We start from the raw sequence: 224,873 nt of genomic DNA, 5'->3' as shown, positions 1-224,873 counted from the left end.
CGCCCCGGTCTATGTCCGGGACGGGATCGGCGCCCGCCAGGCTTATGAAAGCGCGCTCCTGAGGATCGACGATGCCGTTGCCCGGCTCGGCCGCACCCTGCCCTACAGCGCCGCGGACGCGGATCTCTCGGGTCTGTCGGTGCGCTCCAACACGAGCCCGGCCGATTATGCGGCAATGGTCGATCGCGCCAAGGCGTACATCGCGGCGGGCGACATCTTCCAGGTGGTGTTGAGCCAGCGTTTCGAGGCCGAGTTCACACTCCCCCCGACGGCGCTCTATCGCGCGCTGCGGCGCACCAATCCCTCGCCCTACATGTACTTCCTCGATTTCGGGGATTTTTCGGTCGCCGGATCGAGCCCGGAAATCCTCGTGCGCGTCCATGAGGGTGAAGTCACCATTCGCCCCATCGCCGGCACACGCCGGCGCGGCGAGACCCCGACGCGGGACCGCGAGCTCGCCGAAGAGCTGATGAGCGACCCCAAGGAGCTTGCCGAGCACCTGATGCTGCTCGATCTCGGCCGCAATGATGTCGGGCGCGTCGCCGAGATCGGATCGGTCCGGGTGACGGACAAGTTCTTCCTCGAATACTATTCGCACGTCATGCACATCGTCTCGAACGTCGTGGGCCGGCTCGATCCGCGCCATGATTTCGTCGATGCGCTGAGCGCAGGCTTCCCGGCCGGCACCGTCTCTGGCGCGCCCAAGGTTCGGGCCATGGAGATCATCGACGAACTCGAGAAGTCCCGTCGCGGCATCTATGGCGGCTGCGTCGGCTATTTCGGCGCAGATGGCACCATGGATACCTGCATCGTGCTGCGCACCGCCATCCTGGCCGATGGCAAGCTCTACGTGCAGGCGGGCGCCGGCATCGTCGCCGACAGCCAGCCCGCGCTCGAGCAGCTCGAATGCGAGAACAAGGCTCGCGCCCTGTTCAGCGCCGCCGAAGAAGCGCTACGCTATGCCGGCGAAGGCAGGATTGGCCAATGAAGACGCTCGTCATCGATAATTACGACAGCTTCACCTACAACCTCGTGCATTTCCTCGGGGAGCTCGGGGCCGAGCCGATCGTTCATCGCAACGACAAGATCACCCTCGAGGACATCGCTGCCCTCGCCCCTGAAGCGATCGTGCTCTCCCCCGGCCCCTGCACCCCGAACGAGGCCGGCATCTGCCTCGACGTGATCGGCCGGTTCGGCGCGGAGATCCCGATGCTCGGGGTGTGCCTCGGCCATCAGGCGATCGGTCAGGCGATGGGCGGCGACGTCATTCGCGCCCCGCACCTCATGCATGGCAAGACCAGTCGCATCCATCACACCGGCCAGGGGATATTTCACGGGCTCAACGATGATTTCGAAGCGACCCGCTATCATTCCCTCATCGTCAGGCAGGAGACCCTGCCCGACGTTCTCGAGGTGACGGCGACGACCGACGGGTTGATCATGGGCATGCAGCACCGGACGCAGCCGGTTCATGGCGTGCAATTCCACCCTGAAAGCATCGCCTCCGAGAACGGCCATGCTATTTTGCGTAATTTCCTGCAAATTGCGCACACTTTTAACGTCGGAAAGGCGGCCTGATGGACATCAAGACCGCCCTCGCAAAGATCGCCTCGCGCCAGGATCTGACCGGCGAGGAAATGCGCGGCGTGATGGATCTGATCATGTCCGGCGGCGCCACGCCGAGCCAGATCGGCGCCTTTCTGATGGGCATGCGCGTCAAGGGCGAGACGGTCGGGGAGATCGCCGCGGCCGTCTCGATCATGCGCGACAAGATGGTGCCCGTGACCGCTCCGGCAGGCGTCATCGACATTGTCGGCACGGGCGGTGACGGGCTTGGAACGCTAAACATTTCAACGGCTTCCGCCTTCGTCGTGGCCGCCGCGGGCGTCCCCGTCGCCAAGCACGGCAACCGGGCACTATCGTCGAAATCGGGCTCCGCCGAGATCCTGCAGGCCCTCGGGATCAAGCTCGATCTCGCCCCCGAGCAGATCGCCAACTGCATCGCCGAAGCCGGCATCGGCTTCATGTTCGCGCCCTCGCACCATCCGGCGATGAAGCATGTCGGGCCGACCCGGGTTGAACTGGGCACCCGCACCATGTTCAACCTCCTCGGTCCCCAGTCCAACCCCGCCGGCGCCCGCCACTACATGCTCGGCGTCTTCGCCCGCGAGTGGGTCGAGCCCGTCGCCGCGGCCCTTCTGGCCAATCGCACGATCTCCGCCTGGGTGGTGCATGGCAGTGACGGTCTCGACGAGATCACCACCACCGGCTCCACCTTCGTCGCCTCCATAAGGGACGGAAATCTCACGAGTTTCGAGATCACGCCCGAGCAGGCGGGCCTGCCGCGCGCGCGCATCGAAGACCTAATCGGCGGTGAGCCGGCGTATAATGCGGAGCGCATGCGAGAGCTTCTGGCGGGTCAGGCGTCCGCCTACCGGGACATTGTCCTGCTCAATTCGGCGGCCGCACTCATTGTCGCCGGAAAGGCAGACGACCTTGCCGGCGGCGTCCGGCTTGCAGCAGACCAGATCGATTCCGGCCGCGCCGCCGAGCGGCTCGATCGTCTCGTCGCCGTGTCCAACAGCTAGACGGAAGATCCATGTCCGACATCCTCACCCGAATCGAAGCCTACAAGCGCGAAGAGATCGCTGCAGCGAAGGCCTTGCGTCCCTGGAACGAGGTCGTCGCCCAGGCCCATGACGCGCCGCCCGTCCGCGGATTTCTCGAAGCGCTGAAGAGCCGTCGCGCCGAAGGGCGTTACGCGCTGATCGCCGAGGTCAAGAAGGCAAGCCCGTCCAAGGGGTTGATCCGCCCCGACTTCGATCCGGCCAACATCGCGCGCGCGTACGAATCCGGCGGCGCGGCCTGTCTTTCGGTGTTGACCGACAACCCCTCATTCCAGGGTGCATCGAGCTACCTGACTGAAGCGCGCGAGGCCACCAGCCTGCCCGTGCTGCGCAAGGATTTCCTCTTCGAGACCTATCAGGTTGCTGAGGCCCGCGCCTGGGGCGCGGACTGCATCCTCATAATCCTCGCCGCCGTTGGCGACGATACCGCGCGCTATCTGATCGACGCGGCTACCGAATGGGGCATGGACGCGCTCGTGGAGGTGCATAACCAGATCGAGCTCGACCGGGCCGTTGCGCTCGACGCCCGCTTCATCGGGATCAACAACCGTAATCTGCGGACATTCGAGACGACGCTCGAGACCTCGGTGAACCTTGCCGTCGGCGTTCCCGCGGGCACCTTCCTCATCTCCGAAAGCGGCATCGCCAGCCACGAGCACATCAAGATGCTCGACAAGCGCGCGGGCATCGGAAGCTTCCTTGTTGGAGAAAGCCTGATGCGCCAGTCGGACGTGACGCGCGCGACGCGCGAACTGCTCGAAGGCGCGAAGGTCGTCGCCTGATGGCCAGCGGGCAGACGCTCACCCATCTCGATGCCAAGGGTCATGCGCGCATGGTCGACGTCGGCGACAAACCGGCAACCCGTCGTCGCGCCGTGGCCGGCGCCCGGATCGAGGCATCACCAGCGACGATCGCGGCCATCGTCGGCGACACGCTCAAAAAGGGCGATGCGCTCGCCGTAGCCCGCATCGCCGGCATCATGGCCGCGAAGAAAACCGCAGACCTCATTCCGCTTTGCCACCCGCTTGCCCTGAGCAAGGTCACGCTAGACATCGTCCCCGAAGATGGCTGCGCTGCGCTCGCGATCACCGCTACGGCTGAAACCACCGGGCCAACGGGCGTCGAGATGGAGGCGCTGACAGCCGCGAGCACCGCCGCTCTGACACTCTATGACATGGCCAAGGCGATGGACCGCGGGATGCGGATCACAGACATCGTCCTGCTCGAAAAATCCGGCGGCGCGTCCGGCGATTATCGGCGGACAGAATGACCCTGCTGCCCGTCGACGAAGCCCTGTCGCGCATTCTCGCCCGCGTTCCCGCGCCTGTTCGGGAAACCGTGGCCCTTGAGGACGCGGCCGGACGCATCCTCGCCGAGCCACTGCTCGCGCGCCACAACCAGCCGCCTTTCGATGCGAGCGCCATGGATGGCTACGCGGTGCGTGCCAGTGACGTCGTGCCGGGCCGGGCGTTGAAGCTGGTCGGTACGGCACAGGCCGGGCAGCGCTTCGTGGGCCTCATGGGTCCCGGACAATGCGTTCGCGTGTTCACAGGAGCGCCGCTGCCGATCGGCGCGGACGCAGTGATCATGCAGGAAGAGGCCGATGCGAACGGCAATGCCATCGCCTTCGCGGAGACCCCGAGCGAGGGGCTCAATATCCGCCCCGCAGGCAATGACTTTCACCGCGGGCAGGCACTGCTCGCGCCGGGCACGCGCCTCACACCTTTCGGTCTTGCGATGGCGGCGGCGGCCAATCAACCCCGCGTCACGGTCACACGCGGCCCACGGATCGCGATGCTCGCGACCGGCGACGAACTCGTCGCCCCCGGAACTTCGCTCGGCCCCGACCAGATCGTCGCCTCAAACAGCTTCGGGCTCGGCGCGATGTTCGCGCCCTACGCCTCGCGCGTGACGGATCTCGGCATTGCGCCGGACAAGCCCCAGGAGATCGAGGCCCGGCTTCTCAAGGCTTTTGACGCCGGGGTGGACGTCGTCGTGACGACCGGGGGCGCCAGCGTCGGCGAGCGCGACTTCATGCGCGAGGTGCTGATCGACCTCGGGGTCTCGCTTGATTTCTGGCGTATCGCCATGCGCCCGGGCAAGCCGTTGATGTTCGGCACGCGCGGCAAGACGCTGGTCTTCGGGCTTCCGGGCAATCCCGTCTCGTCAATGGTGACGGCGACGGTGCTGCTGAAGCCCGCGCTGCGGCAATTGCTCGGCGCCAGCGACGTCCTCGGCCCGCGGCTTCACCTGCCACTTGCCTCCGATCTGGCTGCCAACAGCGCCCGCCGGCATTTCATGCGCGGGACGCTGGTTTCCACGCCCACCGGCTCGGCTGTGGAGCCTATCGCGCAGACCGACAGCGCCCATACCTCTTCTCTCGCCAAGGCCGATCTCCTGATCGTTCAGCCGGAGAACGATCCTGGACGGAGTGCTGGCAGTCTGATCGAGGTGATCCCTCTCGACGCCTGGTAGGTCAGGCCGTCGGGGCCGCCAGTCTCTCGATCACGTCCGGGATATCGCCGAGGTGCCGCACGACCCGGTCGGCATTCCGCCGCATGTTGTCCGGTACCGGGCGCTCCGGGAACGGCCAGTAGGCAACGGCGTAGCATCCTGCCGCTCGGGCGGATCGGAGGCCCGTCGCGCTGTCCTCAACCGCAAGCACGTGACGCGGTGCGAGCCCGAGCCTTTCGGATCCCGTCGTATAGGCCTCCGGGTGAGGCTTGCCGTTCTTGAGGTCATCGAGGCTGATGGTGAAGCGCAGGTGTTCGGCGATCCCGAGCGCCTTCACGTTTGCATCGACGATGGCGCGACCCGAATTCGAAACGCAGGCCTGTAGGATCCCCTTTTGCGTAAGCGCCGCAATGGTCTCGACCGCTCCGGGCTGCGCCAGCAGGCTTTCGATGCCATTGGCGTAATGGGCGCCAATCCGGCCGTTCCACACCTCATAGGCGAGTTCCGCCGGCAGTCGATCGCGCAGTGCGTGGAACACGTCTTCGATGTGCACGCCGATGAAGGCTTCGGCGGAAAGATCGGAAAGATCCACGCCGTGTTCCGCGCAGGCGGCCACGAGCGCCCCGTGATGGAAAGGTTCGCTATCGACAAGCGTGCCGTCGATATCCCAGAGGACGCCGGCGATCTTCAGAGGTGTTTTCATGGCCGTTGCAGAGCAGGAATTGCGATGGCTGTAAAGCAGGGGGGAGCGATCATTGCATTGCGCAAAACCTTCGAGTTGACCGGCACCCTTGCGGAACATAACTGGAACGACTATACATCGTTCAGTCTTTGTTCCGATTCCCGGCCGGGGGGCACGCCATGCTGACGCGCAAGCAACACGAACTGCTGATGTTCATTCACGAGAGGATGAAGGAAGCAGGCATACCTCCATCCTTCGACGAGATGAAGGACGCGCTCGACCTCCGCTCGAAATCGGGCATCCACCGGCTGATAACCGCGCTGGAAGAACGCGGCTTTATCCGGCGGCTGCCCAACCGCGCGCGAGCGCTCGAAGTGATCAAGCTCCCTGATTCGATGAACCCCTCGCTAGGTGGACGCAAGGCCCGGTTCGAGCCGAGCGTGATCGAAGGCAATCTGGGCAAGGCTCCGGCCGCGCCTCAGCGTGCAACGCCTCAGGCGCCCGCCCCCGTCGATAGCGGCCGTCCGGTCATCGTGCCCGTCATGGGGCGGATTGCAGCTGGTACGCCGATCGAAGCCATCCAGGCCCACAGCCACACCATTGCGGTGCCACCCGAAATGCTGGGCGGCGGCGAGCATTTCGCGCTCGAGGTTCGAGGCGATTCCATGGTCGAAGCCGGGATCTTCGATGGCGACACCGTCCTGATCAAGAAGCAGGATACAGCAGGCACGGGCGAGATCGTCGTGGCTCTGGTGGATGATGAAGAGGCGACGCTCAAGAGGTTGCGGCGTAAAGGAAACTCCGTCGCGCTTGAGGCAGCGAACCCGGCTTATGAAACGCGCATCTTCCCGCCCGACAGGGTCAAGGTGCAAGGCCGGCTCGTCGGGCTTCTGCGCAAATACTGAAGTGTCTCCAGTCTCGACGGTGCGGGGCATGGCTCGGTGACATCTCGACGCTGAATTTTTGATCCTCGCTCTAGGTCTCGTCGCGCGAACCGTCTAGCTTTGCGTGGAGCACAATGGCCTGGAGGATGAGAGTGGTCGAACTTGCCGCCTGGATTGCCGTCGACTGGGGCACATCGAACCTGCGGGCATGGGGCATGTCCGATACCGGCGATCCGCTGTTCGAGCGCGTTTCGGACAAGGGGATGGCCAAGCTCGCCCCAGATGCCTTTGGGCCGGTTCTGAGCGAATTGCTAGGCGATGCCGTTCCGGAGGGCCGGACGCTCAAGACACTCATCTGCGGCATGGCCGGCGCGCGCCAGGGCTGGCTCGAGGCGCCTTATCTGGATGCGCCCGCCGATCTGTCGGCGCTCGGACGCGCCGCGGTGATGCCCGAGATTGCCGATAGCCGCTTTGCTCCCCGCATCCTCCCCGGCGTCTGCCAGCGTGGGCTCGGCCAGGAGGACGTGATGCGCGGCGAGGAAACCCAGCTGCTGGGGCTTTCGACCCTGCAGCCGGGCTATTCCGGCGTCGTCGTGCTGCCCGGCACGCATTCGAAGTGGGCGGTGCTCGAAGGCCATCAGCTGGTTCGGTTTTCCACCGCAATGACCGGCGAGATCTACGAGGCACTCGGGAGCCATACGGTCCTCAGGCATTCGCTTAAGGATGCGGGCATCGGTCCCGAGCGAGACGAAGGGGTCGATGCCGGGATCGCGGCAGGGCTAGAGGCGCCCGAGCGGCTTGCCGGCATGATCTTCAAGGTCCGGGCAGCGGCCCTGCTGTCGGGCCGTTCCGCCGACTGGTGCGCCGGGTATCTCTCAGGGCTTCTCATCGGCGCCGAAATCGGGGCCCATCGGCACTGGATCGGTTCGGCGCCGATTCCGATCATCGGGGGAAGCACGCTGTCGGCCCTTTACGCACGCGCGCTCGGCATGACAGGGGCCGAATGCGTGCCGGTCGATGTGCGCACCGCCACTCTCGCCGGCCTTTCCGCCGCAGCCCAACACTGAAGGAGCGCCAGTCATGGCCGAACATCGCCACATCATCGCCATCCTGCGCGGCATCACGCCATTCGAAGTGACGGGGATCTGCGAAACCCTGATCTCGGCCGGCATCACCATGATCGAGGTGCCCCTCAATTCCCCTGACGCGATCACCTCGATCGGCAAGGCAGCCGAGACGTTCGGCGACCGGGCGATGATCGGCGCGGGCACGGTGCTGCGCCAGAGCGAGGTCCTCGAGATCGCCGAGGCCGGGGGGACGTTCATCGTTTCTCCCAATACCGACAAGAAGGTCATTCGTGAAACGGTGCGACTGACGCTGAAATCCTATCCGGGCGTCTTCACTCCCACCGATGCCTTCGCGGCCATCAAGGCGGGTGCGACGGGTCTCAAATTCTTCCCCGCCGAAGTTCTTGGGCCAAAGGGCATCAAGGCGATGAAGGCGGTGCTGCCGCCATCGATTCCGCTCTATGCGGTGGGAGGCGCCAATCCAGACAATTTCCGCGAATATTTCGCGGCCGGCTGCGAGGGCTTCGGGCTCGGCAGCTATCTCTATAAGCCCGGCATGTCGCGCGAAGACGTGCTGAGCCGGGCGGCAACGGCGGTGATCGCCTATGACGAGGAGAAGGGCAAGTGAACCAGAAAGCTGAACTGTTCGTCGACAGCCGGTGCGAGCTCGGCGAAGGGCCGTTCTGGCACACGGGGCTCAACCGCCTCTTCTGGTTCGACATCCTGAACCAGACCCTTCTCTCGGCCGATGCGAGTGGGCGGGTCATCGACCGCTTCACTTTTAGGCAACCGGTGACTGCGGCTGCGGTGATCGATGACGATCATCTGGCGATCGCCTCTGCCGGAGCGTTGCTCCGGTTCACCGTCAGCACCGACACCTATTCCGAGATCGTGCCGATCGAAGCGGACAATCCGGGCAACCGGACCAATGACAGCCGCGTGCATCCCTCGGGTGGGTTCTGGATCGGCACGATGAGCCGCCGCGGCGACGAGGAGCCGCATGCAGGCGCAGTCTATCTCTACCGAGATGGCGCGCTCGAAACGCTGTTCGATCGCATCACCATCCCCAATTCGATCTGTTTCTCGCCCGATGGATCGATCGCCTATTTCGCCGACACTCCATCGGGAATGATCCGCCAGTGCGCCGTAGATCCGGCCAGCGGCCGGATCACGGGGGAGTGGCGGGATTTCGCGTCGACCAAGGGCCATCGCGGTATGCCGGATGGCGCGGTCGTCGATGCCGAGGGCTATCTCTGGAGCGCGCGCTGGGGCGGATCGTGCGTCGTCCGCCACGCGCCCGACGGATCGGTCGATCGCGTGATCGAGGTGCCGACGAGCCATGTCACCTGCCCCGCCTTCGGCGGAGAGGATATGAAGACCCTCTACATCACCACGGCTCGCGAGCACATGGAGCCCGAACAGCTTGCAGAGGAGCCCCACGCAGGGAGCGTCTTCCAGATCCGCGTTGACGTCCCGGGCACCCCCGAACCGCGGCTCGCCCTCTAGTCGGACGGCAGGCGCGACCCTGGCTCACCGTTCACGGATGCGCCAGGGCCGCTCCAGATCGACCATCGCAGGGCGGACTTCGAAGCGGCGCTCGGCCTCGTCCCAGATGAGGTGATGAACGCCGCCGCGGCGCAGGTCTTCAGCATCGATCACCTGCGCCGTGGAGCGGCAGGAAAGTGGGGCCGGGAGCCGCGCGATCACGAGGTCGGCGCGCGCACAATCCTCGGCGAAAGCGTTGCGATCCGTAACGACCGAGACCCGAAGGCCGCCAATGCCGGTCGCGAGGCAGGCATGGCTGTCGCAGCGGAGGTCGGCCGGCCGCCCTTCGATCGGCTCTCCATATTGTTCGCTCCAGACGTTGACGGCGAATGTCCCGGCCCGGCCGGTGACGAGGCTGAAGCCGTTATCCCCGCGGAGTGCAACTGCCTGGGTGGTGTCGGCGATGAGGACGTCGGGCGCCCGGTCAAACCCGAAGAGCAGGACACCTGGAATAATCGCCAACGGTCCGATCACCCGCCAAGCGGTGGTGAAGAAGGCAAACCAAGCGAGCCCGAGCAAGCCGATGACGAGCGCAGCCGGCGTCAGCAAAGGATGGGATTCCAGCCCCTCGCTCATGCCAGTGACCCATTGGGCGATCAGCAGCATGACCTCGATGCCCCAGCCCATGACCAGGACCGGCAGGTGTTCGAGCCCGAGCGGCATGAGCAGGACCGAGACGAGCGCGAAGGGCATGATGACGAAGCCGACGATCGGCATCGCGAGGACATTGCCCAGGACGCCGAGGGGTGCTGTCTGCTGAAAGTGGTAGGCTGAAAAGAGGAGCGTCGCGAGGCCGGCGATGAGGCTCGTCAGCGCGGTGCCGCCCACCGCACGGATCATCCGGCGCCCCGCGCTCCAATCGCCGTCGGGCGTTCGACGGAGTGTCTCATAGGCTCCGATCAGGGCAACGACGGCCGCGAAGGAAAGCTGAAAGCTCGGCCGGAAGATGCTCGCGGGGTCGAAGACGATGATGACGAGCGCCGCGATCGCGACGTTTCGCATGGTCAGCGCCCGCCTGCCGGCGAGAATAGCGCCGAAAACGAGGCCCAGCATAAGCGTCGATCGAAAGGCGGGCGTGTTCGAGAAGCCACCGGCGATCATCAGGTAGCCGCAGGCGGTGAGGATGCCGACAATGGCCGCCAGTTTCTTGACGGGGAGACGCTGGGAGAGACCGGGGAGTGTCGCAAGGCCGGCGCGGATTACAAAGAATGTGCCGCCCGCGATGATGGAGAGGTGGAGGCCGGAGATCGAATAGACGTGAGCGAGGCCCGACCCGGCCATGATCTCCCGCGTCTCGTCCGTGATGCTGCTCTGGTCGCCCACCGTCATGGCCGTTGCGATCGCCGCAGGCTGTTGACCGAGAATGGCGGCAATCCGGGCCGCGATATCGCTTCGAAGCCCATCCACCATGCGGCGGAAGTGCCAGCCTTCGGCGGAGGCAACGCGCTCGAGGCCGCTCGTGACGTTTCCATAAGCGCCGATACCGGCGTAGTAGGCGCCGAACTGGCCATCGAAACCGCCCGGCACAACAGGCCCGGGCACAGGCGCCAGCCGCAGCATGGCCCGGATCCGGTCACCCGGCTGCAAGGGCGGATCGGGGGGCGTGAAGAGCCTTGCCCGGCGGATATCGACCGCGTTGCGCGGCAGGTCTGGCACGAGGCCGCTGACGATGATGCGCCGGGCCGACTCGTCTTCGCTCAGGACCTCATCGACCACCGCCTCGAAGGCTCCGTAGACCGGCGAAACGAGCAGCGGCGTCGCAAAGAAATGGGCATGAAGCGGGAGCAGGACGGCCCCGAACCACAGGCCTCCGGCAATGGCGAGGAGGCGCAAGAGGCGCAGCTCCGACCGGCAGAGCAGCAGGAGGGCGAATAGGGCGGCGCCCGAGGCCGCCAGTGCCCAGCTTTCGGGCTCTGCAGGCAGGATGCGGTATCCGATCAGCCCAAAGAGGACGGCGAAGGGAACGAGGACGAAGATGCGCCGATCCTCGAGGGCACTGGCAAGATCGCCTGCCAGCGTCGGCCATTGAGGGCGCTTGGGATGGCCTGCCACAGCGGGCGGCGAAGGGATGCCCGGGCGCAGCGTCGCCTCGTCCAGCGCCATGCTCCTGTCCGGAGCTCTGTGGACCGTGTCGGCCATGCCCCCTGCCCTTGCGATCCCTTGCGCCTATGATACACACGGGGCCGCAATTCCGTCCAACAGTCAAGGCGCTCATGGCCCGGCCCGTCGTCACCCGTTTCGCCCCCTCGCCCACCGGCTATCTGCACATCGGCAGCGCCCGAACCGCCCTTTTCTGCTGGGCCTATGCGCGCAAGCACCAGGGAAAGATGCTGCTTCGGATCGAGGACACCGATCGCGAGCGGTCGACCGAGCCGGCGGTACAGGCGATTTTCGATGGTCTGAGCTGGCTCGGACTCGACTGGGACGACGAGCCGGTGATGCAGTTCAGCCGTGCCGCACGCCATGCCGAGGTCGCCAACGAGCTGCTCGCGCGTGGCCAGGCCTATCACTGCTACTGCTCGCCCGAGGAGCTCGCGCAGATGCGTGAGGAAGCCCGCGCGAAGGGCCTGCCGCCGCGCTATGACGGACGCTGGCGCGATCGCGACCCTTCCGAGGCGCCGCAGGGCGTGGCGCCGGTCATCCGGATCAAGGCGCCGCGCGACGGGGAGATCGTCGTCAACGACCACGTCCAGGGCCAGGTGGTTTTCAAGACGGACAATCTGGACGATTTCATCATCCTGCGGTCCGATGGCACGCCGACTTACATGCTTGCCGTGGTGGTCGACGACCATGACATGGACGTCACCCACATCATCCGCGGCGACGACCACCTGACCAATGCGGCCCGCCAGATCATCATCTATAACGGCATGGGGTGGGATGTGCCCGAAATGGCCCATATCCCGCTGATCCATGGGCCGGATGGCGCCAAGCTCTCCAAGCGCCATGGCGCACTGGGCGTATCTGCATACAGGCAGATGGGCTATCTGCCCGAGGCGATGCTCAACTATCTGGCACGGCTCGGCTGGTCGCATGGCGATGATGAGATCTTCTCGATCGAGCAGATGATCGCCTGGTTCGACCTCGAAGGGTTGAACAAGGGCGCGGCGCGGTTCGATTTCGTGAAGCTCGAGAGCGTCAACGGCCACTATATCCGCGAGGCGACTCCCGAGCGGCTTTATGCCGTCATGGTCGAGACCGCGCAGGAACTTGGACGCGAGACCGACTATGCCGGCCTCACCGACAATCAGACGACGGTGCTGGCGGCCCTGCCCGAGCTTCAGCCCCGCGCGAAAACTGTGCTGGAGCTCATCGATCTGGCCCAGTTCATCTATGCCGTGCGCCCGATCCAGCCCGATGCCGCGGCGAGCCAGCATCTGACACCCGAGGCACGGGCCATGTTGGGAGATGCCGCATCTGCGCTCGAGGCCCTCGAAGACTGGAGCGTGCCTGCGATCGACGCGGCGATGCGCACCTTCGCCGAGGCACGCGGGCTGAAGCTCGGCAAGGTCGCCCAGCCCCTGCGCGCAGCGCTCACGGGACGCACCGTGTCGCCCGGGATTTTTGAAGTGATGGTGCTGATCGGCAAACCGGAAAGCCTCGTACGCATTACCGACCAGGCGCAGGCGGGCTGACTTGCACCTGGGGAGTGCCCCACGCCGATTAGTTGCGGATGGCATGTAAATCGGCTACGCCATGCCGCATACCGACTAAGATCGACCACCGGCTCTGCGCCATGCCTGATCGACATCGGGACGGGGCGGACCGCCAAGGAGAGCAAGCATGACTGACACCGTTGCCAGACTTGTCATCGGGAATGAGGATTACGAATTCCCCATCATCGACGGGAAGGTGGGCCCGCAGGTCATCGACATCCGCTCGCTCTACGCAAAGACGGGTATGTTTACCTACGATCCAGGCTTCACCTCCACGGCCGCCTGCGATTCATCGATCACTTACATCGACGGCGACAAGGGTGAGCTCACCCATCGCGGCTACCCGATCGAGCAGCTGGCCGAAAAGAGCAACTATCTGGAAGTGTGCTACCTCCTCCTTTACGGCGAGCTGCCGAACAAGGAGCAGATGGCCGATTTCGAGCAGCGCGTGACGCGCCACACCATGGTGCACGAGCAGATGCACTATTTCTACCGGGGCTTCCGCCGCGATGCGCACCCGATGGCGATCGTCTGCGGCGTGGTCGGCGCAATGGCGGCGTTCTACCACGACTCCACCGACATCAGCGACGCCCAGCAGCGCGAGATCGCCTCGATCCGGATGATCGCCAAGCTGCCGACCATCGTTGCGATGGCGTACAAATATTCGGTGGGCCAGCCCTTCGTCTATCCGCGCAACGATCTCGATTACGCTTCGAACTTCCTGCACATGTGCTTCTCGGTGCCGGCGGAGGAATACAAGATCGATCCCGTGATCGCGCGGGCGATGGATTTGATCTTCACGCTGCACGCCGATCACGAGCAGAACGCCTCAACCTCCACGGTACGTCTTGCCGGCTCGTCGGACGCCAACCCGTTCGCCTGCATCGCTGCGGGTGTGGCTTGCCTCTGGGGCCCGGCGCATGGTGGAGCCAATGAGGCGGCCCTCAACATGCTCCGCGAGATCGGGACGGTCGACCGCATCCCCGAATACATCGCGCGGGCCAAGGACAAGTCCGATCCGTTCCGCCTGATGGGCTTCGGCCACCGCGTCTACAAGAACTACGATCCGCGCGCCAAGGTGATGCAGGAGACCGCCCGCCAGGTGCTCGAGATCATGGGTGTCGAAAACAACCCGACGCTGCAGGTCGCCAAGGAACTCGAAAAGATCGCTGGCGAGGATCCGTACTTCATCGAGCGCAAGCTCTATCCGAACGTCGACTTCTACTCGGGCATCATCCTCGATGCGATCGGCTTCCCCACGTCCATGTTCACCGCGATCTTCGCGCTCAGCCGCACCGTCGGATGGATTGCGCAGTGGAAGGAAATGATTGCCGATCCGCAAAAGAAGATCGGCCGCCCCCGCCAGCTCTATATGGGCGAGCCGATGCGGGACTATGTCGAGATCGCCTCGCGCTGATCCGAACCATAAAAGAACCCCCGGAGGTGCTGCCTCCGGGGGTTCTGCGTTTCAGCTCGTGTGAGACTAGATCGACTTACCGCTCTCGTGGATGAGTTCGCCATCGACGCGGATCTCCACCGTGCGGATATACTTGCGCATGCCGGCTTCGGAGACTTCGATGCCGAGGCCGGGCGCGTTGGGCGCAGCGATCTCGCCATTTCCATCACGGTCGAAATGATTGGCGACGAAATCGAGCGCCAGCGGCTTGGGTTCGGCGGGGTATTCGCAGATGCGGTGATCGGCGAGGCCTGCATAGGGCTGAAGCGACGCCGAGAGCGCAAGGTGCGAGGTGAAGGTGTGATTGACGAACGTCACGCCCTTCTCGACGGCATATTTGGCGACCTTGTGTGCCGGACCGATACCACCGATGCGGCCGCAGTCGATCTGCACATAGCCGACCTTGCCATAGTCGATCAGGTGGCGAGCCATGAAGACGTTATGCGCGGCTTCGCCGCCGGCGAGGCGCACGCCCCCTTCGGGTAGCCGATCGGTCAGAGCACCGTAGGCTTCATAAGCACTGCCGTGGAAGGGCTCCTCGAGCCAGAGCGCGCCAGCGTCGTTGAGCGCGGTCAGGCGGGCGGCGGCGGCATCGACATCCTCGCCCCAGATCTGGCCGACATCGACGAGCAGGATGCCATCCTTGCCGAGCCCCTCGCGGGCGGCCATGAAATGATCGGCGTCGTCCGCCGGCGTTCCGCGACCGATCGGCCCCCAGCCGAACTTGCCGGCGACGAAGCCATTGGCGAGGGATGCCCTTGCCCGCTCGAGGGTCTGCTGCGGCGTGTCACCGAAAAGAACTGAAGCATAAGGGACCTTGGGCTCTGAACGGGCATAGCCGAGCATCCGCCACACCGGCTCGCCGCGGGCCTTGCCGAGCAGATCCCAGAGCGCCATCTCGACGCCCGAAAGCGTGTGCGGCGCCTGGAGGAGATCCATGCTGTTGTATTCGACCAGCGCCGAGATCCGCGCGATGTCCTCGGGGCCATTGATCTCCTGGCCGAGCACCGAATCGGATACCGGGCGGCAGACGCCGTGGCTCATGGGCGTGACGAAGGCCGCGATGGAGACGAGCGGCGAGGCCTCGCACTCACCCCAGCCAACATGCCCGCCGGCAACCACGCGCACCAGAAGCGCGTCCTGACTGCCATCAGCCTCGTCGGTCACCTGCGGCATCGACAGGTAGAAAAAGTCCACGGCCTCAATCTTCATGTGCCCCCTCCAATCGGGTCTGTTGCTATTCGAAATGTTCGAGGACAATCAGTCGCGTTCGGACTGGGTGCTCGAGAAACGGCTGATCGTGTGATTCATGTGATCGACCATGGCACGATGGGCTCCCTCACCGTCTCCCGCGACGATCAATCTGCAGATGTCGGCGTGCCGACGTCCGCGGTCATCGATGATCCCCGGGGTTTCCTCATCGGCAGCGCGCAGGAAGCCGATGGCCGTACGCAGCGATCCTGCCCAGAAATGCATCATCTTGATGAGCACGCGATTGCGCCCGATGTCCGCGATCAGGAGATGAAAAGCAAGGTCTTCCTCGACGCCGTCACGGCCTTCCCGATCAGCAGCCTCAAGAGCGGCCAGCGCGGCCTCCAGGCGTTCGATATCGTCGGGCTTCCGCCGCTCGGCCGCCAGCCGCGCGGTCTCGCTTTCAAGGCCCCGGCGGAGCTCAAGCATTTCAAGCAGGCCTTCGCGCGACGCTTCGACGTCGCCGATGCGAATGCGAAGGACGTTCTGCTCGGTGACGAAGAGCCCCTGCCCCCGACGGGTCTCAACAAGGCCATCGGCACGCAGATGGGCCAGCGCCTCCCGCACGACCGTGCGGCTGACGCCGAGCTGGCGGCAGATTTCAGCCTCGCTGGGTAGACGATCGCCGACGCGCATGTCTTCGCGCACCGAGGCTTCGATCCGACGAGCCGCGTCGGTTACGAGGCTCTCCTTGGGCAGCATGGCTTCCAGCTTCATCTATCCACACCCATCCAAATGCATCAGACATGGTCTTGCCATACGGTAGGATGTATGACAACCCTACGACCCTGTGATCGGGGCCGAGGACGGACGCCCCCGCCTGCAGTGCTGGGAGGCGCTTCTCGATGACGAGACTTGTGGATGGGGCCTACAGGCTTCTCGAAGTGGTGCTCGTGCTGCTTCTGGCAGGCATGGTGGCCCTCGTTTTCGCCAATGCGGCGGCACGCTATCTCTTCGACTACACGATCCGGATCGCCGACGAACTGCCGCGTTTCATGTTCGTCTGGCTGAGCTTCATCGGCGCGGCCGTTGCTCATCGGCGCGGCATGCATCTGGGGATGAAGTTCATCGTCTCCGCCATGCCGAGGATGAGCTGGCGGACGCTGATGGCGATCAGCGAATTCATCATCCTCTGCTGCTGCATCATGCTGGTATGGGGCGGCATTCTCGCCTGGCGCATCAACTCCACAATGCTGACGCCGATCCTCGGCGTGCCGCTTGCAGCCGTCCATGCCGCCGCGATGGTTTCGGCCGCGCTGATGGCGATTACCTCGACGCACCGTCTCTTCCGCGTTGCGACCGGCCGGTTCGAACCGGGCGAACTGGAGCGGTTTGCCGAACAGGAAGAGGCCGAAACAGAGCCTGCCAAGGGGCGCTTCGAATGACCGTTCTGATCTTTCTGGGCGCACTTTGCGGCTCGCTGGCCATCGGCGTTCCGGTCGCCTTCGCGCTTATCGTCTGCAGCGTCGCGCTCATGGCGCATATGGGGAATTTCAACCCCCAGATCGTCGCGCAGAACATGGTCACCGGCGCCGATAATTTCCAGCTGCTCGCCATCCCTTTCTTCCTGCTGGCGGGAGAGCTCATGAACGCCGGCGGCCTTTCGCGCCGCATCGTGAATTTCGCGATGAGCTTCGTTGGGCACTATCATGGTGGCCTGGGCTATGTGGTCATCTTCGCCGCGGTCATCCTTGCGGCACTGTCCGGATCGGCCGCCGCCGATACTGCTGCGCTCGCCGCATTCCTCCTCCCGATGATGCGGCAGGCCGGATACGACCAGGGTCGCGCCGCGGGGCTTATCGCAGCTGGTGGCATCGTCGCGCCGGTCATTCCGCCATCAGTCGGCTTCATCATCTTCGGGGTCGCCGCGAACGTGTCGATCACCCAGCTCTTTCTGGGCGGCATCGTCCCTGGACTGATGATGGGGCTTTCGCTCGTCATCGCCTGGGCGATCAGCGTGCGCTTCGAGACCAATCTGAAGCCGATGCCAAAGGCGAGCTGGAAGGAACGTGGCAAGGCCGCGGTCGACGGTGCGCTGGCGCTCGTCATGCCGGCAATCGTACTTGGGGGCATTCGCTTCGGGATCGTCACGCCTACCGAAGCTGCGGTGGTTGCTGCGGTCTATGCGCTGGTCATCGGTACGCTCGTCTATCGAGAGATCAAGCTGCCCGACCTCTACCGGATCTTCCTCTCCGCCTCGCTGATGACGGCGCTGGTCATGTTCCTCATCGCTGCCGCCATGGTTTCGGCCTGGCTGATCGCGCAGGCCAACATCCCAGCTCAGTTCGGCCAGCTGCTGCAGCCTTTCAAGGACAACCAGACCGTTTTCCTGCTCGTCGTCATGGCGCTCGTATTCGTTGTCGGCATGGCGCTCGATTTCGGCCCGACGGTCCTCATCCTCACGCCGATCCTGATGCCGCTGGTGCGCGAGGTCGGCGTGAATCCGGTCTATTTCGGCGTGCTGTTCATCATCGTAAACGCCATCGGGCTCATCACCCCACCGGTCGGCATCGTGCTCAACGTCGTCTGCGGCGTGGGCAAGGTCACCATGAGCCGGGTGCTCCGGGGCGTCTGGCCATTCCTGCTCGCGCAGTGCGTCGTGGTGGTGCTGCTCGTGCTGTTCCCCGATCTCGTACTGGCTCCGCTTCAATGGCTGCGCGGACGGTAGAGATATATGACCAATCCAAGTGGAGGACCGACTATGAAGAAGACGATCATCGGCATCATGGCAGCGACGCTGGCGCTGTCGAGCGGGCTCACCAGCCCGGCATTCGCCCAGTACCAGGAGCGCACGATTCGCGTCGGCAGCACGCTCTCGCCTGAGCATCCGACGGGCGTTGCGATCAACGCCATGGCAGCCTGCGCAGCCGAGCGCACCGACGGCCAGATGACCATCCAGGGCATCTTCAATGCCGCGCTCGGCGGCGACCAGGAGATGAGCCAGGCCGCACGGGCTGGCACGCTCGACATGTTCGTGACGACCACCTCGCCGCTCGTCGGGCTCGAATCGCGCCTCGGTGTCTTCGATCTGCCCTTCATGTTCAACAGCACCGAGGAAGTGAATGCCGTGCTCGATGGTGAGTTCGGCCAGTTCATCGGGGACCTCATGCCCGAGCATGACCTGGTGAAGGTCTCGTTCTGGGACTACGGCTTCCGCCAGCTGACGAATTCGCGCCGCGCCGTCGCGAGCGTGGAGGACTTCCAGGGCCTGCGTGTCCGGGTGATCCAGAACAACATCTTCATCGACGCGTTCTCTGCGCTCGGGGCCAACCCGATCCCGATGAGCTGGGGCGAAGTGTTCCCGGCGCTGGAAACGGGCGCCATCGACGGACAGGAAAACCCGCTGCTGACCATCTATGATGCCCAGCTCTATGACGTTCAGGACTACCTCTCGCTCACCAATCACGTCTACGCTGCACTCATGCTGCTGTACTCCGAGACGTTGTTCAACCAGCTCAGCACCGAAGAGCAGGCTGTGGTGATGGAATGCGCCGCAGAGGCACAGACCATCCAGCGCGCCGGGATGGCTGAGCGGGCGGACGCTGCGCTTGCCGCGCTCGAAGAAGAGGGGATGGAGATTGTCCGCCCCGAGCCGGCCGCGGTCGACGCCATGCGCGAGGCGATGGGGGTGGTCTATGAGACCCACGCCGAAACCATCGGGCAGGATGTGATAGACCGGCTCAACGCAGAGCTCGCGACCATTCGCGGGCAATAACCAGATACGACCGGGAGGGCGCGAACCGCGCTCTCCCCACGCAACACAAAGCCCGGAGGCGGCACAGGTGAAGATCACCGCAATCAAGACAACCGTGGTCAACGCGGAAATGCGCAACTGGGTATTCGTGCGCGTGGAGACAGACCAGCCAGGGCTGTATGGCTGGGGCGAGGCCACGCTGGAGTGGAAGACCCGTGCCGTGACCGGCGCGATCGCGGATCTCGAGCCGCTTCTGCTCGGGCTCGACCCGCGGGACATCGAGCATGCGGTGCGGGTGATGCACAAGCACGGCTTCTGGAAAATGGGCTCCATCGGCGCGTCCGCGATCTCCGGGATCGAGGTGGCGCTCTGGGACATTCTGGGGAAGGATCTCGGCGTGCCCGTGTGGCGGCTCCTCGGCGGCAAGACACGGGACAAGGTGCCGGTCTACACCCATCTCGGTCTTGGCGACATGAAGTCCGTCTACGAGACCATGCAGGTGGGTGCGCTGGTCGACAGCGCCCTAAAGGTGGTCGAAGCCGGCTACAAGGCGCTCAAGGTCGTCTTCATCCCCTATTCGCACTACACGACGACGATCCGGAACGTCGATCACGTCGAAAAGCTCATGATGAGCCTGCGCGAGGCTGTCGGCGACGAAGTGGAGATCATGGTCGATTTCCACGGACGCCCGGCGAGTGCCGCCGCAGCGATGGATTACATTCGCGTGCTTGCGCCTGGTCGGCCGCTCTTCGTCGAGGAACCGGTGCCGCCCTACGACCCGCAGCTGATGCACGAGGTCACGCAGCGTTCGCCCGTTCCGATTGCGACCGGGGAGCGGCTGATCGGCCGGCACGAATTCGAGCCCCTCTTCCGCATGCGGGCCCTCAACATCGCGCAGCCCGACATCGCCCATACCGGCGGACTGTCCGAAGCCCGGAAGATCGCCGCGGCGGCGGAAACGGCCGGCGTGGGCATCGCGCCCCACAATCCTCTCGGTCCGATCGCCGGGGTGACGGCGCTTCACTTCGACATCGCGACCCCGAACTTCGTCATCCAAGAAGAAATGACTGGATCCGTCCCGTGGTACGACGAGGTGGTCCAGACCCCGATCCATCGCGAGGACAGCGCCTGGGCCATTCCCGAGCTGCCGGGGCTCGGCGTGGAAGTGAACGAAGCGATTGCGGCCAAGCACCCGTTCGAGACCGAGGTCTATCACGCCAAGCACGCCGTGATGCCGGACGGCACCGCCGTCGACTGGTAAAATCGCTTCCAGAGCAACAGATTGGCGCGGATTTCTAGGAAAGGGAATCCGCGTCTTTAAGGTGCATGAGAACACGATCGGCAGCGCTCTCGCGGGGCGTTCCCGGCCGCCCCTCCTCCATCATCTGCCGCAGCCGCCGGAAGGCCGCCTGCTGAGCATGTGCGCTTGATGGACGGTCCAGCAGATCCTGAGCCGCGGCAAGGACCGGGCCCACATCAGCCTGAGCCAGCACGCATTCTGGCGTGACATCGCTTTCGAGCACGATATTGGGGAGCCCAACCCAGGGTCGCCCAAGCCTCTCGAAGTGCCGGGACTGAATGCCGTCCATGACATAGGTGATGACCATCGGCACGCCGGCGAGTGCCAGCTCGAGCGTTGCGGTGCCGGCGCAGGCTATCGCAACGCGCGTTTCGCTCTCGAGGCGCCGACGTTCTTCCGGATCAGTCACGATTGCCACAGGCACGGGCCAGGATGAGACTGCCGCACCGAGGTTTGGAGCGAGATGCGGGAGGGTCGGTATATAGAAAAGGAGCCTCTCTGGACGCTGGGCAAGGCGGCCTGCCAGTTCGGCGAAGAGCGGCAGGTGGCGTTTGAGTTCGCCTGCGCGGCTACCGGGTAGGAGTGCGACGTATCTCGCCGTCTCGAGATCAAGTTCGGACGCTGCGCGAGCGAGTGCAGGATGGCCGACATAATGGGTAGGTGGCCCACCAAGACGCACCATCACTTCCGGCTCGAACGGAAGGATTGCCAGAACCTCGTCAAAGAGCGGACGGATCTGCGCTGCGCGCTCCGGCTTCCGGGCCCACACTGTCGGGGCGACGTAAAGCAGGATGGCGCCGCGATAGCCGGCCTTGCGCAATCGCTTGGCGAGAAGCGTGGAAAAAAGCTTGTTGTCGATCAGGACGACGACCCGAGGGCGGATCCGGCGGATGAGCCTCGCCAGCTGCCCGAGGCGACGCAGCAGATTGGGGAGACGGAGCACGACGTCGCTGACGCCCATGACGCTGAGTTCGGCAAGCGGGAAGAGCGTGTCGAGCCCCTGCCCGATCATGCCGTCACCACCGACGCCCATGATGTCGAGGTTCCGGCGGGCGCGGAGATCGGCAATCAATGCGGCTCCGAGCCTGTCCCCGGAGGGCTCGCCGGCGACGACGAAGAGGTCGGCCCGCTCAGGCATCGACGGCGGGTACGCCGACGACCGATATGCCGAGCGCGTCAGCCCGAGCGGAGATTTCCCCGCGCTCGATCAGCAGCGTCCGGCCGGCCTGCACCGCGATATGGACGATGCCGGCTGCGCGTGCATTGTCGATGGTGACCGGGCCGATGGCCGGAAGGTCGACGAAGAGCGGCTGGGCCGGCTTCGCGGCTTTCGCGAGAATGATGGCGCCCTCCCCATCACCGGTGAGACCGGCCCGCCGGAACTGGCCGATGCGGGCGATCAAAGCGTCGGTGCCGGCAATATCCTCGACGGCAAGCACGCGGCGGCCGGTGGTGGCGACTGCCTGGCCGAGATCGAGCCGCCCCACCTCACGCGCCGTCTGCATGGCAAATGCGAGATCGGACTGGGGCGCCATGGCAGGAGGGCCCGCGATATGGCCGACGGGCGCCAACAACTCTGGAGCCAGATTTTCGATGCCGATGAGGTCGGCCCCGGTCATCGTCTTCAGCGTGCGGGCGACGCCAGAAAGCGCGCCGTCACCGACGCTGTCGGAAGACGCGCCTCCTCCCCCACCGAGGCGAGCGAGACCTTCGCGGACGCGATCGGACAGGGTGACGCCCCCGACGAGCAGAATATGCGTCGTGCGGAACATCTTGAGCGAAAAGACGATGCCGAGCGGGTTTTCCAGATCTGCGCGGCCCGTCTTCACGTCATCGCCGAGATCGTCGCGCGGCACGAGCGTGAGCACCTGGAAACGATAGCCGCCGCGCCGGGCGGCATCGATGGCAAGGGGCACGAGAGCGCCGGTCCCCGCAAAGATCGTCAGGCGGCCAGCCATCTACCCGTGATGCCCGTTGCGCGGCATGCAGATGGCGCGATCCTTGGCAGCGGTGATGAAGGCAACGACGTCCTGCACCATGGGTTCGGACTCAAAGAGCTGCGCGGCATCCTCGACCCGCTCCCGCAGCGTCCCTTCGGTGGAAAAGATCATCCGATAGGCGGCGCGAAGGCTGTGGATCGCCTCACGGTCAAAGCCGCGACGCTTGAGGCCGACGAGGTTGAGCCCGGCGAGATTTGCGCGATTGCCAAGGGCCATGCCGTAAGGAATGACGTCTGCGTCGACCATGGATTGCGCGCCGATAAAGGCGTGCGAGCCGATCCGGACGTATTGGTGAACGACGCAAATGCCCCCGAAGATGACATAGTCACCGACGGTGCAGTGACCGGCGACGCCGACATAGTTGGCGAGGATCACGTGATTGCCGAGAACGCAGTCATGGGCCACATGGGCGTTCGCCATGATCAGGCAATCGTCCCCGATGCGGGTCTCCATGATACCGCCGCGCGTGCCCGGATTGATGGTGACGGCTTCGCGGATGACGCAGCGGGCGCCGATCACGACGCGGCTGGGCTCGCCTTCGTATTTCAGATCCTGGGGCTGGTGGCCGATCGACGCAAAGGGGAAAATGCGGGTCCCCGCCCCGATCTCGGTCAGCCCTTCCACAACGGCGTGGGAGACGAGCTCGACGCCATCGCCAAGCACGACCTCGTCGCCGACGATGCAGAAAGGACCAATGCGCACGCCCACGCCAAGGCGCGCGCCTGAGCCGACTATGGCCGTCGGATGAATGCTTGGAGCTGACAAATCCGCTATCCCGGAACGATCATGGCGCCGATTTCGGCTTCGGCGACAACAACGCCATTGACGATGGCCTTGGCCTCATAGCGGCCGACCGTGCGCCGACGGTGGATCTTGCGGATGTGGTACTCGAGAACGTCACCGGGGCCGGCGGGCTTCCGGAACTTCGCCTTGTCGATGGTGAGCATCAGGACGATGCTCTTGCTTTCGGACATCGCATCGAGCGCAATCACGATGGCGCCCGCTGTCTGTGCCATGCCCTCGATGATGAGGACGCCCGGGAACACGGGCTTCCCCGGGAAGTGCCCCTGAAAGATGGGCTCGTTGAACGTCACGTTCTTGATGCCCACGGCGCTGTCGTCACGATCGATGTCGATGATCTTGTCGATCATCAGGAAGGGATAGCGGTGGGGCAACGCGGTCAGGATGTCGCCGATGTCGAGCGAATTGAGTTCGCGCTTCTGCTCCGCATTCTCCAGCTTGGTGTCCATCAGCGCTGATCTCCCTTACTCAACCGCCGCAACATTGCGAGCTCACGCCAGAATTCCCTTATATCCTGAGCTGGCGCACCGGCAAGCTTGGAGCCTGCCGGCCAATCCTTCGTGACCGCGGCACGCCCGTGAACGACCGAGCCCGCGCCGACGGTCAGATGGCCGGAGGTGCCCACGCCGCCGCCGAATAGCACGCCATCCTCGAGCGTGGTGGTGCCTGAGAGGCCGGACATCGCAGCGATCAAGCAGAAGCGGCCGATGCGGCAATTGTGACCGATCTGAACGAGGTTATCGATCTTGGTGCCCTCCCCGATCACCGTGTCGCCAAGGGCGCCGCGATCGATCGTCGAGTTTGCCCCGATCTCGACACTGTCCTGCACGATGACGCGCCCGAGCTGTGGCACCTTGCGGTTGGTGCGGCCAAAATCGAGCCAGCCGAAGCCCTCCGTGCCGATTCGAACCCCGGCCTGCAGTACGACATTGGACCCCAGATATGCGCACTCGATGCTGCAGCCAGGGCCAATCACGCAGTTGCGGCCAATGGCGACGCCGGCCCCGATCACAGTATTGGGGCCGATCACCGTACCGCGGCCGATCTCGACGCCTGGACCGAGGACCACGCCGGGCCCGAGCACGACGTCTTCTTCGAGAAGGGGTGGATTGGTTGCGCTCGCGACCCCGGCGAGGACGATCGCACGGGTATCGGCGGGATAAAGCTGCTCGAGGAGCGTGACGAACGCTTCGTGAGGCCGGGAATGAGGGATCGCAAGGCTGCCGGCCGGGATGTCGGCAACGAACTTCTCGTCGCAGATGATCGCACTGGCCCGGGTGTGAGCCAGTTGCGGCAGATAATCCTTGTGCGCGATCAGCGCCACCTGCCCTGGTCCGGCAAGCTCGAGTTCGGCCGCCCCTTCGATCTGCACGCCGGCGGCGCGCCCGGACCACTCGGCTTCGGGAAGACCGAGAATGGCGAGCAGAGCCGTGAGCGGGGTCGGCACCGGGGTGGGATGGAAGCGAGTATCGACCATGCGGGAATCAGGATCACGGGCTGGGCCGACGAGCGGCAGGACTGAGCGGGGAGACTGTCACGGGATGGCGCCGGTGACAATCAGCGAGCGCCGATGCGCACAGGACCTTGACCTTCAAACAAGAACCCCCGCCTCGCGGCAGCGAAGCGGGGGTCGATGTCGTCGCCGTTTCGGCTAGAGCAGGGTCTGCAGCGTCAGCTGAAAGACCTGCGGACGGTCGTCGGTCGCCTTCTGGACCACATAACCGAAGTCGCCGCGAAGCGGGCCGAACGGGCTGTCCCAGATGATGGACGCACCCACGGAGGCCTTGAGATTCTCGTCGATGCTGCCGTCAGTTACCATGAACTGACCATCAGCGCCCGCTAGACCATCGATATAGGCCGCATCAGCCCAGACCGCGCCACGAATGCCATAGGTCTCAGGCAGGACCGGGATCGGGAACTCGATCTCAGCCGAGATGCCGGCATACATGGTGGAGCCGAGAGCTTCACCTTCCGAAGTGCGCGGGCCAAGGCTGCGCGGCTGGAAGCCGCGGATGAGGCTCGGGCCGTGCCGATAGGCTTCGATCGGGTGAACACCGTCGCCGCTCAAATCATTGATGATGCCGGCCTGGCCGCGAACGCTCGCCACCATGCCGCTATCCTGGATGAGCGGGGTGAAGTAGCGGGCCCGCGCCTCTGTCTTGATGTAGTTGTGATCCCAGCCGACATATTGCTGCGTGAAGGTGGCCAGCACGCCTTCGGTCGGGCGGCGATTGTCGTTCAGCGTGTTGTAGGTGAGCGTATAACCCACCCACGCCTTGTTGAAGTTCAAGCCGTCTGCAAAGCTGGGCCCGGTCTCTGGATTAGTGGTCGACCCGACTGGGTCGAAGAGCTGAGTGAACGGTGCCTCGGCATCATAGATGGTCCGCGTCTCGAGGCCGGTGAAGAGCGACGCGTTGAGATCGCGGGTGACCGGGAGGCCGAAGCGGATCTGACCACCGGTGGCCGTCGTGCCGTAACGGGCGTTGCCGCCCTCATCCTGGATCCGGTGATAGACGTCGATACCCGACGAAATCCGCAGACCCATGAAGCGGGGTTCGGTGAAGGAGAAGTCGAAGGTCTGGCCCGAGCCGGTGGCACCGACCGCGGCGCGGACGAACTGGCCGCGACCGAGGAAGTTGCGCTCGGTGATCGAGACTTCGCCCAGGATCCCGTCGGCAGTCGAATAGCCGGCGGTGATGCCGTAGTCGCCGGTCGAGTCTTCTTCGACGGCCACGTTGATCACCACCTGGTCGGGCGCGCTGCCCTGTTCGGTCGTGATGTTGACGACCTTGAAGAAGCGCAGGTTCTCGATCGAGCTCTTGCCGCGCGTAACGAGCGAGCGGTTGAACGGATCACCCTCGGCGAACTCCAGCTCGCGACGGATGACGTAGTCGCGGGTCTTGTTGTTGCCGGTGATGTTGATGCGCTCGACATAGATGCGCGGCCCTTCGTCGACGAGATAGGTCACGTCGAAGATGTTGCCGTTGAGGTCGCGGTTCATACGCGGCCGCACGTCGGCAAAGGGGTAGCCCTGGTCGGTTGCACCGATGGCGAGATCCTGGGCGGTCCGCTCGATCTCGGAGAGCGAGTAGCGCGACCCTTCCCGGGTCCGTACGGACCCGCGCAACGCATCGGCGTTCAGGCCGGCGATCGAGGTCTCGATGCCGACATTGCCGAACTCGTAGCGTTGACCTTCGACCACGGTGAAGTTGATGTAGTAGCCATTGCGGCTCGGATCATACTCGGCGACGGCCGAAGTGACCTGCGCATCGGGATAGCCGTTGTTGGCGTAGTAGAGCCGGATCAGCTCGCGGTCGATCTCGAGCTGGGCGTCGGTGTAGTTGTCGTCCTGGAAGAGCCAGCTCAGCAGGTGCGTCTCGCGAGTGCGGATCACGCTCTTGAGGGCGCCAGAGCTGAAATTGTTGTTGCCGGTGAAGTTGATCGCGGCGATGCCAGCGCGCTCACCCTCGTTCACGACGAACACGACGCGGGTCCGGCCACCCTGGGTGGCTTCGGTCCGCGGGGTCACCGTGACGTTGGAATAGCCAACCTGATTGTAGGCAAGCCGGATGCTCTCGGCATCGCGCTGGATGATCTCGCTCGAGATCGCGCCGCGATTGCCCGAATTGATCATGGCCATGAGCTGGGCGTCCGAGAAGCGGCGATTGCCCTCGAACAGCACCGACGCGACGATCGCATTCTCGACGACGCGCACCGAAAGCGTGCCACCGGAGTACGAAACGGACGCATCCGAGAAGAGGCCGGTCTGATACAGCGAGGCGATGGACGCATCGATCTGCGCTTGGGTCGCAGCCTGGCCCACCCGAACGGTGAGGTAGGATGCGACGGTCGCATCGTCGACGCGCGAATTGCCGGTGACGGCGATCCGACTCACAGTCTGCGCCTGTGCTTCCGTCACCCCCAGGAGAGGACCGCCCACCCCCAGGACGGGCGCCGCCACCGTGAGGGGAAGCGCCAGAAACACACCGCGCATCAGCTTGTTGGGATCAATCATGGTATTCTTGCCTTTGCGACCTCTTGCCAGGGAATCGCCATGCACAGCGCTCCCCCAGCTAACTCCATTGAACCGTTTTACTGTTTTTTTAACCACGGACAAGCGCCCGTGCCTGATTGGGTTACCAAAAGATTGGTTCCTTGCAATTGCGCAACACCGCCCGCCCTCACCGCTGGAAGGTCCAATAAAGGTCGTTTCCGAAGGTGAAGACGGTCAATGTGAGCACGAGCGCGAGGCCAATCCTGAAACCGAATTCCTGAACGCGAGGGCTGAGCGGACGACCGCGCACCGCCTCGACGAGATAGTAGAGCAGATGCCCGCCATCGAGCATCGGCACCGGCAGAAGATTGAAGATGCCGATGTTGAGCGAGAGCATTGCGATCAGGTTGATCAGCGCCACGATGCCCAGCGTCGCCACCTCCCCCGAAACCTGCGCGACCTTCACGGGCCCGCCAAGCTGCTGGGGATCGCCGCGTCCAACGAAGAAATCACCTAGGAACGCGGCAGTCCTGTCGATGATGAAGCGAATCTCCTCGAATGTCATCCCCACCGCCTCGATGGGGTCGGGCCGGTAAAGCGTGACATCGGTCTCGCCGATGTCGCGGCTTACGCCCAGCCGGCCGATCCGGTGCGTATTGCCGAACCGGTCGGTGGTTTCTGCCGCCTCGGGCACGGCAACCAGGGTCTGCTGAGCGCCATCGCGCTCTACGACCATGGTGATCGGGCGCTCAGGAGCGGTGGCAACGAGGCGCTGGAAATCTTCGAACCCGCGGACGACATACCCATCCACCGAAACGAGCCGGTCTCCCGACAGAAGCCCTGCCTCCTGGGCAACAGAACCCTCGATGACCTCCCCGATCACCGGCGGGATGGTGTAGCGGCCATAGCCGAGAAGAAGCGCGTAGAGGATAAGGAAAGTCAGGAGCACGTTGGCAGCCGGCCCGGCGATCACGACCGCGATCCGGCGCCACACGTTCTGATGGGCGAACATGCGTTTACGGAGTTCTGGCGGCGCGTCGCGCAGCGCCTCATCGTCCGGGACGCTCGCAGCGTTCATGTCGCCGACGAACCGGACGTAACCGCCAAGGGGGATTGCAGAGAGTCGCCAGCGGGTGCCGTGGCGATCGTTGAAGCCAACGATCTCAGGACCGAAGCCGATCGAAAAAGTGTGGATGGCGATGCCGTTCCAGCGCGCGACGAGATAGTGCCCCATCTCGTGCACGAACACGATCACTGTGAGGACGACGAGGAACGAGACCAGGGTCAGCAGCATCGATGGCTTCCGTAGATTCGGGCGCGTCCGATCCGAGCCGGCAATACCGGCTCGAGCGGGCCTCCGCCCACGTCACGAAGGGTCGGGATCTGCGCAGTCAATTACGCCAGATTTGCGTTAACAATGCGATAGCGGGAGTGTCGCATCGCACGTTCCTACCAGAAGATCAGCCCCTGGGCGACGCTTGCCGGCCCCATGTGCAACAGGCCAATTGCCACGGCAAACAGGACGGCGAAGGTGAGGCTGTCCAGACGATCCATCAATCCGCCATGGCCGGGGATGATGTCGCCGCTGTCCTTGACACGGAACCGACGCTTGAGCCCGCTTTCGGCGAGATCGCCGATCTGGCCGCAAACGCTCATTGCAAGCGCGATCATCGCGCCGATCCAGGCGGGGCTGTCGGTAAACACCATCCAGACGAGGCTGCCCGAGATCGCACCGATCGCAAGGCCGCCAAGGGCGCCGGACCAGGTCTTGGAGGGAGAGATGTCCGGAGCGAGCTTCTCGCCGCCCACCTGCCGGCCGGTGAAGAACGCGCCGGTGTCGGTCATCCAGACGACAGTGCCGACAAAGACACAGGCGATGATCCCCGCCTGTCCGGCATCCCGGAGCGACAGGATGGCTGCGATGACGAGCCCGACGAAAGCGAGGCCGGCGATCCGCCAGACGACTGCCCCGCCCCGCGCGATGATCGCGATGACGCAGGCCATGGCGTGCGTCGCGGCGATGGCAGGAAGGCCCCATAGCGGGTAAGCGAGCGATGACAGAAAGACGAGGCCGATGAGCACCATGCCGAGCGGGGTCAGCGGCTTCAGGGTAACCATCGTCTCCCATTCGCGATAGGCGCCGGCGAAGGCTGCGCCGACCAGCCCCGAGAAGACGTAACCACCCAGCACCAGCGCGGTCACCGCAAGGGCCACCAGAACCGCCGCTGAAATGAGGCGCGGACCCAAATCCGACCACAACCGACGGCTACGCGGATTGTCTCCCCCGGGCAAACTCATGGCGCCTTCGCTTCCAGCCCGCCGTAACGGCGTTCCCGCAGGGAATATTGCTCGAGGACCCGCAGGAAGGTGTCCTCGTCGAAATCGGGCCAGTAGTCGTCCACGAAGACCAGTTCGGAATAGGCGCCCTGCCACAGCAGGAAATTCGAGAAGCGCTGCTCCCCGCTCGTGCGCAGGATGAGATCGGGGTCGGGAACGCCTGCAGTGTAAAGCGAGCGTGTGATCGTCGCTTCGGTAATGTCCTCGGGCCGCAACTCCCCGGCAGCCACGGCACGGGCAATGCGGCGAGTGGCTTCCGTGAGTTCAGCCTTGCCACCATAGTTGAAGGCGACCATGAGGCGAAGACCGGTATTGAGCGCGGTCCGCGCCTCGACCTCGTCGATCAGCCGGATCAGCGATGGATCGAGCCCCTGCCGCGACCCGATTATCCGGACGCGCACATTGTTTCGGATCAGCTTTTCCAGATCCGAAGCCACGAAGCGACGAAGCAGCGCAAAAATGAACTGCACTTCCTCTGGCGGCCGGGACCAGTTCTCCGACGAGAAGCTGTAGACCGTCAGATGCGCGACGCCGTAGTCGATGCAGAGCTGGACGAGCCGGCGAAGGGCTCTGACGCCGGCCACGTGCCCTTCGGTACGTGGGCGCCCACGCGCGGCGGCCCAGCGCCCATTGCCATCCATGATGACCCCGACATGCTCCGGAATCCGAAGCCCAGGCCGTTCCTTGGCCTTGGAGGCGATAGCGGGGTCGCTCGACATGGATGCCCTCCCGGGCGGTAGCGGGCGGAAAAGCAGCGCAGGCTAGACCTGCATGATTTCCTGTTCCTTGGCGGCAACGGTGCTGTCCACCTCGGCGACCATGGAATCGGTCAGTTTCTGGACCTGCTCGCCATGAGAGCGCGCTTCGTCCTGGCCCAGATCGCCATCCTTTTCGAGCTTCTTGAGGAGATCCATGCCGTCCCGCCGGATGTGGCGAATGGCGACACGCGCCTGTTCGGCATAGGTGTGGGCAACCTTGGTCAGTTCCCGGCGACGCTCTTCATTGAGCTCGGGCAGCGGCACGCGGATGACCTGGCCCTCACCCATCGGATTGAGGCCCAGTCCGCTGTTGCGGATCGCTTTTTCGACGGCGCTCGCCATGGAGCGATCCCAGACCTGGACGCTGAGGAGGCGCGGCTCCGGAACGGTGACTGTCGCGACCTGATTGAGCGGCATCTTCGAGCCATAGGCATCAACCATCACGGGTTCCAGAAGGCTGGCGCTGGCCCGACCGGTCCGCAGACCTGCAAGTTCATCCCTGAGCGAGGCAATCGACTTCTGCATGCGGCTGCGCAGATTATCGATCGAGAAGGTATCGGCCATGAGGACTTGTCTCCTTTTATTGCTCTATCGGGCCAACGCGGGTGCTGCGGGTCCGGCCCGTCAGCACGCCCATCAGCCCGTCCTTGTCGTCGAGGGCATAGACTAGTATCGGCAGACCGTTGTCGCGGGCAAGCGCGAAGGCCGCCGTGTCCATAATGCGCAGGTCGCGCGCAATTACTTCTTCATGACTGATCGCATCATAGCGCTCGGCGTCAGGATTGCGCTGCGGATCGTCCGAATAAACCCCATCCACCTTCGTGCCCTTGAGCAGCACATCGCAGCGCAGCTCGATCGCCTTCAGAGCCGCAGCGGTGTCAGTGGTGAAGAACGGGTTTCCGGTGCCGCCGGCGCATACGACGACGAATCCGTCGGCAAGGGCCGCGGTGGCATCCCGCGCGGTGAACGTGTCGGCGACTGTCGGCATCGGTACGCTGGTGTAGACCTTGACGGGGACGCCTGCCTGCTCGATCGCATCGCCAAGTGCGAGCGAATTGATGACGGTGCCGAGCATGCCCATCACATCGCCGGTCACCCGGTCAGCGCCCTTGGCTGCAACGGCCATGCCTCTAAAGATATTGCCCGCACCGATGACAATCGCAATCTGGAATCCGGCGCGCGACGCTTCGGCGATCTGCGCTGCAACGGCGTTCAAGAACTTCGGCTCAATCCCGAAAGACTGGTCGCCGGCGAGCACTTCGCCTGACACCTTGAGCAGAATTCTCTTGTAGGCGGGACTGGCCATCGATCGACCTTCGGATGTGGCGCGCGATACTGGCGCCGGACTGGGCACCGTACGCGTCGTGATTATCATTGCCGGAACCGGGCCCGGACCCCTTAGGGGATAGCATGCTTTTTGGCGAAATGATGCGCGTGAGAGACGCATTCTGCAGATCGGCAGAAATCCGGCGGCACGGAAGCGCCGCCGGATAGATTGAAAGACTGGATCAGGCGCCGGTGCCGGCCGTGGCGGCCACTTCGGCGGCGAAGTCGGTGACTTCCTTCTCGATGCCTTCGCCCAGGGCATAGCGCACGAAAGCGGTGAGCTTGATCGGCGCGCCGGCATCCTTCTCGGCATTCTTGATCGCGTCGCCGACCTTCGTCTCGCCGTCGATCACGAAGGTCTGCGCCAGGAGCGTGACTTCCTCGTAGAACTTGCGGATCCGACCTTCGACCATCTTTTCGATGATCTCGGCAGGCTTGCCGGACTCGCGGGCCTGCTCGGAGAACACCGAACGCTCGCGTGCGACGACGTCCTGGTCGAGATCATCCGGAGACACCGAAAGCGGGTTGGTGGCTGCGATGTGCATGGCAATCTGCTTGCCGAGCGTCTCGAGCACTGCCTTGTCGCCGGTGGATTCGAGCGCCACGAGAATGCCGAGCTTGCCGAGGCCGTCTGCAACCGCATTGTGCACGTAGCTGCCGACGACGCCGTCCGAGACCGAAAGCACCGCAGCGCGGCGCAGGGTCATGTTCTCGCCGATCTTGGCGATGGCTTCGGTCAGTTCGGCCGAAACCGAGTGGCCCGTGCCGGGATAGGGCATTTCGGCAAGCGTCGCGACATCGCCATTGGCCTCGAGGCCCAGCTTGGCAATGTTGGAGACGATGGTCTGGAACTGCTCGTTGCGCGCAACGAAGTCCGTCTCGGAGTTAACCTCGACGACAGCCGCGCGAGCGCCGTCGGTCGCGACGCCGACAAGACCTTCGGCGGCCACGCGGCCGGCCTTCTTGGCCGCCTTCGCAAGGCCACGGGTGCGCAGCCAGTCGATTGCAGCTTCCATGTCGCCATTGGTCTCGGCCAGGGCCTTCTTGCAGTCCATCATGCCGACGCCGGTTGCGTCGCGCAGTTCCTTAACCTGCTGAGCAGTGATTGCCATTTGGGATCACCTCCTTGGCGGCCGACGGGCGGCCGCAAAAATGTCTAGATGGGAATCGCGCCCAGCACGGGCAAGCTGTGCATGGGCGCGATGCGAAAACGATCAGTCTGCCGGCAGTGGACCCGCCGGCAAACCGGATCAGTTCTGGGCTGCAGCCTCGGGCTCGGATTCGAGCGCGGGCTCTTCGGGGGCCACTTCGGACGCACCGAGATCGGCGCCGCGGGCAGTCGAGGAGCGCGCGATGCCGTCGATGGCGGCCTTGGACACCAGAGCGCAGTAGAGCTCGAGAGCGCGGGCGGCGTCGTCATTGCCCGGGATCGGGAAATCGACGAGATCGGGATCGGAATTGGTATCGACGACCGCAATCACCGGAATGCCGAGGCGACGCGCCTCCTTGATGGCATTGGCTTCCTTGTTGGTGTCGATCACAAACATGACGCTGGGCAGATTGCCCATGTCCTTGATGCCGCCGAGATCACGCTCGAGACGCTCACGCTCGCGATCGAGCATCAGGCGCTCTTTCTTGGTGAGGCCGTGGAAGCCTTCGGCCTCCTGGGCCTCGAGTTCACGCAGGCGCGCGATCGAGTGCGAGATGGTCTGCCAGTTGGTCAGCGTACCGCCGAGCCAGCGGGAATTGACGAAGTACTGAGCGCACTGACGGGCCGCCTCGGCGACGACGGGCGCCGCCTGGCGCTTTGTGCCGACGAAAAGCACGCGGCCGCCATCAGCAACGGTGTCGGACACGAGTTGCAGCGCGCGCTGGAGCATCGGCACGGTCTGACCGAGATCGACGATGTGGATGTCGTTGCGGACACCGAAGATGAAACGCTCCATCTTAGGGTTCCAGCGGTGCTTCTGGTGGCCGAAGTGAACGCCTGCCTCAAGCAGCTGGCGCATGGAAAAATCGGGCATTGCCATCTGGGCAATCTCCTTTACCGGTTGAGCCTCCGCAGGGCGGGTGCGACGGAAAATCCGCCACCGGCTGGTGCCGCCGCGTTTCGACGGTCCTTGCCCTGCGTGTGAATTGCGCCCAGGCCAATGCCGGACGCATGCGGGCTATAGCCGAACGGCGCATGGAAGGCAACCGGCCCGGTGGGCGCGCAATGGCCGCAGGGCCCTACGGCAACGGGACGGCTAGACGAGCCTGACGTCGACGACACCCTCGAGTGACTTGATGCCGCCGGCAAGCTCCGGGGTCAGGCGATACTGCCCATTGAGCTCGATCTCGTACTCACGTGCCCCACCATCGCGGATGACGACAAAGCTGACGGCACCCTCCCCGCCCGGCTTGAGCTGAGCGCGGATCGGACTGAGGCAACGCTCGCTGCCGGCAAAGACGGTGAGCCGCTTGCCGAGGCGCTCGGCGGCTTCCTCTATGGGCTGGGCACCGATCAGGCGCAGCCCGATGCCATCAGGCCGTTCGTCGGCCTCGACCGTCAGAATGACGGACCGCCCGACCACCAGATGCGCCCCATGGCTCGATATCTGCTCGGAGAACGCGATGCACTCATAGCTGCCGCTCGGATCGGATAGCGTGACGATCGCCATGGGATTGCCCTTGCGGGTCCGCCGGTCGTTGCGGGCCGAAATGGTGCCGGCAAGGCGCCCCGCGCGCGCTCCGTCCTTCACGGCGCGCTCGAAATCCATCCAGTTCTGCACCCGCAGCTTCTCGAAGAGTTCAGCATAGGCGTCGAGCGGATGCCCGGAGAGATGAAAGCCGATGGCGGCGAACTCGCGGTCCAGCCGCTCGGCAGGTTTCCAGGGTTCGTAATGGGGTGAGAGGATGATCGGCTCGGGCACATCGGCGGCGAACATGTCGACGATGCCATTGGTCTTGTCGGTCGCCGTGCGCTGGGCGGTGCCGATGATTGCATCGATCGCCATGAAAGCCTGTTCCCGGCGCGGGGCCAGGCAATCAAAGGCTCCTGCATTGACGAGCGTCTCGAGCGTGCGGCGGTTGATGACCCGGGGATCGACGCGTGTCGCAAAGTCAGCGAGATCGGCGAACGGACGATCGGCGCGCACCTCCATGATATGCTCGGCCACCGCGTGCCCGACACCCTTGACCGCGCCGAGGCCGTAGAGCACCTGCCCGTCGCGGGCCACGAAGACGTCGTCGGAACGATTGACGCAGGGCGGCACGACGGCGATGCCGTGCTTTTTCGCATCCCGCCTGAATTCGGCGAGCTTGTCGGTGTTGCCCATGTCGAGCGTCATCGAGGCGGCGAAAAACTCGTGCGGGTAATGGGCCTTGAGGTACGCCGTCTGGTAGGAAACGAGCGCGTAGGTCGCCGCGTGGCTCTTGTTGAAGCCATAATTGGCGAATTTTGCGAGCAGGTCGAAGATGGTGTCGGCAAGGCTCGGCTTCAGGCCGTAGCGGATGGCGCCCTCGCGGAATCGCTCGCGCTGGGCATCCATCTCCGCCTTGATCTTCTTGCCCATGGCGCGACGCAGAAGATCGGCTTCGCCGAGCGAGTAGCCTGACAGAAGCTGGGCGATCTGCATCACCTGCTCCTGGTAGACGATGATCCCGTAGGTCTCGTCGAGCACGCTCTTGAGCGCTTCGTGAGGATATTCGATGTCCTCGTCGCCGCGCTTGCGAGCGCAGAACAGCGGGATGTTGTCCATCGGGCCGGGACGATAGAGCGCCACGAGGGCGATGATGTCCTCGAAGCGGTCGGGCTTCATGTCGATCAGGGCCCGGCGCATCCCCTGCCCTTCAACCTGGAAAACGCCCGCGGTGTCGCCGATCTGGTAGAGCCGATAGGTCGCCTCATCGTCGATCGGAATCGACTCGATGCGGAAATCGCCGCCGTCGCGATTGATCATGTCGACCGCACGCTTGATGGTGGTCAGGGTCTTGAGGCCAAGGAAGTCGAACTTCACGAGCCCCGCCGATTCCGACCACTTCATGTTGTACTGGCTGACCGGCATGTCCGAACGCGGATCGCGATAGAGCGGCGCGAGCTCCTGCAGCGGCCGGTCGCCGATCACAATGCCGGCGGCATGGGTGGAGGCGTGGCGATAAAGGCCCTCGAGCTTGCGCCCGATAGCGAGGAGCTCGGCGACGGTTTCGTCCTCCTCGGACATCATCCGCAGTTGCGGCACCTCGGCGAGCGCGCGTTCCAGCGTCCAGGGATCGGCGGGATTGGCCGGCACGAGCTTGCAGATGCGGTCGACCTGGCCGTAGGGCATCTGAAGCACGCGACCCACGTCGCGCAACACAGCGCGCGCCTGCAGCGTGCCGAAGGTGATGATCTGTGCGACCTGCTCGGCGCCGTACTTGTTCTGGACGTACCGGATCACCTCCTCGCGACGGTCCTGACAGAAATCGATGTCGAAGTCGGGCATCGACACGCGGTCCGGATTGAGGAAGCGCTCGAAGAGCAGATTGTAACGGAGCGGATCGAGATCGGTGATCGTGGTGGCGTAAGCCACGAGAGACCCGGCACCCGAACCACGCCCCGGACCAACCGGAATGTCCTTGCTTTTAGCCCACTGGATAAAGTCAGCAACGATAAGGAAGTAGCCCGGATATTTCATCCGCTCGATGATGCCGAGCTCGAACTCGAGCCGCTCGCGATAGTCCTGCTCGTTTCGGCCCTCGGCGATCCCGAAATCGACCATGCGGCGCTCGAGCCCGTTCCGCGCCATATCGGCAAGCGCACGGGCCTCGGCGGCAACGGCCTCGTCTTCCGACAAATCCGGGGCTGCCGCAAACTTCGGCAGGATCGGCTTGCGCGTCTGGGGCCGGTAGACGATGCGCTGCGCGATCTCGACGCTGTTGCCGGTCGCCTCGGGAAGATCGGCGAACAGCGCCACCATCTCTTCTCGAGACTTGAAGTAATGCTGGTCGGTTAGCTTTCGCCGCTCGGTCTGCGCGAGCACGGTGCCGCCGGCGATTGCCAGCAGGGCATCATGCGCCTCGAAATCGTCCGCTTTGGGAAAGAAAGGCTCGTTCGTGGCCACAAGCGGCACGCCGCGTCGATAGGCGTAGTCGATGAGCTGGGCTTCGTTCAGCGCCTCCTGCGGCCGGCCATGGCGCTGCAGCTCAATATAGAAGCGATCCCCGAACAGGTCTCGCAGGAGATCGAGCCGCCCAAGCGCATGAGCATCGTGTCCGTTCGCGAGAAACGGATCGATCGCGCCCTCGGGCCCGCCCGAAAGGCAAATCAGGCCCTGCAAAGCATCACGTTCGAGCCAGTTTGCATTTGCTGCCACGCGTCCGTTTTCGCCTTCGAGATAGGCCTTGCTGACGAGGCGCGAGAGATTGCCGAACCCCTCTTCGCTCATCGCCATGAGCACGATCGTGCTCTTGGTGAACGGCCCGCGCTCGTGGCCGCGCTGCTGCTGCACATCGCCGCCGAAATCGATCGGCAGTTCGCAGCCGACCAGCGGCTGGATCCCCTTGCCCGCAGCCTTCTCCGAGAACTCGAGGGCGCCGAAGAGGTTCGCCGAGTCCGAAATTCCCAGCGCCGGCTGCGCATCGGCCTTCGCAAGGTCGAGCAGCTTGGCGATCGGCAGTGCCCCCTCGAGCAGGGAATAGGCCGAATGGACGTGCAGGTGGACGAAGCCGGGTCCGGTCATGGGGCGTTCCTTTCGACCTCTTGTGGCACCGAGCGATGCCGGGGCCAAGTCGGCGGTCGATCAATCCACAGTCAGACGAGCCGCGAGACGCCATCCATCCAGGCGAGAGCCGTGACGGTAAAGCCGCAAAGAACGACGAACGCGACGAGATCCTTGACGAAGTTGAGCATGGATGCCTCCTGTGTTTCGTGTATGTTCTTGTATGTTCGTTTTTTGTTCCTGTCTACACGCACATGGAGGTAACCATGAATCGCGGGTTAACGCGCCACGTCCAAATGCAGTGGGGGACAAAAGCGGGGATTGCGGGGAAAACGCTGCCGCGAGTCTGGCAGGCTGCCGATGCCGCCTTCGACAGGATCCGGCGGTCGGTGTCGCCGCTATAGGGTCAGCGGAGAAATTATACCGGACTTTATGGTGACGATCCGGTCCGCGCGCCGCGCGAGGTCATGGTTGTGCGTGGCGATCAGCGCCGCCACACCGGCATTGCGGATCAGGTCCATCAGCGCGGCGAAAACGATGTCGCTGGTGTCCGGATCAAGATTGCCGGTCGGCTCGTCCGCCAGAATGACGCGCGGCGCATTGGCTGCAGCGCGGGCAATGGCCACACGCTGCTGCTCCCCGCCGGAGAGTTCGGCCGGGCGATGACCGGCACGGTGGCCGACACCGAGAAGATCGAGCAATTCCCGCGAACGCCCTGCGGCGTCACGCGGGGAGCGGCCCGCGATCATCTGCGGCATCGAGACGTTCTCGAGCGCGCTGAACTCGGGCAGCAGATGATGGAACTGGTAGACGTAGCCGATGGTATCCCGCCGCAGCAGCGTGCGCCCACGTTCGTTGAGCGCCGTGGTCGGCGTGCCGCAGATTTCCACTTCGCCTCTTTGCGGGCGCTCGAGGAGGCCGCTGACGTGCAGCAGGGTCGACTTGCCGGCGCCGGACGGCGCGACGATCGCGACCAGTTCGCCACCACGCACTTCGAGATCGGCCGCCTCGAGCACGCGAACGGCGGTTTCCCCTTCACCGTAATGGCGATGCACGCCCGTCAGGCGAAGCTGGACCTCATTCATAGCGCAGGGCCTCCACCGGGTCGTACTGGGCGGCGCGCCAGGCCGGATAGAGCGTCGCAAGGAAGCTGAGGCCGAGCGCGAGACCAACCACCATCGCCACCTCGATCGGATCGGTGCGCGAGGGGAGCGAAGAAAGGAAGAAGACCTCGGGCGGGAAGATCGCCACGCCAAGCGTGTTCGAGATGAAGGCGCGCAGCGGTTCTGCATTGGCAGAAATGACAAGCCCCAGCACGAGCCCCACAAAGGTGCCGACGACGCCAATGGTCGTCCCGGTCATCGAAAAGATCCGCATGATGGAGCCGCGGGTGGCCCCCATTGTCCGCAGCACTGCGATGTCACCGCCCTTGTCCTTCACCAGCATCACGAGGCTCGAGATGATGTTGAAGGCCGCGACGAGGATGATCATCGAGAGGATAACGAACATCACCACCCGCTCGACCTGCAGCGCCGAGAAGAAGGTTTCGTTGCGCTGCTGCCAGTCGGTCAGGATCAGCGGACGCTGGATCTGCTGCTGGATGCGCTGGCGCATCTGGCCGACATTGTCCGGATCGGCGATGAAGATCTCTACGGCAGACGCCTGGTTGACGCGCACATAGGCAGCGTCGATCTCCTCGTCGGTCGCATCGATATCCGGCGGCTCGACACCCGGGCGCAGTTGTTCGTCAAAGAGCCGGAAATAGGTCTGGGCGGGCTCGAGCGGCATGTAGAGGAAGAAGCTGTCGAACTCCACCATCCCCAAATTGAAGATGACGTTGACCGGATAGGTCCGGATCTGCGGCGTCGAGCCGAAGGGCGTGGTCGACCCGCGCGGGTTGACCAGCGTCACCGGATCGCCCAGCGAGAGGCCGAGGCGAGCGGCAAGCCGGGAGCCCATTGCGACCCCCTGCCCTTCGTCCCAGCCTTCCCAGCCGCCCTGTTCGGCGCCGTTGAAGAGGAGCGAAAGCTTGCGGATGTTTTCCAGATCCATGCCGCGCACGTTGACGCCGGTGGATTCGTACTGGCCCGAGGCCAGTGCATTGCCTTCCACGAAATAGACCGCGTAGGTCACGCCATCGACACCCTCGATGGCCTCGACGGTCTCGCGATAGTCGGTGAACTGGCGCTCTATCGGGAAAGCCGAGAAGTGACCGTTGAGACCGAGAATCTTGGAGAGCAGCTCCTCACGGAAGCCGTTCATCACCGACATCACCACGATCAGGGTCGCGACGCCGATGGCGACGCCGGTCAGCGTCAGCCCGGCGATGACCGAGATGAACGCATCCTTGCGACGGGCACGCAGATAGCGCCCGGCGACCATGAACTCGAACCGCGAGAACGGGCCGGTGGAGCGGGCGGCGGAGGGGCCGGTCAAATCGCGTCCAGCCGCTGCGGCACGACAAGGGCGCGGATGCGCTCGACGGCATCGGCGATGGGCAGCGTCTCACGCTCACCGGTACCACGGTGCTTGATTTCGGCTTCACCCGATTTGAGACCGCGCGGCCCGATGATCAACTGGTACGGAATGCCGATGAGGTCGGCCGTGGCGAACTTGCCGCCCGCGCCCATGTCGCGGTCATCGTAAAGCGCGTCGATGCCCGCCGCGGCAAGTGCGGCGTAGATTTCGGCGCATGCTGCGTCGGTGGCCTCGTCTCCAGCCTTGAGATTGATCAGCACAGCCTCGAAGGGCGCAACGCTGACGGGCCAGATGATGCCCGCATCGTCATGGAAGGCCTCGATGATGGCCGGCACGAGCCGCGTCGGCCCTATCCCGTACGAGCCCATGTGCACTTCGATTTCCTTGCCGTCGGCTCCGGTCACGGTCGCCTTCATCGGCTTGGAATACTTCGTGCCGAAATAGAAGATATGGCCAACCTCGATGCCCCGTGCCGAGACACGCTTGTCCTCGGGTACTTCGGAGGTGAAACGATCCTCGTCCACCATTTCCTCGGTCGCAGCATAGAGCGAGGTCCAGTCACGGAAGATCGGCTCGAGATCACCGCGGAAATCGGTATCGAGGGGCGGGATCGGCTTTTCGAGCAGGTCCTTGTTGCAGAAGACGGCACTCTCGCCGGTGTCGGCCAGAATGATGAACTCATGGCTGAGGTCACCACCGATCGGTCCGGAGTCAGCCTGCATGGGGACAGCCGTCAAACCCATACGCGCGAACGTCCGCAGATAGGCGACGAACATGCGGTAATAGGCGGCGGTCGCGCTCTCTTTGTCCAGGTCGAAGGAATAGGCGTCCTTCATCAGGAATTCGCGACTGCGCATCGTGCCGAAGCGCGGCCGCACCTCGTCGCGGAACTTCCACTGGATATGGTAGAGGTTGAGCGGCAGGTCCTTGTAGGAGCGCACATAGGTGCGGAAAATGTCGGTGATCATCTCCTCATTGGTCGGACCGTAGAGCATGTCGCGCTCGTGCCGGTCCTTGATCCGCAGCATCTCCTTGCCATAGGCGTCATAGCGCCCGCTTTCCCGCCAGAGATCGGCGGACTGGATGGTGGGCATCAACAGCTGAACCGCGCCGGAGCGGTTCTGTTCTTCCTCGATGATCCGCTGGACCTTGTTCAGCACCTTGAAGCCGAGCGGCAGCCAGGAATAGCTCCCCGCAGCCTGCTGCTTGATCATGCCGGCCCGCAGCATCAGCTGGTGCGACACGATCTCGGCTTCCTTCGGCGTCTCCTTGAGAACGGGCAGGAAATACTGGGAGAGACGCATGAAAACTCCTCGAAGGGGCAGGGATTCGCTCCCTCCCTATAGCGCATGGGGCGGGACGCTGGGAATCGGTTTTCGGTAGCACCTTTGGCGCCTAAGAAATGGGCACAGCATAAATGAGGTGCATGTATTGGAGCAGGCAATACGCCCATTTCGATAGCATGCGAAATCACCATGGCTGCCATGCAGAATCCAGGTGACAGAGCCAAATCGAGTTGTTAGGGTCCCTCCCAATATAACAAGAGGCAGCAGGTAGCTGCCTGACGCCGACAACGTCAAGGGAGGAGCGTTGGCCGCCACTTCTGTGAGCCTAAGACCAGCGTATTGTCGCGAAACTATCAGGAGCAGGGCCCGCGTGCCCTGCTTTTTCTTTTTAGGCGCAAGTATTACCGTGACTGGCGCAGGTTTCGGCGCGTCGCGGGGCAGGGATGGAAAGTTCAGCGCCTCGATCCGATCTCTTGATGCCCGAGCGAGGTCTGGCTCAGCGCCAGTATTCCTGCAACACCGGGTTTTCGAGTCCCCAGAACAGCAGGCCGCAGACGAGCGCCGCAAGTACGGTGGTCACCAGCAATTTGGGCCAGATGCGGAAAAGCGCCGGCGCGCCCGGCTCGCTGCCAGGATGGATCACGCCGGCGTCAGACTGGCTGCGCGCGCCCCAGGGCAGAACCATGAACAGGCAGAGCCACCAGACGACGAAGTAGATCGCGAACATTGAGAAAACGGCCATGGCCAATCCTCCGTGGTCTGGGTGTGGAGGGAAGCGACGCCGGGCATCGCTCCCCGATCGAGGTCTACACGCGGTGAACGAACACCGTCACGTTGGGCTTCTTGCCCCAGAAGGCGTTCACTTCGCCCCTTATGGCACGAAAGATCGCCGTGTTGAGCGCATCGGTGTCGCTGCGACGTTTTGCCGGCATGCTGCGGATCGTCCCGTTGACGGTCTTGCGCACCAGCCCTTCAATCGTCTCGTCGTCATCCTCGACGACGGGCAGGCCCTCGATGACGATCTCGGGACCTGCGGCGAGTTGACCATTGCCCGACACGGCAAGGCTGACGACGATATGTCCGCCGAACGACAGTCGGCGGCGACCGCGTACCCCGCTTTCGTCGGGGGTGCAGAGAATGTTGCCGTCGAGATAAAGCTCCCCGACCCGCACTTCGCCCGGAAACAGCGTCGGCTCGGGCAAGAGGCGAACCATATCGCCATTGCGCGCGCGCATGACGTTGGGAATGCCGTGCTCGCGGCCGAAACGATAGTGGGCCTCGAGATGCACGGCCTCGCCATGGACCGGTACGAGAACGTCGGGCTTCACCCAATCATAAAGGCGCTTCAGTTCCTCCCGACGCGGATGCCCGGTGACGTGGACGAGGGCATCGCGCTGGGTGATCACCTCGACACCACGATCGATCAGCATGTTCTGGATGTCGTTGACCTCGCGCTCATTGCCCGGGATCGCCCAGGACGAGAAGATCACACGATCTCCGGCGTTGAGATCGATAACGGGATGATCCTGCCGGGCAATACGGGCGATAGCCGCGCGGGCTTCGCCCTGGCTTCCGGTGCATAGGAGAACGACCTGGCTGCGCGGCAAGGTCTTGAAGGCATCCTGATCGAGAAAAGGCTGTACGCCCTCGAGCATGCCGAGTTCGCGGCCGATGCCGGCAATCCGGTGCAGCGAGCGCCCCGAGAGCACGACGCGGCGTCCTGCCTTCTCTGCGGCCCTGGCAACAGAAATGACACGGCCGAGATTGGAGGCGAACGTGGTGACGATGACCCGGTGCGGCGCGTCGGCGATCAGCGAGGCGAGCGTATTGCCGATTTCCTCCTCGCTCGGGCTGATCCCCTCCTTGAGGGCATTGGTGCTGTCGCAGACGAGCGCGAGGGGCCCCTCCTCCTGCCCGATCGCGATGAGGCGGTCGACATCGGTTGGGCGCTGGCCGACGGGATTGGGATCGAGCTTCCAGTCGCCGGTGTGCAGGACGCGCCCGACAGGCGTGGTGATCAGGAGCGCATTGGCTTCAGGTATCGAGTGCGCGACATTGATCGCTTCGATGGTGAACGGCCCGACGCTGAACGGCTTGCCCGGCTGCATCGGCCGCACATCGACATTCTCGACGATGTTGTCGGACGCGCGCTTCGCCGCCAGCATGGCTGCGCTGAACGAGGTGGCATAGACGGGCCGGTCGAAGGCCGGCCAGAGATCGAGCACCGCGCCGTAGTGATCCTCATGGCTGTGGGTGAGGATGAGTGCGAGCACGTCGTCGGCATTGTCTTCGAGGAAGGTCGGGTCGGGCATGATGAGCTCGATGCCCGGCTCCTGCGGCCCGCCGAAACTGACGCCGCAATCGACGACGATCCACTTGCGCCGGTTTCGGGGACCGAACCCGTACGCGCCCATGTTCATGCCGATCTCGCCCACGCCGCCAAGGGGCACGAAGACGAGTTCGTCGGTTTGCGGATTTGCCATCAGCATCAGTCTCCAATGGCGCGGAGGCGACGGGGCCCCTGCCCTCGCCGCGTTTCCACGCTACGATGTGTGCGGTCAGCTTCGGGCGCTGGCCGTTGCCCCAAAATGCACGTCGCCCGCGCTGATCGCGATGCGACTGTCGTCATCGGCGCGGATGATCAAGCGTCCCGCGCCGTCTATCGATTCGAATATGCCCCGGATCACGGCGCCGTCCTGCTGGACGGCAACCGGACCTCCAAGGCCGGTGGCGGCAGCGCGCCAGCGCGCCAGCACCTCTTCTACGCCTTCGCCGTCCCGCCAGAGGGAGAAGGCGGAGACCCAGGCATCTCCCAGGGCCTCGAACATTTCGGCGGCGTCCGCGTCGCCACCAAGGCTACGAACGGACTCTGCCGGATAAGGCAGACCTTCGGGCGCCACGGCAACGTTCACGCCGATTCCAATCGCGATTGCGGGCCTGCCGCCGGGGCGACTGGTCGCCTCCAGCAGAATGCCCGCAAGCTTCTGTCCATCGGCCAATACGTCATTGGGCCATTTGAGCGCAATGCGCGAATTGCCGCCGTATAGGTGCCGACCATCAGCGCCCGGCTCCGACCGGACCTGGGGCAAAACCCGCGCAAGCGCTTCGTACAGAGCAAGGCCCGCGACGAATCCGAGCGTGGCATTCAGTTCCGGCTCCGCATCGGGAACCAGCAAGAGCGTCGCGGCGAGATTGCCGCGCGGGCCTTCCCACGGGCGTCCACGACGACCGCGGCCGGCAAGCTGCCGATCAGTTACGAACCAATGCCCGCCCGGATCCCCGGACTTGGCGGCTGCAAGCGCTTCACCATTGGTGGAGCCGATCTCGTCATACGCGGTCAGCCGGTAGCCTGCCGACCGCGCCACCGCACCAAGGCGGAAACCTGCCACCTAGAAGAGGCTTCCGCTCGCGACACGAGCGGCGGCGGCCAGCGGCCCGCCGACGGTGACGAAGTAGGTGATGACGAGGAAGCCGGTCACGCCCATGACGGCCGTGAGCTCCCGAGGGACCGCGGCGTATTCGAGCACCGGCTCGTCGAAGTACATCGTCTTGACGATGCGCAGATAATAGAAGGCGCTAATGGCGCTAGCGAGCACGCCAATCACCGCGAGGACGAAGAGCCTGGCCTCGATCGCCGCGAGGAAGACATGCCATTTGGCAAAGAACCCGGCCAGAGGCGGAAGCCCGATCAAGGAGAACATCAAGACCGCAATCATTGCCGCAACGAACGGACGGCGCTGCGCAAGCCCGGCAAGTTCGGCAATGTCCTCGACGGCCCCGTTCTGAGTGCGGAGCGCCAGGATGCAGGCGAAGAGCCCGATGGTCATCGTGACGTAGATGGCCATGTAGATCGCCACGCCCTCGACACCGACCGCTGTTCCCGAAGAAAGTCCGACGAGCGCAAAACCCACATGCCCGATCGAGGAATAGGCGACGAGGCGCTTAAGGCTCTTCTGACCGATCGCGGCGAAGGCGGCCAGCACCATCGATGCGATGGACAGGAAGATCACGATCTGCTGCCAGTCGCTGGTGATCGGCGCGAAGCTGACGGTGACGACACGCACGAGCAGCGCCATCGCCGCGACCTTGGGGGCCGACGCGAGAAACGCCGTGACCGGGGTGGGTGCGCCTTCATAGACGTCGGGCGTCCACATGTGGAACGGCACGGCGGAGATCTTGAAGGCGATACCGGCGAGGAGGAACACCATGCCGAAGATCAGCCCGATCGAGCGCTCGCCCATGACGATCTGATCGACGATCAGGTCGAGCTGGGTGTGACCGGTAAAGCCATAGATCAGCGAAGCGCCATAGAGCAGCATGCCGGAAGACAGCGCACCAAGGACGAAGTATTTGAGGCCGGCCTCGGTCGCCCGGGCGCTGTCGCGCTTCATCGCGGCGAGGACATAGGCGGCGAGCGACTGGAGTTCGAGCCCGAGATAGAGGCTCATCAGATCGTTCGCCGACACCATCATCATCATGCCCAGCGTCGCGAGCAGGACGAGCACCGAGTACTCGAACTTGTCGAGCTGATGCTGACGGCTGGATGGCAGCGACAGGATGAGAGCGAAGGCTGCGCCACCGATGACGAGCACCTTCATAAAGCGCGCGAACTCGTCGGCGATGAATCCGCCATTGAAGATGACGCCCTGCGCGGGATGGAAGATGACGATGCCCGCCGTCGCAACGAGCAGCACCACTGCTGCCATCGCCACGCCATTGGCGCGCTCCTTCTTCGTGAAGATGCCGAAGAGCAGCAGCACGATAGCGCCGGCCGCAACCAGCATTTCAGGGAAGGCGGGCGCCAGCGAGGCGAAGCTGGTGATATCGGAGTTCACGTCAATCTCCTAAGGCGCCATGGCGGCGACGGCAGGCACATTGCCCGTTGCCGCGGCAAAATTGTTGACCAGCAGTTCGACCGAACCGGCAGTCACGTCGAGGATCGGGGCCGGATAGAAACCGAAGAGGATGGTGAGCAGGATCAGCGGTACGAGCACCACCATCTCACGGCGATCAAGATCCAGAATGCCCTTGAGCGAATCCTTGGTCAGCGCGCCGAAGATCACCTTGCGGTAGAGCCAGAGACCGTAGCACGCCGAGAAGATCACACCGAACGCCGCGCCGAAGGCGGCCCAGGTGCTGACCTGGAAGGTGCCAAGCATGGTCAGGAACTCGCCGACAAAGCCCGAGGTGCCCGGCAGGCCGACATTGGCCATGGTGAACACCATGAAGGCGAAAGCATAACGCGGCATCCGCTCGACGAGACCGCCATAGGCTTCGATCTCGCGAGTGTGCATGCGGTCATAGACGACACCGACGCAAAGGAAGAGCGCGCCCGAGACGATGCCGTGGCTGATCATCTGGAAGACCGCGCCCTGCACGCCGAGTTCGTTACCCGCGAAGATGCCCATGGTGACGAAACCCATATGGGCGACGGACGAATAGGCGATCAGCTTCTTGATGTCGGTCTGCACGAAGGCGATGAGTGAGGTGACGATGATCGCAGCGATGCTCAGCACGAAGACGAAGCTCTGGAACTGGAGCGACGCATCCGGGAACATTGCGAGAGAGAAGCGGATGAAGCCGTAACCACCGAGCTTGAGCAAAACGGCGGCAAGGATCACCGAACCGGCCGTCGGGGCCTCGACGTGCGCCTCGGGCAGCCAGCGGTGGAAGGGCCACATCGGCATCTTCACCGCGAAGGATGCGAAGAAGGCGAGCCACAGCCAAGTCTGGATCTCCGGGCTGAACTCGAAAGCGAGAAGCCGCTGGATATCGAGGGTACCGGCCTGCCAGTACATCGCCATGATGGCGAGCAGCATCAGAACCGAGCCCACGAAGGTGTAAAAGAAGAACTTATAGCTCGCCTGAATGCGCCGTGCCCCGCCCCAGATGCCGATAATCAGGAACATCGGGATGAGGCTGCCTTCAAAGAAGACATAGAACATGGCCAGATCGAGCGTCGCGAAAACGCCGATGATGAGCGTCTCGAGGATCAGGAAGACGATCATGTATTCGCGAACGCGATAGGTGATCGAGTTCCAGCTCGAGAGCACGCAGAACGGCAGCAGGAACGCGCTCAGCACCACGAACAGGATGGAGATGCCGTCGACGCCCATGCGGTAGCCGATCGACTCGCCGATCCAGGGATAGTTCTCTACGAACTGGAAGCCCGGATTGCTGTTGTCGAACATCGCCCACAGCCACAGCGTGAGCGCGAAGTTCACGAGCGTGACGATGAGCGCTATCGAGCGCACGAGATTATCCGTGCTAGCCCCGCGACCGGGAACCAGCAACAGCAGCAGTGCGCCGACTGTCGGCAGAAAGGTGACAATAGTCAGGATGTGGTCGGCCAGATTCATCCCAGAAGTCCCCCCGCCGCGATGGCCCAAGTCAGAAGCGCGGCGATACCGATGAGCATCGCGAATGCGTAGTGATAGAGATAGCCGGACTGCAGCCGCACCACCTGGGCGGTAATGCCCTTGATACGGTTACCAAGCCCTTCGGTGATCGTCTGGTCGACGAGATAGTCGTCGAACCCTCTCCAGAAGGCCCGGCCGATCCAGCGGGCAGGACGCACGAAGATGGTGTCGTAGAGCTTGTCGAAGTACCAGGCGTTGAGCAGGAAATTATAGAGCCCGGGGTTCGCCGCCGCGCTGCGCGCAGGCAGGCCAGGATCGCGAACATAGGCCAGCCAGGCCCCTGCGAACCCGAGCAGCATGGCGATCGTCGCCGACCATTTCACCCAGAGGGGCACGTAGTGGGCCTGATCGATCAGTTCCTCATTGACCACGATCGAACCGTGGAAGAAGTGGGTGACGTGTTCGCCATGGCCGAAGAACACATCATAGAACACCGTCCCCGCAAGCACCGCACCGATACCGAGAATGTAGAGCGGCACCATCATGACGTTGGGGCTCTCATGGGCATGGTCATAGGTGTGATGGTCGGCGCGCGTCGGGCCATGGAACGTCAGGTGAATGAGACGCCACGAATAGAAGCTGGTGAACAGAGCAGCGACGACGAGCAGCCAGAACGCGAACATGCCGGTGTTGCCGCCCATCGCATAGGCGGATTCGATGATGGCGTCCTTGGAGAAGAAGCCAGCAAAACCGAACGGCGTACCGGGAATGCCGACGCCCGTGAGCGCCAGGGTACCGATGATCATCAAAGCGTAGGTGATCGGGATCTTCTTCCTGAGCCCGCCCATGTTCCGCATGTCCTGCTCGTGATGCATGGCGTGGATGACCGCGCCGGCGCCAAGGAACAGGAGCGCCTTGAAGAAGGCATGGGTGAAGAGGTGAAAGATGCCCGCAGAGTAGATGCCTGCGCCGAGCGCAACGAACATGTAACCCAGCTGCGAACAGGTCGAATAAGCGATGACGCGCTTGATGTCGTTCTGAACGAGCCCCACCGTTGCCGCAAAGAATGCGGTGATGGCGCCGATGACGACGACCACCGTCAGCGCGACCGCGGACGTTTCGAAGATCGGGCTGAGGCGCGCGACCATGAAGACACCGGCGGTCACCATGGTTGCGGCGTGGATCAGTGCAGAGACGGGGGTCGGCCCCTCCATCGCATCCGGCAGCCAGGTGTGGAGCAGGAACTGGGCCGATTTGCCCATCGCGCCCATGAACAGCAGCAGGCTGATGACGGTCAGAGCGTGAAACTCGCCGCCGAGGAAGTTGATGGTCACGTCCTCATTGCCGGCGATGGCCGCAAAGGCGCCGTCGAACGTGATGTCGCCGAGGATCATGAAGGCGCCGAAGATGCCGAGCGCGAAACCAAAATCCCCCACGCGATTGACCACGAACGCCTTCATGGCGGCCGCGTTGGCGGAGGGCTTAGTGTACCAGAAACCGATCAGCAGATAGGAGGCGAGACCGACGCCTTCCCAGCCGAAGAACATCTGGAGGAAGTTGTCTGCCGTCACCAGCATCAGCATGGCGAAGGTGAAGAGCGAGAGATAGGCGAAGAAGCGCGAGCGGTGCGGATCTTCGTGCATGTAGCCGATCGAATAGAGGTGCACGAGGCTCGAGACCGTGGTCACCACGATCAGCATGATCGCAGTCAGCGTATCGACGCGCAGGATCCACCGCAGGTCCATGTCGCCGACCTGGATCCAACGCATCACTTCGACGCGCATGACTTCGGACTCGCCGCCCCAGAAGCCGACGAAGACGATCCAGCTCAGCACCGCCGAGACCATGAGCAGGCCGGTGGTGATGTACTCGCTGACGCGATGCCCGATGACGCGGCCGAGAAGCCCCGCGATCAGTGCGCCGATCAGCGGGAGAAAGACGATTGCCTGGACCATAGGGGCTAGCCCTTCATCATATTGACGTCGTCAACCGCGATGGAGCCACGGTTGCGGTAGAAGATCACGAGGATGGCAAGCCCGATGGCCGCTTCGGCCGCGGCGACGGTCAGGATCAGCAGCGCAAAGATCTGCCCCGCCAGATCGCCGAGTTCCGCCGAGAACGCGATGAAATTGATGTTCACCGCGAGCAGGATGAGCTCAACCGACATCAGGATGACGATGATGTTGCGCCGGTTCAGGAAAATTCCGAACACGCCGATCGTGAAGAGCAGCGCCCCGACCGTCAGGTAGTGGCCGAGCCCGATTCCAACCTGTGCCAGCATGCTAGAGCCCCTCGCCTGATTTGACGGATTTGATTTCGACCGCCTCGTGGCGCTTGCGGCTGGTCTGGCGCACGACGTCCTGGCGCTTGATGTTGGGCTTGTGCCGCAGTGTGAGGACGATCGCGCCGATCATCGCGACCAGGAGGACCGCGCCGGCAGCCTGGAAGAGGTAAACATAGCGCGTGTAGAGCACGAGACCGATGGCGCGGGTGTTCTCCATCGTGTTGTCGATGGGGATGACGCTCGACGACATGACCTCCGGTGTGATCACGAAACTTCCGGCAACGAGCAGAAGCTCGAGCAGAAGGATCGCCCCGATCACGACGCCGATCGGCATGTATTGCAGGATACCCCGCCGCATTTGCCCGAAATCCACCTCGAGCATCATCACGACGAAGAGGAACAGTACCGCCACCGCGCCGACATAGACCACAATGAGAATGAGCGCCAGAAACTCCGCTCCCGCCAGCATGAAGAGCCCGGCGGAGTTGACGAACACCACGATGAGATAAAGCACCGAGTGCACGGGGTTGCGCGCGACGATCACCATCAGCGCCGAAGCCACGGCGATGATGGAGAACAGGTAGAAGAAAAAGAGCGGCAGCGTCATCATCTAGCCCTTACCGGTACGGCGCATCGATGGAGATGTTGCGCGATAGCTCGCGCTCCCAGCGATCGCCATTGGCAAGCAGCCTCTCCTTGGAAAAATAGAGCTCCTCGCGCGTTTCCGTCGCGAACTCGAAATTCGGCCCCTCGACGATCGCATCGACCGGGCATGCTTCCTGGCAGAAGCCGCAATAGATGCATTTGACCATGTCGATGTCGTAGCGGACCGTGCGCCGGGTTCCGTCGTTCTGGCGCGGACCGGCCTCGATCGTAATCGCCTGTGCCGGGCAGATCGCCTCGCAGAGCTTGCAGGCGATGCAGCGTTCTTCCCCATTCGGGTAGCGCCGAAGCGCATGCTCGCCGCGGAATCGCGGGCTGACGGGGTTCTTCTCGAAGGGGTAGTTGATGGTCTTTTTGGGCGCGAACAGGTAGCGCATCGAGAGGAAGAAGGCCCCGACGAACTCGCGCAGCAGAAGCGAATTGAGAACGTGGAAAATGCGCATCAGACGATCCTTCCGCCATGCCAGCCCCAGCCGGTGAGCTGAAGGACGAAGGCGACGATGACGACCATGATCAGCGAGATGGGCAGGAACACCTTCCAGCCGATCCGCATGAGCTGGTCGTAGCGGTAGCGGGGCACGAAGGCCTTGACCATCGCGAACATGAAAAAGACGAGGCAGGTCTTGATGACGAACCAGACCACACCCGGGATCCAGGTGAAGGGCGGCAGGTCGATCGGCGCGGTCCAGCCCCCGAGGAAGAGGATCGTGGTCAGCGCGCACATCAGGATGATGGCGATGTACTCGCCCAGCATGAACAGCAGATAGGGCGTCGAGCTGTATTCGACCATGAAGCCCGCGACTAATTCGGATTCCGCTTCGGGAAGATCGAAGGGCGGCCTGTTCGTCTCGGCGAGCGCCGAAATGAAGAAGATGACGAACATCGGGAAGAGCGGCAGCCAGAACCAGTTGAGGAAGGTCAGTTGCGGCAGCCCGATCATGTGCGCGAGACCCATCTCATACTGTGCGATCACGATATGGGAGAGGTTCAGCGAACCCACGCAGAGCAGCACCGTGATGATCACGAGGCCGATCGAGACCTCGTAGGACACCATCTGCGCGGCAGAGCGGAGCGAACCGAGGAAGGGGTATTTCGAGTTGGACGCCCAGCCGCCCATGATGACGCCATAAACGCCGAGCGAGGAAATGGCGAAGATGTAGAGGATGCCCAGATTAATATCGGCAAGGGCAAGGCCCGGCCCGATCGGGATCACGACCCACGCGGCCAGCGAGAGCGTCGCCATGACCAGAGGCGCAAGGAGGAACACCACCTTGTCCGACCCCGCAGGCAGCACCGGCTCCTTGAAGACGAACTTCAGAAGGTCGGCAAAACTCTGCAGAAGGCCGAACGGCCCGACCACGTTGGGACCGCGGCGGACCTGTACGGCAGCCCAGATCTTGCGGTCGGCAAGCAGGATGTAGGCGGTGAAGATCAGCAGGGCGACAAGCAGCAGCAAGCCCTTATAGACGAATCCCACCTGCGTTCCCCAGCCGACGAGGGGGATGCCGAACAGGTAATCCAGCGATTGGCCGAGTAGATCCATTATGCGTTCCTATTCCGCCGCCTGCCGGAAGCCCGCGGCGAGCTGGGCGCATTCGCCCATCACCGCGGATGCCCGCGCGATCGGATTGGTCAGGTAGAAATCCGTGACCGGAGAGGCGAGCTTCGCCTGTCGCGGCCGTGCCGGTACCTTGGCGAGGCGCTTGACCTGCCCATAATCGGAAGGAGCGATGGCGTCCAGCCTCGAAAGATGCGGAAATTCGCCATAAAGGCTTGCCCGCAGCTGGGCGAGGGAATTGAAGGCCAGCGGCACGCCGAGCGCGGCGGACAATGCCCGCAGGATGGCCCAGTCCTCCTTTGCTTCACCCGGCGGGAAGACTGCCCGCGCCGCCATCTGGGCGCGACCCTCGGTATTGACGTAGGTGCCGCTCTTTTCGGTGTAGGTCGCCCCGGGCAGGATGACATCGGCGCGGTGGGCGCCGCGGTCGCCATGCGTCCCGATATAGACGACGAGCGTGTTGCCGAGCGCCGACATGTCGATCTCGTCAGCGCCGAGCAGGAACAGGACGTCGAGATCGCCCGCACCGGCCGCCTCGATCATGGCTGCCGTGTCGTACCAGTCTTTTTCCGGCAGGAACCCGACATCGAGCGCACCGACGCGACCCGCCGCGTTATGGAGAATGGCAAGCCCGTTCCATTCCGCCCCGGCTGTCGGCGCTGCGAGCGACGCGGCCATGGCGAGAAGGTCGGTACCACCCTGCCCCGATATGGCGGCCTCGCCGACGATGATCAGCGGATGGCGGGCATTGCGAAGCGCCTCGGCGAAGCCTTCCGCACCCTCACGAGTCAGGCCCGCCAGTGCGTCGATGCCTGTGCCAAGATGAGTATAGTCATAAGTCAGATCGGCCGCTTCGCCGATCACTGCAACGGGAACGCCCGTCGCGCGCCAGGCCTTGCGGATCCGCGCGTTGAGCACGGAGGCTTCGCGCCGCGGGTTAGCCCCGACGATCAGAATGGCGTCGGCCTGCTCGATGCCGGCAATGCCCGGGTTGAACACATAGCCGGCGCGACCATAGCGGGTCGTCAGCGTGGACCCTGCCGGCCGGCAATCGATGTTGCTCGACCCGAGCTGGCGCATGAGCTGGCGGAGGGCATAGACTTCCTCCACCGCGGCCAGATCCCCGGCGATGGCACCGATCCGGTTGCCTCGGGATTTTCCAACTGCCGCTGCGATCGTCGCGAACGCCTCGTTCCAGTCGGCAGGCCGCAGCTTGCCGCCGGTCCGGACATAGGGGCGGTCGAGCCGCTGGCTGCGGAGCCCGTCCCATACGAAGCGGGTCTTGTCCGAAATCCACTCTTCATTGATCGCTTCGTTGATGCGGGGAAGAATGCGCATCACCTCGCGGCCGCGGCTGTCGACGCGGATGTTGGACCCTACCGCGTCCATCACGTCGATGGATTCGGTCTTCACCAGTTCCCACGGCCGGGCGGCGAACGCATAGGGCTTGGAGGTGAGCGCGCCGACCGGGCAAAGATCGATGACGTTGCCCTGCAGTTCGGACGTCAAGGCGCGTTCGAGATAGGGGGTGATTTCGGCATCTTCGCCGCGACCGAGCAGGCCGAGCTCGGAGATTCCAGCCACTTCCGTCGTAAACCTGACGCAACGCGTGCAGTGAATGCAGCGGTTCATCGCGGTCTTGATCAGCGGGCCCATATATTTGTCTTCAACGGCGCGCTTGTTCTCTGCGAAGCGGTTCTTGTCGACGCCATAGGCCATGGCCTGATCCTGCAGATCGCACTCGCCGCCCTGATCGCAGATCGGACAGTCAAGTGGATGGTTGATCAGCAGAAATTCCATCACCCCCTCCCGGGCCTTCTTGACCATGGGGGTGTTGGTGAACATTTCGGGCGGTTCGCCATTTGGACCAGGACGCAGATCCTTGACCGCCATGGCGCAGCTCGCCTGCGGCTTCGGGGGGCCGCCCTTCACCTCGACGAGGCACATCCGGCAATTGCCGGCAACCGACAGGCGCTCGTGATAGCAGAAGCGCGGAATCTCGGCGCCGGCGGCCTCGGCCGCCTGCATGAGGGTAAAATAGTCCGGCACATCGATAAGCTGGCCGTCGACCTTGATGTTTGCCATGGGTCTACTCCGCCGCGATCGAGGGTACGGCGCCCTCGGTGGTGGAATTGTACGTGTACTGGTCGATCCGCTCTTCGATGACATGGCGGAAATTGCGGATCAGCCCCTGGATGGGCCACGCGGCCGCATCGCCGAGCGCGCAGATGGTGTGACCTTCGACTTGCTTGGTCACCTCGAACAGCATGTCGATCTCGCGCTTCTGCGCGCGCCCCTCCACCATGCGCGCCATCACACGCATCATCCAGCCGGTCCCTTCGCGGCAGGGCGTGCACTGCCCGCAGCTCTCGTGCTTGTAGAAGGCAGAGAGGCGCCAGATGGCCTTGATGATGTCGGTCTGCTTGTCCATCACGATGACGGCAGCAGTCCCAAGGGACGAACCGACTTCCTTGAGGCCGTCGAAATCCATCACCGCATGCCGCATCTTTTCGCCGGGCACGCACGGTACGGACGAACCGCCGGGGATGACGGCGAGAAGATTGTCCCAGCCGCCGCGAATGCCGCCGCAATGGGTCTCGATCAGTTCCTCGAAGGTGAGGCCCATTGATTCTTCAAAAGTCGCGGGCGTGTTCACGTGGCCCGACACGCAGAAGAGCTTGGTGCCGGTGTTGTTCGCGCGGCCGAAGCCGGCAAACCAGCCACCACCGCGACGCAGGATCTCGGGGACGACGGCGATCGACTCGACATTGTTGACGGTGGTCGGGCAACCCCAGACACCCATGGCAGCCGGGAATGGTGGCTTCAGCCGTGGCTGCCCCTTCTTGCCCTCCAGGCTCTCCAGCAGTGCCGTCTCTTCCCCGCAGATATAAGCGCCGGCGCCATGGTGGACGATGATATCGAAATCCCAGCCGTGAACATTGTCCTTGCCGATGAGGCGCGCATCATAAGCTTCCTGAACGGCCTGCTCGAGATGCTGGCGCTCACGGATGAACTCGCCGCGCACGTAGATGATGGCGGTATGCGCATCCATGGCGCGGCCTGCGAGCAGACATCCTTCAACCAGATGGTGCGGATCGTGACGCAGGATCTCGCGATCCTTGCAGGTGCCGGGCTCGGACTCGTCGGCATTGACGACGAGGTAGTGAGGGCGCCCGTCGCTCGTCTTGGGCATGAAGCTCCATTTGAGCGCGGTGGGAAAACCAGCGCCGCCTCGGCCGCGCAGGCCCGAGGCCTTCACCTCGTTGGTGATCCAGTCGCGCCCTTGGGCGACGAAATCGGCCGTTCCGGCCCAGGCGCCGCGGGCGCGCGCGCCCTCCAGACGCCAGTCGCGCTGGCCATAGAGATTGGTGAAGATGCGGTCCTTGTCGGCGAGCATGGATCAGTCCGCCCTGTTGCGCGAGAACATGAAAATGAACCAGGCCATGACGCCGATGACGCTCGAGGCGATGACCAGGGTGGTATCGAAATCTAGGATGGCGGGCAGCGCCATCCGGAAGACGAGCATTGAGGCGACGATGAAGACCGCGCCGATCAGATAGCTTTTCCAGTTCAGCTGGATACGCATGCGCTCATTTGTCATCGGACTTGTCCTCTGCCTTGGGCGCGCCGGCCACGTCGTCGGCGTCTGGGCCTGCCGAACTTGCTCCGTCGCCTGCCCCGCCATGGCTCGGCTTGCCGACCGCCTTGCCTTCGTCGAGCTTGCCGCCAGCAGCCTCGGCGCCAACAGCGCCTTCACGCATGGCGTCGTTCGGCTCGCCGCCTTCGGCACGCTTGTCGAATTCCGCGCGTTCGGCCTCGGCTTCAGCCATGGAGACCTTGGGCGCGTCGGGCGCAGGGCCCTTGAGGCCGGGGGCTGTCTCTTCGACCACGTCAGACCCACGACCCGGAGCGGTCGGCTCGGTCGGATCGGCAGCCGCCGCCGGCGTCGCAGCGACCGGTTCATCGCTGCGATCGCTGTCCGGCTCGAAACGAAGCGTGGTCTGGCCTGTCGCCGCCGCCGCAAAGGTGCGCCCGTTCTGCGGGCCGGGCTGAACTGTGTCGCCACGTCCCGCCGCAAAGGCATCGATGATCTCGCCCATCCGCTCTGGCGTCAGATCCTCATAGGTGTCGTGGAAGATCGCCACCATCGGCGCGTTGACGCAGGCTCCGAGACACTCGACCTCTTCCCAGCTCAGCGTCCCATCGGCATTCGTCTCGAAGGGTTCGGGGTGAATCCTGGACTGGCAGACGGCCCGGATGTCTTCAGCACCCCGAAGCATGCACGGGGTCGTGCCGCACACCTGGATGTGGGCGCGCGTGCCCACGGGCTTGAGCTGAAACTGGGTGTAGAACGTCGCAACTTCGAGCACGCGGATATAGGGCATGTCGAGCATGTCGGCGATGCTCTCGATCGCTGCGCGGCTCACCCAGCCTTCCTGATCCTGTGCGCGCATCAACAGCGGGATCACCGCCGACTGCTGGCGGCCGGCAGGATACTGGCCGATCTTCCACTCCGCCCACTGGGCGTTGTCGTTGGAAAAGGCGAAGCGCTCGGGCTGGACGGCTTCTTCTGCGAGACGACGTACGGACATCAGCGGTCCACCTCCCCGAAGACGATATCGAGAGACCCGAGCACCGCCGAAACGTCGGCGAGCATGTGGCCGCGGGTCATGAAGTCCATGGCCTGAAGATGCGCGAAGCCGGGCGCCTTGATCTTGCAGCGGTAGGGCTTGTTGGTGCCATCGGAGACGAGGTAGACGCCGAACTCGCCTTTGGGCGCCTCCACGGCGGCATAGACCTCGCCTGCGGGAACCTTGTAGCCCTCGGTATAGAGCTTGAAGTGATGGATGAGCGCTTCCATCGAGCGCTTCATCTCGCCGCGCTTCGGCGGCACGACCTTGCCGTCGACCGAAGAGATCGGCGTCCTGCCCTCTGGGCTGTTCAGCAGGGCGATGCACTGCTTCATGATGCGGATCGACTGGCGCATCTCGTCCATGCGCACGAGATATCGATCGTAGCAATCGCCGTTCTTGCCGACCGGAATGTCGAACTCGAGCCGATCGTAGCACTCATAGGGCTGCGCCTTGCGCAGGTCCCAGGGCGCGCCCGACCCGCGGATCATCACCCCGGAAAATCCGCGCGCCCAGGCCTCTTCGAGCGTCACGACGCCGATATCGGCATTGCGCTGCATGAAGATGCGGTTGCCGGTCATAAGCCCTTCGAGGTCGTCGCAGACCTTGAGGAAGGGATCGCAGAACGCTTCGATGTCGTCGATCAGATCCTGCGGCAGGTCCTGGTGGACGCCACCGGGCCGGATATAGGCGGCATGCATCCGGCTGCCCGAAGCGCGCTCGTAGAACATCATGAGCTTCTCGCGCTCGTCGAACCCCCAGAGCGGGGGCGTCAGCGCGCCCACGTCGAGCGCCTGGGTCGTGGTGTTGAGAATGTGCGAGAGAAGCCGGCCGATTTCCGAGTAAAGCACCCGGATCAGCTGTCCGCGGAAGGGCACCTCGATTCCCAGCAGCCGCTCGACCGCGAGCGCGAAAGCGTGCTCCTGGTTCATCGGCGCGACATAGTCGAGCCGATCGAAATAGGGCACGGACTGCAGATAGGTCTTGTGCTCGATCAGCTTTTCGGTGCCGCGGTGAAGAAGCCCGATATGGGGATCGACGCGCTCGACGACTTCGCCGTCCAGCTCGAGCACGAGGCGGAGCACGCCGTGCGCCGCGGGGTGCTGCGGACCGAAATTGATCGTGAAATTGCGGACTTCTGCTTCGGACATAGCGCGACCTCCGGTCGCCAACGGATCGTCATTACTCGGACGGGATGAATTCGGGTGATGCCCGCTTTCAGCCCTTCGCCTTCTCGTCGCCCGGCAGCACGTAGTCGGTGCCTTCCCAGGGCGAGAGATAGTCGAAATTGCGGAATTCCTGCGCGAGCGTTACCGGCTCGTAGACGACGCGCTTGCGTTCCTCGTCGTAGCGCACCTCGACGAAGCCGGTCAGCGGGAAATCCTTGCGCAGCGGATGCCCGTCAAAGCCGTAATCGGTGAGGATGCGGCGGAGGTCGGGATGGCCCGAAAAGAGGATCCCGTAAAGATCGTAGGCCTCGCGCTCATACCAGTCGGCCGCCGGGAACACCGCGGTGGCGCTTGCGACCGGGGTCTCCTCGTCCGTCGCCAGCTTGACGCGGATGCGAAGATTCTTCCTGGGGCTCAACAGGTGATAGACGACCTCGAAGCGCTCCTCGCGGCTCGGATAATCCACCCCGCAGATGTCGGTGAGGTTGACGAACAGGCAAGCCGGATCGTCGCGAAGCCAGGTAAGAACCTCGATGATCGCGTCACGCTCGACGACGAGCGTCAGCTCGCCATAGGCGTGGCGATGCTCAATGAGGCGGTCGCCGAGGGCGGCGACGATCGTCTCGCCCAGGGCTTCGAGCGGCGTGATGGCGGGAACGTCCTGCATTGGGTGCTATCTCTCGATCGTACCGGTGCGGCGGATTTTCTTCTGCAGCATGAGGCAGCCATAAAGCAGCGCCTCTGCAGTCGGCGGGCAGCCGGGCACGTAGATGTCGACCGGGACCACCCGGTCGCAGCCGCGCACGACCGAATAGGAATAGTGATAATAGCCGCCGCCATTGGCGCAGCTGCCCATGGAGATGACGTAGCGCGGCTCTGGCATCTGGTCATAGACCTTGCGCAGCGCCGGAGCCATCTTGTTGGTCAGCGTGCCCGCGACGATCATCACGTCGGACTGGCGCGGGGACGCGCGCGGGGCGAGGCCGAACCGCTCGATGTCGTAGCGGGGCATGGACATCTGGATCATCTCGACCGCGCAACAGGCGAGCCCGAACGTCATCCACATGAGCGAGCCGGTGCGCGCCCAGTTGATGAGATCGTCAGTCGCGGTGACGACGAAGCCCTTGTCGGCCAGCTCGTCATTGATGTCGGTGAAGAAGGGATCCCCCTCACCCACCGGGCGGCCAGTGCGCGGGTCGAGCACCCCGACCGGGGCCGGCGCGACCAGAGTCTCGTTACGGGTCAATCCCATTCCAGTGCCCCTTTGCGCCACTCATAGAGGAAGCCTACGGTCAGGACCCCCAGGAAGATCATCATCGACCAGAAGCCGAACCAACCCACGTCCCCGAAGGCCACAGCCCAGGGGAAGAGGAAGGCCACTTCGAGATCGAAGATGATGAACAGGATCGAGACCAGGTAGAAGCGGACGTCGAACTTCATGCGCGCATCGTCGAAGGCATCGAATCCGCACTCATAGGCGGAGACCTTCTCGGGATCGGGACGCTTCACCGCGATCAGGAACGGCGCGACCAGAAGGGCGACGCCGATAAGCGCGGAGAGGCCGATGAAGATGACGATCGGCAGGTAGTTGCTGAGCAGGTCGTTCATGCGGCAGCCTAATCGTTGGGCCGGCCGGGCGGCCGGCGCACCCTGAAGAAAAACGGCCGGGAGGGAGGCGCGAAACAGGGTGGCTTGCTTGGGCTAGGGCTTATCGCAGGGGCCCTGGCGTTTCAAGGAAAACAATAGTTGAGTAGAACAGTCATGAATGTGATCGCCGGCCCCTTGCCGAAACGCAAACGGCGCGCCTTTTGGGCGCGCCGTTTGCGTTTGCGGTGCATGGGAAAAGGAAGGTCAGTTCATGTGCCAGATGAGGCCGAGCGTGCCCTTGGCGTGGTCGGGGGTCTGCCCCCAGTCGCCGAGGCCGAGAATCTCGCCGCGCACGCTGATCGGGCCGCCGAGGCCCTGCTCGACGCCCGCGCCGAAGGCGTAGTTGAGGTTGTCATCGAAGACGCCGGCGCCGAGCGCGCCATAGATCATCGTGTTGGTGGTGAGGAAGCCGCCGATCCGCCCGAGCCCGAGCGCGTCATAGGCGGTGATGCCTTCCTCGTTGAAATAGAGGTCGCCCTGGAACTCGATGCCGGCCACGATGGAATCGGTCAGCATGAAATTGTTGCCGGTCACCACGCCGAGACCGAAGGCCCCGCCATCATCGAGCCCGACCGCGCTGACGGTGCCACCGACATAGAAGCCCTCGAAATTGAACATGGGGCTCGAATAGATCTGATCCACCGGGCCGCCGCCCCAGCTGTAGTCGGCCGCAACGGCGCCCTGAACGGAGAGGGCCGCGCCGGCCAGCGCGATGAGAAGTGCGCGCGAAGTGATCATGGATTGTCCTCGGCAGGCTTGGGAGACTGTGCGGGCAGTCTGCGCGCCGGCGCCGAAAGGGACAATATGATGCAAATTTTAGTTGTCTGTTTGGGCTAATGAAGGGTTACCACCGCGTCCCGCGACGACACGCCCCTCCCCCACCCCGAAACGAAAAAGGGCCCCGCAAGCGGGGCCCAGTCAAACCACGGAATCGCAGGCGAGACCTAGAAGTGGAAGTTCAGGCCGATCTTGACGGTCGAGACCTGGAAGTCGACATCGTCGGTATCACCGTTGAAATCATACTCCTGAGTACCGAAATCGTGGTACAGATACTCTGCTTTCAGCGAGACGCTTTCCGTGACCATGGCCTCAACGCCGGCGCCCACGACCCAGCCTGTGTGGGTGTTGGAGTCGGCGTCGGGATCGTCCAAGAGATCAGCACCGGCGAATGCGACACCGGCAGTACCATAGATGAGGAAGGCATCGGCGGCAAAACCCACTCGCCCGCGGATCGTGCCGATCCAGTCGATGGACCCGGCGAGGCCGTCACGAGTAAACTCTTCAGAGCCGATGTCGGCCCACGCAATGTCGCCTTCCACACCGAGGACTACGCCGTCGAGGTTCACGTTGTAACCGGCCTGAACGCCGGCGAGCCAACCATCGATGTCGTTGGCCCACTCCGGAGTCGCGTCATCAGGCTCATCGAAGCTGCCCCAGCCGTAGCCGGCATGGACGCCAACGTAGGCGCCGGTCCATCCAAGAACACTAACCTCCGGGATATACGGCTCTTCGATGGGCACGTAGAGATCGGCCGCAAAGGCCGAAGCGGTCATGACGGCAGTGGCTGCCGTTGCGAGCGCAAGTTGTTTCACAAAGTTCATTTTAAGACTCCCAAGCACAGCACAGCAGAAAACTGTTGCTGCCATGGTTGTGACATGGATTCGTCACGAGGGAGAAGATGCTGCGAGCATTCATTGGTAAACGCTTTGCGTTTGCGGCCCGCAGTGTGCCCTCGAGAACACAGTTGCGGCCAGGAAGTGGCAGATCTGCCCACATATGTCGGGCAGCCTGACGCACAAACGGAAACGGCCCCGCCGAAGCGGGGCCGTCGCAAAAGACCTTGCGGTCCCTGAAAATCCTAGAAGTGGAAGTTCAGGCCGATCTTGGCGGTCGAGACGTTAAACGAAGCGTCGGCCTCAAGGCCAGCGTACGAACCGTCGAAGTCATAGGTCTGGCTGCCGAAGTCGTGATAGAGGTATTCGGCCTTCAGCGAGATGTTGTCGGTGACCATGGCTTCAACGCCCGCGCCGACAACCCAGCCAGTGTGGGTGTTGGAGGCATTAGAAGTGCCAGGGGTCAGGTCTGCATCCGTCCCTGCGAAGGCAACACCAGCGGTGCCGTAGATAAGGAAGGCATCAGCCGCGAAGCCGACACGGCCACGGAGCGTGGCAAGCCAGTTCACCTGGCCTTCAATGTCGATCGAACCGCCGGCGGCTTCATCGGTGCCGCTAAAGTCGGCCCAGGCGATGTCGCCCTCGATGCCGAGAACGACGCCATCGAGATTGACGTTGTAACCAGCCTGCACACCTGCGAGCCAGCCGTCGATGTCGAACTCGCCGGTTTCAGGAGTCACGGCAACTTCGGCCCAATCAACAGTGCCCCAGCCATAGCCGGCATGCACACCGACATAGGCACCGGTCCAGCCCAGCGGGGCCGAGACGGACGGGATAAAGGGCTGCTCGACGGGGATATAGAGGTCGGCTGCGAAAGCCGACGCGGTCATCAGCGCCGTTGCGGCGGTGGCGACCAGAAACTTCTGAGCGATCTTCATTTTTAGCGACTCCGTGGAATTGTGCTGTGAACGCTTCGGTATCCTTTTCACGGATTCTCCGGCACGCCAACCCAATCATGTCGCAATATGGGCGATCGGGTGGCCTTTACCGGGCCCGTGTGCCCAAACTGCCACAGATTCGTTTACCCCCTGTTAAGACAGGGATTTCCGCTACCCGAGCCGGGGCGGCCAACGGGCCAAAACATGGTTTGCAGCCGGTTTACGCCAATTGTGGCACGCGCTGGATATGACACGGCCCCGGAGAGTGTCCCCCGGGGCCGCTGATCTTTGCAGTCGCCTCGTGGCTAGAAGTGGAAGTTGAGGCCGATCTTGGCGGTCGAGACGTTGAAGCCTACGTCGAGGCCACCACCGACCGGGCCGACATCGGAGACGTAAGTCTCTGTGCCAAACTCGTGATAGAGATATTCCGCCTTGAGCGAGATGCTCTCCGTGACCATCGCCTCGATGCCGGCGCCGACGACCCACCCCACATGCGTGTTGGTAACGCTTTGCGTGGTCGGCTCACCTTCTTCGAGCTCAAAAACGGCGGTTGTCGTTGCGCCGTTGGCGAAGGCTATGCCGGCGGTGCCGTAAACGAGCAAGGCATCGACGGGCAGACCAACGCGGCCCCGAAGGGTGGCAAGCCAATCGACGGAATTGGTGAGGAAGCCCTCGCCGGGCTCGCTCCCGATCGCCCCCTCAAGGTCGGCCCAGCTGAAGTCACCCTCAACACCGATCACGACACCATCGAGATTGAAATTGTAGCCAGCCTGGGCGCCGGCGAGCCAGCCGTCGAGCTCATTGTAGATGTCAAACGGCCCGAACGGAATCCGCGCCTCGCCCCAGCCATAACCGACATGCGCGCCGACATAGGCCCCGCTCCAGCCCAAAGGTGCTGAGACGTCCGGAATGAACGGTTGCTCGATCGGGATGTAGAGATCGGCTGCGAAAGCCGATGCGGTCATCAGCGCGGTAGCGGCGGTGGCGATGCCGAGGCGGAGTGCTGTCATGGGTGTGCCCTCAATGTGCTGGATTGGGGAGACGCTCTCATGACCGGGGCACGATCTAAATTCGATATAGTCTCATAATATAAATATCGAGCCCAACACCCCGCGATTGATGCAAGGTGGCCACACAGCATTAACAAGCTCATAACGCAAACGGCCCCAGGCGCGAGAGCCCGGGGCCGCGCACTTCCGGAGTCGCTAGAGTCCTAGAAGTGGAAGTTCAGGCCGATCTTGGCGGTCTGGACGTTGAACGACGCGTCGGTAGCGTTGGTATCATCGAACGAGAAGGTCTCGTTGCCGAAGTCGTGGTAGAGGTATTCGGCCTTCAGCGAGATATTGTCGGTGACCATGGTCTCGACACCCGCGCCGACGACCCAGCCGGTGTGGACGTTGTCATCCGAGAAAGCCTCGGTCGGCTCAAGAGCGGCGACATCCATCGAAGCACCGGCAAAGGCAACGCCGGCCGTGCCATAAAGCAGGAAGGCATCAGCCGCGAAGCCGACGCGGCCGCGGATCGTACCGATCCAGTCAATGTTCGACGAGACGGTCACTGCGTCGTCGCCAGTCCCAATGGTCGCCGAACCGTTCAGGTCGGCCCAGGCGATGTCACCCTCGATGCCGAGAACGACACCGTCGAGATTGACGTTGTAACCGGCCTGCACACCGGCGAGCCAGCCGTCGACGTCGCTGTCACCGGGGGTGAAGAACGTGGTTTCATCGTCGCCTGCGAGGTCAAACTGGCCCCAGCCGTAGCCGGCGTGGACGCCGACATAGGCACCGGTCCAGCCGAGCGGCGCAGCTGCGGCAACTTCGGGGACGTAGGGCTGCTCGATCGGCACATAGAGGTCGGCGGCGAAGGCCGAGGCGGTCATCAGCACCGAAGCAGCCGAGGCTGCGAGGAGTTTCGTGGTGAGTTTCATTGAAGCGATTCCGTGTTGGTGGTTGTGAACGCTGAGCAGGACATCCCATGATCCTGCCCATGCTGCCAACCCGGAGGACGATCAAACGTTCCGCGTGCCCGATGCTCGCCCCGGCGGTGTGTCAAAATCAGCACAGTTTTGTTTACCCATTGTTAATGCAGGCAAAACTGTGGCAAATTTCGAGACACATTGCGGACACGATCAGGCGCCAACGCGGCGGAAATGGGGCGCCGGCGCAGGTCGGGGACGGCCGGGGGAATCGCTTCCCGACCAGACCTTGATCAGAAATGGAAACGGGCGCCGAAGGTGACCTGATCGGCAGCCGGTGCGTCGCCCGTATCGAACTGGCGCAGATACTGGGCGTTGAGCGACACGGAGTCGGTCACTGCGAACTCGAGGCCACCACCGAGCAGCAGATCATTGTCGGCGCCCTCCCCCAGATCGATGCCGTAACCAGCCGCGGCATAGACGCCGAGCGTATCGGTCACGAGCACCCCGCCGCGCAGCAGCGCCTGCAAATAGGTCGCGTCGGTATCACCGGTGAGGCCGTGGAATGCCACCTCCCCGCCGACTAGCACGAAATCATATTGGGCATTGGCGCCAAGCGCGACGCCGGCGCCGAAGCTCGCCTCATCACTCTCGGATGAGGTTCCGACTACGCCATAGACGCCGGCATAAAAGCCGGACCAGTCGAAGGGGGCAGCGGCGTCATGGACTGGCACCTCATAGGCGCTGGAGGCAACGGGAAGGCCGATATTGGCCGCCTGAACGCCGGCAGACGTGGCCAAGGCGAGCAGCACACCGTAGGGAATGGATCGCGAAAGCCTGGCCATGGAGAACACTCCCGCTTGAAACCGCAAGAACGCCCCAAAGGCCGGGATGTTCCGGTCCGGAGAAGGCGCTCGGTCAACAGGACAGAAAGTGGGAATGGCGTGGGGCCAAATCAAGGCCACCAACTCTCTGAAGAGAGTGGCGGGAGTGACGGGGCTCGAACCCGCGACCTCCGGCGTGACAGGCCGGCGCTCTAACCAACTGAGCTACACCCCCGGCGGCGAGGTATCCCCCCCGCAAGGTGTGGTTCGTGTACCGGGCCGCTGAGAGCAAGTCAAGCGCCGCGATGGAAGAAAAATGCAGTTCTGTGTCGACGGGACGAAAAAACCCAGCCGATCGCAATTCTCGTGCGATTTCTAGGCATTAGGGCTTGACGGGGAGAAGAATCTGGTGGGCGGTGACGGGCTCGAACCGCCGACCCTCTCGGTGTAAACGAGATGCTCTACCAACTGAGCTAACCGCCCGCGCCTGGCTGCTTCCCCTGGCGCATATGGCGCTTTGATTAGGGGTAGAGCGGCCGCGCGTCAAGCCGGATGGCCGTGGCCCGAAGACGCGAATGGCCCCGGCGGATACCGCACGGGGCCATAAGCAGAGTTCGGGAACGGATCCCCGATATCAGTTGATCGCGTCCTTGAGGCCCTTGCCGGGCTTGAACTTGGCCTGGTTGGATGCAGGAATCTGGATCTCGGCGCCGGTGGCGGGATTGCGGCCGGTGGTCGCCTTGCGCTTGGACACCGAGAACGTGCCGAAGCCGACGAGACGAACTTCGTCGCCAGCCTTGAGCGCGTCGGCGACTGCGCCGAAGACCGCATCGACCGCGTCGGATGCCTGGGCCTTGGAGATATCGGCTTTCTCGGCGACGACGCCGATCAGATCGTTCTTGTTCATTGATGTTTCCTCACAGTGGATGCCCGCCCTTCGCTGGCGGACCAAAACCGCGCAACCCTTTGTCGATTCTGAGGCAAACGCAAGGATTTCCGGGGGTTTTGGGCCGGCCGGCCGGCATTTCCACTACTGATTCGATGAATCGGCGTTGATTCCGACCGAGCTGCGCAAGATGGATGATGGATCGCGCCCCCTGATAGTGAGCATGAGCGGCACTGCCAGTGTGTAGATCGCCGCCGCAATCAGCCATACAGCGCCGGGCCAGGAGGCCTTGACGGCGAAATAGACGGTGCTGAAAAGCAGCGGACCGAACACCGCCGAGAGGCTCACGAGGCTGGCCAGAACGCCCTGCAATTGGCCTTGGCGGTCGGCATCGACCTCTGCGGTCGTCAGCGATTGAAGCGCTGGCATGCCGACGCCACCGATGGCGAAAAGCGGCATCAGGGCGAAGAGTATCCAGCCACCCGCTGCGAACCCCAGGGCAATGAGCGCAGCGACCTCGGCAGCCAAACCAACGATCAGCGCTGCCCGCTCCCCGATGCGCGCGACGACAGGCCCCGTCAGGAAAGCCTGCGCCCCGGCATGAAAGACGCCGAACGCCCCAAGCGACAGGCCGATCATGAAGCTCGACCAACCGAAATGGTCCTCTCCGAAGAGAACCCAAACGGTGCCATAAACCTGACCGACGAGCATCATGATGATGTAGATCGCCAGAAGCGGCAGGAGAGCTCGGAAGCCAAGGGCCCAAACCAGCGGGAGGAAAGGGTTGAGGACGCCCAGGGTCAATCTGGCGCCGGGCTTGCCGGGGCGCGATTCGGGCAGCACGAACAGCGCCAGCGAGAAATTGAGAGCATTGAGGATGGCAGCCGCGATGAACGGGGCGCGCACCCAGTGCTCTCCCAAAAAGCCGCCGAGGACCGGGCCGATGATGAAACCGACGCCGAACATCGCGTGGAAATAGCCGAAGCGCCGCGCGCGATCCGCTTCGGGGGTAATGTCGGTGATGTAGGCAACAGCCACGGCCATGTTGGCGCTCGTGATGCCAGCGACGGCTCGCCCCAGAACCAGCATCCAGAGTTCAGGCGCAAATGCCATGATCAGATAGTCGATCGCCGCGCCGAAAAGAGAAACGAGCAGTACCGGGCGTCGGCCGAAGCGGTCGCTGAGCATGCCCAGCACCGGGGCGAACAGGAATTGCATCGCCGCATAAAGCGCGAGCATCACGCCGTAGAGCGTCGCGATCTCCGCATCATGGGTCACTTCGCGAAGGAGGCTCGGCAGAATCGGAAAGATAAGCCCAATGCCGATGGCGTCTAGCGTCACGGCGCAGAGGATCACAACCAGCGCCTTGTTCATGGCGGGCATCCGGAAGAATGAGAGCAGAGAAGTTCTCTATATGTTCTGCGGTGGCTCCGCAAACGAAAACGGCGCCCGGTGAGGGGCGCCGTTGAAGGTGTTGACTATCGGTTTCAGTGCGGCAGCGTGTTTGTTGCCTCGTCGCCATCGACCGCTGCCGCATCCCCGGGCAGGGCCTTGGCTTCGTCATACTGCCACTCGATCGGCTCGGGCTTGCGCACGAGAGCGTGGGCCAGAACCTCGTCCATACGACTCACCGGGATGATTTCCATTCCCTTGGTGACGATCTCGGGAATTTCCTTGAGATCGCGAGCGTTCTCCTGGGGGATCAACACGGTCTTGATCCCGCCGCGCAACGCAGCGAGGAGCTTCTCCTTGAGCCCACCGATGGGCAGCACCCTGCCCCGCAGCGTGACTTCGCCGGTCATGGCGACGTCGTGGCGAACCGGAATGCCGGTCATCACCGAGATGATCGCGGTGGCCATGCCGATGCCTGCAGACGGACCGTCCTTCGGCGTTGCGCCTTCGGGCACGTGGACGTGGATGTCGCGCGTGTCGAAGAGCGGCGGCTTGATACCGAAATCGACGGCGCGCGAGCGAACGTATCCATTCGCTGCCGAAATCGACTCCTTCATCACCTCCTTGAGGTTGCCGGTCACCGTCATCCGGCCCTTGCCATGGGTCATCACGCCCTCGATGGTGAGCAGTTCGCCCCCCACCGGCGTCCAGGCCAGCCCCGTCACCACGCCAACCTGCGGCTCGGCGTCGATTTCCGTGCCCTTGTAGAAAGGCGCGCCGAGATAGGCCTCGAGCCTTTCGGCATCGATGGTGATGGTCTTGGCATCGCTGGTGAGCAGGTCCTTGACGGCCTTGCGCATCAGCTTGGAGATCTCGCGTTTGAGGCTCCGAACGCCGGCTTCGCGGGTGTAGCCGCGAATGACCTGAAGCAGTTCCGGATCGGGAAGCTCAAACTCGCTGGCGTTGAGACCGTTCTCACCCAAAGTCTCGGGGATGAGATGGCGCCGGGCGATCTCGAACTTTTCCTCCTCTGTGTAACCCGAGAGACGAATGATCTCCATCCGGTCCATCAACGGCGCCGGAATGTTGAGCGTGTTCGAGGTCGTCACGAACATCACGTCCGAGAGGTCGTAGTCCACCTCAAGATAATGGTCCGAGAACGTATGGTTCTGCTCGGGGTCGAGAACCTCGAGGAGCGCCGAGCTCGGATCACCACGGAAGTCCTGGCCCATCTTGTCGATTTCATCGAGCAGGAAGAGCGGATTGGACTTGCCGGCCTTGCGCAGCGACTGGATCACCTTGCCGGGCATGGACCCGATGTAGGTGCGCCGATGGCCGCGGATCTCGGCCTCGTCGCGCACACCACCCAGCGCCATGCGGATGAACTCGCGGCCGGTCGCCTTAGCGATCGATTTGCCGAGCGAGGTCTTGCCGACGCCCGGGGGCCCGACGAGGCAGAGGATGGGGCCCTTGAGCTTGCCGGTCCGGCTCTGCACGGCCAGATACTCGACGATCCGCTCCTTGACCTTCTCGAGGCCGTAGTGGTCGGCGTCCAGCACCTCCTGCGCATAGACGAGGTCCTTCTTGACCTTGGACTTCTTGCCCCAGGGCAGGCTCAGGATCCAGTCGAGGTAGTTGCGAACGACAGTGGCCTCGGCGGACATCGGGCTCATCTGCTTGAGCTTCTTGAGCTCGGCCTCGGCCTTGCCGCGCGCTTCCTTGGAAAGCTTGGTGGCAGCCATGCGCTCTTCGAGCTCGGCGATCTCGTTGGAGCCTTCCTCGCCATCGCCCAGCTCGCGCTGAATGGCCTTCATCTGCTCGTTGAGATAGTACTCGCGCTGGGTCTTCTCCATCTGCCGCTTGACGCGGCTGCGGATGCGCTTCTCGACCTGGAGGACACCGATCTCGCCTTCCATTAGGCCGAGGATTTTTTGGAAGCGCTCAGCGACCGATACGGTCGAGAGCAGGTCTTCCTTCTCGGCAATCTTGATAACGAGGTGGCTTGCGATGGTGTCGGCGAGTTTCGAGTGGTTCTCGATCTGCGCGACTGCACCCACGACCTCGGCAGAGATCTTCTTGTTGAGCTTGACGTAGTTTTCGAACTCCGTCTGTGCCGAACGAGCCAGAGCCTCGATCTCCACAGGGTCCGTCGCCGGCTCCTCGAGGATGCTGGCCTCGGCCTCGAAATACTCGTCGGTCTGCAGGTACCGGTCGATGCTCGCCCGGTGCAGGCCTTCGACCAGCACCTTCACGGTCCCGTCCGGCAGCTTCAGCAGCTGCAGAACGGATGCGATCGTGCCGTTTGCATAGATGTCGGCGGGCGCGGGATCATCGTCCTGGGCGTTCTTCTGGGTCACGACAAGGATGTGCTTGTCGTCCCGCATGACCTCTTCGAGCGCCTTGACCGATTTCTCACGTCCCACGAAAAGCGGCACGATCATGCCAGGGAAGACTACGATGTCGCGCAGAGGGAGTACCGGATAGACCCGGTCCCGATCCTGCTCGGTGCCGCCAGTTTTGACGTCGGTCATTTGCTATCCTTTCCAGGGCGCGCATGAAGGAGGGAGTGGTAGCGCGCCCGTAGCAGCTGGAATGATGCCGTATCGGCCATCATCCCGACTCTGCGTTACTAAATAGGTCGACCCGCGCGAACGACAAGTCAACCGCCACCGAAATCTCGTGAACAGTGTGGTTACGCTACGGGGGCCCGCCACAGACCACTTCCACCAGCGCGCACAAAAGAAAAGGCCGCCCCGAAGGGCGGCCTGATCACTGGTCCTCCGAGCCGCCAATCAGGCGCTGGTGCTCAGATCTTCCTTCTTGCGGTCGGCATAGATGTAGAGCGGACGCGCGTCTTTGCCCTGCACCACGTCCTCTGAGATCACCACCTCTTCCACGCCTTCGAGCGAAGGCAGGTCGTACATGGTGTCGAGGAGGATCCCCTCCATGATCGAACGGAGGCCGCGCGCGCCGGTCTTGCGCTCGATGGCATGCCGGGCGATCGCCTTCAGCGCATCCTCATGGAAGGTCAGTTCCACATCTTCCATCGAGAAGAGGCGCTGATACTGCCGCACGAGCGCGTTCTTGGGCGCGGTGAGGATTTCGATCAGCGCTGCCTCGTCGAGGTCCTCGAGGGTCGCCAGCACAGGAAGGCGACCGATGAACTCGGGGATGAGCCCGAACCTGACCAGATCCTCAGGCGCCACATCCTTCAGGATTTCGCCGACGCGACGGTCGCGCGGATCCTTGACCACGGCAGCAAAGCCGATGCCGGAGCCATCGCCACGTGCCGCGATGATCTTTTCAAGCCCTGCGAACGCGCCGCCGCAGATGAAGAGGATGTTGGTCGTGTCCACCTGCAGGAATTCCTGCTGGGGATGCTTGCGGCCGCCCTGCGGGGGAACGGAAGCCACAGTGCCTTCCATGATCTTCAGGAGGGCCTGCTGCACGCCCTCCCCCGACACGTCGCGCGTGATCGAAGGATTGTCGGACTTGCGGCTGATCTTGTCGACCTCGTCAATATAGACGATGCCGCGCTGGGCCTTTTCGACGTTGTAGTCGGCCGCCTGAAGGAGCTTCAGGATGATGTTTTCCACGTCCTCGCCGACGTAGCCCGCTTCGGTCAGCGTCGTAGCGTCGGCCATGGTGAACGGCACGTCGAGAATGCGGGCAAGAGTTTGGGCCAGAAGCGTCTTGCCGCAACCGGTCGGACCGATCAGCAGGATGTTGGACTTGGAGAGCTCCACGTCCTGGTTCTTCTGGGCGTGGTTCAGCCGCTTGTAGTGATTGTGCACGGCAACCGACAGTACCCGCTTGGCGCGGAACTGGCCGATGACGTAATCGTCGAGGACCTTGCAGATCTCCGCCGGCGTGGGCACGCCGTCGTTGGACTTCACCATCGAGGTCTTGTTTTCCTCGCGGATGATGTCCATGCAGAGCTCCACGCATTCATCGCAGATGAATACGGTCGGGCCGGCGATCAGCTTGCGCACTTCATGCTGGGATTTGCCGCAGAACGAGCAGTAAAGCGTGTTCTTGGACGACTCGCCGTTCGTTGTCTCTTTGGACATCTGTCACTCCCGGGGGCGGGCCCCCTTATCTGCGTTAGGTACGACGCTAACGCGCGAGACTTAAACATTATGTAATCCGGGCCGAGCTTATCGGCCGGTCCGGACCCACGCAATTACAAGGATGTCACACTCATGTGTATCCTGGCGACCGATCAGGAACGGTCGCCACCCTCGGCCGGTTCAGCCCCGGCACGCTTTTCGAACACGCTGTCGATGATGCCGAAGGTCTTGGCTTCCTCGGGGCTGAGGAAGCGGTCGCGCTCGAGGGCTTCCTCGATCTCTTCATAGGTGCGGCCGGTGTGCTTCTCGTAGATCTGGTTGAGCCGACGCTTCAGACCCTCGACCTCACGGGCGTGGATCAGAATGTCGGTCACCTGACCCTGGAAGCCACCCGAGGGCTGGTGCACCATGACGCGGCTGTTGGGCAGCGATGCGCGCATACCCTTCTCGCCGGCAGCGAGCAGGAGCGACCCCATGGAGGCTGCTTGGCCGATGCAGAGCGTCGCCACGGCCGGGCGGATGAACTGCATGGTGTCGTAGATGCCGAGCCCCGCCGTCACCACGCCACCGGGCGAGTTGATGTAGAGCGAGATCTCCTTCTTCGGGTTCTCCGACTCAAGGAACAGCAGCTGCGCGGTGATCAGCGCGGCCATGTTGTCCTCGACCACACCCGTCACGAAGATGATGCGTTCCTTGAGGAGACGCGAATAGATATCGAAGGCGCGCTCGCCCCGGTTCGTCTGCTCAACCACCATGGGCACGAGCATGTTCATGTAAGTGTCGACCGGATCTCTCATTCCTGATGCCCCTGGAGCCGCCGCGACCTGCGCGACCGGTGCGGCTCATTGTGTTTGATCGCGACCCCCGTTCGACAAACGCGCCATGCTGTCGGGGGATCGAGCCTAAGACTAAGCGAATCAGCGCGAATGGCCGATTGCAGACTGCGCCATCTTAACCGGCGGTAAAGGCAGAGATAGGCGTCAGTGTGACGCCGTTCAATAGCGCCGGACCCGGGCGCTGCGGCGCTCAGGCATCGGGCTCTGCCAGCCTCAGCCGCCCATCCATCCGGGCTGCCAGCGCTTCGTTCGTCTGCTGGAGCAGCAAAGGCGTAACGGTTATCGCGTCGTCGTGGTGGAGCAGGTGGAAGTCCTGCGCCTTGTCGAGCGGCCGAGGGGTCTCGGGTATGGCGATGAAGAAGTAACCGTCATTGTCGCTGGGGTAATAGCGGAGCGGCGACCGGGAAAACCGCTGGTGAGGCACCACGCGAATTCCACTCACCGCATCGGGCGCGCAGAACGGGAAGTTCACATTGTAATAGGCGCCAGGTCCATCGAGCTCCCGGAGGAGCTCACGGACCACCCTGGATCCCCAATTCAGGGCATTGTCCCAGACAACCTCGCCGCGCCGCTCATAGTCGATCGCCTGGCTCAAGGCGATGCCGATAGCCCCCTGCAGCGCACCTTCACGCGCGCCGGCGGCCGTGCCGGAGCAGTTGATGATGTCGCCAAGGTTCTGTCCGTGATTGACCCCGGAGAGGACGAGGTCGGCCGGCCGTTCGCCTAGCACATGGGTCATGCCGGCAACCACGCAGTCGGCTGGGGAACCACCTGTGACCGCATAGACGCGATCCTCGCGCTTTTCCAGCGACAGCTCGCGACCGAAGGTGAAACGGTGGCCTGCTCCGCTCTGGTTGCCGCTCGGCGCGACCACCCAGACATCGTCCGAGAGCTCTGCGGCGATCCGGCGCATCACTTCCATGCCCGGGGCGTCCACCCCGTCATCATTGGTGATGAGGATGCGGAGGCTATCGGTCACGAACGCGCCCCGATCATGGCCTTTCCGCCCATATAGGGGCGCAGCGCGTCGGGGATGGCGATGGAGCCGTCTTCGCGCTGGTAGTTCTCCATCACCGCGATCAGCGCCCGGCCGACCGCAACGCCCGACCCGTTGAGGGTATGCACGAAGCGCGGCTTGCCGTCTTCGGCGCGGTACCGGGCATCCATGCGCCGCGCCTGGAAGTCTCCGCAGAGCGAGACGGACGAAATCTCCCGATAGGTGTCCTGGCCGGGCAGCCAGACTTCGAGATCATAGGTCTTGCGCGCACCGAACCCCATGTCGCCGGTGCAGAGCATCATGACGCGATAATGGAGCCCGAGGCGCTGCAGGACCGTCTCGGCGCAGGCGAGCATGCGTTCATGCTCCGCGACACCCTCCTCGGGCGTCGTGATCGAGACCATCTCGACCTTGTCGAACTGATGCTGGCGCAGCATGCCGCGTGTGTCCCGTCCCGCCGAGCCGGCCTCGGAGCGGAAGCATGGCGTCAGCGCCGTGAAGCGCAGCGGCAGGTCTTCGGCCGGGAGGATTGCCTCGCGCACGAGATTGGTCAGCGGCACTTCGGCGGTCGGGATTAGTGCGACTCGGCTGCCTGCATGCGGCGCAAGGAAAAGATCCTCCTCGAACTTGGGCAACTGGCCGGTCCCGAAAAGCGCATCGTCGCGCACGAGGAGCGGCGGCTGGATCTCGGTGTAGCCATGCTCGGTGGTATGCAGGTCGAGCATGAACTGGCCCAGCGCACGCTCTAGCCGCGCCAGATCGCTCTTGAGAACGACAAAGCGGCTTCCAGAGAGTTTTGCGGCGATCTCAAAATCCATCTGGCCGAGCGCTTCGCCGAGCTCATAGTGCTCCTTGGGCGCAAAATCGAAAACGGGGCGTGCAGGACGAACCCGCGCTGCGGTTTCTGCAGTGCCATTCTGTCCGAAATACTCGACATTCCCCGCTTCGTCCGCGCCTTCGGGCACATCGTCCAGCGGCAGATTGGGAATGACGGACAGGGCTTCACGCAGCTCTGCCTCGACGGCTCGCTCGGCAGCTTCCCCCTGCTGGATCGTCTCTTTCAGCGTCGAGACTTCCGCCATCAGCGCCTGCGCAGTCGCCTCGTCCTTCTGCGCCTTGGCCTGCCCGATGCGCTTGGACGCAGCATTTCGCTTTTCCTGGGCATCGTTGAGTTCGGCGATGATCTGGCGCCGGCGCTCGTCAATGGCGATCAACGCTGCCGATTGAGGTGCTGCGCCGCGCCGGGCAAGACCAGCGTCGAAAGCCTCGGCGTTGGCGCGGATCCATCTGATATCGAACATGAAAGGACGAGGCCCCTACTAGAGGGCCGGCCGGCAGTCGGCACGCAACCCTGGAATTACGATTGAAGCTTGGCCGCCTCTGCGGCCTCCTTGGCGGCGCGCCGTTTCTCGATCCAACGGACCGCCCAGATCGAGAGTTCGTAGAGCAGGTAGACCGGCGTCGCAAGACCGATCTGGGAGATCGGATCGGGTGGCGTGATGAAGGCCGCAGCCGCAAGAATGGCAACAATCGCGTAGCGCCGCCCCTTCTTGAGCTGGTCTGAGGTCACCAGTTCGATCTGCGCCAGCAAGGTCAACACCACTGGCAATTGGAAGCAGATGCCGAATGCGATGATCAGCGTCATCGCCAATCCGAGATATTCCGATACCCGGACCAGCATCGAGATTTCATCGGTCTGCATGGCCTGGAAGAAGCCCATGGCCATGGGCAGGACCGCGAAATAGACCGCGCAGGCGCCGAGCAGGAAGAAGAAGGGCGTGGCGACGAGATAGGGCACGAACGCCTTGCGCTCGTGCTTGTAGAGGCCGGGCGCGACGAACATGTAGATCTGCGTCGCAAGATAGGGGAAGCCGAGGAACAAGGCGCCGAAGAAGGCGAGGCTCAGCTGGGTGAAGAAGAATTCCTGCGGCGCGGTATAGATCAGCTCGAGCTCTTCGGGGTTCGGCACGACCGACCGGTAAGGCTGGAGCAGGATATCGAAAATCTGGGCAGCGAAGATGAAACAGACGATCAGCAAACCGAACAGCACGATCAGCGACCGGATCAACCGCTTGCGCAGTTCGATCAGGTGATCGAGAAGCGGAGCCTCGCTGCCGGCCAGCTCGTCTTCGGGTTCCGTCGCAGCGGTCTTCGGGGCGTCGAGCTTCTTGACCTCGGCCATCAGCGCAGCTCCCCGTCAGTGGACGCGGGCCTGATTGGCTCGGGCGTTGCCACCGGTTCGGTGCCCGACGCAGAATTGTCGGCCGCCGGCTTCGGCTCGGCCGGCGCGATCGGGGCGAGATCTGCTGACGTTACAGGCGCAGTGGGCGCAGCTTTCGCCTTTGCCGGAGCCCGACGCGCGCGCTTTGGCTTTTCAGCGCTCTCTGAATTCTCGGGTGCGCTCTTGGTCGCTGTGGCGCGAACGGGTGTCTTGCGTGCGGGGGCAGCCTTGCCGGGCGACGCCGGCTTCGCTGTCGCAGGAGCCTTTGCCGCCTTCACCGCCTTGGTGGTCTTAGGCGCAGTGGCCTTCGGCGCAGCGGGATCGGCACTGGGCTCCACCGCAGCCGCTGAAGATGCCGTACCGGCATCGGTGCTGCGGGGCTTCATACCGGCGGCGGCACGGATTTCGTCGACCACGCTCTCTGCTTCAGGATCGGCCGGCTTCAGCTTCCCCGACGGCTTCGGACCATCGGGTGTCATCGCATTGAATTCGCGCCGAATCTCGTCGCTGGTCTGCTTGAGCGGCTGGGTGATCGAATTGCGCAGATTGCGCACCTCATCGAGCCCGGTCGTCCGGTTTATCTCTCGCTGGAACTCGTTGCCCATGCGACGGATCGAACCCATGAATCGGCCGACCTTCTGCATGACCATCGGCAGGTCCTTGGGGCCGATGACAATCAGCGCCACGACGCCCAGGACGAGCATCTCCGTCCAGCCGATACCGAGCATGTTCTAGCTTCCCTGAGCCGGGCCCCAGCCCGGACGCGCGGTTCGGACCCCGAAGGCGGAGGCCGAGCCGGTCATGTCATGAATGGTCCGTTTGCGCGCGAGGCGCCTCAAACGTCCTTCTTTTCGGGCTCGCGCGCATCGACCTGTGCAGTCGCATCGAGGCGCGGGGCGGGCTTGTCTTCCTCGCGCATACCCTTCTGGAACGCCTTGATGCCCGAGGCGACCTCGCCCATCATGCCCGAAATCTTGCCACGTCCGAACAGGAGCAGCACGACCACGGCGACTACGATGATGCCCCAAATACCCGGTGCGTGCATGATGCTTCTCCTTCAGATTACGCTCTGGCCACTGACGCCAGAAATAGGTTCAATCCTTGACGAACACAAGCACGTGTTCGGAATTGAGAGACAGGTAGACATCACGCCCCGGTATGAAGCGCGGATCGGAACGCTGCCGGATACTGACCGGCCGGTCCAGCCCTTCGACCTTCACTTCGCAGAGATCGATGCCGATGGCATCCCGTTTGTCCACGATCCGGCCCGGCACGCCCTGCCCCTCAGAACCCATCTCGAGCACCCCGAACGGACGGATGGCGACAATGAGCCGTGTGCCATCGGGATGGTCAGGCGTCGGCACCGACCCCAGGGGTGTCAGCGCCCGGCCACCGGCCACCGTCGCCTCGATCTCGCTGAGCGGCGAAAAGAACCGGGCAGCACTCAGATCGGCAGGCGCATTGTAGATCGCGGACGCGGTGTCGATCTGCACGATCCTGCCCTTGCGCAGCAGGGCGATCCGGTCCCCCAGAAGCATTGCCTCCTCGGGATCGTGCGTGACGATGATGGTCGTGGCGTGGGTCTCCCGGAGGATCGCCAGCGTCTCGCCGCGCACCGTCTCGCGCATGCGAGCATCGAGGCTCGAGAAAGGCTCGTCGAGCATCAGCACGCCCGGCCTCGGGGCAATTGCCCGAGCAAGAGCAAGGCGCTGCTGCTGGCCGCCTGAGAGCATGTGCGGATAATCGGCCTCGCGCTGGGCAAGACCCACGCGGCGCAGCGCCGAGCGGGCCTGCGCCAGCGCAGCCTGGCGCCCCAGGGGCTTGAGCCCGAACGTGACGTTCTCAAGCAGGGTCAGATGGGGGAACAGGGCAAAGTCCTGAAACATCAACCCGATTCCGCGCCGGTCGGGCGGCATATGAAATCCGCGGCCCGAGACCACCTCGTCGTTGATCCGAACCTCCCCGCCATCGACACGCTGTATGCCGGCGGCAACCCGGAGGGTCGTCGACTTTCCAGAACCCGATTCGCCCAGAAGGCAGACGATTTCCCCAGGCCGCAGGGCGAGGCTGAACTTGTCGAGCACCTTCTGCCCGCCAAGGGATACATCCACCTGGTCGAACGAGAGCGCAGCGGCGAAGCTGACACCCGCCGTGCCACGCGCCCCCCAATCGTTTGCCGATCCTACCGGCTGGCTCATCGGATTGCAGGAGCCGGCATCTCGCTCCCCTCTTCGTCATCACTATCCTGCTCGTCATCGGTGTCGTCAGGGTCGAGGGGATCTTCGTCCTCACGCAACGCGCCATCGAACGGCAGAGGCATCTGCAGATTGGGCGGCAGTCGTGACGACAAGAGCCCCGCACCCTTCAGTTCCTCGAGCCCCGGCAGGTCGCTGAGGCTCTCGAGCCCGAAATGGTCGAGGAACGCCTCAGTCGTTCCATAGGTCACCGGGCGTCCTGGGGTCCGGCGACGCCCGCGCATGCGGATCCAGCCGGCCTCCATCAGGAGATCAAAAGTCCCCTTGCCGGAGGCTACCCCCCTCACCTCCTCCACCTCAGCGCGCGTGGCCGGCTGGTGGTAGGCGATGATCGAGAGGGTCTCAAGGGCCGCTCGCGACAGCGCCCGGCTCTCGGTTTCCTCGCGACGCAGCAGGAAGCCCAGATCCTCCGCCGTCCGAAACGCCCAACGGGCACCACGCCTCACGAGATTGACGCCCCGAGGCGCATAGCTCAACGCAAGAGCCTCGAGGATCGCCTCCACGTCGGCACCTTTTTGCAGATAGGGGGCGATGTCGCTGGGTGCCAGAGGTTCGGTCGACGCGAACAACAGCGCTTCTGCCACGCGCAAATCACGGGCCGCAGCTTCTCGCCGCTCGTCCTCGTCTTCCGGATGCGGATCAGTGTCTGTCATCGGAACCTTCAGTGGGGCCAGCCTGCTTGCGCCTCAGCAGCAGAGGCCCGAATGCCAGCGTCTGGCGGAGTTCGAGCTCACCCTGGCGCACGAGTTCGAGGCTGGAAGCGAAGCTGGAAGCCATGGCCGTTACCCGTTGCTCGGGCGAGCCCAGATATTGGGCAAGATAGGCGTCGAGGGCCACCCATTCGGAGCTCTCCCCCAATAGGCGCTGCAATATGTCGCGCGCCTCCTTCAACGACCAGACCGTGCGGCGCGCCAGTTCATAGTCGGTCGGCACGCCCCGCTCACGCTGGATGGCATAAGCCTTGAGCAGATCGTAGAGGCTTGCTTCCCAGAGATTCCGCCTGTTGACGGTGATCGGCTCCGGCAGCCCCCGTGCGTAAACCTGGAAGCCGAGCCGTGGCCGGTTCATCAACTGGCTGGCTGCCTGGCGCATCGCTTCAAGTCGCTTCAGCCGAAACTGGAGGAGCGCCGCCATCATCTCGCCGGAAGGCTCTTCATCGCCAGGCGCCTGTGGCACCATCAAGCGGCTCTTCAGATAGGCAAGCCACGCCGCCATGACGAGATAGTCGGCGGCGATTTCGATCCGCTTTTCTCGGACCGTCTCGATGAAAGCGAGATACTGCTCGGCCAATGCCAGAACGGAAATCCGGGTCAGATCGACCTTTTGACGGCGTGCGAGATCGAGAAGCAGGTCGAGCGGGCCACCATAGCCAGCCACATCGACATAAAGCACTTCGTCCACCGGCGAGGCAGACGACGTGCCGCTGTCAAACCAATTGTGTGGCGCCTTGGCCATGGGGTCCTGCGGCTCCGTACCGAACGGGCGGCAATGTCGCCTTCGCCCGGTCCGAAATCAACCCGTCAGCCGGGCACCGCAAAGCAATCGCCACCATTCGCCTTGACCGAATTGCAGACCCGCGTCGCTTCGTCGATCGAGTTGGCCGGCAACCGGACGCGGTAGTAGACACCGCGATCCCCAAGGTTCGCTCGCTGGATCTCGAGCGGGCGGCCTCCGAAGAGCCCACCCCAACGCGCCTGCACGTCGCTGAGGGACTGCCGTGCCTCACCTTCCGAACGCTGCGAGGAGAGCTGAACATAGGCAGGCGCGTTGCTGGGTGCCGCAGCTGGCGCCGCTGGCTGGCTCGGCTGAGCGGAAAGCGCGTTGACGGGCGAGGTCGGCTGATTGGCGGCAGCAAGCGCCTCCCGGTTTACCGGCCGCGGCATGGGGATCGGGGCGAGCACGTTGGCACCTGGCGCGGTGGGCGTTTCGGCTCCGCTCAACAGCGCCTGATCGCTGGTTGCAGCGGGGGGAACGAGATTTCCATCAGCCGTGATCGGCGCAGTGTCGGTAGGCACGTCGGCAGTGGCAATCGCATCAGCAATCGGGTCGCTACCGGGCGTGGTATTGCCGGAGGCCGACAGGGGCGACAGCAGATCGGGAGTCTGGTTCTCCGCCCCCGGGATGGTCGGCACGTTGGGGCGGGCGACGGGAAGTTCCTGAGCGCCTGCGACCGCATCGTCTCCGCTGACAATGGTGCCGTCCGGCCGAACGGTGACCGTCCGGACGCGACGGTTGGCCAGTCCGGTTTCGTTGGGGTCGGCCGCCGCGACGCGGGGCGTATCGATCGTGGCCGTCTCGGTCTGGTCCCGAGGGACGAGTTGCTCGCCATCGGCACCCGCCGATACGCCGTCGAGTTCGTCGAAGACGACGGAGCGCGGTGCGTCCCCGGAATTTTCCGCCACTGGCGCCGGCTCACGCGCGGGACCGGCTTCCGCGGTCAGCACGGGGGCCTCCCCGTCGTCGCGTACCATGCCGATTACCCAATAGAGGCCGAATCCTGCAGCGAGCAACAAGACGATGGCGGCAGCCATGCCGATGAACTGCCGCGGTATGCCACGCGGGCGCATTGGCTTGACGCGCGACCGGCGGCGCGGGCGCTCATCGGGCGCTACCGCAGGCGCATCCTCGAGCCGCCCGACCTGTGCACCCGTCGCCGCGGCTGCGGCGAGAATCGCAGCCTCGGCCGCAGATTGGGATCCGGCTCCCGGCTCAGGAATGGCCGATCGCCGCGGCGCGAACTGCGCATTGAGAGGGGGCACGACCGGGCTGGCTGCCTGCGGCTGCTGTGGACGCTGGGGCGACGTAGGGGGTTCGGACAGTTCGACCCGCACCGCTTCACCGATGAGACTTTCGATCTCGTCCATCGGGTCGACGTCGAGGTTCGGCTCGCCACGCGGTAAAGCGGGCTCGCTCTTTCCGCCCAGACCAAAGACTGGCGGAATTGCGAAGCTGTCGTTTTCCGGCCGCGGGCGCTGTCGCTCCTGCCGGTTGACCTGATGGACATGCGTCGGCTGCGGCATCACCGCCGGCTCGACCACAGTTGGGCGACCGTCACCACCCGGGATGAAAAGGGGTGGCCGAGGGGTCGGTGCCGCAGGTGGAGAAGTGGGTGCAGCGGCGCGCGGTTTGGTCTCCTGCGCGTCGAGCTCGGACGAAATCAACGCCGCGATCGGGTCAAACGGATCGGCATCCGCCTCAGGGGCGGGCGACGGCGGCATCGAAGGCTTGGCGGCCATTTGAGCAGCGGGCTCGGCCTGGGCTTCGGCTGCGACCGGATCGGGCCGCGTCTCGGCAGGCGAAGCATTCCCCTCTTCGCTGCGGGGCGGTTTCTGCTGAGCATCTGAGTCCGCGTCGCCGGAAAAGTCCTTGGCACTAAAACCAAAATCGAAGTCGAAGCCATCCTCTCCGCGCGTCGGAGAGCCAACGGACGTTGCGGTTGGGCGAGGTGCGACAGGAGCGACCGGCGTGCCGAAGCCGGGTTCCTTGCGCTCGGCGGCGGGACCAGGCTGGACGCGTGGCTCGGCCTTTACCGGCGCCACTGCAGGTGCGCTCGGTGTTTGTCGGAGGGCCGGCTGCGGGGCAGCGGGGCTCGGCATGCGGGGCGCAGCGCTGGATTGCGGAGCGCCGAACTGCGGCTCCGTGCGGGCCTGAGGGGTTGGCACGGGCTGATCCATGCCAGGGATGCGAATGGTCGGGGGACCGGAGCGCGGCACCGCTTGCGTCGATGGCTCGACACGTGGCGCGCTTGGCGCATCGGGACGTGCTGCAGGCATGTCCGCACCCGGGATCCGAATTTGGGGGCGCGGAGGGGAAACGGGCTGTGCTGCTTGCGGCGGTGTCTGGGGCTGCGCCTGTGCGGCCATCGGAGGGACTGAAGGCCTGATCGGCTCCGACTGCGAAGCGGGAGCAGGCGGTCGGGCTTGAGGCTGCGCCTGCGCCGGAGCCTGCGGTGCGGCCGGGCGCTCGGAGCGAGCCGCATCGGAAGGGATGGCGGGGCGCGGCGTGTCTGTCGGCCCCGATGGCACGGTTGGCCCGGCAGTCCGCGCGGCGGCAGGTGGCTGCGGCTGCGGCTGCCGAGGTGCCTGCTGCGGAGCCTGTTGCGCAGGCTGCTGGGGCGCCTGCTGCTGGGGCTGTTGCTGTTGCGGCTGTTCGGTTCGCGGAGCCTGGGGCTGGTCCTGTCTCGGCTCAGGAGATTTCGGTGCTGGCGCAGGCTGCGGCGTGCGGGCTGCGGCCTGGAACGGCGCCTGTTGCTGAGGAGCAGGTGCAGCAGCCGGCCGCTGAGGAGATTGCGGCGCCGGTGCAGGCGCAGCAGGCTGAGGCGCTGCCGGACGCGACTGGGCGGCGGCGCCGAGATCGCCGGGCACGCGGAAACCGGGAGCGGGCTGATCGGGGCGCGGCTGGCCCTCCGCCTGCGGCTTATCGCCGGATGCGTCGCCGTTCGCGCCCTGCGCCATCAGCTTCGCCAGCTCGGCGATCAAGTCGTCAGAATTGTCCGGCTGCCCTGCCATCTGCTACGGTCTCGCCGCCATCGATGACGACGCCCTCTTATTCGTGTTCAGCTGATCCCCGGCGCCCCTGCCCTGCGGCGAGTCATCACACCAATGCGCCCGAATTATGAAAGTTCTTCCGGGGCATTGACACCCAAAATCGCCAGCCCGTTGACCAGCACTTGCCTTACTGCAGCGACCAAAGCGAGTCGCGCCATGGTCAGTGTCGGATCTTCAGCGTTAACAAAGCGTAAGGACGGATCTTCCTTGCCCTTTGCCCAGAAGCCGTGGAAGGCCGCGGCAAGATCGTGGACGTAGAAGGCAACCCTGTGCGGCTCATGCGCAGCAGCCGCAGAAGCGACGATGCGTGGCCATTGCGCCAGCACCCTGACGAGGTCGAGCTCCTCAATCGTCCCGAGCCGCGAGAGATCGGCCATGGCCAGCGCCGAAGGGCTGACAACGAGGTCGGGCAAGTCCTTGGCAGCGTTCCGGAAAACCGAGCAGGCCCGGGCGTGCGCGTACTGAACGTAGAACACGGGATTTTCGCGCGTCTGCTCGCGCACCTGAGCAAAGTCGAAGTCCAGCGTCGCGTCGTTCCGGCGGAACAGCATCATGAAGCGGGTGGCATCGGGACCGACTTCCTCGACGACGTCGGCAAGCGTGACGAGATCGCCAGAGCGTTTGCTCATCTTCACCGGCTCGCCATTGCGCAGCAGCCGGACGAGCTGGCAGATCCGAACGTCGATGTCCGCTTCGCCACCCGAGACAGCCTTTCCGGCGGCCTGCAGACGCTTCACATAGCCTGAATGATCGGCGCCGAGCACATCGATCATGTGCGTGAAGCCGCGGAGATATTTGTTGCGATGGTAGGCGATGTCGGCGGCAAAATAAGTATATGAGCCGTCCGATTTCACCAGCGGCCGGTCCACATCATCGCCCCAGTCGGTGGCGCGGAAGAGGGTCTGCTCGCGGTCTTCCCAATCTTCGGGGGTCTTGCCCTTCGGGGGCTCCAGCCGGCCCTCATAGACCATTCCCTTTTCCCGCAGCCAAGCGAGTGTCGAGGCGATATCGCCCCCCTCGCCGTGCAGCTGCTGTTCGGAAAAGAACACGTCATGATGGATGTCGAGCTTGGCGAGATCGGCCCTGATCAGCTCGAGCATGGCCGCAAGAACGCGTGTCTTGATGAGCGGCAGCGCCTCCGCCTCGGGCATATCGAGCAGGCCCTGTCCAAACTCCTCGACAAGCGCCTGCCCCACCGGGACGAGATAGTCACCGGGATAGAGGCCAGCGGGAATCTCGATGGTTTCCCCGAGCGCCTCGCGGTAGCGTAGCATTGCAGAGCGGGCGAGCACCTCGACCTGCCCGCCGGCATCGTTGATGTAATATTCCCGCGTAACATCGAAGCCCGCGTAATCCAGCAGGGCGGCAAGCGCATCGCCGTAGACGGCGCCACGCGTGTGCCCGACATGCATGGGTCCTGTCGGGTTGGCCGACACGTACTCGATGTTGACTTTCTGCCCGCCGCCAATGCCGGACCGACCGAACTCCGCGCCCTGCTCGCCCACTGCCCGCAGCACACCCTGCCAGACCGACCCGGCCAGACGGAAATTGAGGAAGCCGGGACCGGCCACTTCGACAGAAACCACATCGCGATCGGCGGAGAAACGTTCGGCGAGCGCCGCGGCGACTTCGCGCGGGCTCTTGCCCAACGGCTTGGCCGCAACCATCGCCGCATTGCTCGACAGGTCGCCATGGCCGGCATCGCGCGGCGGTTCCACCACGGCGCGCGCCACGACATCTTCGGGAAGGTCCGGATAAAGCGCGGCCAGCGCCTCGGCGACACGGGCAGAAAACAGTGCAAATACGTCCATGGGGATGTCCATCGGGCCAGTGCGGGCGGGATTGCGGGGGTTAGCTCAATTCCGGATGAGCGTCAAACAGACGAACATGTTCGGCCTGGGCATAGGGATCTGTCATGCCGGCGATGAAATCGCAGACGATCCGCGCCCTCGCGTTGTCCGACGCGGCCATCGCCATCGCCTGACCCCATCGTCCCGGCATCTGCGCGCCCGAGACATAGGCATCGAAGAGCGCTCCGACCAACGCCTGGCTCTGGCGTACTGGCGCCATGACGTCCTCATGGCGATAGACCCGACTGAAGAGAAAAGACTTCAAGTCCTTCTCCGCGCGGGCGATCTGAGGCGAGAAGCTGACCAATGTCCTGCCAGCAGCACGGACATCGTCGGCGGACGATGGTTCGAGCTCTGCCAGATTGGCGCTCGTCGTTGCGATCACGTCCTCGATGGAGCGTGTAATCAGGCGCCGCTGGACTTCATGCGCCTGGCGGGCCGGATCGATGTCGGGCCAGAGGCGCATCACTTCAGAGACCAGCTGACCGACGAGAGGCACATCCGCGAGATCCTCAAGCGTGATGAGGCCGGCACGAAGCGCATCGTCGATGTCGTGTGCGTTGTAGGCTATATCGTCGGCGATGGCCGCTGTCTGCGCCTCGAGACTGGCGTGGGAGGACAACTGCAGATCGGCACTGGCATCGATCTCGTCGAGACCGAACGGCAGGCCCTCATCGGCATATCGCCCAACCGGCGCCCCCGCGGCGTCGAGAAGCGGCCCGTTGTGCTTGAGGATGCCTTCCAGCGTCTCCCAGCTCAAATTGAGACCGTCATGCTCGGCATAGCGATTTTCAAGTCGGGTGACGACGCGCAGTGCCTGGATGTTGTGGTCGAAGCCGCCCCATGGGGCCATCTTTTCGGCCATGACGCGCTCACCGGCATGCCCGAATGGTGTGTGTCCCAGATCATGGGCGAGCGCCACGGCTTCAGCGAGATCCTCATCAAGCCTCAGGGCCCGGGCGATCGACCGGGCCATCTGGCTGACCTCGAGCGTGTGGGTGAGCCGCGTGCGAAAATGATTGCCCTCGTGATGAAGGAAGACCTGCGTCTTGTGCTGCAGCCGGCGGAAGGCGGTCGAATGGATAATCCGGTCCCGATCGCGCTGGAACTCGGAGCGGGTGGGGCTCGGGCCCGTGCCATGCCGCCGGCCGCGGCTCAGTGTCGGGTCGGCGGCATAGGGCGCGCGCGAAGGAAGTTCCAATGGCATCGGTTTGGCTCTGGCCCTTTTCAAGCACCCGGCGGGCTCCTAGATTAGGGGACGAATTCGCCGCCACCCGGAAGGCCGCACCATGACTGACGTCTCCCTAGCACCAAACCAAGTTGAACTGACAGACCGCGCTGCGCGACGCATTGCGCGGATCCTGTCGAAGGAGCCTGAGGGCACCGCCTTGCGGATCTCGGTTTCGGGCGGAGGCTGCTCGGGCTTTCAGTATGAATATGATCTGGTCAATGAGGCGCCGACGGGGGATGACCTCGTGCTCGAGCGAGACACGGCTCGCGTCTTCATCGATTCGATGAGCCTCGAGTTCATGGGCGGCGCGCAGATCGACTTTGTCGACGATCTGATCGGGCAGTCTTTTCAGATCAAGAATCCGAATGCCGTGGCATCCTGCGGATGCGGAACGAGTTTTTCGGTCTAGCTGATATTTTGAATCAGGCAGGACGAGGTCGGGAGAGGCATGCTGGCCGCTCCCGACGCTGGGACTATTGAGCCGGCGTGCCGATGGCGCGCGATTCGATCTCGGCATTGATGCGCAGCACGAGCGACTCGTCGGCCTGAGCCACAGTCAGGATTTCGTTGTACTGCTGCAGATCGATGCCGGGGGTCGCCTCTACCGCTTCGGCCATGCGGCTGTTGGCCTGCTGCATGATGTCTTCCTGCGCCTCGGCGGTTTCGGCCTGCTCCATTTGCGGTGCGACCTCCTCGCCGATCAAGTTGACCTCGATGAAAGCGGTCGCAAACGCGGCGATGAGTTCGTCGCTATAGCTCGGTGCGGGTTCGGCCTGCTGCTCGACCATGCCCTGCGCGAGTGCAGTGCCCGCAGCCGCAGGGACGAATGCGAGGCCGACGGCCACAAGCGCCGCCCGCGTAAGATTTGCATTGAACAGGAAACGTCCTTTCGAAATTCTCTGGATCGCAACCGGCGCGTGAAGCGTCGCGCCCGTCAGCGGCGCGAATGTCCTCTCCTCATGCGACTGCAATTGGGGCGCTTTGCAGCCATGGCTGGGCCATTGCGTGAAGGCGATGTGGCGACTGGACAAACCTCCGGCAGCCGCTATGCAGTTGGTTCGACAAGCAGGAGGCCTCATGCGCATCGCGACCTGGAACATCAACGGCATCAAGGCGCGCCTCGGGCAGCTGGAGCAATGGCTGCGCCAGGAGGAGCCGGACATCGTCTGCCTTCAGGAGATCAAGACAGTCGACGAGGGCTTCCCCCGGGCCGAAATCGAGGCGCTCGGGTACAATGTCGAGACCCACGGCCAGAAGAGTTGGAACGGCGTGGCCATTCTCTCGCGTCTGCCCTTCGACGAGGTGACGCGCGGACTGCCCGGAGACGAGGAAGACGAGCAATCCCGGTTGATCGAGGGCGTGTTCTCGGTCGAAGGCGGGATCGTGCGCGTCTGCAACATCTATCTGCCGAACGGCAATCCGGTGGATTCCCCGAAATTCCCCTACAAGCTGGCATGGATGGATAGGCTCATCGCCTATGCGGAATCACGGCTCTCGCTTGAAGAGCCGTTCGTACTCCTGGGCGATTTCAACATCATCCCCGCGCCAATCGATGCGCATGATCCCGAAGCCTGGTGGGGCGATGCGCTCTTCCGGCCCGAGAGCCTCGAGCGATTCCGGCGCCTGCGCAATCTGGGGCTGACCGACGCCCTGCGCGCGGTGACGGATGAGCCCACCTACACCTTCTGGGATTTCCAGGCCGGAGCGTGGCGGCGCAATGCAGGGATCAGGATCGACCATCTTCTGCTCTCGCCGCAGGCAGCCGACCGGCTAGAGGACGTCATCGTGCACAAGGATGTGCGCGGCTGGGAGAAACCCTCCGACCATGTTCCGGTCGAAGGCGTCTTCACGCTCTGAGGGCGAAGGCCTTTAGAGGCCGCCGAAGCGGTTTCCGAGAGAATCGGCCATTCGCACGGCCTCTGTGCGCTGCTCGGGGCTGGCGACGGACATGGCACTGTTGAGCATGTCCTTAATCCAGGCCTCGTCCATGGTGCCGGTAGAACGCCGGTTGGCGACCGTCAGCCACATCAGGCCTTCTACGGGCTGAGCCTCGAGGCCATCGCCGTTGAAGAGCATGTCGCCCAGTCGCGCCTGTGCTGGCGCGTGCCCCTTGCGTGCTGCCAGAGAGAGCCAGCGTGCGCTTTGCAGTGCATTGCCCCCCAGTTCGCTTTCCTCAAGGTAGAGCTGACCGATCCGATACTGTGCGTCGGCATCCCCAAAATAGGAGGCGGCGTGGAACATCAGCGCGTTTGAACGCTCCTGGTCCTTGGGGATACCCGCATCCGGCAAGCCTTCGCGATAATACTCGCCGACCTTCACGAAGGATTGGGCAACGATGTCCGCCTCGACGCCGCGCGGCGGCGTGTCGGCATGGTCATTGGCGATCTGGGAGAAATAGCCGAACGCCTTGGCGCGGTCCTTCTGCACGCCCTGCCCGGTTTCGTACATGGTCCCGAGCTGCCACAAGGCCATGGGCTGCCCCGCCGCCGCAGCATCCTGCAGGGCCGAAACGAGATCGTCGTTCGATATGCCTCCGCCAGCGCCATCGAGCATGTTGGCCATGTTCAGCGCTGCGTCTACCGCCGTCTGCGCCCGTGCGGGAAGCCCGGCGGCCAGGACGGCCACCATCGATCCCAGGGCAACGGAGATCAGGGTATTGCTGACCCTAAATGTCCGCATGGTACTCCCTCTCGCCCCATCCGACGGCAACAGGATAAGACCTGCCGCGACTGGCGGAGCACACTGACATCACCTGACGCCGGCCAGAGAGCCCGTGCGCTACGCGCGGGATCATCAGGCTATGCGCCTCACCTGTGCCCGGAGATTGCGTGCACGATGCCTCAAGGGCCGGCAGCTCTCCGGATCGATATTCAATTGACGGGTCGAGGGGCCAAAGATCGAGGTGCCGGACTACTCCGGTTTCTCTCACTCGCGACTTGCCCGCCCGCATCCGGTTCTCCCCCTTGTTTAGGGTTAGATTGTGGCGCGGGGTGTCGCCAAAAGGTTGACGGAAGGGGCCCAGGGGCGGGATTCGAAGTTGCTGTTGCAAAAACAGCACTTGAGGGTTTGGGAGGCGTAAACACGCCTCCCGCAATACGCTTTATCGCATAAAGAGTTCGCTATCAGGTGAGGCGGGCCAGCGCCTCAAGGAGCTTTTTGCGACGGTCGGCGGCGTCCGAACGCCGGGTCCGCTGCTCCTCGATCACCTCCTCGGGAGCCTTGGCGACGAACTGCTCATTGCCCAGCTTCTTATCGATCTTGGCGATCTCGTCGTCGATCTTGGCGACGTCCTTTTCGAGACGCGCCCGTTCGACCGAGAGATCGATGACGCCAGCCAGCGGCAGCGCGAAAACCGCTTCGCCCAGAATGATCTGCGCCGAGCCGGCCGGGACCTCCGAACCGTAGCTGACCGATTCGAGCCGGGCGAGCCGCTCGATAGCGGCAAGGTTGGCTTCGACGCGCGTGCCCGTCTCTTCGCCTGCGCCGATGATCTGAAGCGCGATCTTGGCACCGGCAGGCACATTCATCTCCGTGCGAACCGAGCGGATCCCGGAGACGAGCTGGATGAGCCAGTCCATCTCGGCATCTGCGTCAGCATCCTCCAGCCCCGACAGGTCCGGCCAGCGCGAGACGATCAGCAGTTTCTCGCGCGCCGGGCCGATCTTGCCCGTTTCGCCCCAGAGCTCTTCGGTGACGAAAGGCATGAAGGGGTGGAGGAGCTTCAGGATCTGATCGAGTGCAAAGGCCGCGGTGGCGCGTGTCTCGGCCTTGGCGGCCTCATCCTCACCCGTCAGCACCGGCTTGGCGAGTTCCACATACCAGTCGCAGAAGACGCCCCAGACGAAGTCGTAGGCGGCGTTGGCGGCTTCGTTGAACTTGAAGTCCTCGATGCCTTTGGTAACGGCACCCACCGCGCGGTGCGTGGCGCTTACGATCCAGCGGTTGAGCGCCAGCGTGTTGGCCCTGGGATCGTATCCCTCGACGCGCCGGCACTCGTTCATCTCGAGGAAGCGGGCGGCATTCCAGAGCTTGGTGACGAAGTTCCGATAGCCTTCCACCCGGCTCATGGCGAGCCGAAGGTCCCTGCCCTGCGCAGCCATGGCGGCGAGGGTGAAGCGCGTGGCATCGGCGCCATAGCCGTCGACGAGGCTCAGCGGATCGATGACGTTGCCCTTGGTCTTGCTCATCTTGGCGCCGTGCTCGTCGCGCACCAGCGCATGCACGTAGACTGTGTGGAACGGCTCTTCGTCGAGGAACTCGATGCCCATCATCATCATCCGGGCCACCCAGAAGAAGATGATGTCGAACCCGGTGACCAGCACGTCGGTCTGGTAGTATTTGCGCAGCTCGGGGGTATCCTCGGGCCAGCCCAGGGTCGAGAACGGCCAGAGCGCAGAGGAGAACCAGGTATCGAGAACGTCCTCGTCGCGATGGATAGGCGCCTTGGAGTCCTGCAGTTCGGCGAAGGGATCGGTTTCCTTGAGCTTGGCGAGCAGCTCGGGTTGCTTGCGCGCGCGCTGGACGGTTTCGAACTGGGTGAAAGCCTCCTGATACCCACCGGAGGTCAAGCCCTGGTTGAACACCGTCACCGGCCGGCCGTAATAGGACTTGGCTTCGGCGATCGCTTCCTCTTCCGTTGCGCCCACGAACACTTTCGGTCCCTTGTCGGCATTACCGAAATCGGGATCGGTCGAAAGGCGCGGCCCGTACCAGGCGGGGATCTGGTGGCCCCACCAGAGCTGGCGCGAAATGCACCAGGGCTTGATGTTCTCCATCCAGGAGAAATAGGTGTTTTCCCAGTTCTGCGGCACGAATTTCGTCCGCCCCTCGCGCACGGCGGCGAGCGCGCGTTGAGCGAGCACTTCGGCATTGACGAACCACTGGTCGGTCAGGAACGGCTCGATGACCACCTGCTTGGACTTTTCGTCGTAGGGGACCATGATCTTCTTGTCTTCGACCCACATGACGGCGTCGATGGCTTCGAGGTCCACCAGCACCTTGGCGCGCGCCTCGAACCGGTCGAGCCCGCGATAATCCTTAGGCGCATAGCCGTTGATGCGGGCGGCTGTGGTGAAGATGTTGATGGGCCGGAGGTTGTGCCGCAGCCCAACCTCGAAATCGTTGAAGTCGTGCGCAGGCGTGATCTTGACCGCACCCGAGCCCAACTCGGGATCAGCATACTCGTCGCCCACAATCGGAATGCGTCTGCCGACCAGCGGCAGGATGACGTATTTGCCGATCAGGTGCTGGTAGCGCTCGTCTTCGGGATGAACCGCAACGGCCACGTCACCGAGCATGGTTTCGGGGCGCGTCGTGGCAACGACGATATGATCCTCGGAATTTTCGACCGGATAGCGCAGATGCCACATCTTGCCGTCCGTCTCGATGTTCTCGACTTCGAGATCGGAGATGGCGGTCTCAAGCACCGGATGCCAGTTCACGAGTCGCTTGGCGCGATAGATCAGGCCCTTGCGATAGAGCGCGATGAACACCTCGCGGACGGCTTCGGACAGCCCTTCGTCCATGGTGAAGCGCTCGCGCGAGAAATCGGCCGAGGCGCCGAGGCGCTTCAGCTGATTCATGATGGTGCCGCCGCTCTCGGCCTTCCATTCCCAGACGCGCTTGAGAAATTCCTCGCGCCCCAGTTCGCGCCGGCCGGGCTGCTGGTTCTCCATCAGCCTCCGCTCGACGATCATCTGCGTGGCGATCCCGGCATGATCGGTGCCCGGCTGCCACAGCACATCCTTGCCGCGCATACGCTCGAAGCGGATCAGGATGTCCTGGATAGTGTTGTTGAGCGCGTGCCCGATATGCAGGCTACCCGTGACGTTTGGGGGCGGGATGACGATCGAGAAGGTTTCGGCGCCCGGTTCGGCACCCGCGCCGGCGGCGAAGGCCTCGGCGTCGAGCCAAGCCTGGTAGATGCGCCCTTCGACTGAGGCGGGCTCATAGGTCTTTTCGATCATTGTCGGACTCGCAAACTGCAGCGGCCCGCCCCGCGCCCCCTTGGGGCGCAGAGCCGGCCTTGAAAATCGGTAGTGGTTCTAAGCGCGAGCGGGGGTGCGAAGTCAACAGCGCCGGGACGGCGCGCGCCGGTGCAGCGACTCTATTCAGTTGCCGCCGCGGGAAATCCGGGCGATCTCGCGCTCGACCATGCGCTCGACGACGGAAGGCAGGTTTTCGTCCAGCCATTCCTTGAGCATCGGCCTCAGCATCTCGCGCATCATGGACTCCACCGTGACGCCCTGCCCGACTGGGCTTTGCGAGCTGAGGCGTGCAAAGGTCTGCTGCACCGCAGCGTCGGTCGCCGGACCAATCAGGCGGTCCGCCATCTCCTGCGACAGGGTCGGGTCAGGCATGGTGGAGGTCCGTGGGGCGTTGACGCGTGACGGTGCGGGGGGCACGGTCGAGCTCGATAGCTGGGAGACCTGCGGACGTTCATAAGGGCGGCCAGCAGGGCCCGAGGCCTGTACCGGTCGCGATCCCGCAGTGGGGGCGGCGGAGGTCCGGCCCATGGCACTGCGGGCCTCGTCCTCTTCTCCGGCAAAGGCGATATCTTCAGGATCGACCAGTTCGGCAGCGGCACCGTAGCTTTCATCGGCCGCTTCGAGCACTGCTTCCGGCCCCTCAGGCTCATCGCCGTCCAGAATCTGTTCGGGGCTCAGCGCCAGGGGCGTCGTCTCCTCTCCGCGAGAAGCGCTTCCTGACTGCGGCCCGGGATTGGCCGTCAGGTAGGACGGCAGCTGCGGTACGGGCCGCGAAGCCTCAGATGCGGGCGATGACACGGGACCAGCCTCCTCGTTGCGCATGTCGGCCGGGCGCGAGGGGGCGCTGGCCATTGCTGGAAACGGACGATCCGACGGCCTCGTATCGGGTTCGGGAGCCGACATTCGAGGATAAGGCGCCGCCGTCGGGATCGGCGCGACATAGGGCTTACGCTCGGCGCCGGAAGCGTCATCATCGGCTATGATCTGCCGAATGGACGACAAGATCTCGTCCATGGAAGGCTCTTTATGTGCAGGCTTGTTCATCACGGCCTCACCGGGTGGCCCGAACGGGGATCATACCGCCCGCGGCACACCGCTTGATTCGTTAATGAAGACCTTAGCTTGCACGCCGCGCCAGCGGAACCTGAGCGCATTGCGACCAAAGGGTTTCCCCCCGAAGATTCGGTCAAACCCTCGCGAGCCTACTGCAGGGCGCGCAGTTCCTGCCACACGTCCTCGACCTGCTGCACGTAGCCTTCGGCGGACTTGACCTCGACGCGGAGGCCTAGATCGGAAGGTGAGAGCCGGCCGGTCGCAGCAATCAGTGAGAAGGCAGCGATCACCCGGCTTGCATTGGCGCCGATCAGGCCCTCGCGCGCGGTGGTCAGCTCAGCCTGCGCATCGAGCACGTCCAGGGTCGTCCGCTGCCCGACGTCCCGCTCCTGCACAATGCCTTCGACAACCAGCTGCCCTGCCGACACGGCCTGCTGGGCGGACTGGATTTGGGCGGTTGCGTTCTGGAGGGTCGACCATGCGGAGATGACCGATTCGCGAACCTGATCTCGGACCGCAAGGGCATCCACTTCGCTGCGCATGGTCTCGATGTTCGCCTTGCGCATGGTCGCGCCGAGCGCTCCACCCTGGTAGAGCGGGATCGACAGCTGCAGGCCGACATTGCCGGACATGCCAGGCGTGTTTCCGCCAAAGCAGCCCAGGGCACAGAGCGAACCGATCATGTTGAGTGTCGGCCCGAACGCTGCCCGGGCCGCATCCGCGCCTGCCTGCGAAGCGCGCACGGACGCCGCCGCCGTCAGGATGGCCGGGTGCCGATTGTCTGCCGAGGCGATGGCCTGGTCGAGGCTGCCCGGCACGTAGGGCGAAAAATCGAAGCTGCCGTTCAGCCCCTGCGGCGGACGGCCCACCCAGCGCTGGAAGCTCGCCTGGCTCGACTGCAGGCTCGCAATCGCTGCCTGGTAGGATGCAACACCCTGGGCGAGCCGCGTCTGTGCCTGGGAGACGTCGGTGCGCGTCCCCTCCCCGAGCCGGAGCCGGTCTTCCGCGGATCCGACCTGGCGCTGGAAGAAGGCCACGTTGTCCTGTCGCAATTGCACGAGCTGGGTGTCGCGCACGACGTTCATGTAGGCCTGCGCGACAGAAAGCAGGACGTTCTGTTCCTGATTGCGCAATGCATAGGTGCTGAGCTCGGTCAGTGCCCGGGCCTGCTCAAGCTGTGAGTTGGAGCGATTGTTGTCGAATACGTTCTGCCGGAAATCCATGTCCAGCCCGTAGCTCGTATTGAACGAGGAGCTGGGGCCACTGGGGCCGAGCGGAGTGTCGGTACTGCCCATCACCGAAAAACTTGCCCCTACGTCGGCGTTGAGGCCGATGCTCGGGCGCTGGCTGGCGCGTCTCAGCGCAATGTCCTCGGCCGAAGACTTCACGCTCAGAAGGGCTGAGGCGATGTTCGGATTGTTCGTATAGGCGTATTCCAGTGCCTCGCGCAGCGACTGCGCCTGGGCAAGTCCCGGCAGGGAAGCCGTCATGGCGAGCGCCAGGGCTAGCCGGCGCAGGGGACGGATGGACTTCATGAGGCAATTCTCCGACCGGACGGGCCAGGCCGTTCATTGCCATAAGCAACCGGCCGGCACAGATGCTGAGGAAACCCGAGACGCTGCTGTGGCGCAGTCTTGTGTCAAAACGATGCCAGCAAATGGTTAGCGCGAGCTTTCCCCTAGAACACGAACTCGGCGGCCCGTCCCAGTTCGCCGATCGGTGGAAGATAGAGATTGAACGCTTCGCGGGCGGCAACGCCTGACGCGGACTTGACGTGCAGGCTGGCAGCGGAGGCAACACCATCCTGCACCACGGCGACGAGGCGCCCTCCTGGCGCGATCAGATCGAACAGCTCTTGAGGCAATTGCCCGGCGGCAGCGCCGACCACCACGACGTCAAAGGGCTCCTCACCGGCGAGCGCGTCGAGCCATCCGGCGACGATGCGCGCATTGCCGAGACCGAGAAGGCCGATGGCTTCCCGGGCCTGATCTGCAAGTGCCGTGTCGGGCTCGAGGCCCACGACCTCCTGGCCCAGGGCCGAAACGACGGCGGTCGAATATCCCGTGCCGCACGCGACATCGAGCACCCGGTCGGTAGAGCGGATCTCGGCCAGCTGCAGCAGCTTGGCCAGCGCTGCCGGCGCGGGAAGCGCGCGCGGGCCGGTGTCAGCGTCCAGAGCCTGCAAATCGTCGATGTAGGCCAGCTCCCGGCGGGCCTCCGGCACGAAGACTTCACGCGGCACGCGGCCCATCGCGGCAAGAACGCGGCGATCGGTGATGCCGCCGGGGCGAAGCTGGGTATCGACCATGACCCGGCGTGCATGTTCGAAGTCGACCATCTGGCGTATGTTCCCGAAGCGGTTTCAACGCGGACCGTCATAGCCGCACCACAGACCCCGTTCAAGGCCAGGGCGGGTCGCCGTATCCAACGCATGACCCATTGCATGGTCGCTGCTTTGGATGCAGGAGTGTGCGGCACAGGAGTGAACCCATGGCAATGGCGGATGCTGACGCGGCTATCGCGGGTCCCGAGCACGCGGCCGATACCCATGCATCACGCATCGTCTCGGCGTTGCGCGAGGAGATCATGCGCCTCGAATTGCGGCCCGGCGACCAAATCTCGGAGACCGATATCGGCATGCGATACGGCGTGTCACGGCAGCCGGTGCGCGAAGCCTTCATCCGGCTCTCGCAATCGGGGCTCGTGCTGGTGCGCCCCAAGCGCGCAACGACGGTCGTCAAGATTTCCGAGCGCGCCGTGCTTCGGGCGCGCTTCATCCGGGAGGCAATCGAAGTCGAGATCGTGCGGCGCGCCGCTCGCGTGGCCGTCGCCACCGATATCGCAACCCTCGAATCGCTGATCGCGGCACAGGAGAAGGCGGCCGACCGGGGCGATCTCGTGACCTTCCACAGGCATGACGAGGCCTTTCACGAGGAAATCGCCCGCATCGCGGGGGTCGAGTTTGCCTGGGCCTTCATCGACGATCAGAAAATGCAGCTCGACCGGGTGCGGTTCATGACACTTGCAGGCGCGACGCCGCGGACCATTGGAGAGCATCGCGCCATCATCGCTGCCCTTGCGGCGCGCGACGCAGATGCCTCCGAAGGGGCGATGCGGCTTCACCTCAGCCGTATCGAGGAGCTGCTGGCAAGGGCCAAGACCGAATTGCCCGACTATTTCGAGTAGCGGCGCTTCAGCGGCCGCCGGCTAGAGAATAGAGGAAGCCGTTGTACGGCAGCCGCCAGGCGATGTCCGCTTGCGAGACGCGGGTTGCGATCGCTGCGGCGCAGACCAGATTAGCCTGCCCTTCGCGCGCACAAAATCCACTCGGACTGTCGAGCAATTGCAGCTGCGGCATGTCGGTGACCACGAAGATACCCCCCTCCGAGAGCGGGGCAACCGGTGGCACGACGAAGACGCGCCATCCCACGAGATACGCAACGAGCACGAGCACGGCGGCAAGGCTGATCAGTCTCCACAGCAGCTTGAACACCGCTCTTCTCCATTCGATTTGTCAAAGGCGCCCCATGGCCCGGGCGTTTCCGCCGCGGATAGCTAACCGGAAAGAGGGCGATTGCAAGGCCCGGTTCTCAATTTGCGGCGCTCGATCCCGCTTTCTCTTCAACGAGCCCGAGCATTGGTCCGAACCCGCCATGCCATGATCGATCGTTGCGGCGCAGTTCGGGCATGTAGAGGCCCGTGCCGCGGCCGCCATCCAGAAAGAGAGCATTGGGACAATCGAGACCAAGACGGAAGAGCTGCGCGAAGTCGTGGAAGTTGACATTGCCGTTGCTGATCGCAAGGCGAACCATGCCATCAGCGCACACCCCGACGCCGCTGCGCCGGGTCCGATCGGAAGATCCGGGGATCAATGCCGGATGCAGCGCGCCATCGATCACCAGCATCGGCCCGGACTGCGTGGCGAAATCTGCCGGTGGCGCCTCATCAATATAGGTGTCAGTCGTCAGGATGCCTGCCGTGCCATTCCCGACAAAAAAGACGCCATTAGGCCTCTTGTAGAAGTTCGGCACCTGCCGCGCCGGCCCGTCTATTGTCCGGGTATCGATGCGGCGGAGCGTCTCGCCCGCCTCCACATGCAGACCGAGCGGGGCAAAGTCGGTCGTATACATGCCGGCATTCATCGCAAGCACCAGGTCCAGCCCGTCAGACTCAATGCTCCGGGCAAGATTGGAGAAGCTTCGATAGGGCTTCCCCTCGGCGTCGCGCCAGAAAAGTCGCAGGTCATCGCGACCCGGATCGATCGTACAGACCATGTAGGCCGCGGCCTCGAACCGCTCCTCGCTGCAGTGCCGCGCCTGAGTGGGTCCGGCCGCAACGGCGAAAAACGCCGCTAGCAGGCCGACGGCCAAGGCCCCGGCAGCCAACCACCACTTCGATGCCAAGAATCGCGACATGATCGCCCCATAGCATGGGCAGCCAAATTCCGGGATCACGGATGTGTTGGAATAGAGGATGCTCCGTCGGGAGAGGCAAATTCGGTCCCTCCAAGCAATTGAGGGTCTTGCACTCGCCACCCTGCCGACATAAACACCAGCCGCAGAGGCCACGTGGCGGAGTGGTTACGCAGCGGATTGCAAATCCGTGTATTCCGGTTCGATTCCGGACGTGGCCTCCAAAAATTCCTTATCGAAATCAATAGTTTATTCCACCGCCCTCACCGACGGGAGGCGTTTCATGTCGCAGTCATGTTGCACTGAGATTCCCCGGATTTCCGGGCTTTCCCTTCGAGTGCCGGCGAATCCGTGCGACATGATATGCGACATGAAACTGCGGTTTGTCGGGGAAAGCGGCTCTAGGTGCAGCCTGTCGAACAGCTCCCTCAGTGAACATAAAAAAGGCGCGACCGGAGCCGCGCCAAGTTTCAGGAGTGGCATTCTTCAGGCTTAGTAGACGTAGACCAACAACTGTGACCCGTTCTGTTGAACGGCGAACACGTCGCTGGCGCTCATGTTCTGTCGCTGTAGGGAGGCTGTCAGCAGCGGATCGGCGGCTACAGCGCCATGGAGCTGGTTCAGTTGGCCGGACACCGAGGCCTGGACCTGCCGTTTGACGTCGCCGCAGACCCGGACCGGGACAATCTGCACCTGCTGAGCTCGAGCCCAACCGTTCAGAGTATTCCGGCTATAGTCGGAGTTCGCGATGATGTTGACGAGACGTTGCCCGTGTTCGCCCTGGCAGGCAACTGCGCCAGCCATGAAGGTGCCGGCCCCGCCACCGCCTCCGGCCCCGGGACCACCTGGATTACCTGGTCCACCCGGACCACCAGGTCCCCCCGGACCGCCGGGACCACCTCGGCCGCCAATAAGCCCGAGACTGACTTCCAGATTCAGGAGCTGATCCCCACCGACCGCTCCTACTGTCACGCGGCCAACGCTTTGATTCCCGCGGTTTAGAAGGCGCACATCGCCGTCGACGAGGTTGCGCCCGCCGATGCTGACATTGCCGTCAACCAACGACCCGCGGTTTGTCCCAGAGCCGCTTCCACCAGGGATGTTCACGTCGACGACGGTCTGTCCCCCGCCACTTGAGTTCGGTAGTACGTCAACGGTGCCGCCGCCGTCGCCGCCGATATTAACCAGGCCGCCGTCGCCGCCTACATTGACGAGACCGCCTGAACCACCAGAGATGAGTTGAGCGTGAACCGGAGCGGCGGTCATTGCTACCGCCAGGAGTACTGAAACACTACATAAAATTGTATTTTTCAATCTAGCCTCCTCGTTTTGCTGCGCAGCTCTCCTTGAGCTAACGATCATCTACAAAGCGTGACTCAAATGACCGCACCTCTTAACTGGTTCCCGCGCCCGACTTGCTTACTGATCAGCACACGACGCCTCACGCTGGGGCTAGATTAATTCATGCAGCAAACTGAGGGGCCTGCCGCATTCTGCTAAGGCGTAAGTTTTCTTGGCGAGCGACGGCGCAAGCGCTAGACTCTCGAAGCGGAGCCGCCATGTGCAATCTCTACTCAATGACGAAGGGCCGCCAGGCCATCATCGATTTTGCAAAGGCGACGCGCATCGTCGACGGGATCGGCAACCTCGCGCCCATGCCCGGGATCTTCCCGGATTACCCCGCGCCGATCGTCCGCACCGTTGAGGGCGAGCGCGAGCTCACCCTCGCCCGCTGGGGCATGCCTAGCCCGCAATTCGTGCTGAAGGACCGCACCGTCGATCCGGGCGTCACCAATGTGCGCAACACGACGAGCCCGCACTGGCGCCGCTGGCTCGGCCCAGGCAATCGCTGCCTCGTGCCGTTCTCGAGCTTCTCCGAATACGAGACCCTGCCCGACGGCAGGAAGGTGCCGGCATGGTTCGCGTTCGACGAGAGCCGGCCCCTCGCCTTCTTCGCCGGGATCTGGACGAACTGGACGAGCACGCGGAAGACGAAGGAAGGCGAGGTCAACGCCGATCTCTTCGCCTTCCTCACCTCGGAGCCCAATGCCGAGGTCGGCGCCATCCACCCCAAGGCCATGCCCGTCATCCTCACCACGTCCGACGAGCTCGACATGTGGATGACGGCGCCCTGGGAGATTGCGCGCGAGCTGCAGCGGCCGCTGCCGGATGGTGCTCTGCAAATCGTGGCGAGGGGAAGGAAGGATGATGCAGCCTGAGGTGAAGCCGCCCGTGCGGCCGGCGAGCCATCCCGATCGCACGCTCGACTGCGAGGAGGCGCTTGAGCCGGGGCTGATGAAGCTCGTCGCCGCGGCCGAAGCCGCCGGCTGGGACCGCGCCGAGATCTGGCCCGCCCTGACCAGCCTGGCCGTCAATCACATCGAGGGCGACATCGAAAACGAAAAGCTCGAGGCCGAGCTGCGCACGGCGCGCATCGCGCACCTGCTCTTGCTCGACCGCTAGCGGGCCGCGTCGAAATGGAGCAGCCCGAGCGTATTCGTCGTCCCCACTCGCAAAGGCCGATGTCCGCCTCGCCTGAGGAAATCGCGATCATCCGCGCCATGGTCGCCGATGGCGCCACGCTGAAAGCGATCGCCGAGGCTCTCGGGATCAACAAGCAGACCGTCCGCCGCTGGGTGGATGCCGCAGGCTTCCCAGCCTACAAACGGGCCCACCGGCATACGCCCGACACCGATCGGGCGATGCTGAAGGCGGCGAGCGAGGGCCGGTCCACTCGGGAGATCGCCGAGCACCTCGAAATGAAGTTCGAAACAGTCAGGACGCGGCTGCTCATCCTCGCCGGGCAGGGAATCACTCATGAGAATGGCCGCGAGTATGTCGATCCGCGCCGCCGGTTCACCCACACCGAAGAGACCGATCGCATCATCCGCGAATGGACGCGGAAAGGTCGCACCGCCGCGGCGATCGCCAGGGCGCTTGGCACGAACCGCAGCGTCGTCATCACCCGCGCGCACGCCCTGTTGCAGGACGAAACCGCCGAACGCGACGGCTAAGCCCCCTTCTTTCCGCCCGGCACCACGACCAGCCGGCTGTCGCGCAGCACGAACGCGCCTTCGGTCAGTGAGAGCCGCCGGCCGGGATAGGCCTGCACTGCCGCCTCGAACGCCGCATGCGCCACGCTGATGTGGCCAACCTTCGCCAGCACGCTCACCAGCACCTCGCTGCCGACGTCCCGATTCTCCACCGCATAGGGAAGCCCGCCCATCAGCGGCTGCGGCGTCTTGGGTACACCCATCCAGATATGCACGCCCTTGCCGTTGCAGGCCGGGCAGCGCATGCGCTCGGAAAAGTGCCGCTGCCCGCGCACCGGCCAAAGGCTGTGTGCGCCGCCGACATAGTGGATGACCTTGGGAAGATCGACGAGCCAGCGATGCCGGCACTGGAGCTGGAGGCAGGTCGCGACCAGCTCCTGCCCGGTCACCCGGGCATCTTCCAGTGTCTTCAGCGTCCGCGGCATAAGGGGCTCCTCATCACGAGGAGCCGAGTCATTGCTCCAGAGCAAAGAGCGAACAAGCGGTTGAGCCAGTGAGCATATAGCGGGCTTGGACGCGCCGATGCGTGCTTTCGCAACAATGCGTCAAAATTCTGGCGGTGTTGCAACGCCGCAATATTCACGAGAGCAATTCTAAGGCATGTTGGGCTTGCGGGGGTTTCGCGCCGTGATGGCGCCTTGGGGACTGTAAAATGATCAGAAAATTTCTTCTTGGAACGGCGCTTGCGCTGGTCGCGTCGGCGGGCGCGGTCAAGGCAGCCGACTTCGCTTTGCCAAACTACGATGTTGCCATGACGTCCACCTATGATTGGACCGGGTTCTACGTTGGTGTCGTCGGGGGTGCTGGGATCCTGAACACGAACTTCAGCGACGTGAGCGAATACCTATCGTATAACGCCGTCGACCTCTCCGACTGGGGCGGCTCCCTTGGCGTGACTGCCGGTTACAACTACCAGATCGGCTCTGCCGTCTTCGGTCTCGAAGGCGACCTGAACTGGGCGTCCATGTCGCAGAGCTACTATGACGACTATGAGGACACACAGTACAATCGCTCGTGGGACTGGTACTCGACCATTCGCCTGCGCGCGGGCGTGGCCACTGACAACGCCCTCTTCTACGCCACTGCTGGTGTTGCAATGGTCGGTGTCGACCTCAGCGGGGTCTATGATCCTGACGACTACGAATGTGGCGAATACTATAGCTTCTGCGTCAATGAGACCCAGTTCGGCTTCGCTCTTGGCGCAGGCGCTGAGATCGCGCTGAATGACAGCACGTCACTCAAACTCGAGGGTATGTACATCGGCCTTCCGACTACGACCGAGTCCGATCCGGAATCGGGCTATGACGACGTTTACATCATGAGCTCTAGCGCTGTGCTGGCTCGTGCAGGTTTGAATTTCCGCTTCTAGCCGCTTCCCAAGAGCAGCATAGCGAACCTCCGGCGTTCCGTGGCGCCGGGGGTTTTTTGTTGTCGGCGTTGCGCGTGCTGATAATGTCTGGCTGCGGCACACCCTGAGATAGCGCCGCCGGCCGGGCCTTGCTGCTCCCCCCAGGGCGCGAGCCCGGCCAGTCTTGACGTGGACAAATCAATTCACCCTCCACAGCTAGGCCGACGACTATCCTCGGCGGGTGACTTCTCGGTGGATGCGCATTTCCTCGCGCACCTTGTCCATCTCATCGCCAAGCCGTTCGTAGCGCTCAGCGACAAGCTTCAGGGTGACGTTCATCGAGGTGACGGCAACAGTCAGCCCATCCACTGCGCCGGTGGCACGATCAAGGGCTGAGGAATCAACAATGACGGCGGCGACCTGAGCGGCAGCGCTACCGCCAGACGGCGTGGCCCGCCTACCCTCTTTTATGCCCAGCCAGACGAATGCGAAAATGACGGCAAGGCTGATCCCGAAGGATACGGCCGCCCACGGAGGCAGTCCGGTGAGATCAGGGAGCTGCATTGCTTTCTCCGGCGTCGTGAGCAGCACGATAGATGTTCATGAGCTCTACCAGTGCGAACACCGGATAGATGGCGAGCCAGGTGCTGACGACACCGGAAAGAGCGTAGCCGGTGGTAATGCCGACGAAGAGGAGGAAGCCGAGCGAGGCGGACACCACGCGGATCCAAGGCGTGACGTTCTTCCGCGCGCCGTTGACCACGAGGCCTCCAAGCCTGAGGAAGCCGAGGGCAAGCATGATGAAGCCGAGAAGCGTCTCGTCCCCGAAGATGATGCGGAAGCCGGACCACGTAGGCTGATCGAATGTGCGCTCGGGCAGCAACAGCACCGCGCCCCACAGCGCAGTGATGACGGCTAGAATCCATTCCGTCATCCGCGGACCGAACCGGTGCTGTATGCGGATCCAGAGGCCCGGGCCGGTCATTTCTGGCCCCCGAGACTGGGCATGGTGAACGATGCCGGCAACGGAAGGTGGGGAACGGCGAGCTCGCGCAGGACTTCGGGTGTCAGACCCAGCCGCCGCACGGTGTCCGGGTTCCTCGCCTCGACATAGTGCTGAGCGAATTCCAGCACCCAAGGGTCGGATGCGTCCGACATGAGGGAATAGCCTCGCTGAGCTTTGAGAGCCTGGAGCCCTGCCTTCACGCCGTTCCCGAGCGCTTTGTGGAGCGCGTCCCTGTGGCTCGCCTCGATCTGGTAGCCGGTCATCCTGTGCCAGCGGACAACTGCCCAACTGACTGCCGCGGTCACCGCAGTCAACAGCAGCGGCTCGAGCACGGCCCATGCGATCTGAATCGCGATCGAAGACCAGATTGCGTTCATGCGCCAACTCCCACGATGATCGCCACTGCGGCGATGGCAGCGAGGACAGCGAACACGAGAGGCCATGCCTGCCCGTTATCCTTGCCCTGCACGGGCGGGACAGGGGCCGGCTGGGGGATAGGCCGGGACGGCGCAGGAGCGGGCTGTGGCGCAGGCTGAGGCGGCACCATCTCCACCGACTTCGCGTAGGCAATGACGGCCTCAACGTCCTCGGGCTTGGTTAGGGCCTTGTTGAGCCCGTCCCCGGCATAGTAGCTCTGCCCACGGTTCACCTGGCGGTGCTGGCCCTGCGTCGTCGCAAGGACAGGCAGAGACGCCCATTCCATGGCAAGCCGCTTGCCGAACTCCACTGCATTGATCCGCCCGGCCATGAAGGCTTCATAGCCGCGCCGCTTCAGAAGGTGATAGGCCAGCCGGTCCTGCAGGTTCGGGTTCATCACCTGCGTACCGCGAAGGCCGAGCTCGCGCTTCAGGTCCTTCAGCGTGGCGTTCATGAACTGATAGCCGCCCGCTGCCGAAGACCGCCATGCGCGCGTCCAACTCGGGCCGGCTGCAATCACCTCATCCACCGTCATGGTCGTCAGCGGCTTGGGCAGCTTCGATTCATTGTGGCCGAAGACGACCTCGTAGGACGATGCGTCGGCCTTCCCTGTTTCGATCTTGCGGATGAAGTCGAGCAGCACCGCTGCCCCCGCTGGGACGTTCGGGTCCATCGGGCTCTCCAGTTCTGGTGGTGGTCAAAGAAAAGCCCCGCGCGAGGGCGGGGCATTGCGGGCGGACTCGACTAGGCGGCCAGGCGATGCCACATTCGGCGCGATTGACCTGGAGGGCTTAGATGTCGGGACCTGAGTGGAAGCTAAGCGACGACCTCAAGACGGTGACAATCACATTCCCCACCAGTCCACCCGTCCAATTCGTTCTGGACGCCGCCGCCGTAGACGATCTCCTAAGGAACCTGGGGGAGCTTCGGGCGCATATGACGCCACCAGTGCCCGCCGATTACCAAATTGGGCAGAAGGTTGCCGCCATTCCAGACCCCCGCTGGTATACAGAGCCTGAAATGCTGAGCGGCGACAGCCTTATTCATGTTCGCGATCCGCGCTTTGGCTGGCTGCACTATCTCCTGCCAAGGGCTTCCGCTCAGCAGCTTGCCCAGTATCTGACGCGGCAAGCAGAAGATGAGCCTTGTCCACCAACACGGCCGAATTGAACGCACCGCTGCCGCCAGCACCAGACAGAGTCGGATGCGCACCGCCCCCTCCTTTGCCGGTCACGACCAACGGTGTCAGGCCGGGTGGGAAGCTGAAGCTGCCCCAACTGAGGAAGACCATTGCGTCTTCGTTCATCACTGCTCCTCCTGAGCCAGAAGTTCATCGGCCCGCGTCTCACCAAGCGCCTCTGCTACCGTCCAGTGCAGCACGGCGAACAGCGGATCGTCGGAAACGAAATACTCCGAGGCGTAGAACATCTGCCGAAGCTTGGGTTCGGCCTGCTGCAGCGCTGTCTCCAGAGTGCCGGATTCGGCATTGCTCTGGCGCGCGATGAAAACAGAGCGGTAGAGCCTATAGGTGGGAGGCGGCGGGGATGCAGGAGGCGAAAATATCTCCCCATCCCAAGACCAGCCATCCTCTACCGGTCCCGCGGTTTCGATGACATCCGCCATCAGTTCCGGGCTAAGCGGAGGGACGTCTGCCTTGGCAGTATCACGCCAGATTTGATGCGCTCGCGCATGGACGATCAGGACACTGTGCATGGTGCTAACTCGTATATTCGTAAACGACGACGACGCCCTGCCCGCCAACAGAACCTTGGGTGCCAGAGCCCGCCGTCCCGCCCGCACCAACAGTCACGGTTACGGTTGATGCCAGACTTGCAGCTTGGATGACTTTCTCGGAGTATCCACCACCGCCGCCACCGCCGCGCCCTGCGACCTGCGCCGCAGCCCCCGAGCCATAAAGCAGCCCTGTCCTATTCGTGAACGCAAAAACATAAGGTCCCCCGAAGGGGCCGTTGGAGCTGCCGCCATGCCCCTGCCCTGCTGTCCCACCGTTCCATGCGCCATCTTCACCGGAAATGTTTATATCGCCGCTAGACCCACTGCCAGCAGTGCCGCCTGCGGATGCTGTGCCGCCACCGCCGCCCGTTGCGGATAGGTGCGTTCCGAATGATGACGTGCCACCATTGCCGCCATCACCAGAACTACCGCGAGAGCCGCCGCCGCCTGCGTTGAGCATGACATGAGCGTAGACCAGCCCCGCCGGCTTGGACCAGGTTGCCCCTGACGTGTAGAAGCGGATCGCGGTCAGCGTTGCGCCGCCCCCACCTGCTGGTGCAGAGCTCGTCCATGTCGTGCCATTCGATGTGAGGACGTTGCCCGAACTGCCGGGTGCGACCGCTTGGAATCCAGACGTACCATTGCCTAGAAGCACATTGTTCGCAGTAAACGTCGCCGCGCCAGTTCCGCCGTTTCCTACAGGCAGAGTGCCCGTAACAGCCGCGCCTTGGCCTAGGTTCACCGCGCCGAAGCCAAGCGTCGTGCCGGAACGGCGCAGTACCTGATGGTCGGTTCCCGCCGCAATCGCCGAAACGTTGGCGGATGAGTTTCCACTCACGCCCAAAACGGACAGCGCTGACCCCTGCGCCAGTTTGGCGAAAGTAATCAGGTTGTCGGCAATCATGCCGATCGTGATCCCGCCGAAGCCGAGCGCATTACTGACCCTGCGCAAGATCGTATCGTTCGCAGACGCCTGAATATCCGCCGCATCGCCAGAACTGTTGGCTGAACGGCCAATGACTGAGGTTGCCGCACGGGATGCCGTCTGTATGGCCCCCGTTATCCGGCTATCATCGCCCGCAGCAACTGTGCCGGTCGTGGTGCCGACATCGCGAGAAGCGGAGTTGCCCAAGTCCTCCGGCTGCACCGCCGTATCGGCCTTGCCGCCCTGCGTTGCTGTGGCGAAGTCGCTGGAGGCTGCGCCCGCGGCAGTGCCGAGCGTTGCACGGCGCGAATTGGGCTCGCGGAAAACATGCACCTGGTCGCCAGCCTGCGGCGCCCCGCCATCCGTGAGATCGGGGATCGTCTTGTCAGCCATGCTGTCCTCGCTAGTAGAAGATCGCCATCACCACGCGGCGGGCATCCTCGGTGATGATTTCCGCTGTCATCTGTGGCTGGCCCGACGCGAGCGCGCCGATGGCCTTGATCTCGATCCGCGCCGTGCCGTCGAGAAGCGCTGCTTCGGAGATGAGATCGCCAGACGCCGCGATCAGCGCCTTCACCGCCCCATCGATCCGCGCCGGCTCTGCGGCAAGAGCACCGGACGCGACCACAGCCATCCGCACCGCGCCGACAAGGCCTGCTGGACCTGCCTCGAGCGCGGCATAGGCCCTCACCCGGTCAGTTGTGCTGATGAACCCGCCAAGCGCGGCAGGCTCGGCAACGAGCACGCCCGCCCCGCTGACGAACACGCCCACCGTCCCCGACACCTGCCCCGGCCCGGAGGCCAACGCGCCGGATGCGCCGATCAGAGCGCGCGCGGCACCCGAGAGGGCAGCGTCATCGGCATTGAGCACCCCGGTTGCGGAGACGAGCGCAGAAATCGCCCCCGAGAGCAGCGCATCATCGGCGAGGAGTTCGCCCGAAGCCGAAACGAGCACCGCCCCTACCCCGGACACTGCCCCGTCTCCGGCGAGCATTTGCCCGCTGGCGGCAATCCGGGATGAGGCAGCGCCATCCACCATGGCGGGGGACGCCCCCAGCTCAGCGACAGCGCGGATGATCGTCTGGTCGACGGTGACGGAGCCGGCCAGTGCGCCGTCCTCGGAGACGAGCACTGCTGTTGCCGTAACTATCGGGCGCACTTCGCTGTCGAGGGCAGCCGCCCCCGATTGAAGCGCTGCGGACAGCTCGACCAGGCTCAGAAGCTCGACATCGCCGCCGCCCTGCATGTCGCCCGACAAGAGGACGGCATCATTGCCATCCTGCATGTCGCCCGAGAGGAGAAGCCGCATGGATTATTGCGGCGCTTCGTAGGTCAGGCTTTCGAGCGAACAATCCTGCCCGAGGGCGATGTTGGTGTTCGTCACCTCGATGTCGCCGCCCATGCCCACCGCGGTAACCGAGCCTGAGAGCTGGGGGTCGCCGTTCTTGTCGTAGGTGATGAAGTTGTCGACGCCCGGGCCAGAGTCACTGGCCGTTGCTTCGATAGGCGTGCTGGCCGCCGTGATGATGCCCGAGCTTGCAGCACCGAACGGCGTCGCCGCCAGGTTGAAAGTCACGATCGGATCGGAGCCGTCTCGCAGCACGAGCGTCGCGGTGCCGCTGCCCACCTCATGGGCTTCCTTGACAGTGGTGGCGAGCGCGTTGCGCAGGGCCATGACATGAGTGACAGTCATTTCGCTTGCTCCTTCTTGCGAGCGGTTTTCTTCGGGGTGACCTTCACCGCCCCCTTGAGGCGTGCAGGGCTTGGGCTGAGACGGTTTGCGGACCGCTCCCGGGCAGATAGGGCGCGGCTGGCCTTGCCTTGGGCGAGCAGGCCATTGGCGAATTCGAGGTTGCGCGGGGTGACGCCGTAGTCACTGCCCGGCAGGTAGCGAGCCAGCAGAGCACCTTTGGGTGTCTTGATCTCGACGGTTTCAGAGACCTGAAACCGGTCCCCCTTGACGAAAAGCTCGGTCATCAGCGGTTTCCTGTGAGCGTGATGGAGATATCGGCCAGCGTCGCGTCTCGGGGATCGGGCGCGGTGATGGTGAGGATGTCGAAGCTGTCGAAGGTTACGGCGCCCGGCGCGACGATAAGCCCGATCTGGCTCGCCGCCTCGAATGTCACAGTTCCAAAGGCAGTGCCGTTCTTAGCGAGAATGAATTCTGCATCGTCGTCGGCAGCCACTTCGCTTGAGGCAGCGCTACCTGTGAGCCCAGCGGGGAAGGTGATCGGCGTGGCCGAAAATACCTGGCGCAGCAGCAGCTCTCCGGGGCGGGGCTTGCCCTGAGCGAAGATCACCGCATCGAACTTGTCGCCAACGCCCTGCTCTCCGGGCACGAAAGGCCCGAGATACATCCAGAACTCGGTATCCCCCGGAGGGGAGGTCTGCGGCGCATTGCCTTCGTTTTCGTCGACGAGCGATGCAAACAGCGACGATCCGGACCGCACATAGTCACTCGTCTCGTATATGGCCTCGGGGTCGTATTCGCCCTTTGGCCGCGCAAACTGCAGGTCCGCTTCAGCCCCGCGCCCGACAGCCACGAACCGAAGGACGCGCTCGTATCCGCCCTTGCGCAGCGTGACCCGGTAGGCGTTACCCGGGAGGTGGCAGAAGACTTTCCCGTCAGGGACGAGAAAGGTGCTGCCCAGCGAGACGGTGCCCGCGCGATCCTGATAGGCCTGCTGAAGCCCCCCGCTCTCGCGACGGATCTCGACCATGACATTGGTCAGAATATTGCCGGCCTCGTCCGTGGCGTCGAACCGGAGCGCTGCATAAGCCATCAATTACCTCGTGAAGATCAGGCGTTCGTCGCGCCGAGAATCGTGCCGGTCCAGCCGGTCGTGGCGATCAGCGTCCAGCCGACAACTGCAGGCCCGGCCGCGCCGCCAGAGCCGGGGCGATAGCCATAACCATTGCTGCCCGCTTGACCCGGCCCGCCACCGTCGCCCGACCCCCAACCCTGACTTGACGGACTGCTGCGCCGGCCAGCGCCACCGGCAAGCAGAGTGCCGGGAGAGCCGATCGGCCCAGGGCCTGTGCCGGGTTCTCCGGGAAGCATGCCCGCACCGCCGCCACCGCTCGCGCCATGCACCTGTGGGCCGGTCCAGCCCACATAGTCGCCAGCGCCGCCGCCGCCGCCGCCGCCGCCGCCATTGATCCCACCGTTGCCGTCCAGATCGAATGGCACTGTTGTGCGAAGGCCCGTGCCGCCCGGGTTGCCGTTGAAGCCAGTATTGTTGTCCCCGCCGCGCCCATTCGCCCCGCGCCCACCCGGGCCGGCGATGAGACCGCGATTGGTGACCTTGATCCGAACCGTCCAGATCGTGATCGTGCCCGAGCCAGTCGAGGTGGCATTGGCGCTGATCGTGATCGAGCTGCCCGAATTGACCGAGACGATCTTGGCCCGGGCCGGGATGCCCGTGCCCGTCACGAACATGCCGGGCAGGAACCCCGTCGTGCTCGAAAGGCCGGTCAGCGTGGCGTTGCCATTGGTGCGGCTGGCAGTGCGGGTGACGCGGGGCCAGTCATCGCCGATGTCGAGAGACGGGTTCGCCGTCGAGGTCGATCCGATGACGACGCCCTCGTTGATGACGAGGAACACCTCGTCGCCGGCCTCCGGCGTCCGGTACTGCTGGATGTATTTGGCGTAGAAGTTGACGTTGTTCTCGTTGGCCGCCAGCACGACAGTGTTTTGCAGCGGCTCCGGAGCAAATCGCGGGTCCATCCGCAGCTCCTCGAGCTCGAGCTCGTATTCCGCACTGTCTGCCGCGCCCGGGTTAACCCGCACGATCTGGCAGGGCACGCTCTCGGGCGCGCCGGTTTCGTCCTGAAGCACATCGGCCAGCAGCCGGCACCCTTGCCCCAGCTCGGGCCGCAGCGAGGTCCATCTCGGAATCCGCAGCTTGAAACGGCGCGGCGCGCGGACATAGCGCGCCAGCCGGCGCAGCGCCACCACATCGGCCGCGGCGAGACCTCCGGACTGGATCCAGCGGGAATAGAGCACGTCGAGCCTTTTGCTGCCCTCAGCCTTCTCGTCGAACGTGGCCACGTGCAGCGCCGAGATCGGCAGGTTCTTGGGCTCCAGCCCTTCGATCGGGTTTCTCTGCCCGAAATAGACCTGGGCACGGCTTTTGCGCTTGTCGGGCTGCTCTGTGATCTGCAGCGAGTTGGCGATGACGTTGCTTTCGCCCGGCGCATTGCGCGCGTCGAGCACGGTGACGTTGGTGTCGAGCGCGCGAAGAACCTGAAGCCGCAGCCTGGCCGTCCGTTCGCTCCACCAGTGCGACAGCCCCACCTCGCGAATGATCTCTGTCGCCAGGTGCTCGACCGGCGTCGGCTCCGGCACGAGCGCGGTCAGCAGGGCCCCGCCATAGAACGCCTCGATCTCGCTCTCCCATTCGGCCAGCGGAATGACGTCCGGGCTGATCGCGGCATATTGCGTCTCGAGCCGCGCCAGGGCCTCGGCCGGCGTGTCGGAGATGAAGGCCGCGCAGAGCTGCACACGCGTGCCGGCCTCGTGCGCTTGGGCCGTCGTGCCCCAGAGCCCGCGGGTCAGCGTCAGCACATTGCCCGCGCGCGAGAACGCCGCGATTTCGCGGCCTCCGAGGTTCACCCAGCCCGAAGCGTCATAATAGGCATCGCCCACACCCGCCGGCGCCAGCGTTACGCTCGTCGTGTTGGCTGCAATATTGGCGACGAGGTTGCCGGGCGTAAGCTCTGGGCAGACCGCGCGATCGCCGAAAAGCTCCTGCAGCGCGTCGCGCGCCGTTATGGTGTAGAGCCCTTCGGGCGTCGGCCCGTCGAAGCGTTCGATGATGAAGTGCCGCGTGTCGAAGCCGGCAAAGGGCTGGCCGTCGAGCCCTTGCTTCCAGCGGATCGCGCGGCCGCGCATATAGGGCTGGCGCGCCCGCCACTTGCCCCAGAATGTCCCGCGCTTGAATGGGTCGTGCCCGCGCTCGGCGCGATACTTGTCGCCATTGGGGCCGGTGTCCCCCCAGTGATGATCGCTCAACGTTACCGTCAACGTCGCCCGCTGCCCCGGCCCCTCGCCCGGATGAATGGTCTGCGGCGTATAGGCAATGCTCTCGATCGTCGTGATGGCGTCGATCCCGCTCGCGGCGAACGCTTCGCTCGGTTTTGCGAAGCGCCATGTCGCGAGCGTCCCTGCCTCCCCGCCGGCCCCATCGCTGTCGAAATGGGCGGTATCCTGGCAGGTGCGAAGGCTGTTGTAGCACTTGATCTCGCCCGTCACCCCCAGGGCCGCCGTGCAGGCGCCGATACCATAGGTCAGCCCGCAACGCTCGATATCGATCTCGACGATGTCGAAGACATGGCCCATCAGAGTGCCCGCACGTGGAGGATCGAGTATGTGCGCACACCGGCCCAGCAGAGCACGGCCCTCGGCCGGCTGACGCCGAGATCGATGAGCGCGTCGAAATAGGCGCGGTCGCAGAGCGCCCGGCTCGCGTAGCCGGCAACGGGCTTGCCCCGGTCCAGCATGTCGCAGAGATAATCGTGGATGAGCGCGGCAGCCGTCGCGCGATCACCCCAGGGAGGCAGGAACCACCAAAGAGGCCGCGGGACACTCGCGCCGTCGCTCATGAAGCCGGCCGGCACGGTGATCCCGCGCCAGGCCAGCGGTTCGACGAGGATGGCGATACGGCCTGCCGAACCCCAGTCGCCGAAATCGAGAACGATACGGCCGACCGTCGTCATAGGACGACGCCCTCGAGCTCGATGGTCACATCAACGGAGCCCACGAGATCGCTTGTCTCGGGGATGATGTCGTTCAATGCCCAGACGAACGCCACCTCGCCGGGATACTCCTCGGGATTCCAGCTGAGAAAGAACGGCAGTCCGGCAGCGGCCGCCGCAAAACGCAGGAAGCCGCTCGACCGGATCCATCCGCCCGACAGCTTAATGAAACTGATCGAGCCGCGCCGTGTGCTGCCGGTGATCGTTCGTGCCAGGAAATCGCCCGCCTGGCTGCGCGCGGTCTGCACATCGCGCGTGATACCCCACGGAATGGGCGTGTGGGCCTGATTACCACGCTCCATCACGAGGAGCTTCCCGACGCTGAGAAGCGCCACCCGGGGCGTCGCCATCACCGGAACGATGTCGAGCCGCAAGGCGGCGTAGCTCTCGGGCGCGAACCGCATCATCAGCGTGCCGTCATCGGCAACGATGATTTCAGGGATGATCTCGGACCAATCTCCCGAAACCTCCGCATCGCCATCGGGGGCGAGCCCCCAGAGCGACAGCGTCATTCCGTCCGACCCCAGATTGTGCCGCTCGAGGCCGAGGCCATCCACCATCCGCGACGGGTCCAGCGTCATCGTGAGGGAGTGAGGCCCGCTCCCCGTTCCGCGCCATCCTTCGATCGTCGACGAAGTCCCCAGATTGCTGGCCGGATACCCTGCGGCCTCGGCACTGGCGGCATAGCCCTGCACCAGGTTTTCCCAGAGCAGCACGGGGAACGTGCCGCGCTCTTCCTCGGCAAGCGAAAGCGCATAGGCATTGGCGACGATGATCCCCATCAGCCGCCCGCCTGCCTGATCGATGCAATGAGCTCGTTCGCACCATTGGTGTTGACGAGTTCAGCAAGTTCCTTCGCGAGCCCCTCGATCTGGCCTGCCGAGAAGCTATTGCCATGCAGCGTGATGTTCGCCGACACCTGCCGCATAGCCTGCGCCGGCGCGCCACCCGACCCCCCGGAACCCGCCGGCGTGGCGATCGATGGGCGCCGACTGCCGCCTTTGGACGCGCTCAGAATGGTCGCGATCTGGGCGGCACCTGCCGCAGCGACGGAGGCTGCTCCCGCGAACCCCAGTACGCCGCCTTGCGCGAGGGCCTTGGTGACGCCCTCGGCCGTGTTGACGATCGCCTGCGCGACACCGAACGCCTTGGCCGCGGCGAGGTTCTCCTCCCCGAAACTCTCCATCAGTGACGAAAGCGATCCGAAGATGCTGGAGGTGTGCCCGACCAGTTGCCCACGAATGCGCGCCTCTTCGTCGATCTGCCGCTGCGCGATCGCGTTCATCCGCTCCGCGTGCTGGGCGTTCGCCGCCTCGATCATGGCATCATGTTCGGCCTTGAGGATCATGCCATTGCTGTAGAACTGGGCGATTTGCGCCAGCCGCTTTTGATGGCTTGCGAGCTCCGCCGCCTCTTCCGTCATCAGCGACAACCGCATCGCCTCGAGCGCAGAGTTGAGCTCGCTGCTGATGCGCCCGCCCGCGCCGCCTGCGGCCGCTCCGATATCCTCGAAACCCTTGACGATCGCCCCGGGCCCCTCCTCCCCGAAGGTTCGGGTGAAAAGGTCCCCGAGATAGTCCGGCCCGAATGCATCCCCGAACGAACCCGTAGCGCCGCTCAGGGCGGCCTTCTCCTCGTCAGAAAGGGATTGCTGGAGCCATCCAGTCGGCAGTCCGGGAATCAGCACCTGATCGCCCCAGGTAAGGGCGGGCTTGCTGAGTTCCTCCATGAGGCTGTTGACGGCCTGCTTGCCGATCGCCCGGAAAGCCGTGGGCAGGTTCGACCAGGTCGATACCGCGAAATTGTAGCTGCCGACGAACACAGCAATGATGTTGTTGCCGACATCCTTGATGATGCCCGCGACGTCCACGCCGATCGCCTGCTTGATCTCGTCGCGGAACATGAAGGCCGCAGTCACGCCGGCGGCGAGCGCCGTGACGATGAAACCGATCGGGTTGGCCGCGATTGCCACGCCGATCGCGCGTATGCCTGCAACGACGGTGGTTATGAAGAGCCCCGCTGCCGTCGTCATCACACCCCAGACGGCAGGTCCCATCGCCACCGACAGCGCCGTGCCAGCCACAGCGACAACCTTGCCGATCACGCCCAGATTGGCTGTCACGAGGTCGATCGCAGCCGCCGCTCCGATCAGCGCCATCTCGAGCCCGCTGCCCAGGCTGAGCCCGTTCGCAATCGCTTCGAAGAAATCCTCGACCGACTTCCAGGCATTGGCAGAGGCCTTGGTCAGTCCGCCGAACCCGGCTTCCGCCACACCCTTTACCTGCTCTTCGAGCGCTTCGAAGATTACGCCCTGCGCGCCCACAAGGTCGTTCGCGCGCATGAAGCCGGCGATCATTTCCTTTTGCTGGTCGGTGAAGGTGATGCCGCGCTTGGTCAGCATCGCCAGCCCCTTTTCGGGCTCGGCAAGCGCGCGCCCGAGCCCCTCGACGTTCTGCCTCAGATCCCCGCCCCAGGCCGCCGCCATATCGTCGGCCAGCTCGATCGCCCGGAAGAACTGCTCGCGACCGAACCCGAACGTGGTCAGATTGGTGGCCACCGCCATGATCTCTTCGGCAGCCCGACCGGTCGAGCGTTCGATCCGGTCGGCGAATTCCTCGACCTCCTTGGCACTCGTGCGAGCGGTATTGCCGGTGTTTTCGATCGCCTTGTCGAGCTGGGCACTCAGCTTGAGCATTTCCTCGATTCGGCCCACGGCTGCGCCGAGTCCCGACATGAAGCCGGCGAATACGGCACTGCCGCCGAGCACGGCGAAAGCCTTGCCGATCCCGCCGAGCTGCGACTGGACGCGCTTCACGCCATCGTCGAACTGGGCCGTATCGAGGCCGAGCGTGGCGCGCAGAGCGCCGATCACCGCGTTTCCAGCAGACATGGATGGATCACCGATTGGGGATGGGGCACTTACCAGGCAGCGAGGATCGCCGCCTGGGCCTCCCAGCTCTGCCGCTGCGGACGGTGCCGCTTCTGGCCGATCAGGAGCTTTTTGAGTTCGGGGAATTTCTTGCCGCGGGGCAGCGCCGCGATGTGCCAGGCAAGGCTCATGCGATCGTCATGCTCGCGCTCGATGCGCAGATTCGACGCCGTCAACAGGATCGACACCTCTCGCGGCGTCAGCCGCCAGAAGGCGCCGGGATCGGCCGGGTAGACCGATGCGTAGGAAGTCAGGAGCTCTACCCAGTCCCAGCCCGCTTCCTCGCCCGAGAAGGGCGGTCGGGTTCCTTCTTGGCGGTCGGGAAGGCGAGCTGCATCGCCTGCCCTAGGGCGGCGACGACGGCCGGCACGCCGGCTTCGGTGAGCACATCCCCCGCCATCTCCATTGACGTCTCGGGGTGCCGGTCGCGCAGCGCCGCCCAGAGCATGGTGCGCCAGTCTCCGAGCCGCATATTGGCGGTGTCCGAGAACTTGCCGGCGATCTGGTTGATGCCGATCCCCAACGCGTCCTCGAGCTCGACGATGGCGTTGACCGAGAGCCGCAGCGTATAGACCTGGTCGCCGGCTTCGAGCTCGACCTCGCCCTTGATTGGGTTGGCCATCAGTCCGCCGCCTCTACGTCGATCGTGTCTTCGCTTTCGGCCGTCGCCGCGCCGCCGGTGTTCGTGCAGGTCACCTTGACCGTCAGCGCCTTGCCGGCATCGCCCGCCACCGGCACATAGGTCGAAGCGGTTGCGCCTGGGATGTCCGCCCCATCCGCCGTCCACTGATAGGTGAAGGTGCCGAAAGGTGCCCAGACGCCGGGCCAGGCGGTAAGCGTCTGGTTGACCTTGACCTCGCCCGAGATGGCCGGCGCTACACCATTGACCGGCGCAATCGCCACGTCGGTCGTGGTGGCGCCAGCTCGCTTGAAGGTCGCGGTGAACGTCATGCGATCGTCAATCGGGATGGCCTGGTTGTAGCCGCGCCGCACGATCGGGAAGGTCTTGCGCACGCCGTTCGGCAGTGTGATCCGGCCCACGTTGCGCTTGCCGCGAGCAGCGATCAGGGCGATATCGGTCGGACTGCCCGGGATGTAGTTGCCTTCGATAACGCACTCGCCCGGCGTAGTGAGACCCGGGATGTATTCACGCGTCCGGTTCGGCGACTGCATGTGCGTCGCCTCGACCTCCTCGTCGTCGTCCTCGCCCGGATCGATGCTGATCACCTCGCCGAGCGCGACGAATACAGTGGGGGTTGCCTCTTCGGCCATCTCGAATACCGAGCCATAGCCAATCGAAGCCTGGGTGGTTTCAGGCATTGTCGTTTCTCCAGTGATGCAGTGGATCAGGCCGCAGCGGCCCAAACAGTGAAATCGATGCTGACCCGGTGCCAGAGCTCGTCGGCACTGGATTTGGCGCTGTCATGCCGCTCGGCCTCGACGAAGATGCCGTCAAAACGGATGGCCTGATGGATGCCCCGATAGCCCGAGAGCAACGCCTTAACCGTCCGCGAGATGGCGACGGCGTTCAGATAATCGAGCGACCGGATGTCTGCCTGCACCCGATGGCGCACCAGCCCGTCCGGCCCCTGCATGTGATAGTCGGGCACGCTCGAAATCAGGTAGAGCACGATGCCCGGCGCGGGCGAGCCCTGCGGGATCGTGTTCCATGTGATGGCGTTGCCGACGAGATCCGTCAGGTCGGCATCGGACAGCAGCAGGTTGATGAACGCTTCCTGCATCAACCGCCCCTCGCTGCCCGTCGTGCTGCACGTCTCGCCGCGCGCGCCGCGGCCTTGGCGATCTCGCCGCCCAGATCCCGTTTCACGATCTCGAGGACCTCGACCTTGTGCTGGTCCCACGCCGGCCGCAGGAAAGGCTGAGGAGCATGGTGCACCGTGCCGAATTCCTGAAGGTGCGCGTAGAAGATGCGTGCCTCCGGGCCGACATGGACCTCAGCGAAACTGGTGCTGCCGCTGCGCTGCGCGTCCCGCATGGCCTGGACGGCATCAGCTTTGCTGGCCCCGCCCCGCATGGCAGCGGCGAACGCTGACTTGCCGACCGAATTCTTGAGCTTTGCCGAGACCACGATGCTGCGCTTCAGATCGCCGTCGGTCGTCGTGGGATCGTCCGGCGCCAGTCGACGCGCCGTCTCGGCCATGGGCTGGCCGGCCTTGATCAGGATGCGCCGCAGGACATTGCGCGCCGTGGCCTTGGGGAGTTCACCGAGAGCCTGGTCGAATTCCTGCAGGCCCTCGACCTTGACTGTGGTTCTCATTTGTCGGCTCGCTTTGCCGTGGTGATCTCCAGCCCCTCGCGAGTGCCCAGTTCCTTGACGCCCCAGATGTCGAAAACGGCCGAGCCCATCACGAGCCTGTCCTTGGGGTTGAGCCCGTCGAGCGCGGGGGACCAGTCGCAGCGAAAGCGCGTCGTGATCTCGGCCGCCACTTCGCCGGCCGCCATGCGCTCGCGGTCCGACACGTCGACCTTTTCGGCCCAGACAGTCGCGATCTCGTGCCAGGCATAGATCGCCGCGTTCATGGCATCCCGACCGGTCTCGACGGCACGCTCGAGCCTGATGCGCCGATCGCGCCGGCCGCCATCGATCATCGCCACACCCGATAGGGAGAGAGCAGCGCCTCGACCGCGAACGGCATCTCGTTGACGATGTTGCCGATGTTCACGGCGGCGCGTGTCTGCCACCACTGCCCGACCAGCAGCAGGATTGCATGCCGGATCGGCGCCGGTACGGTGCTTGTCACCTGCTCGGGCGTTTCACCCTCTGCCGGGATGATCCGGTTGGGATAGCCGCAGCGGTAGCGTACCCGCACCGCCTCAGGTCCGCGCCCTAGCGTCGGCCAAATCTCGGCCCAGATGGAGCCGTTCTGCAGCAGTCGATAGTCAGTATCCAGCATCACCTGCTCGACCCCGTCGGGATCGGTGTAGACGATGCGCTGGACCGACAGGATCGGCGGATAGGGCAGCCGGTCATTGCCGAAGGCGCAGTCGACCAGCTCGAGCGTCTGGGCGCCAAGGCACCGACCGAGCCACCCGGCCGGCCCGTCGAGCCATGCAGTGGCTGCGGCGATATATCCCTCGACCGTCTCCCGCTCGAAATCGCCCTCCATGCGGAGATGGGCCTTGGCCTCCTCCCACGTCACGATGGGTTCGGGCGGCTCGACGACGCGGACATGCATGGAGGATCACCTGCGAAAAGCTGACATTATCCTGACGAGGATGACAGGATATTATTATGATATATCAGTTGCTTAGAGAGCTTTCGGCGATAGAATGAAAGCCGGCTGGCAGAGCCTGGTTCTGTGGCCGGGACCGTCCTTAGCCGAAGATTTGCCTCTCCTGTTACGGACGGTCCACCATCTATTCCCGTGGCCGCCTATCCTCGTCCTGGACCAGCTTTATTGGCAGGTGCGGGTTCGGCCTTGTTCTTAGGCGCCGGTTCGGCCTTGCCGCGCGGCTTCTTCTCACCGGCCTCTCGCAGGACACCGGCCTTCACCAGATGTGCGACGTCCGCAGCGACAGCTTCGCGCTCGTCGCCTTGCTCGTACTGCTTGTCGCCGATGTGTCGGCGCAGAACTTCGTACTTCATGATCGTTCTCCTTCTCGGCTCATGAGAAGGGCGGCAGATGTCCGCCCTTCATGATCAGCCGAGCGTCAGTCCTGTGGCGCTTCGACCGCCGGAGCGACATCGCCATAGATGAAGGCCTCCGGCCGATAGACGGCGAGCGCGAGCCGCTCCTCGGCGAGGATCGTCACCTTGTTGCGCACGAAGTCATCATTCTGGAAGCCGACTTCGATGCGGCTCGCCCACTGGTCGAAGATCTGGGCCCCAAGGCGGAATGCACCGGTCAGGAACTTGCCTACCGCCATCGCCTGGGTCGAGACCACCGGCAGGCCCCAGAGCGTCGGCTGGGTCGTGCCCTGCGGATTGGCGATGATGTAGCGCCCTTCCCCATCCTTGGTCAGTTCGATGTTGCTCCAGTCGATCGGGTTGAGCACGTGCCCGGTGGCGGGATATTCCGCCAGCGCCGCCTGCAGCATGGCAAGCCGGAGCACGTCGAGCGAAGTGAACGGCGTCGGGGTCACTGCGCCTGTAGGAACGGCAAAGCTCGTCGCCTGGGGGATGATGCCGTGCAGGTTCTCACCAGTGCCGTCACCGTTGAGGAGCTGGCCTTCCTCGACCATGGCAAGGCCATAGAGGAGACGCCCGTCAATCATGGAGCGGATCTGAGCGAAGTCGGAAAGGATCTGCTTGGACGCGCGGAACCAGTGCGCAATGACCTTGGTGCTGACGTCTTTGTCGGTCAGCTTCAGGTCCGACTGAGGCTTGAGACCGCCCTCGGCGACCGGAGCGGCGTTATTGGTGAAGCCCGTCTCCTGGATGTACTGGATCAGCGGGCTGTCGGTGTTGCCAGGCGTCAGCAGGTCCCGAACCGTGAGACGACGCCGCGGCATTTCAAGGACACCAGGCAGGCGGTTCGGAGCAATGCCGGCGCCGGCCGACCCGGCCGCATTGGTCGTGGCCGTAGTGATGTCCGCCTTGATCGGCATGCTGGCAGATGCGCCTGAGCGGGGGGAGTCCTTGAGGGCCTTCAGCTCGTCAAGCTCGATGAACTGCTCGCCATAGGACTTGTGGCCTTCCTGGCCGCCATGATCGGCACGTGCCAGCTTCTGCGACAGTTCGGCCACCTGCTCGGTCAGGCCGTTCATCTTGATGAGGGCGTCGTCGGCCTTCTCCTTGAGAGAAGAGGTCAGCTCTTCGCCAGCCTTGGCCTTGCCGAGTGCCTCCTCGGCGATGGCCTTCACGGCGTCTACGGCCTGCTTGTGCTCGGCCTTGATCTCTGCGGCGAGTTCGGTCGCCGACTTGTTGTCGGTGCTCATGAGGTTCTCCTTGAGCGATGGGTGGGAAATCAGCCGCGCAGTGCCTTCAGCAGCGCAGCCGCATCATTCGCCTGATCGCCCTCGGGCTCGCCCCGAATGGCCTTCGCATAGCCGACAGAGGCGATCTGTACGGCCATGGCTTTGGGAACACCTGCCTCACGCAGGATGTCCTCGAATTCCTTGACTGGCATGGGGTCGCCATCCCGCAGGCGGCGTGCGAAGTCCTGCATGCGCTCGTCCTTGACGGCTTCGATCCGCGCGCGTCGGTTCGCCGGGAACGACACCGGTGAGATCTCTCGCAGGTCCAGTTTCTTGAGAAGGCGCACATTGCCTTCCGGCTCAGTCTCGATCTCGCGGTACCCGATCGAGAGGCCGCCAATAGCCTTCTGGCGCATCAGTGCCTGGACCTCGCGGGCCTTCTGGATCTCAAGAATGAGGCGGCCTTTCCCCCACAGCCCCTTGGCGTCCTCGGCAAGGTCTTCCCAGACGCCGATCGGCTCGCCGGGATTGTGCTGCCAGAGCATGAGGACGGCAGTCCCCTCCCGCTTGTGTCGAGCGAGGCTCTCAACGAACGCGCCAGGCATGACCTTCTCGCCATAGCTGTCGACGTTGCCGAAGACGCTTCCATAGCCCTCAAAGGTGCCGTCTTCCGACAGGTCCTTGACCTGCAGGGTGAAGTCCTTGGTTTTCATCTGGTGCTAGTCCTGTTCTTCGGCGAGGAGGCGCCGCACCGTGTCCCGGATGTTGTCCTCGTCGGCCTCTTTGCCGGCGTCGGTGATCGGCACTTGCTGCATTTGCATTCGTGGAACGTCCCCGCCTTCGACCATGGGCCAGTTCTCGAGCGCGCGGACCTCATTGATGGTCATGGCGCCGATCATGGTCATCACCTGGTAGAAGCGGGCTCGGCCGGCACTGTCGGCGCGCAGCAGGCCTTCGATGTTGAACTCTATGGTGATGCCTGCCCCCCGATCCGCAGGGGTCAGCATCTGCTTCTCGCATGCCTGCTCGATGCGCTTCAGCCGGCGGCGTAGAGTGAACTTCTGCAAGATCAGGCCCTGCTGCTCGACGCTTGAGGGCCAGCTTGACGATTTGGAGGTGTGCCCGATCATCACGGGCGGCACCTGGAAGTAGCGGCAGACCTCCTCGACAGACAGGCTCATGATCTCGAGCAGCTGGGCGTCCACCGGGTTGATGGAAATCGCCTCGACCTTCGCCCCGCCCTGAGCAACGAAAGGACGGCCGGCATTCATCGCGCCGGTGTACTTGTCGACCAGCGCCCCCTCGGCGAGCTTCTCCTGCTCCTCCGATAGGAACTTGTCGAACACAAGCTGGACCGAGGGGCGCATCCCGTTGGCGAAAGTTGCGCCGGCAGCTCGCTGCGCCGCCCGCGCGAGCCCGAAGGCATGAATGCCGAAACTCAGCGTCGACATGCCCCCGAGCGGGTCGCCTCCAAAGCCGCGAATGTGCAGCATGGTGCGGTCAGTCTCGACATAGTACCGGCCGTCCTGCGACCAGCGGTATTCGATGTCGCCGTTCGTGAGCCGCCTGACAGCCACCAGCCGGGGGTTGACCGGGTGAAGAGACGTCACCACTCCGGCGGTCCGCTGGATCCGGGCATAGGCGTTTCCCCAGAGTTCGAGCGACGCCGACAGGAACTCCCAGAAGTCGAGAGCGGTCTGGTCATAGTTCGGGCTGTCGTGCAGCACCCGATAGAGCGGATGGTCACGCGCGACGACACGCTCGCCGTCGGCCCTCGTGCGGTAGACCATCAGCGGCAGGCTGGCGATCGTACCGGACAGGAGATTGACGCAGGCCCACACTGCGGACAGCCCCAGAACCGTCTGGTCGGTCACCGTCTCTCCGGAATCGGCCCGAGCACGACTGGCCTCGAGGCTGTCGAGATCGCGCACGGCCAGATTGCGGACCACTGCTTGAGCCGCTTTGACGGTCAGTCGCCGGATAAAGTTCACGCTGCGCCCCGAAGCCGCTTGAAGAACTCGTCCATGCCATCATCTTCCGCGACTGCGTTGGCGACGGCCGGCGCGATCGCATTGATCAGCGCATCGATGCCGTCGATCTTGTTTGGGCTCATCTGCGATTCCTTGATGGGCAGGATGGTTTCGTCGCGGCGCCGGCTGACCACAACGTTCGAAGCCATCCACGTCATGACCGGATTGCCATCGTGTCGAAGCCGAGCCGGGCCACCCTTCACCCGGGTTTCGAGCTCCTTGGCGGGGTCGGTCACGTTGCTGGCCTTCTTGTGCAGGATCGTCGCCAGCGGCTCGTCACCACTGCCGTGCTTCTCGTTGAGCCGGCTCGCCATGGCCTGCGCCGCGGCGAACTGGTCGAAGGTGATGTGCCGGATGGTGAAGCGCCCGATCCATTCCTCGATCTGCTCCTCGATCGCGTTGTGATCCACCCAGTCGCCCGGCGTCAGCTGCAGGTGCCCCTGCTTTTCCCAGGTGCGATAGGGTGCCGGCCCCTTCCCTTCGGCATGGGTCGGATCCTGCAGCACCGCTTCGGGCAGCCAGAACATCGGCTTCCAGATCAGCCGGTCCTGCGCGTCGAACGCAGCCAGCACGAGTGCCGTGATATCGTCCTTGTCCGCCAGGTCGCCGCCGATCCAGCAGTCCAGCCCCTCGAAAGCGTCCCAGTCCAGCGTCGGGTCGGCGCACTGGTTCCAGCGCGTGATGTTGAGCCAGGCCGAGTTCGCATTGAGCCAGCGGTTCAAATTCTTGGTGAGGAAGTTCCCCTCACTGGACGGCGAAGCCTTGGCGTCCTTGGCCTCGTCACGCATGAACTTGAGCGTCGGCGTGACGCCTAGCATCGGGTTGGCCTTGCGCCAGACCCGCTCATCGTACGGGTCGTCGGCCGGCACGATCTCCTTGCCATTCTCATCGAGCACGGCGTCGTCGAGCGTGAAGATAATGCCGAAGAAATGGTCGGCCTCGAATACCTCGTCGAGCACCTTGGTCAGATAGGTCCGCTGCTCATAGCAGACCCCGTTGGTGTTGAAGCCCGCCGTCGTGATGATCCACATCAGCGGGTTCGATCGGGAGCCAAAGGCCGACTTGATCACGTCGAACAGCGCACGGTCACGGTGGGCGTGCAACTCGTCCAGCACCCCCAGATGGGGGTTGTGCCCGTCCTGCGTCGACCCCTTCGCGTTAATGGGCTGCACGTATCCGCCGCTCGTCTCACAGGTGATCGACCGCACCCATGGCGCCAACCCGAACGCTTCGCGAAGGTCGGCGCTGGCGCGCACCATCTTCTGCATGGGCTTGAAGACCTTGCCAGCCTGCTCGCCCGTCGTTGCCCCGATGATGACCTGGGGCCCGACCTCACCCTCGCAGGTCAGGCAATAGAGCCCAACCCCGGCCGTGAGCGTAGACTTTGCACCCTTTCGTGCCATCTCGATGTAGGCGTAGCTGAACCGCCGGCCTCCATCCTCCCGGCGTCGCCATCCGAACACGACCACCAGAATAAAAATCTGGGGCGGCTCGAGGAACAACGTCTCGGTCTTCCACACGCCCTCGACGTGCGGCAGCTTCTCGATGAAGTCGCACGGATCATCGCCGTGCCAGCGGTCGAAATAATACCCCCAAGCCTGATCCCTGGCGGCACGCTTCAGGTCATTGAGGTGCCGCCTGCAGGCCAGCTTGACCCACTTGCACGCCACCTCCTTGCCGGCGACGACATCGCGGGCCCAGCGCTCGGCAATGCCGACATAATCCCGCGCATGTTCGCCCGCCTTAGCTGCGGCTGCCATTCCGCGCGAACGGGTTGCCCGTACCGCCCTTTTCCAGCCCCTTGATCTGGAGCCGGGTCTTGGCGCCACCGATACCAAAGAGCTCCTGGAGCTTGCGCACCTCGGCCATCGCGGTGATTGGCGGGGCCTCGCCAGCGCGGAAGCACTTGATGATCATGCCCTGCAGGTTGCAGTAGTTCCCGAAGGCGGTGCTGTCCTTCTCCGTCACCAGCCGATTGGCCTGCACCCGCCCCAGATCGTCGAGCCAGACCTCTTCGCCCTCAGCCGTCAGCCATTGCGGACGCATCGGCATCGCGTTGGGCTCGATGACCTCGACGACATGGCCATCGCGGCTCTTCTGGAATGTGCCCTTCGCCTTCTTCTCAGAGGGCGGCAGGCGCTTGGGACCGCGCTGCATAGGAAATCAACTCACTTCGGGTTACAATTTGCACGCGCAGTTTTTTGACTGGGGGCGCCGGTCAGGAAAGCAATCGCTCTCGACTTTTTCCCGCCCCCCGGGCCTGTGACCTACCGGCGGTCACGCAGTTCGCTCGCAGGATCCATCTCGTCGGACATCATCACCACTTCCAGTGCGCCACCGGCCACGCGGTCGGCAGCAGCGATGAACCACGAGGCGATGAGAAGGCGCAGCCCATAGAGGCGCGGCATCTTCATTGTCAGCCGAATTGTCGGGGGCGTAATGGTGATCTCGTCAGATGCCATTGTCATTCTCCCCTGATGATCTCGTCGCCGGGCCTGCGCTCGTATTCGCTCCACCACTTGCCGATCGCCTCGCGGGTCGGCTCCTGTGGTCGGGCGCGATCGTCTCGGACCCGGCGCATGCAGATGTCGGGCAATGTCTCAAGCACGACGATCCGCTCGGGCTGCACCTTGTCCCACCACCATTGCCTGTTCTCGGCCTTGGGCTCGCTGACGATCAGCCAGGCGCGGGGCCAGTGATCGGTCGACCGGCCGATGTCGCCCAGCATCTCGTTGCGGGCGCGGATGGCAGGACCGAGCCACTTGCTCTTGTCCCAGCCGTGAAGCGTCTGTCCCGACAATCCAGAGCCGATGACGTCGAGGTCGATGATCAGATCCTCAACTTTGGAGTTTGATCTGACCCAGGTGCTCTTGCCGCTGGCTGGCGCGCCGCAGACGATCACCAGCGGGATGGTCGAGGGCTTCAGCCACTCCGGTCTGAACTGATGCTTGCTAAACGCCTGATCCCGCGCCGTGCGCGCCAGGTGGCATGGCCGGCATAGCGGGCGCAGGTTCTCTCGGTCATTGTTGTGGGCGTTGCCGTCGATGTGGTCGACTTCCTCGGCCGCGGTGATCCTGCCCTGCTCTCGGCATATCCGGCATAGCGGCTCGTCTGCCAGCACCAGCAGGCGTAGTTTCTGCCAGGCCCAGCCATACCCTCTCTCGGTGGTAGTGAGCTTGCGGCCAGAGCGCCTGATGGGGGTCGATGCCGTCGACAACCTGCGCTGGGCTTGTGGGCGGCTGGGCATCAGGCAGGCGATGCCACGGCCCCACCGTCACCCTCGAACAGGCGGCGCTTCACCTCCTCCAGCCATTCTCGGAACTTGCGGACAACGCTGAGGTTGATCAAAATGACCATGACGACTTCTAACCCGATGGAGGCACGATGTGACGCTCGAGCAATATCCGATACCGAGCACCGGGCGTGCTATCTGGAACGGGTTTAAGTGCAGATGCCCGCGCTGCGGGGCTGGCAAACTCTATCCTAAGTTCATCGAACAGGTGGCGGTGTGCAAGGTCTGCGGAGAACCCCTTGCCCGATACAACGTGGGGCTCTTTCTGCCCTTTATAATGATCATGATCGTGGCGCACGTCCTGATCTTCGTCATGCTCGAGATGGAGCTCAGCGGCCGATCGAGTCCAGCAGCCTACCTGATGGTGATGGTGCCGCTCTCTGTGCTCGTGCCGCTCCTCCTGCTGCGACCGGTGAAGGGCGCCATCATTGGCTTCCTCTGGTCGCGCAATCTCAGTGATGAGCTCGATTGAAGGTCCGAGCGCCAAGAGGAGCAGTCTCCCCCTCACTGCATTTTTTGCCACAACTGTGTGGCTCGAGTGGTTCCGGGATTTTCCCGTATCCTCGTACATCTCTCCATATGGGAATGCCCCGAGAGCACGGGCTGCACGGGGTTTGCGTGTATACGCGGGGGTGTGGGGTGATGACGAAAACCCGACTTACACCGAATTTCGGCTAACAGATCAAACGCTTAAGGTGATGACGTGGCCTATTACATGAGCAACCGAAGCTGCGATCAGCGCTGAGATGCTATCGAAGCGGGCCGGGACGCTAAACCGGCAATTGGCAGCCTCGGGTCGTCGTGGCTGGAGATCCCCGAGGGTTAAGGCCTGCGGCCTCTTGGCGGTCACGTATCATCCCAATACGGACAGGAGTAAGGCCCGCCTTGGGAAGCCAAGATATTCTGCGAGGGCTGCTGCGTGTACTGCTTCCACGCCGCCGCTTCGATCTGTTTATGCCCTATGGGGGCAGATGGGGGGGTTGAGGCTCAACCTTGGAACCTCGGCATGCAATCATGGAAGCTAGGTTCCATGGTAAGGATTGAGGCGTCCCGAGAGCCCGCACAGCGCGTCCGCCGATCTGGGCTTAAAGCCTCGCGCATACGCCTCAAACTGGTTGCGGCTGCCGGAATCGTACGGACGACCTTCTGGTTTTCAGCCACGCGCTACTGCTGCTCCGCTAGACGTGGTACATGTTCGGGGCAACAAGGAGCGAAGATGAAATTCTACAAAGTGGTCAAATGCGACGCCGAAGGAACCCAGACCGCACCATCGATCACGATCTCGGGCCCGTCGCCGGAAGCCGCGGCGGAACTTGCTCTGGGAGAGCCGCTCGCCAGAAGGGGACGGACGGATAATCTGGTCGCGAAGGTCTACTACCAGGGTAGCAGTGGCGCCAACACCATGCAGCGCCTGTATCGAAAGCCGAGCGAGTAGCACAGAATAAGAAAAGGCCCGCCGAAGCGAGCCTTGGTCTTGGCGCGAAACGCCAACATGCTCCTTTCGTGGCAGCATTTGCCTGATTTGTCAACTGCCTGCCCGGTTAGGTGCAGCATCTCCCCGCACAATGCTCGCGCGAGCCCCGTCCGACCAGTTCTCGGGCCGGGCGCGCCCCTTCCGGCTTCCCACATAGCCGAAATGCTCAGCCAGCTCGTCGGCCGCGGCAAGGGCGATCGCCGTCACCTTTTCCCGCGCTGCCCCGGTGTCCCCGAAACCGAGCACCCGACCCACCTTGGAGATCGTCAACCCGTGCACGATGACGTGCTCGGCCACAGCAGCGCGATCGGTTCCCGTGCCCAGTCTCGCAATCGCGTCAGCATACTCCTGGCGAGCGTCTGCTCCGATTTCGGCCACCAGGTTCTGCCCCGATCCACTGGTATCGACCTTCACGGCCTCGTAGTCGATCGCCCGCGCGGCCCCGAGCTGCGCCCGCTCCGCAACTCTGCGAAAGTGAGCTGCACCCTGGGTCTGGGTCTCTGTCCGGTTTCTCACGCGTGACAGGCCGCCAATCAGGGTGGACATGCTGACATCGGCCTTCACCTGACCCGCCCGCCGTCGGCGAGGAAACCTGTCGATTTGGTGGAGCAGTTCCGCGCGCGTCATCATAGGGTCGGGCACATAGCGCTGCTCCAAATCCGGCTTGGGCCGAACCGGCCGTTCAATGACACTTCGGCCTGCACGGTGACAGCGAAGCCCGAGTCTGGTGCAGCGGGACACGGCATCCAACACTTGCTCTTCGGTGAAAGCACACGCCCTCCCCGGCTGGACGAAGACCCGCTCCAGAACGCGCCGCAGCTTGCGCGCAAACTCCACGTTGGGCGTTTCAATAACTGCCAGAACTTCAACGTGGACCCTGGCCGCGATCTCGTGCCCAGACCGCAATGCCGCGTTTTTTGCCCTCGCATAGTCGAGCTGCCGACGGAACTGGACGTCCATCCTGCTGCGCGCGAGATCGGCGCGGCGGGTTATGCTGATAAGAGCTTCGCCCCTGGCGCCTGCCTTAAAGACCAGACCCGAAAGTGACTTCATACGCGGCCCGCCCGATGTTGAAGAGGATGCTCGTCGAGGATGCGCGTCATGATCTCCCCCTTGGCGTTTTCCATGGGCGTGACCGTGACGAAGGTCTCGGGCGGGATCCGCCGCTTGAGCCGTGAGTTGAAGCGCCGGACGCTGATCCAAGCCTCGGCCACCTTATCCACCAGTGCGTCGAGCGGCAGGTTCGAGGCGATGTCGGCGCCCGGCGTAAACGCCCATGCCTGCTCAACGCACCCGGCCGACAAGGCCGAGCGCGCCCGGTCCATGATCTGGGCAGCGGTGAGGTCGGTCTGCACGACGTAGGCGATCTGGCGCTTCGAGTGCATCGCCGCCTTGAGCGGGTAACCCCAGAGCGATTTTCCGATGGCCAGCGACTCCCGCGGGCAGTGCTCGAGGTCGTATTTGAATGCGACCATCAGAACGATCACCGTCCTCGGCTTCTTGCTCTGCGGTGCCGTTGACTTCATCCCGATCGACGAGGGCTGACCGAAGCCGGCTCGGTTTGCCATGTCGTCATCCGGGTTCATGCGTTGAGGCGTGCCCATGTTCAGCGTTTCCTTTCTGGAGCTGAGGTGGATGCATACGGGTTTGTCGGCGCGGCCATGGCAGGCGACGCTGCTGGCGGCCGGCGAAAATCGGCCCGCCGAGAAGGAAGGATTGAAGGAGGAGATAGAAGGGGAAGGTGTTTGTTTCTTATTGGGATCATTTTTTGACCCCTTTGGTGAGCGCGTAAATGGGCGGGTCTTTCGGGCCTCGACCGCCGCTATGGACGCACACCAGCATCCCCTTCTCGACGAGAACGTCCCGCGCTGCCTTGAATGTGTTAGGAGCCCAGTTCAGTTTTGCGGCGTATGCTTTCGCTAGGACGAACTCTCTACCCCAGTGGTGGCGCATCAGCAGGCTGAGCAAGGCGAACGCTCGCGGGTCCTCAGCCGCCAGTTCGTCTATGGTGTCGTGCTCGATCACGACGCGGGCGCCTCGTCCTTTCCAGTTCTGGCCGGTGACCTCGTACTCCCAAGCGGACGCAACAACCTTCAGCACCTCAGCTTCCGGCATGGGCTCGAGGAAATGAGATTCGTTGTAGGCCATCGCCTTCTCCATCAACGCTTCGATGCCGGGGCTGAAGCGAGCGAACTCCAGACAGCGGTTGAACAGAGCTGGGTTCCGACCGTCGCCTTCGCGAAGGGCAGGCTTGGGATCAGCGGCAGCATTCGCACTCTGCATGGTCGGCAGCCGGTCGAGGTCGTCGAGCCCGCCCTGGATGATGCGATAGGGCGTTCCCCTGCTGCCCAGCGAGGGCGGAGCCACGACGTACCCGTCACCGAGGATATCGATCGGCTTGCGAGGGTTCGGACGAACCTTCCGCCCTTCCCCGTTGTGCCGATACCAGGCCTGGAAGTTTCCTGAGCCGGTTCGGACGACGAAGGGTGTGGACCCGTGCTCCACCAGGGCGTCGGCCAGCACCCTCTCGTCGGGCGTGTCGATGTCCAGGACGGTGATCTTGTTCCGCTTGCAGGCGAGCCCGATGTTGCTCGCGTCGCCGAACCTGAGCGCGAGCTGGCTGCTAGTCTTCGGGCCGACCTTGAGGTAGCCGCGGACCGCCGGCATCTTGTTGTCGCCGACAGGAAAGGTCGCGATGTCATGGGCCGCGTACTCGGCCTGCCAATGCTCAAAGAGACCAGAGCGCATAGATCGCTCCTCTGGTCAGTGGGCGCGTTCCCTTCATCGCGGCGCACCCCTCATCATGTCGGTAACGAGCCGCTGCACCGCAAAAATGCCCTTGCCCATGTGCAGGTCATTGAGGTCGTCGCCGATCTCGGGCGGCATGAGGAACGGCCTCCGGGCGAGAAGCGCGTAGTGCTCTCCGGCGCCTTTCCCGCCGAACTGCTCGAGTGGTTTGTCGTGGTCGGATGCGATGAAGCAGCGGCCTTCAACGGATTGGCAGACGACGGGCACATTGGACGCGGAGAAGCAGCAGAGGATCGTATCGGAGCGCCCGAGGCCGCGTAGAGCCAGCCGAAGGGACAGGCCGGTCGCGAGGCCCTCGCAGAGCCATGTGTCGACCCCTCGGGCGATACGGTGGCTTGCGCCGCCAATCTCTCCCCCGGCGAGGAACTTCTTGTCTCCGTTCTCCCAGATCAGTTGCACGCTCGTCAGGACGGCGCCGCGGCGGGCCGGCATGATGATGGCCGACTTCGCGCTCTCCGGGACTAGATAGGCGCCCCCGATCCGGCGGATTCTCTCTGCGTCCAGCACCAGCGCGCGTTCGTCCGGAAAGCCCTTCGCGCGCAAATATGGGTGAGCCCCAGGTTTGGCCGATCGCACAAGTTCAGCCGCGATGCGGGCTGCCTTCGCGGCCTTGGCGGCCTGCTCCTCGCGCTGTCTCGTTATCTGGTGCGAAATGTCCTTCCGCTCGCTCCGGCTCAAGCCATTCCGCAGGCCGACCGTTGCCGTCTCGCCAGTCTGCCAGTTAAAGGCGGTCACGTGCGCATCGTTGATTATGACGCGGCCGTCGCCCTTGCCCTTCTTCCCGGCCAGCGTGTCAGTCTGCATCCACTTGCCGTAGGCGCGCCCTTTGGGTGGCAGGATGCCCACCGTGGCGCAGGCCTCGCTGATTGCCTCCTCGATCATCATGCCGCTGCCCGCCGCTTAGGCTGCTTGCGGAACCGGGCGACCTCGCGCTCGACCAGCCCCCATTCGTCACTTTTGACAGCGGTGGGATCGTATCTGGCGTCATAGAGGCCGTACGGTAGACGAGATCCCGGGTAGATCCCGGCCCAGATGCCATAGGCCCATTTTCGAGCTGCGTCGGGCCCGCGGCGAGTGTTCGAGAAGCAGTAGGCTAGCGCGGCGTTCCAGACCGCCATCGGATTTTCGAGACATGCCGCGCGCAGGCCCTTCCGAGGCTGAAAGGCCTTCTTCGTGCTGATCTCGAGGTCGATCAACTCGCCTTCTACCGTCTGGATCTCGCCGCGCTTCGGGCGCTCCCACCCGCAGGAGGCGCAGGTGCTGGCGCCGGGCTCCATCTGCATTCCACAATCGCCGCAGAAGCGCTCAGCCTTGATCTGCTCCGACGGCTCCCTGACCTCCGCGTCCTTTTTCTGCGCCTCCGACAGGCTGGCCACGCCGTACTCGTAAAGCCACGCCGTATCATCGGCGAACGCGATGCTGTTGCCGGAGTGGTCAAGCCAAAGGCCGAACTGCTTGCCGGGCGCGATACGCATCACCCGGCCAAGCTCCTGGATGTGCGAGGAGAAGGACTTGCGGTATGGTCGGCAGGAGATCCCGCACATGACGTCGGGCACGTCGAAACCCTTGGTCAGCACCGCGCACGAGACCAACCCATCAATGGCGCTGTCGGGCTTCCGGAACTCGTCGATCTTCGCCTTGCGGTCCTCGTCGGACTTGTCGAGATAGGAGATCTGCTGGAAGTTGAACCCAGCCTCGGCAAACTGACGACACAACTCCTCTCCGTGCCTGACAGAAGGCGAGAAGACGATCGTCTTTACGGGGCCGCCGAAGTGGGCAGTGGTCTGCGCCACCCAGGTCTGCACGACGTCACCAATGATGGTGATGCCGCGCTGGCCGGCCTCCTCGTCCTCATACTCGCCGGTGAACGACTTCTTCGCGCCCTTCATGTCCGGCGTGACGCAAGCCTTGATCCTGAGCGGCGTCAGAAAGCCCATCGCAAGAAGCGTGTTCACCGTCGCGCCGTTGACGACAAAATCCCAGTTCTCGGCCATGCCCGCCGTGAACGGGGTCGCGGTAAGTCCAATGACCTTGGCGTTCTCGGCGCGCGCGATGAGATCGAGCACTGCCTTGTACTGGCAATGGGCTTCATCGACGATGATCAGGTCCGGCAGGGACGAGAAGTGACGACGCGCGATTGTCTGCGCGCTGGCGACCTGCACCTGTTTTTCTGGCGCAGTGCCGGCATGATCCGCCTGGATGATGCCGTGATCGATGCCGTAACGATGGAAGCGCTCGCTCGTCTGGTCGATCAGGCTTACCCGATCCACGATGAACCAGACGGTGGAGCCCTTCTCTACGGCTTGTTGGATGATGTGCGCCGCGACCTCGGTCTTGCCGAACGCAGTAGGAGCCACGAGGATCAGCCGGCGCATCGCCTGCCGCATCCCGTCGCGCAGCTTCTCCTCGGCGTCCAGCTGGTAGTCACGAAGCACGATCTGGCTCGGGACGACAGGAACGCTCAAGCGGCTCTCCTCCCCGGTGCCTCATCGATGATCCGGCCGCAGGTCGTGATGAACCAGGACCAGTCGAGCTCGTCGACGTCGGCAGGCTTCTGGGCGATGAGGATTTTGGCAAACTGCTGAGCCCACTGGCGAGGCGCGCCGCCGTCGAACTCGATGATGGCAGCCCGCTCATCCATCTCGTCCTGCTGTTCTTCAAGCAGAAACTGCATGATGGCCCTGCGGTGCTGTCTGACGAACCCGAGGGCTTCCTTCGGTAGCTTCGCGCTGTTCACGAGCCTGAGCCCATCACCGTGCAGAACGATGTTGCCGCCGAGATCCCGTATGCGATCGACAATGCGTGCTGGATCAGACATTGCGCATGTCCTCCTCCGTCACGGCAATGATCTCGTCCTTTGTCCAGCCGAGCTTGCGGGCTTCCTCTTTCCAGTAGTTCGACGATCGAGCCCAGGAGGCCTTGTCCTCGCTCTCCCGGTAGACGCGGGTTTCGAGAACGCGGATCTCTTCGTCCTTCGCCGCGATGACCGCCTCGTAGCCGCCTTTGTCGAAAAGCACCTTCATGCTGGCGAACTTGCCGACCTCGGCCTTCAGCTCGGCATTCTCCTGCTCGAGCGCCGTATTGGCCTCACGCAACTCCTCCAACTCGGCGAGCATCTGGTCGATGTCGGCAGAGGCCTTCGCGGCCTCGCGCCTGGCCTTCTGCTGTTCAATCATCTGGCGGGTTTCTTCAGGCAAACCAGCCGTGACCTCGGCAGCACGTTGCTCGGCCTCGGCACGTTCTTCGGCCTTCTCGGCTTCACGTCGGGCTTTTTCCGCAGCGATGCGATCGGGATTGAGAGCGCGCCGCACGGTGTCCGCACTGATGCCTGTCTCCTTGGCGACCTGAGTAGCTACGCTTGTCTTCCCGCGCCCGCCCTTCTCCAAAACCCACGCAAATTGCGTGGGTTTACTTTTACGTGCGGCCAAAAGGGATGCATATCGCCGGATATGCTCGTCGCGCTGCTCTTTGGTCAGCCCGGACCGGTGCAGGTTCTCCGCAATCTCCCAAAGCTGGGCGTCGATCTCGTCGCCATCGTAGTAGACGATGCATTCGATCTTTTCCCAGCCGAGCCGACGAGCGGCTTCAAGCCGGTGAGCGCCGGTAAGAAGGACGATCTCCTGACCGTCATCTCGCACCGCGACCGAGATCGGCGTGCGGAGGCCGATGCTTTCCATCGAGGTAGTGAGCGTGGCCACGCCGCTTTCGCTGAGAGCCCGCTGCCGCTGCCCGACAGTGATGTTCTCGACATAGATCATCTCGACCTTCCGGCCGCGATCAGGGATGGCGAAGTTGATGGGGGCGACTCCTGTCATGCGCGCCACCCCGCGGCTAGTTCCTCAAGGTGCGTGAGCAGGTTGTCGAGCCGATCGCGATGGTAGCGGATGCGCCAAAGCAGATAGTGCCAGTAGAGGATGCGGAGAGCCCTCATGCTGCGGTCTCCTCGAAGTAGGCGATGAGTGCCCGCTTGCTGGCGACCCAGCGCCCTGAGACTTTGCGGGCGGGGATCTCGTTTTTTTCGAGCATGTGGAAAACCGAGCGCTTGGTGCGGCCGAGGAACGCAGCGATAGCTTCGGCGCCCCAGAGCAGATCGAGGGTGTCGGTCATTTGCCACTCTCCTGCGCATAGTCGCACTCGACGTCAGACAGCACGTCCAACTCGGTGGCATGGACCTTGCGGATTGCTTCGATCGCACGATCCAAGGTCGCCGCCAGTTCCACGATCTCGGAGGTGACTGCATCGCCAATGCGGAGCGAGTTGGACAACTCGGCAGCGCCGATGACAGCCAGGTGGAGCTGGGCATGGACGGAGTAGGCTGCAGTGGTGGCCGCGCTGATACGCGGGCCTATCTCTTGGGCGCGTCTCATAGGTGATGCCCCCCACCCCAAGGCACTCCGGGCCCATCATGGTCAGGCTCGAGATCCTGGTCGTAGTCGTCGTGCGGCTCGCTTAGAATATCGTGCTCGACATCAATCTCGAGCCCAGTAGGGGCGCAGCCGAAAGCGCCCTCGATCTCAGTCCAGCCGAGGCTCGGCTCGGTATCAACACCGCCATCGCACTCGTCGTTGTCCGTGCTGCCTTCGCGGTCGTCGGTGGCGTCGTCGAAGCCAGCGAGGTAAGGCTCTAGGTCGGGATCGCCGTCGATCTCGTCGAGCATGGTGAGCGCGGTCTCGACGATGCGCTCGAGCCGGACGCGGGTGGCGAGATGGCGCTCGGCATAAGCCAGCCCCTTGGCTGTCAGTTCGACGCCACTGCTTGCCTCGCCCATAGGCCAGGTGCTATTCAGTACGCTGTTCATCTGCGATGTCCTTACAGGGGGGATTGCTGGAACCATGGCTCGGCGAGGTTGCACCCTCGGCCGGGCCTTCGTTTTTCTCGGCTTCAAGAGCGCGATCGAGGTAGTGGACGATCTCCGAATTCATCGATCGACGGTTCGCTCGCGCCCGCTCGCGGATGCGGTCGCGCATGCCCCCGGGGACACGCACAGTAATTGGGTCGGCATCGGCCATCTCACCTCCTTCTGACTTCAAAATGACGCCATTTATTTAATAGCTACAGATTGTCGCGATTGCGGTCAAGCGGTGATGACTGCATAATGATGCTATCCACAGGGAGCGACAAATTGGCGGACGACGGGCGGAAGCTGACGACGAACATCACGCCGTTCGGACTGCGGATGCAGCCGGAACTCAAGGCGACGGTGGAAAACGCGGCTAGGGGCAACAACCGGAGCATGAATTCGGAGATTGTTGCTCGGCTCGAGTTTTCACTTTCTGCCGAAGAAGAGATCGAGCGCCTTAGGGGAGAGCTAGCAGCCGCGAAAGCCGAGATCCGAAATTTGGAGGGCCGCCTGGAATACGCCTGGGGCGTTGAGATCGATCGGGAGAAGCTTAGAGCGGACCGTGCATCAATCGAACGAATGAAGGCGGATCTGCTCGAGTCGGCTCGCCGCAGTGCAGGCGCTCCGGGTAGTAGACCAAATGTGCTCTACGTCGCGCTGGACGCCAACGGCATGCCCCTCTCATGGCAGGAAATCATGCTGCATATGGCCGAGTTGGGACGCGCAGCCGGCTTCGAAATACAGAATATCGAAGCTCGCGTCTTCGACGCGCAGCCGGCTTCAAATGACGCTCGCGAAGAAGAGTGGTGGAGCCTCGTTGAGACATATCGAGCTCGCCGAGCGGAAGGTTTGCCGATCACCCCGCCCCAAGTAGAAGCACATGTAGATGCGCCTCTTGAGGCTGATGTGCGCGCTGTTATCCATCGCATGCAGGCAGAGAAGAGGGGGATCGTCGGCGAACCAGGCGTCGACTTGAAGACGCAGCTTGGTCGTGATTTGTCCGACGCAGTCGATGATCGGACTGAATTTGCGATGAAATTTCTGCTTGATGAGCTTAGGCGACGCGACTGGATTAGGACCGAGAAGGTAGCGGTCCCTGCCGATCTTCCCATCAACTCAATCCGCATGGCAAGCTAGTGAGCGTGCGCATGCGGACGGGGACTGACAAGGGCGGTACCAAGAAATCGGCCGGGGTGGTCGACGATCTCGACGCCAGGGGCATGCGCCGGCTCAAAAGCTTTTGGTCGCCGGGTTTGAGGTGATGCCAGGGGATATAGAGAAGCTTCTGACGCCTGCCGAGGTCGCGGACATGCTGTCTCTGAGCGAGCGGCATCTACGTTCTCTAACTGCTGAGGGGTCGATCGCAGCGATCAATATCAGTCTTCTCGGCGCCCGGCCCAGGTATCGCTACGAGCCCTCGGAAGTGGAAGACTTCAAGTCACGGAGAAAAGTCGTGTTGCAGGAGGTCTTCCCCACCTCAAGGCCCGCCTCCCGAGGTTTCTCCCTAAGAGGCGCCAGCACGGGAGCCAGCAGCTTGGAGGAAATCAGGGCTAGATTGGTCGCCAAAAGAACGGCAGGCAAAAAATGAGTGTCCGGAAACGCGCTTGGCAGACACATGCAGGCAAGGCCCGCGAGGCCTGGGTTGTCGACTATAGCGATGCCCAAGGCACCCGTCGACAGAAGTCGTTCCGGCTGAAGAAGGAAGCGGACGCTTTCGCCGCCACCGCCCACGTCGAGGTGCGCGAGGGCACCCATGTCGCCGACAGCGCGAGCGTTACGATCTCCGCCGCCGCCAAGTTGTGGATAGCCGCGCGCGAACGTGCCGGACGCGAGCGGACCACAGTCGAGCAGTACCGCCAACACGTCGAACTCCACATCAAGCCCTTCATCGGCTCCACCAAGTTGACCGCCCTCTCGGTGCCGGCGCTGCGTCAATTCGAGGAGATGCTCGCCGACGAGGGTCGGTCGCCATCCATGGTTCGCAAGGTGCTCGTGAGCCTGGGCTCGCTGCTGGCAGACGCGCAGGAGCGCGGGCTCGTTGCGAGGAACGTGGTGCGCGACATGCGCGGCCGGCGCGGCACGAGCGACAGCCGGGCGCAGAAGCGCGCCAAGGGCAAGCTGCGAGTCGGAGTAGACATACCCACGCCAACCGAGATCCGCGCCATTGTCGGGGCGCTAGAGGGCCGCTGGCGCCCGTTGCTGCTGACGGCGATCTTCACTGGCCTGCGGGCATCGGAGCTGCGGGGGCTGACCTGGGCCAACGTCGATGTCGATAAGCGCATTATCCACGTTCGCCAGAGGGCCGACAGGTTCAAGGCGATCGGCAAGCCCAAGTCAGAATCGGGCGAGCGCGAGGTGCCGATGCCGCCGATCGTGGTGAACACGCTCAAGGAGTGGAAACTGGCAGTGACGAAGAGCGAGGCTGGGCTCGTGTTTCCTAACCTGAAGGGCCAGCCGGAGGCACATCAGCCGATCGTGCGGCTGGGCTTCGGGCCTGCCCAGATTCGCGCCGGGGTAACGGTCGAGACAGGAGAGGTCGATGCCAAGGGCCGGCCGGTGCTCGCCGCAAAATATTCCGGGCTTCACTCGCTCCGTCATTTCTACGCGAGCTGGTGCATTAATCGTCGTGCCGATGGCGGGCTCGAGCTGCCCTCAAAGGTGGTGCAGGAAAGGCTCGGCCACTCGTCGATTACGATGACCATGGACACCTATGGCCACCTCTTCCCGCGGGGCGACGACGCCGAGGAACTCGCTGCCGCCGAGATGGCTCTGCTGGGCTGACTGCGACATGGGTGCAACATGATATGATTTTCAACAGCAATTACAGTGGCATAGGTCAGATTGCAAATCCGTGTATTCCGGTTCGATTCCGGACGTGGCCTCCATTGCATCGGTCTGGGCGATTTCGCATCGCCACACGCTCAAACATCCGACCAAGCCCGTCATCAGCCTCGCCCGGCTTGTCCTGCGCTAAACTCTGCGGCTAATTGGGCGGGGCGTTCGCAATCGGGCGAGCGGCCAGCGCCGGCACTAGCGGGCGTTCAGGATAGTAGATGACGACCTCCTCCCCTTCTGCCGGACGTGGCGCCGGGCTCGCCCAGCCCATAATTGCCGGGCTCCTCGCAGCTATCGTTGGTTACGCCAGCACCTTCACGCTCGCGCTCGCTTCGCTGGGTGCCGTCGGCGCGACGCCTGCCCAGGCCGGTTCGGGCCTCTTTGCGATCTGTACCGCCGTCGGCGTCCTCAACATCGTCATTGCCTGGCGCACGCGCCTGCCGATGAGCTTTGCGTGGTCGACACCGGGCATTGCCTTCCTGCTGACGGTCGGCGCTCCGCCCGAGGGCTTCGGCGCGGTTGCGGGGGCGTTCCTCGTCACGGCGCTGCTGATCGTGATCGCCGGCGTCTTCAAGCCTTTCGCGCGGGCCGTCGCCGCGATCCCGGGGCCCATTGCGAATGCCATGCTGGCCGGCATTCTCCTCACGCTTTGTCTTGCTCCCGTGAACGCCGTTGCAGAGATGCCGGTGCTGGCATTGCCGATCGTCGCGGCCTGGGCTCTGGGGCTGGTGTTCGCGCGTCGATATGCCGTGCCACTTGCCGTTCTCGTCGCGCTTATCATCATCCTCACAGTCGCAGAGCTGCCCGCGACTGGGACCCTGACCCAGCCCCTCGCGACGCCGGTCATGCCGATCTTCACGTTCGACGCCATCGTCCGAATCGCGCTGCCGCTCTTCGTCATCACCATGGCGTCGCAGAATCTGCCCGGCATCGCGGTCATGCGCGCCAATGGCTATCCGATCGATCCGGCGCCCCATTTTGTGGCGACGGGCGTGGCGAGCGGGGCCACGGCGCTTCTCGGCGGGCAGACCGTCAACCTCGCCGCCATCACCGCTGCGATCACGGCCGGGCCTGAAGCGCACCCCGATCCTGCGCGGCGATGGGTTGGGCCGGTCACCGCTGGCGCAACCTATATCGCCTTTGGCCTGACGGCCGGGCTTGCCGCTACGCTCATCGCTGCGGCGCCCCCCCTGCTCATTCAGGCCGTGGCGGGACTTGCCCTGCTCTCGAGCCTCGCTTCGGCAATGGGGAACGCCCTCGAGCGCGAACCCGACAGACTGCCTGCAATCCTGACCTTCGTCACCACAGCCTCCGGCATCACGATTCTCGGGATCGGTGCCGCCTTCTGGGGGCTGATCGCGGGCATCGGCATGCATCTGGTCCTGAAAGCGGCTGCGCGCAGGTCGGCACAATGAAGATCGTCGCCGTCATCCTCGCCGGCGGTCTGGGCTCTCGGCTTGGCGGCGTCCAGAAGGCGACGCTTCGCATTGGCGGGCAGCGACTTCTCGAACGCACGCATGCAAGCCTCGCAATCGAAGTCGACGAGGTCCTCGTCGCATCGGGGCAATTCGACCTCAGGTCCAGCTTTCCCCGGCTCGAAGCGATCTTTGTCAAGGATCGACCTGGGCTCGGCGAAGGCCCCATCGCCGGACTGGCCGCCACCGTCGAAATCCTTGCAGCGCGGCCCGTGCCTCCGGACCTAATGGTCAGCGTCGCCGTCGACACCCCCTTTCTCCCCGCCGATTTCACCGCCCGGCTGCGGGATCGGCTCGAAGACGAACACGATGCGATGACGGCAGCCTATGCAGGTCAACCCTATCCAACCAACACGCTCTGGCGGTTCAGGGCCATTGCCGACCTGCCAGGTCGATTGGCCGGTGATCAGCCTCTCAACAGCCCACGAGCACTTCTGCGGCAGATTCGTGCGAACCATCTCGACTGGTCAGAAACCGCGTCCCTCAACCCGTTTGCCAACCTCAACACGCTGGGTGACCTCGTCTCGCTGGGCACGCGGGCACGGAACGACCGCCGACATTGAATTGGCGTCATTTTTGCGTCATTTCGGTCTTGGCAAAGCAGATCAAACCCGCTACATCGACCCGGCGCTCGCAAGGGCGCCACGAACGAATGTTCCGCGATAGCTCAGTTGGTAGAGCAGACGGCTGTTAACCGTCGGGTCGTAGGTTCGAGTCCTACTCGCGGAGCCATTTCCCCACAGATCTGAATGACTTGGACCTAGCGCGGCGGGATGCCGAGCCGGGCGATATTCTCGTTCGAATAGCGGCTGTCCTCACTGACCTCCTCCCCGATCCAGTTGGGCAGCGCAATTTCTGCATCGGGATGATCGAGCTCGATCTCGGCGAGGCGGAAACCGGCGTGACTCCCCTCGAAGAGGTCAATCTCCCAGTACCGCCCGTCGGCTTCCGGCACGATGTGACGGCGCTTCTGCACGACATCATCGCCGCAGAGCGGAAGCATGGCCTGCGCATCCTCAATCGGAATCGGGTATTCGAATTCCGGGCGGGCGCCGTCTGCGCGCGCACCCTTGATGGTGAGGACCGCGTCGGTGCCATCGATGATACGGATGCGGATCGTCGCCTTGTCGTCCTTGCCCAGATAGCCTTGCACGATCGAATGACTGCGTGTCACCAACGGCCGCCAATCGTCGCCGCGCAGGAGGAACTTGCGTTCGATTTCAACGCCCATCGTCATCGCTCCCATTGACGATCTCGGCGGACAGTCGGTCTCCCGTCTGCCAGTTTGCCCAAAGGCGAGCATAGCGGGCGGCAAGAGGCCGAGGCTTCTCGGATGCGAGGGCTCGCCCGATGACGAAAGCCTCCGCGGCCAGTGCCTCGCTGCGCTGGGAAATTGCGCGCTTCAGCAACTGGCGCGATGCGTCCTCGTTCCCCATTCTGACATTCGCGCCGAGCTCATCGGCAAGGACCGCCAGGTCGTGGTGAAGGCCGAGGCGCAGGCCCAGCCGATCCGCAAGATCGCGAAGCGGATCGATCAACGGCGGCGCCAGCTCGCGCAGCAGCGCCAGGTGGTGGCCATGATACTTCACTTCCTTGCGCCATTCGTGAAGATGCTCGCCGTCCTGCTCCTCCTGCGCGGTATCCATCGCCCGGCGCATGCGCCGCACTGTCCGCATGAGACCGCCCTCGAGGAGCGCATAGCCCTTGGCATCGAAGCGCCAGTCATCGATGCGGGGAAGGAACGCTTCAAAATCGGCACGAAAGCGTTCCGCCCTTTCAGACTGATCTGCAGCCGACAAAGCCGTCGCGCGCCGCTCGAGTAAAATTGTGCGGGCCGGCACTGCCGCGAGCCGCAGCGTGTCGTCGGCAGCGGTCAGAACATCGAGCGTCTCGACGAGGACGTCGCTATCGCGCAAATCCGCCAGCAGGCGAGCCGCGTCGCGGACCGTTCCGTCTTCGCGCTTCGCGTCCGGGAAGGCCGGGTGGACCAGTTGGATGAGGCCTCTGAGCTTCTTGCACCGCCGGCGGACGGCGTGCACCCGTTCGCCCAGAGTGCGTTCCGGATCCTCAAGGTCCGAGAGCGCCGCCTCGACCTGCTGGCGGGCAATCCTTCGCACTCCGGCGGCAGCCGACCTGTCCTTCGGCGTAAATCTGTAAGGCAAGGCAAGCTCCCCAATCGGCGGCAGTCATTCAATCAGTCGGCAATCGCTTAATCCAGCGTCTGGCGCGGCACGTTGAACGATTGTGGCATACGATACGTTGCGGCTGCATAAGGGGATAAGCAAATGGTCCAAGATTTCGAAGGCAGGGTTGCAATCGTGACTGGGGCGACGGGGGGCGTCGGCCTTGAAACCGCCCGCGAACTTGCACGTCGCGGCTTTACGGTCGGGGTGCATGGCCGTTCGGAAGAAAAGGGCGAGGCTGCGATCCGGTCCATTGCAGACACCGCCCGCTACCCCGACCGTCTCCATTTCCTCAAGGCGGACCTTGCCGATCTTTCAGCAGTCCGCAGCCTCGCCGGGACGATCAACGATCGGTTCGCCAAGGTCGACGTGCTGATCAACAATGCGGGCCTGGTCAACGCGCGGCGAAAGGTGACGATAGATGGGTTTGAAGAGACCTTCGCGGTCAACCACCTGGCGCATTTCCTGCTGACCGGGCTCATTCTGGATCGGATCCGCTCCGCGGCTCCCGCGCGGATCATCAACCTCTCGTCCAACGCGCATCTGGCCGGCAAAATGCACTTCGATGATCTGCAGGCAGAGCGGCGCTATTCAACGTTTGGCGTCTACGGCAACACCAAGCTGGCGAACCTGCTCTTCACTTTCGAGCTGGCACGCCGGCTATCGGGCAGCGGCGTTACCGTCAATGCGGTGCATCCCGGCGCTGTCGCGACCGGCTTTGCGCAAAACAATGGCGGTCTCGCCATGCTGGCAATGCGGATCCTGCGACCGTTCTTCCTGACCCCGGAAAAGGGTGCGGCAACGTCTATCCACGTCGCGACGGCGCCGGAGCTCGAGGCTGTCACCGGCAGATATTTCTACAAATCGCGGCAGCACAAGACCTCTGCCCGGGCGCAAGATGCGGAGACCGCGCGCCTGCTCTGGGAGCGTAGCGAGGAGATGACGGGCTATCCCTTCGCAGAATCCCTCCTGCCCGCCAGCCTCCTCCCCTGAGCTCAGCGCAGCTGTGCGTACAGGGCCTCGGCCATTGCCTCGGGCGTTTCAACTGCCCCGTGCAAAGTTACATCCGGATGTTCCGGCGCCTCGAATGGAGAATCGATGCCGGTGAAGTTTCGCAGTTCGCCACGGCGGGCCTTGGCGTAAAGCCCCTTGGGATCGCGCGCTTCGCAAACCTCGAGCGGGGTATCGACATGCACCTCGGTGAACGCGATGTCGCCCGCGATTTCCCGAGCCAGCTGGCGCTCGTTGCGGAAGGGCGAGATGAACGAGACGATGACGATCAGCCCGGCATCCGCCATGAGCCGCGCAACTTCGGCGACCCGGCGGATATTCTCGATGCGGTCAGCTTCGGTGAAGCCAAGATCCCTGTTCAGCCCGTGCCTGACGTTGTCGCCGTCGAGAATGTAGGCATGGCGGCCTTCCATAGTCAGGCGCTTCTCGAGCAGATTGGCAACGGTCGATTTCCCGGATCCGGAAAGCCCGGTAAACCAGACGATGCGCGGCGTCTGCCGCTTCATGTCGGCGCGGACGTCGCGGGTCACGTCGAAGTTCTGGTAGGACAGGTTCTGTGCGCGTCGCAGCCCAAAATCGATGACGCCGGCGCCCAGCGTCGCATTGGACAACCGATCGATCAGGATGAAGGCGCCGGTATGCCCCTCCCCGCCGAAGGCATCGAATGCAATCGGGCGGTCGGTAGCAATGGTGAGCGTGCCCACCTCGTTCAGCGCCAGGCTGGTCGCCGCGGCTTTTTCGAGCGTGTTGACGTTGGTCCGATGCTTTATGCCAGTAATGGTCGCTCCGACCTGCTGGCTTCCAAGCTTCAGGAGATAGGATCGGCCGGGATAGGCGGGCTCCTCCTGCATCCAGATGATGCGGGCCTGAAACTGGTTGGAGTACTCTGGGACTTCTCCTGCATGCGCGAGCACGTCGCCACGCGCGATATCCACCTCCCGGTCGAGCAGCAGCGTCACCGCCTGACCGGTGCCAGCCGCGTCGAGATCGCCGTCCATCGTGACGATCCGGGATATCCGCGCAGGCTTTCGCGATGCTGCCACCAGAATTTCGTCGCCCACCTTGACCGAACCGGAGGCAATGGTGCCGGAAAAGCCGCGGAAATCGATGCCAGCCCGGTTCACCCACTGTACGGGGAACCGGAAAGGGGCTTTGGTTGCGTCCCGGGAGACCTCGATGTCTTCGAGATAGGGCACGAGCGCGGGCCCGCGATACCATGGTGTGCGGCCGCTGGGCCCGAGGATATTGTCTCCGCGCAGGGCCGAAACAGGTATGGCTGCCAGCGTCTCGAAGCCGAGCGGCGCCGCGAAGGCGCGATAGGCAGCCTCGATCTCGGCATAGACCGCTGCGTCGTAATCGACGAGGTCGATCTTGTTGACGACCAGAACAACGTGGCGCACCCCGATCAACGACAGGATGAAGCTGTGCCGGCGCGTCTGATCCAGCAGGCCCTTTCGCGCGTCCACGAGGACCAGCGCGAGATCGGCGTTCGAGGCGCCGGTCGCCATATTGCGGGTGTACTGTTCATGGCCCGGCGTGTCGGCGACGATGAATTTCCGACGCGCCGTGGAAAAGAAGCGGTACGCAACATCGATGGTGATGCCCTGCTCGCGTTCGGCAGCAAGCCCGTCGACGAGAAGCGAGAAATCGATGCCCTCCTCGCCGGCAGAACGGTTGCGGCTGTCGGCGCGCAGGCGCGCGAGCTGGTCATCTAGGATCAGCCTGCTGTCATAGAGCAGGCGGCCGATCAGGGTGGACTTGCCATCGTCCACGCTGCCGCAGGTGAAAAAGCGCAGCAGCGATTTCTCGGTCTGTTCGGCCAGCCAGTCATCGAGCGGGCGTTCGAGCGCGGCTTGTGCCATCAGAAATAGCCTTCCTGCTTCTTCTTTTCCATCGATCCGGCCTCGTCGCTGTCGATGAGACGCCCTTCCCGCTCCGATGTGCGGCTTGCCTGCATCTCCATGATGATGCCGGGCAGATCGGTCGCGCGGGAGCGGATCGCGCCCGTCAGCGGATAACAGCCAAGTGTCCGGAACCTCACGAACTCCTCGGCCGGCACCTCACCCTCGGCGAGCGGCAGGCGGTGGTCGTCCACCATGATCAGCGTGCCGGAGCGCTCGACGACGGGGCGGCGGGCGGCGAAATAGAGCGGCACGATCGGGATCTGCTCGGCATAGATGTAAGTCCAGATGTCGAGCTCGGTCCAATTGGAGAGCGGAAAGATCCGCATGCTTTCGCCCGGAGCGATCCGCGTGTTGAAGAGCCGCCAGAGTTCAGGACGCTGGTTTCGGGGATCCCAGGCATGGCTGGCGTTGCGGTGTGAGAAGATGCGCTCCTTGGCCCGGGACTTCTCCTCGTCGCGGCGGGCTCCACCAATAGCTGCATCATAGCGCCCGGCATTGAGCGCCTGCCGCAGCGCCTGGGTCTTCATGATGTCGGTATAGCGCGCAGACCCGTGGTCGAACGGATTGACGTTGGCTGCGCGCCCTTCCTCATTGGTGTGCGCGAGCAGGTCGAGGCCATGCGCCTCAGCCATCCGATCGCGGAAGGCGATCATCTCGGAGAACTTCCAGCCGGTGTCGATATGCAGCAGCGGGAACGGAATTCTGGATGGGTAGAAGGCCTTCCGCGCAAGGTGGAGCAGCACGCTCGAATCCTTGCCGATCGAGTACATCATGACCGGCCGCTCGAAGCTTGCGGCGACTTCGCGGAAGATCTCGATGCTCTCGGCCTCGAGCTTCTGAAGGTGGGTCAGGCGAGCCTGCTGGGCGGTCATGGCACGGTCTCTGATCGATCGGTGGGGCGTGGGATACGCCCTCTCCCAACGCTCGACAAGGCGCCGAAAGGCCCGGAAATGTTGAACTACCGGGCCCCTTTGCGCGTAGTTACCCGTTATCCGACCGAGCGTCGCGCGAGGCGCCGCCCATGCGCCAAGCCCTGCGCAGCGCAGCCCGCAAAAAGGAAAACTATTTCATGACCTCGACCGCCCTTGTCTGGTTCCGCAATGACCTTCGCCTCACGGACAACCCGGCATTGAAGGCTGCAATGGACCAGGGGGACCGGGTCGTCGCGCTCTACATTCATGAAACCGACCCTTCCCTGCGTCCTATCGGGGGTGCGGCGCGCTGGTGGCTCCACCATTCACTCAACGCACTCGCAGAAGACCTCGCTGGCCTCGGTATCGAGCTGTTGATTGCGGAAGGAAAAGCCGGGGACGAAGTCCGCAAGGCGGCCAAGTCACACGAAGCGGCGAGCCTACACTGGAACCGCCGCTACGCGCCCGCAGAGCGGGAGGTGGACGGCGCTATCAAGACAGCCCTCGGCAAGGATGGCCTCGAGGTGCACTCCCATGCGGCCAATGTGCTCGTCGAGCCCTTCGACATCTCCACCAAGGACGATCGCCCCTATGCGGTCTATTCTCCATTCTGGAAGGTGCTGCGCGGGATGGATATCCCCCGCCCTTCACCACGGCCACGGCGGCGCACGGACCCAATCAAGGCGGGGCGGGTCGATAAAGGCTATGAAGCCCCCAAATGGTCCCGAAAGCTGGGTCAGCATTGGGAGATCGGGGAAACGGCAGCGCGCGCAAAGCTGCGCACCTTCCTCGAAGATCTGGTGAAGGACTATCCGGAAGGACGCGACCGACCCGCAGAGGACGCGACGTCCCGGCTCTCTCCACATCTCCGCTTCGGGGAGATCGGCCCCCGCGAAGTCTGGCACACTGCGCAGGCCTTCGCCGAGGAGCATGGATACCTGCGCAGCCAGATCGACAAGTTTCTCTCCGAGCTGGGCTGGCGCGAGTTCAACTACAATCAGCTCTACCACCGCGAAGACATCGCCAAGGTGTCGATGCAGCCGAAATACGAGAACATGAAGTGGCGAAGCCCCGGATCGGCGCTCGCCCGGTGGCAATCGGGCATGACGGGCCTGCCCATGGTGGATGCGGGGATGAGGGAGCTCTGGGAAACCGGCTACATGCACAATCGGGTCCGCATGCTGACAGCCTCCCTCCTGTCCAAGAACCTGCTGATCGACTGGCGGCTCGGCGAGGAATGGTTCTGGGATTGCCTCCTGGATGCCGATGGCGCCAACAACCCCGGCAATTGGCAATGGGTCGCGGGAAGCGGGCTCGACGCCTCTCCCTATTTCCGCATCTTCAACCCGGTCACGCAGGGTGAGCGCTTCGACCCCGCCGGGACCTATGTGCGCCGCTGGCTGCCCGAACTGGCCAAGCTCGACGACAAGCACGTGCATGCCCCTTGGAAAGCACCGAAGGAAGCCCTGAAGGCGGCGGGCATTTCTATCGGAGAGACCTATCCCGCCCCGATCGTCGACCTGAAGGTGTCTCGCGAACGCGCTTTGGACGCTGCGAAGGGGCTGTAGGCGGTCGCTTATTTCAGAATGGGGAAGATGATCGCGGTTTTTTGCCCTCAGGCACCGAGCCAGCGGAACCCCTTGCTCGGATTGAGACTTGTCCCTTGTGAGCGCGGCTGGGCAGGCATAGAAATCGGTTCATGACAAAGCACCTCGATATCCTCTCCGCCATCGGCAACACGCCGCTCATCCGCCTCAACCGCGTGTCCGAGCTGACCGGGTGCGACATCTGGGGAAAAGCCGAGTTCCTGAACCCCGGGCAGTCGGTGAAGGATCGCGCCGCCCTGTTCATCATCCATGATGCGGTGAAGTCGGGGGCGCTCAAGCCCGGTGGCACTATCGTGGAAGGGACCGCGGGCAATACCGGCATCGGGCTCACATTGGTCGCCAATGCGCTCGGCTTCAAATCCGTGATCGTCATCCCTGAAACGCAGAGCCAGGAAAAGAAGGACGCCCTGCGGCTTTATGGTGCTGAGCTGATCGAGGTGCCTGCCCGGCCCTATCGCGATCCGAATAACTACATCCGCGTCTCCGGACGGCTCGCCGAAAAACTCAACGCCGAGTTGCCGAACGGGGCGATCTGGGCCAACCAGTTCGACAATGTCTCCAACAGGCGTGCCCATATCGAGACCACCGGACCCGAGATCTTCAGCCAGACCAAGGGCCGGGTCGATGGCTTCATCTGCGCGGTGGGCTCAGGCGGGACGCTTGCGGGCGTTGCGCAGGCCCTTCGTGACCGCAGCGAAGACGTGAAGATCGGGCTTGCCGACCCCATGGGCGCTGCGCTCTACAATTTTTACACCACCGGCGAACTGAAGTCCTCGGGCGATTCGATCACGGAGGGCATCGGGCAGGGTCGGATCACCGCCAACCTCGAAGGGTTCACGCCCGACTATGCCTACCAGATCGCCGACGACGAGGCCCTGCCCTACGTCTTCGACCTTCTGACCCATGAGGGCCTCTGCCTCGGGGGATCGAGCGGGATCAACATCGCCGGCGCGGTCCGCATGGCGCGTGATCTGGGACCGGGCAAGACGATCGTCACGATCCTCTGCGACTACGGGAACCGGTATCAATCCAAACTGTTCAACCCGGCATTCCTGCACGCCAAGGGCCTGCCGGTCCCGGCGTGGCTCGAGCGCGGAAACGGCATTGACGTAGGGGCGGTTTTCGAGCCGGTCGGCTGAGGGCCTTCCGGAGGGATCGGGGGCAGTCGTGACAGCAGAGTTTCTGGCCAATCTGCAGATCGCGGGGATCTTCCTCGCGGCCAACTACGTGCTGGCGATAGCCTGTGCCATACGCGAGGTGATGAATTCGAGGACCTCCCAGGGCTCGATCGCCTGGATCATGGCGCTGTTGGTGATCCCATTCCCCACCGCGATCCTCTACCTCATCTTTGGGTGGAAGTTCTTCGACGACTATGGAAGCCCCGGCGCGGAAACGCCGCGTGGCGGGCGCCCGGCCCGCGCCCAGGACCTGAAACTCTTCGACATGGACACGACGGCGGAATGGCCCGTCCTGACACGCGTCGCGAACGTACCGTTCCTCGCCGGCAACGCCGTGGATCTTCTCGTCGACGGCAAGGCGACGTTCGATTCCATCTTCGAAGGCATATCCAAGGCCGAGAGCTACATCTTCGTTCAGTTCTACATCCTGCGCGACGATCGCCTGGGCCAGGAACTGGCGGACCGGCTCATCGAGCGTGCCAAGGCCGGAGTCAGGATCTACGTCCTCTACGATGACCTCGGCAGTCTTTGGCTGCCGCTCGCCTACCGCAAGCGGCTGCGGGCCGAAGGCATACAGATCGCCGGCTTCAACCAGCGCCACAAATTCTTCCGCTTCTATGGCCCGACGCGCCTCAACTACCGCAATCATCGCAAGATCGTGCTCGTCGACGGCAAGACGGCCTGGGTTGGCGGCCACAATGTCGGCGTCGAGTATCTGGGGGCCGATCCAAAATATGGGCACTGGCGCGATACGCACGTGAAAGTGGATGGCCCGGCTGCACTGGCCTGCGGCCTCATCTTCCGGGAGGACTGGGAATGGGCCACTGGGGAGGCCCTGCCCTACGATCCGCCAAATGATATTCCCAAGCCCGGGCGCCAGCCGGTGATGGTGATGGCGACCGGTCCCGCCGACGCCCTGGAAGAATGCGCCATCGCCTTCACGGACGTAATCGCGCAGTCGCGGTCGCGTCTCTGGATCGCAAGCCCATATTTCGTGCCGGATGCGGACGTGCGCACGGCACTCTACGCAGCGAGCCTGAGGGGTGTCGATGTGCGGATCATGCTGCCGGACCGGCCGGACAAGCTGCTCGTCTGGCTCGCCACGAACGCTCATGCCGACACCATGATCGAGCACGGCATCGAGATTCACCGCTACCGTAATGCCTTCCTGCACCAGAAGGTGGTGCTGATGGACGACCGGATCGCATCGGTGGGAACGGTGAATTTTGACAACCGCTCGTTCAACATCAACTTCGAGCTGACGCTCTGGTTTCCCCATCCACGCACGGTGAAGGCGGTAGAAACCATGCTCACGCGCGACTTCGAGCACTGCCGCCGGCAGACCCTCGATCAGGTCAAACACAAGCCGGTGCTGCAGCGCTTCATCGAACAGGGGGCGAAACTGCTTTCGCCCGTTCTCTAAGCCGGGCGGCTCGGACGGCCCACGCCAACCGAACTGGAAGGACAAGTGATGACCGAATTCATCTTTCGCAGCGACAGCTACCTCAAGACGTGCACGGCGAGCGTGCTTGAAACCTCAGCCGATGGGGGCGTTGAGCTCGATCGGACCATTTTCTACGCCGCTTCTGGTGGCCAGCCCGGCGACACAGGAACGATCGAGCGAGAAGACGGGCAGAGCATTGCTGTCACGTCAACGATCCATCCCGATGGCGACAAGACCAGGATCGTTCACCTGACCGCGTCGGACGCAATACTCCCCGAGCCGGGCCAGACCGTAACGCTGAAGCTCGACTGGGACCGCCGCTATCGTCTGATGCGGATGCACACCGCCCTCCACCTGCTCTCGGTGGTCTTTCCCTATCCCGTCACCGGCGGGGCGGTGGGCGAGGACAAAGGCCGGCTCGATTTCGACATGGAGGCGGTTCCAACCGATCTGGCGGCCATCGAAGCCCAGCTCAACGGGTTCGTCGATGCAGACCTGCCCGTCAGCGCCGAGTGGATCAGCGACGAGGAGATGGCCGCCCAGCCGGAACTGGTGAAGACGATGAAGGTGAAGCCGCCAAGCGGTCAGGGCCGCGTGCGCCTCATCAGGATCGGTGACATCGACCTGCAGCCCTGTGGCGGCACGCATGTGGCGCGGACCGGAGAGATCGGTCGGCTGTCACTCGGCAAGATCGAGAAGAAGGGCAAGATCAACCGTCGCGTATCGCTGCTCTTTGCAGAGCGCTGACCGGCCTCAGCGCACCGGGGGCGCATAGAGCTGCCCGCCATTGGTCCAAAGCGCGTTCTGGCCGCGCAGTACCGCGGCTCCCGTCGACGCGCCGAAACTGCGCTCGAAGATCTCGCCATAATTGCCGACGGCCCGGATGACATTGGCGATGAAGGTGCGTTCGAGCCCCATGGAAGGGCCGAAATCTCCCTCGAGACCCAGGAGCCGTCTTATGCTTTGCGTCTTGGCCGCTGAAAGCGAATCGATGTTGAGCGAGGTCACGCCTGCCTCCTCAGCGTCGATGAGGCCGTAGAGCGTCCATTTCACGATGTCGAACCATTGCGCATCGCCTTCGCGAACGACCGGCCCGAAAGCGCCTTTCGCTATGCGCTCGGGCAGGATCCGGTGCGTGGCCGGCTCGGGCAAACCCCTGCGGATGGCATGGAGCCAGCTTGCGGGCGCCGAGACCGCATCGCAAAGACCCGAGCGATAGGCAACGCTGAGATCCTCGCGATCTTCGTAGCGGACTTCCCGGTAGGCAGCCTGATTGGAGAAGAAGAACTCGCGGAGCTTGGCGATCTCCTCGCCGCCATCAACGACGCAGACCGAAACGCCATCCAGTTCGTAGGCCGAAACGACGCCGAGCGACTGCGGCACCAAGAAGGACTGGCCATCGAAGAAGGAGGTGCCAACATAGGCGGCGCCATAGGCGGTATCGCGTCGCATGGTCCACACGCCGTTCCGGGCCATGACGTCGATCGCGCCATTTGCCAGCAGCGCGAATCGCGCCGCACCCGAAAGCGCATAGAACCGCAGCTTTTCGGGATCGCCGAACACGGCTGTCGCGACGGCGCGGCAGAAATCATAATCGAACCCCGACCACTGTCCTTCGGGGCTCATCTGCGCGAACCCGCTCAGCGCATCGGTGGTGGCGCATATCAGATAGCCGCGCTCGCGAACCGTCTCGAGCGTCTGGGCCCTGGCAGCGCCCGCCCCTAACAGCGTCGCGGCTGCGACCAGCGTCAGCATTGCCTTGCGCGCGAGGCTGGCCCACGCGGGCCGGTTGGTTGAAGCCAATTCTCGTCCTCCTCGCCACGCCATTCTGGCATGGCCCGCTTGAGGGTCAAGCGCCTCGGCGGAGTTCATCCCCGCTGTCGGTTCAAAGAGAATTCAACGCACCGCGACCTGTGCGATCGCAGCGTCAGTGCGTCCAGGGCGTTTTGCGGTCGAAACGGAAATTATCCGAATAATGGTTGCGCCGCGGGGTCGCGTCATGGGCAGGCTGCACGGTATAGGGGATACCCTCGCGCTGAGCGTAAGCCTCTGCAGCCTCCAGCGTATCGAAGCCGAGCTTCACCTGCGTGCGCGTATCGCGCGAAGAGGTGTAGCCCATCAGCGGCTCGATCTCGCGTGGCGTCGCCGCATCATGCACCAGCACCCACTGGCGGGATTTTCCCCGACCCGATTGCATGGCGTTGGGCGCCGGGCGGTAGATGCGTGCAGTCATGACCTTCAAGTCTCCGATGGTCGGGGCAGAGTGATTCGAACACTCGACCCCTGGTTCCCAAAACCAGTGCTCTACCAGGCTGAGCTATACCCCGAACTTCGTAGACACCCGATACAGAATGGCGAGGAAAAGGGCAAGCGCTCGAAGCGGGTCTGCGCGAGAGTTGACGCGAAATCTGCGATCGCACACAAGGCGACATGATCGAGCTGACCAGCCCCTACCCGTTCGGCCTTTCGCGGCGCACCTGGCCCCTCTTTCTTGTAGGGATGATCGGGGCGCTCGGGCTTGCCATGCTGGTCGATGTCTACCTCTCGACCGCCGCGCAGGCCTCGCCGGTCGGCATACTGGCCTTCTTCGAGCAGCTGACCGATTGGGGAAAGTCAGACTGGATCCTGATCCCGGCACTCGCGATGGGGGTCGTCTCCGGGCTCCTTGCGCTCGTCATCCCCAAGCGCACGCCCAAGCTTGCGCTCTGGCAGATGACGCAGGTCTTCGGCTTCATGTTCATCGGGGTGGGCCTGCCGGGCCTCGTCTCCGCCATCATGAAACGGCTGATCGGTCGCGCACGGCCCGAATTGCTGGAAACTGCAGGCCCCTTCCAGTTCCAGACCAGCATTTTCGACTACGCCTATCAGAGCTTTCCCTCCGGCCATGCGACGACCATCTTCGCCCTCGCCATGGTCATTGCCTTCCTGAGCCCGCGCTGGCTGCCCTGGGTGATGGGCTTTGCCTTCATGGTCGGCATTTCGCGAATCTATGTCGGCGCCCATTATCCGTCGGACGTCGTCGGCGGGCTGATCGTCGGGATTCTCGGCGCCTATCTGGTGCGCAACGCATTCGCGAGCAGAGGCTGGCTCTTCCGCTTCCACCCCGACGGGCAGGTCGCGGCCCGCCCGCTTGCAGCAGTGCAGCGTCTCGTCGGCCGACGCCGCTAGGGGCGATCGACCAGCTCGGCGTATCGGGCAAGCCCCGCCTCGAGATCGGCCTTGAGGTCCTCTATGTCCTCGAGGCCGACATGAATACGCAGAAGCCGCCCCTCTTCGCGCCACGGCACCGCCGTCCGGCGCGGACCCGGCGTGAACGGAATGATCAGGCTTTCGTAGCCGCCCCAGGAATAGCCGAGCCCGAAGAGCGTAAGCCCATCGAGAAATGCGGCCAGCGCCTCGCGCGGAGCATCGGGAAGCAGGAAGCCGAAGAGCGTCCCTGACCCGGTATAATCGCGCTTGAAAATCGCATGGTCGGGATGGCTGGGCAGCGCCGGGTGCACGACGCGCTTCACGAGCGGATGCGATTCGAGCCAGCTAGCGAGTTCGAGCGCCCTCGCCTCATGGGCCTTCATGCGCACCGAGAGCGTGCGCAGCCCCCGTGCGGTCAGAAACGCCTCATCGGGCGAGGTGTAGAAACCGAGCAGCTTGCGCGTAGCCGCGACCGCCGGCCAGCACTCCGCATTGGTCGAAATAGTGCCGACGAATGCGTCCGAATGCCCGACGAAAAGCTTCGTGCCGGCATGGATCACGATATCTGCGCCCAGCGCCAGCGGCTTGAAAAAAAGCGGGCTCGCCCAGGAATTGTCGACGATCAGCCTGACGCCCCTCGCCTGCGCGACGCCCGCGATCGCCGGGATGTTCTGGAGTTCGAAGGTCCCCGATCCCGGGCTTTCCGCGAAGATGGCCCGCGTCTTGGGTCCGATCAGATCGACGATGCCCGCGCCGATCCGCGGATCGTAGAATTTGGCGGTTATACCCATGCGCGCCAGATAGCCATCGGCGAACTGGCGCACCGGTTCATAGGCGCTGTCGGTGATCAGCACCTCGTCGCCACTGGAGAGGACGCTAAGCAGCGCCACGGTGATGGCCGCCAGCCCCGATGGGACGATCTGCGTGGCATGCGCGCCCTCGAGCGCGGTGATGATCTCTTCAACCCCATCGGTCGTGGGCGTGCCGGCACGGCCATAGAGGTAGGGCTGGTTGGCCGCCTCGAGCGCATCGAGCGATTTGAAGAGCACCGTGGAGCCGCGAAAGACCGGCGTGTTGACAAAACCCCATTGCTCGTCCGGACTGCGTCCTGCGTGCGTGAGCAGGGTTTCGGTGCGGCCAGTCATCGGGCCACCGGAAGATGACTTCTTCATAAGCATACTGCCTATTTCGCGCTCAGCAGTCGCCGCTGAACAAAATAACGTCAGTTTTGCTGCCCCAATTCCGCCATGGCGCTTGACGCAAGGGGCAATAGAAGCTTCGATGCATACCAGCATCGATACCGCTGTCCAAGGCGGAGGTGCCGCCGACCGAAACATGCAGAACGCATGGGTTCTGTCGGGCACACTGGGTCAGGAAACAAAAGGCAACAAATATGTCGAAAAAGCTTCTCCTGCTTGCCGCAACGGCAGCAATGGGCATGAGCACCGCCACCGCCTATGCAGACACTCTCGACGATGTAGTGGCCAAGGGGTACATCGATTGCGGCGTTACCGAAGGCGTCGCCGGCTTCTCCTTCCCCGATGAGAACAACAACTGGACCGGGCTTGAGGTCGACTATTGCCGCGCGCTCGCCGCAGCGATCTTCGATGATCCGGATGCAGCGCGCTACACGCCGCTGACGTCGACTGCTCGTTTTGAATCGCTCTCGAACGGTAATGTGGACGTGCTCTCGCGCACCACCACCTGGACCATGTCGCGCGACACCGATCTCGGGATCTCGTTCGTCGGCACCATGTTCTATGACGGCCAGGGCTTCATCGTCCGTGAAGCCGACGGCATCACCTCGGCGCTCGAGCTGGACGGCGCCGCGATGTGCATCGAATCGGGCACGACGACCGAGCTGAACGCCGCCGACTATTTCGCCGCCAACAACATCACCGTCGACACCGTCGTCTTCGTTACGCGTGACGAAGTCACCCAAGCCTATCTCGATGGTCGCTGCGACGCCTACACGACGGATTCGTCGGCCATTGCCGCCGAGCGTACATTGTTCCCCGATCCGGGTGCCCACATCATCCTGCCCGAGATCATTTCCAAGGAGCCGCTGGGCCCCGTGGTGCGCGCCGGTGATACCCGCTGGTTCAACGTTGCCCGCTGGACGTATTTCGCCCTTCTCAATGCCGAAGAGCTGGGCGTGACCCAGGCCAATGTCGACGACATGCTCGGCTCGGATAATCCCGAAATCATGCGCCTGCTCGGCGTCGAGGGTGACTTTGGCGGCCCGATCGGCCTCACCGCCGACTGGGCGTATCGCATCATCAAGCATGTCGGCAATTATGGTGAGCTCTATGAGCGCCATGTCGGCGAGAACACCCCGCTGAACATCCCGCGTGGCCTCAACGCCCTGTGGACCGATGGCGGCATCCAGTATGCCCCGCCGATCCGCTGATCGCTGAACGCTCACCCGGCGGCCTTCGTGCCGCCGGGTTTTTCCTTGCGGCAACGCCTTCGGCTCTTGGGCGGGCCGGAAGCGCGGTGCAATTCGGCGAGAGGTATGGATGACGGACAACAGCGCCCAGCTGCGAGGTGCGCCGCAGCGGCATGACGACACCCGCACGCAACCCAAAACTTCGATCCTGAACGACCCCCGCTTTCGCGGTTTCGCCTATCAGGCAATGCTGCTTGCCGCGCTCGTTGCGCTGGTATGGTGGCTCGCCTCGAATGCAGCAGCCAATCTGGCAGCGCAGAACAAGGCGACGGGCTTCGGATTCCTCGGCCAGCCGGCCGGCTTCAACATCAGCTTCACCCTCATCCCCTTCGAACGCGCGGCCAGCTATCTGCAGGTCTACTTCGTCGGCATCACCAACACGCTGCTCGTCGCCTCGATCGGCGTGGTGCTCGCAACCGTCATCGGGTTCGTCGTCGGCATTGCTCGACTTTCTTCAAACTTCCTGATCCGGAAGTTCGCGACGGTCTACATCGAAATCCTCCGCAACGTCCCGCTGCTGCTGCAGCTGCTGTTCTGGTATTACCTGCTGCTCAACGCGCTGCCCAATGTGCGCCAGAGCTACACCTTTCCCGGCGGCTTCGTGCTCAACCAGCGCGGCTTCTCCATGCCTGCCGCGGTCTTCGACGATCGCTCCTGGATCGTGGGCCTCGTGTTGCTGGCGAGCGTTATCTTGGCGCTGCTCTGGCGGCGGCACACGCTCAAACGCACCGTGGAGACAGGTAACCGGCGTCCGGTCTGGTTGCCGATGGCGGCGATCGTACTCGTTCCGACGCTTGCTGCGCTCTTGCTCAGCGGCACGCAGATCACCTTCAACGTTCCCGAACTTCAGGGTTTCAACTATCGCGGCGGCTTCACGGCCCCACCGGAACTGACCGCGCTGATCGTCGGGCTCGTCATGTATACGGCAGCCTTCATCGCAGAGATCGTCCGGGCCGGTATCCTGTCGGTCAGCCACGGGCAGACCGAAGCGGCAGCCTCGCTCGGGCTGCAGGAGGGCGACCGCTTGCGGCTCGTCATCATCCCGCAGGCAATGCGGGTGATCGTGCCGCCGCTCACGAGCCAGTATCTGAACCTGACCAAGAACTCCTCGCTCGGCGCAGCGATCGGCTTTCCCGAGCTCGTCAGCGTCTTCGTCGGCACCGCCCTCAACCAGAGCGGACGCGCCATCGAGATCATCGGGCTGACCATGCTCGTCTACCTGACCTTCTCGCTGACCACGTCGCTCTTCATGAACTGGTACAACGCCCGCGTGGCGCTTGTGGAACGTTGAGGCGGGCCCTGACATGACCGACACAGCTTTCGTCCGCAGGGAGATGGAGCCGACCCTGCCCCCACCGGTCCGCACGACCGGCATCGGGGCATGGCTCAAGGCAAACCTCTTCTCGACGCCCGGCAATGCGCTGCTCACCCTGGTGGCGGCCGCCTTCGTCGCGATGATCGTGCCGCCACTCTATAACTTCCTCATCGCAGATGCTGTCTGGAGCGATCCGGAAGGCCTGCGCGGCGAGGCCTGCCGCTTCGAGGGCGTCGGCGCGTGCTGGATCTTCATCCAGGCACGGCTCAACTTCTTCATCTACGGCTTCTACCCGACCGAGGAGATCTGGCGGCTCAATCTCATGTTCCTTATCGGGATCGTGTTGATCGCGCCGCTCCTCATTCCGCGCGCGCCCTTCAAGCGCACGGCGGCACTCCTGTTCTTCGTCGTTTATCCCTTCGTCGCCTTCATGCTCCTGGCCGGCGGCGTCTTCGGCCTGCGCCCAGTGCGCTCGGGCGAATGGGGCGGGTTGACGCTGACGCTCATCATCTCGCTGATCGGCATCATTGTCTCGATGCCGCTCGGCATCCTGCTTGCGCTCGGCCGACAGTCTAAACTTCCCGCCATTCGCAGCTTCTGCATCGCCTTCATCGAGCTGTGGCGGGCGGTTCCACTGATCACCGTGCTCTTCATGGCTTCGGTCATGTTCCCGCTCTTCATGCCGCAGGGCGTATCGACGGACACGCTGATGCGCGCCATCATCGGCATCTGTCTGTTCGAATCCGCCTATATGGCCGAAGTGGTTCGCGGTGGGCTGCAGGCGATGCCGCGCGGTCAGTACGAGGCGGCGGGAGCGCTGGGGCTCAGCAAGCCCAAGACGATGGGGCTGATCATCCTGCCCCAAGCGCTCAAGCACGTCATTCCGGGCATCGTCAACACCTTCATCGCCCTGTTCAAGGACACCTCGCTGGTCTCGATCATCGGGCTGTTCGAGTTACTCAACACAGTCAGGGCCGCAGGGTCGGACCCTGCCTGGTCTTCCCCCACCCATGCGGTGACCGGCTATATCTTCGCCGGCTTCCTGTTCTGGGCATTCTGTTTCGCAATGTCGCGCTACTCCATCTACATGGAAGAGCGCCTGCATACCGGCCATAAGAGGTAATCATGACCGAAACCGCCCCCGCCATGCCCGAGCGCCCGATCGACCGCTCGCACATGACCGTGTCGAAGACCGATGTCGCCATCGAGGTCATCGACATGCACAAATGGTTCGGCGACTTCCATGTGCTGCGCGATATCAACCTCAAGGTCATGCGGGGCGAGCGGATCGTCATCGCCGGGCCCTCGGGCTCGGGCAAATCGACCCTCATCCGGTGCATCAACCGGCTTGAGGAGCACCAGCAGGGCCATATCGTGGTCAACGGCACCGAGCTCACCTCGGACCTCAAGCGCATCGACGAGGTCCGTCGTGAAGTCGGCATGGTGTTCCAGCACTTCAATCTCTTCCCGCACCTCACCATCCTGCAGAACCTGACGCTTGCGCCGATCTGGGTGCGCGGCATTCCGAAGGCCAAGGCCGAGGAGACCGCGATGATGTATCTGGAGCGGGTCAAGATCCCCGAGCAGGCCAGCAAATACCCCGGCCAGCTGTCGGGCGGGCAGCAGCAGCGCGTCGCCATCGCCCGCTCGCTCTGCATGAACCCGAAGGTCATGCTGTTCGACGAGCCGACTTCGGCACTCGATCCCGAAATGATCAAGGAAGTGCTCGACGTGATGGTGTCGCTCGCCGAAGAAGGCATGACCATGATCTGCGTTACCCATGAGATGGGCTTTGCGCGCCAGGTGGCAAACCGGGTCATCTTCATGGACCAGGGGCAGATCATCGAGCAGAACGAGCCAGAGCCGTTCTTCTCGAACCCGCAGCACGAGCGGACCAAGCTGTTCCTCAGCCAGATCCTGCACTAGCAATCAGCGATCAGACGGGCTTCCGGCGCCATGGCGCCGGGGCCGTTCACACCTCGGAGAACCGTACCCAGCGGCTGTCATCCCTGCTGGATTTGACCGCGGCCGCAATGAAGGTCACGCCCTCCACGCCATCGGCGAGGGTCGGCAGCAGTCCGGCGACCTCATCGCCGTCGCCGCGGATCACCTTGGCAAACTGGCTGTAGAGCGTCGCGAACGCTTCGAGATAGCCTTCGGGGTGGCCCGCCGGCACGCGGACGCCCATGGCGCCGGCAGCCGGACCATCGATCGCACCGCCGCGCGTCAGCAACTGCCGGGGCTTCCCGAACTCGGTGAACCACATGCGGTTCGGATCTTCCTGCCCCCATTCGAGCCCGGCCTTGTCGCCATAGATCCGCAGCTTCAGGCCGTTCTCGTTGCCGACCGCGACCTGGCTTGCCCACAGCATGCCTCGCGCGCCGCCTTCAAAGCGCAGCATGATGTTGACGTTGTCGTCGAGCCGGCGTCCGGGCACGAAGCTCGACAGATCCGCGGCGACCGCCTGGGTCTTGAGGCCGGAGACGAAGCGCAGCAGATTATAGGCATGCGTGCCGATGTCGCCGATTGCGCCACCGGCGCCCGAGCGCGCCGGGTCCGTACGCCATTCCGCCTGCTTGGAGCCCGTCGTTTCGGCGGCCTCGGTCAGCCAGTCCTGGGCATATTCGGCCTGTACGACGCGCAGGGTCCCGAGCGCACCAGACGCCACGAGTTCACGCGCCTGCCGGATCAGCGGATAGCCGGTATAGTTGTGGGTGAGCAGAAAGCGCGCGCCCTTGGCAGGGCGAACGTCGGCAAGCGCACGCGCCTCTTCGAGCGTAGCCGTCAGCGGCTTGTCGCAGATCACGTGGATACCGGCTTCGAGGAACGCCTTGGCAGGCCCAAAATGCACATGGTTCGGAGTGACTATCGAAACCGCATCGATGCCGTCGGGACGGGCCGCTTCCGCCCGCGCCATCGCGGCCCAGTCCGCATAGCTCCGCTCGGGTGCGATGCCCAGATCGCGGGCTGAACTTGCCGCGCGGTCCGGATCCGACGACAGGGCCCCTGCGACGAGTTCGTAGTCACCATCCAATCGGGCGGCGATACGGTGGACGTAGCCGATGAAGGCCCCTGCTCCACCGCCGACCATGCCGAGCCTGATCCGTCGAGCGCCATTTTCCGCCATCGCGTTTCCTTCAGTTCTGCTTAAGCAAGGCGCGAGCATCCTCGGGCCGCAATGCGGCAGGACGCTCGCAGGTGGTAGTGAGCGTGACCATTTCGCCCGTATCCCCCGCGTGGAGGATCGCCGTCATGATGTCCACGACATGGGTAGCAAGCGCAATGTCGCAGCGGGCTGAACGCCCCTCGACAATGGCGCGAGCCATGTCGGCAAGCCCGGCGGCGCGGTGGTTGGCGAGGTCGGGGCCAGAGGGCCGCTGCCAGTTGGGCACGCCGAGCGGGTGGTCCCAGGCCGGAACGGCCTCGCGCTCTCCGGACTGGTCAGTGAGGGCCAGGGCGCCGTCGAACCAGTTCGGGTCGGGCAGGAAAAGCGAGCCCTCCGTACCATAGAGCTCGATATTGTGGTGGCCGTGCGCGAAGACGTCCCAGCTGGCACCGATGGTGACGATCGCGTCGGAGGCAAACTGCATGATGGCGTGAATCGTCGTCGGCGTTTCCACACGCACCCGCTCGCCTGCGCGGGGCTGGCTCGTGATGATCCGCTCCTGCCGCGCTGCGCCTGAAATCGCGGTGACGCGGCGCACCGGTCCGAGCAGATGGACAAGGGCGGTGATGTAATACGGGCCGAGGTCGAGCATCGGCCCGCCGCCCTTCTTGAAGAAGAAGTCCGGATTGGGGTGCCAATGCTCCATGCCGCGGCCCATGACGTGCGCGGTGCCCGATGTCGGCCGGCCGATCCGCCCATCGTCGATCAGTTCGCGCGCCTGCTGCAACGCTCCGCCGAGAAAGGTATCGGGCGCACTGCACACCACGAGCCCACGCTCGGTAGCGATACTCCGAAGCGTCTCCGCCTGTTCGAGCGTGAGCGCGAAAGGCTTTTCGGAGTAGACATGCTTGCCGGCGGCCAGGATTGCCGAACTCACCGCAAAATGGGCATCGGGCACGGTCAGATTGATGACGATGTCGACGTCTTCCCGACCGAGCATCTCCTCAGGAGACATAGGCGCAACGCCGAAGGCCTCGCCGCGTTGACGCGCCGCTTCGGGGTTGAGATCGGCCAACGCACGGACCTCGAGGCCCGCAAAGCGCGGGATCAGCGTGAGGTAGGTCTCCGATATGTTCCCACACCCCATGATCCCGATGCCGAAGGTCTTCATCGAAGCACCCCCAGCGTCTCGGCAGTGGCCAGCGCGCGGGAAGCGAAACGACCGAGGTCGTTCGGATTGTCGTGCTCGGCAACCATGTGGGCGATTGTCGCTTGGCTCTCGAGCGCCGCTTTGAGGGCCGGCCAGTCAAGCCTGCCATGGCCGGGATCGGCCCATCCATCCTCGTCGATAGCTTCACCCTCAGGCGCCAGATCCTTGAAATGGGCTGCAGTTATGCGATCGCCATAGCGGCCGATCCAGTCGAACGGGTCGGCACCCCCCCTGACAACCCAGGCGATATCGATCTCCCACTCGATGGAGGGCGCCCCCTGAAGCAGGATGTCCATCGGCAGGCGGCCACTTTCGGTCGGCCAGAACTCGAAATGGTGGTTATGCCAGCCGAAGCCGAACCCTTCGGCGCGATAGATGGCCGATAGCGCCTCGAGCCGTTCGGCGAGCCGGACCCAGTCTGCTTCCGGCTGGCTCCAGAGGGGCTGCGGGACGGCGGGGCAATAGAGGGTCTTCACCCCGAGTGCCCGGGCTGCGGCGATTGCGCGCGAATGATCCTCGAGCATGTCGAGCCCGAAATGACCGGTCGGCATGGCCAGACCGTTCCGCGCAAGGGTGGCGGCCAGGGTGCCCGGGTCTTCGTAGAGCCCGCCATAGCCTTCGACCTGGCGATAGCCGAGCCTCGCGAGCAGAGCGAACACATCCTCCAGCGGCGGGAAGTTGCGCGCGCTGTAGAGCTGAAACGATAAATGCAAGTCGATCCTCCGCGATCACGTCCGGGGGCTCAGCCGACCAATCCTCCGAAATCGGCCACCGTGATCCCCGATCATCGTTTGGCCGGCGAACGGGTGTCAAGCGCAGCCGCCTCCGATCGTTGGCGCGGCGCCGACGACTTGCAGATTTTGGGTATTAACTTTTCGCCAACAGGTGCAATAGTTGTCCGTCGCCCAAAGCTGGCGACAAAAAAGGGAGGTACTTCATGTCTGGCAAGTTGAAGCTGCTCGGCGCGGGCCTTGTGCTCGCCCTGGCCCTGCCGCTTGGCGCGGTGCAGGCCCAGAGCGGCAAGACGTTCTACTGGGTCTCGCACGGTTCGCCGGCCGATCCGGTATGGACCTATTTCCTGCAGGGCGCCGAACAATGGGGGGAAGACACGGGCAACACGGTCAACACCTCGTTCCATTCCGGTGACGTGTCATCTCACCAGGAGGCCATCCGCGCCGCAATCGCCGCGGGCGCGGACGGTATCGTGACTTCGAGCCCGGATCCGGGGAGCCTCGTGGAGGTCGCGAGCGAGGCCAATGCGGCCGAGATCCCGATCATCAACATCAACACACCCGATCCCTCGGCAAGCTTTGACGCCTATGTCGGCGGCGACAACGTGGTGTTCGGCCGCAACTGGGCCCAGTATCTGGTCGATAACGGCCATGTGGAGGAAGGCAGCTTCGTCTGGATGCCCGTCGAAGTGCCCGGAGCCACCTATGGCGTCCAGGAAGAAGAAGGCATCGCAAGCGTCTTCGAGCCGCTCGGGATCACCTGGGAGGTGACCGACGCGACCCTCGACCAGGCCGAGATCATCACCCGCATGTCGGACTATCTGACGGCCAATCGCGACCGTATCGATGCCATCATCGGCATGGGCGACCTCGTGACCGGGTCGATCAAACGTGTCTTCGACCAGGTCGGCGTGGCGCCGGGCGAGATCCCCGTCGTCGGCTGGGGCAATTCGCTCGACACCACCCAGGAGGTGCTCGAGGGCTATGTCAACGCGGCCCAGTGGCAGGACCCGCAGGCGACGAGCTATATCGGGCTCTCCATTGCGGCAATGGCTGCGAGCGGCATCCCTCCCGGGTTCGACGTGATCACCGGGGCGCTCTACGAGGCCGATACCGCCCAGATCTACGACGACATTCTGGCCGGCCGATAGGTCATCAGTCCGGCTCGGCCCGCGGCCTAGTGCTGCGGGCCGCATCTCGCCCGGCCGCGCGCGCGTGCCGGTCCGCGCCATGTCATCCAGGGATCATTTCGTGGAAAATCGCACCGTCCTGCAGCAGATGATCTCCCGGCCGGAGTTCGGACCATTCGTCCTGCTGATTGCAGAAATCCTCGTCTTCTGGGCCATCAATCCCGCTTTCCTCTCACCAGGCAACATATCCAACACCCTAGCCTTCACGGTGGAACTGGGGCTCATCGCGCTCGCCATGACGCTGCTGATGACCTCGGGGGAGTTCGATCTGTCGGTGGGGTCGGTCTTCGGTTTCGCGCCGGTCGTGATGTGGACGCTCTTCAACTCGGGCACGACATCGCTGGAGGTGGGGTTTCTCGCCGCGCTGCTGATCGCGGCCGGGATCGGGCTCTTCAACGGCGTCTTCGTCACCCGATTGAAGATCCCCTCTTTTCTTGTCACGCTTGGCATGCTGCTCGTCGTGCGCGGCAGTGCGCTCTTCATCACCAGCGGGTTTCCCCAGCGCACCTGGAATGCGGGAGATCAGTGGCTTGCCGAGGTGCTGGTCGGCGATTTCATGGTCGGACCGTTCCGACTCTATATGTCGCTCTTCTGGTTCATCCTTGCGGCGGTGCTGCTGCACTATCTCCTTACCCGCACCAAGGCGGGCAATTGGATCCAGGCCGCCGGCGGAAATCCCAACGCGGCCATGGCCCGCGGCGTCAACGTCGTGCGCACCAAGCTCGGGCTCTTCATGCTGTCCTCGATGCTTGCGGCCTTCGCCGGCGTGATCAGTTCCATCCGGACCTCGGCGGCAAACCCAAATAGCGGCACGGGATACGAGCTCGAGGTCATCGCGATGGTCGTGATCGGCGGGACGGCGCTTGCCGGCGGGCGCGGGACGATCATCGGCACGGTGCTCGGCATCTTCATCCTCAGGGTGATGCGCAACGGGATCGTGCTCATCGGCGTGCCGGGCCTTGCCTACAACATCTTCATCGGCGCGATCATCCTCGGAATGATGGCGCTCCATTCTTGGCTGGAGCGGCGGCACAATGCGGGAGTCTGAGGGCATGGAAGAGCTCGTGCGCATGGAGCACATCTACAAATCCTATGGCCGCGTGCAGGCGCTTCGGGATGTGAACCTGACGGTAAGACGCGGCGAGATCGTGGGTCTGCTCGGCGACAATGGCGCGGGAAAATCCACGCTTATCAAGGTGTTGTCAGGCGCCGTGCCGAGCACGAGCGGCGACATCTACATTCGCGGGCGGAAGGTGCAGATGAAAAGCACGACCGACGCGATCGCCAATGGCATCGAGACGATCTACCAGGACAGCGCGCTCGTCACGCAGCTTTCGATCTCGCGGAACCTGTTCCTCGGGCGCGAGCCGATCAAGGGGCCGCGCTTCCTGGGGCGGATGGACATGGAGGAGATGGATCGGGTGGCGCGGGACCTTTTGAAAAAGGTTGGCATTACCAAGAACATACCGCCCTCCACCCCTATCGGGTCACTCTCGGGCGGTGAGCGTCAGGCGGTGGCGATCGCCAGGGCGATGCACTTCGACAGCGATCTGATCATCCTCGACGAACCCACCAACAATCTCGGCGTTGCCGAGACGCAGGGGGTGCTGCGCTTTGTGCGTGGCGCACGTGATTCCGGCCATTCCTGCATCTTCATCGCGCACAATATCCACCATGTTTTTCAAGTGGTTGACCGGATCGTCGTGATGCGCATGGGCACGGTGGTGGCCGACAATATCGACCCCAAATCGAGTTCGGTGGAGGAGGTCGAACGGGTGATCACCGGCATGGAGCACGATGCGGCCTGAAGCTCACGCGGGCGGATGGGTACGTCTTACGGAGCGGGCGATTAGCCAGACGACGAGGACGACGAGCGGGGCTGCGAGCGAGAGCGCCATGGTCTTGGAGACGTGCAGGACCTCGAGCGGACCGGCGAAAAGATAGCTTAAAATTCCGAGCAAATAATACGAAATTGCAATAACGGACAGGCCTTCCACCGTGCGCTGGAGGAGAAACTGGCTGCGAGCGGTCTGGGCGATCGCTTCGAGCACGTTCCGGTTCTGAATCTGGACGTCGAGACCAATGCGGACGTCGAGGAGACCAATGGCGCGCTCGATCTTCTCGTTGAGCATGCGCTGACGCTTTTCGATTGCGGCATAGGTTGCGAGTGCGGGATCGACCCGACTGCCGATATAGCGGCTGAGGGTGGAGCCGCGCCCGGTCTGACGCTCGTGCAGGCCGTCGAGGCGGGCGTTCAGGATGTCGCCATAGGCATTGCATGCCGCGAAGCGGTAGCCGGTACGATCGGAGAGCTGCCCCGAGCGGACCGAGAGCGCGTGGAGCGCCGCGAGCGAGGCCTGCGCGCGGTCGGTGCTGATGGTCTCGGGCATGGCTTCGACCGCCTCGGTGAGGCCGGCCTCGGCCGCGCGCAGCTGCGGGGAGATTTGCCGGGCAAGCGGCAGCCCGAGCAGGGCCATGGTGCGGTAGGTCTCGATCTCCAGAAGACGCCGGACGATGATGGAGCGGCGCAACGTGTTCATCCCGCCCGACGCAAGTTCGAGGCGGGTGTAGCTATCGGCATCGGGAATGAAGTCGGTGGCCACCTGCCCTGCACCGCCCTCCACGTCGACAAGGCAGAGGCTGGGGCATTCGAAACCTTCGATGATGCGGTCTGGAACCGTGAGGTCCTCGATCACGTCGACACGCACCGCGCAGACAAGTTGCGCCTCGCCGACCGATTCAAGCCCGATGCCTTCGGGCCAGTTGTCCTTGTCGTCGAGGCCGGAGCGCCAGGTGAAGGTGACGAATTCGGTATGAAGCTCCCATGTCACCTGCCGCTCGCCGACGCGATAGCTGTGCTGGCGCATGCCCTCACCGGGTTTCGCCACGCCCACGGCGCCGCACCAGCCGAGAAACGCTTCAACGATGCGGGCCGGAGCCTCGGGCGAGGTCGGGAACGCAAAGGCCAGGCGACGCACACGCGTGCGCCCCTCGATCAGTTCGATGGGCCGGGCATGAACCTCTTCGAGGACGGCCTCGCGATAGGGATGTTCTTGAAAGGGAATGGGCGACATGACCGGCTGCCAGACTGCAGAAACGGCCAGCCTATGCCTCTGGTCCGACCGAAGGAATGGGCAATTGGTCACATGGCCTGAGGCAGATTAGATCGCGTCCGGAACGCGCTCGGTCCTCGGCCCCTCGCCTGCCGCGTACATCTGGATGGAAAGCTCCGTGATTTCGAGGAGGACGAGGCGCAGGGCCTCACCGACTTCGGCGAGTTCGCCGCTGGCTTGCGGGCTGACCTCGGCGATCTGCGCCAGTAGCTTGTCGAAGCGAGATATGGCGTCGTAGATGGCCTCGGCGGTCTGCTCGGTCTCGACGAGCGCATCGACATCGACTTCGCGGCTCGCCACCGCCTCATCGGCCTGCAGGCGCAGCTTTTCCACATAGGCGCGCCACTCGGCAATGTTCTCGCCGTAAGGCCGCAACTTCTCGATGAGCTCGGCAGTGTGATCGACCATATCGCCCTCCAAATCTGGCAGCGTAACGCCAGAGGACCGCATCGGTTGCGCGCCGTCGGCGCACTGGCGAGAATCCAGCATGCTGGAACGGCGGCCTTGCAGACATCGAGGATGCCGCAAGCCTGCCGCAGGTCGAGATTCTCTACAGCTATGTCGGCGCCAGCGGCGCGCTCGTCGAGGCCGCGGTTGCCGACGGCGCAGAGGGCATCGTCGTTGCGGCCTTCGCCACCGGATCTCCCCACCGGGCCGAACAGGGCCCGGCGCTCGAAGCGGCCGCTGCCGATGGCGTTGCCGTCGTGATCGGTAACCGGGGCAGCTCCGGCCGAGTGCCGACCGACAATGGCGCCTTCATCGGCGCCGACAATCTGACCCCGCAGAAGGCCCAGATCCTGCTGATGATGGGGCTGACCGTGACTGACGATGTAGAAGAGCTGAAGCGCATCTTCAGCGAGTACTGAAACCGAGCGCCCCGCACCTGCGGGGCGCTTGCTCACTGCCTTCGGAGCGGAAGGCGAGCACGCGCAAGGTGGACCGGCGCTTACAGTGTACGCACGTCGGCAGCCAGTACTCTTGTTATGTGTTGGCGACCTCGGGAGGACTCGAACCTCCGACCAATAGCTTAGAAGGCTACTGCTCTATCCGCTGAGCTACGAGGCCGTCGGGGCTCGTTTAGCGCAAACCGGCCGGATTGTCAGGGGCAAAGGATGGCGGAGCGCCCGGGCCAGCCACGAAAAAGCGCTGCGACCGGTCGGCCGCAGCGCGAGGTGATCCTGCAAGGCAGCCTGGGGGGCTAGGCCGCCTTGGCGTTGGCATCCGACTGAGCAAGGCCCGAAAGCTTCTCGTCGGTCGCTTTTTCTTCGCCGAGGGTCAGATCAAAGAGCTTCTCCGCATCCTTCATCCCCAGCTGGTTCGCCCAGGTCTTGAGCGTGCCATATCGCGCAATCTCGTAATGTTCGACAGCCTGCGCGGCGGCGACGAGGCCGGCATCGAGCGCGATGGTGTCCTTGTATTCGTCCATGATCTCCTTGCCTTCCTCGAGGATCCCGAGAATGGCGTCGCAGGTCTTGCCGCGCGGCGACTTGCCCAGAAGTTCGAAGACCTGCTCGAGGCGTTCGATGTGCACCTGCGTCTCGTCGCGGTGCTGCTCGAACCCGGCTTTGAGCTCGGAAGACTGAGCGGCCTTGGCCATTTTGGGCAGGGCCTTCACGATCTGGCGCTCGGCGTAATAGATGTCCTTGAGGGTATCGAGGAAGAGATCGTCCAGGGTCTTCTCGGCCATTTGGTGCTCCCGCATGTTGTTGGTCGGGGCCATAACGGCGCCATGGTCGGGCGGTTCCTGTACGCAAGCGCACCTTAATCGGCTGGGCTCCATCTCGCCGCCGCGTTGACGTATGGGTGAAGCCGCTGCCACGACGGGCAAGCGTGTGGTAGAGTTTGCACATGGACACCCCGACGCCTCACTCAGCGCATCCGACCCACCGCAGCTGGTGGCACCGCGGGCGCGCCTATACCCTCGCCGAGACGATTGCCGACGGCATCGTGCATGGTGTCGGGCTTCTCGTTGCGCTGGTTGCAGGATCGCTGCTGATCTATTTCGCTGCGGCGCACACTGCGCCCGAAGCAGTGCCAGCGCTCGCATTCTATGTCGGTTCGCTCGTCGTGCTGCTCAGCGTTTCGTTGGCGTTCAACCTCGCGCCGATCTCGCGGCTCAAAATGCATCTGGCGCGGTTCGACCAGGCCGCCATCTTTCTTTTCATGGCCGGCTCCTACACGCCGTTTCTCGCCATTCTCGGGGGGACGACGGGCGGCCGACTGATGATGGTGCTGGTCTGGGGGTCGGCGCTGATCGGCATCGCGCTCAAGCTGATCGTGCCGCAGCGGTTCGGACGCGTCGCGATCCTGCTCTACCTCGCCATCGGCTGGAGCGGCATCCTCGTCTTCCAGGCGCTGGCCGAGACATTGCCCGCAAGCACGCTCTGGCTGCTGCTTGCCGGGGGCATCGTCTATTCGCTCGGCATCATCTTCCACCTCTGGGAGCGCATGCCGTTCCAGAACGCGCTCTGGCACGTGTTCGTCGTCATCGGCGCGAGCCTGCATCTGCTCGCAGTCTTCGACTGCATGGTGCTGCGCCGGCTCTGAGTTCAGCCCCAGGCGACGATCAGGGCGAGGCCGGCGAGGACGAGCGAGAGCGGTCCCATCGTCCGTCTTTCACGCGGGCTTGCCGAGCGCAGATTGGCAAACGCACTGGTGATGAGGAAGAGAAAGACGATCCAGGCGGCGGGGAGCATGGCAAGCTGCCATTGCGGATAGAGAATGCCGCCCCTGATGCCGAGAATGATCGCCATGCCCAGAAGCAGCGGCGCGCTGAGCGCGCTGCCCAGCCGCAGCCTTTCGGGAAGGGCGCCCTCGTGCCTGCCGCCCCAGGCCCACGCGCCATATGGCGCGCCGAGCGCAAGGACAAGCTGAAACCCCGCAAGGCCGACGAGCAGGAGCGATGACAGGAGTGCAGCCGCGGCGGGCAGCGGCATGCTCAGTCCGCCTCGATCCGAGCGTGCTCGAGCCGATCGCCTGCCTCGAGCCCGATTTCGACCGAACGGCCGCCGGGAATTTCCAGCACGAACTGCACCGGGCCATCGGAGGGAATGGACGTCGGATCGTGCGGGACGGCATTGACGTGAACGTTGCGCACGATGCCGTCGGCGCCCACGAAGATCATGTCAAGCGGGATGAAGGTGTTGCGCATCCAGAACGACACGGGGCGCTCGTCGAGAAAATCGAAGAGCATGCCTTCATCGGGACCGAGCTCCTGAACGAACATCAGCCCCTGCGCCCGCGTCTCCTGGGTGTCGACGACCTCGACCTCGAAGACGTGCTCGCCGGTGGCGGTGTGGATGACGAGGCGGCTCTCCTCGTCGCTGCACGCCGCAAGAGGCGCGGTGGCGATCGCCATCGCGAGGAGAAGGCCCACGGCCCGGCTGGCCTGGTGGATGCGGGACGAGGCGAGGAACATGGATAAGACCCTAGTGGGAGGAAGGCGCGTCGCCCCAACCATCGGGCCGGATTTCGGCGACCATAAGGCCCTTGGGGCCGGTGCCGTAGCGCACCAGCACATGCTGGCCGGGCCGAAGCTCGGTGATGCCGAAGCGGCGCAGCGTTTCCATGTGGACGAAGACGTCGGGCGCCCCGTCACCGGCCGAGAGGAAGCCGAAGCCGCGAATGCGGTTGAACCACTTCACCTCGAGCCGCTCGAGCCGGCTCGTTGGCTCGACCGTGACATGGGTGCGGGCGGGCGGCATCTGCGCGGGATGGCGGGCCGTCGATTCGTCCATGGAGAGGATGCGGAAGGCCTGCAGCCCGCCGCGCCGGCTCAGGGCCTCGCAGACGACGCGCGCGCCCTCATAGGCCGTCTGGTAGCCGTCGCGGCGCAGGCAGGTGACGTGCAGCAGCACGTCGGGCCGGCCATCATCGGGGACGATGAAGCCGAAGCCCTTGGACACGTCGAACCATTTGATGGTGCCGGTGACCTCGACCGCGTCGAGCTCCGCGCCATTGCCGGTGTCGGTATGGCTCATCGGCTGGCCCGAGAGCCCTGCCGGCTCATCGCCATTCCCTCTATCGTTGGCCCCCATGCCTCTGCCTTTTCGAACTCACGCCCCGCCGCCGGCGAGGTACTTCACACTCTTGCCGCACTTTGGCCGATTCATCGCTGGAAGTTAAGGCGCGCCCAGAGATTTCTTGCCGCTTTCTTAACACAATTTCAGACCGTGACATGATTGCCCCAGTCGGGCCGCGGCTGCTAGGCTCCAAGCGGAAGCTCCATTCCAAACAGAACAGGTAAGTCCATGAAATTCCTGCACACCATGGTTCGCGTCACCGATGTGGATGCCAGCCTCAAATTCTACTGCGACGGCCTCGGGCTCGAGGAGACCCGGCGCCATGAAAACGAGAAAGGCCGCTACACGCTGATCTTCCTCAGCGCGCCCGGCGACGCGGGCGGCGAGGTGGAGCTGACCTATAACTGGGATCCGGAGGTCTATACGGGCGGGCGGAATTTTGGGCATCTGGCCTATGAGGTGGACGATATCTACGCCTATTGCCAGCACCTGTCCGACCAGGGGATCACCATCAATCGCCCGCCGCGGGACGGGCGGATGGCCTTCGTCAAATCGCCCGACAACATCTCGGTCGAGATCCTTCAAAAGGGCGAGGCCCTTGCGCCGGCCGAGCCGTGGGCATCCATGCAAAACACCGGCAGCTGGTGAAAACTGCAGGGTTTACGGCCGGTTAACCAGACGGGTTAGCCTCAGGTTCACGAAACCGATCGTATTTTAGCAGTCACCGAAGACCTGGCATGGACTGATGCATTCCAGCATCAGCTTGGGGGCTGGGAAGTGGCTGATGAAGACGATTATCACCGCCGTCATCGCGGCGGTCACACTGGCGGGATGCCTGCCCATGGCGCTGTTTGCCGGGGCAGGCGACCCGTATCGGAACTACAAGCAGCACCTTGGTGTCTACGTCGCCCATGATCGGGTGAACACGTTCTGCCTGACGCCGAAGCTCCGGCTGGCGATCTGGGAGTTCGAGGGGCATTTCGGCAAGCGCATCGTGATGAATTCGGGCTTTCGCGATCCGTTCTACAACGGGTCGGTGAATGGCGCGGAGAACAGCTATCACATGAAGTGCATGGCGGCTGATTTCTTCATTCCCGGCGTGCCCAAGAACCAGCTCATCGCGTTTGCGCGACGGCTCGACGTGGTGGGTGGGCTCGGATGTTATCCGGGGCAGCGGTTCATCCATATCGACGTGCGCGACCGCCCGGCGGGGCGACGCGGGCCGATAACGTTCGGGGGGTGCTGAGCCGCCTCCCCGGCAATCACGAAAACCGACCAAAAGCACTTGCCATGCACGCGCAACGCTTTTATACGAACCCCCAAGCCGACGGGGCGTGCCCCACCGGCCTATGACGGGAGCGCCAAGCGCGATCCAGGTCTAGGCGCCCATCGTCTAGCGGTCAGGACACCGCCCTTTCACGGCGGGAACAGGGGTTCGATTCCCCTTGGGCGTACCACTTGCCTTTCCTTCGAAAGGCGCCACATGAAGCCGGGTAAACCGGCATGAACTTGATCCGCGCCCATCGTCTAGCGGTCAGGACACCGCCCTCTCACGGCGGGAACAGGGGTTCGATTCCCCTTGGGCGTACCAAGTGCACTATTGCTCCAAGTCTTAGCTAAGTCGACGGTCACGCCTGCCCTCGGGACCAGGCGCGGTAGGATTTGGGCGTTACACCGACATATTTCTTGAACACTCGGGAGAAGTATTGCGAGCTCGAATAGCCCATGTGCATGGCGATGTCGGTGATGTGGGCGTCGGTTTGGGCCAGTTGGTCGCAACTGCGCTTGATGCGTAGACGCTGGCGATAGTCGTTCGGCGCCATGCCTACTTCCTGCCGGAACAGCTGGTAGAGGTAGCTCTTGCGGCAGCCGAGCCGGCGCGAGATGGTGTCGATGTCCTCGTCGCGGTCCATCTCCTCCTGCAGCAGCAGTTCGGCATTGCGGACGATCGGGCTGACTGCACGCGTCGATCGCTCATCCGACAGCATCTTCCAGAAATCAATAAACAGCGCGTAGATCTTGGCGCGAATCTCGGCATTGAGCATCCGCGAGCCCAACAGCACGTCATCGTCCGAAAGCAGCCCGCAAAGCGCGCCCAGATTGCGCATCAGCGAATCGTCGAATCGGATCGGCGAGGTCGGCAGGCGCGCGAGTTCGTAGACCGCCGCGATGTCCTCGGCGGGAATCAGGCGAGCATTTTCCACCGCCGCTTCCTGAGGGTGGAATTCGGCCCAGAAGAGCTGGCAAGGCGTGTAGACGCCATTGACGATGCGGTGCCGGTGATGGGGCGGAAACAGCACGCCGTGCCCACCGCTGACGCGCAGCAGACGGTTGTCGGGCAACTCCCAGCAAGCCTCCCCGCTTCTGACGAGGACGAGTTCCATCCCCTCATGGCGCTCCCAGCTGTCCGACGTTGCTACGGCGCTCCGAAACTGGACATAGCCGAAATAGGCGATCTCGGTCGCCGCGAAATCAGCGCCGCTGAAGGTCGGCTGCTGGCCGAACAATTGCGATCCGTGCATTCACTCTCCTCCTCATGCCCTCGTCTCGAGATCTGTCGCATCCTCCAGCGTCAGATCGTCAGCCTTGATTTCGAGCCGGTCCCCCGCGCCCAGCGTGATCGGCCCGAACGCCACCCGGCCAATCTCGAACCGAGCGGGCACGCCCTCGCCATTGCGCCGAACGATCCCTGCCCCACCGCCCAGCGTCAATCGCAGCGCAGAGAGCGTCAGCGCGCCATGCATTACCCGCAGGGTGCAGGCGCCGTTCTCGAACTCGACCTCCCCCCACGCCTCGTCCAAAGACCAGACGCTGCGGAACCGGCCGCCCATCGCGATCCTTGGTGAAAAGCCGATCTCGCCGCGCGGGGCGTCGACATGAAAGCCCGAAGCCGCGGGCACGATGCCCCAGCTCGCCATCGAGCGGGCGTAGTTCGATCCGCACTCCATCTCGCTCCAGGGATTGCGCAGCGTACCGTCGTAGCGGTCGCGCACGGCCTTGAAGGTGGCGATGGCATCTTCCACCAGCCCGTATTGCAGCAACGTCGTGCCCAGCGCGTACTCCATCCCATGCAGGGTTTCCTGCGCGTAGGGGATGTTGAGCAAAGGCCTCGGGACGGAATCGGCCCAGGCTACAGCGATGGTCCCCGCCTCCTCGCCATAGCCGAAGACCCGCCCTGAATTGGCGATGCGGCCCAGCGCATCGACATAATTGTTGGCGCGGATCGCGCGCAGGGCCGAGATCGCCTTGTCGCGGGCAAAGATAGGCTGCAGGCCGTAGAGCCCGGCATGCCATTGGCTGGCGAGCTGGTCGATGAAGCAGGCCTCGCCGAGCTGGTATTTGATCTGGTTGTGCTCGGCGCTCCAGTAAAGATTCTCGATGCCCGCGCCGAGCAGCCGCCGCGAGCGCTCGGCCTGGCGATAAGGCTGCAGGATCGATTTGTCGGAGAGATCGATCTGGTGGATGAAATGGCTACCGTTGAAGAGGTAGCGGTCGATGTGCTCCCGGCCGGCATCCGCCAGCGACCGGCAGAGAGTGGCGAATTCGGCATCGCCCAGCGCCTCGCCCATCTCCGCCGCCGCGGCCAGCGCGCCGACATAATAGCCCGAGAGCCAGGCATTGGGGCCGAAGAGCTCCATGTCGAGCGTATGGTGCTGGCGGCCGTGGAGGATCCCCGTCCGGTCGGGGTCCCACTGATCCGCGTTGTCGGGGCTCCAGGCGTATTCGATCGAGCGCCTGATTGCAGGCCACAGGCGCGCCAGCCACTCGCTGTCGCCACAGAGCTTCCAGTCCCGATAGACGAGCATCACATTGCCGAACTGCCCATCCGCGCAGGCGCGCTCGGTTTTCAGCCGAGTGCCCAGCGGCACGCCGAGCCGAAAGCTCATCTCGCCCTTCTCGTCGATATTATAGGCGTAGTCGGCGTCGCGGATCGTTCGCGACAGGCGCGGGAAGAGATAGGCGAACGCCTGCTGGTAATTCCACACATGGGTGCAGGTGCCCTCGCAGCTGCCCGCCTTGGGGTGGCACCCTTCCCAGCCGTAGAGCGTGCCGTCCTCGAGCCGCAGCACGGTGGGCGATTTGAGCGTAGAGAGGTTCGCGCCGGCCGCGTCCAGGAACGGCCAGGGCAGCGTCGAGCCATAAAGCGCGTCGCGAAAAGCGATCGTTTGCGCGCGCAGATCGCCCCAGCGCGCAAATGCCTCGGTGGCCACCTCTTCGACGCCGCTCCATTCGGTGGCGTACCAGTTTTTCCAGCGTCCGCTGGCCATCGAGGGCTCAGTGAAGTGCCAGACGGGAGAGACCCAGTATTTCTGAAAATTTGGCACGTACCAGGCGAGTAGCATGCGCAGCGTGCCGGTCTCGCCGGGCGCGAGCGTCAGGTGCGCTGCCTGGAGCGAGCCGTCACGATCCCGGATCATGCCGCCGCGGTCGTCGCGGGTGGGATAGACCCGCTCACTGAAGGGTCCAGGACGATTGAGATCGTTCCAGTAAACCTCGAGCGCGTCGTACCAGAGCCCGCGATAAAGATAGCTCTGCCGGCTGGTCTGATCCGCGTCGGTCGCGACCAGCAATTGCGCGAACTCAGGGTCGTCGCCCGGAGTGTCCCCGTCATGCACCATAATGCCGCGAAAGCCCGGCGCCTCGACCAGCTGCGCCATGGGCTGGCCGGGCATGTCGTGCCCGAGCACCGCCACGAGGCTGTAGGTCACCGGCATGTGGAGGGGGTTCGTGAATCGTACCTCGAACATGGCCGCAGGCAGACCGGAATCGCGCTCATTGCTCGGGATGAACGGGTTAAAAGCGGTCATGCCCACCGAGCCGGGGAAATGGGGATCGGAGAAATCGAGCCCGGCCACCGGGAACCGTCCATCAAATCCGCATCGGGCAAAATGAGGCATGCCGACGAGCGAGCCGCGCCGCGCCCCGAAGCCGAAGCTGCGATAGGCCTCGCCGACAAGGCTCCCCATGGCGCTGTCGCGATAGGGGCCGTTGAGCATGCGCGCATCGAGCACGCGGCCTTCCGCCTCTGCGCGCACGGCGAAGTGGGAGAGCGCGTTGAGGCTCCCCTTCGCGGGACGATTGAAGATCTCCCAATCGACCAGCCTGCCTGCCCCGGAGAGCCCGATCGAGCCCGTACCGATACCACCCAGCGGAAAGGAGATCGCGGCCGTCCGTTCGCCCTCATAAATATGGGGCGGCTGTTCCAGCGCCGTTTCGATACCTGCCTCCACCCTCGGCATTCGCCGTTCATCGTTAGGCGAGTAAAGGGCAAATTTGTGGACAAAAGTCCATAAGACTTATGTGGACGCAATGTCCGGCGGCGGGCGCTAACTGTTGGAGACCGATCCCTTCAGCTGCCGTCGAGACCGCCATGTCCAACCCACGCTTCATCTACACCGGCGACCAGCTCAAGCACATTTCCTTCCCCCTGGGCGGCATCGGCACGGGGTCGATTGGCTTTTCGGGCGCTGGCCGGCTCGTCGATTGGGAGATCTTCAATCGCCCCGCCAAGGGCATCGGAAACGGCTTTTCCCACTTCGCCATCAAGGCCGAACGGCAGGGCGACGTGCTCGACGCGCGGGTCCTCAACGGCCCCTTCACCGGCGATCTCACCGGCGACTATCGTGCCGAATGGGCCCGCGGGTTCGGTGCTGGCGCGCGCCGCGATTCCCTCGCGGGCGTCCCGCATTTCGGCCATGCCGAATTCGAGGGCCGGTTTCCAGTCAGCGCGCTCATGCTCTCGGATCCCGCCTTCCCCGGCGTCGTACGCATAGAGGCGTTCAATCCGCTGATCCCGCTCAACGAGCGCGATTCAAGCCTGCCGGCCGCGATGTTCGCCATCACGGTGACCAACACGTCGGATGCGCCGATAGACTATTCCATCGCTGGCGTCCTCGGCCACGGCCCCGTACAGCCGACCGCCGCCAAACCATTCGGGCAAGACGGGATCAATGGCGTATCGGTGACGACGCCGCGCGAAGCGGACGGCAGCCCGCGCCGCACAGAACTCGTCATCGCCACTGACGCTGCCGAGACCAGCAGGCAGACCTATCTCTTCCGCGGCCTCTGGTTCGATGCGCTACAGGTCTACTGGAACGATTTCACCGCCCCCGGCCGGTTTCGCGACCGCACCAGCGTGCCCGACTACGACGCTGGCGGCATGCCGCGCGACCGCGACCATAGCCTGCAGGCCGCCCATATCACCGTGCCGGCAGGCGAAAGCCGCACCGTGCGCTTCGTCATCGCGTGGTACGTGCCCAATTTCGAAAAGTACTGGGTCTCCCAGTACTGGCACTTCACCGAGCCCCCTGCCCCCGGCGCCACCTGGCCCAACTGGTACGCGACCGAATGGCCGGGCGCCGAGGCCGTCGCCATCGAGGCATTGCAGCGCTGGGACGAGCTGACTGGTATGACCGAGCGCTTCCGCGACGCCATCTACGGCTCGACTCTGCCCGCGGCGAGCCTTGATGCCGCGGTCGCCAATCTCAGCATCCTCAAGAGCCCGACCGTCGCCCGGCTGACCGATGGCTCGCTCTATGGCTGGGAAGGGCTCTGGCCCGATGTCGGCAGTTGCGAAGGGAGCTGCACCCATGTCTGGAACTACCAGCAGGCCGTGCCCTTCCTGTTTCCCGCCCTCGCGCGCTCGATGCGCGAACTCGATTACACCTATAACATGGACGAAGCGGGCGGGATGAGCTTCCGCATGCCGCTGCCGCTCGGCACCGACACCCGGACCGAAAGCCCCTGCGCCGATGGCCAGTTCGGCAACGTCATGAAGCTCTACTGGGACTGGAAGATGTCGGGCGATGATGAGTGGCTCGCCCGGCTATGGCCCCGGGTCAAGCGGTCGATCGAATATGCGTGGAGCCCGGAAAATCCCGATCGGTGGGACCGCGAGCGGACGGGCGTGCTATGGGGGCGCCAGCACCACACGCTCGACATGGAGCTCTTCGGCCCCAATAGCTGGCTCACGGGCTTTTATCTCGGCGCGCTGAAGGCCGCTTCCGAAATGGGCCGCCACCTCGGCGACAACGAGACCGCGGAGGACTATTCCGCGCTCTTTGAAAAGGGCCGCAGCTGGATGCGCGAGCACCTGTTCAACGGCGAGTACTTCGTCCAGAAGGTCGACCTCAACGATCGGAGCACGCTCGATCCCTATATCGACGGCCGCAAATCCCGGCGGCTCGCAGGCGCCAACATCTATGACCTCTACTGGAGCGAGGAGCATGGCGAGCTCAAATACCAGGCCGGCGAGGCGTGCCTCATCGACCAGGTGCTCGCCCAGTGGCACGCCGATCTCTATGGGCTCGGCGAGATCTTCGATCGCGACCAGGTCCGGTCCGCGCTCGACGCCATCTACGCGCATAATTTCAAGCCCGATTTCGGCGCGGTGTTTAATCCCTGCCGCGTGTTCAGCGCGCGGGGCGAGGCCGGCACGGTGATCAGCGACTATCCCGAGCAGGCCCGCCGGCCGGCCGTGCCCGTGCCCTATGCGCAGGAGACCATGCACGGCTTCGAGTACAGTTTTGGCGGGGCGCTCTACCAGAACGGGATGATCGCACAGGGCGCCGAGGTGTTCGCCGCTGTGCGCGACCATTACGACGGCGCCAAGCGCAACCCGTGGAACGAGATCGAGTGCGGCTCGAACTATGCCCGCTCCATGGCGAGCTGGGGGGCGGTGCCCACTTTGTCCGGCTTCAGTTTCGATGCGCGCGACAAGTCGATGGGCTTTGCCCCGCTGGTCAGGCATGGCGACCGCTTCCGCAGTTTCTGGTCGTGCGGCTCGGCCTGGGGCACGGTCGAGCTCACCGAAGGCGCGCTCACCATCGCGGTCGCCGACGGCTCACTCACGCTGGCCCGGCTTCGTGTCCCCGATGGCTGCGAAACCGTGCGGCTACACACTGGAGAGACGCTCGAACACGACAAGCACACTGACGGGATCGGCTTTGCTCCCGTCACCCTGGTGTCCGGCGGGTCCCTGACCCTGTTGGGCTCCGCGCTTTCACCGGCGGCGTTGAGGGACGTCGCTACCCTGCAATAATGGAGAGGAGAACAAAATGGACCGTCGTCACTTCCTGATCCTGTCGAGTACCATCGCACTGGTCGCCGGCGTGCCGGGGCTTGCGCTGGCGCAACCCGCCAGCGACATCACGGCCACGCTCAACGTCTTCCGGCCCGCGACCGACACCGATATCCAGCTGACCGAGGCCGCCATGGCGCGCTTCGCCGAGCGCTACCCCAACGTCACCATCAACCCGCAATACGTACCGACCAATCCCTGGGGCGAGTACATCAACCAGATGATGAACAGCTTGGGAGGAAACTCTTCGCCCGATATCGTCATGATGGCGACCGAGGGCGTATCGACGCTGGGCAGCCGCAACGTCGTGCGCGACATCATGCCGTTCGTCGAGGGCGATCCCGAGGGCCAGGCCCTGTTCGAGGGCATCGAGCCAAATCTCCTCAACGGGCTGCGCTATGGCGAGATGCTCGGCTACGTGCCCAATGAATGGAACACGGTGGTCAACTACTACAACACCGCCATGTTCGAGGAGGCCGGCCTCGAAACCCCGCCGGCCGACTGGGACTGGGACCAGTTCCTCGAGACCGCCAAGGCGCTGACGAAAACCGATGCATCGGGCAACGTCACCCAATACGGCTATTTCGTTCCCGGCGGGCAGTTCGGCCTCAACCCGTGGTTCCTCAACAATGGCACTGACCGGCTGACCCCTGACGGGCGCGAGAGCAATGTGCGTGATCCGGCCTTCCGCGAGACGCTGGAGTTCCTTCACTCGCTGATCTTCGAGCATAAGGTGTCGCCGACCTTCGTGCGTAACGACTATGGGCACGGGCCGTTCATCGCTGGACAGGTCGCCATGTTCTCGGGGACCCATGGCCGCATTCCCGAGATGATCTCGGCCGGCTTCGACACGGTTGCAGTTCAGTACTTCCCGCGCAAGACCGATCAGGTCGCCATCATGGGCGTCGGCGGTTTCGGCATAACCGAAGCCTCTCAAAACCCCGAACTGGCCTGGGAATTCGTCAAGGAGCTGACCGGGACCGAAAACTCTGAGGCACTCGCCGACCTGATGCGGGCCCTCCCGCCCCAGCGCGCGGCGGCCACGTCTGCCGAGTACGTCGCCTTCCCAGCCAATTCGGAGATCTTCTACGGCTCGGCCCCGATTGCGCGCTCGATCACCCAGCCGCCAAATTTCGCCGAAGTCGAAGCGATCGTCATGCGCCACATCGAGGCCTATCTCACCGGCAACCGCGAGATCGATGAAACCATCGACGCGCTGGACACCGAGCTCTCCCGCGCCATGTCCCGCGTTCGCTGGTAAAATGACCGCCTCGGTTCCGCAAAAGGACGACGCGCCTGCACCCCTCGAAAAGGTGCAGGCGCGGGCCGCCTTCTGGTTCCTGCTGCCGGCCTACAGCCTCTATGTGCTGTTCGTGCTGCTGCCGGCGCTCGCCACCATCGTCTTCACCTTCCTCTATCTCGACCGCTACACCTGGACGGCCGAGTTCGTCGGCTTCGACAACATCCTCTATGTGCTGGCCGATGGCCGGTTCTGGACGAGCTTTCGCAACACCTTTTATTTCGTCTTTCTTGCGGCCATAGGCAATGTCGGACTAGGGCTGGTGTTCGCCGCGGTACTCGATCGCGCCCTGCCCAAGGCGATGCTCTATATCCTTCGGCTCGCCTTCTTCCTGCCCGTGCTGGTCTCAACGGCGCTCGTCTCGCTGGTCTGGCAGTTCATCTATTCGAGCGATCTGGGCGTGCTCAACTATTACATCACCAGCATCGGCCTGCCGCGCATCGGCTGGCTCAGCGATGAACGCGTAGCCATGATCTCAGTCGTGATCATGGACGTCTGGAAGCATTTCGGCTTCTTCATGATCATTCTGCTCGCGGCCCTGCAGTCGATCCCGCGCGAGATCACCGAGGCCGCCGAGATGGACGGTTCGGGCCCACTCGCGACCTTCTTTTTCATAAAGATCCCGATGATCGCGCCGGTCATCCTGTTCTGCGTCACCTACGCCACCATCGGCGGGCTGCAGATGTTCGAGAGCGTTCGCATCCTGACGAGCGGCGGCCCGGGCGACGCGACCACGTCCATGGTCATGTACATGTACGAGCAGGCCTTTTCGTCCCAGGACATCGGGGCTGGCTCGGCCGCGGCGCTCGTCCTGCTCATCACCATCGTCATTGTCACCCTGGTGCAGCTGAAGCTCGGCACCCGGGCGGTCGACCAGTAGGAGGCGCCGATGGAAACCACCATGACCGACCGGCTGCGCAGCGCGCTGGGGATCGTCCACTGGCGCAATGTCCCCCTGATGATCGTGCTGCTCATCGGCGCCGGCCTGATGATCATGCCGTTCCTCTGGATGGTGGCGGCCTCGTTCCGCCCCATCGGAGAATCCTATCGCCTGCCGCCGAGCGTCTTTCCGGACAATCTCGATCTTGCTGCCTATCGCGAGGCGCTCAGCTCAGGTGTGCCGTTCCTGACCATGTACTGGAACAGTTTCGTCATCGCGGCGGCAACCACCATCGGCACCCTAGTCACCTCTGCGCTGGCAGCCTTCGCCTTTTCGCGGCTTGAATTCCGCTCGCGCGAGTTCCTCTTCATCTTCATGCTGCTGGGCCTGATGGTGCCACCCGCTCTCGTGCTGATCCCCCTTTATTTCGGCTATGCCCGGATCGGGCTGCTCGATACCCATGTCGGGCTGGCGCTCCCGGCAATGGCCTCGTCCTTCGGCGTCTTCATGATGCGCCAGTTCATGCTCAACCTGCCCAAGGCGCTCGAGGAAGCGGCGCTCTTGGACGGTGCGAACTACCGCCAGATCTTCTGGACGATCACCCTGCCTCAGCTTGGGCCGGCGCTGGCGACGCTCGGCATCATCACTTTTATCACCAGCTGGAACAATTTTGTCTCCCCGTTTGTCCTGATTACGAGCTGGGACAAGATGACCCTGCCCGTCGGGATCGTCGCGCTGCAGGGGGTGATGGGGTCCGCGCGCCTCTCGGTGATCATGGCAGCGGCGACCATGTCGATCCTGCCATTGCTGCTGGTGTTTCTGGTGGCCCAGCGCTTCATCGTAGAATCGATCACTATGTCGGGAGTGAAGGGCTGAGCCGGGAATGCGACCAAAGCACTAAGCAACCATGACCCGGAACGTATCTTCCTCACCAATCATCGGAGGGAGGAGTACGTTGTGAAATCGATTATGATTACAGGCGCATCGCTAGCCGCAATGTTGGCCGCCGGGCACGTATCGGCGCAAGATGCCGCGCCCGCCGAACAATGCCAGGCCGCGCTCAGCTTCTTCATTACGAGCACGGGGCTCGGGGAAGGCGCAAATCTGGGCGGCCTGGCCGGGGCGGACGCGCATTGCCAGATGCTGGCCGATGCGGCAGGCGCCGGCGCGCGCAGTTGGGCAGCTTACCTCAGCGCCACGGGCACCAATGCCAGGGACCGCATCGGGGCTGGGCCCTGGGCGAACGCCAATGGCGTGGTGGTGGCCGAAAGCATCGAGCAGCTGCACAGCGAGGACAACAACGTCACCGCCGAGACGGCGCTGACCGAGACCGGCGAGCCGGTGCCCGGCCGTGGCCAGCAGCCCAACCAGCACGACATACTGACCGGGTCGAACGCCGATGGGACGCTCGCCGAAGGGATGACCTGCGCGGACTGGACCAGCAGCGGGGACGGCTCGGCCATGGTCGGCCATCACGACCGCGCCGGCCCCGACACCCTTGCAACCGCCACGTCGTGGAATGCCGCTCATCCGTCCCGCGGGTGCGGACAGGAGGCGCTGATCGGCACGGGTGGCAACGGCTATTTCTACTGCTTTGCAACCGATGACGGACCGTTTGCAGCGGCGCAATAGCCCCTGAGAGCAGCCGGTCGGCGCGGCGCGCCAGGACGACCATCATCTCCACATCCTGCGCGACACTATCGCGCAGGACGCAATATTTTGTGTCATCAGGGCATGCTAAGCCTTGAAAACTGCATATCTATTCCGCCATTATCGACTTGCGCGTCCACTGGACCGCGCGGCTCATCACGATTCTCCCGCCTTCGCGAAAGGACGTCCCACAGCACATGCCGGGCGAAACAGCGCTGATCGTCATCCTCCTGCTGCCGTTCATGGCCGCGTTCGTGGCCGGCTTCCTGCCGCAAACGGCGCGCAATACGGAGGCATGGCTTGCCGGCGTCGTTGCCGTGATCGGCCTGGGGCTATCGCTCTGGCTCTACCCGCAGGTCACTGATGGCGGCGTGGTTCGAGCCGAGTGGACCTGGATGCCGAGCCTCGGGCTCAACTTCGTTTTGCGCATGGACGGCTTTGCCTGGCTCTTCTCGGTGCTGATCACCGGGATCGGGCTCCTCGTCGTGCTCTATGCGCGCTACTACATGTCCCCGTCCGATCCGGTGCCGCGCTTTTTTGCGTTCTTCCTCGCCTTCATGGGCGCCATGCTGGGCCTCGTACTCTCGGGCAACATCATCCAGATGGCGGTCTTCTGGGAGCTGACGAGCATCGTCTCGTTCCTCCTGATCGGGTACTGGCACCACAACGCCTCGGCGCGGGACGGCGCGCGCATGGCGCTGACGATCACGGGTACGGGCGGGCTCTGCCTCCTGGTGGGCGTCCTGCTGATCGGCCACATCGTGGGGAGTTACGACCTCGACGTGGTGCTCGCTTCGGGCGACACGATCCGCGACCACGACCTCTATGCGCCGACGCTGATCCTCGTGCTTCTGGGGGCGCTGACCAAGAGCGCCCAGTTCCCCTTCCATTTCTGGCTGCCACACGCGATGGCCGCGCCTACGCCGGTTTCGGCGTATCTCCATTCAGCGACGATGGTGAAGGCCGGTGTCTTCCTGCTCGTCCGGTTCTGGCCGGTGATGGCCGGGACGGACCTCTGGTTCCTGATCGTCGGGGCCGCGGGGCTCTCGACACTGCTGCTCGGCGCCTATTTTGCAATCTTCCAGCAGGATCTCAAAGGCCTCCTCGCCTATTCGACCATCAGCCATCTGGGGCTGATCACGACGCTGATCGGCCTCGGCAGCCCGCTAGGCCTCGTCGCCGCCATCTTCCACATCGTCAACCACGCGACCTTCAAGGCCTCGCTCTTCATGGCGGCCGGAATCATCGACCATGAAACCGGCACGCGCGACATGCGCAGGCTGAGCGGGCTGCGACGAGCGCTGCCGATCACCGCGACGCTCGCCATGGTGGCGAGCGCGGCGATGGCGGGCGTACCGCTGCTCAACGGCTTCCTGTCCAAGGAAATGTTCTTCACAGAGGCGGTGGAGAACCATACCGGATCGCTTCTCGACCAGTCCCTGCCCTATGTCGCGACGCTGGCGGGCATGTTCAGCGTGGTCTATTCGCTGCGATTCATCCACAAGGTGTTCTTCGGGCCCGACGCGGTGGGGCTCGAAAAGGAGCCGCATGAGCCGCCGCACTGGATGCGCCTGCCGATCGAATTGCTGGTGCTCGCCTGCCTGATCGTCGGCATCATTCCCGGGATCACCATCGGCCCGTTCCTTGCAAGTGCGGTGACCTCGGTGCTCGGCCCCGAGACCCCCTATTACAGCCTCTCGATCTGGCACGGGTTCAACCTGCCGCTGCTGATGAGCATCGTGGCGCTGGTCGGCGGCGTGCTCATCTATCTGGCGCTGCAGCGCTATCTCTCGAGCGGTATCGAAGGGCCGCCCTGGTTCCGCAACCTGAAGGGCCAGCGCATCTTCGAGCGCCTTCTCGTGACGCTCTCCTGGCGCTGGGCCAAGGCGCTCGAGAAGCTGCTCGGCACGCGCAAGCTGCAGCCCCAGCTGCGGCTGCTGATCGGGACGGTGCTGCTCGCGGCCTGCCTGCCGCTCTTCATGGGCCGGTTCGCGCCCAACCTCAGCGCGTTTGTCGGGTTCGATCTCGGCTTTGCGACGATGTGGGCGGTCGGCATGGCCTGCGCCGTCATTGCGGCCTACCAGGCCAAGTATCACAGGCTCGTCGCGCTGATGCTGATGGGTGGGGCGGGTCTCGTCACCTGCATCACCTTCGTGTGGTTCTCCGCGCCGGATCTGGCACTGACGCAGCTTCTGGTCGAGATCGTGACGACGGTCCTCATCCTGCTCGGCCTGCGCTGGCTGCCCAAGCGCATGGATGCGCCGGAACTCGTGCGCCCGGCAACGCTGATGGTGACGCTGCGGCGCTATCGCGACCTGCTGCTGGCCATCGTTGCCGGGCTCGGCACGGCTGCGCTCTCGTTTGCGGTGATGACCCGCCCGGCCTTCGACAGCGTATCGCGCTTCTTTCTCGAGCGCGCCTACACCGAAGGCGGCGGGACCAATGTGGTCAACGTGATCCTCGTCGATTTCCGCGGTTTCGATACGCTGGGCGAAGTCGTCGTGCTCGCTACGGTCGCGATCACCATTTACGTACTGCTGCGCCGGTTCCGGCCGGCCGCCGAGAGCGTGGGCCTGCCCGAGCAGCAGCGCATCCAGGCCGATTTCGATGCCGAACAGCCGCATCGGCGGCCGGGCGACACGCTGACCGACTACCTCAATATTCCCTCGGTGATCATGCAGTGGATGTTCCCGGTGATCATCGTGCTCTCGATGTACCTGTTCCTGCGCGGCCATGAGCTGCCAGGCGGCGGGTTCGCGGCGGGCATTACCATGTCGATCGGGTTCATCCTGCAATACATGGCCGGCGGCACGCGCTGGGTGGAGGCGCATCTGCGCATCCTGCCGCTGCGGTGGATCGGCTGGGGGCTGCTCTTTGCGGGCGGAACGGGTATCGCCTCGACGCTCTTCGGCTTCCCCTTCCTCACCTCCTATTTCCAGTATCTCGAAGTGCCGCTGATCGGCCGGGTGCCGGTTGCGAGCGCGCTGCTCTTCGATCTCGGCATCTTCCTGCTCGTCGTCGGGGCGACGGTGCTGATCCTCATCGCGCTGGCGCACCAGTCGGTCCGTAGTCCGAAAGCCGCACGGGCGCCTCGCCCGCTCGGTCCGGTGGGGGGAGAGCAGTAATGGAGCTGATCCTCTCGATTGCCATCGGTACGCTGACTGCATCAGGGGTGTGGCTCCTGCTGCGCCCGCGCACGTTCCAGGTCATCATCGGGCTTTCGCTGCTGTCCTATGCGGTCAACCTCTTCATCTTCGGCATGGGACGGCTGCGCATGGACGCAGCGCCGATTCTCGAGGGTGCGGGATCGGACCCCGCAAACTATGCCGACCCCGTGCCGCAGGCGCTGGTGCTGACCGCGATCGTCATCGGGTTTGCGATGACCGCACTGTTCCTCGTCGTGCTGCTCGCGGCGCGCGGGCTCACGGGCACCGACCATGTCGATGGACGGGAGCGCTGAGATGGGAGCACTCTTTGACCATCTGATCGCCGTTCCGATCCTGCTGCCGCTGCTCGCGGGCGCGCTGATGGTGATCGTCGACGACCGCAGGCGGCCGTTCAAGATCGCCGTGAACCTCGTGTCCACGCTGACGCTGCTGATCGTCGCGATTACGCTCCTCATGATCGCAGGCGGGATGACGGCGAGCGGGGATCCGGCGCGCACCAGCGTCTATCTCCTCGGCAACTGGCCGGCGCCCTTCGCGATCACGCTCGTGCTCGACCGGCTTTCGGCGCTGATGCTGGTGCTGACTTCGGTGCTGGCGGTGGCGGCGCTCATCTTCTCGCTCGCCCGCTGGCATCGGGCCGGGCCGCACTTCCACACGCTCTTCCAGTTCCTGCTGGTGGGCATCAACGGCGCCTTCCTCACCGGGGACCTCTTCAACCTCTTCGTCTTCTTCGAGGTAATGCTGGCGGCGTCCTACGGGCTCGTGCTGCACGGGTCGGGTACGGCGCGGGTGCGTGCAGGGCTGCACTATATCGCCATCAACCTCTCGGCCTCGCTCCTCTTCCTGATCGGGGTTGCGCTCATCTATGGGGTGACGGGCACGCTCAACATGGCCGACCTTGCCGCCCGCGTGGGCGATGCGAGCGCGGAGAACCGGGTGATCCTCGAAGCGGGCGCGGCGATTCTCGGGATCGCCTTCCTCGTCAAATCGGGCATGTGGCCGCTCGGCTTCTGGTTGCCGACGGCCTATACGGCAGCCGCGGCGCCGGTGGCGGCGATCTTTGCGATCATGAGCAAGGTCGGGGTCTATGTGGTCCTGCGGCTGTCGCTGCTGGTCTTCGGGCCCGAAGCGGGCGACTCCGCAGGGTTCGGCGCGCACTGGATCCTGGTGGGCGGCATGGTGACGATCGGCTTCGGCATGATCGGCGTGCTGGCCTCGCAGGGCCTGTCTCGGATCGCAGGCTACAGCGTTCTGGTCTCCTCCGGCACGCTTCTGGCGGTGATCGGCTATGGGACCGCGCCGGTGATCAGCGGGGCGCTTTATTATCTCGTGAGCTCAACGCTGACCATCAGCGCGTTCTTTCTCCTGATCGAGCTCGTCGAGCGGGCGCGCGATGCGGGCGCCGACGTGCTCGCGGTGACGATGGAAGCATTTGGCGAGGACGAGGCGGAGGACGCCGAAGAGGAGGTGGGGGTCACCATTCCCTTCACGCTTGCGGTGCTGGGGGCGAGCTTTGCCGGCATTGCGCTACTGCTCGCCGGCCTGCCGCCGCTTTCGGGCTTTCTTGCGAAATTCGCCATGATCCACGGCATGTTCAATCCCACAGGGCTCGGGGACGGGCTGCCGATCGGCGCCGGGACCTGGGTGCTGGTCGCGCTGCTGATCGTCTCGGGGCTCGCTGCGCTGATCGCGATGACGCGTTCGGGGATCAGCATTTTCTGGGCTTCGATCGAACGGACGGTGCCGAGCGTGCGCGTGATCGAGGTGCTGCCGGTGCTCGGGCTGCTCGGGCTCTGCCTCGCCATGACGCTGCAGGGCGGCGCGGTGATCCGCTACATGGACGAGACCGCGGCGAGCCTCAGCGAACCTGCCGGCTATATCGAGAGCGTGCTCACGGCCGAACGCGTGGCGCGTGCACCCTCGGGCACACCCGATCCGGCGCAAGGGGCAGACGAGGAAACGGAGGTGGCGCCATGAGGCGGCTCTTCCCCTTCCCGCTCCTGACGCTGGGCCTGCTTGGCATGTGGCTGCTGCTCAACCAGACGGTGGCGCTGGGGCATATCCTTCTGGGCGGCGCGGTTGCGACGGGCGCCGGGCTCGCGATGGCGGCGCTCAAACCGCAGAAGCCGAAGATCGGGAAACCCCTTGCGGTGCTGCGGCTGCTCGGCATCGTCGCGACGGACGTCATCCGGTCCAATTTCGCGGTGGCGGGAATCGCGATCCAGGGCAAGCGGAGAAAGCAGACCTCGGGCTTCATGACCGTGCCGATCGACATGCAGAACCGGTATGGGCTCGCGATCCTCTCGATCATCATGACGGCGACGCCGGGGACGGTCTGGCTCAATTTCGACGCGGGTAGCGGCCGGCTTCTCATTCACGTGCTCGACCTCAAGGACGAGCAGGCGTGGATCGACATCATCAAGAACCGCTACGAACGCCTGCTGATGGAGATTTTCCAATGAGCGCCACCATCATCATCTGGTCGGTGTCCATCGCGCAGATCCTTCTCGCGCTGGCCATGGTCGCGGCGACGCTGAGGCTCATCAAGGGACCGCGCGCACAGGACCGCGTGCTGGCGCTCGACACCTTCTACGTCAACGCCATGCTGATGATGCTGACCTTCGGCATCCGGACCGGGGGCGAACTCTATTTCGAGGCCGCGCTGATCATCGCGGTGCTGGGCTTTGTCGGCACGGTCGCGCTCGCCAAGTTCCTGATGCGCGGCGAGGTGATCGAATGATCGCGCCAGGGGACCTGCCGCTCTGGGCGGCGATCATCGTGGGAGCGCTGACGATCGGGGGAGCGGCCTTCACGCTGGTTGGTTCGTTCGGGCTCTGGAGACTGCGATCGTTCTATGACCGGGTCCATACGCCGACCCTCGGAACGAGCCTCGGCACGGTGCTGATCATCGTGGCATCGATGATCTGCTTTACGGTGCTCGAATCCCGCGTGATCCTGCAGGAATTGCTGATCTTCGTCTTCGTCAGCGTCACGACCCCTGTGACGTTGATGCTCCTCGCGCGCGCTGCCCTCTACCGCGATCGGGCCGAGGGGAACGCGTCGGTACCCCCGGCCGATCCTCAGCCGATCCTGAAGGCCCGCGAGGCAGAGCCGGATGCCTGACACCGCCCGCTGCGACAGGCTGGCGCAGGGCGATTTTATACGAACATTCCGCTGATCCAGCCGCCGCAGTGCTCCGTTGAAACCGGAGACGCGGCGGAGGCGGCGATGTATGCTCTATCCATGAGTGACGAAAGACAGAAGCCCGGCCCAAGCGGGCAGACGGAAGCCGACCCCGCCGCGTTGCTAGACCGCGTTGCGCGCGATCGTGACAAGGCGGCCCTGGCCGAACTCTTCGCGATTTTTGCGCCACGCATAAAGTCGATGATGATGAAACTGGGCGCTGATGCGGCCCTGGCCGAGGACCTTGCCCAGGAAACCCTGCTCTCGGTTTGGCGCAAGGCGCATCTCTATGTTGCCGGGCGCGGCGCCGTGGCGACGTGGATCTTCACCATTGCCCGCAACCTTCGGATCGACCAGCTGCGCCGGCAGTCGAACAAGCCTTATGTCGATCTCGAAAGCATCGAGATCGAATCCGACGCGCGCGGCGCACCGAGCCTTCTCGAGGAAAGCGAGATCGTTGACCGGGTGAGCCGAGCCATCGAAACCCTATCGCCCGAACAGAGGGAGGTCGTGCGCCTCAGCTTCGTGCACGAACTGCCCCATGCCGAGATCGCGGTTCGCGTCGGCATCCCTCTCGGAACCGTAAAATCACGCCTGCGGCTCGCCTATGACCGGCTGCGCCCCATGCTGGAGGACTTGCATTGACGATCGCCTTCCACCCCGACATCTCGACGCTCATGGCGTGGAGCGCCGGAACGCTCGATGAGCCGTTCGCGGTCGTGGTGTCCACACACATGGCCATGTGCGAAGCCTGCCGGGAGACGGCGAGGCGCACCGACCTCATCGGCGGAGCCCTGCTCAAGGCGGAAACGGCCGAGCCGATGAGCGATGGCGCGCTGGAGCGCCTGCTCGAAGCCGCAGACGACGAGCGCATAGACCTGCCCGAGCCTCGGGGAAGCGATAGCGTCGATCCGAGTGTGCCGCAACCGCTGGCCCGCTATCTGCCCGATGGGCTCGATGCCGTGAAATGGAAGTTTTCGGGGCCTGGCGTTGCAACCTGTGAATTGCCGACGGGGACCAATGCGAATGGCCGGCTGATGCTGCTGAGGGTGGGCGCCGGCAAGCGCGTGCCCGAGCATGGCCATGGCGGACAGGAGCTGACGCTGATTCTGCGCGGCGCCTATGGCGACAGGTTCGGACGGTTTGCCGCCGGCGACCTGGCTGACCATGACGAGGATGTCGAGCATCAGCCTATCGCCGAGCCCGGCGAAGACTGCATCTGTCTGGTGGCGGTGGACGCACGGCTCAATTTCCGCAGCCGGGTGATCCGGACGCTGCAACCGCTGTTCGGCTTTTAAGATGGCCCGGCGCCGCGCCTGGATCATCGGGGGCGGCTCCGGCGTCGGCGCCGAACTCGCCGTCATGCTCGCCGAGCGCGACTGGACCGTGGTGATCTCCGGCCGCCGGGAAGATCGGCTCGCCGAGGTTGCACGGCGTCGCGCAGGCATCTTCACCCGGCAACTCGACGTGACCGACCGGCAGGCCGTCGAGGCGGCAGTCAAAGGGCTGTTCGAGGATGGCGGCATCGACCTGCTGATCTATGGGGCAGCCGCCTGGCATCCCATGGATGTCGGCGACTACGATTTCGAAAAATTCAACGCCGTCGTCGATACCAATCTGCTCGGGGTCGTGCGGATGGTGGGCCCGGTCGCGGAGGCCATGAAGCGACAGGGGGGCGGGCAGATCGCCATTATCGCCTCGCTCGCAGGCTACCTCCCCCTGCCCCGCGCCGCCGCGTATGGGTCGACCAAGGCAGCGCTTATCCACCTCACCAAGGTGATGAAGACGGAACTGGCGCCGCACAACATCCAGATGCGGCTGATCAATCCCGGTTTCTTCAAATCCGAGCTCACCGCCAAGAATGATTTCCCGATGCCGTTCCTGCTCGAAACCGAGGAGGCGGCGCGGCGGATCGTCGATGGATTGCTCGAGAGCGATCGGTTCGAGATCGCCTTTCCGCGCCGCATGGCGTTGATCGTGGCGCTGTCCCGGCTGCTCCCCAACAGCGTGTTTCTGAGCATTGCCCGCAGGATGCTGCCGAAGGGCTGAGGGCTCCCTCAGGCCGGTCGCCGGTATTGGTAGATGCCGACGTCGATCGAGCCTTCGAGGAAGCCGGCCTCGCAATAGCTGAGGTAGTAGACCCATTTGCGCCTGAACGCCTCGTCATAGCCGAGCGGCGCTATGACCGGCCAGCGTTCGAGGAAGCGCTCGCGCCACAGCCGCAGCGTGCGCGCGTAGGACAGGCGGAAGTTCTCGACGTTTTCGAGCACGAGCCCGACCCGATCGGCCTGCTCGCGCATCGCAGTCTTGGTCAGCAGCATGCCACCGGGGAAGATGTAGCGCTGGATGAAGTCCGGCCCGCTGCGATAGTTGACGAAATCGGCTTCGTTGATGGTGATCGCCTGGATGGCCGCGGTGCCACCGGGCTTCAGCCGATCGTGCACGGCCTGAAAATAAGTCGGCCAATGCTCCTCGCCCACCGCCTCGATCATCTCGATCGAGCAGACATGGTCGAACTGACCCGCGGTGTCGCGATAGTCTTCAAAGGACAGGGTTCCGAGCACATCGAGGCCCTGGCTCCGGAGCCGCTCGGAGGCATATCTCAGCTGCTCGCGCGAAAGGGTGATGCCGTAGAGGTTCGCGCCATAGTCGCGGGTTACGGCTTCGGCAAAGCCGCCCCAGCCACAGCCGATTTCGAGCACCGAGGCGCCGCGCGTCACGCCCGCCATGTCGGCCACCCGGTGGTATTTGGCCCGCTGCGCCTCCTCCAGCGACTGATTGCCGGAGGTGAAGACGGCCGAGGAATAGGTCATCGAGCCGTCGAGCCACTGCCCGTAGAAATCGTTGCCGAGATCGTAATGCTCGGAGATGTTGGCCCGCGAACCCTCGCGCGTATTGGGACGCGACAGGTGGTAGGCCAGATCCTGCGCGGCCTTGCGGAAGATGCCGGGATTGGCGCGATCGAAAACGTCACGGTTCTGCAGGAAGAAGCGGAAGAGCGCAGTGAGGTCGTCGACCTCGACATCGCCGTTGATGTAGGCGGCGGCGAACCCGACCGTGCCGCGCCGCATGGCTTCCCTGATCACCCGAAAATCGCGCAGCCGGAGCACTGCGTGTTCCCCGGTGGTGGGGGTGCCGATGGTTCGGCTGCGTCCATTGGGGAAGATGACGGTGACAGCGCCGTGGCGGACCTTGCCGAGCATGCGCGCGCCCATCCACTCGACGAAGCGGGAGGCAAGGCGCGCAGCGAGGGTTCGCGCCTGCGGGTCCTGATCGGCTAAGCTCTTGTCCATCACACGCAACCTGAACTACCGAGCGGCAGGCCGGGCGCCTCTCTGGCGACGGCGGAGGCCGAGCGTCAGCGGTACGCCCTTAAGCCAGAGGCGCAACGCCTCCCAGTGAATGCCGAGCATCACTTTAGCCGTCATAAGTGGATATGCAAGCAGGAGTTTCAGCAGCTGCCGGTCGCTGAGGGGCGCGCGCTCGCCGCCGAAATAGGCGGTCATCAGGGGGCCTTCAGCGGTGGTGAGGGTGATGCCCATGAAGACATCGTCGCCGGGCGGCCTGATGGAAAACCGGTAGTCGCCCTCGAGCGTGTTGAAGGGTGAGACGTAGAAAGCCTTAGGCAGCGTGTGCTCGGTGCGCTCGCCAGCGCCCTCGATGCGGGCCTGGTAGAAATGGTGTTCGCCAAAGGTGTTGCGGACCTCGTAGAGGAGGAATGCCAGTCGCCCATCGGGATCTTCGGCAAAGTAGACGGTCAGCGGATTGAACGCGTACCCGAAGATGCGGGGATAGGCCAGCATGCGGATTCTGCCGAGCGCCGGGACCCCGGCGGCAGCCGCGCGCCTCCGCACGAAGGCCGCGAGCGAGGTGCCATCACGGGGGCCGAAATCGCGTGGCATGAGGGAGAAGGCGTTGAACCGGCCGACCGAGAAAAGCCGCAGGCTCCTGTCGAGCGTGTCCAGCCGGTCGAGATCGACGAGGAGCGAGAAGACCCGGTAGCGCAGGCTGTGGCGCCGGGGGCGGACACGCTTGTGCACCACGTCGCCGACATAGACGGCGCCGGCCGGCTCGGGGACTGTTACTCCGCCGCCCATATCGCCTGTTCACCCTCCGCCCAGTTATGCGCAACGCGCGCCCGGGCTTCGGCCACACGCCATGGCCGCGCCTGGGGCCCGATGCGCTCGGCAATTTCGAGGCCGGCCTGCAGACCGTCCTCGTGGAAACCATAGCCCATCCAGGCGCCGGCGAACCAGGTATTCTGCGTGCCCTGCACCTGCCAGAGCCGCGACTGCGCCGCGACCGCCCCCGCATCGAAGAGCGGGTGCTCATAGGCGATATCCTGCTGGACGGTGCCTTCGGCAAACTCACGGGTGGGATTGAGGGTGACGAAGATGTTGGTCGACGTCGGGAGCTTCTGGAGGCGGTTCATCCAGTAGGTGAGGCTCAGATCGTTCTTCTCCGGCTCCCCGGCGCGCAGATAGTTCCAGGACGACCAGAGCCGCTTGCGGCGGGGCATGAAACGCTGGTCGGTGTGGAGGACTGCCCGGTTCGGCGTGAAGCGGAAGGCAGAGAGGATTTCGCCCTCGGCCTCGCTCGGATCGCCGAGGAGCGCCAAAGCCTGATCGGCATGACAAGCGAGCACGACCTGATCGAAATGCTCGCGCTGCCCATCGGAGTGGAATATCTCCACGCCCTCGGCATGCCGGACGATGGAGACGATGTGGCAGCCGGCGCGGGTACCGAAACGGCGCTCGGAGAGGATGCGGTTGACGTAGTTGCGCGAGCCGCCCGTAACCGTGCGCCATTTGGGCCGATCATTGATCTGCAGCAGACCATGATTGGCAAAGAAGCGCACGAAGGTGCGGGCGGGAAAATCGAGCATGGTGCGCGCCGGCGTCGACCAGATGGCCGAGGACACGGGCAGGATATGGTCTTCGATGAACACGCGGGAGTAGTTGAAGTGCTCGAGGAACTCCCCGATGCTCATCTCGGCGGGCATCGCCTCGGCCTGCTGCTCGGCGGAGCGGAAAAAGCGCAGGATGTCCGAGACAAGCTGCCAGTGCTTCATGCGCACGATGTTGCGGCGCTGACCGAATAGCCCGTTGAGGTGCTCGCCCGAATACTCCATCCGCCCTTCTGCGACGGACACCGAGAAGCTCATGCTGGAGCGCTGGGTTTCCACCCCGAGGTGATCAAAGAATGCGGTGAGGTTGGGATAGTTCTTCTCGTTGTAGACGATGAAGCCCGTATCGACCGGAACAGAGCCTTCGGCGGTGCGGGCGAGCACGGTGTTGGAATGGCCACCGAGCCTGCCGGCCTTCTCAAAGAGCGTGACCTTGTGGGACCGTGAGAGCAGCCAGGCGGCGGAAAGCCCGCTGATGCCGGAACCGATGATGGCGATGTTAAGCGGCTGCATAAGGACCCGATAGCTCCAGATAATGTTTGAGGAGTACGGGCTTAGCTACGTCATGGATCAGGTCTTAGTTTCCCGGCCGGGCCAGATCCTGCAGGCGGAACTGCACTTCGGCGCGGCCCTGCCAGTGGTCGAGCCCGAGCATGCCGGCAAAATGCAGCGGTGTCTCCGCGCCATTCCCGAGCAGGGCGTCGCCCAGCGGCGTGCCGGCGGCGCGAAAGGCGATGGCCTTGAGACGCGCGCCATCTTCGGCGGTGAGCTGGAAGCGCACATGCCCGCCGGCGCCCACGATTTCGGCGAAGCGCGCGCGATGGGCGGGGAAGGCGAAGACGGGGGTCGAATTGCCGGACCCGAAGGGCCCCGCGCGCTCGATCTCGCGGACGAAATCGGCAGTCGCGCCGCGGGCGGACATCGCCGCATCGATACGCAGCGCCGTTGCGGCACGGGCGGCCGCGATGGACGGCGCGAGCCGGTCGGTGACGTGGGCGCGGAAGGCATTGAGCTCGCCGGGCCTGACAGTAACGCCGGCAGCCATGGCGTGGCCGCCGCCCTTGGCAATCAGCCCGGTCTCCACCGCCTCGATGACGGCCCGCCCGAGATCGACGCCGGGCATGGAGCGACCAGAGCCGGTGCCGGTGCCATCGAGCCCGAGGGCAATGGCGAAGGCCGGCCGGTCGAAGCGCTCGCGCAGGCGGGCGGCGACGAGCCCGACAATGCCCGGATGCCATTTGGCTGATGCCAGAACCAGGACAGGCGGGCCCTCCCCCTCGCCGATCTCGGCTTCTGCGGCTGCCATGGCCTCTTCGAGCGCTTCGACCTCGATCCGCTGGCGCTCGGTATTGAGCGCGTCGAGCTGGGCGGCGATGACGAAGGCTTCGTGCTCGTCCTCGAGCGAAAGCAACCGCGCGCCGAGGGCGGCATTACCGATGCGGCCGCCCGCATTGATGCGCGGACCGACGAGGAAGCCCAGGTGATAGCACGACAGCGGCCCGGAGATGCGGGCAGCGAGCGCAAGGGCCGAGATGCCTGGATTTCGGCCCGAACGTGCCGCCTCGAGGCCGCGTTGAACGAAGGCGCGGTTCAGCCCCTTCAGTGGCACCACATCGCATACCGTGGCGAGGGCGACGAGATCGAGGAGCGCCATGAGATCGGGCAGGCTCTGCACCCGCCCTCGCAGCAGCCGGTTGACCGCCACGAGGACCATGAAGGCCACGCCAGCCGCGCAGAGATACTGGAGGCCGGAAATGTCGTCTGCCCTGTTCGGGTTGACGAGCGCATTGGCCGGCGGCAGGTCGTGATCGGACAGATGATGGTCGATGACGAGGACGTCGCAGCCCTTCGCGCGGGCATGGGCTATGGGAGCATCGCTCGTCGTGCCGCAGTCGAGTGTGACGATCAGCGTGGCGCCCCCGGCGATGAGCGTGTCCATCGCCGCGACGTTAGGGCCATACCCCTCGAAAATCCGGTCCGGGATGTGGACCTGCGGTACGAGGCCGAAATGGCGGAGGTATCTCACCATCAGCGCGCATGAGGATGCGCCATCGACGTCGTAGTCGCCGAAGAGCGCGATCTGTTCGCCCCTAAGGATTGCCGAAGCGAGGCGCTCGGCGAGCGCGTCCATGCCCGAAAGCGTCGAGGGGTCGGGCATCAGCGCCCTTACGGTCGGCTGAAGGAAATCTTCCGCCTCGTCGAGACCGACGCCCCGGCCAGCAAGGATGCGGGCGAGAATCTCCGAGATCTGCGAGCGCTGGGCGATGGCGGCGGCCATGCGCGCGCCACCGCCATCGAGCCTGTCCACCCAGGTGCGGCCGGAAAGGGATTTTGCGACGTTGAGGAAGGGGCGCTGCGGCTCGGTCATCGGCGCGACCTAAGCGGAAAAGCCGGGCGCGGTCGAGCGGTCGATGCAGGTTATCCGCAGCGGACCGCTCCTTTCGCCCCGCACGCCGGTTCGCCGACGTGCTGCCCCATCAGAGCGTCTCGATGCGGATCAGCTGCGGCTCGCCGACGATGAAGCCATCGAGCGCAATCTGCGCCAGGGTTTCGCGCACGGTCGCCTCCATCGTCGACTGGGTCAGCAGCACGACGGTGCGCGTCTGGGTGTTGTCGGCGGCAGGATCGGTAACGCGGAGGTCCGGGCGCTGGATGACGCTTTCGAGCGAGATGCCGCGCTCGCCCATGCGCGACGCGATGGCCGCGAGCGCGCCGGGCACGTCCTTGAGGTTGAGCCTGATGTAGTAGCCGCCCTCATGCTCACGCATCGGCGCCTGCACATAGGGCGTGAGCTCGGCGCTCGGCACACCGAGCGGCGGCACCTTGGTGCCACGGGCGATATCGAGGATATCGGAGAGGACCGAAGATGCCGTCGGCGGACCGCCCGCCCCCGGACCGGCCAGCAGCAGCTCATGGACATGGTCGGTTTCAAGGGCGACAGCGTTCAGCACGCCATCGACCCCGGCGATGGCGCTGCTCTTGGGCACGAGCGTGGGGTGAACGCGCTGCTCGATGCCATCGGCAGATCGGCGGGCGAGGCCCAGAAGCTTGATCTTGTAGCCGAGATCGCCGGCAACCTTGATGTCGGCCTGGCTGATGCGGGTGATGCCTTCAACGAAGATCTCGTCGGGCGCGATCTCGCAGCCAAAGCAGAGGCTGGCCAGAATGGCCAATTTGTGCGCCGTGTCGTAGCCTTCGACATCGAAAGTGGGATCCGCCTCGGCATAGCCCAGCGCCTGCGCGTCCTTGAGGCATTCAGCAAACGAGATGCCTTCATTGCCCATGCGGGTCAGGATGTAATTGCAGGTGCCGTTCATGATGCCGTAGACGCGCGCGATGCTGGCGCTGCCCAGGCCTTCGCGAAGGGTCTTGATGACTGGGATGCCGCCCGCCACGGCGGCCTCGAAGCCAAGCTGGGTGCCGGCCTCCTCGGCAAGACGCGCGAGCGCCACACCATGCCGGGCGAGCAGCGCCTTGTTGGCCGTGACCACTGGGCGCCCGATCTCGAGCGCAGCCTTCACCGCAGCGAGCGCCGGACCATCCTCGCCGCCGATGAGCTCGACGAAGAGATCAATGTCGTCCGACTTGGCGAGAGCAACCGGATCGTCGAACCAGGTCACCCCCGAGAGGTCGATCTTCCGGTCGCGCGAACGCGAGCGCGCGCAGACTGCGGTAACTTCGATCTGCCGGCCGAGCTTGCGGGTGAGTTCGACGCCGTCCTTCTGCAGGATGCGCACGAGGGTTGCGCCGACATTGCCGAGACCGGCGACGCCGATGCGCAGCGGGGTCAGTTCCACCGGCTCGGAAAACTCCTGCATCGCGCGGCTGATCCGGGCACGCGTTTCGCTGCGCGGCTCGCGGCCTTCGCGCAGGTCGAAGACGAAAAGGGGATCACCCGCAATGGTGCGGCCGAACCGGGTCGGGGTCCAGCCACGTGCGCTGATGAAGGCTTCGACGGACTGGCGGAAGGATTGAATGTCGCTCATGGCAGCGAGGTTCTATAGGAATTCGCCTGCACGTCAATAGGAGTTGAGTTCGGGTCGGTCAGCCCCGCGTGTCTTCCTCGTTGGCGGGACGGTTCCGGCAGCCCGGCGGGGGGCATGGACCACCGGGACAAGCCCGGTGGTGACGGTGGGGAGGGATCGGATTGTACGGGGTTGGCAGTGCCGAAGGGAAGCGAGGGCACGTACCGCCGAACAACTCACCATGCCCTAAAGCCTCGTCATTGCCGGGCTTGTCCTGGCAATCCAGTGCGCGGGGCATGGACCACCGGGACGAGCCCGGCGGTGACGGTGGGGAGAGATGGGTCTGCGATCCGCCGATGCCGAGTCGGTCTGAGTACTATTTACCAGCGGCGAGCGGCACCACGTTGCCCTGGTCGCCCGTCGAGAGGAACTTCTTGATGTTGCGCGCGGCCTGGCGGATGCGCTGTTCGTTCTCGACGAGCGCAAGACGCACATACTGGTCGCCATATTCGCCAAAGCCCACACCGGGAGCGACGGCGACGCCGGTTTCCTGGATGAGGAGCTTGGCGAATTCGAGCGAACCGAGATGGGCGAACTGATCCGGGATCGGTGCCCATGCAAACATTGTGGCGGCAGGCGACGGGATGGCCCAGCCCGAGCGCGCAAAACTCTCGACCATGATGTCGCGCCGGACACGATAGATCTGGCGGACCTCCTCGATCACGTCGTCCGACCCGTTGAGCGCGGAGGCGGCGGCGACCTGGATGGGGGTGAAGGCGCCATAGTCGAGGTAGGACTTCACCCGGGTCAGCGCCGCGATCAGGCGCTCATTGCCGACGGCGAAGCCGACGCGCCAGCCGGGCATGGAATAGGTCTTGGACATGGAGGTGAACTCCACCGTGATGTCCATGGCGCCGGGCACCTGCAGCACGGAGGGGGGCAGGTTGTCGTCGAAATAGATCTCCGAATAGGCGAGATCGGAGAGGATGAAGATGTCGTTGGCCCGGCAGTACTTCACCACTTCGGTGTAGAAATCGAGGTCCGCGACATAGGCCGTGGGGTTGGCCGGGTAGTTTAGGATGAGCGCGATCGGCTTGGGGATCGAGTGCCGGACCGCCCGGTCGAGAGCACGCATGAAATCGGCATTGGGATCGGCCGGCATGGAACGCACGACGCCGCCCGACATGATGAAGCCGAAGGCGTGGATCGGGTAGGTCGGGTTGGGGCAGAGCACGACATCGCCCGGCGCGGTGATCGCCTGGGCCATGTTGGCAAAGCCTTCCTTGGATCCGAGGGTCGCCACAACCTGGGTGTCGGGGTTGAGCTTCACCCCGAAGCGGCGCCCGTAATAGGAGGCCTGGGCCTTGCGCAGGCCGGGAATGCCGCGCGAAGACGAATAGCGGTGGGTCCGCGGGTTCTTCACCGTGTCCTTGAGCTTTTCCACGATGTGCTCGGGCGTCGGCAGGTCCGGATTGCCCATGCCCAGATCGATGATGTCGACCCCGGCGGCGCGTGCCTTGGCCTTGATGGGGTTGATGTGCTCGAACACATAGGGCGGGAGACGGCGAATGCGGTGGAAGTCTTCGGTCATCGTGATCCTCGACGGGTCGACTTGCGGACCCTCAAAAGCCGGCATGCAGGCGTTCGCCGCATCCGGTGGTGAGAACAGCAATCCGCGAATGTCGCGGAATTATGGTCTGGGAGTGGTTAACGGCCCATTGGAGCCCGAGGCTTGCCGATTTCGCTCTTCCCGGCCGCGCTGCGGCTTATGGGAAGAGCGGAAGAGCCTCGAGGGCCGTCGTTTCGGCAAAGCCGAAGGCCACGTTGAAGTTCTGGATCGCCTGACCGGCGCTGCCCTTGACCAGATTGTCGATCGCACCGACCACGATGGCGCGGCCCGGGATGCGGTCGTCGAAGACGTTGATGAGCGCGTGATTCGAACCGCGCACATGGCCGGTCGCGGGCATTTCCGACCTGCCGGCAATGCGGATGAAGGGCTCGTCGGCATAGGCGGCAGCGAGAATATCGCGCAGTTCGGCCGCGTTCCTCGCCGAGCCGAGCCGGACATGGGCGGTGATGAGTTCGCCACGGCTCATCGGAATGAGGTGGGGCGTGAAGTTGACAACGACTTCGGCGCCGGCGGCCTTGCCGATCTCCTGCTCGATCTCGGGGCCATGCCGGTGGCTACCGATCGAATAGGGCGATAGGCTCTCGCCGGCTTCGGCAAAGAGCGTGTTCTGCTTGAGACCCCTGCCCGCGCCGGTGATACCGGACTTGGCATCGATGATCATGTCCTCGGTCGAGATCGCGCCGGCGCCGACGAGCGGTAGCAGGGCGAGGAGCACGGCCGTGGGATAGCAGCCCGGGCAGGCGATGATCGGTGCGGTACGGATCGCATCGCGATTGTGCTCTGTAAGGCCATAGGCGGCCTTCTTCTGCCATTCGGGCGAAACGTGCGGCGCGCCGTACCATTTGGCGTAGGTCTCGACGTCGCGCAGGCGATAGTCGGCAGACATGTCGATGATGCGCGTCTTCGGGGAGGCCTCGAGAATCTCCACGATGATCTTCTGGCTCGCGCCATGGGGCAGGCCGCAGAAGACGACGTCGACATCGGTCCACTCGACCGCCTCATTGGTCACGAGGTCGGGCAGTTTCGCGCTCGAAAGATGCGGGAAGACCGAGGACATCGGCTTGCCCGCATGGGTGTTGGCGGTCAGCGCGACAAAATCGAGGCCGGGATGAAGCACGCCCAGACGCAGCAGGTCGGCACCGGTGTATCCGGATGCGCCTAGCAGTGCGGCTTTGACCTTGGCGGGCATGGCTCTTGCTCTACTCTTGCCCTCGTCGAACGAGGTTTGATAGGGAAGCGGGCGTTGGATGGCCGTTCTACTTGCGGTGCCTCCGCTTGTAAATGGCCCCATCGGCTCCGATGGCGCGGCCGAGGAACACGAGGTCAGCATGGCACGACGGATCGCGATGGCCACTATCGGCACGCAGGGCGACGTGCAGCCCTATGTGGCGGTGGCACTCGAGCTGCAGGCGCGCGGTCATGAGGTGGTGCTGGGTGCGCCTGACGATTTCGCCGATTTCGTTAAAGGCTACGGGATCGCCTTTGCCAGCCTCGGGAGCAACATCCAGGAGTTCATCAGCCAATCCTCCTTCCAGAATGCGATGTCTCGAAGCGCGCTGCTGAACGCGCCGACGCTGCTGGCCGAGGGCCAGCGCATCGTCGATACCGCGACCCGCGCGGCCTGGGAGATGAGCCAGGGCGCGGACGGGCTCCTGCTCAACATGAACACGAGCTTCGGGGTCGACATCGCCGAGGCGCTCGGAATTCCCGCCATCATGGCGGCACCGCAGCCGCTGAACACGACGAGCGAATTTCCGCTCTGCGCCTATTCGGGGCCGTCGCTGGGGAGCCTCTTCAACCGGCTCAGCTATCGGGCGATGAGCGTTCAGCAGCTCTACTACAATTTGCCGCGCAACCGTCTGCGGCGCGAGGTGATGGGCCTGCCTCCCCGGCGGCATGGCGGCTTCTTCCGCGACACGGACGGCTCGCCGCTGACGACGCTCTACAGCTACTCGGCTCATGTCGCGCCCCGCCCCGCGGACTGGCCCGACAGCGCGATCATCACCGGCTACTGGCGGCTCGAGGACAGGACGGGCTGGGCCCCCTCCCCCGAATTTGAGGCCTTTCTCGCGGCGGGACCCAGGCCCGTTTACATTGGTTTCGGTTCGATGCCGTTCGGTGCCGAGCGCAATACCGAGATCCTGCGCGAGGCGGTGGCACTCTGGGGTGGTCGGGCGGTGGTGGCGCGGGGCTGGGGCGGCATCAATCCCGATCATCTGCCCGGCGACATCTTCGCCATCGAAAAGGCCCCGCACGACAAGCTGTTCGCCCATGTGGCGGCAGTGGTCCACCATGGCGGGGCCGGCACGACGTCGGCCGGCCTCTATCTGGGGCGCCCGACCTTCGTCGTGCCGCAGACCGTCGACCAGCCCTTCTGGGGGCGACGCGTGCATGCGCTGGGGTGCGGGCCGGAGCCGGTAAGGCTCCGCAAGCTGACGCCTGAGGTGCTGGCGCGCGCGCTCGAAGATCTTTCGACCAATGGCGACTACGCCAAGGCCGCCGCAGCGGTCGCGGCAAAGCTCAACGCCGAGAACGGGCCCGCACGCGCCGCTGAAATCATCGAAGCCCGCATCGCCGAAGGTCGCCGGGGACCGGTCAGGGCTTCACGCTGATCTGCGGCAGATAGCGGCGGAACTGGGCTGCGCTTTCGGCCCAGGTGAAGCCCTCGGCATAGCGGCGGCAGTATTCGCGCGGGATTTGAAGCGCAGCGCGCGCGGCAGCACCGAGATCTTCGCTCAAGACGCCCGCCCCCGAGTTGCCGACCACATCCAGCGGCCCCGGCACCGGATAGGCGGCCACGGGCGTGCCGGAAGCGAGGGCTTCGAGCAGCACGAGGCCGAAGGTGTCCGTGCGGCTGGGAAAGACAAAGCAGTCGGCGCTCGCATAGAGCGTTGCGAGCGCCTCGCCAGTCCGGGCGCCAGTGAAGACGGCACGGGGATAGTGCGCCATCAGCGTCTTGCGGGATGGCCCCTCGCCGACGACGAGCTTGGTGCCCGGCAGGTCGAGGCGAAGAAAGGCCTCGATGTTCTTTTCGACCGATACCCGCCCGACATAGAGAAACCATGGCCGTGGCCAGGCGCCCTCAGGCAGGGTCTCCTTGCGCTTTGCCGGATCGTAGAGGTGCGTGTCGACCCCGCGCGACCAGAGCACGACATTGCGAAAGCCATGGGCAACCAGCCTCTCGGCGATCGAGCGGGTCGGCACGAGACAGTATCGGGCCGGCTCGTGAAAACGGCGCAGATAGTCATAGGTGAAGCGCACCGGCACCGGCACGCGGGCGCGGAGATATTCTGGAAACTGGGTGTGGTAGGATGTGGCGAAGGGCACGCCCCGCTTCATGCAGTAACGGCGCGCGATGAAGCCAAGCGGGCCTTCGGTTGCAATGTGGATGGCGTCGGGCGCAAGCCGGTCGATCATCGCGAAGACGCGCCGACGCGTGGTGATCGAGAGGCGGATTTCGCCATAGCCCGGCATGGGCACGGTGTTGAATTCGAGCGGCGTCAGGAAATGGACCTTCAGCCCATCGGCTTCCAGCACCTCGCTGACGCGCTCGAGCGAGCGGACGACACCGTTGATCTGCGGCTTCCACGCATCGGTGACGATCAGCACGGATTTCAACGGACGCCCCCTCGCATCTAGTGACCCGATACCCGGGGCCAGCATCGGGGCATGCGCGACGGCTTACAAGGCGCCACATAAAAAAAGGGCCGGAAGAACCGGCCCTTTGAAGACTGTATGAAGGCGCGATCAGCGCTTCGAGAACTGGAAGGACCGGCGAGCCTTGGCCCGGCCGTACTTCTTGCGCTCGACAACGCGGCTGTCGCGGGTGAGGAAACCGCCGGCCTTGAGCACGCTGCGCAGCTCGGGCTCGAAATAGGTGAGCGCCTTGGAGATGCCGTGGCGAACCGCACCGGCCTGACCGGAGAGACCACCGCCGGAGACCGTGGCGATCACGTCATACTGGCCATTGCGCGAAGCCGCGACGATCGGCTGCTGCAGGATCATCTGGAGCACGGGACGCGCGAAGAAGGCGTCGTAATCCTTGCCGTTGACGGTGATCTTGCCGTTGCCCGGCTTGATCCAGACGCGGGCGATCGCGTTCTTGCGCTTGCCGGTAGCGTAGGCGCGGCCTTCATTGTCCAGCTTCTGGACATGCACGGGCGCGTCATTGGCGGCAGTGGCGACCGAGGCGTTGCCCAGGTCCTCGAGGGAGTTGATGGTCTCGGCCATTAGTTGACCCTCACATTCTTCTTGTTGAACGAGGCGACGTCCAGCTTGACGGGCTGCTGGGCCTCGTGGGGATGATCCTCGCCGGCATAAACCTTGAGGTTCTTGAGCTGGGCGCGGCTCAGCGGGCCACCGGGAAGCATGCGGCGCACGGCGTTCTCGAGCACACGCTCGGGGAAGCGACCCTCGAGCAGCTGGCGCTGGGTACGGTCCTTGATGCCGCCGGGATGGCCGGTGTGCCAGTAGAAGCGGCGCTGATCCAGCTTGCGGCCGGTGAGCTGCACCTTGTCCGCATTGATCACGATGACATTGTCACCCATGTCCATGTGCGGGGTGAAGGTCGGCAGGTGCTTGCCGCGCAGACGCATGGCGATGATGGAAGCGACGCGGCCGACAACCAGATCCTTGGCGTCGATCAGGACCCACTTCTTGTCGATCTCGCCCGGCTTGGCCGAGTAGGTGCTCATTGGTCTTGTCCTTGATTCAGTCGAGATGCGACCCGCGCCCGATGGACGGGGCCGGTCATTGGTGGGGGCGAATACAGCTTCGCCGACCCCTCGTCAAGCGCCATGATAAAGTGGTGCGAAAACAACGCCTTACAATTGCGGTATAATATTACCGCCTGACAAGACGTTGGCAGCGCTCGCTCAGGGCGTGTGGAGAGCGAGAAGTGCCGGGCGCGGGTCGGCGACGCCGGCTGTTGCGAGGTCATCGTCGATCCCGCCATGGGTCGCAACCCAGATCGGGACGGCGCGGGCAAGCGTCTCGCGGCCACTATCCGTCAGCGACAGGCGACGGCCGCGTCGATCGGAAGGATCGACGCCGACGATGATGAACCCCTGGCGCTGCAGCGGCTTGAGATTGGCCGTCAGCGTCGTCCGATCCATTGCGAGCAGGCTTGCGACCGCGCCGAGCGTCGGAGGCTCGGGCCGGTTGAGCGACATGAGGAGCGAAAACTGGCCGCTGGTTAGCCCGACAGGCTTCAGCGCCTCGTCGAATCGCCGGGCGAGCGCCCTCGCCGCACGCTGGACCGCGAGGCAGAGGCAATGGTCGCGGACATGAATCGTGGTCTCGTAGGGAACGGGAGCGTTTGACATGCTATTTTTATGTTGATATCAACGTATTTTGTCAAGGATGCAGGGAGATAACGAATGGGTTATGTGGAAGGATTCATCGTGGCCGTGCCCGCCGCGAACAAGGCGCTCTACAAGCAGTTCACCGAGATGGTGTCGCCGGCCTTTCGCGAGCATGGCGCGACACGCATGGTGGAAACCTGGGGCGATGACGTGCCCGAGGGAGAGATCACCGATTTCAGGCGCGCGGTGAATGCCAAGGAGGACGAGGTCGTCCTGTTCTCGTGGATCGAATTCCCGTCCCGTGCGGAGCGAGACGTCTGCAATGCCTTTCTGATGAGCGAGGAAAACACCTCTCCCATGGGCGACATGCCCTTCGATGGGCAGCGCATGGTTCTGGGCGGCTTCGAAACGATCATCGATGAATCGGTTGGCGGCAAGCCCGGCTATGTCGATGGCTCGGTGGTGCCGGTGCCCGTGGCCAACAAGCAGGCTTACATCGACGTGACCCGACGCCTCGGCAAGGTTCTGATGGAAGCGGGCGCACTCAGGGTAGTGGATGCCTGGGGCGATGACGTACCCGACGGCAAGGTCACCGATTTCCGGCGCGCCGTGAAGGCCAAGGACGATGAAACGGTGGTGTTCACCTGGATCGAATGGGCCTCGAAGGCCGCGCGCGACGCGGGCTGGGAAAAGGCGATCGCCGATCCGCGCCTGCATGAGGAGTCGCCCTTCGACGACTCCCGCAGGATCAATGGCGGCTTCGTGCCCCTGGTCGATCTCTAGGCCGACCTGACGTTGCCGGTCAGGCCTTCTGCCGGCCGGGCATCATGTCGGCGATATAGGCGACGGTCATGCCGGCGAGCATGAAGGCAAGGACCTGGTGGCCGAGCGCCAGCGAGATCGGCACCGCGGCGAGGAGCGTTGCGATGCCGAGGCCCACCTGGGCGATGACGAGGAGCGAGATGCGGGGCAGCCAGCCATGGACGCCATCGAGGCCCCCTGCCCGCGCCTGGCGCCACAGCATGAAGATCAGATAGGCGACGATGAAATACGCCATCATGCGGTGGATGAACTGCACGGTGAGGGCATTTTCGAAGACATTTCGCCAGAGCGGCTCCATGGCACCGAGCCCGCCCGGGATCAGCGCGCCATCCATGAGTGGCCAGGTGTTGTAGCCCATGCCGGCGTCGAGGCCCGCGACGAACGCCCCCATGGCGATCTGCAGGATGAGCAGGACCAATAGCCCGAGGGTCAGCCAACGTGGTCGGCCCGGTTGCACCATTGTGCCCGCATGAGGCTCGAGACGCCGCGCGACCCAGATGAGCGCGATCAGCAGGAGCGATGCCGCGGTCAGGTGTGCGGCGAGCCGGTACTGAGATACCGAGGTCAGTTCGGTGAGGCCGGACGAGACCATCCACCAGCCCAGCACGCCCTGGAATCCACCGAGCAGGAAGAGACCGGTGAGCGGAGCGGCGAGATCGCGGCTGAAGCGCTTCTGAACGAGGAAAATGACAAAGGGGATGGCAAAGGCGAAGCCGAGCACGCGCCCCAGGAAGCGGTGCGCCCACTCCCACCAGAAGATGTACTTGAAATCGTCCAGCGTCATCCAGTGATTGAGGACGGTGTATTGCGGGATCTGCTTATAGGCTTCGAACTCCGCCTCCCAGTCCGCTTGGCTCAAGGGCGGCAGCGTGCCCGAGATCGGGCGCCAGCTGGTGATGGAGAGCCCTGACTCGGTCAGTCGCGTTGCGCCGCCGACCACGACCATGAGCAGCACGAGTGCCGCCATGACGTAAAGCCAGATCCGGACAGGACGCAGGCGATCTTCCCGCGATGCGAATGCGTAGGAGGACGAGGTGTCGATGCTTGCCATGATAGCCGTTCCGCTGATGCGGCCCGAGTGGTAATGGCTGGCCCCCGGTGTTGGCAACTGCACTGGTGACGCAGGCAAGATGGAGAGCCCATGACGCAAAGTACGCGAAAGCTGATCGGAACGCTGCTGACGGTCTTTTCTCTGATCGTCTATTCGATCCTCGCCGTGATCGTCTACGAGGCTTTCCTCATGGACCAGGTCTGGTGGGTGCTGATCCTCTTCTTTGCGATTGCAGGGCTCGGCTGGGTGTTTCCGGCCATGGCGATCATCCGCTGGATGGCGCGGCCCGACTGAGCCTCAGCCGGGCATGCGCGAAAAGAGCGCGCCCGTCGCGAAGACGTCGACATAGCGCGGGGCCTGGAAGAGGCCGTTGAGCGACACGCGCGGCAGGGCGTGCAGGCTCTGCAGGTGGCGGGGATAGAGCCCGCCGGGCAGCGTCGTGACCGCCGAACGGAGCCCGAGTTCCTCGGCGATCCGGTATTCCCTCTGCCCGGCCGACGCCTTGCCCCCGATCGGATAGGAAAGATGGGTCGGCGCGACACCGAACTGCGCCTCGATCACGCGTACGGATTGCGTGATCTCACTGCGGACCTGCGCCGGCGGCAACTTGCTCAGCTCGTAATGATGGACGGTATGCGCGCCGATGGTGCAGAGGGGATCGCGGGCGAAGGCCGCAAGCTCGGACCAGTCCATCACGAGGCTGCGGCAATGGGCGGCCAGATCGAGCCCATACTGATCGGCCAGTAGCGCCATCAGGGCCACCCGCTCGGGCTCGGGCGTGGTGCGCATGCGCCGATAGAGCGCTCTGAACGCCGCCTCCTTCTCAGCCGTGGTCGTCGTGGGCAGATAGTTGGTCTCGTCATCCTCGGGGACTGCAATCGCTTCGCGCTCGGCGATGATGTCCTCCAGCGCCTGCCACCAGACGACGCCCGTGCCGTCGACGAAGGCGGTCGGCACGTAGAGGGTGAAGGGCGCGCGGTGGCGCCGCAAAACGGGCAGCGCGAATTTCAGATTATCGCGATAGGCGTCGTCGAAGGTGAGGACGACGAAGGGTCGACCCCGCTCCGGCGCCGCAAGGCGCGTGAGCGCTTCGTCGAGCGAGACGATGTCCACCCCCAACCGCCTGAAGCGCTTAAGCGCAGCGTCGAGGAAGGACGGCGTCACCTGCAGGATGGCGTTGGGCGCGAAATCGGCAGGCAGTTCGGGCAGGACCCGATGGAGGGTGAGGATCACACCGCGGCAGGACGAAAAACGCCGCACGAGCGCGGGGATCCGGGAGAGCGCCAGCGCCTCGAACCCCAGGCGGATCGCGCCATAGCGGAGCGCCGACACCGGCCCGGCTCAGGCGACGCGGGCGCGCCGCGCCGGCGGGCAGACGAGTTGTGCGGCCTCGAAGCCGAGCGAGGCTGCATCGTCGAGCGCCGCCTCGATCCGGGCATCGGGCATGTCTTCTGCGATGACGAGGACCAGCCGGCAGTCGAGCCCCGTAAAGAGCGGCAGGGTAGAGGCCATCCCGATCCGACCGGTGGCGACGAGCACAACCTCATAGACGTCGGTCAGGGCCTCGACCAGCGTCGCCGCCTTCATGGAGCGCCGGTCGACCGCACGCTGGCGGCCCCAGGGCACTTCTCCCAGCGCCTCGTTGGCGCCCTTGTGGATCACGTCCCCGAAGCTCGCGCGTTCATTGGTGAGATCGGTGAGACCGGCCTCCTCGGACGCTTCTGCGCTCGCTGCGTCGATGGTGGCGACGGAAAGCCCGCGCTGCAGCGTCTGGTTGACGAGCGAGCGGCTGACCTCAAGGGCATCGGCAGCGCCGGTGAGCGAAGCGAGAACGACCACCCTTACCCGTCCGAGCGCGATATCGGCGGCGAGATTGCCGAGCTCGTTGCGGCTGGCATGGGCGAGATTGGTGCGCGCTGGTGAACCGACCGGGCTTGCGGCCGCAACGGCCGCGGCGGGTTCAGGGGTGGGTTCCAGCGCCGGCTCGGGCTCCGGCTCCGGCTCCGCGGCAGCTTCGAGAAAACCCGCATCGCCCTCGTCCTCTAGGTCGGTCGTAGCGGGAAGGGTCTGCGAGATGGTCTCGGCCCCCTCCTTGCCGGTATCGAGGCCTGCCCAGTGCCGGGTCATTTCGGCGCCCAGCGCGTTGGCCTCTTCGGGCGACAGCCCATCGGCAACGATCGGAGCCGGGAGATCGGCATCCACCGGGCCGACAGCGGCGGGAACGATGGCCACTGACTCAGCGTCGAACTCGGTCCTCACCTCGCGCAGGGCACGTCCGCTCATCAGCTCGCCAAAGAGCACGGCGCCGATCTGGACGGCGAGCGCGACGAACGCGACGGCGCCGAGGATCATGCCCGTGCGCGGCGAGGCAGGGCTCGAGGAAGGCGCGGCCTCGGTGACGAGCCGAACGTCGGGGACGACCGAACCGGTATCGGTGCGGCTCGCGGCATCGCGATAGCGGGCGAGATAGGTCTCGAGGAGGTCGCTCTGCGCCCGCGCCTCCCGCTCCAGCTCGGCTAGCCGTACCGTGTCCTGGCTGGCCGTCGAGGCGCTGATCTTGGCGGTCGCGAGATCCTCCCGAAGCGACGCCTCGAGCGTTTCCTCGATGCGGGCCTCGGCTTCGAGCGCGGCAGCGACGCGGCGCCCCTCCTCGGCGATCTGGACCTCGATCTCCCCGATCTGCGCAAAAAGCGCACGTACCGTGGGATGGTTCGGCAGGAGGGTCGCAGAGCGCTGCGCGAGTTCGCCCTGAAGGGCGGCCTTGGACTGGGAGAGCTGCTGGATCACGACCGAATCGCGAACAGCAGGGACGCCATCGATCGGCTGGCCAGACTGGATGAGGCCGCGGATGAGCTGCGCCCGCGACAGCGCGGTATTCTTGCGCTCCTGGGCAGCGGTGATCTGCGCTGCGATTTCGGAGAGCTGCTGGTCGAGCAGGCTCGTATTATTGGCGCCCGAAAAGAGGTCGTTCTCGATCCGATAATTGGCGACTGCCGTTTCAGCCTCGCTGACACGGGTGCGCAGGGCGGCGATCTCGCGCTCGAGCCACGCGGTCGCATCGGCGGTGTCGGAGAGGGAAAGGCCGGCACGGCGCTCGACATGCGTGCGCGCGATGGCATTGGCGATGTCCGCCGCCAGGACCGGGCTTTCGGATCGGACGTATACGTTGATCACGGCGGAGTCGCGCTGGCGGATGACCGTCAGCCGATCGTTGAGATTACGCAGGACCGTCGCGTCGAGACTGCGCTCTTCGGGCGCACGGCCGAGGAGCCCGAGGATCAGCGATATGGGCGAAGCACTGGCGCCGGTGAATTCGGGCACGGAGCGAAGATCGAGATCCTCGATCACTGCCATCAGGGTGTCGCGGGAACGGATGAGCTCGATCTGGCTCGACATCAGCGCGTCCGCCCCTGCGCCCTGCGCCTGCGGCGCAGTTTCCGACGGCGAGCGCGTGAAGACGGTCGTCCGATCACCGACGAGCAGGCTCGCCGAAGATTCGTATAGGCGTGGCACGAACATCAGCAGTGAATAGGCGATCACCATCAGCATGGCGGTGACAAAGAGGATGCGCGCCGCCCTGTGCAGCAGCGCCCTCAGCAGAGACGGCATGTCGATGCGCAGGTCCTGCTCGCGCGGCGCAGAATCGGTCATGGTCGTCCCCGTTCGTATCGGCCGCACTATCGGGGTGACGTGGTAAGCAATCGGTTAAGACGTGACGCAGATCGGGAAAGCACGGCCGACGCTTAAGGGGAATGTTAACCATGAGCGGCCAGAGTGCAGGCGAATTGTCCTACGGTGGAATCGCCATGCGCTGGCTGCGAATGCTTGGTCTCGTCATCACCCTGTCGGCGCTCGCCGGTTGTGCGATGAACACGCGTCCGGCGACCTATCTGGTCGAGACCTCGGGCCCCTACCGGCTCGATACGGGTGATACTGTGCGCGTCACCGTCTATGACGACGAAGCGCTCAATGCCGAATACCGCATCGACGACGCCGGCGCGATCGCGTTCCCGCTCGTCGGGGCGATCCCGGTTCGCGGCGTCACGACCGAAACGGCTTCACGCCGCATCGCCGCGGCACTCGCCAACGGGTTCCTGCGCAACCCCAATGTCGCGGTGGAAGTGGCCGAATATCGCCCGTTCTTCATTCAGGGCGCAGTCGGCACCAGCGGGCAGTTCGCTTATGTCTACGGAATGACGGTGCGGGCAGCGATCAGCGTCGCCGGAGGCTTCAGCGACACCGCCGACCGCAGCCAGGCGCTCCTCTACCGGCGGCAGGGCTCTGAAATGGCGAAGGGCAGCGTGGACCTCGACTTCCCGCTCCAGCCTGGCGATACGGTCGTGGTGCTGGAGCGCTGGCTCTGAGCCACGCTGTCGAACCGGCCGTGCAGGGTGGGCTGCGGATCCTCCAGATCCTGCGGGCGCCGGTCGGCGGCCTCTTCCGCCATGTCAGCGATCTCACCTACGCGCTCGCCGAGCGCGGGCACACGTTGGGCATCGTCGCTGACAGCCTCACCTCGGATGACCTCACCGAATCGCGGCTCGAGGGCCTGCGGCCGGCAGCGACGCTCGGCATCCACCGGATCGCGATGCCCCGCCTCGCGGGGATCAACGACATCAGTGCCGCGCTCGGGATCAGGCGCCTGGCCGACCGGCTCGGCGTCGACGTTCTGCACGGGCATGGGGCAAAGGGCGGGCTCAATGCACGGCTCGCGCGGCTCGGTGCACGACGGAGGGTGGCACTCTACACGCCCCATGGCGGCGTACTGAACTACGCCCCCGGCTTGATGACCGGCCGCCTCTTCCGGCTCGTGGAGCGCGGGCTGACGGGCGTGACCGACGCCATCATCTTCGAAAGCCACTTCGCGCAGCGTGCCTTTGCCGAGCAGATCGGGGAGGCACGATGCCTCACGCCCGTGGTTCACAATGGCCTGCAGCCTTCGGAGTTCAATCCCCCTCCCCTGGCGGCCGATCCGGTCGACTTCGTCTTCATCGGCGAGTTCAGGCCCGTCAAGGGCATCCCATACCTGCTGGAGGCTTTGGCGACGATCAAGCGGCCTGACGGGCGGCCACCGCGGCTCGCCATGGCAGGCGGAGGCCCCGATTTCGACGCCATCACGGCGCTGATCGGGGACCTCGGGCTCAGCGAGCAGGTCGAACTCGCAGGCGTTCGGCCGGCGCGCGAAATGCTCGCCCGCGGCCATTGCGTCGTCGTCCCGTCGCTCGCCGAATCCCTGCCCTATGTCGTCCTCGAGGCAGCAGCGGCGGGCCGCCAGGTGATCGCGACACGCGTCGGTGGTATCGACGAGATCTTCGGGCCGACGGCGGACCGGCTCGTGCCGCCTGCAAAAGCCGCCGCGCTGGCCCGCGCCATGCAGGCCTATCTCGATGCGCCCGAGGCTGCTGCGTCCGAGATCGCCATGCGCCTCGACCATGTGCGAGCCGGCTTCTCCTTCGACCGCATGGCAGACAGCATAGAAAGCCTTTACCACGACACGGTTTTGCGGCGCCGACAGAGCTGAATCGCCGGTTCCGTTTCATCGAGTGTTCACCCTGCGATCCATAGGGTCGCGGCAATTGGTGACACTGGTGATAGTGCGTAAAGATGTTCCGTATCGACCCCAAGCAGGCCTTTGCGGCCCACGCCGCCCGCCAGACGCAGACGGCGGGGCTGTCGCCGATCGCCGAGGAAATCGCCGGCAGGCCGATCGAGGCGACGCTTTCGGCTCCCGTCATCGTCGGCATCGCGCAGGCGGTCGAGGCTTTGATGATCGCGGCGCTGGGCTACGGCATCTATCAGAGCTATGTCAGCGACCAGACCGACATGGCCTATGTCGCCATGATCCTCGGCGCGACGCTCTTTGCCAACATCCTCTTCAACGTCGCGCAGACCCACCGCATCCCGGCCTATCGCACGGTGGTGCTGCAGATCGGGCGCGCGCTCGCGGCATGGTCCATCGTCTTCATCGCGCTCGCGGTGGCGGTATTCCTGTTCAAGGCGTCCGACTACGTTTCGCGGGTCTGGGCGCTCGCCTGGTTCGGTACGGGCGCGGTTTCGATCGTGCTCTTCCGGCTCTCGCTGCGCGGCATGGTGCTGCACTGGACCCGCGAGGGACGGCTGACGCGGCGCACGGTGATCGTAGGGGGCGGCCAGGATGCGGCCTCGCTGATCGAGGCGATCCGCTCCAGCGCCAACAGCGATATCGCGCTTTACGGGCTTTTCGACGACCGCGAGGGCGACCGGTCCCCCGATGTCGTTGCGGGCTGTCCCAAGCTCGGCAAGGTCGCCGATCTCGCAGAATTCGCGCGCCGCACACGGGTCGATCTCGTCATCGTCTCCATGCCGCTTTCGGCCGAAAAGCGCGTGCTCGAGATGCTCAAGCAGCTCTGGGTTCTACCGGTCGACATCAGGCTTTCGGCGCACATGAGCCAGTTGCGCTTCACCTCGCGGGCCTATTCCCACGTCGGCGAGGTGCCGGTCTTTGACATTGCGGACCGACCGATCTCGGACTGGAACCTGGTGTTCAAATGGCTCTTCGACAAATCGGTCGCCATCGGGGCGCTGGTGCTGCTCTCACCGGTGATGGTGGCGACGGCGATCGCGATCAAGCTCGAGAGCCCGGGACCGGTCTTCTTTCGCCAGAAGCGGCACGGCTTCAACAACGAACTCATCGAGATCTTCAAGTTCCGCTCGATGTATACCGACCGGACCGATGCCGGGGCGGCACGGCTCGTGACCCGGGACGACCCGCGGGTGACGCGGGTGGGGCGGTTCATCCGCAAGACCTCGATCGACGAACTGCCGCAGCTCTTCAACGTGCTCAAGGGCGAGCTCTCGATCGTCGGACCGCGGCCCCATGCGCTGCAGGCCAAGGCCGACAACATCCTCTACTACGAGGCGGTGGAGGGCTATTTTGCCCGCCATCGGGTGAAGCCGGGCATCACCGGCTGGGCGCAGATCCACGGTTGGCGGGGCGAGACGGACACCGTCGAAAAGATCATGCAGAGAGTCAATCACGACCTCTACTACATTGAGAACTGGTCGCTTCTGCTCGATCTGCAGATCCTCGTCATGACGCCGGTCTCGCTGCTGTCGCGCAGCGAGAACGCCTATTGAGCAGCATCGGCGCGACCGGGGTCGCGGCGCCCGGCTGGAGCTTCATCACCGAGCGGGCCGCTGCGCTTCTGCATGTGCTCGTTGCCTGCTGGATCTTCTCGGGCGGTCTCGTCATGGCCGAGCCCTCGCCTTACGAACTCGTCTTCCTCGTCGTCCTTGCGGTGTCGCTGCTGGGCGGCTTTGCCCTCCACAGGGCCACGCTCGGGCTTCTGGTGCTCTTTGTCGCCTTCATCCCCTTTGCGACGATCGCCGCCTTCCAGGTGCGCTACGTACCGCTCACCCAGGCGCTGATCTTCTCGCTGGTCACGATCTTCCTGATCTTCACCGGCTATTTCGTCGCCAACTATGTCGCCGATGCGCCTCAGCGGCGGACGCGGCTGATCGTGAGGGCCTATATCGCAATCGCACTCATCTCGGCGGTTCTGGGTACGCTCGGCTATCTCGGGCTCATCCCCCGGGCCGATCTCTTCACGCTTTACGGGCGGGCCAAGGCGCTCTTCAAGGATCCGAACGTCTACGGACCCTTTCTCGTGCTGCCCGCCATGTACGCCCTGCAGCGGGTGCTGCTCGGGTCTCCAAAGCGCATGGCATGGGGCGCCGTGATCTTCGTCACCCTCTTCATCGGGGTTTTCGCCAGCTTCTCGCGCGCGGCGTGGGGACATTTCGTCGTTTCTGCGGCGCTCGTCTATTTCCTCGTCTTCGTGCTCGAGGCGCATGCGCGCGACAAGGTCCGGATGCTGCTGCTTGCTCTTGGCGGCCTCGGATTGCTCGTGGTCGCACTCGCCGGGCTCCTCTCCATTCCAGAGGTCGGCTCGTTTTTCGAAATGCGGGCAGGCGCGCAGAGCTACGATCAGGGGGAGACCGGACGGTTCGGCCGGCAGGGCTACGCGTTCGAGCTGGCGCTCGCGAACCCGCTCGGCATTGGCCCGCTCGAGTTCCGCAATCTCCTGATCATGGAGGAGCCGCACAACACCTATGTCAACGTGCTGCACGTCTATGGCTGGGGCGGCGGGCTCGTCTATATCGCGATGATTCTCGTCACGCTCTGGCGCGGTGCGGCCGCCCTCGCCTACCGTTCACCCAACAGGCTCCTGCTCATCCCCCTGATGGCGACCTATGTCCCGCTCTGCATCGAAGCGGCGATCATCGATACCGATCACTGGCGGCACTTCTTTCTCGTCACCGGCCTGATCTGGGGCGTGACGGCGGCCTATCAGCGCGCCGCACCCCATGAACGGGGCCGGCTCTCCGCCCTCGTCTGAAAGACGGGTTCCCCCCTCAGCCAGGCAGCGCCGAGCTCGGCCGTCACCGGCGCGAAGTGCGATGCGTGGCTGCGTGCGAGGTCGGTTTCGGAATGCGAGCCGATCCACGCCAGCAGCGCCATCCGGCGGAGGAGAATCATCGGGGCGATCAGCGCCTCATGCTCCTGGGGCAAATCTCTGATGGCGCGATAGCTACGGAGCCAGGCGGCGACGAGATCGGGCACGTCCGCCCGATCCTCGATGAAGGACAGCGCCGCGGCGAGGTCGTAGAGGAACCAGCAGAACCCGCAATCGTCGAAATCGATGAGGGTCGTCTCGTCGCCATGGACGAGAAGATTGGCAAGCCGCATATCGGCGTGGATGAGCCCGAAACGGTCGGGGGCCGTGCCATAGGCGCGCAGCACCGCCCTCAGGCGCTGGTCGAGGGCATCGAGCACGCCCCTGACGGGGGCGACGTGCGGCGCGGCGCGCCAGTCGCCCCAGAGCCCGTCGACATCGAGCACGGCGGACGCATCCCAGCGCTGCCGCACAAAGCCATCCGGCAAGCTCCAGCGCGCCACATGATCGTGCGCCATAGCCGCGAACCGTCCCAGCGTGCTGAAAACCGGCAGCAGCGGATCGGCCGAAGTCGGCTCGCGCCCCGGGATGAACGCGAACCTGACGGCCAGGCGATCGCCGGACATCTGCTGGACCAGCCTGCCATCGCGCCCCGGCAGAGGTGTGGGGACTGGCAAGTTCGTCCCGTTCCGCAGAGCCTCGACCCAGGCCAGCTCGCTTTCGATCGTCGCCCATCCCTGATAGCCGGGGCGATGCACGCGAATGATCCCCGGGCCGCCGGGCCCGTCGATGCGAAAGGTATGATTTTCCGAGAGGTTGATCAGCCGCGCTGTGCCGGCGAGTTCGGGCCATAGCCGCAATTCGGCTTCGACACTTTCAGCGATCAATGGAAAGCTCCCATCTGCGTGGTCCCGATCGGGCCCGTGCAGAGAGCGGGAAATGGTCGGAGCGGCCGGATTTGAACCGACGACCCTTTGTCCCCCAGACAAATGCGCTACCAGGCTGCGCTACGCCCCGACTGGCCGGAGACATACGGAAACTGGTGTTTTGAGGCAAGCCCGAAAATCGCCTGCACAGAACAAATGGAAGGTTTAGCCCGGAGCCGCAACGCTAGATGAGGGCCGTCGCAGCAATGCCGCCACCGGTTCTGGCGTGTCTACGCTCAATTCCTGTCGCGCAAGCCAAGCCGCATCGACCCACGATGATGCCCCTCCCCGTTCGGGTTCTAGGTTGTAAAAGGAGAATATCTCTACGCGGACCTCGGGAGCGCCGACTATAATCTGCACGGCACACTGGCCGGTGGCGCCCCGCACACATCCGATGCGTTCCCTGCCGACCTTACCGTTCACACCGTTAGGTTCGGCCTGAACTACCGCTTCGACGCTTACTGATGCTTGTCGGCCTGCGATGATGCGTTCGAGAGCCTCTACGAGAACGAACGCTTCCAGGCATTGACGGAGTAGCCTTATCCGGGGGAGCCGAGAAAAGCCGGCTCTCCATCACCCGGACGCCAACTAGTTTTCCCGCGCGCGCTCGAGGAGGCGTTTGCAGTCGAGAAGTTCGCGGAGGACGGAGGCGAGTTTTTCGCGATCCTTTTCGTCGAGGACGCGCGCCTGCGCGCGCACCGGAGCGCTCGGCATCGGGATGGCCGGCGCCTCGGGACGGATGTCGCGAGGGGCGCTCACGATGGGCGCGGGCTGGGCATCATCGGGCAGAGGCGCCTCGACGGACGTGTCGGGCGCAGGATCAGGTTCGGCTCCGCCCGGCGGCAGCGCGATGTGTTCGATCGAGCCGCCCTCGCCGATTGCCATCACGTACCGCACGCCCTGATCCTTCAGGATGCGCTGTACGCCCTTGATGGTGAAGCCCTTGTCGTAGAGCAGGTGCCGTATGCCCTTGAGCAGCAGCACGTCTTCGGGCCGATAATAGCGCCGGCCACCGCCGCGCTTCAGCGGCTTGATCGGCGCGAAGCGCGTCTCCCAGAAGCGCAGCACGTGCTGGGGCAGGTCGAGCTCTTCGGCAGCTTCGGATATCGTTCGGAATGCGTCTGGTGACTTTTCCACCCAGCGTCCTCGCCGTTTGGAATCGGGTTTCGGCAGAAAGCCTTATTTTCCAGACTTGACCATAGATTTGTTGATCTTGGATTTCAACACGTTGCTCGGCTTGAACACCAGCACCTGCCGGGGCAGGATCGGCACTTCCTCGCCGGTCTTCGGATTGCGCCCGATCCGCTCGTTCTTCGAGCGCACCTGGAAGGAGCCGAAGGATGAGAGCTTGACGTTTTCCCCCTCGACGAGGGCATCTCCGATCAGGCCGAGCACGCGCTCGACGAGCTCTGCGGATTCCGTCCTGGACAGGCCCACCGCCTCATAAACGGCCTCTGCCAGATCGGCCCTCGTCACTGTCTTTTGTGCCATGCGCACCCCCGTTCTCGCCGAACTGGATTCGGCAACCGACGCAGACGTCGCAGGGGGCCCCCGCCCCCGCGGCTGAGGGAGCTTAACCCCCTGCGCCAGCTATGGCAATTCTCTTACCAGCGAATGAGCGAGGCGCCCCAGGTGAAGCCGCCGCCCATGGCCTCGAGCATGACGAGGTCACCACGCCTGATGCGTCCGTCACGGACGGCCGTATCGAGCGCGAGCGGAACCGAGGCCGCCGAGGTGTTGGCGTGGCTGTCGACCGTCACCACGACTTTTTCGGGCGGGATACCGAGCTTGGCCCCTGCCCCGTCGATGATGCGGCGATTGGCCTGATGGGGCACGAACCAGTCGAGATCGGCAACCGAATAGCCGGTTTCCGCAAAGACGTTCTGCACGACATCGGTGATCATGCCGACGGCGTGCTTGAAGACCTCGCGCCCTTCCATTTTCACGCGCCCCATGGAGCGGGACGCGGACGGACCGCCATCGGTGTAGAGCTTCTGCCAATGATGGCCATCAGAGCGAAGGCTGGATGCGAGAATGCCCGGATCGGTGTCGGCCTCGCCTTCGGCAAGCTCGAGCACCACGGCACCGGCGCCGTCGCCGAAAAGCACGCAGGTGGTGCGATCGGTCCAGTCGAGAATGCGCGAATTGGTCTCCGCCCCGATTACGAGGGCCCGCCGGCCCAGCCGGTTCTTGAGCATGCTGTCTGCGGTGGCAACGGCATAGACGAAGCCCGAGCAGACCGCCTGCAGGTCGAACGCGAGGCCGTTGTGCATGCCGAGCTTCTGCTGGACGATGGCCGCCGTGGCGGGAAAGGTCAGATCGGGCGTCGTCGTTGCCACGATGACGATGTCGACGTCGGCGATCGAGACGCCGGCGGCATCGAGCGCGGCCCGGGCCGCGTGTGCAGCCAGATCGGACGTCAGCTCGCCTTCGGCGGCAATGTGGCGCTGGCGTATGCCGGTGCGCTGCACGATCCACTCGTCGGTGGTATCGACGGTCTTTGCCAGCTCGTCATTGGTCAGGATGCGGCTGGGCAGGTAGCTGCCCGTTCCGCGGAACACTGTACGCGTATGGGTCACGCCGGTTTGGCCTCGGGTTCGACAGGATTGGGAGATGAGGGAGCGGTGGGGGCCGGGAATTGCTGCATGCCCTCGGCGACCTTTTCGATGAGCCGGCCGCGGGCCATTTCATAGGCCAGCGCAAGGGCGCTCCTGAAGCCGATTTCGTCGGTGCCGCCATGGCTCTTGATGACGACGCCGTTGAGGCCGAGGAAGACCCCACCATTGACGGTGCGCGGATCGAGCCGCTGCTTGAGCGCCTTGAGCGCACTGCCCGCGATCAGCGCGCCGATCCTCGAGAGAAGGCTCGAGCGCAGGGCGTTCGAAACATAGGTGCTGACCTGGCGCGCGGTGCCCTCGGCGGTCTTGAGCGCAATGTTGCCCGCAAACCCTTCGGTCACGACGACATCCACCGTGCCCTTGCCGATATCGTCGCCTTCGACAAAGCCATGGTAGACGAAGCCGGCGCCGCTCGCATCGGCGAGCATGCGCCCGGCGTCGCGCACCGATTCGAGGCCCTTGACCTCCTCGGTGCCGACATTGAGCAGCCCGACGGTCGGCTTCTGTTGATCAAAGAGCGCCCGCGCGAGCGCTGCCCCGAGGATGGAGAAATCGACGAGCTGCCGGCTGTCGCCGCCGACGGTGGCGCCGACATCGAGCACGATGATGTTGGAGCGCAGGGTCGGCCAGATCGCAGCAATCGCAGGGCGGGAAATTCCGGCCATCGGGCGCAGGCAGAATGTGGCCATGGCCATCAGCGCGCCGGTATTGCCGCCCGACACGGCGACATCCGCTTCCCCGTCCTTCACCGATTGCAGTGCGGCCCACATGGAGGAATTGCCCTTGCCCTTACGCAACGCGCTCGAGGGCTTGTCATCCATGGCAATGACGTTGTCGCAGTGGCGGATGGTCGAGACGGGCTTGAGGTCGGGAAATTGCTCCAATAGGGGATCGAGATCCCCCTTGCGCCCGTGAAAGATGAAGCGCGTGTCCGGATGAGCTGTAAGGGCGAGGCTCGCGCCGTGGAAAACCACGCGCGGGCCCTTGTCTCCGCCCATGGCGTCCACCGAAATTCTGATCGTGTCGGTCATATGCGTCCGCATTGCGCGCCACGCTGGGCGCTGAGTTCAAACATATCCAATCGCCCCGAAGCTGCAAACCCGCAGCGGTGGGATCAGGACGCGTCGCTGTCCTTTTTCAGGGCTTTAAGGCCTGCGAAAGGCGAAAGCGCTTCATCGTCGACATCGAGCCCCTTGGCTTCGATCTTCGCGCCGGGCGCGCGGGGATAGGGATCGATGGCCAGCGACAAGGTCTCGATGAGGAGTTCGGAGAGATCGACCGTCGAACCATCGAAATGATCGGGCACGTCCTCGCCCTCGAGGTCCACGAAGATTTCGGCATCCGCCTGGTCAGCGAGGCTTCGCTCGGTGCCGGGCAGGAAGACCCGGTCGACGGTCTCGTCGATCGCCTGGGTCACGGGTTCGAGCGTCACGACGCATGGCTGGACAATTTCGGCACGCAGACGACCTAGCACGCGAATGCCGCCGCGGAAACGCGTTGCCCTGAGCTTTGCTTCAAGGCGCGGGACCGCGGTGATCTTCAGCTGTGCGGCGAGCGCTTCACGCTCTTCTGCATCGGGGGAAAGCGCGATCTCCCGACCATCGGCCGGCATGCGGTCGATGCGGAGCGTCGCGTCCGCGAAATGGACGGGGGTGGCCGGCTCGCTCATGCGTCCTCCCGCCACCGGACGTTGCCGGCAAGAATTTCGGAAACAGGCTGCGCCTCGAGAGCCTCCGCCTCGGCCATCAGATAGTCGGCGAGCCTTTCAGCCTCAGGGCCCGGCCCCTCATAGACATTGCGTGCCAGAACATCGGCAACCCCCGCACGATCGCCGGCATCCATGGCCTTGGCGAGGCTGGCGAGCAGGCCGAAGAATATGGTGCCCATCTTCTGGATCTTCTTTGGGACGGCCAGGTCCCCTGCCCCCATTTCGCGGAGCGAGCGGTCCATGTCCTTGAAGAAAAGGTCGAACACGGCCTGGCTGAAGTCGCGCGTCTCCTGATTCTCGCGCCGAAGGCGACGAAAGACGAGCGCCATGTGCAGGCTGATCATGTCGAAGCGCCCGGTCACCGTGTCGGGCACGCCCCACTCGGCATAGAAAACCGGACGTCGGGATTGCGCCACAATGGCGCTATAGACGCCGAAGACCGAAGCGCTAGCAGTGCTTTTACGAAACAATGACAGGATCATCGGGTCGGCTCTGCGTTTGAGTGAGATCTTGCGGGGCTGTCCGCCCAGGGTCGCCGTGCCAATGCCAGCTTGCCAGAGAGGGCCATTGGCGGCTAAACAATCGAGCGGCCCGCCGCCTGTCCGTGCCTATAGTCGAGAGCCATCGGGAAAGTCAAATACATGCCCTTTCGTGCTGCCAAGAGCCGCTTTTTCCCGCTCATTGCGAGTGCCACCGTTGCCCTTGTGCTTGCTGGATGTACCGCTGGCAGCGGGCTGGCGCTGACCCAGCAGCGTACGCAGGGCTATTCGATCCCCCAGGACGCGATCGCCCAGATCCGCCCGGGCCAGAGTGCCGACCTCGTGCGCGTCGTGCTCGGCTCGCCGATGACGACGAACGTCTTTGGCGAAGAGACCGCCTGGTACTATATCGAGACCAAGGTGGACCAGACGGCATTCGGGATGACCTCCATCCGTTCGCGGACCGTGCTGGCGGTCTATTTCGACCGCAATCAGCGCGTTGCAGACACCGCGATCTATACGGCCGAGGATGGCCGGATGATCACCATCGAATCGCGCCGGACGCCTTCGTTCGGCCAGGACCGGACGTTCGTGGAGTCGATCCTCTCGTCCTTCTGATCAAGAGCCCCAGTTCAACGGCAAAAGGGCCACCGGCAACCCGGTGGCCCTTTTTCTTTGTCCGGTCCGTAATAGTTCAGCGCGCGAGGCCGCCCTCTGCCGCAACGCCGCGGGCGATCGTCTGCAGCACGGCATTCACCATGCGCGGCTCGTCCTCGCCGAAGAACGCCTTGGCGATATCCACGTACTCCGTGATCACGACGTTCTGCGGAATGTCCGTGCGCCGGAGGAGCTCGAAGCCGGCGCTACGGAGAATGGCGCGCAGCGTCGCGTCGATCCGGGAGATCGGCCAGCCCTCGACGAGAGCGTTGTCGATGACGGGATCGATGTCGAGCTGCGCCTTGATGACGCCGCGGACGATCTGGCGGAAGAAGTCGGCATCGCCGGGGAGGTATTTCTCGCCCTCGATCTCGCGACCGAGATGAAGCGCCGAAAACTGGGCGAGCGTCTCCTCGAGAGACTGCCGGCCCACATCCATCTGATAGAGCGCCTGCACCGCGGCGAGCCGGGCGGCCCCACGCTGGTTGGCCGGCCTGAGCCCGGCCGGTGCACGTTTGTCCTCGGCCATGGTTCAGGCTCCCAGCGCGTTGCGCAGTGCGATCATGGCGAGAGCAGCGCGCGCCGCCCCGCCCCCCTTGTCCTTCTTGTCCGCGCTGCAGCGCGCCCAGGCCTGGGCTTCGTTCTCGACGGTCTGGATGCCATTGCCGAGCGCCAGGCGGTAGGCGACCGAAAGATCCATGATGGCGCGCGCGGATTCGTTTGAGACGATGTCGTAATGGGTCGTCTCGCCGCGGATCACGCAACCGAGGGTGACGAACCCGTCGTACCGGCGTCCGCCCTGCTCGCCGGCAGCGATCGCCATGGCAAGGGCAGCCGGAATTTCGAGAACGCCGGGCACGGTTACCCGATCATGGGTCGCGCCGGCGGCAGCAAGAGCGGCCTCGGCCCCCCCGTAGAGGGCATCGGCGAGGGCGTCGTAGAAGCGGGCCTCGATGACGAGGATATGCGGAGCATCCGCCATTTGAGCTATTCCTTCCTTGAGGTGTCGCCGAGGGTCTCGAACAGGCGCGCGGCATAGCGCGCCATCGGATCCACCTCGATATTCACATGATCGCCAACGGCGTTGTCGCCCCAATTGGTCTGATCGACCGTATAGGGGATGAGATGAACGCTGAAGCGGTTGCCCTCGACGGCGTTGACGGTGAGCGAAGTGCCGTTGAGCGCGACGCTGCCCTTCCTCGCGATGAAGGGCGCGATCGCCGGAGCGACGGCGAAGGTGAAGGTGATCTGTTCGCCCGTCTCCTCGCGCCCCACGATCTCGGCCATGCCATCGACATGCCCCGAAACGATGTGTCCGCCGAGTTCGTCGCCGATCTTCAGCGCGCGTTCGAGATTGATGCGCCTGCCGACGCGCCAGCCTGAGACCTCGGTCACGTCCAGCGTCTCGCGTGCGGCAAAGACGTCGAAATAATTTCCATCCTGCGGGTCGACGCCCCGCTCGGTCACGGTCAGGCAGATGCCGTCGCAGGCAATCGACGCGCCGAGGTCTATTCCTGCGGCATCATAGGCGGTGGCGATGCGCAGCGCCCGCCCGTCATTGCGCTCGTCGGCGCGCAGAAGCCGGCCGACATCGGTGACGATACCCGTGAACATCAGAGGCCTTTCTCGAAAGTGCGCAACATATCGTCGCCCAGCGCGCGCCGGTCAACCTCGATGAAGCCCGCGCCGCGCAGGCGGCCGGTGATCGTGCCCATGGTGGTGGCGGGCAGGCCGGCGCGGCCGATGCTGACCGGACTTTCGAGCAGGTGCACGCGGTCGGCAGCCTCGGCGGCGAGGAAGGCCTCGGTGAGCCTCGCGCCACCCTCGACCAACAGCGTGTTGATGCCACGCCTGCCCAGCGCCTTCAGCGTTTCGGGGATGTCCGGCCTGCCGGTGCGGCCGGGCGGGACCTCGATCACGTCGAGCATGTGGAAGTTCGGCACCGCGGCGCCCTTTAGCGCAATGATCGCAGTGGGATAGCCCGAGACGCCGCCAATCAGATTCAGCTTCGGGTCGACGCCCTCGGCGCCGGCCATCACGAGCCGAAGATGGCTTCGCTGCTCGAAGCCCTTGAGCCGCACGGTGAGCCGCGGGTCATCGATACGCGCGGTGGCGCCCCCCACCATCACGGCGTCGGACAGTGCGCGCTGCATGTGCGTCCAGCGCTTGGCCACCGCCCCGGTGACGGGATGATTGCCGACGCCGCGGGCCCCGATCATGCCGTCGGCGGAAACGGCCAGTTTCAGCGTGACGAACGGGCGACCGCGCACCTGCCGGGAAACGAATCCCTCATTGAGGGCGCGGGAGGGCGGGTGCTCGAGCAGCGTCACCGGGATCCCGGCCGCCTCGATCCTCGCGACCCCCTGCCCTGCGGTCCGCGGATCGGGGTCCCGGAGCCCGACGACGACCCGGCCGAGCCCGGCCTTCACGATTGCGTCCGAACAGGGGGGCGTGCGCCCCCAGTGATTGCAGGGCTCGAGGGTGACGTAGAGCGTTGCACCCTTCGCGCGCGCACCGGCTGCGTTGAGCGCCTGCGTTTCGGCGTGTGGCCGTCCCCCTCGCGCCGTGACAGCGCGCGAAATCAGAATCCCCGTGCCCTGATCGACCACGAGGGCCGCGACGACGGGATTTTCCGCAGTCGTGCCGCGATAGGGTCGGGCAACGCGGACGGCGGCATCCATCCAGCGCAGGTCCACGGACGCATCAGGGGTCAAGTCTTGCGGTCCGGATCGTGCTCGGACGACGTCATTTCGCCAAGGAAGGAGCTGAAGTCATCGGCTGCGGAGAAGTTCTTGTAGACCGACGCGAAGCGCACGAAGGCGACGTCGTCGAGCCCCTTCAGACCCTCCATCACGAACTCGCCGATCTGGTCGGAGGTGATCTCGACATCCCCGAGGCTTTCGAGCTGTCGGACGATGCCCGAGATCATGCGCTCGACGCGCTCAGGCTCGACCGCGCGCTTGCGCAGGGCGGTATAGACCGACCGCGAAAGCTTCTCGCGGTCGAACGGCACCTTGCGGCCTGATTTCTTGACGACGGTCAGCTCACGCAGCTGCACCCGCTCGAAGGTCGTGAAGCGCCCGCCGCAGGCATTGCAGATGCGCCTGCGGCGGATGGCGTTGGAATCCTCGGTCGGCCGGCTGTCCTTGACCTGCGTGTCGTCATTTCCGCAATAGGGACAGCGCATGGCCGGTTCCGATCAGTCCGCGTAGATCGGGAAGCGCGCGGTGAGCGCCTTCACCTTCTCGCGCACGGCAGCTTCCACTGCGGCGTTGCCCTCTTCGGAATTGGCCTCGCGCATGCCATCGAGCACTTCGACGATCAGCCCGCCGATCTGCCGGTATTCGGCTTCGCCGAACCCACGCGTCGTGCCCGCCGGGGTGCCCAGGCGAATGCCGGAGGTGACGAAGGGCTTTTCGGGATCGAAGGGGATGCCGTTCTTGTTACAGGTGATGTAGGCCCGCCCGAGCGCCTGCTCGGCGCGCTTGCCGGTGGCGTTCTTCTTGCGGAGGTCGACCAGCAGCAGGTGGTTGTCAGTGCCACCCGAGACAACATCCAGCCCGTTCTCGACGAGAACCGCGGAAAGCGCGCGGGCATTGGCCACGACCTGGTGGGCATAGACCTTGAAATCTGGCGACAGCGCTTCCTTGAAGGCGACCGCCTTGGCCGCGATCACATGCATCAGCGGGCCGCCCTGGAGGCCGGGGAAGACCGCCGAATTAATCTTCTTGGCGATGTCCTCGTCATTGGTGAGGATCATGCCGCCGCGCGGGCCACGCAGGGATTTGTGGGTCGTGGAGGTGACGACATGGGCGTGCGGCACGGGCGACGGATGCGCCCCACCGGCGACAAGCCCGGCAATATGGGCCATGTCGACCATGAGATAGGCGCCAACTTCATCGGCGATCTCGCGGAACTTCGCCCAGTCCCAGACGCGCGAATAGGCCGTGCCGCCGGCAACGATCAGCTTGGGCTTGTGTTCGCGGGCAAGGCGGGCAACCTCGTCCATGTCCAGCAGGTGGTCGTCGCGGCGCACGCCATAAGACACCGGGTTGAACCACTTGCCGCTCATGTTGACCGGCGAGCCATGGGTCAGATGGCCGCCCGAATTGAGGTCGAGCCCCATGAAGGTGTCGCCCGGCTGCAGGAGCGCGAGAAACACGGCCTGGTTCATCTGGCTGCCCGAATTGGGCTGCACGTTGACGAAATTGGCGCCGAAGAGCTTCTTGGCGCGTTCGATCGCGAGATTTTCAGCCACGTCGACATACTGGCAGCCGCCGTAATACCGCTTCCCGGGATAGCCCTCGGCATATTTGTTGGTCAGCACCGAGCCCTGCGCCTCGAGCACGGCGCGCGAGACGATATTCTCGGAGGCAATGAGCTCGATCTCGTGGCGCTGGCGACCGAGCTCCAGGGAGACGGCATCGGCCAGCTCGGGATCGGTCTCTGCAAGGCTTGCCGAGAAGAAATGCGGAAAGAGCGGAAGGGAGGCGGCGGCGCTCATGGGCGGTCCCCGTTGCAATCTGAAGGCGGAATGAAAGCGAGCAAGGCCTTATCACACAGGATGTGGCGATTCCAAGGGCACTCACTGCCGCAGGGCCGCGACGCACCGTTCAGAAAAGCCGGCCGGGCCCCTCTTCATCCTTCAGCTGCTGGAGCCTGCGGCGAAGCTTGGCCTGTGCCAGCGCCTGCATCTGGATGCGGGTCGCGGTCACCGGCGCAATCAGGATGACTTCCGTGCCGCTATCGGCATCGATCGCAGCCACGCGCATCTGCTGGCCGATCTGGGTGAACTCGAAGAGAATCTGGCCCCGGGCGCCGGGCCCGCGACCAGCCCCTGTCATCAGGCGAAGGTCACCCGGCCCTCGGCGTCGAACTGGTAGACGTCGTCGCGGAAGCTGACGGTCCCCTGCCGGTTGGCCCATGCGGTGATGTAGGTGGTGTGGATCGGCACGGGGGCCTTCACATCGACATCGAGCCGCTCGTTGGACGCGAACATGCCATCGACGATCTCGGTGTCCCAGCCGCCATTGTCGCGAAGGATCCAGGCGACGAACTGGTTGACGCCATCGACGCGCACGCAGCCCGAGGAATGGAAGCGCGCATTCTCGGCGAACAGCGACTTGGTCGGGGTGTCGTGCAGATAGACCGCGTGGGGGTTGTGGAAGTTGATCTTCACATGCCCCATCGAGTTCTCGGCGCCCGGCTCCTGGCGGAACATGTAATTGACCGCTTCATTGGTCGACCAGTCGATCTGGGTCGGCTGCAACTCGCGGCCATTGCCGTCATAGATGCGGATCCGGAACTTGGTGAGATATTCGGGATCCTCATTCATGTACTTGATGAGGTCCTTCTGGATGATGCTCTTGGGCACATGCCAGTAGGGATTGAAATTGATCTGGTGGATGCGGCTCGACAGGATCGGCGTCTGCCGGTCGATACGCCCGACCACCGCGGTGTGCCTCTGGCTGACCTGCCCGCCCTCGACCGCCTCGATGGTCGCCGCCGGAATGTTTACCACCGCATAGCGGTCGCCCAGCGTCGCGGCGGACGCTTCCACACGGGCGAGGTTGAGCCGGAGCTGGTTGAGCCGCTCGTGGGCCGGCACGGAGAGCGCATAGAAGGTCGCCTCGCCCACCTGCCCGTCGGCGGTCAGGCCATGGCGCACCTGGAAGCCGCGCACAGCGCGATCGAGCTCTTCGTCAAACATGTCGTTCGCCCGTTCGGCGGGCTTCATGTCGCCCGATGCCATCAGGCGGAATTTCAAAGTGCGGACGGCGCGGCGGCTGTCGCCGAGCTTCAGCCCGAACACTTCGCGCGGCACCTGCTCCCAGCCACCGGCGGCCACGAAGGGCTCGTAGCGCGAAATGGCGACGCTGAGATTATAGGCGGTATCGAACGAGAGAATCGGCTCGATGGTCTCGACCCGGGCGTTGGCATAGGCGGTGTTCGCACCGGTATCGATATTGCGCATCACCCGGTCGCGCGCGAACATGTCCCAGATGGAATCCTGTGCCCGTGCCGTCGCCGGCAACGTCGCCGCGGCACCCAGAGCCGCCATTGAGCCGAGAAGTCTACGTCGGTTCAGCCGCATAAAACCCACCCATCGATCCAGCAGACGGTTGGCCAAGCCTTAG

228 protein-coding genes and 10 tRNA genes (1 of these 238 cut by a window edge) are annotated in these 224,873 nt (G+C 64.1%); 74 read left to right on the top strand and 164 right to left on the bottom strand.

Features of this window, described 5'->3' with window-relative positions:
- The 6 genes in view from trpE to EMQ25_RS06270 are tightly spaced (at most 11 nt apart) and all read left to right on the top strand, a layout consistent with a single transcriptional unit that may run on beyond the window.
- Positions 1–988, top strand: the 3' portion of a protein-coding gene (trpE, locus tag EMQ25_RS06295) for an anthranilate synthase component I (protein WP_425290227.1). 551 nt of this gene lie to the left of the window's left edge; 988 of the gene's 1,539 nt are visible here — the last part of the coding sequence; its start codon lies off the left edge, out of view; the stop codon is at positions 986–988.
- Entirely contained in the window at positions 985–1,578 is a 594-nt protein-coding gene (locus tag EMQ25_RS06290; RefSeq protein ID WP_127187708.1) for an anthranilate synthase component II, read from the top strand. The genes trpE and EMQ25_RS06290 overlap by 4 nt, the downstream gene beginning before the upstream one ends.
- A complete protein-coding gene (trpD, locus tag EMQ25_RS06285) occupies positions 1,575–2,588 on the top strand; it encodes an anthranilate phosphoribosyltransferase (RefSeq protein ID WP_127187707.1) in 1,014 nt (337 codons plus the stop codon). The genes EMQ25_RS06290 and trpD overlap by 4 nt, the downstream gene beginning before the upstream one ends.
- 11 nt (positions 2,589–2,599) lie before the next feature.
- Positions 2,600–3,409: an indole-3-glycerol phosphate synthase TrpC gene (trpC, locus tag EMQ25_RS06280; protein WP_127187706.1), complete on the top strand. Its 810-nt coding sequence runs from the start codon at positions 2,600–2,602 to the stop codon at positions 3,407–3,409.
- A complete protein-coding gene (gene moaC / locus EMQ25_RS06275) occupies positions 3,409–3,897 on the top strand; it encodes a cyclic pyranopterin monophosphate synthase MoaC (RefSeq protein WP_127187705.1) in 489 nt (162 codons plus the stop codon). The genes trpC and moaC overlap by 1 nt, the downstream gene beginning before the upstream one ends.
- A complete protein-coding gene (locus EMQ25_RS06270; RefSeq protein ID WP_127187704.1) occupies positions 3,894–5,102 on the top strand; it encodes a molybdopterin molybdotransferase MoeA in 1,209 nt (402 codons plus the stop codon). Before moaC ends, EMQ25_RS06270 begins: the two co-directional genes overlap by 4 nt.
- Before the next feature lies 1 nt (position 5,103).
- On the opposite strand, the gene EMQ25_RS06265 is transcribed toward EMQ25_RS06270, so the two are convergent.
- Entirely contained in the window at positions 5,104–5,784 is a 681-nt protein-coding gene (locus tag EMQ25_RS06265; protein ID WP_158625983.1) for an HAD family hydrolase, read from the bottom strand.
- A 158-nt stretch (positions 5,785–5,942) separates the two neighbouring features.
- Here EMQ25_RS06265 and lexA point away from each other — a divergent pair, with 158 nt between their 5' ends.
- From lexA to EMQ25_RS06245, 4 genes are all read left to right on the top strand, one after another.
- On the top strand, positions 5,943–6,668 hold the full coding sequence (lexA, locus tag EMQ25_RS06260) for a transcriptional repressor LexA (protein ID WP_127187702.1): 726 nt from the start codon (positions 5,943–5,945) through the stop codon (positions 6,666–6,668).
- Positions 6,669–6,799: 131 nt separating this feature from the next.
- Complete coding sequence (locus EMQ25_RS06255) at positions 6,800–7,714, top strand: 2-dehydro-3-deoxygalactonokinase (protein WP_158625982.1); 915 nt, start codon at positions 6,800–6,802, stop codon at positions 7,712–7,714.
- Between the two features lie 13 nt (positions 7,715–7,727).
- Positions 7,728–8,342, top strand: a complete 615-nt coding sequence (locus EMQ25_RS06250; RefSeq protein WP_127187700.1) for a 2-dehydro-3-deoxy-6-phosphogalactonate aldolase — start codon at positions 7,728–7,730, stop codon at positions 8,340–8,342.
- Entirely contained in the window at positions 8,339–9,220 is an 882-nt protein-coding gene (locus tag EMQ25_RS06245; RefSeq protein WP_127187699.1) for an SMP-30/gluconolactonase/LRE family protein, read from the top strand. The genes EMQ25_RS06250 and EMQ25_RS06245 overlap by 4 nt, the downstream gene beginning before the upstream one ends.
- Positions 9,221–9,244: 24 nt before the next feature.
- Here the strand turns inward: EMQ25_RS06245 and EMQ25_RS06240 are convergent, their stop codons facing one another.
- Positions 9,245–11,398, bottom strand: coding sequence for a ComEC/Rec2 family competence protein (locus EMQ25_RS06240; protein WP_127187698.1), 2,154 nt, complete (start codon positions 11,396–11,398; stop codon positions 9,245–9,247).
- Between the two features lie 74 nt (positions 11,399–11,472).
- On the opposite strand from EMQ25_RS06240, the gene gltX reads away from it, so the two are divergent.
- Both gltX and gltA read left to right on the top strand, forming a co-directional pair.
- Positions 11,473–12,894: a glutamate--tRNA ligase gene (gltX, locus tag EMQ25_RS06235; protein WP_127187697.1), complete on the top strand. Its 1,422-nt coding sequence runs from the start codon at positions 11,473–11,475 to the stop codon at positions 12,892–12,894.
- Positions 12,895–13,042: 148 nt separating this feature from the next.
- Positions 13,043–14,332, top strand: a complete 1,290-nt coding sequence (gene gltA / locus EMQ25_RS06230) for a citrate synthase (protein WP_127187696.1) — start codon at positions 13,043–13,045, stop codon at positions 14,330–14,332.
- A 66-nt stretch (positions 14,333–14,398) separates the two neighbouring features.
- On the opposite strand, the gene EMQ25_RS06225 is transcribed toward gltA, so the two are convergent.
- Positions 14,399–15,583: a mandelate racemase/muconate lactonizing enzyme family protein gene (locus tag EMQ25_RS06225; RefSeq protein WP_127187695.1), complete on the bottom strand. Its 1,185-nt coding sequence runs from the start codon at positions 15,581–15,583 to the stop codon at positions 14,399–14,401.
- A 48-nt stretch (positions 15,584–15,631) separates the two neighbouring features.
- Positions 15,632–16,339, bottom strand: coding sequence for a FadR/GntR family transcriptional regulator (locus EMQ25_RS06220; protein ID WP_127187694.1), 708 nt, complete (start codon positions 16,337–16,339; stop codon positions 15,632–15,634).
- 128 nt (positions 16,340–16,467) lie between these two features.
- Here EMQ25_RS06220 and EMQ25_RS06215 point away from each other — a divergent pair, with 128 nt between their 5' ends.
- The 4 genes from EMQ25_RS06215 to dgoD all read left to right on the top strand — a co-directional run bounded on the left by EMQ25_RS06215 (position 16,468) and on the right by dgoD (position 20,577).
- Positions 16,468–17,007 carry a TRAP transporter small permease gene (locus EMQ25_RS06215; protein ID WP_127187693.1) on the top strand — a complete coding sequence of 180 codons (540 nt, stop codon included), beginning with the start codon at positions 16,468–16,470 and terminating at the stop codon, positions 17,005–17,007.
- On the top strand, positions 17,004–18,290 hold the full coding sequence (locus EMQ25_RS06210) for a TRAP transporter large permease (protein ID WP_127187692.1): 1,287 nt from the start codon (positions 17,004–17,006) through the stop codon (positions 18,288–18,290). The genes EMQ25_RS06215 and EMQ25_RS06210 overlap by 4 nt, the downstream gene beginning before the upstream one ends.
- A 33-nt stretch (positions 18,291–18,323) precedes the next feature.
- Positions 18,324–19,337, top strand: a complete 1,014-nt coding sequence (locus tag EMQ25_RS06205) for a DctP family TRAP transporter solute-binding subunit (RefSeq protein WP_244606501.1) — start codon at positions 18,324–18,326, stop codon at positions 19,335–19,337.
- 67 nt (positions 19,338–19,404) lie between these two features.
- On the top strand, positions 19,405–20,577 hold the full coding sequence (gene dgoD, locus EMQ25_RS06200; RefSeq protein WP_127187690.1) for a galactonate dehydratase: 1,173 nt from the start codon (positions 19,405–19,407) through the stop codon (positions 20,575–20,577).
- 34 nt (positions 20,578–20,611) lie between these two features.
- Here dgoD and EMQ25_RS06195 read toward each other — a convergent pair whose 3' ends face one another.
- The 59 genes from EMQ25_RS06195 to EMQ25_RS05905 all read right to left on the bottom strand — a co-directional run bounded on the left by EMQ25_RS06195 (position 20,612) and on the right by EMQ25_RS05905 (position 85,136).
- Complete coding sequence (locus EMQ25_RS06195) at positions 20,612–21,754, bottom strand: lipid-A-disaccharide synthase (protein ID WP_127187689.1); 1,143 nt, start codon at positions 21,752–21,754, stop codon at positions 20,612–20,614.
- Positions 21,747–22,574 carry an LpxI family protein gene (lpxI, locus tag EMQ25_RS06190; RefSeq protein WP_127187688.1) on the bottom strand — a complete coding sequence of 276 codons (828 nt, stop codon included), beginning with the start codon at positions 22,572–22,574 and terminating at the stop codon, positions 21,747–21,749. The genes EMQ25_RS06195 and lpxI overlap by 8 nt, the downstream gene beginning before the upstream one ends.
- Positions 22,575–23,381: an acyl-ACP--UDP-N-acetylglucosamine O-acyltransferase gene (lpxA, locus tag EMQ25_RS06185; protein ID WP_127187687.1), complete on the bottom strand. Its 807-nt coding sequence runs from the start codon at positions 23,379–23,381 to the stop codon at positions 22,575–22,577.
- Positions 23,382–23,386: 5 nt separating this feature from the next.
- Positions 23,387–23,866 carry a 3-hydroxyacyl-ACP dehydratase FabZ gene (fabZ, locus tag EMQ25_RS06180; RefSeq protein WP_127187686.1) on the bottom strand — a complete coding sequence of 160 codons (480 nt, stop codon included), beginning with the start codon at positions 23,864–23,866 and terminating at the stop codon, positions 23,387–23,389.
- Complete coding sequence (lpxD, locus tag EMQ25_RS06175; protein ID WP_127187685.1) at positions 23,866–24,894, bottom strand: UDP-3-O-(3-hydroxymyristoyl)glucosamine N-acyltransferase; 1,029 nt, start codon at positions 24,892–24,894, stop codon at positions 23,866–23,868. The genes fabZ and lpxD overlap by 1 nt, the downstream gene beginning before the upstream one ends.
- A gap of 174 nt (positions 24,895–25,068) precedes the next feature.
- Positions 25,069–27,432 (bottom strand): outer membrane protein assembly factor BamA, encoded by a 2,364-nt coding sequence (bamA, locus tag EMQ25_RS06170; RefSeq protein WP_127187684.1) that lies wholly within the window; start codon positions 27,430–27,432, stop codon positions 25,069–25,071.
- Between the two features lie 166 nt (positions 27,433–27,598).
- The gene (gene rseP / locus EMQ25_RS06165; protein WP_127187683.1) at positions 27,599–28,705 is read right to left on the bottom strand and encodes an RIP metalloprotease RseP; all 1,107 of its coding nucleotides are present in this window, start codon (positions 28,703–28,705) and stop codon (positions 27,599–27,601) included.
- 155 nt (positions 28,706–28,860) lie between these two features.
- Positions 28,861–29,709 carry a phosphatidate cytidylyltransferase gene (locus EMQ25_RS06160; protein ID WP_127187682.1) on the bottom strand — a complete coding sequence of 283 codons (849 nt, stop codon included), beginning with the start codon at positions 29,707–29,709 and terminating at the stop codon, positions 28,861–28,863.
- The gene (gene uppS / locus EMQ25_RS06155) at positions 29,706–30,467 is read right to left on the bottom strand and encodes a polyprenyl diphosphate synthase (protein ID WP_127187681.1); all 762 of its coding nucleotides are present in this window, start codon (positions 30,465–30,467) and stop codon (positions 29,706–29,708) included. Before uppS ends, EMQ25_RS06160 begins: the two co-directional genes overlap by 4 nt.
- 42 nt (positions 30,468–30,509) lie before the next feature.
- Positions 30,510–31,070, bottom strand: a complete 561-nt coding sequence (gene frr / locus EMQ25_RS06150) for a ribosome recycling factor (RefSeq protein WP_127187680.1) — start codon at positions 31,068–31,070, stop codon at positions 30,510–30,512.
- 16 nt (positions 31,071–31,086) lie between these two features.
- On the bottom strand, positions 31,087–31,812 hold the full coding sequence (gene pyrH / locus EMQ25_RS06145; protein ID WP_127187679.1) for a UMP kinase: 726 nt from the start codon (positions 31,810–31,812) through the stop codon (positions 31,087–31,089).
- Between the two features lie 202 nt (positions 31,813–32,014).
- Complete coding sequence (gene tsf / locus EMQ25_RS06140; protein WP_127187678.1) at positions 32,015–32,944, bottom strand: translation elongation factor Ts; 930 nt, start codon at positions 32,942–32,944, stop codon at positions 32,015–32,017.
- 138 nt (positions 32,945–33,082) lie between these two features.
- A complete protein-coding gene (rpsB, locus tag EMQ25_RS06135; RefSeq protein WP_127187677.1) occupies positions 33,083–33,862 on the bottom strand; it encodes a 30S ribosomal protein S2 in 780 nt (259 codons plus the stop codon).
- 216 nt (positions 33,863–34,078) lie between these two features.
- Positions 34,079–37,531 carry a DNA polymerase III subunit alpha gene (gene dnaE / locus EMQ25_RS06130; protein WP_127187676.1) on the bottom strand — a complete coding sequence of 1,151 codons (3,453 nt, stop codon included), beginning with the start codon at positions 37,529–37,531 and terminating at the stop codon, positions 34,079–34,081.
- A 377-nt stretch (positions 37,532–37,908) separates the two neighbouring features.
- Positions 37,909–38,595, bottom strand: coding sequence for an ABC transporter ATP-binding protein (locus tag EMQ25_RS06125; RefSeq protein ID WP_127187675.1), 687 nt, complete (start codon positions 38,593–38,595; stop codon positions 37,909–37,911).
- The gene (locus tag EMQ25_RS06120) at positions 38,588–39,892 is read right to left on the bottom strand and encodes an ABC transporter permease (protein WP_127188141.1); all 1,305 of its coding nucleotides are present in this window, start codon (positions 39,890–39,892) and stop codon (positions 38,588–38,590) included. The genes EMQ25_RS06125 and EMQ25_RS06120 overlap by 8 nt, the downstream gene beginning before the upstream one ends.
- A 50-nt stretch (positions 39,893–39,942) precedes the next feature.
- Positions 39,943–41,292, bottom strand: a complete 1,350-nt coding sequence (gene proS, locus EMQ25_RS06115; protein WP_127187674.1) for a proline--tRNA ligase — start codon at positions 41,290–41,292, stop codon at positions 39,943–39,945.
- 478 nt (positions 41,293–41,770) lie between these two features.
- A complete protein-coding gene (locus EMQ25_RS06110; RefSeq protein WP_127187673.1) occupies positions 41,771–42,016 on the bottom strand; it encodes a DUF1467 family protein in 246 nt (81 codons plus the stop codon).
- A gap of 64 nt (positions 42,017–42,080) precedes the next feature.
- Positions 42,081–43,757 (bottom strand): ribonuclease J, encoded by a 1,677-nt coding sequence (locus EMQ25_RS06105; RefSeq protein WP_127187672.1) that lies wholly within the window; start codon positions 43,755–43,757, stop codon positions 42,081–42,083.
- A 75-nt stretch (positions 43,758–43,832) separates the two neighbouring features.
- Positions 43,833–44,663 carry a biotin--[acetyl-CoA-carboxylase] ligase gene (locus EMQ25_RS06100; protein WP_127187671.1) on the bottom strand — a complete coding sequence of 277 codons (831 nt, stop codon included), beginning with the start codon at positions 44,661–44,663 and terminating at the stop codon, positions 43,833–43,835.
- A complete protein-coding gene (gene nuoN, locus EMQ25_RS06095; RefSeq protein ID WP_127187670.1) occupies positions 44,664–46,109 on the bottom strand; it encodes an NADH-quinone oxidoreductase subunit NuoN in 1,446 nt (481 codons plus the stop codon).
- 9 nt (positions 46,110–46,118) lie between these two features.
- A complete protein-coding gene (locus tag EMQ25_RS06090) occupies positions 46,119–47,633 on the bottom strand; it encodes an NADH-quinone oxidoreductase subunit M (protein ID WP_127187669.1) in 1,515 nt (504 codons plus the stop codon).
- Positions 47,630–49,588 carry an NADH-quinone oxidoreductase subunit L gene (gene nuoL / locus EMQ25_RS06085; protein ID WP_127187668.1) on the bottom strand — a complete coding sequence of 653 codons (1,959 nt, stop codon included), beginning with the start codon at positions 49,586–49,588 and terminating at the stop codon, positions 47,630–47,632. Before nuoL ends, EMQ25_RS06090 begins: the two co-directional genes overlap by 4 nt.
- A gap of 5 nt (positions 49,589–49,593) precedes the next feature.
- The gene (gene nuoK, locus EMQ25_RS06080) at positions 49,594–49,914 is read right to left on the bottom strand and encodes an NADH-quinone oxidoreductase subunit NuoK (RefSeq protein ID WP_127187667.1); all 321 of its coding nucleotides are present in this window, start codon (positions 49,912–49,914) and stop codon (positions 49,594–49,596) included.
- Position 49,915: 1 nt separating this feature from the next.
- Complete coding sequence (locus tag EMQ25_RS06075) at positions 49,916–50,524, bottom strand: NADH-quinone oxidoreductase subunit J (protein WP_127188140.1); 609 nt, start codon at positions 50,522–50,524, stop codon at positions 49,916–49,918.
- Positions 50,525–50,534: 10 nt separating this feature from the next.
- Positions 50,535–51,023 (bottom strand): NADH-quinone oxidoreductase subunit NuoI, encoded by a 489-nt coding sequence (gene nuoI / locus EMQ25_RS06070; RefSeq protein ID WP_127187666.1) that lies wholly within the window; start codon positions 51,021–51,023, stop codon positions 50,535–50,537.
- Positions 51,023–52,123, bottom strand: a complete 1,101-nt coding sequence (nuoH, locus tag EMQ25_RS06065; protein WP_127187665.1) for an NADH-quinone oxidoreductase subunit NuoH — start codon at positions 52,121–52,123, stop codon at positions 51,023–51,025. The genes nuoI and nuoH overlap by 1 nt, the downstream gene beginning before the upstream one ends.
- Positions 52,124–52,132: 9 nt before the next feature.
- Positions 52,133–54,223, bottom strand: coding sequence for an NADH-quinone oxidoreductase subunit NuoG (gene nuoG / locus EMQ25_RS06060; RefSeq protein ID WP_127187664.1), 2,091 nt, complete (start codon positions 54,221–54,223; stop codon positions 52,133–52,135).
- A gap of 4 nt (positions 54,224–54,227) precedes the next feature.
- Positions 54,228–55,535 (bottom strand): NADH-quinone oxidoreductase subunit NuoF, encoded by a 1,308-nt coding sequence (gene nuoF, locus EMQ25_RS06055; RefSeq protein ID WP_127187663.1) that lies wholly within the window; start codon positions 55,533–55,535, stop codon positions 54,228–54,230.
- A 3-nt stretch (positions 55,536–55,538) separates the two neighbouring features.
- The gene (locus tag EMQ25_RS06050; RefSeq protein ID WP_127187662.1) at positions 55,539–55,739 is read right to left on the bottom strand and encodes a hypothetical protein; all 201 of its coding nucleotides are present in this window, start codon (positions 55,737–55,739) and stop codon (positions 55,539–55,541) included.
- Complete coding sequence (nuoE, locus tag EMQ25_RS06045) at positions 55,729–56,730, bottom strand: NADH-quinone oxidoreductase subunit NuoE (protein WP_127187661.1); 1,002 nt, start codon at positions 56,728–56,730, stop codon at positions 55,729–55,731. Before nuoE ends, EMQ25_RS06050 begins: the two co-directional genes overlap by 11 nt.
- On the bottom strand, positions 56,730–57,920 hold the full coding sequence (locus EMQ25_RS06040; RefSeq protein ID WP_127187660.1) for an NADH-quinone oxidoreductase subunit D: 1,191 nt from the start codon (positions 57,918–57,920) through the stop codon (positions 56,730–56,732). Before EMQ25_RS06040 ends, nuoE begins: the two co-directional genes overlap by 1 nt.
- A gap of 67 nt (positions 57,921–57,987) precedes the next feature.
- Positions 57,988–58,605, bottom strand: a complete 618-nt coding sequence (locus EMQ25_RS06035) for an NADH-quinone oxidoreductase subunit C (protein WP_127187659.1) — start codon at positions 58,603–58,605, stop codon at positions 57,988–57,990.
- A 6-nt stretch (positions 58,606–58,611) separates the two neighbouring features.
- Entirely contained in the window at positions 58,612–59,190 is a 579-nt protein-coding gene (locus tag EMQ25_RS06030; RefSeq protein ID WP_127187658.1) for a NuoB/complex I 20 kDa subunit family protein, read from the bottom strand.
- A complete protein-coding gene (locus tag EMQ25_RS06025; RefSeq protein ID WP_127187657.1) occupies positions 59,181–59,546 on the bottom strand; it encodes an NADH-quinone oxidoreductase subunit A in 366 nt (121 codons plus the stop codon). The genes EMQ25_RS06030 and EMQ25_RS06025 overlap by 10 nt, the downstream gene beginning before the upstream one ends.
- Positions 59,547–59,789: 243 nt before the next feature.
- Entirely contained in the window at positions 59,790–60,323 is a 534-nt protein-coding gene (locus EMQ25_RS06020) for a hypothetical protein (RefSeq protein WP_127187656.1), read from the bottom strand.
- Between the two features lie 206 nt (positions 60,324–60,529).
- The gene (locus EMQ25_RS06015; RefSeq protein ID WP_158625980.1) at positions 60,530–61,186 is read right to left on the bottom strand and encodes an outer membrane protein; all 657 of its coding nucleotides are present in this window, start codon (positions 61,184–61,186) and stop codon (positions 60,530–60,532) included.
- Between the two features lie 257 nt (positions 61,187–61,443).
- Positions 61,444–62,136, bottom strand: a complete 693-nt coding sequence (locus EMQ25_RS06010; protein WP_127187654.1) for an outer membrane protein — start codon at positions 62,134–62,136, stop codon at positions 61,444–61,446.
- Positions 62,137–62,441: 305 nt separating this feature from the next.
- Positions 62,442–63,146, bottom strand: a complete 705-nt coding sequence (locus tag EMQ25_RS06005; protein WP_127187653.1) for an outer membrane protein — start codon at positions 63,144–63,146, stop codon at positions 62,442–62,444.
- A 203-nt stretch (positions 63,147–63,349) separates the two neighbouring features.
- Entirely contained in the window at positions 63,350–64,063 is a 714-nt protein-coding gene (locus EMQ25_RS06000; protein WP_127187652.1) for an outer membrane protein, read from the bottom strand.
- A 281-nt stretch (positions 64,064–64,344) separates the two neighbouring features.
- Positions 64,345–64,896, bottom strand: coding sequence for an outer membrane protein (locus tag EMQ25_RS05995; RefSeq protein ID WP_127187651.1), 552 nt, complete (start codon positions 64,894–64,896; stop codon positions 64,345–64,347).
- Positions 64,897–65,033: 137 nt separating this feature from the next.
- Positions 65,034–65,110: transfer RNA gene (locus tag EMQ25_RS05990), tRNA-Asp, on the bottom strand.
- A 172-nt stretch (positions 65,111–65,282) separates the two neighbouring features.
- Positions 65,283–65,358 (bottom strand) — tRNA-Val (locus EMQ25_RS05985).
- A gap of 151 nt (positions 65,359–65,509) precedes the next feature.
- The gene (locus EMQ25_RS05980) at positions 65,510–65,782 is read right to left on the bottom strand and encodes an HU family DNA-binding protein (RefSeq protein ID WP_127187650.1); all 273 of its coding nucleotides are present in this window, start codon (positions 65,780–65,782) and stop codon (positions 65,510–65,512) included.
- 123 nt (positions 65,783–65,905) lie between these two features.
- On the bottom strand, positions 65,906–67,135 hold the full coding sequence (gene tet / locus EMQ25_RS05975) for a Tet(A)/Tet(B)/Tet(C) family tetracycline efflux MFS transporter (RefSeq protein ID WP_127187649.1): 1,230 nt from the start codon (positions 67,133–67,135) through the stop codon (positions 65,906–65,908).
- Between the two features lie 113 nt (positions 67,136–67,248).
- Entirely contained in the window at positions 67,249–69,684 is a 2,436-nt protein-coding gene (gene lon / locus EMQ25_RS05970) for an endopeptidase La (protein WP_127187648.1), read from the bottom strand.
- A gap of 261 nt (positions 69,685–69,945) precedes the next feature.
- A complete protein-coding gene (gene clpX, locus EMQ25_RS05965; protein ID WP_127187647.1) occupies positions 69,946–71,223 on the bottom strand; it encodes an ATP-dependent Clp protease ATP-binding subunit ClpX in 1,278 nt (425 codons plus the stop codon).
- Positions 71,224–71,375: 152 nt separating this feature from the next.
- Positions 71,376–72,020 carry an ATP-dependent Clp protease proteolytic subunit gene (locus tag EMQ25_RS05960; protein WP_127187646.1) on the bottom strand — a complete coding sequence of 215 codons (645 nt, stop codon included), beginning with the start codon at positions 72,018–72,020 and terminating at the stop codon, positions 71,376–71,378.
- A 229-nt stretch (positions 72,021–72,249) separates the two neighbouring features.
- Positions 72,250–73,038, bottom strand: a complete 789-nt coding sequence (gene surE, locus EMQ25_RS05955; protein ID WP_127187645.1) for a 5'/3'-nucleotidase SurE — start codon at positions 73,036–73,038, stop codon at positions 72,250–72,252.
- A complete protein-coding gene (gene serS / locus EMQ25_RS05950; RefSeq protein WP_127187644.1) occupies positions 73,035–74,357 on the bottom strand; it encodes a serine--tRNA ligase in 1,323 nt (440 codons plus the stop codon). Before serS ends, surE begins: the two co-directional genes overlap by 4 nt.
- Before the next feature lie 56 nt (positions 74,358–74,413).
- Positions 74,414–75,238, bottom strand: coding sequence for a twin-arginine translocase subunit TatC (gene tatC, locus EMQ25_RS05945; protein WP_127187643.1), 825 nt, complete (start codon positions 75,236–75,238; stop codon positions 74,414–74,416).
- Positions 75,238–76,005, bottom strand: coding sequence for a Sec-independent protein translocase protein TatB (tatB, locus tag EMQ25_RS05940; protein ID WP_127187642.1), 768 nt, complete (start codon positions 76,003–76,005; stop codon positions 75,238–75,240). The genes tatC and tatB overlap by 1 nt, the downstream gene beginning before the upstream one ends.
- A gap of 107 nt (positions 76,006–76,112) precedes the next feature.
- A complete protein-coding gene (tatA, locus tag EMQ25_RS05935) occupies positions 76,113–76,322 on the bottom strand; it encodes a twin-arginine translocase TatA/TatE family subunit (RefSeq protein ID WP_127187641.1) in 210 nt (69 codons plus the stop codon).
- Between the two features lie 49 nt (positions 76,323–76,371).
- A complete protein-coding gene (locus EMQ25_RS05930) occupies positions 76,372–77,475 on the bottom strand; it encodes an ABC transporter ATP-binding protein (RefSeq protein ID WP_127187640.1) in 1,104 nt (367 codons plus the stop codon).
- A complete protein-coding gene (gene scpB / locus EMQ25_RS05925) occupies positions 77,472–78,185 on the bottom strand; it encodes an SMC-Scp complex subunit ScpB (RefSeq protein WP_127187639.1) in 714 nt (237 codons plus the stop codon). The genes EMQ25_RS05930 and scpB overlap by 4 nt, the downstream gene beginning before the upstream one ends.
- Positions 78,172–78,987, bottom strand: coding sequence for a segregation and condensation protein A (locus tag EMQ25_RS05920; protein WP_127187638.1), 816 nt, complete (start codon positions 78,985–78,987; stop codon positions 78,172–78,174). The genes scpB and EMQ25_RS05920 overlap by 14 nt, the downstream gene beginning before the upstream one ends.
- 65 nt (positions 78,988–79,052) lie before the next feature.
- Positions 79,053–80,552 (bottom strand): SPOR domain-containing protein, encoded by a 1,500-nt coding sequence (locus EMQ25_RS18025; protein ID WP_158625979.1) that lies wholly within the window; start codon positions 80,550–80,552, stop codon positions 79,053–79,055.
- A 1,592-nt stretch (positions 80,553–82,144) separates the two neighbouring features.
- Positions 82,145–83,890, bottom strand: coding sequence for an arginine--tRNA ligase (gene argS, locus EMQ25_RS05910; RefSeq protein ID WP_127187636.1), 1,746 nt, complete (start codon positions 83,888–83,890; stop codon positions 82,145–82,147).
- A 40-nt stretch (positions 83,891–83,930) separates the two neighbouring features.
- Positions 83,931–85,136, bottom strand: coding sequence for a deoxyguanosinetriphosphate triphosphohydrolase (locus EMQ25_RS05905; RefSeq protein WP_127187635.1), 1,206 nt, complete (start codon positions 85,134–85,136; stop codon positions 83,931–83,933).
- 82 nt (positions 85,137–85,218) lie between these two features.
- Between EMQ25_RS05905 and EMQ25_RS05900 the strand changes: the two genes are divergently transcribed.
- On the top strand, positions 85,219–85,569 hold the full coding sequence (locus EMQ25_RS05900) for a HesB/IscA family protein (RefSeq protein ID WP_127187634.1): 351 nt from the start codon (positions 85,219–85,221) through the stop codon (positions 85,567–85,569).
- 64 nt (positions 85,570–85,633) lie between these two features.
- Here EMQ25_RS05900 and EMQ25_RS05895 read toward each other — a convergent pair whose 3' ends face one another.
- Positions 85,634–86,260 carry a DUF4168 domain-containing protein gene (locus EMQ25_RS05895; protein ID WP_158625978.1) on the bottom strand — a complete coding sequence of 209 codons (627 nt, stop codon included), beginning with the start codon at positions 86,258–86,260 and terminating at the stop codon, positions 85,634–85,636.
- Here EMQ25_RS05895 and xth point away from each other — a divergent pair.
- Complete coding sequence (gene xth / locus EMQ25_RS05890) at positions 86,238–87,017, top strand: exodeoxyribonuclease III (RefSeq protein ID WP_127187632.1); 780 nt, start codon at positions 86,238–86,240, stop codon at positions 87,015–87,017. The genes EMQ25_RS05895 and xth overlap by 23 nt on opposite strands.
- A gap of 12 nt (positions 87,018–87,029) precedes the next feature.
- On the opposite strand, the gene EMQ25_RS05885 is transcribed toward xth, so the two are convergent.
- The 5 genes from EMQ25_RS05885 to EMQ25_RS05865 form a co-directional block, all read right to left on the bottom strand.
- Positions 87,030–87,839 carry a tetratricopeptide repeat protein gene (locus EMQ25_RS05885; RefSeq protein ID WP_127187631.1) on the bottom strand — a complete coding sequence of 270 codons (810 nt, stop codon included), beginning with the start codon at positions 87,837–87,839 and terminating at the stop codon, positions 87,030–87,032.
- Between the two features lie 443 nt (positions 87,840–88,282).
- Complete coding sequence (locus tag EMQ25_RS05880) at positions 88,283–91,126, bottom strand: valine--tRNA ligase (protein WP_127187630.1); 2,844 nt, start codon at positions 91,124–91,126, stop codon at positions 88,283–88,285.
- 144 nt (positions 91,127–91,270) lie between these two features.
- Positions 91,271–92,161 carry a PopZ family protein gene (locus EMQ25_RS05875; protein ID WP_158625977.1) on the bottom strand — a complete coding sequence of 297 codons (891 nt, stop codon included), beginning with the start codon at positions 92,159–92,161 and terminating at the stop codon, positions 91,271–91,273.
- Between the two features lie 188 nt (positions 92,162–92,349).
- Positions 92,350–93,735 carry a TolC family outer membrane protein gene (locus EMQ25_RS05870; protein ID WP_127187628.1) on the bottom strand — a complete coding sequence of 462 codons (1,386 nt, stop codon included), beginning with the start codon at positions 93,733–93,735 and terminating at the stop codon, positions 92,350–92,352.
- Between the two features lie 143 nt (positions 93,736–93,878).
- A complete protein-coding gene (locus EMQ25_RS05865; RefSeq protein WP_127187627.1) occupies positions 93,879–94,538 on the bottom strand; it encodes a protein-L-isoaspartate O-methyltransferase family protein in 660 nt (219 codons plus the stop codon).
- A 158-nt stretch (positions 94,539–94,696) separates the two neighbouring features.
- On the opposite strand from EMQ25_RS05865, the gene EMQ25_RS05860 reads away from it, so the two are divergent.
- Entirely contained in the window at positions 94,697–95,386 is a 690-nt protein-coding gene (locus EMQ25_RS05860) for a GntR family transcriptional regulator (protein WP_158625976.1), read from the top strand.
- A 7-nt stretch (positions 95,387–95,393) separates the two neighbouring features.
- Here the strand turns inward: EMQ25_RS05860 and EMQ25_RS05855 are convergent, their stop codons facing one another.
- Positions 95,394–95,693: a hypothetical protein gene (locus tag EMQ25_RS05855; RefSeq protein WP_127187625.1), complete on the bottom strand. Its 300-nt coding sequence runs from the start codon at positions 95,691–95,693 to the stop codon at positions 95,394–95,396.
- Positions 95,694–95,790: 97 nt separating this feature from the next.
- A complete protein-coding gene (locus EMQ25_RS05850; protein ID WP_127188139.1) occupies positions 95,791–96,615 on the bottom strand; it encodes a phosphodiester glycosidase family protein in 825 nt (274 codons plus the stop codon).
- Positions 96,616–96,762: 147 nt separating this feature from the next.
- Between EMQ25_RS05850 and EMQ25_RS05845 the strand changes: the two genes are divergently transcribed.
- Positions 96,763–96,836 (top strand) — tRNA-Cys (locus tag EMQ25_RS05845).
- A gap of 268 nt (positions 96,837–97,104) precedes the next feature.
- Here the strand turns inward: EMQ25_RS05845 and EMQ25_RS18020 are convergent.
- A complete protein-coding gene (locus EMQ25_RS18020; RefSeq protein WP_158625975.1) occupies positions 97,105–97,926 on the bottom strand; it encodes a hypothetical protein in 822 nt (273 codons plus the stop codon).
- A 245-nt stretch (positions 97,927–98,171) separates the two neighbouring features.
- Here EMQ25_RS18020 and EMQ25_RS05835 point away from each other — a divergent pair, with 245 nt between their 5' ends.
- Genes EMQ25_RS05835 through EMQ25_RS05825 form a run of 3 tightly spaced genes read left to right on the top strand, consistent with a single transcriptional unit; the run spans position 98,172 to position 99,626 of the window.
- Complete coding sequence (locus EMQ25_RS05835; RefSeq protein WP_127187623.1) at positions 98,172–98,831, top strand: SOS response-associated peptidase; 660 nt, start codon at positions 98,172–98,174, stop codon at positions 98,829–98,831.
- Positions 98,818–99,075, top strand: a complete 258-nt coding sequence (locus EMQ25_RS05830; RefSeq protein WP_127187622.1) for a hypothetical protein — start codon at positions 98,818–98,820, stop codon at positions 99,073–99,075. The genes EMQ25_RS05835 and EMQ25_RS05830 overlap by 14 nt, the downstream gene beginning before the upstream one ends.
- Before the next feature lie 59 nt (positions 99,076–99,134).
- Positions 99,135–99,626 (top strand): helix-turn-helix domain-containing protein, encoded by a 492-nt coding sequence (locus EMQ25_RS05825; RefSeq protein ID WP_158625974.1) that lies wholly within the window; start codon positions 99,135–99,137, stop codon positions 99,624–99,626.
- Here the strand turns inward: EMQ25_RS05825 and EMQ25_RS05820 are convergent.
- The gene (locus tag EMQ25_RS05820) at positions 99,623–100,090 is read right to left on the bottom strand and encodes a hypothetical protein (protein WP_127187620.1); all 468 of its coding nucleotides are present in this window, start codon (positions 100,088–100,090) and stop codon (positions 99,623–99,625) included. The two genes, EMQ25_RS05825 and EMQ25_RS05820, sit on opposite strands and share 4 nt — an antisense overlap.
- Before the next feature lie 227 nt (positions 100,091–100,317).
- On the opposite strand from EMQ25_RS05820, the gene EMQ25_RS05815 reads away from it, so the two are divergent.
- On the top strand, positions 100,318–101,034 hold the full coding sequence (locus EMQ25_RS05815; RefSeq protein ID WP_127187619.1) for an outer membrane protein: 717 nt from the start codon (positions 100,318–100,320) through the stop codon (positions 101,032–101,034).
- Between the two features lie 207 nt (positions 101,035–101,241).
- Here EMQ25_RS05815 and EMQ25_RS05810 read toward each other — a convergent pair whose 3' ends face one another.
- The 30 genes from EMQ25_RS05810 to EMQ25_RS18005 all read right to left on the bottom strand — a co-directional run bounded on the left by EMQ25_RS05810 (position 101,242) and on the right by EMQ25_RS18005 (position 123,936).
- Positions 101,242–101,577 carry a hypothetical protein gene (locus EMQ25_RS05810; protein ID WP_127187618.1) on the bottom strand — a complete coding sequence of 112 codons (336 nt, stop codon included), beginning with the start codon at positions 101,575–101,577 and terminating at the stop codon, positions 101,242–101,244.
- Complete coding sequence (locus EMQ25_RS05805; protein ID WP_127187617.1) at positions 101,564–101,998, bottom strand: hypothetical protein; 435 nt, start codon at positions 101,996–101,998, stop codon at positions 101,564–101,566. The genes EMQ25_RS05810 and EMQ25_RS05805 overlap by 14 nt, the downstream gene beginning before the upstream one ends.
- The gene (locus EMQ25_RS05800) at positions 101,995–102,396 is read right to left on the bottom strand and encodes a hypothetical protein (RefSeq protein WP_127187616.1); all 402 of its coding nucleotides are present in this window, start codon (positions 102,394–102,396) and stop codon (positions 101,995–101,997) included. The genes EMQ25_RS05805 and EMQ25_RS05800 overlap by 4 nt, the downstream gene beginning before the upstream one ends.
- Positions 102,393–103,109: a lysozyme family protein gene (locus tag EMQ25_RS05795; protein WP_127187615.1), complete on the bottom strand. Its 717-nt coding sequence runs from the start codon at positions 103,107–103,109 to the stop codon at positions 102,393–102,395. The genes EMQ25_RS05800 and EMQ25_RS05795 overlap by 4 nt, the downstream gene beginning before the upstream one ends.
- A gap of 366 nt (positions 103,110–103,475) precedes the next feature.
- Complete coding sequence (locus EMQ25_RS18015) at positions 103,476–103,742, bottom strand: hypothetical protein (RefSeq protein WP_158625973.1); 267 nt, start codon at positions 103,740–103,742, stop codon at positions 103,476–103,478.
- Entirely contained in the window at positions 103,742–104,149 is a 408-nt protein-coding gene (locus tag EMQ25_RS05785) for a hypothetical protein (protein WP_127187613.1), read from the bottom strand. The genes EMQ25_RS18015 and EMQ25_RS05785 overlap by 1 nt, the downstream gene beginning before the upstream one ends.
- Positions 104,150–104,153: 4 nt before the next feature.
- Complete coding sequence (locus EMQ25_RS05780; protein WP_127187612.1) at positions 104,154–105,488, bottom strand: hypothetical protein; 1,335 nt, start codon at positions 105,486–105,488, stop codon at positions 104,154–104,156.
- Positions 105,489–105,498: 10 nt separating this feature from the next.
- Positions 105,499–106,404: a hypothetical protein gene (locus tag EMQ25_RS18010; RefSeq protein ID WP_158625972.1), complete on the bottom strand. Its 906-nt coding sequence runs from the start codon at positions 106,402–106,404 to the stop codon at positions 105,499–105,501.
- A 3-nt stretch (positions 106,405–106,407) separates the two neighbouring features.
- Complete coding sequence (locus tag EMQ25_RS05765; protein WP_127187609.1) at positions 106,408–106,788, bottom strand: hypothetical protein; 381 nt, start codon at positions 106,786–106,788, stop codon at positions 106,408–106,410.
- A complete protein-coding gene (locus EMQ25_RS05760) occupies positions 106,785–107,072 on the bottom strand; it encodes a hypothetical protein (protein ID WP_127187608.1) in 288 nt (95 codons plus the stop codon). The genes EMQ25_RS05765 and EMQ25_RS05760 overlap by 4 nt, the downstream gene beginning before the upstream one ends.
- Positions 107,072–107,878, bottom strand: coding sequence for a hypothetical protein (locus tag EMQ25_RS05755; RefSeq protein ID WP_127187607.1), 807 nt, complete (start codon positions 107,876–107,878; stop codon positions 107,072–107,074). The genes EMQ25_RS05760 and EMQ25_RS05755 overlap by 1 nt, the downstream gene beginning before the upstream one ends.
- 17 nt (positions 107,879–107,895) lie before the next feature.
- Positions 107,896–110,436, bottom strand: a complete 2,541-nt coding sequence (locus tag EMQ25_RS05750; RefSeq protein WP_127187606.1) for a hypothetical protein — start codon at positions 110,434–110,436, stop codon at positions 107,896–107,898.
- Positions 110,436–110,813 carry a DUF1353 domain-containing protein gene (locus EMQ25_RS05745; RefSeq protein WP_127187605.1) on the bottom strand — a complete coding sequence of 126 codons (378 nt, stop codon included), beginning with the start codon at positions 110,811–110,813 and terminating at the stop codon, positions 110,436–110,438. Before EMQ25_RS05745 ends, EMQ25_RS05750 begins: the two co-directional genes overlap by 1 nt.
- Positions 110,810–111,634 carry a hypothetical protein gene (locus EMQ25_RS05740; protein ID WP_127187604.1) on the bottom strand — a complete coding sequence of 275 codons (825 nt, stop codon included), beginning with the start codon at positions 111,632–111,634 and terminating at the stop codon, positions 110,810–110,812. The genes EMQ25_RS05745 and EMQ25_RS05740 overlap by 4 nt, the downstream gene beginning before the upstream one ends.
- Positions 111,634–113,742 carry a phage tail length tape measure family protein gene (locus EMQ25_RS05735; protein ID WP_127187603.1) on the bottom strand — a complete coding sequence of 703 codons (2,109 nt, stop codon included), beginning with the start codon at positions 113,740–113,742 and terminating at the stop codon, positions 111,634–111,636. Before EMQ25_RS05735 ends, EMQ25_RS05740 begins: the two co-directional genes overlap by 1 nt.
- 29 nt (positions 113,743–113,771) lie before the next feature.
- Entirely contained in the window at positions 113,772–113,957 is a 186-nt protein-coding gene (locus EMQ25_RS05730; RefSeq protein ID WP_127187602.1) for a hypothetical protein, read from the bottom strand.
- Between the two features lie 83 nt (positions 113,958–114,040).
- Positions 114,041–114,403 (bottom strand): GTA-gp10 family protein, encoded by a 363-nt coding sequence (locus EMQ25_RS05725; protein ID WP_127187601.1) that lies wholly within the window; start codon positions 114,401–114,403, stop codon positions 114,041–114,043.
- Positions 114,403–115,101 (bottom strand): phage tail tube protein, encoded by a 699-nt coding sequence (locus EMQ25_RS05720; RefSeq protein WP_127187600.1) that lies wholly within the window; start codon positions 115,099–115,101, stop codon positions 114,403–114,405. Before EMQ25_RS05720 ends, EMQ25_RS05725 begins: the two co-directional genes overlap by 1 nt.
- A 26-nt stretch (positions 115,102–115,127) precedes the next feature.
- Positions 115,128–115,523, bottom strand: coding sequence for a tail completion protein gp17 (gp17, locus tag EMQ25_RS05715; RefSeq protein ID WP_127187599.1), 396 nt, complete (start codon positions 115,521–115,523; stop codon positions 115,128–115,130).
- Complete coding sequence (locus EMQ25_RS05710; RefSeq protein WP_127187598.1) at positions 115,523–116,059, bottom strand: HK97-gp10 family putative phage morphogenesis protein; 537 nt, start codon at positions 116,057–116,059, stop codon at positions 115,523–115,525. Before EMQ25_RS05710 ends, gp17 begins: the two co-directional genes overlap by 1 nt.
- Positions 116,056–116,391 (bottom strand): phage head closure protein, encoded by a 336-nt coding sequence (locus tag EMQ25_RS05705; protein ID WP_127187597.1) that lies wholly within the window; start codon positions 116,389–116,391, stop codon positions 116,056–116,058. The genes EMQ25_RS05710 and EMQ25_RS05705 overlap by 4 nt, the downstream gene beginning before the upstream one ends.
- Positions 116,388–116,978, bottom strand: coding sequence for a head-tail connector protein (locus tag EMQ25_RS05700; RefSeq protein WP_127187596.1), 591 nt, complete (start codon positions 116,976–116,978; stop codon positions 116,388–116,390). The genes EMQ25_RS05705 and EMQ25_RS05700 overlap by 4 nt, the downstream gene beginning before the upstream one ends.
- A 197-nt stretch (positions 116,979–117,175) precedes the next feature.
- The gene (locus tag EMQ25_RS05695) at positions 117,176–117,388 is read right to left on the bottom strand and encodes a hypothetical protein (protein WP_244606499.1); all 213 of its coding nucleotides are present in this window, start codon (positions 117,386–117,388) and stop codon (positions 117,176–117,178) included.
- A 65-nt stretch (positions 117,389–117,453) separates the two neighbouring features.
- Entirely contained in the window at positions 117,454–118,680 is a 1,227-nt protein-coding gene (locus EMQ25_RS05690; protein ID WP_127187594.1) for a phage major capsid protein, read from the bottom strand.
- A 29-nt stretch (positions 118,681–118,709) separates the two neighbouring features.
- Positions 118,710–119,372: an HK97 family phage prohead protease gene (locus tag EMQ25_RS05685; RefSeq protein WP_127187593.1), complete on the bottom strand. Its 663-nt coding sequence runs from the start codon at positions 119,370–119,372 to the stop codon at positions 118,710–118,712.
- 6 nt (positions 119,373–119,378) lie between these two features.
- Positions 119,379–120,650 (bottom strand): phage portal protein, encoded by a 1,272-nt coding sequence (locus tag EMQ25_RS05680; RefSeq protein WP_244606498.1) that lies wholly within the window; start codon positions 120,648–120,650, stop codon positions 119,379–119,381.
- Entirely contained in the window at positions 120,647–122,518 is a 1,872-nt protein-coding gene (locus EMQ25_RS05675) for a terminase large subunit (RefSeq protein ID WP_204569902.1), read from the bottom strand. Before EMQ25_RS05675 ends, EMQ25_RS05680 begins: the two co-directional genes overlap by 4 nt.
- A complete protein-coding gene (locus EMQ25_RS05670; protein WP_127187592.1) occupies positions 122,433–122,846 on the bottom strand; it encodes a hypothetical protein in 414 nt (137 codons plus the stop codon). Before EMQ25_RS05670 ends, EMQ25_RS05675 begins: the two co-directional genes overlap by 86 nt.
- A 110-nt stretch (positions 122,847–122,956) precedes the next feature.
- A complete protein-coding gene (locus EMQ25_RS05665) occupies positions 122,957–123,151 on the bottom strand; it encodes a hypothetical protein (RefSeq protein ID WP_127187591.1) in 195 nt (64 codons plus the stop codon).
- 2 nt (positions 123,152–123,153) lie between these two features.
- A complete protein-coding gene (locus EMQ25_RS18005; protein WP_158625971.1) occupies positions 123,154–123,936 on the bottom strand; it encodes an HNH endonuclease in 783 nt (260 codons plus the stop codon).
- A 139-nt stretch (positions 123,937–124,075) separates the two neighbouring features.
- Between EMQ25_RS18005 and EMQ25_RS05655 the strand changes: the two genes are divergently transcribed.
- Together EMQ25_RS05655 and EMQ25_RS05650 are read left to right on the top strand one after the other, a co-directional pair.
- On the top strand, positions 124,076–124,453 hold the full coding sequence (locus EMQ25_RS05655; RefSeq protein ID WP_127187590.1) for a DUF983 domain-containing protein: 378 nt from the start codon (positions 124,076–124,078) through the stop codon (positions 124,451–124,453).
- A 744-nt stretch (positions 124,454–125,197) separates the two neighbouring features.
- Complete coding sequence (locus tag EMQ25_RS05650; protein ID WP_127187589.1) at positions 125,198–125,416, top strand: hypothetical protein; 219 nt, start codon at positions 125,198–125,200, stop codon at positions 125,414–125,416.
- A gap of 90 nt (positions 125,417–125,506) precedes the next feature.
- Here the strand turns inward: EMQ25_RS05650 and EMQ25_RS05645 are convergent, their stop codons facing one another.
- From EMQ25_RS05645 to EMQ25_RS05595, 11 genes are all read right to left on the bottom strand, one after another.
- Complete coding sequence (locus EMQ25_RS05645; protein WP_127187588.1) at positions 125,507–126,508, bottom strand: hypothetical protein; 1,002 nt, start codon at positions 126,506–126,508, stop codon at positions 125,507–125,509.
- Positions 126,505–127,059 carry a hypothetical protein gene (locus EMQ25_RS05640; protein WP_127187587.1) on the bottom strand — a complete coding sequence of 185 codons (555 nt, stop codon included), beginning with the start codon at positions 127,057–127,059 and terminating at the stop codon, positions 126,505–126,507. The genes EMQ25_RS05645 and EMQ25_RS05640 overlap by 4 nt, the downstream gene beginning before the upstream one ends.
- A 157-nt stretch (positions 127,060–127,216) precedes the next feature.
- Positions 127,217–128,203, bottom strand: coding sequence for a bifunctional DNA primase/polymerase (locus EMQ25_RS05635; RefSeq protein WP_127187586.1), 987 nt, complete (start codon positions 128,201–128,203; stop codon positions 127,217–127,219).
- A gap of 33 nt (positions 128,204–128,236) precedes the next feature.
- Entirely contained in the window at positions 128,237–129,148 is a 912-nt protein-coding gene (locus EMQ25_RS05630) for a primase/helicase family protein (protein ID WP_127187585.1), read from the bottom strand.
- A complete protein-coding gene (locus EMQ25_RS05625) occupies positions 129,145–130,728 on the bottom strand; it encodes a DEAD/DEAH box helicase (RefSeq protein WP_204569899.1) in 1,584 nt (527 codons plus the stop codon). The genes EMQ25_RS05630 and EMQ25_RS05625 overlap by 4 nt, the downstream gene beginning before the upstream one ends.
- The gene (locus EMQ25_RS05620; protein ID WP_127187584.1) at positions 130,725–131,081 is read right to left on the bottom strand and encodes a hypothetical protein; all 357 of its coding nucleotides are present in this window, start codon (positions 131,079–131,081) and stop codon (positions 130,725–130,727) included. Before EMQ25_RS05620 ends, EMQ25_RS05625 begins: the two co-directional genes overlap by 4 nt.
- A complete protein-coding gene (locus EMQ25_RS05615; protein ID WP_127187583.1) occupies positions 131,074–132,078 on the bottom strand; it encodes a ParB/RepB/Spo0J family partition protein in 1,005 nt (334 codons plus the stop codon). Before EMQ25_RS05615 ends, EMQ25_RS05620 begins: the two co-directional genes overlap by 8 nt.
- Positions 132,079–132,190: 112 nt before the next feature.
- Positions 132,191–132,370 carry a MerR family transcriptional regulator gene (locus EMQ25_RS05610; protein WP_127187582.1) on the bottom strand — a complete coding sequence of 60 codons (180 nt, stop codon included), beginning with the start codon at positions 132,368–132,370 and terminating at the stop codon, positions 132,191–132,193.
- A complete protein-coding gene (locus tag EMQ25_RS05605; protein WP_127187581.1) occupies positions 132,367–132,630 on the bottom strand; it encodes a hypothetical protein in 264 nt (87 codons plus the stop codon). Before EMQ25_RS05605 ends, EMQ25_RS05610 begins: the two co-directional genes overlap by 4 nt.
- On the bottom strand, positions 132,627–133,061 hold the full coding sequence (locus tag EMQ25_RS05600) for a hypothetical protein (protein WP_127187580.1): 435 nt from the start codon (positions 133,059–133,061) through the stop codon (positions 132,627–132,629). Before EMQ25_RS05600 ends, EMQ25_RS05605 begins: the two co-directional genes overlap by 4 nt.
- The gene (locus EMQ25_RS05595) at positions 133,042–133,272 is read right to left on the bottom strand and encodes an Arc family DNA-binding protein (protein WP_127187579.1); all 231 of its coding nucleotides are present in this window, start codon (positions 133,270–133,272) and stop codon (positions 133,042–133,044) included. The genes EMQ25_RS05600 and EMQ25_RS05595 overlap by 20 nt, the downstream gene beginning before the upstream one ends.
- Positions 133,273–133,385: 113 nt before the next feature.
- On the opposite strand from EMQ25_RS05595, the gene EMQ25_RS05590 reads away from it, so the two are divergent.
- The 7 genes from EMQ25_RS05590 to EMQ25_RS05565 all read left to right on the top strand — a co-directional run bounded on the left by EMQ25_RS05590 (position 133,386) and on the right by EMQ25_RS05565 (position 138,145).
- Positions 133,386–134,240 carry an Arc family DNA-binding protein gene (locus EMQ25_RS05590; RefSeq protein ID WP_158625970.1) on the top strand — a complete coding sequence of 285 codons (855 nt, stop codon included), beginning with the start codon at positions 133,386–133,388 and terminating at the stop codon, positions 134,238–134,240.
- A gap of 124 nt (positions 134,241–134,364) precedes the next feature.
- On the top strand, positions 134,365–134,691 hold the full coding sequence (locus tag EMQ25_RS18540; protein WP_127187577.1) for a helix-turn-helix domain-containing protein: 327 nt from the start codon (positions 134,365–134,367) through the stop codon (positions 134,689–134,691).
- Positions 134,688–135,884: a tyrosine-type recombinase/integrase gene (locus EMQ25_RS05580; RefSeq protein ID WP_127187576.1), complete on the top strand. Its 1,197-nt coding sequence runs from the start codon at positions 134,688–134,690 to the stop codon at positions 135,882–135,884. Before EMQ25_RS18540 ends, EMQ25_RS05580 begins: the two co-directional genes overlap by 4 nt.
- 39 nt (positions 135,885–135,923) lie before the next feature.
- Positions 135,924–135,988: transfer RNA gene (locus EMQ25_RS18000), tRNA-Cys, on the top strand.
- Positions 135,989–136,156: 168 nt separating this feature from the next.
- Positions 136,157–137,353: a benzoate/H(+) symporter BenE family transporter gene (locus EMQ25_RS05575; protein ID WP_127187575.1), complete on the top strand. Its 1,197-nt coding sequence runs from the start codon at positions 136,157–136,159 to the stop codon at positions 137,351–137,353.
- On the top strand, positions 137,350–137,976 hold the full coding sequence (mobA, locus tag EMQ25_RS05570) for a molybdenum cofactor guanylyltransferase (RefSeq protein ID WP_127187574.1): 627 nt from the start codon (positions 137,350–137,352) through the stop codon (positions 137,974–137,976). The genes EMQ25_RS05575 and mobA overlap by 4 nt, the downstream gene beginning before the upstream one ends.
- Positions 137,977–138,069: 93 nt before the next feature.
- Positions 138,070–138,145: transfer RNA gene (locus EMQ25_RS05565), tRNA-Asn, on the top strand.
- A gap of 28 nt (positions 138,146–138,173) precedes the next feature.
- Here EMQ25_RS05565 and EMQ25_RS05560 read toward each other — a convergent pair.
- Both EMQ25_RS05560 and EMQ25_RS05555 read right to left on the bottom strand, forming a co-directional pair.
- Positions 138,174–138,644 carry a CYTH domain-containing protein gene (locus tag EMQ25_RS05560; RefSeq protein ID WP_127187573.1) on the bottom strand — a complete coding sequence of 157 codons (471 nt, stop codon included), beginning with the start codon at positions 138,642–138,644 and terminating at the stop codon, positions 138,174–138,176.
- Positions 138,634–139,530, bottom strand: a complete 897-nt coding sequence (locus EMQ25_RS05555) for a CHAD domain-containing protein (protein ID WP_280177631.1) — start codon at positions 139,528–139,530, stop codon at positions 138,634–138,636. Before EMQ25_RS05555 ends, EMQ25_RS05560 begins: the two co-directional genes overlap by 11 nt.
- 168 nt (positions 139,531–139,698) lie before the next feature.
- On the opposite strand from EMQ25_RS05555, the gene EMQ25_RS05550 reads away from it, so the two are divergent.
- Entirely contained in the window at positions 139,699–140,589 is an 891-nt protein-coding gene (locus EMQ25_RS05550) for an SDR family oxidoreductase (RefSeq protein WP_127187571.1), read from the top strand.
- A gap of 2 nt (positions 140,590–140,591) precedes the next feature.
- Here the strand turns inward: EMQ25_RS05550 and cysN are convergent, their stop codons facing one another.
- Positions 140,592–142,469 (bottom strand): sulfate adenylyltransferase subunit CysN, encoded by a 1,878-nt coding sequence (gene cysN, locus EMQ25_RS05545; protein ID WP_127187570.1) that lies wholly within the window; start codon positions 142,467–142,469, stop codon positions 140,592–140,594.
- Positions 142,469–143,383: a sulfate adenylyltransferase subunit CysD gene (cysD, locus tag EMQ25_RS05540; RefSeq protein WP_127187569.1), complete on the bottom strand. Its 915-nt coding sequence runs from the start codon at positions 143,381–143,383 to the stop codon at positions 142,469–142,471. Before cysD ends, cysN begins: the two co-directional genes overlap by 1 nt.
- A gap of 197 nt (positions 143,384–143,580) precedes the next feature.
- Here cysD and EMQ25_RS05535 point away from each other — a divergent pair, with 197 nt between their 5' ends.
- The 4 genes from EMQ25_RS05535 (at position 143,581) to EMQ25_RS05520 (ending at position 148,398) form a co-directional block, all read left to right on the top strand.
- Positions 143,581–144,990: a cryptochrome/photolyase family protein gene (locus EMQ25_RS05535; RefSeq protein WP_127187568.1), complete on the top strand. Its 1,410-nt coding sequence runs from the start codon at positions 143,581–143,583 to the stop codon at positions 144,988–144,990.
- Positions 144,991–145,121: 131 nt separating this feature from the next.
- Complete coding sequence (locus EMQ25_RS05530) at positions 145,122–146,168, top strand: cysteine synthase A (protein WP_127187567.1); 1,047 nt, start codon at positions 145,122–145,124, stop codon at positions 146,166–146,168.
- A 28-nt stretch (positions 146,169–146,196) separates the two neighbouring features.
- On the top strand, positions 146,197–147,630 hold the full coding sequence (cls, locus tag EMQ25_RS05525) for a cardiolipin synthase (protein ID WP_244606497.1): 1,434 nt from the start codon (positions 146,197–146,199) through the stop codon (positions 147,628–147,630).
- 48 nt (positions 147,631–147,678) lie between these two features.
- Entirely contained in the window at positions 147,679–148,398 is a 720-nt protein-coding gene (locus EMQ25_RS05520; protein ID WP_127187566.1) for an alanyl-tRNA editing protein, read from the top strand.
- Between the two features lie 6 nt (positions 148,399–148,404).
- Here the strand turns inward: EMQ25_RS05520 and EMQ25_RS05515 are convergent, their stop codons facing one another.
- The 3 genes from EMQ25_RS05515 to EMQ25_RS05505 form a co-directional block, all read right to left on the bottom strand.
- The gene (locus EMQ25_RS05515; protein ID WP_158625967.1) at positions 148,405–149,454 is read right to left on the bottom strand and encodes a transporter substrate-binding domain-containing protein; all 1,050 of its coding nucleotides are present in this window, start codon (positions 149,452–149,454) and stop codon (positions 148,405–148,407) included.
- A gap of 124 nt (positions 149,455–149,578) precedes the next feature.
- The gene (locus tag EMQ25_RS05510; RefSeq protein WP_127187564.1) at positions 149,579–149,884 is read right to left on the bottom strand and encodes an ETC complex I subunit; all 306 of its coding nucleotides are present in this window, start codon (positions 149,882–149,884) and stop codon (positions 149,579–149,581) included.
- A gap of 17 nt (positions 149,885–149,901) precedes the next feature.
- Positions 149,902–149,978: transfer RNA gene (locus EMQ25_RS05505), tRNA-Pro, on the bottom strand.
- Positions 149,979–150,081: 103 nt separating this feature from the next.
- On the opposite strand from EMQ25_RS05505, the gene EMQ25_RS05500 reads away from it, so the two are divergent.
- Positions 150,082–150,819 carry a phosphatase PAP2 family protein gene (locus EMQ25_RS05500; protein WP_127187563.1) on the top strand — a complete coding sequence of 246 codons (738 nt, stop codon included), beginning with the start codon at positions 150,082–150,084 and terminating at the stop codon, positions 150,817–150,819.
- Here EMQ25_RS05500 and metC read toward each other — a convergent pair.
- Positions 150,816–151,985, bottom strand: coding sequence for a cystathionine beta-lyase (gene metC, locus EMQ25_RS05495; RefSeq protein ID WP_127187562.1), 1,170 nt, complete (start codon positions 151,983–151,985; stop codon positions 150,816–150,818). The two genes, EMQ25_RS05500 and metC, sit on opposite strands and share 4 nt — an antisense overlap.
- A 248-nt stretch (positions 151,986–152,233) precedes the next feature.
- Between metC and EMQ25_RS05490 the strand changes: the two genes are divergently transcribed.
- From EMQ25_RS05490 to EMQ25_RS05475, 4 genes are all read left to right on the top strand, one after another.
- Positions 152,234–153,250, top strand: coding sequence for an amino acid ABC transporter substrate-binding protein (locus EMQ25_RS05490; RefSeq protein WP_127187561.1), 1,017 nt, complete (start codon positions 152,234–152,236; stop codon positions 153,248–153,250).
- Positions 153,251–153,359: 109 nt separating this feature from the next.
- Entirely contained in the window at positions 153,360–154,580 is a 1,221-nt protein-coding gene (locus tag EMQ25_RS05485) for an amino acid ABC transporter permease (protein WP_127187560.1), read from the top strand.
- Positions 154,581–154,593: 13 nt separating this feature from the next.
- A complete protein-coding gene (locus tag EMQ25_RS05480) occupies positions 154,594–155,727 on the top strand; it encodes an amino acid ABC transporter permease (protein ID WP_127187559.1) in 1,134 nt (377 codons plus the stop codon).
- Positions 155,728–155,729: 2 nt separating this feature from the next.
- A complete protein-coding gene (locus EMQ25_RS05475) occupies positions 155,730–156,530 on the top strand; it encodes an amino acid ABC transporter ATP-binding protein (protein ID WP_127187558.1) in 801 nt (266 codons plus the stop codon).
- Between the two features lie 46 nt (positions 156,531–156,576).
- Here the strand turns inward: EMQ25_RS05475 and EMQ25_RS05470 are convergent, their stop codons facing one another.
- The 3 genes from EMQ25_RS05470 to EMQ25_RS05460 are packed head-to-tail and all read right to left on the bottom strand — an operon-like array spanning position 156,577 to position 159,633.
- Complete coding sequence (locus EMQ25_RS05470; protein ID WP_127187557.1) at positions 156,577–157,731, bottom strand: Gfo/Idh/MocA family protein; 1,155 nt, start codon at positions 157,729–157,731, stop codon at positions 156,577–156,579.
- Positions 157,732–157,741: 10 nt separating this feature from the next.
- On the bottom strand, positions 157,742–158,881 hold the full coding sequence (locus EMQ25_RS05465) for a Gfo/Idh/MocA family protein (protein WP_127187556.1): 1,140 nt from the start codon (positions 158,879–158,881) through the stop codon (positions 157,742–157,744).
- A complete protein-coding gene (locus tag EMQ25_RS05460) occupies positions 158,878–159,633 on the bottom strand; it encodes a sugar phosphate isomerase/epimerase family protein (RefSeq protein ID WP_127187555.1) in 756 nt (251 codons plus the stop codon). The genes EMQ25_RS05465 and EMQ25_RS05460 overlap by 4 nt, the downstream gene beginning before the upstream one ends.
- Positions 159,634–159,857: 224 nt before the next feature.
- Between EMQ25_RS05460 and EMQ25_RS05455 the strand changes: the two genes are divergently transcribed.
- The 3 genes from EMQ25_RS05455 to EMQ25_RS05445 all read left to right on the top strand — a co-directional run bounded on the left by EMQ25_RS05455 (position 159,858) and on the right by EMQ25_RS05445 (position 162,649).
- Positions 159,858–160,802: a substrate-binding domain-containing protein gene (locus tag EMQ25_RS05455; protein WP_127187554.1), complete on the top strand. Its 945-nt coding sequence runs from the start codon at positions 159,858–159,860 to the stop codon at positions 160,800–160,802.
- Positions 160,803–160,929: 127 nt separating this feature from the next.
- Entirely contained in the window at positions 160,930–161,889 is a 960-nt protein-coding gene (locus EMQ25_RS05450; protein ID WP_425290232.1) for an ABC transporter permease, read from the top strand.
- Positions 161,876–162,649 carry an ATP-binding cassette domain-containing protein gene (locus tag EMQ25_RS05445; RefSeq protein ID WP_244606496.1) on the top strand — a complete coding sequence of 258 codons (774 nt, stop codon included), beginning with the start codon at positions 161,876–161,878 and terminating at the stop codon, positions 162,647–162,649. Before EMQ25_RS05450 ends, EMQ25_RS05445 begins: the two co-directional genes overlap by 14 nt.
- Before the next feature lie 3 nt (positions 162,650–162,652).
- On the opposite strand, the gene EMQ25_RS05440 is transcribed toward EMQ25_RS05445, so the two are convergent.
- Positions 162,653–163,915 carry a DUF3422 domain-containing protein gene (locus EMQ25_RS05440; RefSeq protein ID WP_127187552.1) on the bottom strand — a complete coding sequence of 421 codons (1,263 nt, stop codon included), beginning with the start codon at positions 163,913–163,915 and terminating at the stop codon, positions 162,653–162,655.
- 87 nt (positions 163,916–164,002) lie between these two features.
- On the bottom strand, positions 164,003–164,362 hold the full coding sequence (locus EMQ25_RS05435) for a hypothetical protein (protein ID WP_127187551.1): 360 nt from the start codon (positions 164,360–164,362) through the stop codon (positions 164,003–164,005).
- A 104-nt stretch (positions 164,363–164,466) separates the two neighbouring features.
- On the opposite strand from EMQ25_RS05435, the gene EMQ25_RS17995 reads away from it, so the two are divergent.
- Positions 164,467–164,820 (top strand): hypothetical protein, encoded by a 354-nt coding sequence (locus EMQ25_RS17995; RefSeq protein WP_158626004.1) that lies wholly within the window; start codon positions 164,467–164,469, stop codon positions 164,818–164,820.
- 123 nt (positions 164,821–164,943) lie between these two features.
- Here the strand turns inward: EMQ25_RS17995 and EMQ25_RS05430 are convergent.
- Positions 164,944–165,019, bottom strand: a tRNA-Arg gene (locus EMQ25_RS05430).
- A 133-nt stretch (positions 165,020–165,152) separates the two neighbouring features.
- The gene (locus EMQ25_RS05425) at positions 165,153–165,641 is read right to left on the bottom strand and encodes a YciE/YciF ferroxidase family protein (RefSeq protein ID WP_127187550.1); all 489 of its coding nucleotides are present in this window, start codon (positions 165,639–165,641) and stop codon (positions 165,153–165,155) included.
- A gap of 161 nt (positions 165,642–165,802) precedes the next feature.
- Between EMQ25_RS05425 and trhA the strand changes: the two genes are divergently transcribed.
- Entirely contained in the window at positions 165,803–166,501 is a 699-nt protein-coding gene (gene trhA, locus EMQ25_RS05420; protein WP_127187549.1) for a PAQR family membrane homeostasis protein TrhA, read from the top strand.
- 2 nt (positions 166,502–166,503) lie between these two features.
- On the opposite strand, the gene EMQ25_RS05415 is transcribed toward trhA, so the two are convergent.
- Genes EMQ25_RS05415 through EMQ25_RS05405 form a run of 3 tightly spaced genes read right to left on the bottom strand, consistent with a single transcriptional unit; the run spans position 166,504 to position 167,991 of the window.
- Positions 166,504–166,890: a hypothetical protein gene (locus EMQ25_RS05415; RefSeq protein WP_127187548.1), complete on the bottom strand. Its 387-nt coding sequence runs from the start codon at positions 166,888–166,890 to the stop codon at positions 166,504–166,506.
- Positions 166,891–166,892: 2 nt separating this feature from the next.
- Positions 166,893–167,372, bottom strand: a complete 480-nt coding sequence (locus tag EMQ25_RS05410) for a DUF192 domain-containing protein (protein WP_244606495.1) — start codon at positions 167,370–167,372, stop codon at positions 166,893–166,895.
- A gap of 10 nt (positions 167,373–167,382) precedes the next feature.
- Positions 167,383–167,991, bottom strand: a complete 609-nt coding sequence (locus EMQ25_RS05405) for a cold-shock protein (RefSeq protein WP_127187547.1) — start codon at positions 167,989–167,991, stop codon at positions 167,383–167,385.
- A gap of 213 nt (positions 167,992–168,204) precedes the next feature.
- Between EMQ25_RS05405 and EMQ25_RS05400 the strand changes: the two genes are divergently transcribed.
- The 4 genes from EMQ25_RS05400 (at position 168,205) to EMQ25_RS05385 (ending at position 169,567) form a co-directional block, all read left to right on the top strand.
- Positions 168,205–168,624 carry a VOC family protein gene (locus tag EMQ25_RS05400; RefSeq protein ID WP_127187546.1) on the top strand — a complete coding sequence of 140 codons (420 nt, stop codon included), beginning with the start codon at positions 168,205–168,207 and terminating at the stop codon, positions 168,622–168,624.
- A gap of 136 nt (positions 168,625–168,760) precedes the next feature.
- The gene (locus tag EMQ25_RS05395) at positions 168,761–169,222 is read left to right on the top strand and encodes a YcbK family protein (RefSeq protein WP_158625966.1); all 462 of its coding nucleotides are present in this window, start codon (positions 168,761–168,763) and stop codon (positions 169,220–169,222) included.
- Positions 169,223–169,358: 136 nt separating this feature from the next.
- Positions 169,359–169,433, top strand: a tRNA-Glu gene (locus tag EMQ25_RS05390).
- Positions 169,434–169,492: 59 nt separating this feature from the next.
- Positions 169,493–169,567 (top strand) — tRNA-Glu (locus EMQ25_RS05385).
- 37 nt (positions 169,568–169,604) lie between these two features.
- On the opposite strand, the gene EMQ25_RS05380 is transcribed toward EMQ25_RS05385, so the two are convergent.
- Entirely contained in the window at positions 169,605–170,483 is an 879-nt protein-coding gene (locus tag EMQ25_RS05380; RefSeq protein WP_158625965.1) for a helix-turn-helix transcriptional regulator, read from the bottom strand.
- Positions 170,484–170,510: 27 nt separating this feature from the next.
- On the bottom strand, positions 170,511–173,216 hold the full coding sequence (locus EMQ25_RS05375; RefSeq protein ID WP_127187543.1) for a GH116 family glycosyl-hydrolase: 2,706 nt from the start codon (positions 173,214–173,216) through the stop codon (positions 170,511–170,513).
- A gap of 131 nt (positions 173,217–173,347) precedes the next feature.
- Between EMQ25_RS05375 and EMQ25_RS05370 the strand changes: the two genes are divergently transcribed.
- The 14 genes from EMQ25_RS05370 to EMQ25_RS05305 all read left to right on the top strand — a co-directional run bounded on the left by EMQ25_RS05370 (position 173,348) and on the right by EMQ25_RS05305 (position 188,285).
- Positions 173,348–176,017 (top strand): GH116 family glycosyl-hydrolase, encoded by a 2,670-nt coding sequence (locus tag EMQ25_RS05370; protein WP_127187542.1) that lies wholly within the window; start codon positions 173,348–173,350, stop codon positions 176,015–176,017.
- Positions 176,018–176,033: 16 nt separating this feature from the next.
- Positions 176,034–177,317 carry an ABC transporter substrate-binding protein gene (locus tag EMQ25_RS05365; protein WP_127187541.1) on the top strand — a complete coding sequence of 428 codons (1,284 nt, stop codon included), beginning with the start codon at positions 176,034–176,036 and terminating at the stop codon, positions 177,315–177,317.
- A 1-nt stretch (position 177,318) separates the two neighbouring features.
- Positions 177,319–178,236 (top strand): carbohydrate ABC transporter permease, encoded by a 918-nt coding sequence (locus EMQ25_RS05360; RefSeq protein WP_158625964.1) that lies wholly within the window; start codon positions 177,319–177,321, stop codon positions 178,234–178,236.
- Between the two features lie 9 nt (positions 178,237–178,245).
- The gene (locus tag EMQ25_RS05355; protein ID WP_127187539.1) at positions 178,246–179,112 is read left to right on the top strand and encodes a carbohydrate ABC transporter permease; all 867 of its coding nucleotides are present in this window, start codon (positions 178,246–178,248) and stop codon (positions 179,110–179,112) included.
- A gap of 93 nt (positions 179,113–179,205) precedes the next feature.
- Positions 179,206–179,868 (top strand): hypothetical protein, encoded by a 663-nt coding sequence (locus tag EMQ25_RS05350; protein WP_127188133.1) that lies wholly within the window; start codon positions 179,206–179,208, stop codon positions 179,866–179,868.
- A gap of 215 nt (positions 179,869–180,083) precedes the next feature.
- Positions 180,084–183,011 carry a monovalent cation/H+ antiporter subunit A gene (locus EMQ25_RS05345; RefSeq protein ID WP_127187538.1) on the top strand — a complete coding sequence of 976 codons (2,928 nt, stop codon included), beginning with the start codon at positions 180,084–180,086 and terminating at the stop codon, positions 183,009–183,011.
- Positions 183,011–183,346, top strand: a complete 336-nt coding sequence (locus EMQ25_RS05340) for a Na+/H+ antiporter subunit C (RefSeq protein WP_127187537.1) — start codon at positions 183,011–183,013, stop codon at positions 183,344–183,346. Before EMQ25_RS05345 ends, EMQ25_RS05340 begins: the two co-directional genes overlap by 1 nt.
- A gap of 1 nt (position 183,347) precedes the next feature.
- Positions 183,348–185,030: a monovalent cation/H+ antiporter subunit D gene (locus EMQ25_RS05335; protein ID WP_127187536.1), complete on the top strand. Its 1,683-nt coding sequence runs from the start codon at positions 183,348–183,350 to the stop codon at positions 185,028–185,030.
- A complete protein-coding gene (locus EMQ25_RS05330) occupies positions 185,027–185,515 on the top strand; it encodes a Na+/H+ antiporter subunit E (RefSeq protein WP_127187535.1) in 489 nt (162 codons plus the stop codon). The genes EMQ25_RS05335 and EMQ25_RS05330 overlap by 4 nt, the downstream gene beginning before the upstream one ends.
- Positions 185,512–185,793 carry a K+/H+ antiporter subunit F gene (locus EMQ25_RS05325; RefSeq protein ID WP_127187534.1) on the top strand — a complete coding sequence of 94 codons (282 nt, stop codon included), beginning with the start codon at positions 185,512–185,514 and terminating at the stop codon, positions 185,791–185,793. The genes EMQ25_RS05330 and EMQ25_RS05325 overlap by 4 nt, the downstream gene beginning before the upstream one ends.
- Positions 185,790–186,176, top strand: a complete 387-nt coding sequence (gene mnhG, locus EMQ25_RS05320) for a monovalent cation/H(+) antiporter subunit G (protein WP_127187533.1) — start codon at positions 185,790–185,792, stop codon at positions 186,174–186,176. Before EMQ25_RS05325 ends, mnhG begins: the two co-directional genes overlap by 4 nt.
- Positions 186,177–186,296: 120 nt before the next feature.
- Positions 186,297–186,881 (top strand): sigma-70 family RNA polymerase sigma factor, encoded by a 585-nt coding sequence (locus tag EMQ25_RS05315; protein WP_127187532.1) that lies wholly within the window; start codon positions 186,297–186,299, stop codon positions 186,879–186,881.
- Positions 186,878–187,534 (top strand): ChrR family anti-sigma-E factor, encoded by a 657-nt coding sequence (locus EMQ25_RS05310; protein ID WP_127187531.1) that lies wholly within the window; start codon positions 186,878–186,880, stop codon positions 187,532–187,534. Before EMQ25_RS05315 ends, EMQ25_RS05310 begins: the two co-directional genes overlap by 4 nt.
- 1 nt (position 187,535) lies before the next feature.
- Complete coding sequence (locus EMQ25_RS05305; RefSeq protein ID WP_127187530.1) at positions 187,536–188,285, top strand: SDR family NAD(P)-dependent oxidoreductase; 750 nt, start codon at positions 187,536–187,538, stop codon at positions 188,283–188,285.
- 8 nt (positions 188,286–188,293) lie between these two features.
- Here the strand turns inward: EMQ25_RS05305 and EMQ25_RS05300 are convergent, their stop codons facing one another.
- The 7 genes from EMQ25_RS05300 to argC all read right to left on the bottom strand — a co-directional run bounded on the left by EMQ25_RS05300 (position 188,294) and on the right by argC (position 197,926).
- On the bottom strand, positions 188,294–189,529 hold the full coding sequence (locus tag EMQ25_RS05300) for an SAM-dependent methyltransferase (protein ID WP_127187529.1): 1,236 nt from the start codon (positions 189,527–189,529) through the stop codon (positions 188,294–188,296).
- A gap of 15 nt (positions 189,530–189,544) precedes the next feature.
- On the bottom strand, positions 189,545–190,333 hold the full coding sequence (locus EMQ25_RS05295; RefSeq protein ID WP_127187528.1) for a DUF1365 domain-containing protein: 789 nt from the start codon (positions 190,331–190,333) through the stop codon (positions 189,545–189,547).
- Positions 190,318–191,655 carry an NAD(P)/FAD-dependent oxidoreductase gene (locus EMQ25_RS05290; protein WP_127187527.1) on the bottom strand — a complete coding sequence of 446 codons (1,338 nt, stop codon included), beginning with the start codon at positions 191,653–191,655 and terminating at the stop codon, positions 190,318–190,320. The genes EMQ25_RS05295 and EMQ25_RS05290 overlap by 16 nt, the downstream gene beginning before the upstream one ends.
- Before the next feature lie 64 nt (positions 191,656–191,719).
- A complete protein-coding gene (gene recJ / locus EMQ25_RS05285) occupies positions 191,720–193,510 on the bottom strand; it encodes a single-stranded-DNA-specific exonuclease RecJ (protein WP_127187526.1) in 1,791 nt (596 codons plus the stop codon).
- Positions 193,511–193,619: 109 nt separating this feature from the next.
- Positions 193,620–194,960, bottom strand: a complete 1,341-nt coding sequence (locus EMQ25_RS05280; protein WP_244606525.1) for a homoserine dehydrogenase — start codon at positions 194,958–194,960, stop codon at positions 193,620–193,622.
- Positions 194,961–195,483: 523 nt separating this feature from the next.
- Positions 195,484–196,698, bottom strand: coding sequence for an LL-diaminopimelate aminotransferase (locus EMQ25_RS05275; RefSeq protein WP_127187524.1), 1,215 nt, complete (start codon positions 196,696–196,698; stop codon positions 195,484–195,486).
- A gap of 175 nt (positions 196,699–196,873) precedes the next feature.
- The gene (argC, locus tag EMQ25_RS05270; RefSeq protein ID WP_127187523.1) at positions 196,874–197,926 is read right to left on the bottom strand and encodes an N-acetyl-gamma-glutamyl-phosphate reductase; all 1,053 of its coding nucleotides are present in this window, start codon (positions 197,924–197,926) and stop codon (positions 196,874–196,876) included.
- Positions 197,927–197,984: 58 nt separating this feature from the next.
- Here argC and EMQ25_RS05265 point away from each other — a divergent pair, with 58 nt between their 5' ends.
- A complete protein-coding gene (locus tag EMQ25_RS05265) occupies positions 197,985–199,349 on the top strand; it encodes a glycosyltransferase (protein ID WP_127187522.1) in 1,365 nt (454 codons plus the stop codon).
- Here EMQ25_RS05265 and EMQ25_RS05260 read toward each other — a convergent pair.
- From EMQ25_RS05260 to EMQ25_RS05245, 4 genes are all read right to left on the bottom strand, one after another.
- Complete coding sequence (locus EMQ25_RS05260; protein WP_244606524.1) at positions 199,333–200,346, bottom strand: glycosyltransferase family 4 protein; 1,014 nt, start codon at positions 200,344–200,346, stop codon at positions 199,333–199,335. The two genes, EMQ25_RS05265 and EMQ25_RS05260, sit on opposite strands and share 17 nt — an antisense overlap.
- A gap of 138 nt (positions 200,347–200,484) precedes the next feature.
- Positions 200,485–200,967, bottom strand: a complete 483-nt coding sequence (gene rpsI / locus EMQ25_RS05255; RefSeq protein WP_127187520.1) for a 30S ribosomal protein S9 — start codon at positions 200,965–200,967, stop codon at positions 200,485–200,487.
- Positions 200,967–201,431, bottom strand: a complete 465-nt coding sequence (rplM, locus tag EMQ25_RS05250; RefSeq protein ID WP_127187519.1) for a 50S ribosomal protein L13 — start codon at positions 201,429–201,431, stop codon at positions 200,967–200,969. Before rplM ends, rpsI begins: the two co-directional genes overlap by 1 nt.
- A 180-nt stretch (positions 201,432–201,611) precedes the next feature.
- Positions 201,612–202,061 (bottom strand): MarR family winged helix-turn-helix transcriptional regulator, encoded by a 450-nt coding sequence (locus tag EMQ25_RS05245; protein ID WP_127187518.1) that lies wholly within the window; start codon positions 202,059–202,061, stop codon positions 201,612–201,614.
- Between the two features lie 54 nt (positions 202,062–202,115).
- Here EMQ25_RS05245 and EMQ25_RS05240 point away from each other — a divergent pair, with 54 nt between their 5' ends.
- Positions 202,116–202,823: a DUF1428 domain-containing protein gene (locus EMQ25_RS05240; RefSeq protein WP_127187517.1), complete on the top strand. Its 708-nt coding sequence runs from the start codon at positions 202,116–202,118 to the stop codon at positions 202,821–202,823.
- 19 nt (positions 202,824–202,842) lie between these two features.
- On the opposite strand, the gene EMQ25_RS05235 is transcribed toward EMQ25_RS05240, so the two are convergent.
- Complete coding sequence (locus tag EMQ25_RS05235) at positions 202,843–203,913, bottom strand: COX15/CtaA family protein (RefSeq protein WP_127187516.1); 1,071 nt, start codon at positions 203,911–203,913, stop codon at positions 202,843–202,845.
- Positions 203,914–204,003: 90 nt separating this feature from the next.
- Here EMQ25_RS05235 and EMQ25_RS05230 point away from each other — a divergent pair, with 90 nt between their 5' ends.
- Positions 204,004–204,207, top strand: a complete 204-nt coding sequence (locus tag EMQ25_RS05230; RefSeq protein WP_127187515.1) for a DUF2842 domain-containing protein — start codon at positions 204,004–204,006, stop codon at positions 204,205–204,207.
- Positions 204,208–204,210: 3 nt separating this feature from the next.
- On the opposite strand, the gene EMQ25_RS05225 is transcribed toward EMQ25_RS05230, so the two are convergent.
- Together EMQ25_RS05225 and EMQ25_RS05220 are read right to left on the bottom strand one after the other, a co-directional pair.
- Positions 204,211–205,245, bottom strand: a complete 1,035-nt coding sequence (locus tag EMQ25_RS05225) for a polysaccharide deacetylase family protein (protein ID WP_127187514.1) — start codon at positions 205,243–205,245, stop codon at positions 204,211–204,213.
- A gap of 9 nt (positions 205,246–205,254) precedes the next feature.
- Positions 205,255–207,564: a GumC family protein gene (locus EMQ25_RS05220; RefSeq protein ID WP_127187513.1), complete on the bottom strand. Its 2,310-nt coding sequence runs from the start codon at positions 207,562–207,564 to the stop codon at positions 205,255–205,257.
- Between the two features lie 110 nt (positions 207,565–207,674).
- Between EMQ25_RS05220 and EMQ25_RS05215 the strand changes: the two genes are divergently transcribed.
- The 4 genes from EMQ25_RS05215 (at position 207,675) to EMQ25_RS05200 (ending at position 212,291) form a co-directional block, all read left to right on the top strand.
- Positions 207,675–208,277: a polysaccharide biosynthesis/export family protein gene (locus EMQ25_RS05215; protein WP_158625963.1), complete on the top strand. Its 603-nt coding sequence runs from the start codon at positions 207,675–207,677 to the stop codon at positions 208,275–208,277.
- 20 nt (positions 208,278–208,297) lie between these two features.
- Positions 208,298–209,434 carry a glycosyltransferase family 4 protein gene (locus tag EMQ25_RS05210; protein WP_127187511.1) on the top strand — a complete coding sequence of 379 codons (1,137 nt, stop codon included), beginning with the start codon at positions 208,298–208,300 and terminating at the stop codon, positions 209,432–209,434.
- Between the two features lie 83 nt (positions 209,435–209,517).
- On the top strand, positions 209,518–211,029 hold the full coding sequence (locus EMQ25_RS05205) for an undecaprenyl-phosphate glucose phosphotransferase (protein ID WP_127187510.1): 1,512 nt from the start codon (positions 209,518–209,520) through the stop codon (positions 211,027–211,029).
- Positions 211,026–212,291, top strand: a complete 1,266-nt coding sequence (locus EMQ25_RS05200; RefSeq protein WP_127187509.1) for an O-antigen ligase family protein — start codon at positions 211,026–211,028, stop codon at positions 212,289–212,291. The genes EMQ25_RS05205 and EMQ25_RS05200 overlap by 4 nt, the downstream gene beginning before the upstream one ends.
- On the opposite strand, the gene EMQ25_RS05195 is transcribed toward EMQ25_RS05200, so the two are convergent.
- The 8 genes from EMQ25_RS05195 to EMQ25_RS05160 form a co-directional block, all read right to left on the bottom strand.
- Complete coding sequence (locus EMQ25_RS05195) at positions 212,243–213,235, bottom strand: phosphotransferase enzyme family protein (protein WP_158625962.1); 993 nt, start codon at positions 213,233–213,235, stop codon at positions 212,243–212,245. The genes EMQ25_RS05200 and EMQ25_RS05195 overlap by 49 nt on opposite strands.
- 53 nt (positions 213,236–213,288) lie before the next feature.
- Positions 213,289–213,365, bottom strand: a tRNA-Pro gene (locus tag EMQ25_RS05190).
- Positions 213,366–213,862: 497 nt separating this feature from the next.
- On the bottom strand, positions 213,863–214,411 hold the full coding sequence (locus EMQ25_RS05185) for a MerR family transcriptional regulator (protein WP_127187508.1): 549 nt from the start codon (positions 214,409–214,411) through the stop codon (positions 213,863–213,865).
- Between the two features lie 42 nt (positions 214,412–214,453).
- A complete protein-coding gene (locus EMQ25_RS05180) occupies positions 214,454–214,765 on the bottom strand; it encodes an integration host factor subunit alpha (RefSeq protein ID WP_127187507.1) in 312 nt (103 codons plus the stop codon).
- 113 nt (positions 214,766–214,878) lie between these two features.
- A complete protein-coding gene (locus tag EMQ25_RS05175; RefSeq protein ID WP_127187506.1) occupies positions 214,879–215,853 on the bottom strand; it encodes a beta-ketoacyl-ACP synthase III in 975 nt (324 codons plus the stop codon).
- A complete protein-coding gene (plsX, locus tag EMQ25_RS05170) occupies positions 215,850–216,923 on the bottom strand; it encodes a phosphate acyltransferase PlsX (protein WP_127187505.1) in 1,074 nt (357 codons plus the stop codon). Before plsX ends, EMQ25_RS05175 begins: the two co-directional genes overlap by 4 nt.
- Before the next feature lie 83 nt (positions 216,924–217,006).
- A complete protein-coding gene (locus tag EMQ25_RS05165; protein WP_127187504.1) occupies positions 217,007–217,561 on the bottom strand; it encodes a YceD family protein in 555 nt (184 codons plus the stop codon).
- Positions 217,558–218,082: a ubiquinol-cytochrome C chaperone family protein gene (locus EMQ25_RS05160; RefSeq protein ID WP_127187503.1), complete on the bottom strand. Its 525-nt coding sequence runs from the start codon at positions 218,080–218,082 to the stop codon at positions 217,558–217,560. The genes EMQ25_RS05165 and EMQ25_RS05160 overlap by 4 nt, the downstream gene beginning before the upstream one ends.
- A 159-nt stretch (positions 218,083–218,241) precedes the next feature.
- On the opposite strand from EMQ25_RS05160, the gene EMQ25_RS05155 reads away from it, so the two are divergent.
- Positions 218,242–218,697, top strand: coding sequence for an outer membrane protein assembly factor BamE (locus tag EMQ25_RS05155; protein WP_127187502.1), 456 nt, complete (start codon positions 218,242–218,244; stop codon positions 218,695–218,697).
- 76 nt (positions 218,698–218,773) lie between these two features.
- Here the strand turns inward: EMQ25_RS05155 and nusB are convergent, their stop codons facing one another.
- The 8 genes from nusB to EMQ25_RS05115 form a co-directional block, all read right to left on the bottom strand.
- Positions 218,774–219,265 (bottom strand): transcription antitermination factor NusB, encoded by a 492-nt coding sequence (gene nusB, locus EMQ25_RS05150; RefSeq protein WP_127187501.1) that lies wholly within the window; start codon positions 219,263–219,265, stop codon positions 218,774–218,776.
- A 3-nt stretch (positions 219,266–219,268) separates the two neighbouring features.
- Positions 219,269–219,718 carry a 6,7-dimethyl-8-ribityllumazine synthase gene (gene ribH / locus EMQ25_RS05145; protein WP_127187500.1) on the bottom strand — a complete coding sequence of 150 codons (450 nt, stop codon included), beginning with the start codon at positions 219,716–219,718 and terminating at the stop codon, positions 219,269–219,271.
- A gap of 5 nt (positions 219,719–219,723) precedes the next feature.
- The gene (locus tag EMQ25_RS05140; protein ID WP_127187499.1) at positions 219,724–220,350 is read right to left on the bottom strand and encodes a riboflavin synthase; all 627 of its coding nucleotides are present in this window, start codon (positions 220,348–220,350) and stop codon (positions 219,724–219,726) included.
- Positions 220,350–221,450 (bottom strand): bifunctional diaminohydroxyphosphoribosylaminopyrimidine deaminase/5-amino-6-(5-phosphoribosylamino)uracil reductase RibD, encoded by a 1,101-nt coding sequence (ribD, locus tag EMQ25_RS05135; RefSeq protein WP_127187498.1) that lies wholly within the window; start codon positions 221,448–221,450, stop codon positions 220,350–220,352. Before ribD ends, EMQ25_RS05140 begins: the two co-directional genes overlap by 1 nt.
- Positions 221,447–221,923, bottom strand: coding sequence for a transcriptional regulator NrdR (nrdR, locus tag EMQ25_RS05130; RefSeq protein ID WP_127187497.1), 477 nt, complete (start codon positions 221,921–221,923; stop codon positions 221,447–221,449). The genes ribD and nrdR overlap by 4 nt, the downstream gene beginning before the upstream one ends.
- Positions 221,924–221,935: 12 nt before the next feature.
- Positions 221,936–223,240, bottom strand: coding sequence for a serine hydroxymethyltransferase (gene glyA / locus EMQ25_RS05125; protein ID WP_127187496.1), 1,305 nt, complete (start codon positions 223,238–223,240; stop codon positions 221,936–221,938).
- Between the two features lie 109 nt (positions 223,241–223,349).
- Entirely contained in the window at positions 223,350–223,580 is a 231-nt protein-coding gene (locus tag EMQ25_RS05120) for a DUF6898 family protein (RefSeq protein ID WP_127187495.1), read from the bottom strand.
- Positions 223,580–224,797, bottom strand: a complete 1,218-nt coding sequence (locus EMQ25_RS05115) for a L,D-transpeptidase family protein (RefSeq protein ID WP_158625961.1) — start codon at positions 224,795–224,797, stop codon at positions 223,580–223,582. Before EMQ25_RS05115 ends, EMQ25_RS05120 begins: the two co-directional genes overlap by 1 nt.
- Positions 224,798–224,873: the final 76 nt, after the last annotated feature.

Source organism: Arsenicitalea aurantiaca (assembly GCF_003994485.1).
Taxonomy (GTDB): domain Bacteria; phylum Pseudomonadota; class Alphaproteobacteria; order Rhizobiales; family Devosiaceae; genus Arsenicitalea; species Arsenicitalea aurantiaca.
This window is presented reverse-complemented; position numbering and strand designations above follow the sequence as displayed.

Coding starts and splice junctions, on each gene's coding strand:
- EMQ25_RS06290 (WP_127187708.1), top strand. CDS start 985: ATGAAGACGCTCGTCATCGATAATTACGACAGCTTCACCTACAACCTC.
- trpC (WP_127187706.1), top strand. CDS start 2,600: ATGTCCGACATCCTCACCCGAATCGAAGCCTACAAGCGCGAAGAGATC.
- moaC (WP_127187705.1), top strand. CDS start 3,409: ATGGCCAGCGGGCAGACGCTCACCCATCTCGATGCCAAGGGTCATGCG.
- EMQ25_RS06270 (WP_127187704.1), top strand. CDS start 3,894: ATGACCCTGCTGCCCGTCGACGAAGCCCTGTCGCGCATTCTCGCCCGC.
- EMQ25_RS06265 (WP_158625983.1), bottom strand. CDS start 5,784: ATGAAAACACCTCTGAAGATCGCCGGCGTCCTCTGGGATATCGACGGC.
- lexA (WP_127187702.1), top strand. CDS start 5,943: ATGCTGACGCGCAAGCAACACGAACTGCTGATGTTCATTCACGAGAGG.
- EMQ25_RS06250 (WP_127187700.1), top strand. CDS start 7,728: ATGGCCGAACATCGCCACATCATCGCCATCCTGCGCGGCATCACGCCA.
- EMQ25_RS06240 (WP_127187698.1), bottom strand. CDS start 11,398: ATGGCCGACACGGTCCACAGAGCTCCGGACAGGAGCATGGCGCTGGAC.
- gltX (WP_127187697.1), top strand. CDS start 11,473: ATGGCCCGGCCCGTCGTCACCCGTTTCGCCCCCTCGCCCACCGGCTAT.
- gltA (WP_127187696.1), top strand. CDS start 13,043: ATGACTGACACCGTTGCCAGACTTGTCATCGGGAATGAGGATTACGAA.
- EMQ25_RS06225 (WP_127187695.1), bottom strand. CDS start 15,583: ATGAAGATTGAGGCCGTGGACTTTTTCTACCTGTCGATGCCGCAGGTG.
- EMQ25_RS06220 (WP_127187694.1), bottom strand. CDS start 16,339: ATGAAGCTGGAAGCCATGCTGCCCAAGGAGAGCCTCGTAACCGACGCG.
- EMQ25_RS06215 (WP_127187693.1), top strand. CDS start 16,468: ATGACGAGACTTGTGGATGGGGCCTACAGGCTTCTCGAAGTGGTGCTC.
- EMQ25_RS06210 (WP_127187692.1), top strand. CDS start 17,004: ATGACCGTTCTGATCTTTCTGGGCGCACTTTGCGGCTCGCTGGCCATC.
- EMQ25_RS06205 (WP_244606501.1), top strand. CDS start 18,324: ATGAAGAAGACGATCATCGGCATCATGGCAGCGACGCTGGCGCTGTCG.
- EMQ25_RS06195 (WP_127187689.1), bottom strand. CDS start 21,754: ATGCCTGAGCGGGCCGACCTCTTCGTCGTCGCCGGCGAGCCCTCCGGG.
- lpxI (WP_127187688.1), bottom strand. CDS start 22,574: ATGGCTGGCCGCCTGACGATCTTTGCGGGGACCGGCGCTCTCGTGCCC.
- fabZ (WP_127187686.1), bottom strand. CDS start 23,866: ATGGACACCAAGCTGGAGAATGCGGAGCAGAAGCGCGAACTCAATTCG.
- lpxD (WP_127187685.1), bottom strand. CDS start 24,894: ATGGTCGATACTCGCTTCCATCCCACCCCGGTGCCGACCCCGCTCACG.
- bamA (WP_127187684.1), bottom strand. CDS start 27,432: ATGATTGATCCCAACAAGCTGATGCGCGGTGTGTTTCTGGCGCTTCCC.
- rseP (WP_127187683.1), bottom strand. CDS start 28,705: ATGCTGCTGACCCTGGTCTCGTTCCTCGTCGTCCTCACAGTGATCGTG.
- EMQ25_RS06160 (WP_127187682.1), bottom strand. CDS start 29,709: ATGAGTTTGCCCGGGGGAGACAATCCGCGTAGCCGTCGGTTGTGGTCG.
- uppS (WP_127187681.1), bottom strand. CDS start 30,467: ATGTCGAGCGACCCCGCTATCGCCTCCAAGGCCAAGGAACGGCCTGGG.
- frr (WP_127187680.1), bottom strand. CDS start 31,070: ATGGCCGATACCTTCTCGATCGATAATCTGCGCAGCCGCATGCAGAAG.
- pyrH (WP_127187679.1), bottom strand. CDS start 31,812: ATGGCCAGTCCCGCCTACAAGAGAATTCTGCTCAAGGTGTCAGGCGAA.
- tsf (WP_127187678.1), bottom strand. CDS start 32,944: ATGGCAATCACTGCTCAGCAGGTTAAGGAACTGCGCGACGCAACCGGC.
- rpsB (WP_127187677.1), bottom strand. CDS start 33,862: ATGGCAATGCCCGATTTTTCCATGCGCCAGCTGCTTGAGGCAGGCGTT.
- dnaE (WP_127187676.1), bottom strand. CDS start 37,531: ATGACCGGACCCGGCTTCGTCCACCTGCACGTCCATTCGGCCTATTCC.
- EMQ25_RS06125 (WP_127187675.1), bottom strand. CDS start 38,595: ATGAATGAGGTCCAGCTTCGCCTGACGGGCGTGCATCGCCATTACGGT.
- EMQ25_RS06120 (WP_127188141.1), bottom strand. CDS start 39,892: ATGGTCGCCGGGCGCTATCTGCGTGCCCGTCGCAAGGATGCGTTCATC.
- proS (WP_127187674.1), bottom strand. CDS start 41,292: ATGCGTCTCTCCCAGTATTTCCTGCCCGTTCTCAAGGAGACGCCGAAG.
- EMQ25_RS06110 (WP_127187673.1), bottom strand. CDS start 42,016: ATGGCCGTTTTCTCAATGTTCGCGATCTACTTCGTCGTCTGGTGGCTC.
- EMQ25_RS06105 (WP_127187672.1), bottom strand. CDS start 43,757: ATGGCAAATCCGCAAACCGACGAACTCGTCTTCGTGCCCCTTGGCGGC.
- EMQ25_RS06090 (WP_127187669.1), bottom strand. CDS start 47,633: ATGAATCTGGCCGACCACATCCTGACTATTGTCACCTTTCTGCCGACA.
- nuoL (WP_127187668.1), bottom strand. CDS start 49,588: ATGGTCCAGGCAATCGTCTTTCTCCCGCTGATCGGCGCACTGATCGCG.
- nuoK (WP_127187667.1), bottom strand. CDS start 49,914: ATGCTGGCACAGGTTGGAATCGGGCTCGGCCACTACCTGACGGTCGGG.
- EMQ25_RS06075 (WP_127188140.1), bottom strand. CDS start 50,524: ATGACGCTGCCGCTCTTTTTCTTCTACCTGTTCTCCATCATCGCCGTG.
- nuoI (WP_127187666.1), bottom strand. CDS start 51,023: ATGCGCATTTTCCACGTTCTCAATTCGCTTCTGCTGCGCGAGTTCGTC.
- nuoH (WP_127187665.1), bottom strand. CDS start 52,123: ATGGATCTACTCGGCCAATCGCTGGATTACCTGTTCGGCATCCCCCTC.
- nuoG (WP_127187664.1), bottom strand. CDS start 54,223: ATGGCAAACATCAAGGTCGACGGCCAGCTTATCGATGTGCCGGACTAT.
- nuoF (WP_127187663.1), bottom strand. CDS start 55,535: ATGCTCGCCGACAAGGACCGCATCTTCACCAATCTCTATGGCCAGCGC.
- EMQ25_RS06050 (WP_127187662.1), bottom strand. CDS start 55,739: ATGACAAATGAGCGCATGCGTATCCAGCTGAACTGGAAAAGCTATCTG.
- nuoE (WP_127187661.1), bottom strand. CDS start 56,730: ATGTCCGTACGTCGTCTCGCAGAAGAAGCCGTCCAGCCCGAGCGCTTC.
- EMQ25_RS06040 (WP_127187660.1), bottom strand. CDS start 57,920: ATGTCCGAAGCAGAAGTCCGCAATTTCACGATCAATTTCGGTCCGCAG.
- EMQ25_RS06035 (WP_127187659.1), bottom strand. CDS start 58,605: ATGCAGGACGTTCCCGCCATCACGCCGCTCGAAGCCCTGGGCGAGACG.
- EMQ25_RS06030 (WP_127187658.1), bottom strand. CDS start 59,190: ATGGGATTGACCCGTAACGAGACTCTGGTCGCGCCGGCCCCGGTCGGG.
- EMQ25_RS06025 (WP_127187657.1), bottom strand. CDS start 59,546: ATGAACGACCTGCTCAGCAACTACCTGCCGATCGTCATCTTCATCGGC.
- EMQ25_RS06020 (WP_127187656.1), bottom strand. CDS start 60,323: ATGATCACTTCGCGCGCACTTCTCATCGCGCTGGCCGGCGCGGCCCTC.
- EMQ25_RS06015 (WP_158625980.1), bottom strand. CDS start 61,186: ATGAACTTTGTGAAACAACTTGCGCTCGCAACGGCAGCCACTGCCGTC.
- EMQ25_RS06010 (WP_127187654.1), bottom strand. CDS start 62,136: ATGAAGATCGCTCAGAAGTTTCTGGTCGCCACCGCCGCAACGGCGCTG.
- EMQ25_RS06005 (WP_127187653.1), bottom strand. CDS start 63,146: ATGACAGCACTCCGCCTCGGCATCGCCACCGCCGCTACCGCGCTGATG.
- EMQ25_RS06000 (WP_127187652.1), bottom strand. CDS start 64,063: ATGAAACTCACCACGAAACTCCTCGCAGCCTCGGCTGCTTCGGTGCTG.
- EMQ25_RS05995 (WP_127187651.1), bottom strand. CDS start 64,896: ATGGCCAGGCTTTCGCGATCCATTCCCTACGGTGTGCTGCTCGCCTTG.
- EMQ25_RS05980 (WP_127187650.1), bottom strand. CDS start 65,782: ATGAACAAGAACGATCTGATCGGCGTCGTCGCCGAGAAAGCCGATATC.
- tet (WP_127187649.1), bottom strand. CDS start 67,135: ATGAACAAGGCGCTGGTTGTGATCCTCTGCGCCGTGACGCTAGACGCC.
- lon (WP_127187648.1), bottom strand. CDS start 69,684: ATGACCGACGTCAAAACTGGCGGCACCGAGCAGGATCGGGACCGGGTC.
- clpX (WP_127187647.1), bottom strand. CDS start 71,223: ATGTCCAAAGAGACAACGAACGGCGAGTCGTCCAAGAACACGCTTTAC.
- EMQ25_RS05960 (WP_127187646.1), bottom strand. CDS start 72,020: ATGAGAGATCCGGTCGACACTTACATGAACATGCTCGTGCCCATGGTG.
- serS (WP_127187644.1), bottom strand. CDS start 74,357: ATGTTCGATATCAGATGGATCCGCGCCAACGCCGAGGCTTTCGACGCT.
- tatC (WP_127187643.1), bottom strand. CDS start 75,238: ATGGCCGAGGTCAAGAAGCTCGACGCCCCGAAGACCGCTGCGACGGAA.
- tatB (WP_127187642.1), bottom strand. CDS start 76,005: ATGCTCGGTATCGGCTGGACGGAGATGCTCGTCCTGGGCGTCGTGGCG.
- tatA (WP_127187641.1), bottom strand. CDS start 76,322: ATGCACGCACCGGGTATTTGGGGCATCATCGTAGTCGCCGTGGTCGTG.
- EMQ25_RS05930 (WP_127187640.1), bottom strand. CDS start 77,475: ATGAGCCAGCCGGTAGGATCGGCAAACGATTGGGGGGCGCGTGGCACG.
- scpB (WP_127187639.1), bottom strand. CDS start 78,185: ATGACAGACACTGATCCGCATCCGGAAGACGAGGACGAGCGGCGAGAA.
- EMQ25_RS05920 (WP_127187638.1), bottom strand. CDS start 78,987: ATGGCCAAGGCGCCACACAATTGGTTTGACAGCGGCACGTCGTCTGCC.
- EMQ25_RS18025 (WP_158625979.1), bottom strand. CDS start 80,552: ATGCCGCAGCCGACGCATGTCCATCAGGTCAACCGGCAGGAGCGACAG.
- argS (WP_127187636.1), bottom strand. CDS start 83,890: ATGGACGTATTTGCACTGTTTTCTGCCCGTGTCGCCGAGGCGCTGGCC.
- EMQ25_RS05905 (WP_127187635.1), bottom strand. CDS start 85,136: ATGCCATTGGAACTTCCTTCGCGCGCGCCCTATGCCGCCGACCCGACA.
- EMQ25_RS05900 (WP_127187634.1), top strand. CDS start 85,219: ATGACTGACGTCTCCCTAGCACCAAACCAAGTTGAACTGACAGACCGC.
- xth (WP_127187632.1), top strand. CDS start 86,238: ATGCGCATCGCGACCTGGAACATCAACGGCATCAAGGCGCGCCTCGGG.
- EMQ25_RS05895 (WP_158625978.1), bottom strand. CDS start 86,260: ATGTTCCAGGTCGCGATGCGCATGAGGCCTCCTGCTTGTCGAACCAAC.
- EMQ25_RS05885 (WP_127187631.1), bottom strand. CDS start 87,839: ATGCGGACATTTAGGGTCAGCAATACCCTGATCTCCGTTGCCCTGGGA.
- EMQ25_RS05880 (WP_127187630.1), bottom strand. CDS start 91,126: ATGATCGAAAAGACCTATGAGCCCGCCTCAGTCGAAGGGCGCATCTAC.
- EMQ25_RS05875 (WP_158625977.1), bottom strand. CDS start 92,161: ATGGACGAGATCTTGTCGTCCATTCGGCAGATCATAGCCGATGATGAC.
- EMQ25_RS05870 (WP_127187628.1), bottom strand. CDS start 93,735: ATGAAGTCCATCCGTCCCCTGCGCCGGCTAGCCCTGGCGCTCGCCATG.
- EMQ25_RS05865 (WP_127187627.1), bottom strand. CDS start 94,538: ATGGTCGACTTCGAACATGCACGCCGGGTCATGGTCGATACCCAGCTT.
- EMQ25_RS05860 (WP_158625976.1), top strand. CDS start 94,697: ATGGCGGATGCTGACGCGGCTATCGCGGGTCCCGAGCACGCGGCCGAT.
- EMQ25_RS05850 (WP_127188139.1), bottom strand. CDS start 96,615: ATGTCGCGATTCTTGGCATCGAAGTGGTGGTTGGCTGCCGGGGCCTTG.
- EMQ25_RS05835 (WP_127187623.1), top strand. CDS start 98,172: ATGTGCAATCTCTACTCAATGACGAAGGGCCGCCAGGCCATCATCGAT.
- EMQ25_RS05830 (WP_127187622.1), top strand. CDS start 98,818: ATGATGCAGCCTGAGGTGAAGCCGCCCGTGCGGCCGGCGAGCCATCCC.
- EMQ25_RS05825 (WP_158625974.1), top strand. CDS start 99,135: ATGTCCGCCTCGCCTGAGGAAATCGCGATCATCCGCGCCATGGTCGCC.
- EMQ25_RS05820 (WP_127187620.1), bottom strand. CDS start 100,090: ATGCCGCGGACGCTGAAGACACTGGAAGATGCCCGGGTGACCGGGCAG.
- EMQ25_RS05815 (WP_127187619.1), top strand. CDS start 100,318: ATGATCAGAAAATTTCTTCTTGGAACGGCGCTTGCGCTGGTCGCGTCG.
- EMQ25_RS05810 (WP_127187618.1), bottom strand. CDS start 101,577: ATGCAGCTCCCTGATCTCACCGGACTGCCTCCGTGGGCGGCCGTATCC.
- EMQ25_RS05805 (WP_127187617.1), bottom strand. CDS start 101,998: ATGACCGGCCCGGGCCTCTGGATCCGCATACAGCACCGGTTCGGTCCG.
- EMQ25_RS05800 (WP_127187616.1), bottom strand. CDS start 102,396: ATGAACGCAATCTGGTCTTCGATCGCGATTCAGATCGCATGGGCCGTG.
- EMQ25_RS05795 (WP_127187615.1), bottom strand. CDS start 103,109: ATGGACCCGAACGTCCCAGCGGGGGCAGCGGTGCTGCTCGACTTCATC.
- EMQ25_RS18015 (WP_158625973.1), bottom strand. CDS start 103,742: ATGAACGAAGACGCAATGGTCTTCCTCAGTTGGGGCAGCTTCAGCTTC.
- EMQ25_RS05785 (WP_127187613.1), bottom strand. CDS start 104,149: ATGCACAGTGTCCTGATCGTCCATGCGCGAGCGCATCAAATCTGGCGT.
- EMQ25_RS05780 (WP_127187612.1), bottom strand. CDS start 105,488: ATGGCTGACAAGACGATCCCCGATCTCACGGATGGCGGGGCGCCGCAG.
- EMQ25_RS18010 (WP_158625972.1), bottom strand. CDS start 106,404: ATGCGGCTTCTCCTCTCGGGCGACATGCAGGATGGCAATGATGCCGTC.
- EMQ25_RS05765 (WP_127187609.1), bottom strand. CDS start 106,788: ATGACTGTCACTCATGTCATGGCCCTGCGCAACGCGCTCGCCACCACT.
- EMQ25_RS05760 (WP_127187608.1), bottom strand. CDS start 107,072: ATGACCGAGCTTTTCGTCAAGGGGGACCGGTTTCAGGTCTCTGAAACC.
- EMQ25_RS05755 (WP_127187607.1), bottom strand. CDS start 107,878: ATGGCTTATGCAGCGCTCCGGTTCGACGCCACGGACGAGGCCGGCAAT.
- EMQ25_RS05750 (WP_127187606.1), bottom strand. CDS start 110,436: ATGGGCCATGTCTTCGACATCGTCGAGATCGATATCGAGCGTTGCGGG.
- EMQ25_RS05745 (WP_127187605.1), bottom strand. CDS start 110,813: ATGACGACGGTCGGCCGTATCGTTCTCGATTTCGGCGACTGGGGTTCG.
- EMQ25_RS05740 (WP_127187604.1), bottom strand. CDS start 111,634: ATGGGGATCATCGTCGCCAATGCCTATGCGCTTTCGCTTGCCGAGGAA.
- EMQ25_RS05735 (WP_127187603.1), bottom strand. CDS start 113,742: ATGTCTGCTGGAAACGCGGTGATCGGCGCTCTGCGCGCCACGCTCGGC.
- EMQ25_RS05725 (WP_127187601.1), bottom strand. CDS start 114,403: ATGGCCAACCCAATCAAGGGCGAGGTCGAGCTCGAAGCCGGCGACCAG.
- EMQ25_RS05720 (WP_127187600.1), bottom strand. CDS start 115,101: ATGCCTGAAACCACCCAGGCTTCGATTGGCTATGGCTCGGTATTCGAG.
- gp17 (WP_127187599.1), bottom strand. CDS start 115,523: ATGCAGGAAGCGTTCATCAACCTGCTGCTGTCCGATGCCGACCTGACG.
- EMQ25_RS05710 (WP_127187598.1), bottom strand. CDS start 116,059: ATGAGAACCACAGTCAAGGTCGAGGGCCTGCAGGAATTCGACCAGGCT.
- EMQ25_RS05705 (WP_127187597.1), bottom strand. CDS start 116,391: ATGATCGATGGCGGCCGGCGCGATCGGCGCATCAGGCTCGAGCGTGCC.
- EMQ25_RS05700 (WP_127187596.1), bottom strand. CDS start 116,978: ATGCATGTCCGCGTCGTCGAGCCGCCCGAACCCATCGTGACGTGGGAG.
- EMQ25_RS05695 (WP_244606499.1), bottom strand. CDS start 117,388: ATGAAGTACGAAGTTCTGCGCCGACACATCGGCGACAAGCAGTACGAG.
- EMQ25_RS05690 (WP_127187594.1), bottom strand. CDS start 118,680: ATGAGCACCGACAACAAGTCGGCGACCGAACTCGCCGCAGAGATCAAG.
- EMQ25_RS05685 (WP_127187593.1), bottom strand. CDS start 119,372: ATGAAAACCAAGGACTTCACCCTGCAGGTCAAGGACCTGTCGGAAGAC.
- EMQ25_RS05670 (WP_127187592.1), bottom strand. CDS start 122,846: ATGCAGCGCGGTCCCAAGCGCCTGCCGCCCTCTGAGAAGAAGGCGAAG.
- EMQ25_RS05665 (WP_127187591.1), bottom strand. CDS start 123,151: ATGGCATCTGACGAGATCACCATTACGCCCCCGACAATTCGGCTGACA.
- EMQ25_RS18005 (WP_158625971.1), bottom strand. CDS start 123,936: ATGCCCAGCCGCCCACAAGCCCAGCGCAGGTTGTCGACGGCATCGACC.
- EMQ25_RS05650 (WP_127187589.1), top strand. CDS start 125,198: ATGAAATTCTACAAAGTGGTCAAATGCGACGCCGAAGGAACCCAGACC.
- EMQ25_RS05645 (WP_127187588.1), bottom strand. CDS start 126,508: ATGAAGTCACTTTCGGGTCTGGTCTTTAAGGCAGGCGCCAGGGGCGAA.
- EMQ25_RS05640 (WP_127187587.1), bottom strand. CDS start 127,059: ATGGGCACGCCTCAACGCATGAACCCGGATGACGACATGGCAAACCGA.
- EMQ25_RS05635 (WP_127187586.1), bottom strand. CDS start 128,203: ATGCGCTCTGGTCTCTTTGAGCATTGGCAGGCCGAGTACGCGGCCCAT.
- EMQ25_RS05630 (WP_127187585.1), bottom strand. CDS start 129,148: ATGATGATCGAGGAGGCAATCAGCGAGGCCTGCGCCACGGTGGGCATC.
- EMQ25_RS05620 (WP_127187584.1), bottom strand. CDS start 131,081: ATGTCTGATCCAGCACGCATTGTCGATCGCATACGGGATCTCGGCGGC.
- EMQ25_RS05615 (WP_127187583.1), bottom strand. CDS start 132,078: ATGACAGGAGTCGCCCCCATCAACTTCGCCATCCCTGATCGCGGCCGG.
- EMQ25_RS05610 (WP_127187582.1), bottom strand. CDS start 132,370: ATGACCGACACCCTCGATCTGCTCTGGGGCGCCGAAGCTATCGCTGCG.
- EMQ25_RS05605 (WP_127187581.1), bottom strand. CDS start 132,630: ATGAGACGCGCCCAAGAGATAGGCCCGCGTATCAGCGCGGCCACCACT.
- EMQ25_RS05600 (WP_127187580.1), bottom strand. CDS start 133,061: ATGAACAGCGTACTGAATAGCACCTGGCCTATGGGCGAGGCAAGCAGT.
- EMQ25_RS05595 (WP_127187579.1), bottom strand. CDS start 133,272: ATGGCCGATGCCGACCCAATTACTGTGCGTGTCCCCGGGGGCATGCGC.
- EMQ25_RS18540 (WP_127187577.1), top strand. CDS start 134,365: ATGCCAGGGGATATAGAGAAGCTTCTGACGCCTGCCGAGGTCGCGGAC.
- EMQ25_RS05580 (WP_127187576.1), top strand. CDS start 134,688: ATGAGTGTCCGGAAACGCGCTTGGCAGACACATGCAGGCAAGGCCCGC.
- EMQ25_RS05575 (WP_127187575.1), top strand. CDS start 136,157: ATGACGACCTCCTCCCCTTCTGCCGGACGTGGCGCCGGGCTCGCCCAG.
- mobA (WP_127187574.1), top strand. CDS start 137,350: ATGAAGATCGTCGCCGTCATCCTCGCCGGCGGTCTGGGCTCTCGGCTT.
- EMQ25_RS05560 (WP_127187573.1), bottom strand. CDS start 138,644: ATGGGCGTTGAAATCGAACGCAAGTTCCTCCTGCGCGGCGACGATTGG.
- EMQ25_RS05550 (WP_127187571.1), top strand. CDS start 139,699: ATGGTCCAAGATTTCGAAGGCAGGGTTGCAATCGTGACTGGGGCGACG.
- cysN (WP_127187570.1), bottom strand. CDS start 142,469: ATGGCACAAGCCGCGCTCGAACGCCCGCTCGATGACTGGCTGGCCGAA.
- cysD (WP_127187569.1), bottom strand. CDS start 143,383: ATGACCGCCCAGCAGGCTCGCCTGACCCACCTTCAGAAGCTCGAGGCC.
- EMQ25_RS05535 (WP_127187568.1), top strand. CDS start 143,581: ATGACCTCGACCGCCCTTGTCTGGTTCCGCAATGACCTTCGCCTCACG.
- EMQ25_RS05530 (WP_127187567.1), top strand. CDS start 145,122: ATGACAAAGCACCTCGATATCCTCTCCGCCATCGGCAACACGCCGCTC.
- EMQ25_RS05520 (WP_127187566.1), top strand. CDS start 147,679: ATGACCGAATTCATCTTTCGCAGCGACAGCTACCTCAAGACGTGCACG.
- EMQ25_RS05510 (WP_127187564.1), bottom strand. CDS start 149,884: ATGACTGCACGCATCTACCGCCCGGCGCCCAACGCCATGCAATCGGGT.
- EMQ25_RS05500 (WP_127187563.1), top strand. CDS start 150,082: ATGATCGAGCTGACCAGCCCCTACCCGTTCGGCCTTTCGCGGCGCACC.
- metC (WP_127187562.1), bottom strand. CDS start 151,985: ATGACTGGCCGCACCGAAACCCTGCTCACGCACGCAGGACGCAGTCCG.
- EMQ25_RS05490 (WP_127187561.1), top strand. CDS start 152,234: ATGTCGAAAAAGCTTCTCCTGCTTGCCGCAACGGCAGCAATGGGCATG.
- EMQ25_RS05485 (WP_127187560.1), top strand. CDS start 153,360: ATGACGGACAACAGCGCCCAGCTGCGAGGTGCGCCGCAGCGGCATGAC.
- EMQ25_RS05480 (WP_127187559.1), top strand. CDS start 154,594: ATGACCGACACAGCTTTCGTCCGCAGGGAGATGGAGCCGACCCTGCCC.
- EMQ25_RS05475 (WP_127187558.1), top strand. CDS start 155,730: ATGACCGAAACCGCCCCCGCCATGCCCGAGCGCCCGATCGACCGCTCG.
- EMQ25_RS05470 (WP_127187557.1), bottom strand. CDS start 157,731: ATGGCGGAAAATGGCGCTCGACGGATCAGGCTCGGCATGGTCGGCGGT.
- EMQ25_RS05465 (WP_127187556.1), bottom strand. CDS start 158,881: ATGAAGACCTTCGGCATCGGGATCATGGGGTGTGGGAACATATCGGAG.
- EMQ25_RS05455 (WP_127187554.1), top strand. CDS start 159,858: ATGTCTGGCAAGTTGAAGCTGCTCGGCGCGGGCCTTGTGCTCGCCCTG.
- EMQ25_RS05450 (WP_425290232.1), top strand. CDS start 160,930: ATGATCTCCCGGCCGGAGTTCGGACCATTCGTCCTGCTGATTGCAGAA.
- EMQ25_RS05445 (WP_244606496.1), top strand. CDS start 161,876: ATGCGGGAGTCTGAGGGCATGGAAGAGCTCGTGCGCATGGAGCACATC.
- EMQ25_RS05440 (WP_127187552.1), bottom strand. CDS start 163,915: ATGTCGCCCATTCCCTTTCAAGAACATCCCTATCGCGAGGCCGTCCTC.
- EMQ25_RS05435 (WP_127187551.1), bottom strand. CDS start 164,362: ATGGTCGATCACACTGCCGAGCTCATCGAGAAGTTGCGGCCTTACGGC.
- EMQ25_RS05425 (WP_127187550.1), bottom strand. CDS start 165,641: ATGGCCGAGAAGACCCTGGACGATCTCTTCCTCGATACCCTCAAGGAC.
- trhA (WP_127187549.1), top strand. CDS start 165,803: ATGGACACCCCGACGCCTCACTCAGCGCATCCGACCCACCGCAGCTGG.
- EMQ25_RS05415 (WP_127187548.1), bottom strand. CDS start 166,890: ATGCCGCTGCCCGCCGCGGCTGCACTCCTGTCATCGCTCCTGCTCGTC.
- EMQ25_RS05410 (WP_244606495.1), bottom strand. CDS start 167,372: ATGTTCCTCGCCTCGTCCCGCATCCACCAGGCCAGCCGGGCCGTGGGC.
- EMQ25_RS05405 (WP_127187547.1), bottom strand. CDS start 167,991: ATGGGGGCCAACGATAGAGGGAATGGCGATGAGCCGGCAGGGCTCTCG.
- EMQ25_RS05400 (WP_127187546.1), top strand. CDS start 168,205: ATGAAATTCCTGCACACCATGGTTCGCGTCACCGATGTGGATGCCAGC.
- EMQ25_RS05395 (WP_158625966.1), top strand. CDS start 168,761: ATGAAGACGATTATCACCGCCGTCATCGCGGCGGTCACACTGGCGGGA.
- EMQ25_RS05375 (WP_127187543.1), bottom strand. CDS start 173,216: ATGCCGAGGGTGGAGGCAGGTATCGAAACGGCGCTGGAACAGCCGCCC.
- EMQ25_RS05370 (WP_127187542.1), top strand. CDS start 173,348: ATGTCCAACCCACGCTTCATCTACACCGGCGACCAGCTCAAGCACATT.
- EMQ25_RS05365 (WP_127187541.1), top strand. CDS start 176,034: ATGGACCGTCGTCACTTCCTGATCCTGTCGAGTACCATCGCACTGGTC.
- EMQ25_RS05360 (WP_158625964.1), top strand. CDS start 177,319: ATGACCGCCTCGGTTCCGCAAAAGGACGACGCGCCTGCACCCCTCGAA.
- EMQ25_RS05355 (WP_127187539.1), top strand. CDS start 178,246: ATGGAAACCACCATGACCGACCGGCTGCGCAGCGCGCTGGGGATCGTC.
- EMQ25_RS05350 (WP_127188133.1), top strand. CDS start 179,206: ATGATTACAGGCGCATCGCTAGCCGCAATGTTGGCCGCCGGGCACGTA.
- EMQ25_RS05345 (WP_127187538.1), top strand. CDS start 180,084: ATGCCGGGCGAAACAGCGCTGATCGTCATCCTCCTGCTGCCGTTCATG.
- EMQ25_RS05340 (WP_127187537.1), top strand. CDS start 183,011: ATGGAGCTGATCCTCTCGATTGCCATCGGTACGCTGACTGCATCAGGG.
- EMQ25_RS05335 (WP_127187536.1), top strand. CDS start 183,348: ATGGGAGCACTCTTTGACCATCTGATCGCCGTTCCGATCCTGCTGCCG.
- EMQ25_RS05330 (WP_127187535.1), top strand. CDS start 185,027: ATGAGGCGGCTCTTCCCCTTCCCGCTCCTGACGCTGGGCCTGCTTGGC.
- EMQ25_RS05325 (WP_127187534.1), top strand. CDS start 185,512: ATGAGCGCCACCATCATCATCTGGTCGGTGTCCATCGCGCAGATCCTT.
- mnhG (WP_127187533.1), top strand. CDS start 185,790: ATGATCGCGCCAGGGGACCTGCCGCTCTGGGCGGCGATCATCGTGGGA.
- EMQ25_RS05315 (WP_127187532.1), top strand. CDS start 186,297: ATGAGTGACGAAAGACAGAAGCCCGGCCCAAGCGGGCAGACGGAAGCC.
- EMQ25_RS05305 (WP_127187530.1), top strand. CDS start 187,536: ATGGCCCGGCGCCGCGCCTGGATCATCGGGGGCGGCTCCGGCGTCGGC.
- EMQ25_RS05300 (WP_127187529.1), bottom strand. CDS start 189,529: ATGGACAAGAGCTTAGCCGATCAGGACCCGCAGGCGCGAACCCTCGCT.
- EMQ25_RS05295 (WP_127187528.1), bottom strand. CDS start 190,333: ATGGGCGGCGGAGTAACAGTCCCCGAGCCGGCCGGCGCCGTCTATGTC.
- EMQ25_RS05290 (WP_127187527.1), bottom strand. CDS start 191,655: ATGCAGCCGCTTAACATCGCCATCATCGGTTCCGGCATCAGCGGGCTT.
- recJ (WP_127187526.1), bottom strand. CDS start 193,510: ATGACCGAGCCGCAGCGCCCCTTCCTCAACGTCGCAAAATCCCTTTCC.
- EMQ25_RS05280 (WP_244606525.1), bottom strand. CDS start 194,960: ATGCAGGAGTTTTCCGAGCCGGTGGAACTGACCCCGCTGCGCATCGGC.
- EMQ25_RS05275 (WP_127187524.1), bottom strand. CDS start 196,698: ATGACCGAAGACTTCCACCGCATTCGCCGTCTCCCGCCCTATGTGTTC.
- argC (WP_127187523.1), bottom strand. CDS start 197,926: ATGCCCGCCAAGGTCAAAGCCGCACTGCTAGGCGCATCCGGATACACC.
- EMQ25_RS05265 (WP_127187522.1), top strand. CDS start 197,985: ATGGCCGTTCTACTTGCGGTGCCTCCGCTTGTAAATGGCCCCATCGGC.
- rpsI (WP_127187520.1), bottom strand. CDS start 200,967: ATGGCCGAGACCATCAACTCCCTCGAGGACCTGGGCAACGCCTCGGTC.
- rplM (WP_127187519.1), bottom strand. CDS start 201,431: ATGAGCACCTACTCGGCCAAGCCGGGCGAGATCGACAAGAAGTGGGTC.
- EMQ25_RS05245 (WP_127187518.1), bottom strand. CDS start 202,061: ATGTCAAACGCTCCCGTTCCCTACGAGACCACGATTCATGTCCGCGAC.
- EMQ25_RS05240 (WP_127187517.1), top strand. CDS start 202,116: ATGGGTTATGTGGAAGGATTCATCGTGGCCGTGCCCGCCGCGAACAAG.
- EMQ25_RS05235 (WP_127187516.1), bottom strand. CDS start 203,913: ATGGCAAGCATCGACACCTCGTCCTCCTACGCATTCGCATCGCGGGAA.
- EMQ25_RS05230 (WP_127187515.1), top strand. CDS start 204,004: ATGACGCAAAGTACGCGAAAGCTGATCGGAACGCTGCTGACGGTCTTT.
- EMQ25_RS05220 (WP_127187513.1), bottom strand. CDS start 207,564: ATGACCGATTCTGCGCCGCGCGAGCAGGACCTGCGCATCGACATGCCG.
- EMQ25_RS05215 (WP_158625963.1), top strand. CDS start 207,675: ATGAGCGGCCAGAGTGCAGGCGAATTGTCCTACGGTGGAATCGCCATG.
- EMQ25_RS05205 (WP_127187510.1), top strand. CDS start 209,518: ATGTTCCGTATCGACCCCAAGCAGGCCTTTGCGGCCCACGCCGCCCGC.
- EMQ25_RS05180 (WP_127187507.1), bottom strand. CDS start 214,765: ATGGCACAAAAGACAGTGACGAGGGCCGATCTGGCAGAGGCCGTTTAT.
- plsX (WP_127187505.1), bottom strand. CDS start 216,923: ATGACCGACACGATCAGAATTTCGGTGGACGCCATGGGCGGAGACAAG.
- EMQ25_RS05165 (WP_127187504.1), bottom strand. CDS start 217,561: ATGAGCGAGCCGGCCACCCCCGTCCATTTCGCGGACGCGACGCTCCGC.
- EMQ25_RS05160 (WP_127187503.1), bottom strand. CDS start 218,082: ATGATCCTGTCATTGTTTCGTAAAAGCACTGCTAGCGCTTCGGTCTTC.
- EMQ25_RS05155 (WP_127187502.1), top strand. CDS start 218,242: ATGCCCTTTCGTGCTGCCAAGAGCCGCTTTTTCCCGCTCATTGCGAGT.
- nusB (WP_127187501.1), bottom strand. CDS start 219,265: ATGGCCGAGGACAAACGTGCACCGGCCGGGCTCAGGCCGGCCAACCAG.
- ribH (WP_127187500.1), bottom strand. CDS start 219,718: ATGGCGGATGCTCCGCATATCCTCGTCATCGAGGCCCGCTTCTACGAC.
- EMQ25_RS05140 (WP_127187499.1), bottom strand. CDS start 220,350: ATGTTCACGGGTATCGTCACCGATGTCGGCCGGCTTCTGCGCGCCGAC.
- nrdR (WP_127187497.1), bottom strand. CDS start 221,923: ATGCGCTGTCCCTATTGCGGAAATGACGACACGCAGGTCAAGGACAGC.
- glyA (WP_127187496.1), bottom strand. CDS start 223,240: ATGAGCGCCGCCGCCTCCCTTCCGCTCTTTCCGCATTTCTTCTCGGCA.
- EMQ25_RS05120 (WP_127187495.1), bottom strand. CDS start 223,580: ATGACAGGGGCTGGTCGCGGGCCCGGCGCCCGGGGCCAGATTCTCTTC.
- EMQ25_RS05115 (WP_158625961.1), bottom strand. CDS start 224,797: ATGGCGGCTCTGGGTGCCGCGGCGACGTTGCCGGCGACGGCACGGGCA.